200 protein-coding genes, 1 tRNA gene and 1 pseudogene (2 of these 202 cut by a window edge) are annotated in these 230,221 nt (G+C 64.4%); 121 read left to right on the top strand and 81 right to left on the bottom strand.

Annotated features, from left to right (window positions below; translation table 11 throughout):
• Both ACE103_RS32785 and ACE103_RS32780 read right to left on the bottom strand, forming a co-directional pair.
• Positions 1–57: the 5' end (the start) of a DUF4864 domain-containing protein gene (locus ACE103_RS32785; RefSeq protein WP_375776415.1), read on the bottom strand. 348 nt of this gene lie to the left of the window's left edge; the window shows 57 of its 405 coding nt (coding positions 1–57); it begins with the start codon at positions 55–57; the stop codon falls past the left edge of the window.
• Between the two features lie 147 nt (positions 58–204).
• Positions 205–639 (bottom strand): hypothetical protein, encoded by a 435-nt coding sequence (locus tag ACE103_RS32780; protein ID WP_375776414.1) that lies wholly within the window; start codon positions 637–639, stop codon positions 205–207.
• Positions 640–780: 141 nt separating this feature from the next.
• On the opposite strand from ACE103_RS32780, the gene ACE103_RS32775 reads away from it, so the two are divergent.
• Positions 781–1,533, top strand: coding sequence for a helix-turn-helix domain-containing protein (locus tag ACE103_RS32775; protein WP_375776413.1), 753 nt, complete (start codon positions 781–783; stop codon positions 1,531–1,533).
• Between the two features lie 257 nt (positions 1,534–1,790).
• On the opposite strand, the gene ACE103_RS32770 is transcribed toward ACE103_RS32775, so the two are convergent.
• On the bottom strand, positions 1,791–3,317 hold the full coding sequence (locus ACE103_RS32770) for a lysozyme inhibitor LprI family protein (protein WP_375776412.1): 1,527 nt from the start codon (positions 3,315–3,317) through the stop codon (positions 1,791–1,793).
• Between the two features lie 67 nt (positions 3,318–3,384).
• The gene (locus ACE103_RS32765) at positions 3,385–3,933 is read right to left on the bottom strand and encodes a cupin domain-containing protein (RefSeq protein ID WP_018273259.1); all 549 of its coding nucleotides are present in this window, start codon (positions 3,931–3,933) and stop codon (positions 3,385–3,387) included.
• Between the two features lie 136 nt (positions 3,934–4,069).
• Between ACE103_RS32765 and ACE103_RS32760 the strand changes: the two genes are divergently transcribed.
• Both ACE103_RS32760 and ACE103_RS32755 read left to right on the top strand, forming a co-directional pair.
• Entirely contained in the window at positions 4,070–5,410 is a 1,341-nt protein-coding gene (locus tag ACE103_RS32760; RefSeq protein ID WP_223976731.1) for an aspartate aminotransferase family protein, read from the top strand.
• A gap of 106 nt (positions 5,411–5,516) precedes the next feature.
• Entirely contained in the window at positions 5,517–6,782 is a 1,266-nt protein-coding gene (locus tag ACE103_RS32755) for a D-amino acid dehydrogenase (RefSeq protein WP_375776411.1), read from the top strand.
• A gap of 23 nt (positions 6,783–6,805) precedes the next feature.
• On the opposite strand, the gene ACE103_RS32750 is transcribed toward ACE103_RS32755, so the two are convergent.
• Positions 6,806–9,937: a multidrug efflux RND transporter permease subunit gene (locus ACE103_RS32750; protein ID WP_375776410.1), complete on the bottom strand. Its 3,132-nt coding sequence runs from the start codon at positions 9,935–9,937 to the stop codon at positions 6,806–6,808.
• A gap of 563 nt (positions 9,938–10,500) precedes the next feature.
• On the opposite strand from ACE103_RS32750, the gene ACE103_RS32745 reads away from it, so the two are divergent.
• Both ACE103_RS32745 and ACE103_RS32740 read left to right on the top strand, forming a co-directional pair.
• Positions 10,501–10,857 carry a hypothetical protein gene (locus ACE103_RS32745; protein WP_375776409.1) on the top strand — a complete coding sequence of 119 codons (357 nt, stop codon included), beginning with the start codon at positions 10,501–10,503 and terminating at the stop codon, positions 10,855–10,857.
• A gap of 57 nt (positions 10,858–10,914) precedes the next feature.
• A complete protein-coding gene (locus ACE103_RS32740) occupies positions 10,915–11,100 on the top strand; it encodes a hypothetical protein (RefSeq protein WP_223976738.1) in 186 nt (61 codons plus the stop codon).
• Positions 11,101–11,252: 152 nt separating this feature from the next.
• Here ACE103_RS32740 and ACE103_RS32735 read toward each other — a convergent pair whose 3' ends face one another.
• Positions 11,253–11,903, bottom strand: a complete 651-nt coding sequence (locus ACE103_RS32735; protein ID WP_375776408.1) for a TetR/AcrR family transcriptional regulator — start codon at positions 11,901–11,903, stop codon at positions 11,253–11,255.
• A 154-nt stretch (positions 11,904–12,057) separates the two neighbouring features.
• Here ACE103_RS32735 and ACE103_RS32730 point away from each other — a divergent pair, with 154 nt between their 5' ends.
• The 3 genes from ACE103_RS32730 to ACE103_RS32720 are packed head-to-tail and all read left to right on the top strand — an operon-like array spanning position 12,058 to position 15,869.
• The gene (locus ACE103_RS32730) at positions 12,058–12,555 is read left to right on the top strand and encodes a (2Fe-2S)-binding protein (RefSeq protein ID WP_092116377.1); all 498 of its coding nucleotides are present in this window, start codon (positions 12,058–12,060) and stop codon (positions 12,553–12,555) included.
• Positions 12,552–13,598 (top strand): FAD binding domain-containing protein, encoded by a 1,047-nt coding sequence (locus ACE103_RS32725; RefSeq protein WP_375776407.1) that lies wholly within the window; start codon positions 12,552–12,554, stop codon positions 13,596–13,598. The genes ACE103_RS32730 and ACE103_RS32725 overlap by 4 nt, the downstream gene beginning before the upstream one ends.
• Before the next feature lie 3 nt (positions 13,599–13,601).
• Positions 13,602–15,869 carry a xanthine dehydrogenase family protein molybdopterin-binding subunit gene (locus ACE103_RS32720; protein ID WP_375776406.1) on the top strand — a complete coding sequence of 756 codons (2,268 nt, stop codon included), beginning with the start codon at positions 13,602–13,604 and terminating at the stop codon, positions 15,867–15,869.
• Between the two features lie 173 nt (positions 15,870–16,042).
• On the opposite strand, the gene ACE103_RS32715 is transcribed toward ACE103_RS32720, so the two are convergent.
• Positions 16,043–16,708 carry a cupin domain-containing protein gene (locus tag ACE103_RS32715; protein ID WP_375776405.1) on the bottom strand — a complete coding sequence of 222 codons (666 nt, stop codon included), beginning with the start codon at positions 16,706–16,708 and terminating at the stop codon, positions 16,043–16,045.
• Between the two features lie 162 nt (positions 16,709–16,870).
• On the opposite strand from ACE103_RS32715, the gene ACE103_RS32710 reads away from it, so the two are divergent.
• The 4 genes from ACE103_RS32710 (at position 16,871) to ACE103_RS32695 (ending at position 20,493) form a co-directional block, all read left to right on the top strand.
• Positions 16,871–17,638, top strand: a complete 768-nt coding sequence (locus ACE103_RS32710; protein ID WP_375776404.1) for an ABC transporter substrate-binding protein — start codon at positions 16,871–16,873, stop codon at positions 17,636–17,638.
• Between the two features lie 166 nt (positions 17,639–17,804).
• A complete protein-coding gene (locus tag ACE103_RS32705) occupies positions 17,805–18,458 on the top strand; it encodes an amino acid ABC transporter permease (RefSeq protein ID WP_375776403.1) in 654 nt (217 codons plus the stop codon).
• On the top strand, positions 18,455–19,186 hold the full coding sequence (locus tag ACE103_RS32700) for an amino acid ABC transporter ATP-binding protein (protein WP_097676801.1): 732 nt from the start codon (positions 18,455–18,457) through the stop codon (positions 19,184–19,186). Before ACE103_RS32705 ends, ACE103_RS32700 begins: the two co-directional genes overlap by 4 nt.
• Before the next feature lie 14 nt (positions 19,187–19,200).
• Positions 19,201–20,493 (top strand): NAD(P)/FAD-dependent oxidoreductase, encoded by a 1,293-nt coding sequence (locus tag ACE103_RS32695; protein ID WP_375776402.1) that lies wholly within the window; start codon positions 19,201–19,203, stop codon positions 20,491–20,493.
• 6 nt (positions 20,494–20,499) lie between these two features.
• Here the strand turns inward: ACE103_RS32695 and ACE103_RS32690 are convergent, their stop codons facing one another.
• Positions 20,500–21,489, bottom strand: coding sequence for an alpha/beta hydrolase family protein (locus ACE103_RS32690; protein WP_375776401.1), 990 nt, complete (start codon positions 21,487–21,489; stop codon positions 20,500–20,502).
• 2 nt (positions 21,490–21,491) lie between these two features.
• On the bottom strand, positions 21,492–21,893 hold the full coding sequence (locus ACE103_RS32685; protein ID WP_375776400.1) for a PaaI family thioesterase: 402 nt from the start codon (positions 21,891–21,893) through the stop codon (positions 21,492–21,494).
• Positions 21,894–22,157: 264 nt separating this feature from the next.
• Here ACE103_RS32685 and ACE103_RS32680 point away from each other — a divergent pair, with 264 nt between their 5' ends.
• Positions 22,158–23,381, top strand: a complete 1,224-nt coding sequence (locus ACE103_RS32680; protein WP_223976765.1) for a GAF domain-containing sensor histidine kinase — start codon at positions 22,158–22,160, stop codon at positions 23,379–23,381.
• 262 nt (positions 23,382–23,643) lie between these two features.
• Here the strand turns inward: ACE103_RS32680 and ACE103_RS32675 are convergent, their stop codons facing one another.
• Together ACE103_RS32675 and ACE103_RS32670 are read right to left on the bottom strand one after the other, a co-directional pair.
• Positions 23,644–24,498, bottom strand: a complete 855-nt coding sequence (locus ACE103_RS32675; protein ID WP_375776399.1) for an enoyl-CoA hydratase-related protein — start codon at positions 24,496–24,498, stop codon at positions 23,644–23,646.
• A gap of 45 nt (positions 24,499–24,543) precedes the next feature.
• Entirely contained in the window at positions 24,544–26,133 is a 1,590-nt protein-coding gene (locus ACE103_RS32670; protein WP_375776398.1) for a gamma-glutamyltransferase, read from the bottom strand.
• Positions 26,134–26,234: 101 nt separating this feature from the next.
• Here ACE103_RS32670 and ACE103_RS32665 point away from each other — a divergent pair, with 101 nt between their 5' ends.
• Positions 26,235–27,008, top strand: coding sequence for an enoyl-CoA hydratase-related protein (locus ACE103_RS32665; protein ID WP_375776397.1), 774 nt, complete (start codon positions 26,235–26,237; stop codon positions 27,006–27,008).
• A gap of 9 nt (positions 27,009–27,017) precedes the next feature.
• Here the strand turns inward: ACE103_RS32665 and ACE103_RS32660 are convergent, their stop codons facing one another.
• Complete coding sequence (locus tag ACE103_RS32660; RefSeq protein WP_375776396.1) at positions 27,018–28,031, bottom strand: NAD(P)-dependent alcohol dehydrogenase; 1,014 nt, start codon at positions 28,029–28,031, stop codon at positions 27,018–27,020.
• Between the two features lie 212 nt (positions 28,032–28,243).
• Between ACE103_RS32660 and ACE103_RS32655 the strand changes: the two genes are divergently transcribed.
• Positions 28,244–29,113 carry a DUF2066 domain-containing protein gene (locus tag ACE103_RS32655; protein ID WP_375776395.1) on the top strand — a complete coding sequence of 290 codons (870 nt, stop codon included), beginning with the start codon at positions 28,244–28,246 and terminating at the stop codon, positions 29,111–29,113.
• Positions 29,114–29,120: 7 nt separating this feature from the next.
• On the opposite strand, the gene ACE103_RS32650 is transcribed toward ACE103_RS32655, so the two are convergent.
• The 8 genes from ACE103_RS32650 to ACE103_RS32615 all read right to left on the bottom strand — a co-directional run bounded on the left by ACE103_RS32650 (position 29,121) and on the right by ACE103_RS32615 (position 36,062).
• Positions 29,121–30,074 (bottom strand): helix-turn-helix domain-containing protein, encoded by a 954-nt coding sequence (locus ACE103_RS32650; protein ID WP_223977035.1) that lies wholly within the window; start codon positions 30,072–30,074, stop codon positions 29,121–29,123.
• Positions 30,075–30,298: 224 nt separating this feature from the next.
• Positions 30,299–30,580, bottom strand: a complete 282-nt coding sequence (locus ACE103_RS32645; RefSeq protein ID WP_223976780.1) for a hypothetical protein — start codon at positions 30,578–30,580, stop codon at positions 30,299–30,301.
• Between the two features lie 129 nt (positions 30,581–30,709).
• Positions 30,710–31,222: a MarR family winged helix-turn-helix transcriptional regulator gene (locus ACE103_RS32640; RefSeq protein WP_375776394.1), complete on the bottom strand. Its 513-nt coding sequence runs from the start codon at positions 31,220–31,222 to the stop codon at positions 30,710–30,712.
• A gap of 77 nt (positions 31,223–31,299) precedes the next feature.
• The gene (locus ACE103_RS32635) at positions 31,300–32,613 is read right to left on the bottom strand and encodes an MFS transporter (RefSeq protein ID WP_375776393.1); all 1,314 of its coding nucleotides are present in this window, start codon (positions 32,611–32,613) and stop codon (positions 31,300–31,302) included.
• A gap of 37 nt (positions 32,614–32,650) precedes the next feature.
• Positions 32,651–32,974 carry a non-heme iron oxygenase ferredoxin subunit gene (locus tag ACE103_RS32630; protein WP_212316359.1) on the bottom strand — a complete coding sequence of 108 codons (324 nt, stop codon included), beginning with the start codon at positions 32,972–32,974 and terminating at the stop codon, positions 32,651–32,653.
• An 8-nt stretch (positions 32,975–32,982) separates the two neighbouring features.
• Positions 32,983–33,498 carry an aromatic-ring-hydroxylating dioxygenase subunit beta gene (locus tag ACE103_RS32625; protein WP_375776392.1) on the bottom strand — a complete coding sequence of 172 codons (516 nt, stop codon included), beginning with the start codon at positions 33,496–33,498 and terminating at the stop codon, positions 32,983–32,985.
• On the bottom strand, positions 33,498–34,871 hold the full coding sequence (locus ACE103_RS32620; protein WP_375776391.1) for an SRPBCC family protein: 1,374 nt from the start codon (positions 34,869–34,871) through the stop codon (positions 33,498–33,500). The genes ACE103_RS32625 and ACE103_RS32620 overlap by 1 nt, the downstream gene beginning before the upstream one ends.
• A gap of 294 nt (positions 34,872–35,165) precedes the next feature.
• A complete protein-coding gene (locus tag ACE103_RS32615; RefSeq protein WP_375776390.1) occupies positions 35,166–36,062 on the bottom strand; it encodes a LysR family transcriptional regulator in 897 nt (298 codons plus the stop codon).
• A gap of 109 nt (positions 36,063–36,171) precedes the next feature.
• Here ACE103_RS32615 and ACE103_RS32610 point away from each other — a divergent pair, with 109 nt between their 5' ends.
• From ACE103_RS32610 to ilvA, 5 genes are all read left to right on the top strand, one after another.
• Positions 36,172–37,791, top strand: coding sequence for an FAD-dependent monooxygenase (locus ACE103_RS32610; protein WP_375776389.1), 1,620 nt, complete (start codon positions 36,172–36,174; stop codon positions 37,789–37,791).
• An 11-nt stretch (positions 37,792–37,802) separates the two neighbouring features.
• Positions 37,803–38,594: an alpha/beta fold hydrolase gene (locus tag ACE103_RS32605; protein WP_375776388.1), complete on the top strand. Its 792-nt coding sequence runs from the start codon at positions 37,803–37,805 to the stop codon at positions 38,592–38,594.
• Positions 38,595–38,612: 18 nt separating this feature from the next.
• Complete coding sequence (locus ACE103_RS32600; RefSeq protein WP_375776387.1) at positions 38,613–40,031, top strand: MFS transporter; 1,419 nt, start codon at positions 38,613–38,615, stop codon at positions 40,029–40,031.
• 83 nt (positions 40,032–40,114) lie between these two features.
• Positions 40,115–41,239, top strand: coding sequence for a M24 family metallopeptidase (locus ACE103_RS32595; RefSeq protein ID WP_375781232.1), 1,125 nt, complete (start codon positions 40,115–40,117; stop codon positions 41,237–41,239).
• 390 nt (positions 41,240–41,629) lie between these two features.
• The gene (ilvA, locus tag ACE103_RS32590) at positions 41,630–43,177 is read left to right on the top strand and encodes a threonine ammonia-lyase, biosynthetic (RefSeq protein WP_375776386.1); all 1,548 of its coding nucleotides are present in this window, start codon (positions 41,630–41,632) and stop codon (positions 43,175–43,177) included.
• An 18-nt stretch (positions 43,178–43,195) separates the two neighbouring features.
• Here the strand turns inward: ilvA and ACE103_RS32585 are convergent, their stop codons facing one another.
• From ACE103_RS32585 to ACE103_RS32575, 3 genes are read right to left on the bottom strand one after another with little or no spacing between them, the layout of a single operon-like run.
• Positions 43,196–44,224, bottom strand: coding sequence for a class II aldolase/adducin family protein (locus ACE103_RS32585; RefSeq protein WP_375776385.1), 1,029 nt, complete (start codon positions 44,222–44,224; stop codon positions 43,196–43,198).
• A gap of 9 nt (positions 44,225–44,233) precedes the next feature.
• Entirely contained in the window at positions 44,234–45,103 is an 870-nt protein-coding gene (locus tag ACE103_RS32580) for a TIGR01459 family HAD-type hydrolase (protein ID WP_375776384.1), read from the bottom strand.
• Entirely contained in the window at positions 45,100–46,380 is a 1,281-nt protein-coding gene (locus tag ACE103_RS32575; protein WP_375776383.1) for an FGGY-family carbohydrate kinase, read from the bottom strand. Before ACE103_RS32575 ends, ACE103_RS32580 begins: the two co-directional genes overlap by 4 nt.
• 134 nt (positions 46,381–46,514) lie before the next feature.
• Here ACE103_RS32575 and ACE103_RS32570 point away from each other — a divergent pair, with 134 nt between their 5' ends.
• From ACE103_RS32570 to ACE103_RS32525, 10 genes are all read left to right on the top strand, one after another.
• Positions 46,515–47,531 (top strand): sugar-binding transcriptional regulator, encoded by a 1,017-nt coding sequence (locus ACE103_RS32570; protein WP_097677051.1) that lies wholly within the window; start codon positions 46,515–46,517, stop codon positions 47,529–47,531.
• A gap of 28 nt (positions 47,532–47,559) precedes the next feature.
• Positions 47,560–48,999, top strand: a complete 1,440-nt coding sequence (locus tag ACE103_RS32565; RefSeq protein ID WP_375776382.1) for an extracellular solute-binding protein — start codon at positions 47,560–47,562, stop codon at positions 48,997–48,999.
• A 117-nt stretch (positions 49,000–49,116) separates the two neighbouring features.
• Entirely contained in the window at positions 49,117–50,046 is a 930-nt protein-coding gene (locus ACE103_RS32560; RefSeq protein WP_375781231.1) for a carbohydrate ABC transporter permease, read from the top strand.
• A gap of 14 nt (positions 50,047–50,060) precedes the next feature.
• Positions 50,061–50,918, top strand: coding sequence for a carbohydrate ABC transporter permease (locus tag ACE103_RS32555; RefSeq protein ID WP_223976814.1), 858 nt, complete (start codon positions 50,061–50,063; stop codon positions 50,916–50,918).
• A gap of 4 nt (positions 50,919–50,922) precedes the next feature.
• Complete coding sequence (locus ACE103_RS32550) at positions 50,923–52,026, top strand: ABC transporter ATP-binding protein (RefSeq protein ID WP_375776381.1); 1,104 nt, start codon at positions 50,923–50,925, stop codon at positions 52,024–52,026.
• 12 nt (positions 52,027–52,038) lie between these two features.
• Complete coding sequence (locus ACE103_RS32545) at positions 52,039–53,154, top strand: ABC transporter ATP-binding protein (protein ID WP_375776380.1); 1,116 nt, start codon at positions 52,039–52,041, stop codon at positions 53,152–53,154.
• A gap of 2 nt (positions 53,155–53,156) precedes the next feature.
• Positions 53,157–54,737 (top strand): FGGY-family carbohydrate kinase, encoded by a 1,581-nt coding sequence (locus ACE103_RS32540; protein ID WP_375776379.1) that lies wholly within the window; start codon positions 53,157–53,159, stop codon positions 54,735–54,737.
• Complete coding sequence (locus ACE103_RS32535) at positions 54,730–55,770, top strand: 2-hydroxyacid dehydrogenase (RefSeq protein WP_375776378.1); 1,041 nt, start codon at positions 54,730–54,732, stop codon at positions 55,768–55,770. Before ACE103_RS32540 ends, ACE103_RS32535 begins: the two co-directional genes overlap by 8 nt.
• A 35-nt stretch (positions 55,771–55,805) precedes the next feature.
• A complete protein-coding gene (locus ACE103_RS32530; protein ID WP_375776377.1) occupies positions 55,806–56,534 on the top strand; it encodes a class II aldolase/adducin family protein in 729 nt (242 codons plus the stop codon).
• Positions 56,531–58,039, top strand: a complete 1,509-nt coding sequence (locus ACE103_RS32525) for a glycerol-3-phosphate dehydrogenase (protein WP_375776376.1) — start codon at positions 56,531–56,533, stop codon at positions 58,037–58,039. Before ACE103_RS32530 ends, ACE103_RS32525 begins: the two co-directional genes overlap by 4 nt.
• 77 nt (positions 58,040–58,116) lie before the next feature.
• On the opposite strand, the gene ACE103_RS32520 is transcribed toward ACE103_RS32525, so the two are convergent.
• Positions 58,117–58,245, bottom strand: a complete 129-nt coding sequence (locus ACE103_RS32520; protein WP_263010095.1) for a hypothetical protein — start codon at positions 58,243–58,245, stop codon at positions 58,117–58,119.
• Between ACE103_RS32520 and ACE103_RS32515 the strand changes: the two genes are divergently transcribed.
• Complete coding sequence (locus tag ACE103_RS32515) at positions 58,244–59,215, top strand: TRAP transporter substrate-binding protein (protein WP_375776375.1); 972 nt, start codon at positions 58,244–58,246, stop codon at positions 59,213–59,215. The two genes, ACE103_RS32520 and ACE103_RS32515, sit on opposite strands and share 2 nt — an antisense overlap.
• A gap of 58 nt (positions 59,216–59,273) precedes the next feature.
• Here ACE103_RS32515 and ACE103_RS32510 read toward each other — a convergent pair whose 3' ends face one another.
• The gene (locus ACE103_RS32510; protein WP_375776374.1) at positions 59,274–60,164 is read right to left on the bottom strand and encodes an acetamidase/formamidase family protein; all 891 of its coding nucleotides are present in this window, start codon (positions 60,162–60,164) and stop codon (positions 59,274–59,276) included.
• Positions 60,165–60,620: 456 nt separating this feature from the next.
• On the opposite strand from ACE103_RS32510, the gene ACE103_RS32505 reads away from it, so the two are divergent.
• The 8 genes from ACE103_RS32505 (at position 60,621) to ACE103_RS32470 (ending at position 70,042) form a co-directional block, all read left to right on the top strand.
• Positions 60,621–61,541, top strand: a complete 921-nt coding sequence (locus ACE103_RS32505) for a CoA transferase subunit A (RefSeq protein WP_223977041.1) — start codon at positions 60,621–60,623, stop codon at positions 61,539–61,541.
• Positions 61,534–62,304 (top strand): CoA-transferase subunit beta, encoded by a 771-nt coding sequence (locus ACE103_RS32500; protein ID WP_375776373.1) that lies wholly within the window; start codon positions 61,534–61,536, stop codon positions 62,302–62,304. The genes ACE103_RS32505 and ACE103_RS32500 overlap by 8 nt, the downstream gene beginning before the upstream one ends.
• A gap of 27 nt (positions 62,305–62,331) precedes the next feature.
• Positions 62,332–63,285, top strand: a complete 954-nt coding sequence (locus ACE103_RS32495; RefSeq protein ID WP_375776372.1) for an LLM class flavin-dependent oxidoreductase — start codon at positions 62,332–62,334, stop codon at positions 63,283–63,285.
• Positions 63,286–63,321: 36 nt separating this feature from the next.
• Positions 63,322–64,599 (top strand): ArgE/DapE family deacylase, encoded by a 1,278-nt coding sequence (locus tag ACE103_RS32490; protein ID WP_375776371.1) that lies wholly within the window; start codon positions 63,322–63,324, stop codon positions 64,597–64,599.
• Between the two features lie 208 nt (positions 64,600–64,807).
• Positions 64,808–67,177 (top strand): xanthine dehydrogenase family protein molybdopterin-binding subunit, encoded by a 2,370-nt coding sequence (locus ACE103_RS32485; protein WP_375776370.1) that lies wholly within the window; start codon positions 64,808–64,810, stop codon positions 67,175–67,177.
• Complete coding sequence (locus tag ACE103_RS32480) at positions 67,174–68,013, top strand: FAD binding domain-containing protein (RefSeq protein ID WP_375776369.1); 840 nt, start codon at positions 67,174–67,176, stop codon at positions 68,011–68,013. The genes ACE103_RS32485 and ACE103_RS32480 overlap by 4 nt, the downstream gene beginning before the upstream one ends.
• The gene (locus ACE103_RS32475) at positions 68,010–69,230 is read left to right on the top strand and encodes a 2Fe-2S iron-sulfur cluster-binding protein (RefSeq protein WP_375776368.1); all 1,221 of its coding nucleotides are present in this window, start codon (positions 68,010–68,012) and stop codon (positions 69,228–69,230) included. Before ACE103_RS32480 ends, ACE103_RS32475 begins: the two co-directional genes overlap by 4 nt.
• Before the next feature lie 53 nt (positions 69,231–69,283).
• Positions 69,284–70,042: a GntR family transcriptional regulator gene (locus ACE103_RS32470; RefSeq protein WP_375776367.1), complete on the top strand. Its 759-nt coding sequence runs from the start codon at positions 69,284–69,286 to the stop codon at positions 70,040–70,042.
• A gap of 139 nt (positions 70,043–70,181) precedes the next feature.
• Here ACE103_RS32470 and ACE103_RS32465 read toward each other — a convergent pair whose 3' ends face one another.
• The gene (locus ACE103_RS32465; RefSeq protein ID WP_375781230.1) at positions 70,182–71,369 is read right to left on the bottom strand and encodes a diaminopropionate ammonia-lyase; all 1,188 of its coding nucleotides are present in this window, start codon (positions 71,367–71,369) and stop codon (positions 70,182–70,184) included.
• A gap of 256 nt (positions 71,370–71,625) precedes the next feature.
• Here ACE103_RS32465 and ACE103_RS32460 point away from each other — a divergent pair, with 256 nt between their 5' ends.
• From ACE103_RS32460 to ACE103_RS32385, 16 genes are all read left to right on the top strand, one after another.
• Positions 71,626–72,402 carry a LamB/YcsF family protein gene (locus tag ACE103_RS32460; protein WP_212316331.1) on the top strand — a complete coding sequence of 259 codons (777 nt, stop codon included), beginning with the start codon at positions 71,626–71,628 and terminating at the stop codon, positions 72,400–72,402.
• A 21-nt stretch (positions 72,403–72,423) separates the two neighbouring features.
• Positions 72,424–73,083, top strand: coding sequence for an NADPH-dependent F420 reductase (gene npdG / locus ACE103_RS32455; protein ID WP_375776366.1), 660 nt, complete (start codon positions 72,424–72,426; stop codon positions 73,081–73,083).
• Between the two features lie 3 nt (positions 73,084–73,086).
• Positions 73,087–73,860 carry a coenzyme F420-0:L-glutamate ligase gene (cofE, locus tag ACE103_RS32450; protein ID WP_375776365.1) on the top strand — a complete coding sequence of 258 codons (774 nt, stop codon included), beginning with the start codon at positions 73,087–73,089 and terminating at the stop codon, positions 73,858–73,860.
• Complete coding sequence (gene cofD / locus ACE103_RS32445) at positions 73,857–74,795, top strand: 2-phospho-L-lactate transferase (RefSeq protein WP_375776364.1); 939 nt, start codon at positions 73,857–73,859, stop codon at positions 74,793–74,795. Before cofE ends, cofD begins: the two co-directional genes overlap by 4 nt.
• A gap of 8 nt (positions 74,796–74,803) precedes the next feature.
• Positions 74,804–75,496 carry a 2-phospho-L-lactate guanylyltransferase gene (gene cofC / locus ACE103_RS32440; RefSeq protein WP_375776363.1) on the top strand — a complete coding sequence of 231 codons (693 nt, stop codon included), beginning with the start codon at positions 74,804–74,806 and terminating at the stop codon, positions 75,494–75,496.
• Positions 75,496–77,901, top strand: coding sequence for a 5-amino-6-(D-ribitylamino)uracil--L-tyrosine 4-hydroxyphenyl transferase CofH (gene cofH, locus ACE103_RS32435; RefSeq protein ID WP_375776362.1), 2,406 nt, complete (start codon positions 75,496–75,498; stop codon positions 77,899–77,901). The genes cofC and cofH overlap by 1 nt, the downstream gene beginning before the upstream one ends.
• 56 nt (positions 77,902–77,957) lie before the next feature.
• A complete protein-coding gene (locus ACE103_RS32430) occupies positions 77,958–79,448 on the top strand; it encodes a pyridoxal-phosphate dependent enzyme (protein WP_375776361.1) in 1,491 nt (496 codons plus the stop codon).
• 277 nt (positions 79,449–79,725) lie between these two features.
• Positions 79,726–80,889, top strand: coding sequence for an ABC transporter substrate-binding protein (locus ACE103_RS32425; RefSeq protein WP_223976858.1), 1,164 nt, complete (start codon positions 79,726–79,728; stop codon positions 80,887–80,889).
• Positions 80,890–81,000: 111 nt separating this feature from the next.
• Positions 81,001–81,873 carry a branched-chain amino acid ABC transporter permease gene (locus ACE103_RS32420; RefSeq protein WP_092116278.1) on the top strand — a complete coding sequence of 291 codons (873 nt, stop codon included), beginning with the start codon at positions 81,001–81,003 and terminating at the stop codon, positions 81,871–81,873.
• Entirely contained in the window at positions 81,870–82,904 is a 1,035-nt protein-coding gene (locus ACE103_RS32415) for a branched-chain amino acid ABC transporter permease (RefSeq protein ID WP_375776360.1), read from the top strand. The genes ACE103_RS32420 and ACE103_RS32415 overlap by 4 nt, the downstream gene beginning before the upstream one ends.
• Positions 82,905–82,909: 5 nt before the next feature.
• Positions 82,910–83,707, top strand: a complete 798-nt coding sequence (locus ACE103_RS32410; protein ID WP_375781229.1) for an ABC transporter ATP-binding protein — start codon at positions 82,910–82,912, stop codon at positions 83,705–83,707.
• A complete protein-coding gene (locus ACE103_RS32405) occupies positions 83,694–84,398 on the top strand; it encodes an ABC transporter ATP-binding protein (RefSeq protein ID WP_375776359.1) in 705 nt (234 codons plus the stop codon). Before ACE103_RS32410 ends, ACE103_RS32405 begins: the two co-directional genes overlap by 14 nt.
• Positions 84,399–84,428: 30 nt before the next feature.
• A complete protein-coding gene (locus ACE103_RS32400; protein WP_375776358.1) occupies positions 84,429–84,611 on the top strand; it encodes a hypothetical protein in 183 nt (60 codons plus the stop codon).
• 140 nt (positions 84,612–84,751) lie between these two features.
• Positions 84,752–85,876 (top strand): Re/Si-specific NAD(P)(+) transhydrogenase subunit alpha, encoded by a 1,125-nt coding sequence (locus tag ACE103_RS32395; RefSeq protein WP_375781228.1) that lies wholly within the window; start codon positions 84,752–84,754, stop codon positions 85,874–85,876.
• 11 nt (positions 85,877–85,887) lie between these two features.
• Positions 85,888–86,205: a proton-translocating transhydrogenase family protein gene (locus ACE103_RS32390; RefSeq protein WP_016841609.1), complete on the top strand. Its 318-nt coding sequence runs from the start codon at positions 85,888–85,890 to the stop codon at positions 86,203–86,205.
• A gap of 43 nt (positions 86,206–86,248) precedes the next feature.
• Positions 86,249–87,646 carry an NAD(P)(+) transhydrogenase (Re/Si-specific) subunit beta gene (locus tag ACE103_RS32385; RefSeq protein ID WP_375776357.1) on the top strand — a complete coding sequence of 466 codons (1,398 nt, stop codon included), beginning with the start codon at positions 86,249–86,251 and terminating at the stop codon, positions 87,644–87,646.
• Positions 87,647–87,712: 66 nt separating this feature from the next.
• On the opposite strand, the gene ACE103_RS32380 is transcribed toward ACE103_RS32385, so the two are convergent.
• From ACE103_RS32380 to ACE103_RS32370, 3 genes are all read right to left on the bottom strand, one after another.
• Positions 87,713–88,042: a hypothetical protein gene (locus ACE103_RS32380; protein WP_375776356.1), complete on the bottom strand. Its 330-nt coding sequence runs from the start codon at positions 88,040–88,042 to the stop codon at positions 87,713–87,715.
• A 177-nt stretch (positions 88,043–88,219) separates the two neighbouring features.
• On the bottom strand, positions 88,220–88,846 hold the full coding sequence (locus ACE103_RS32375; RefSeq protein ID WP_375776355.1) for a thiamine pyrophosphate-dependent enzyme: 627 nt from the start codon (positions 88,844–88,846) through the stop codon (positions 88,220–88,222).
• The gene (locus tag ACE103_RS32370; protein ID WP_375776354.1) at positions 88,843–89,367 is read right to left on the bottom strand and encodes a thiamine pyrophosphate-binding protein; all 525 of its coding nucleotides are present in this window, start codon (positions 89,365–89,367) and stop codon (positions 88,843–88,845) included. Before ACE103_RS32370 ends, ACE103_RS32375 begins: the two co-directional genes overlap by 4 nt.
• 304 nt (positions 89,368–89,671) lie before the next feature.
• Between ACE103_RS32370 and ACE103_RS32365 the strand changes: the two genes are divergently transcribed.
• From ACE103_RS32365 to ACE103_RS32320, 10 genes are all read left to right on the top strand, one after another.
• Positions 89,672–90,580: a PotD/PotF family extracellular solute-binding protein gene (locus ACE103_RS32365; protein WP_375776353.1), complete on the top strand. Its 909-nt coding sequence runs from the start codon at positions 89,672–89,674 to the stop codon at positions 90,578–90,580.
• A gap of 25 nt (positions 90,581–90,605) precedes the next feature.
• A complete protein-coding gene (locus ACE103_RS32360; protein ID WP_375776352.1) occupies positions 90,606–91,457 on the top strand; it encodes an ABC transporter permease in 852 nt (283 codons plus the stop codon).
• Positions 91,457–92,278, top strand: coding sequence for an ABC transporter permease (locus ACE103_RS32355; protein WP_173638192.1), 822 nt, complete (start codon positions 91,457–91,459; stop codon positions 92,276–92,278). The genes ACE103_RS32360 and ACE103_RS32355 overlap by 1 nt, the downstream gene beginning before the upstream one ends.
• A gap of 12 nt (positions 92,279–92,290) precedes the next feature.
• Positions 92,291–93,400, top strand: a complete 1,110-nt coding sequence (locus tag ACE103_RS32350; protein ID WP_375776351.1) for an ABC transporter ATP-binding protein — start codon at positions 92,291–92,293, stop codon at positions 93,398–93,400.
• 48 nt (positions 93,401–93,448) lie between these two features.
• Positions 93,449–94,099 carry a hypothetical protein gene (locus ACE103_RS32345; RefSeq protein ID WP_375776350.1) on the top strand — a complete coding sequence of 217 codons (651 nt, stop codon included), beginning with the start codon at positions 93,449–93,451 and terminating at the stop codon, positions 94,097–94,099.
• A 324-nt stretch (positions 94,100–94,423) separates the two neighbouring features.
• On the top strand, positions 94,424–97,354 hold the full coding sequence (locus ACE103_RS32340) for an FAD-dependent oxidoreductase (protein ID WP_375776349.1): 2,931 nt from the start codon (positions 94,424–94,426) through the stop codon (positions 97,352–97,354).
• 21 nt (positions 97,355–97,375) lie between these two features.
• The gene (locus tag ACE103_RS32335) at positions 97,376–97,888 is read left to right on the top strand and encodes an aromatic-ring-hydroxylating dioxygenase subunit beta (RefSeq protein WP_375776348.1); all 513 of its coding nucleotides are present in this window, start codon (positions 97,376–97,378) and stop codon (positions 97,886–97,888) included.
• Positions 97,889–97,968: 80 nt separating this feature from the next.
• A complete protein-coding gene (locus tag ACE103_RS32330) occupies positions 97,969–100,347 on the top strand; it encodes a xanthine dehydrogenase family protein molybdopterin-binding subunit (RefSeq protein ID WP_375776347.1) in 2,379 nt (792 codons plus the stop codon).
• Entirely contained in the window at positions 100,344–101,183 is an 840-nt protein-coding gene (locus tag ACE103_RS32325; RefSeq protein WP_375776346.1) for an FAD binding domain-containing protein, read from the top strand. Before ACE103_RS32330 ends, ACE103_RS32325 begins: the two co-directional genes overlap by 4 nt.
• Positions 101,180–102,319 carry a 2Fe-2S iron-sulfur cluster-binding protein gene (locus tag ACE103_RS32320; RefSeq protein WP_375776345.1) on the top strand — a complete coding sequence of 380 codons (1,140 nt, stop codon included), beginning with the start codon at positions 101,180–101,182 and terminating at the stop codon, positions 102,317–102,319. Before ACE103_RS32325 ends, ACE103_RS32320 begins: the two co-directional genes overlap by 4 nt.
• 89 nt (positions 102,320–102,408) lie before the next feature.
• Here ACE103_RS32320 and ACE103_RS32315 read toward each other — a convergent pair whose 3' ends face one another.
• Positions 102,409–102,894, bottom strand: a complete 486-nt coding sequence (locus ACE103_RS32315; RefSeq protein ID WP_375776344.1) for a MarR family winged helix-turn-helix transcriptional regulator — start codon at positions 102,892–102,894, stop codon at positions 102,409–102,411.
• A 240-nt stretch (positions 102,895–103,134) separates the two neighbouring features.
• Here ACE103_RS32315 and ACE103_RS32310 point away from each other — a divergent pair, with 240 nt between their 5' ends.
• The 7 genes from ACE103_RS32310 to ACE103_RS32280 all read left to right on the top strand — a co-directional run bounded on the left by ACE103_RS32310 (position 103,135) and on the right by ACE103_RS32280 (position 110,715).
• The gene (locus ACE103_RS32310; protein WP_375776343.1) at positions 103,135–104,334 is read left to right on the top strand and encodes an ABC transporter substrate-binding protein; all 1,200 of its coding nucleotides are present in this window, start codon (positions 103,135–103,137) and stop codon (positions 104,332–104,334) included.
• A gap of 78 nt (positions 104,335–104,412) precedes the next feature.
• Positions 104,413–105,381, top strand: a complete 969-nt coding sequence (locus ACE103_RS32305) for an amidohydrolase family protein (protein ID WP_375776342.1) — start codon at positions 104,413–104,415, stop codon at positions 105,379–105,381.
• 19 nt (positions 105,382–105,400) lie between these two features.
• On the top strand, positions 105,401–106,201 hold the full coding sequence (locus tag ACE103_RS32300) for an Asp/Glu racemase (RefSeq protein WP_275945294.1): 801 nt from the start codon (positions 105,401–105,403) through the stop codon (positions 106,199–106,201).
• A complete protein-coding gene (locus ACE103_RS32295; RefSeq protein WP_375776341.1) occupies positions 106,198–107,049 on the top strand; it encodes an alpha/beta fold hydrolase in 852 nt (283 codons plus the stop codon). Before ACE103_RS32300 ends, ACE103_RS32295 begins: the two co-directional genes overlap by 4 nt.
• Entirely contained in the window at positions 107,036–108,094 is a 1,059-nt protein-coding gene (locus ACE103_RS32290; RefSeq protein ID WP_375776340.1) for a 2,5-dihydroxypyridine 5,6-dioxygenase, read from the top strand. Before ACE103_RS32295 ends, ACE103_RS32290 begins: the two co-directional genes overlap by 14 nt.
• A complete protein-coding gene (locus ACE103_RS32285; protein ID WP_375776339.1) occupies positions 108,091–108,756 on the top strand; it encodes an isochorismatase family protein in 666 nt (221 codons plus the stop codon). Before ACE103_RS32290 ends, ACE103_RS32285 begins: the two co-directional genes overlap by 4 nt.
• 282 nt (positions 108,757–109,038) lie before the next feature.
• Positions 109,039–110,715: an MFS transporter gene (locus tag ACE103_RS32280; RefSeq protein WP_375776338.1), complete on the top strand. Its 1,677-nt coding sequence runs from the start codon at positions 109,039–109,041 to the stop codon at positions 110,713–110,715.
• 46 nt (positions 110,716–110,761) lie between these two features.
• Here ACE103_RS32280 and ACE103_RS32275 read toward each other — a convergent pair whose 3' ends face one another.
• The gene (locus ACE103_RS32275) at positions 110,762–111,934 is read right to left on the bottom strand and encodes an ABC transporter substrate-binding protein (protein ID WP_375781227.1); all 1,173 of its coding nucleotides are present in this window, start codon (positions 111,932–111,934) and stop codon (positions 110,762–110,764) included.
• Between the two features lie 61 nt (positions 111,935–111,995).
• Here ACE103_RS32275 and ACE103_RS32270 point away from each other — a divergent pair, with 61 nt between their 5' ends.
• The 3 genes from ACE103_RS32270 to ACE103_RS32260 are packed head-to-tail and all read left to right on the top strand — an operon-like array spanning position 111,996 to position 114,412.
• Complete coding sequence (locus ACE103_RS32270) at positions 111,996–112,811, top strand: helix-turn-helix domain-containing protein (RefSeq protein ID WP_375776337.1); 816 nt, start codon at positions 111,996–111,998, stop codon at positions 112,809–112,811.
• 3 nt (positions 112,812–112,814) lie between these two features.
• A complete protein-coding gene (locus ACE103_RS32265) occupies positions 112,815–113,252 on the top strand; it encodes a cupin domain-containing protein (protein ID WP_092116247.1) in 438 nt (145 codons plus the stop codon).
• A 26-nt stretch (positions 113,253–113,278) separates the two neighbouring features.
• The gene (locus ACE103_RS32260; RefSeq protein WP_375776336.1) at positions 113,279–114,412 is read left to right on the top strand and encodes an iron-containing alcohol dehydrogenase; all 1,134 of its coding nucleotides are present in this window, start codon (positions 113,279–113,281) and stop codon (positions 114,410–114,412) included.
• Between the two features lie 110 nt (positions 114,413–114,522).
• On the opposite strand, the gene ACE103_RS32255 is transcribed toward ACE103_RS32260, so the two are convergent.
• The 6 genes from ACE103_RS32255 to ACE103_RS32230 form a co-directional block, all read right to left on the bottom strand.
• Positions 114,523–115,515 (bottom strand): spore coat protein U domain-containing protein, encoded by a 993-nt coding sequence (locus tag ACE103_RS32255; protein ID WP_375776335.1) that lies wholly within the window; start codon positions 115,513–115,515, stop codon positions 114,523–114,525.
• An 87-nt stretch (positions 115,516–115,602) separates the two neighbouring features.
• Positions 115,603–118,002 carry a fimbria/pilus outer membrane usher protein gene (locus ACE103_RS32250; RefSeq protein ID WP_375776334.1) on the bottom strand — a complete coding sequence of 800 codons (2,400 nt, stop codon included), beginning with the start codon at positions 118,000–118,002 and terminating at the stop codon, positions 115,603–115,605.
• Between the two features lie 40 nt (positions 118,003–118,042).
• On the bottom strand, positions 118,043–118,786 hold the full coding sequence (locus ACE103_RS32245; protein ID WP_375776333.1) for a molecular chaperone: 744 nt from the start codon (positions 118,784–118,786) through the stop codon (positions 118,043–118,045).
• A gap of 84 nt (positions 118,787–118,870) precedes the next feature.
• The gene (locus ACE103_RS32240; RefSeq protein WP_375776332.1) at positions 118,871–119,611 is read right to left on the bottom strand and encodes a spore coat U domain-containing protein; all 741 of its coding nucleotides are present in this window, start codon (positions 119,609–119,611) and stop codon (positions 118,871–118,873) included.
• A gap of 120 nt (positions 119,612–119,731) precedes the next feature.
• Positions 119,732–119,807, bottom strand: a tRNA-Ile gene (locus ACE103_RS32235).
• Between the two features lie 114 nt (positions 119,808–119,921).
• Positions 119,922–120,890 (bottom strand): Bug family tripartite tricarboxylate transporter substrate binding protein, encoded by a 969-nt coding sequence (locus ACE103_RS32230; RefSeq protein ID WP_375776331.1) that lies wholly within the window; start codon positions 120,888–120,890, stop codon positions 119,922–119,924.
• Between the two features lie 119 nt (positions 120,891–121,009).
• Here ACE103_RS32230 and ACE103_RS32225 point away from each other — a divergent pair, with 119 nt between their 5' ends.
• Positions 121,010–121,978, top strand: a complete 969-nt coding sequence (locus ACE103_RS32225; RefSeq protein ID WP_375776330.1) for a TAXI family TRAP transporter solute-binding subunit — start codon at positions 121,010–121,012, stop codon at positions 121,976–121,978.
• Between the two features lie 126 nt (positions 121,979–122,104).
• On the opposite strand, the gene ACE103_RS32220 is transcribed toward ACE103_RS32225, so the two are convergent.
• Positions 122,105–123,316, bottom strand: a complete 1,212-nt coding sequence (locus tag ACE103_RS32220; RefSeq protein WP_375776329.1) for an ABC transporter substrate-binding protein — start codon at positions 123,314–123,316, stop codon at positions 122,105–122,107.
• A gap of 183 nt (positions 123,317–123,499) precedes the next feature.
• Between ACE103_RS32220 and ACE103_RS32215 the strand changes: the two genes are divergently transcribed.
• Both ACE103_RS32215 and ACE103_RS32210 read left to right on the top strand, forming a co-directional pair.
• Positions 123,500–124,621: a molybdopterin-binding protein gene (locus tag ACE103_RS32215; protein ID WP_375776328.1), complete on the top strand. Its 1,122-nt coding sequence runs from the start codon at positions 123,500–123,502 to the stop codon at positions 124,619–124,621.
• Positions 124,622–124,630: 9 nt separating this feature from the next.
• The gene (locus ACE103_RS32210) at positions 124,631–126,580 is read left to right on the top strand and encodes a molybdopterin biosynthesis protein (RefSeq protein ID WP_375776327.1); all 1,950 of its coding nucleotides are present in this window, start codon (positions 124,631–124,633) and stop codon (positions 126,578–126,580) included.
• A 265-nt stretch (positions 126,581–126,845) separates the two neighbouring features.
• On the opposite strand, the gene ACE103_RS32205 is transcribed toward ACE103_RS32210, so the two are convergent.
• Together ACE103_RS32205 and ACE103_RS32200 are read right to left on the bottom strand one after the other, a co-directional pair.
• The gene (locus tag ACE103_RS32205; RefSeq protein ID WP_375776326.1) at positions 126,846–127,133 is read right to left on the bottom strand and encodes a hypothetical protein; all 288 of its coding nucleotides are present in this window, start codon (positions 127,131–127,133) and stop codon (positions 126,846–126,848) included.
• Positions 127,134–127,268: 135 nt separating this feature from the next.
• Positions 127,269–129,830, bottom strand: a complete 2,562-nt coding sequence (locus ACE103_RS32200; RefSeq protein ID WP_375776325.1) for a fused MFS/spermidine synthase — start codon at positions 129,828–129,830, stop codon at positions 127,269–127,271.
• 256 nt (positions 129,831–130,086) lie between these two features.
• On the opposite strand from ACE103_RS32200, the gene mobB reads away from it, so the two are divergent.
• The 5 genes from mobB (at position 130,087) to ACE103_RS32175 (ending at position 133,685) form a co-directional block, all read left to right on the top strand.
• Entirely contained in the window at positions 130,087–130,614 is a 528-nt protein-coding gene (gene mobB / locus ACE103_RS32195; RefSeq protein WP_375776324.1) for a molybdopterin-guanine dinucleotide biosynthesis protein B, read from the top strand.
• Positions 130,615–130,671: 57 nt separating this feature from the next.
• A complete protein-coding gene (locus ACE103_RS32190) occupies positions 130,672–130,941 on the top strand; it encodes a sulfurtransferase TusA family protein (RefSeq protein ID WP_173638168.1) in 270 nt (89 codons plus the stop codon).
• A 324-nt stretch (positions 130,942–131,265) separates the two neighbouring features.
• Positions 131,266–132,918: an OFA family MFS transporter gene (locus tag ACE103_RS32185; protein WP_375776323.1), complete on the top strand. Its 1,653-nt coding sequence runs from the start codon at positions 131,266–131,268 to the stop codon at positions 132,916–132,918.
• A gap of 88 nt (positions 132,919–133,006) precedes the next feature.
• Positions 133,007–133,285 (top strand): hypothetical protein, encoded by a 279-nt coding sequence (locus tag ACE103_RS32180; protein WP_375776322.1) that lies wholly within the window; start codon positions 133,007–133,009, stop codon positions 133,283–133,285.
• 124 nt (positions 133,286–133,409) lie between these two features.
• Entirely contained in the window at positions 133,410–133,685 is a 276-nt protein-coding gene (locus ACE103_RS32175) for a hypothetical protein (protein WP_375776321.1), read from the top strand.
• Between the two features lie 173 nt (positions 133,686–133,858).
• Here ACE103_RS32175 and lon read toward each other — a convergent pair whose 3' ends face one another.
• The 3 genes from lon to corA all read right to left on the bottom strand — a co-directional run bounded on the left by lon (position 133,859) and on the right by corA (position 137,862).
• Complete coding sequence (gene lon / locus ACE103_RS32170) at positions 133,859–136,234, bottom strand: endopeptidase La (RefSeq protein ID WP_375776320.1); 2,376 nt, start codon at positions 136,232–136,234, stop codon at positions 133,859–133,861.
• A gap of 11 nt (positions 136,235–136,245) precedes the next feature.
• Positions 136,246–136,653 (bottom strand): Hsp20/alpha crystallin family protein, encoded by a 408-nt coding sequence (locus tag ACE103_RS32165; RefSeq protein WP_223976945.1) that lies wholly within the window; start codon positions 136,651–136,653, stop codon positions 136,246–136,248.
• A 192-nt stretch (positions 136,654–136,845) separates the two neighbouring features.
• The gene (gene corA, locus ACE103_RS32160; protein WP_375776319.1) at positions 136,846–137,862 is read right to left on the bottom strand and encodes a magnesium/cobalt transporter CorA; all 1,017 of its coding nucleotides are present in this window, start codon (positions 137,860–137,862) and stop codon (positions 136,846–136,848) included.
• Between the two features lie 263 nt (positions 137,863–138,125).
• Between corA and ACE103_RS32155 the strand changes: the two genes are divergently transcribed.
• A complete protein-coding gene (locus ACE103_RS32155) occupies positions 138,126–138,401 on the top strand; it encodes a hypothetical protein (protein WP_375776318.1) in 276 nt (91 codons plus the stop codon).
• A gap of 1 nt (position 138,402) precedes the next feature.
• Positions 138,403–138,594, top strand: coding sequence for a hypothetical protein (locus ACE103_RS32150; RefSeq protein WP_375776317.1), 192 nt, complete (start codon positions 138,403–138,405; stop codon positions 138,592–138,594).
• Here ACE103_RS32150 and ACE103_RS32145 read toward each other — a convergent pair.
• From ACE103_RS32145 to ACE103_RS32120, 6 genes are all read right to left on the bottom strand, one after another.
• The gene (locus ACE103_RS32145) at positions 138,564–139,325 is read right to left on the bottom strand and encodes a slipin family protein (protein ID WP_223976952.1); all 762 of its coding nucleotides are present in this window, start codon (positions 139,323–139,325) and stop codon (positions 138,564–138,566) included. The genes ACE103_RS32150 and ACE103_RS32145 overlap by 31 nt on opposite strands.
• Complete coding sequence (locus ACE103_RS32140) at positions 139,322–140,716, bottom strand: nodulation protein NfeD (protein WP_375776316.1); 1,395 nt, start codon at positions 140,714–140,716, stop codon at positions 139,322–139,324. The genes ACE103_RS32145 and ACE103_RS32140 overlap by 4 nt, the downstream gene beginning before the upstream one ends.
• 123 nt (positions 140,717–140,839) lie before the next feature.
• Positions 140,840–141,793, bottom strand: coding sequence for a 4-hydroxy-tetrahydrodipicolinate synthase (gene dapA, locus ACE103_RS32135; RefSeq protein WP_375776315.1), 954 nt, complete (start codon positions 141,791–141,793; stop codon positions 140,840–140,842).
• Between the two features lie 9 nt (positions 141,794–141,802).
• The gene (locus ACE103_RS32130; protein ID WP_375776314.1) at positions 141,803–142,057 is read right to left on the bottom strand and encodes a hypothetical protein; all 255 of its coding nucleotides are present in this window, start codon (positions 142,055–142,057) and stop codon (positions 141,803–141,805) included.
• Positions 142,058–142,232: 175 nt separating this feature from the next.
• Positions 142,233–142,508 (bottom strand): hypothetical protein, encoded by a 276-nt coding sequence (locus ACE103_RS32125; RefSeq protein ID WP_375776313.1) that lies wholly within the window; start codon positions 142,506–142,508, stop codon positions 142,233–142,235.
• 13 nt (positions 142,509–142,521) lie between these two features.
• Positions 142,522–142,986 (bottom strand): hypothetical protein, encoded by a 465-nt coding sequence (locus ACE103_RS32120; protein ID WP_375776312.1) that lies wholly within the window; start codon positions 142,984–142,986, stop codon positions 142,522–142,524.
• Between the two features lie 511 nt (positions 142,987–143,497).
• On the opposite strand from ACE103_RS32120, the gene ACE103_RS32115 reads away from it, so the two are divergent.
• From ACE103_RS32115 to ACE103_RS32085, 7 genes are all read left to right on the top strand, one after another.
• A complete protein-coding gene (locus ACE103_RS32115) occupies positions 143,498–143,587 on the top strand; it encodes a K(+)-transporting ATPase subunit F (protein ID WP_016846764.1) in 90 nt (29 codons plus the stop codon).
• 119 nt (positions 143,588–143,706) lie between these two features.
• Complete coding sequence (gene kdpA, locus ACE103_RS32110) at positions 143,707–145,410, top strand: potassium-transporting ATPase subunit KdpA (protein WP_375776311.1); 1,704 nt, start codon at positions 143,707–143,709, stop codon at positions 145,408–145,410.
• 24 nt (positions 145,411–145,434) lie between these two features.
• Positions 145,435–147,546, top strand: coding sequence for a potassium-transporting ATPase subunit KdpB (kdpB, locus tag ACE103_RS32105; protein ID WP_375776310.1), 2,112 nt, complete (start codon positions 145,435–145,437; stop codon positions 147,544–147,546).
• A 113-nt stretch (positions 147,547–147,659) separates the two neighbouring features.
• Positions 147,660–148,265 (top strand): K(+)-transporting ATPase subunit C, encoded by a 606-nt coding sequence (locus ACE103_RS32100; RefSeq protein WP_375776309.1) that lies wholly within the window; start codon positions 147,660–147,662, stop codon positions 148,263–148,265.
• A 39-nt stretch (positions 148,266–148,304) separates the two neighbouring features.
• Positions 148,305–151,016 carry a DUF4118 domain-containing protein gene (locus ACE103_RS32095; protein WP_375776308.1) on the top strand — a complete coding sequence of 904 codons (2,712 nt, stop codon included), beginning with the start codon at positions 148,305–148,307 and terminating at the stop codon, positions 151,014–151,016.
• A complete protein-coding gene (locus ACE103_RS32090; RefSeq protein ID WP_097675280.1) occupies positions 151,013–151,702 on the top strand; it encodes a response regulator in 690 nt (229 codons plus the stop codon). The genes ACE103_RS32095 and ACE103_RS32090 overlap by 4 nt, the downstream gene beginning before the upstream one ends.
• 55 nt (positions 151,703–151,757) lie before the next feature.
• Positions 151,758–151,991, top strand: a complete 234-nt coding sequence (locus ACE103_RS32085) for a DUF6496 domain-containing protein (protein WP_375776307.1) — start codon at positions 151,758–151,760, stop codon at positions 151,989–151,991.
• A gap of 150 nt (positions 151,992–152,141) precedes the next feature.
• Here the strand turns inward: ACE103_RS32085 and ACE103_RS32080 are convergent, their stop codons facing one another.
• Positions 152,142–153,029 carry a Ku protein gene (locus ACE103_RS32080; protein WP_375776306.1) on the bottom strand — a complete coding sequence of 296 codons (888 nt, stop codon included), beginning with the start codon at positions 153,027–153,029 and terminating at the stop codon, positions 152,142–152,144.
• A 106-nt stretch (positions 153,030–153,135) separates the two neighbouring features.
• Here ACE103_RS32080 and ligD point away from each other — a divergent pair, with 106 nt between their 5' ends.
• The gene (gene ligD, locus ACE103_RS32075; RefSeq protein ID WP_375776305.1) at positions 153,136–155,772 is read left to right on the top strand and encodes a DNA ligase D; all 2,637 of its coding nucleotides are present in this window, start codon (positions 153,136–153,138) and stop codon (positions 155,770–155,772) included.
• Between the two features lie 173 nt (positions 155,773–155,945).
• On the opposite strand, the gene ACE103_RS32070 is transcribed toward ligD, so the two are convergent.
• Positions 155,946–156,110: a DUF3309 family protein gene (locus ACE103_RS32070; RefSeq protein ID WP_076865768.1), complete on the bottom strand. Its 165-nt coding sequence runs from the start codon at positions 156,108–156,110 to the stop codon at positions 155,946–155,948.
• 165 nt (positions 156,111–156,275) lie between these two features.
• Between ACE103_RS32070 and ACE103_RS32065 the strand changes: the two genes are divergently transcribed.
• Entirely contained in the window at positions 156,276–156,584 is a 309-nt protein-coding gene (locus ACE103_RS32065) for a polyhydroxyalkanoic acid system family protein (protein WP_298376997.1), read from the top strand.
• 9 nt (positions 156,585–156,593) lie between these two features.
• Here ACE103_RS32065 and treY read toward each other — a convergent pair whose 3' ends face one another.
• From treY to ACE103_RS32035, 6 genes are read right to left on the bottom strand one after another with little or no spacing between them, the layout of a single operon-like run.
• Positions 156,594–159,377: a malto-oligosyltrehalose synthase gene (gene treY / locus ACE103_RS32060; RefSeq protein WP_375776304.1), complete on the bottom strand. Its 2,784-nt coding sequence runs from the start codon at positions 159,375–159,377 to the stop codon at positions 156,594–156,596.
• Positions 159,378–159,381: 4 nt separating this feature from the next.
• Positions 159,382–161,130: a malto-oligosyltrehalose trehalohydrolase gene (gene treZ, locus ACE103_RS32055; RefSeq protein ID WP_375776303.1), complete on the bottom strand. Its 1,749-nt coding sequence runs from the start codon at positions 161,128–161,130 to the stop codon at positions 159,382–159,384.
• Positions 161,127–163,199: a glycogen debranching protein GlgX gene (gene glgX, locus ACE103_RS32050; protein WP_375776302.1), complete on the bottom strand. Its 2,073-nt coding sequence runs from the start codon at positions 163,197–163,199 to the stop codon at positions 161,127–161,129. The genes treZ and glgX overlap by 4 nt, the downstream gene beginning before the upstream one ends.
• Positions 163,200–163,202: 3 nt before the next feature.
• The gene (gene glgB / locus ACE103_RS32045; RefSeq protein WP_375776301.1) at positions 163,203–165,350 is read right to left on the bottom strand and encodes a 1,4-alpha-glucan branching protein GlgB; all 2,148 of its coding nucleotides are present in this window, start codon (positions 165,348–165,350) and stop codon (positions 163,203–163,205) included.
• Positions 165,347–168,652 (bottom strand): maltose alpha-D-glucosyltransferase, encoded by a 3,306-nt coding sequence (gene treS, locus ACE103_RS32040; protein WP_375776300.1) that lies wholly within the window; start codon positions 168,650–168,652, stop codon positions 165,347–165,349. The genes glgB and treS overlap by 4 nt, the downstream gene beginning before the upstream one ends.
• A gap of 10 nt (positions 168,653–168,662) precedes the next feature.
• Positions 168,663–170,612, bottom strand: a complete 1,950-nt coding sequence (locus tag ACE103_RS32035) for an alpha-1,4-glucan--maltose-1-phosphate maltosyltransferase (protein ID WP_375776299.1) — start codon at positions 170,610–170,612, stop codon at positions 168,663–168,665.
• Positions 170,613–170,815: 203 nt separating this feature from the next.
• Between ACE103_RS32035 and malQ the strand changes: the two genes are divergently transcribed.
• Together malQ and ACE103_RS32025 are read left to right on the top strand one after the other, a co-directional pair.
• Entirely contained in the window at positions 170,816–172,762 is a 1,947-nt protein-coding gene (malQ, locus tag ACE103_RS32030; protein WP_375776298.1) for a 4-alpha-glucanotransferase, read from the top strand.
• A gap of 18 nt (positions 172,763–172,780) precedes the next feature.
• On the top strand, positions 172,781–174,589 hold the full coding sequence (locus ACE103_RS32025; protein ID WP_375776297.1) for a glycoside hydrolase family 15 protein: 1,809 nt from the start codon (positions 172,781–172,783) through the stop codon (positions 174,587–174,589).
• Positions 174,590–174,596: 7 nt separating this feature from the next.
• Here ACE103_RS32025 and ACE103_RS32020 read toward each other — a convergent pair whose 3' ends face one another.
• The 8 genes from ACE103_RS32020 to ACE103_RS31985 form a co-directional block, all read right to left on the bottom strand.
• Positions 174,597–175,403, bottom strand: coding sequence for a Cof-type HAD-IIB family hydrolase (locus ACE103_RS32020; protein WP_375776296.1), 807 nt, complete (start codon positions 175,401–175,403; stop codon positions 174,597–174,599).
• On the bottom strand, positions 175,400–175,888 hold the full coding sequence (locus ACE103_RS32015; protein ID WP_375781226.1) for a gluconokinase: 489 nt from the start codon (positions 175,886–175,888) through the stop codon (positions 175,400–175,402). The genes ACE103_RS32020 and ACE103_RS32015 overlap by 4 nt, the downstream gene beginning before the upstream one ends.
• A gap of 66 nt (positions 175,889–175,954) precedes the next feature.
• Complete coding sequence (gene pgl / locus ACE103_RS32010) at positions 175,955–176,707, bottom strand: 6-phosphogluconolactonase (RefSeq protein WP_375776295.1); 753 nt, start codon at positions 176,705–176,707, stop codon at positions 175,955–175,957.
• Between the two features lie 2 nt (positions 176,708–176,709).
• Positions 176,710–178,203, bottom strand: coding sequence for a glucose-6-phosphate dehydrogenase (gene zwf, locus ACE103_RS32005; RefSeq protein ID WP_375776294.1), 1,494 nt, complete (start codon positions 178,201–178,203; stop codon positions 176,710–176,712).
• 119 nt (positions 178,204–178,322) lie between these two features.
• A complete protein-coding gene (gene gnd, locus ACE103_RS32000; protein WP_375776293.1) occupies positions 178,323–179,306 on the bottom strand; it encodes a phosphogluconate dehydrogenase (NAD(+)-dependent, decarboxylating) in 984 nt (327 codons plus the stop codon).
• Positions 179,307–179,318: 12 nt separating this feature from the next.
• On the bottom strand, positions 179,319–182,165 hold the full coding sequence (locus ACE103_RS31995) for a bifunctional transaldolase/phosoglucose isomerase (protein WP_375776292.1): 2,847 nt from the start codon (positions 182,163–182,165) through the stop codon (positions 179,319–179,321).
• Between the two features lie 215 nt (positions 182,166–182,380).
• The gene (locus ACE103_RS31990) at positions 182,381–182,830 is read right to left on the bottom strand and encodes a DsrE family protein (protein WP_375776291.1); all 450 of its coding nucleotides are present in this window, start codon (positions 182,828–182,830) and stop codon (positions 182,381–182,383) included.
• A 41-nt stretch (positions 182,831–182,871) separates the two neighbouring features.
• Positions 182,872–183,489, bottom strand: a complete 618-nt coding sequence (locus ACE103_RS31985) for a hypothetical protein (protein ID WP_375776290.1) — start codon at positions 183,487–183,489, stop codon at positions 182,872–182,874.
• 498 nt (positions 183,490–183,987) lie between these two features.
• Here ACE103_RS31985 and ACE103_RS31980 point away from each other — a divergent pair, with 498 nt between their 5' ends.
• The 4 genes from ACE103_RS31980 (at position 183,988) to ACE103_RS31965 (ending at position 190,311) form a co-directional block, all read left to right on the top strand.
• Positions 183,988–185,931 carry a PrkA family serine protein kinase gene (locus ACE103_RS31980; RefSeq protein WP_092116153.1) on the top strand — a complete coding sequence of 648 codons (1,944 nt, stop codon included), beginning with the start codon at positions 183,988–183,990 and terminating at the stop codon, positions 185,929–185,931.
• A 112-nt stretch (positions 185,932–186,043) separates the two neighbouring features.
• Positions 186,044–187,312, top strand: a complete 1,269-nt coding sequence (locus ACE103_RS31975; RefSeq protein ID WP_375781225.1) for a YeaH/YhbH family protein — start codon at positions 186,044–186,046, stop codon at positions 187,310–187,312.
• A gap of 4 nt (positions 187,313–187,316) precedes the next feature.
• Positions 187,317–188,861 carry a SpoVR family protein gene (locus tag ACE103_RS31970; RefSeq protein ID WP_375776289.1) on the top strand — a complete coding sequence of 515 codons (1,545 nt, stop codon included), beginning with the start codon at positions 187,317–187,319 and terminating at the stop codon, positions 188,859–188,861.
• 259 nt (positions 188,862–189,120) lie between these two features.
• The gene (locus tag ACE103_RS31965) at positions 189,121–190,311 is read left to right on the top strand and encodes an ABC transporter substrate-binding protein (protein WP_375776288.1); all 1,191 of its coding nucleotides are present in this window, start codon (positions 189,121–189,123) and stop codon (positions 190,309–190,311) included.
• A 63-nt stretch (positions 190,312–190,374) separates the two neighbouring features.
• On the opposite strand, the gene ACE103_RS31960 is transcribed toward ACE103_RS31965, so the two are convergent.
• From ACE103_RS31960 to ACE103_RS31945, 4 genes are all read right to left on the bottom strand, one after another.
• Positions 190,375–191,430 (bottom strand): 2-oxoacid:ferredoxin oxidoreductase subunit beta, encoded by a 1,056-nt coding sequence (locus tag ACE103_RS31960; protein ID WP_375776287.1) that lies wholly within the window; start codon positions 191,428–191,430, stop codon positions 190,375–190,377.
• Positions 191,427–193,274, bottom strand: coding sequence for a 2-oxoacid:acceptor oxidoreductase subunit alpha (locus tag ACE103_RS31955; protein WP_375776286.1), 1,848 nt, complete (start codon positions 193,272–193,274; stop codon positions 191,427–191,429). The genes ACE103_RS31960 and ACE103_RS31955 overlap by 4 nt, the downstream gene beginning before the upstream one ends.
• Positions 193,244–195,043 (bottom strand): FAD-dependent oxidoreductase, encoded by a 1,800-nt coding sequence (locus tag ACE103_RS31950; RefSeq protein ID WP_375776285.1) that lies wholly within the window; start codon positions 195,041–195,043, stop codon positions 193,244–193,246. The genes ACE103_RS31955 and ACE103_RS31950 overlap by 31 nt, the downstream gene beginning before the upstream one ends.
• 281 nt (positions 195,044–195,324) lie before the next feature.
• A complete protein-coding gene (locus ACE103_RS31945; RefSeq protein WP_375776284.1) occupies positions 195,325–195,996 on the bottom strand; it encodes a hypothetical protein in 672 nt (223 codons plus the stop codon).
• 195 nt (positions 195,997–196,191) lie between these two features.
• Between ACE103_RS31945 and ACE103_RS31940 the strand changes: the two genes are divergently transcribed.
• Genes ACE103_RS31940 through ACE103_RS31930 form a run of 3 tightly spaced genes read left to right on the top strand, consistent with a single transcriptional unit; the run spans position 196,192 to position 201,284 of the window.
• A complete protein-coding gene (locus tag ACE103_RS31940) occupies positions 196,192–198,495 on the top strand; it encodes a caspase family protein (protein WP_375776283.1) in 2,304 nt (767 codons plus the stop codon).
• Between the two features lie 35 nt (positions 198,496–198,530).
• A complete protein-coding gene (locus tag ACE103_RS31935; RefSeq protein WP_375776282.1) occupies positions 198,531–200,075 on the top strand; it encodes a DUF1800 domain-containing protein in 1,545 nt (514 codons plus the stop codon).
• A 15-nt stretch (positions 200,076–200,090) separates the two neighbouring features.
• Entirely contained in the window at positions 200,091–201,284 is a 1,194-nt protein-coding gene (locus tag ACE103_RS31930; protein ID WP_375776281.1) for a DUF1501 domain-containing protein, read from the top strand.
• 161 nt (positions 201,285–201,445) lie between these two features.
• On the opposite strand, the gene ACE103_RS31925 is transcribed toward ACE103_RS31930, so the two are convergent.
• Complete coding sequence (locus tag ACE103_RS31925) at positions 201,446–202,003, bottom strand: DinB family protein (RefSeq protein WP_375776280.1); 558 nt, start codon at positions 202,001–202,003, stop codon at positions 201,446–201,448.
• Between the two features lie 108 nt (positions 202,004–202,111).
• Between ACE103_RS31925 and ACE103_RS31920 the strand changes: the two genes are divergently transcribed.
• Positions 202,112–202,933 carry a LysR substrate-binding domain-containing protein gene (locus tag ACE103_RS31920; RefSeq protein WP_375776279.1) on the top strand — a complete coding sequence of 274 codons (822 nt, stop codon included), beginning with the start codon at positions 202,112–202,114 and terminating at the stop codon, positions 202,931–202,933.
• Positions 202,934–203,035: 102 nt separating this feature from the next.
• Here ACE103_RS31920 and ACE103_RS31915 read toward each other — a convergent pair whose 3' ends face one another.
• Positions 203,036–203,461: a hypothetical protein gene (locus tag ACE103_RS31915; protein ID WP_375776278.1), complete on the bottom strand. Its 426-nt coding sequence runs from the start codon at positions 203,459–203,461 to the stop codon at positions 203,036–203,038.
• A 70-nt stretch (positions 203,462–203,531) separates the two neighbouring features.
• Between ACE103_RS31915 and ACE103_RS31910 the strand changes: the two genes are divergently transcribed.
• Entirely contained in the window at positions 203,532–203,858 is a 327-nt protein-coding gene (locus ACE103_RS31910; protein ID WP_375776277.1) for a hypothetical protein, read from the top strand.
• Between the two features lie 11 nt (positions 203,859–203,869).
• Here the strand turns inward: ACE103_RS31910 and pip are convergent, their stop codons facing one another.
• The 6 genes from pip to pqqA all read right to left on the bottom strand — a co-directional run bounded on the left by pip (position 203,870) and on the right by pqqA (position 208,324).
• Positions 203,870–204,841 (bottom strand): prolyl aminopeptidase, encoded by a 972-nt coding sequence (gene pip / locus ACE103_RS31905; protein ID WP_375776276.1) that lies wholly within the window; start codon positions 204,839–204,841, stop codon positions 203,870–203,872.
• A complete protein-coding gene (gene pqqE / locus ACE103_RS31900; protein ID WP_375776275.1) occupies positions 204,831–206,051 on the bottom strand; it encodes a pyrroloquinoline quinone biosynthesis protein PqqE in 1,221 nt (406 codons plus the stop codon). The genes pip and pqqE overlap by 11 nt, the downstream gene beginning before the upstream one ends.
• Entirely contained in the window at positions 206,048–206,356 is a 309-nt protein-coding gene (pqqD, locus tag ACE103_RS31895; protein ID WP_223975246.1) for a pyrroloquinoline quinone biosynthesis peptide chaperone PqqD, read from the bottom strand. The genes pqqE and pqqD overlap by 4 nt, the downstream gene beginning before the upstream one ends.
• 9 nt (positions 206,357–206,365) lie before the next feature.
• Complete coding sequence (gene pqqC / locus ACE103_RS31890; RefSeq protein WP_375781224.1) at positions 206,366–207,121, bottom strand: pyrroloquinoline-quinone synthase PqqC; 756 nt, start codon at positions 207,119–207,121, stop codon at positions 206,366–206,368.
• Between the two features lie 20 nt (positions 207,122–207,141).
• Complete coding sequence (gene pqqB / locus ACE103_RS31885; RefSeq protein WP_375776274.1) at positions 207,142–208,071, bottom strand: pyrroloquinoline quinone biosynthesis protein PqqB; 930 nt, start codon at positions 208,069–208,071, stop codon at positions 207,142–207,144.
• 172 nt (positions 208,072–208,243) lie between these two features.
• On the bottom strand, positions 208,244–208,324 hold the full coding sequence (pqqA, locus tag ACE103_RS31880) for a pyrroloquinoline quinone precursor peptide PqqA (RefSeq protein WP_035635412.1): 81 nt from the start codon (positions 208,322–208,324) through the stop codon (positions 208,244–208,246).
• Between the two features lie 323 nt (positions 208,325–208,647).
• Here pqqA and ACE103_RS31875 point away from each other — a divergent pair, with 323 nt between their 5' ends.
• The 10 genes and pseudogenes from ACE103_RS31875 to ACE103_RS31830 all read left to right on the top strand — a co-directional run.
• The gene (locus ACE103_RS31875) at positions 208,648–208,905 is read left to right on the top strand and encodes a DUF6894 family protein (protein ID WP_021080047.1); all 258 of its coding nucleotides are present in this window, start codon (positions 208,648–208,650) and stop codon (positions 208,903–208,905) included.
• Positions 208,906–209,087: 182 nt separating this feature from the next.
• Positions 209,088–210,362: a PQQ-dependent sugar dehydrogenase gene (locus ACE103_RS31870; protein WP_375776273.1), complete on the top strand. Its 1,275-nt coding sequence runs from the start codon at positions 209,088–209,090 to the stop codon at positions 210,360–210,362.
• A 134-nt stretch (positions 210,363–210,496) separates the two neighbouring features.
• On the top strand, positions 210,497–211,066 hold the full coding sequence (locus ACE103_RS31865; RefSeq protein WP_375776272.1) for a c-type cytochrome: 570 nt from the start codon (positions 210,497–210,499) through the stop codon (positions 211,064–211,066).
• 71 nt (positions 211,067–211,137) lie between these two features.
• On the top strand, positions 211,138–212,529 hold the full coding sequence (locus ACE103_RS31860) for an amidase family protein (protein ID WP_375776271.1): 1,392 nt from the start codon (positions 211,138–211,140) through the stop codon (positions 212,527–212,529).
• 1 nt (position 212,530) lies between these two features.
• Positions 212,531–213,007 (top strand): glutathione peroxidase, encoded by a 477-nt coding sequence (locus tag ACE103_RS31855; RefSeq protein WP_375776270.1) that lies wholly within the window; start codon positions 212,531–212,533, stop codon positions 213,005–213,007.
• Positions 213,004–213,276 carry a DUF3297 family protein gene (locus tag ACE103_RS31850; protein ID WP_375776269.1) on the top strand — a complete coding sequence of 91 codons (273 nt, stop codon included), beginning with the start codon at positions 213,004–213,006 and terminating at the stop codon, positions 213,274–213,276. The genes ACE103_RS31855 and ACE103_RS31850 overlap by 4 nt, the downstream gene beginning before the upstream one ends.
• 159 nt (positions 213,277–213,435) lie before the next feature.
• Positions 213,436–214,605: a mandelate racemase/muconate lactonizing enzyme family protein gene (locus ACE103_RS31845; RefSeq protein ID WP_375776268.1), complete on the top strand. Its 1,170-nt coding sequence runs from the start codon at positions 213,436–213,438 to the stop codon at positions 214,603–214,605.
• Positions 214,606–214,772: 167 nt separating this feature from the next.
• A complete protein-coding gene (locus ACE103_RS31840) occupies positions 214,773–215,834 on the top strand; it encodes a hypothetical protein (protein WP_375776267.1) in 1,062 nt (353 codons plus the stop codon).
• A 304-nt stretch (positions 215,835–216,138) separates the two neighbouring features.
• The gene (locus ACE103_RS31835; protein ID WP_375776266.1) at positions 216,139–218,511 is read left to right on the top strand and encodes a TonB-dependent siderophore receptor; all 2,373 of its coding nucleotides are present in this window, start codon (positions 216,139–216,141) and stop codon (positions 218,509–218,511) included.
• A 9-nt stretch (positions 218,512–218,520) separates the two neighbouring features.
• Positions 218,521–218,769, top strand: a pseudogene (locus tag ACE103_RS31830) (hypothetical protein); the annotation flags it as partial.
• Here ACE103_RS31830 and ACE103_RS31825 read toward each other — a convergent pair.
• Both ACE103_RS31825 and ACE103_RS31820 read right to left on the bottom strand, forming a co-directional pair.
• Positions 218,738–220,090 (bottom strand): malonyl-CoA decarboxylase, encoded by a 1,353-nt coding sequence (locus tag ACE103_RS31825; protein ID WP_375776265.1) that lies wholly within the window; start codon positions 220,088–220,090, stop codon positions 218,738–218,740. The pseudogene ACE103_RS31830 and the gene ACE103_RS31825 overlap by 32 nt on opposite strands.
• A gap of 149 nt (positions 220,091–220,239) precedes the next feature.
• Positions 220,240–221,040 (bottom strand): helix-turn-helix domain-containing protein, encoded by an 801-nt coding sequence (locus tag ACE103_RS31820; protein WP_375776264.1) that lies wholly within the window; start codon positions 221,038–221,040, stop codon positions 220,240–220,242.
• A 75-nt stretch (positions 221,041–221,115) separates the two neighbouring features.
• On the opposite strand from ACE103_RS31820, the gene ACE103_RS31815 reads away from it, so the two are divergent.
• From ACE103_RS31815 to ACE103_RS31800, 4 genes are all read left to right on the top strand, one after another.
• Positions 221,116–222,318, top strand: coding sequence for an MFS transporter (locus tag ACE103_RS31815; protein ID WP_375776263.1), 1,203 nt, complete (start codon positions 221,116–221,118; stop codon positions 222,316–222,318).
• Positions 222,319–222,524: 206 nt separating this feature from the next.
• Positions 222,525–224,084 (top strand): SUMF1/EgtB/PvdO family nonheme iron enzyme, encoded by a 1,560-nt coding sequence (locus ACE103_RS31810; RefSeq protein ID WP_375776262.1) that lies wholly within the window; start codon positions 222,525–222,527, stop codon positions 224,082–224,084.
• A gap of 24 nt (positions 224,085–224,108) precedes the next feature.
• Complete coding sequence (locus ACE103_RS31805) at positions 224,109–224,534, top strand: DUF4399 domain-containing protein (RefSeq protein ID WP_223975267.1); 426 nt, start codon at positions 224,109–224,111, stop codon at positions 224,532–224,534.
• Between the two features lie 155 nt (positions 224,535–224,689).
• Entirely contained in the window at positions 224,690–225,436 is a 747-nt protein-coding gene (locus tag ACE103_RS31800) for a transporter substrate-binding domain-containing protein (protein WP_375776261.1), read from the top strand.
• Positions 225,437–225,585: 149 nt separating this feature from the next.
• On the opposite strand, the gene ACE103_RS31795 is transcribed toward ACE103_RS31800, so the two are convergent.
• Entirely contained in the window at positions 225,586–226,518 is a 933-nt protein-coding gene (locus ACE103_RS31795; RefSeq protein ID WP_375777642.1) for an IS110 family transposase, read from the bottom strand.
• Positions 226,519–227,061: 543 nt separating this feature from the next.
• Between ACE103_RS31795 and ACE103_RS31790 the strand changes: the two genes are divergently transcribed.
• Together ACE103_RS31790 and ACE103_RS31785 are read left to right on the top strand one after the other, a co-directional pair.
• On the top strand, positions 227,062–227,880 hold the full coding sequence (locus ACE103_RS31790) for a formate/nitrite transporter family protein (protein ID WP_212310650.1): 819 nt from the start codon (positions 227,062–227,064) through the stop codon (positions 227,878–227,880).
• Positions 227,881–227,940: 60 nt separating this feature from the next.
• Positions 227,941–229,677, top strand: coding sequence for a protein kinase (locus tag ACE103_RS31785; RefSeq protein ID WP_375776260.1), 1,737 nt, complete (start codon positions 227,941–227,943; stop codon positions 229,675–229,677).
• Positions 229,678–229,827: 150 nt separating this feature from the next.
• On the opposite strand, the gene ACE103_RS31780 is transcribed toward ACE103_RS31785, so the two are convergent.
• A protein-coding gene (locus ACE103_RS31780) for an extracellular solute-binding protein (protein WP_375776259.1) crosses the window boundary here: on the bottom strand, positions 229,828–230,221 show its 3' end. Its footprint extends 395 nt past the window's final position; 394 of the gene's 789 nt are visible here — the last part of the coding sequence; its start codon lies beyond the right edge, outside the window — the gene reads right to left on this strand; its stop codon occupies positions 229,828–229,830.

Raw genomic sequence — 230,221 nt, 5'->3', positions numbered from 1 at the left:
TGCTGCGGGAGCGAGCGAGCCCAACAGAATGGCGACCAACAGCAGGATGATGCGCATGCGATGGCTCCGTCGGCGATCGGACCTTCCAGCCGCCGCAAGGCTACTCCCGCGCGGCTGTGACGGCAACGGAGCAGGGCGCGTTCGCCGGCCAGGCCCGCACACGAATCGGCCGCGCGCGGCCGAGCCGGATCGAACCGCGCGATCTCAGTTGACGCGCCGCTTGGGGTGCCGCAGCGCCTCGGCAGTCGGGCACCGGGCGCGCCGCGGATAGCGGGCTGCGAATGGCTGCTCGATGGTGACGTTCTGGCAGCCGTATTGCGCCGATACCTCGGCGATGACGTTCGAGACCGCGTCGTCGATCCGCGAGCCGGGCAGATGCGCAACGATGAGATCGCTGATGCTGAGCCGCTTGCGGACGCGCAGGTCGTTGTCGATGCGGTAACTGAACAGGGCATGGATCACGCCGCGGCGATCGCGGATCGCGATCAGCCCGGTCTCGGGCGAACTGCCGCGGCAGCGCCGGCGCACGAACCGCAGCCATTGCTCCGTGGTAATACTGGCATCATGCATGAACACCAGCGGATAGGCCGCGATCGCATGCTGATGGTCGATCGGAAGTGCTTGGAATTGCTCATTCATCGCCGGATTTCCCCGATGATGGGCACTACTGCTGGGGAAACGGCGGCGCAGCATTGATCTGCATCAATGCGGCCGGCCGTTGATCCAGATCAAATCGGGGTTGATAGTGTCGAGATTCTAACCTCGCGGACCCCCGAAGCCATGAGCATTGCCGAACCACTGCTGGATTCGTGCGCCGGCGCGACTCCGTGCGACTGCAGGCACGGCCATGCCACGAACGGCTGCGAGGATTGCAAGGTCAGGCTGTTCAGCGTCTGCGCCGCGCTTGATTCGTCCGAGCTCGAGGAGCTCGACCGGATCAGCCAGGCGAAGCAGGTCCCGGCAAGAACGACGCTGTTCGAGCAGAGTGCGCTGGCGGGGAGCGTGTTCAACGTCACCGACGGGGTGGTGCGGCTCTACAAATCATTGCCCGATGGTCGCCGCCAGATCGTGGGTTTCGCGCTGCCGGGCGACTTCCTCGGGCTGGCGCTGCAGGACCGCTACGGCGTCACCGCGGAGGCGGTCAACGCGGTCGCGGTTTGCCGTTTCGCGCGATCGGCGTTCCTCACCTATGTCGACGGCAAGCCGCATCTGCTGCGCCGCCTGCATGAGTTCGCGGGGCACGAGCTGAGCCTGGCGCAGGACCAGATGCTGCTGCTCGGGCGGCGCACTGCCGAGGAGAAGGTCGCCGCATTCCTGCTCAACATGCAGACGCGATACGCCCGGATCGGAAGCGTGTCCGTTACCGTGCCGCTGCCGATGAGCCGGCAGGACATCGCCGACTATCTCGGTCTCACCATCGAGACGGTGAGCCGCACCCTGACCCGCCTTGCGCGCGAGAAGGTGGTGTTGATCGTGCCCGATGGCGTGCGGCTGCTCGATCTCGAACGGCTCCGGCTGAGCGGCGCGAGCTGACGCTGCGGCGTCGGCTTTTGATCCAGCACAAGGCGATCCGCACGCAGACGCGCTAGGTCTCTCCACGATAAGGAGACGACCAATGCCTCTCGACACCATCCTCGTCATGATCGCAGTCACCGCGATGTTCGCCACCATTGCCGCCGTTATTGCGTGGGGCGACCGGCAGACCCGCGATTTGTGATAGCGTCGTGTGACCAGAGCCTTTCCGCTCCGACTTGAATCGAAACGGGGCATCCACTTCGCTTGAGAGCGCTCTATCTGATCGAGCCCTTGAACTTGTCGATGTCGGGCGAGGGGCGTGCGGGAAACAGCCGCGCGGTCGAGGAGTTGTCGAGCCGGCGCTTGCATTTCGCCTCGTCGTCGCTGTCTTCGGTGCCATCCTTCCCAGTGCGCTTTTTGGCGAAGGCATCGTCCTGCCGGTTGACGATCAGCATCGCATGGTCGCGCTCGAGCGTATCCGGATTCTTGCGCTGCTCGTCGGAGCGGAACGCGCCGCCGATCAACTTGCCCGTCATCTCGTAGTCGCAGCCGGCCTTCCAGTCGCCCTGGTCCCACTTCCATCCGACAGCCTTCAGCGTGCCGTCTTTCTCGGCGGTGACCTTGATGATAGCGTTGTAGGCTAGCCAGACGCCGGCAAGCCCGCTGCGCCTGTCGTCAAAGCCTTCGAGCAGCGCCAGGCGTTCGCGCTGCAAGCCGTTGACGTGATCGCGCGCATCGACGGTGAAGTGCACCTGCGAGCTCTGCTTGTTCCAGGCCGGATGCAGGAATTCCGGGAATTGTTCGCTCTGGCTCTTCACCCAGTTGCGCTGGTCGTCGATCAGCGCGCGCCGCGTCGCTTCGTCGAGCCGCGGCTGCAACGCCTTCCAGGCGCGGTTCAGCCGCTGGTCGTTGGCGGCGAGATCAGGATCGGCGCAGATCTCCTCGTCGGTCGCGGTCTCGGGCCTGCTGCAGTCGAAGGTCGGCGCGACGAACGCGGTGTCGGCCTTGTCGGATGCCGCATCCTTGCCGGCGGCGAAATAGCTGCCGGTGACCTGCCACATCGACGAGCAGTCGTTGAGCCCGCCAAACTCCTCGTCATCGATGCTGCCGACGATCCGCAACGTCTCGCCCTGGCGGCGGAGCTTTATTGACGGCGGCTTGGCGCGGGTAGCAGCCGCGTCGGATTTGGGCTTGTCGGTGGATGCGTCCACCTCGATCACCACCGGGCCGGAGAGCCAGCCAGTCCCCGAAGGCTTCAGATCGGCGGTCAGCTTGCAGGTTCGCCGGCGATCGCCGCCATAGTCGCCACGCAGATCGGCGGCGAGGAGATAGGCGCCGCCCTCAGTCGGTGTCAGCGTGATACTGCCGAAGGCATTGACCCAGTTGCCCGACATGCCCGGACGGCCGGATGCCAGCTCGACAAGCGCAGCCGCGCGGCGGCGCAAGGCTGCGGCAAAACCAGCCTTCAGCTCGTCCTCATCGGTTTCGGTGAGCACGTCCGCGGCGTCGATGATCATTTCGTTGAACCAGGCCTGGTCGCGCTTCAACAGCGGTTTGACGTTCGCCGGCAGCTTGCCGAGCGCCGCGTCGAACGCCTTGTCGATCTGCGCCACCAATCTGTCGGTGCCGGCCTTCCTGCAGTCGGCGGTCTTGATCCTGTTATCGCCGCCATCGCCGCACAGGCTGATCGCGGTCGGCGCGCTGCTCGATGCGCGCAGGAAATCGTCCATTGCAAGAGACGGCCCGGAGGCGAGGACCGAGATGGCCGCGACGGCGGCCGCAAGCCGTGGGGAGCAAGGCATCGACGTCACCCGCGAGGCCGCGGCATGCGGCCCTTGCGGCTTGGGTCGCCCGCCGCCTGCTGCGGGTTCAAAATGTCGGCGGCGTGCAGGCCGAAATCACCTCGCACGGCTTGGCGCCGATGCAGCGGAAGCGGTGCGGGCGGCGGCTTTCGAAGTAATAGGCGTCGCCGGCATTGAGCACCCGGCGCTCGTCGTCGACGGTGACCTCGAGCCGGCCCGAGACCACGATGCCGCCTTCCTCGCCTTCATGCACCAGCGGCACCCGGCCGGTGTCGCTGCCGGGCTCGTAGCGCTCTTTCAGGATCTGCAACGCACGTCCGAACAGGCTGTCGCCGATCTGGAGGTAGGAGATCGGCTTCTTGCCGATCTCAGTCAGCTCGTCGGCGCGGTAGAACGCCTTGCGCGGCCGCTCCGGCTCGATCGCGAAGAATTCTGCGAGCCCCATCGGGATGCCGTCGAGGATGCGCTTGAGCGCGCCGACCGACGGGTTCATCTGGTTGGATTCGATCAGCGAAATCGTCGAATTGGTGACGCCGGAGCGCTTGGCGAGCTCGCGCTGCGACAGCTTGTGCCGCGCGCGGATGAATCGAAGCCGACCGCCGATGTCGACGCTCATGACAGATCCCTGTTGCAGGTGTTGCGGATCGAACAAATCTTGGCAGACCGCCTCAGCAAGATCAATGGCTTGCGCTGCGACAGAAAAGGACTTGTTGAGTGCCCTGAAGAGTGGTCCGACTACGCATCCCCAGCCCATGGAGTGCGCCGTGACCGTTCATCAGATTCCGAACACCATCAAGACAGATTCGTTCTGGATGCCCTTCACGGCCAACCGGCAGTTCAAGAAAGCGCCGCGGCTGTTCTCCTCCGCCAAGGGCATGTACTACACCTCGGTCGACGGCCGGCAGGTGATCGACGGCTCCGCCGGTCTCTGGTGCGTCAACGCCGGCCATGGCCGCCCGCAGATCGCGGCTGCCGTCGAGCGCCAGCTGTCCACGCTGGACTTCGCGCCTTCGTTCAACATGGGCCACCCGCTGGCGTTCGATTTCGCCGAGCGCCTCGCCGAGATCGCCCCGAAGGGGCTGGATCGGATCTTCTTCACCAATTCGGGCTCTGAATCGGTCGATACCGCGCTGAAGATCGCGCTGGCCTATCATCGCGCCAACGGGCAGGGGACCCGCACCCGCCTGATCGGCCGCGAGCGTGGCTATCACGGCGTCGGCTTCGGCGGTCTGTCGGTCGGCGGCATGGTCGCCAACCGCCGCCAGTTCGCGACCCATCTGCCGGGCGTCGACCACATCCGTCATACTCATGATCTCGCCCGCAACGCCTTCGCCAAGGACCAGCCGGACCATGGCGCCGAGCTCGCCGACGATGTGGAGCGGATGGTCGCGCTGCATGGCGCGGACACCATCGCGGCCGTGATCGTCGAGCCGGTGCCCGGTTCGACCGCGGTGCTGCCGGCGCCGAAGGGCTATCTGCAGCGCCTGCGCGAGCTCTGCACCAAGCACGGCATCCTGCTGATCTTCGACGAGGTCATCACCGGCTTCGGCCGTCTCGGCACGCCGTTCGCCGCCAACTTCTACGGCGTCACGCCGGACATGATGACGACCGCCAAGGGCATCACCAACGGCACCGTGCCGTGCGGTGCGGTGTTCGCCAGCCGCCAGGTCCATGACGGGCTGATGGTCGGCCCGGACAACGCCATGGAGCTGTTCCACGGCTACACCTATTCGGCGCATCCGGTGGCCTGCGCGGCGGGTCTTGCCACGCTCGACATCTACAAGGACGAGGGTCTCCTGACTCGCGGCGCCTCGCTCTCCGATTACTGGCGCGATGGCCTGCACTCGCTCAAGGGCCTGCCGAACGTCGTCGACATCCGCAATCAGGGCTTGATGGGCGCGGTCGAGCTCGCGCCGCGCGATGGTGCCGTCGGTGCGCGCGGTTACGACGTCATGGTCGATTGCTTCAATCGCGGCCTCTACTTCCGCATGAGCGGCGATTCGCTCGCGCTGTCGCCGCCTTTGATCGTCGAGAAGTCGCATATCGACGACATCGTCTCGATCCTCGGCGACGCCATCAAGCGCGTGGCCTGATAATTGCTCGCTGAACTTTAGCTAGCTCTACAAATTGCTGTCGCCGTTGCGAAGCAGAGTGGTTTCGCAGCGGCGATTGCGTTTTCGCTGCAGGATGTGAGGAAAAGTGAAGGTCCTTGTTCTCGGCAGTGGCGTGATCGGCGTCACCTCGGCCTATTATCTCGCGCGTGCCGGCCACGAGGTGACGGTGATCGACCGCCAGCCGAAGCCTGCGCTTGAAACCTCCTTTGCCAATGCCGGCGAGGTGTCGCCGGGCTATTCGTCGCCCTGGGCCGGACCCGGCGTGCCGGTGAAAGCGGTGAAGTGGCTGCTGATGAAGCACGGCCCGCTGGTGATCCGCCCGAAGCTCGATCCCGTGATGTGGCTGTGGCTGCTGAAGATGCTGCGTAACTGCACCACGTCGCGCTACGCGGTGAACAAGAGCCGGATGATCCCGATCGCGGAATACAGCCGCGACTGCCTGCAGGCGCTGCGCAGCGAGATCGGCATCCGCTACGACGAACGTGCGCAGGGCACACTGCAGCTGTTTCGCGAGCAGGCCCAGCTCGATCACACCGGCGACGACATCGCGGTGCTGAAGCAATACGGCGTGCCGTTCGAGGTGCTCGACCGTGACGGCTGCATCAAGGCCGAGCCCGCGCTGGCCGGCGTGAAGCAGAAATTCGCCGGCGGGCTGCGGTTGCCGCATGACGAGACCGGCGACTGCCACATGTTTACGCAGGCGCTGGCGCTGGAAGCCGAGAAGATCGGCGTGCGCTTCAACTTCAATGTCGGCATCGACGGCCTGAACGCGGATGCTACCCGCATCACCGGCGTTGCGACCAGCGCCGGCCTGATGACCGCCGATGCCTATGTGCTGGCGCTCGGCAGCTATTCGCCGCATCTGGTGCGGCCGCTCGGCATCTCGCTGCCGGTCTATCCCGTGAAGGGGTATTCCATCACGGTGCCGATCAAGGATGCGTCCGGCGCACCGGAATCGACCGTGATGGACGAGAGCTACAAGGTCGCGATCACCCGGCTCGGCGATCGCATCCGGGTCGGCGGCACCGCCGAGATCTCGGGCTATTCGACCAAGCTTTACGACGCGCGCCGCGCGACGCTGGACCATTCGCTGACGGATCTGTTCCCGCGCGGCGGCGATCTTCCCAAGGCCACCTTCTGGTGCGGCCTGCGCCCGATGACGCCCGACGGCCCGCCGGTGATCGGCGCGACGCGGTTTGCCAACCTGCACCTCAACACCGGCCACGGCACACTCGGCTGGACCATGGCCTGCGGCTCGGGTCGGGTGCTGGCCGACATGCTCTCCGGCAAGAAGCCCGAGATCGATACCAAGGAGCTGTCGATCAATCGCTACGATCACCGCTTCGGGTAGGTCTCGTCGTCGCACGCGAAAGGCTATTCGGCGGCGTTCTTCAACGGCGGTTCGGCATCGTCGTCCCGCTTCGTCGCCGTCCAGTTCGAAAGCGCGTTCGAGAATCTGTCGAGATAGAGGTACACGACCGGCGTTGTGAACAGCGTCAGCGCCTGGCTCACGATCAGGCCGCCGACCATCGCATAGCCGAGCGGCTGACGGATTTCTGATCCCGTTCCGGTGCCCAGCATCAGCGGGACGCCGCCGAGCAGGGCGGCCATCGTCGTCATCATGATCGGGCGGAAACGCAGGAGCGCCGCCTTCCGGATCGATTCACGTGGCGACAGATGCTCCTCGCGTTCGGCGGCGATCGCGAAGTCGACCATCATGATGCCGTTCTTCTTCACGATCCCGATCAGGAGGATGATGCCGATCAGCGCGATCAGGCTGAAGTCGAACCCGAACGCCATCAGGATCGCCAGCGCGCCGACACCGGCCGACGGCAGCGTGGAGAGGATCGTGAGCGGATGGATGTAGCTTTCATAGAGCATGCCGAGGATCAGATAGACCACGACCAGTGCGGCCAGGATCAGCAGCGGCACCGAGCTCAGTGACTGCTGGAAGGCCTGCGCGGTGCCCTGGAAGCTCGAGCTGAGCGTGGCCGGCGCCCCCAGATTCGCGACGGCGTCCTGGATCGCATCGGTGGCCTGGCCGAGCGCGACCCCTTGCGCGAGGTTGAAGCTGATCGTGGTTGCGGGAAACTGCCCCTGGTGCGCGATCGCGAGCGGGCGCACCGGAACCGTCGTCCACTTGCAGAACACCGAGAGCGGCACTTCGTCGCCCGTCGTCGGTGACCTGATGTAGAGCTTGTTGAGCGTGTCGAGCTTGCCCTGCAGTTCGGGGAGGATCTCCAGGATGACGTGATAGCTGTTGAGCTGGGTGAAGTATTGGGTCACCTGGCGCTGGCCGAACGCGTCGTACAGCGTGTCGTCGATCAGCTGCGGCTGGATGCCGTAGCGCGACGCGGTGTCGCGATCGATGGTCATCGTCACCGTCGTTCCCTCGGTCTGCTGGTCGGTGGCGACGTCGCGCAGTTGGGGCAGGGTCTTCATGCTGGCCAGGATCTTCGGCGCCCATTGGTTCAGCTCAGCGAGATTCGCATCCTGCAGCGTGTATTCGAACTGCGTGCGCGTGGCGCGGCCGCCGAGCCGGACGTCCTGCGAAGCTTGCATGTAGAGCCGTGCTCCCTCGACCGCCTCGAGCTTCGGCCGCAGCCGCGCAATGATCTGCTGTGCATCCGCGTTGCGCTCCTCGTGCGGCTTCAGCGTGATGTACATGCGGCCGGAATTCAGCGCGGTACCGCCGCCGCCAATGAACTCGGCCATGCTGTCGACCGCCGGATCGGCGCGAACGATCCGGCTGAGCTCCTCCTGATGCTGCTTCATGTCGGCAAACGAGATGTCCTGGGCCATCTCCGACACGGCGTTCAGGAAGCCGTTGTCCTGTTGCGGAAAGAATCCCTTCGGAATGATCACGAACAGATAGACCGAAAGCGCCAGCGTCGCGAAGAAGATGCACAGCGTGGTCCGGCTCCAGCCGAGCGCCAGATCGAGGCCGCGCTCATAGCCATGCAGCATCCGGTCGAATGCCGCCTCGCTCCATTGGTAGAGCCGGCCGTGCCTGGTTTCGCCATGCGCGCGCAGGAAGCGCGACGCCATCATCGGCGTCAGCGTCAGCGACACCACCAGCGAGACGAAGATCGCCATCGCGAGCGTCACCGCAAACTCGCGGAACAGCCGGCCGATGACGCCCCCCATCAGCAGCAGCGGGATCAGCACCGCGACCAGCGAAATGCTGATCGACAGGATCGTGAACCCGATCTCGCCGGCGCCCCGGAGGGCCGCGGCAAGCGGCCGCTCGCCCTGCTCGACGTAGCGCGTGATGTTCTCCAGCATGACGATGGCGTCGTCGACCACGAAGCCGACCGCAATCGTCAGCGCCATCAGCGAAAGATTGTCGAGCGTGTAGCCGAACACCCACATCAGCGCGCAGGCGCCGAGCAGCGCGAGCGGCACGGTGACGGCGGGAATCACCGTGGCCCAGAAGCTGCGCAGGAAGACAAAGATCACCATGACGACCAGAACGATGGTGATCAGCAGGGTGATCTGCACGTCCTCGACGGCGGCGCGGATGGTCAATGTCCGGTCGCTGATGATCTTGATCTTGATGGCGGGCGGAATCGCGGCAATCAGTCTCGGAAGTTGCGCCTTGATCCTGTCGACCGTGCCGATGACATTGGCGCCGGGTTGCTTGAAGATGACGAGGAAGACGCCGCGCTTGCCGTCTGCCCAGGCTGCCTGCTTCATGTCTTCCGGCCCGGCGACGGCCCGGCCGATGTCGCGAATCCGCAACGGACCGCCGTTGCGGTAGGCGACGATGACGTCATTCCAGTCGTTGGCATCCGGGAGCTGATCGTTGGCGTAGATCGTGTAGGCGCGGCTGGCGCCGTCGATGTTGCCTTTCGGGCTGTCGACCGTCGTGATGGCGATCTGGCTGCGGATGTCTTCCAGCGAGAGCCCCTTGGCGACCAGCTTAGCGGGATCGATCTGCACACGGATCGCGGGCTTCTGCTGTCCGCCGATGAAGACCTGGGCGACGCCGGAAATCTGGCTGATCTGCTGCCCGAGCTGGGCGTCGACCGCATCGCTCACCCTGATCAGCGGCAAGGTGTCGGAGGTCGCCGACAGCAGCAGGATCGGCGAGTCGGCCGGGTTGACCTTGCGATAGGTCGGCGGCGACGGCAGGTTCTTGGGCAGCTGGCCGCCGGCGGCGTTGATCGCGGCCTGGATGTCGTTGGCGGCGCCGTCGATGTTGCGGTTCAGATCGAACTGGATGGTGACCGCCGTCGACCCGAGCGAACTCGTCGAGGTCATCTGCGCGATGCCGGGAATCTGCGCGAATTGCCGCTCCAGCGGCTGCGCCACCGAGGATGCCATGGTTTCGGGGCTGGCCCCGGGCAGGCTTGCCGAGATCTGGATGGTCGGAAAGTCGACCTGCGGCAGTGGCGCGACCGGCAGCAATGGATAGGCGACCATGCCGACGAACAGAATGCCGGCCATCAGCAGCGAGGTGCCAATAGGGTAGCGGATAAACGGAGATGAGATGCTCTCGTTCATTTCTACAATCCAAATGAACGGCAGGCGCATCTTTTCCCGAATGCCGGGACTCGTGCTCGAAAAGTTCGAGCGCGAACGCGCGTTTCCTCGCCATGGCCAATCGGCAGATCGCGGAGTTCGCGTCTGCCTGTTTTTTGCCAGCATACTCATTCCCGGGGACGGCGCGCGAATGGAAACACCGGATCGCCCATTCGACCTTCGTTCAATGGCCGGAATTCGTGCGCCCAAGACGTGTCCTCCGCGCCAAGTGTATCTGATTACGATATATTTGTGGCATGGGCTCGACCAGCGAGAAGCCCGGTGTCCCCACCGGCAGAATGGCGGGGGCTTATGCCGCTCATATGCCGCGGATCCCGCAGCGCTCTCGAATTCATATCCAGTCCTGAAGATATTGAGCCCCATGCAAACGTTCCCGCGGACGGCAGGCCGCTGAGGCTCGGCCGGACGCGCGAGAGCAAACGGGTACAGGTGATGTCATGTCTTCGCTTCAGGTTTCCGCCGGTGACAGAATTATTGAAACGATGATTGCGCTGGCCGGTTGTTCGACCCAGCAGCGCATCGTCGTGGTCGGCGCGAAGAGCACGGAATTGATGTTCGAATTGCACCGGCGCGGCTTTTCGCGCGCGGCGTCATCGGGCAATTGCGGTCGCCCGGCCGGTCAGTATGACGCCGCGCTGGTCGATTGGCGGCGGCGCACGCTTCTCGCACTCGAACCGTCGCTGGACTGGTTGACGACCTTCCTTGATGCCCGCGCGGTGCTGGTGGTCTGGGTCGATGCGCAGAAGGCCTCGGCCAACCAGAGCCTGCGGGCGTCGCTGGAGCGGCGCGGTTTCGTCGTCGAGCAGGGCATCGTGCACGAATGCGGTTGTGCGCTGTCGGCTCGCCGATCGCAGGCTCATCCGTTGCGGCTGGCGGCCTGACAGCGCTGCTTATTGTGCGCAACGGCGAAACGTCGTTCGTCCTGAAAGGAAATTCCCATGTCCAAGGTCCGGCGCGCCGTCATTCGCGAATGGATGTTGCTGGCGCGCGAGAAACGGTCTTCCAGCGAGCAGGCAGCAGCCTTTGCCAAGGCTGCGCTGCAGCGCCACGGCCTGCCGCGCAGCCGGCGAACACCGCACATGATCATCATGCGGTGGCTGAGCCCACGCACCGGACGTCCCTGATTTCACTGCGGCGGTCGGCGATCGGCCTCGATGGCGTAGCCTGGATCAGCACCGCGATATCCGGGGCAGTTGGTCCCGCATGTCGCGGAGCCTGTCATCGGGCGCGCATTCGCGCGACCCGTTGGCTCATGCGGGCTACTTTACACCGCCGGCTAGCGTGACGGCTTGGAGCTGGCTTTCTTTGGCCCCGGTTTTGGCTTACGCGATTCCGTCATGTTGTCGGCCGGCTGCACCCGCAAGCCATCCACGAACACATCCAGGAGCCGCAGTGCCGTGGTCTGCCAGCCCGGCTGGTCGTGCATGTAGCACATGCCGATCAGCGCGCGCAGCACGTCCTCGGCGCTGATGTCGTCGCGGATGGCGCCGGCGGCGACGGCGCGCGCGAGCAGGGTGCCGATCGCCTTGGTGAGGCGGTCGAACGAATAGGCGTGCAGCTCGGTCGAGCCGTGCGCGACCAGCGCGAGTGCGGCGACCATGCCCTTCTTGGTCGCGACGAATTCTACATTGGCGCGCAGCCAGCGCCGCAGCGCCTCGACCGGCTCGGGCGCGCATTGCAATTGCTCGGCAAGATCGCCGAGCTGCTCGACCTCGCGGCGATAGACCGCCTCATACAGCGCCTCGCGGGTCGGGAAGTGGCGATACAGCGTGCCGATGCCGACGCCGGCATGGCGCGCGACGGCCTCCAGACTCGCCTCGCTGCCGCCGGCCGAGAACACGGCCTTGGCCGCTTCCAGCACGCGCTCGCGATTGCGCACGGCATCGGCGCGTGGCTTGCGGACAATTTCTGGTGATGAACCGGCCATTCCTTTTTCTTTTTACCCTCCCTTGTAAACGGAGGATGCCTCCGTATATGGCGACCAGCACCGGGCCTGACAAGGCGCGCCGATCATGCATCGGCGGCCACGGGTTCGCGTTGCCTCGATTCCACCCGACCATACACGGATCGGAGCGCCTTGCATGAATCTCCCCATCAGCCTCACCATCAACGGTGTCCGCCGGGACATTGCCCTCGACGACCCCCGCGTCACCCTGCTCGACCTGTTGCGTGAGCGGCTCGACCTCACCGGAACCAAGAAGGGATGCGACCGCGGCCAGTGCGGTGCGTGCACCATCCTGGTCGACGGCCGTCGCATCAATTCTTGCCTTGCGCTCGCCGTCAGCCATGACGGCGCCGAGATTACCACCATCGAAGGCGTCGGGCGCGGCGGCGAGTTGCATCCGGTGCAGGCCGCCTTCATCGCCCATGACGGTTTCCAGTGCGGCTTCTGCACCCCGGGGCAGATCATGAGCGGCATTGGCCTGATCCAGGAAGGGCAGGCCGGCGACGACCCCGAGCGCGTGCGCGAATGCATGAGCGGCAATCTCTGTCGCTGCGGCGCCTATCAGGGAATCACCGAAGCCGTGCTCGAGGCACAATCCAACATGACCGCCAGCAAGCAGAGGCGCTCCGCATGATGAATTTTGATTATGTCAGGCCGGCCAGCGTCGCGGATGCGATCGCGGCGGCTTCCGAAAAGGGCGCAAGCTATCTCGCCTCCGGCACCAATCTGCTCGACCTGATGAAGGGCGGCGTCAGCCGGCCGAGCCGTCTCGTCGACGTCACGCGGCTACCTGGGCTCGATCGCATCGAGCATCTTGCCGACGGTGGCCTGCGGATCGGCGCGCTGGTGCGCAACGCCGACCTCGCGCATGACGCCGCGTTCGCGCGCAACTATCCGGCGGTCGCCGAGGCGCTGCTGTCGGGTGCGTCGGCGCAACTGCGCAATGCGGCGACGGTCGGCGGCAATCTGATGCAGCGGACGCGCTGTGCCTATTTCTACGACGCCGGCAGCGCCTGCAACCGGCGCTGGCCGGGCGCCGGCTGCGACGCGCTGAAGGGCGAGAACCGCCTGCATGCGGTGCTGGGCTGGAGCGAGGGCTGCATCGCCACCCATCCGTCGGACTTCTGCGTGCCGCTGGTCGCGTTCGATGCCGTCGTCGAGATCGAGGGCAAGGGCGGCCGGCGCGAGCTGCCGCTCGAGGCGCTGCATCGACTACCCGGTGAGACGCCGGAGCGCGAGACTGCGCTGGAGCGCGGCGATCTGATCGTCGCGCTGCGGCTGCCGGCCGAGGCGCAAGGTTTTGCTCGCCATGCCCGCTACATCAAGGTGCGCGAGCGTACGTCCTACGCCTTCGCCGTGGTCTCGGCGGCGGCGGCCTTGCGCATCGAGGACGGCAAGATCCGCGCGGCGCGGCTCGCGCTCGGCGGCGTTGCGGCCAAGCCGTGGCGAGCGCGCGAGGCCGAGCAGGTGCTCGCGGGTGTCGCGCCGGATGCTGCGGCCTATCGCGAGGCGGCGCGCGCTGCGCTCGCCGATGCAAAGCCGTCCGGCGACAACGCTTTCAAGATCGAGCTCGCGCAACGCATCGTCGTGCGCGCGCTCACCCTTGCCGCCGCAGGCACGCCGGACCGCATTCCCGCGCTGCCGGGCTCTCCCTTCTCGTCCGTTGCAGGAGCGTAACGCATGACGGTTGAACTCAGTCTGACCCGCGACCCCGCCCATATCAGGCATGGCTCGAACATCGGCCAGCCGATGACCCGCACCGACGGCGTGCTGAAGGTCACCGGCAAGGCCCGCTACGCCGCGGACAATCATCCGCCGGGCATGGTCTATGCCGTGATCGCGACGAGCTGCATCGCGCGCGGCCGCGTCACCGCGCTCGATGTCGCCGCCGCCAAGCGCCATCCCGGCGTCATCGACGTGATGACGCCGGCGCACAAGCCTGAACTGGCCGAAGACCCCGACGCCAAGGGCAATCCATTCGCCTTCCGTATGGAGCTGTTGCAGAGCGACCAGGTGCGCTACGCCAACCAGGCGATCGCGGTCGTGATCGCCGAGACGCTGGAAGCCGCGACCGAAGGCGCAGCGCTGCTGTCGCCGCGCTACCAGGTCGAGATCGCCCGCGTCGGCCTCGACGCCGGCGAGGCCTATGCGCCGCCCGTGGTCGGGATCGGCAATCCCGCCGAAGTTCGCCACGGCGACATCGATGCCGGCATGGCTGCGGCCGCGAAGCTGACCGATTCGACCTACGAGACGCCGGCGCAATATCACAACGCGATGGAGCCGCATGCGATCGTCGCGGTGTGGGACGGCGACCGCCTGTTCATCGACACGCCGAGCCAGGGCATGGGGTTCGCGCAGATGCGGATCGCCGGGCTGTTCGGCATTCCGCCGGCGAATATCCACATCAACAGTCCGTTCCTCGGCGGCGGCTTCGGCTCCAAGGGGCTGATCTCCGGGCCGCAGGTGCTCGGCATCATGGCCGCCAAGCTGATCGGGCGTCCGGTCAAGCTCGTGCTGCGCCGCAGTCAGATGTATGGCCCGGTCGGCCATCGTCCGCCGACCCGCCAGCGCATCCGGATCGGCACCGACGATGCGGGCGCGCTGACCGCGATCAATCATGAGGCGCGCGTCACGACGTCGAGCTTCGACGACTTCTACGAGCCCGCCGCCGATGCCTCGCACACGCTCTATGCCAGCCCCGCGATCCGCACCGCGCATGAGGCGGTGCGCGTCGACACCGGCACGCCGCTGTTCATGCGCGCGCCGGGCGAGGCCACCGGATCGATCGTGCTGGAGAGCGCGATCGACGAGGCGGCGTTCGCCTGCGGCATCGATCCGCTGGAGTTCCGGTTGAAGAACTACGCCGAGGTCGAACCGACCACCGGCAAACCGTTCTCCTCCAAGGCGCTGCGCCAGTGCTACACAAAGGCCGCCGAACGTTTCGGCTGGGCGGGGCGTCCGTTGCAGCCCAAGCAGATGCGCGACGATAACGGCTTTCTGGTCGGCTGGGGCGTGGGCACCGCGACCTTCCCGGCCATCATGTTCCAGGGCAACGCGCGCGCGGTGATCCGTGCCGATGGCAAGGGTGTGATGGAGACCGGCGCGCACGACATGGGGCAGGGCGCCTGGACTGCGCTGGCGCAGATCTCGGCCGACTCGCTCGGTCTCGATTTCGACCAGCTGACGTTCCGCTCCGGCAGCTCCGATCTGCCCGATGCCGGCATCGCCGGCGGTTCGGGACATACCGCAACCGTCGGCGCCGCCATCCACAACGCAGGCGCAGCCGTGATCGCAAAGCTCGCCGAGCTCGCGACCTCGGACGAGCGCTCGCCGCTGTTCGGCGCCGGCAATGCCGGCGTGGTGGCGCGGGCCGGGCGGCTGCATCGCCGCGACGACGATTCGCGCAGGGAAGGCTATGCCGACATCCTGGCGCGCGCCGGCCTCGCCGAGGTCGACGCCACCGGTACGGGCGCAGCTGATGCGGCGGCGCAGTCGCAATATGCGATGCACGCGCATGGCGCCGTGTTTGCCGAGGTCAAGGTCGATCCGGAGCTCGGCCAGATCCGCGCCACGCGGCTGGTCGGCGCATTCGCCGCCGGCCGCATCGTCAATCCGTTGATGGTGCAGAGCCAGCTCTACGGCGGCATGATCTGGGGCCTCTCCTTCGCGCTGCACGAGGAGGCGGTGATGGACCATCGTTCGGGCCGCATCCTGAATGCGAATCTCGCCGAATATCATGTGCCTGTTAATGCCGACGTGCCGCCGATGGAGGTGATCACGGTCGACGAGCACGATCCGCATGTGAATGCGCTCGGCATCAAGGGCGTCGGCGAGATCGGCATCACCGGCAGCGCCGGCGCAGTCGCCAACGCCGTCTTCCACGCCACCGGCATCCGCGTGCGGAGTTTCCCGATCAAGATCGAGGAGATCGTGATGGGGTTGAAGTGATGCGTCTTGACGTGAGGGCTCCGTAATAACAGGTGTCGTCCCGGCGAAGGCCGGGACCCATAACCACAGGGTTGTTATTTGAGAAGGCTGGGGCCGCAGCGTCGCGCAACAACTCGCATTCGTGGTTATGGGTCCCGGCCTTCGCCGGGACGACGAACGGAGAGAGCGAGACTTTACCCCGCCGCCGTCACGCAATTCACCCACAGCACCACGGCGTTGGCATCACGCGCCGGGTTGGAGAATCGATGTGGACGCCGGCTGGCGAAGCGGAAGCTGTCGCCCTGCTTCAGCGTCCAGGTCTCGGTGTCGACCGTTAGAATCATCTCGCCTGACAGCACGAGGCCGGCCTCTTCGCCGTCATGGGTGTAGAACTCGTCGCCGGTGTTGCCGCCGGGATCGAGATGCACCAGGAACAGGTTGAGCCGGCTCTCGCTGCCGGCCGGGCTCAGCAGCTGCTTTGAAATCCCGGTGCGCCACAGTTTCAGCTCGGCGCGCTGCACCTCGCGGGTCACGACGCCGCCGGCGCTGTCGTCCTCGGGCGTGGCGCCGAACAGCGCGGCGATGCCGACGCCGAGCACGTCGGCCAGCGTCGCCAGCACGCGCAGCGAGGGCGACGACAGGCCGCGCTCGATCTGGCTGATGAAGCCGATCGACAGGTCGGTGCGCGCAGCGACCACCTCCAGCGACATCTGCTTGGTGCGGCGCAGGTCGCGGATGCGGCGTCCGACCGCGAGATCCATCGCCGGCTCGGCTGGCTTCTTCACGGGCTTTTTGGCCGCGCGGCGTGGCGTCACGGGCCGCCCTGCCGCGCCTTTGCGCATTCTCTTGCCGCCGCTCACGTCAGTCCGCTTCCTTCATGTGCATGAAAACTGCTTGCATTAACCGCGGTTTCGTGACCACAATTTCATATTGGTGAAAATAGGCCGGAACGGCGTCGCCCGCAACCAAAAGCGCTGACACAGCGGGCGAGGTGGCGCCGACGCCAGTTTGGGAGGTGTGCGATGTCCTTTCAGCGTCTCGTTCAGGCCGCGGTGGCGGCGCTTGCCCTTGCCGTGAGCGCACCGTCAGGGGCGCAGCAGGTGCTCAAGGTCGGCTCGACGCCTACCGGCATCCCCTTCACCTTCCTCGACACCAAGACCAATTCGATCCAGGGCATCATGGTCGACCTCGCCACCGAGATCGGCAAGGACGCCGGCTTCTCCGTGCAGATCGAGCCGATGCAGTTCTCCGCGCTGATCCCCTCGCTGACCGCGAACAAGATTGACATCATTGCCGCCGCGATGTTCGCCACTGCCGCGCGCAAGGAGGTGATCGACTTCTCCGAGCCGGTCTACACCTATGGCGAGGGCCTCGTGGTGCCGAAGGCCGACACCAAGGCTTACTCCTCGCAGGAGGATCTGAAGGGCACCGTGGTCGGCGCCCAGGTCGGCACCGCGTTCGTCGACGCGCTGAAGAAGACCGGGCTGTTCAGCGAGGTCAAGGTCTACGACACCATTCCCGACATCCTGCGCGACGTGAATGCCGGCCGCCTCAAGGCCGGCTTCGCCGACTATCCGATCCTCGCCTACAATCTGCAGCAGGGCAATTTCGGCGATGTGCGTCTGGTCGATGGCTACAAGCCCGTCACCGTCGGCACGGTCGCGATCGGCATCCGCAAGAGCGACACGGAGCTTTTGACGAAGATCAACGCCTCGCTGGCGAAGCTCAAGGCCAACGGCACGATCGCGAAGATCCTGGAGAAATGGGGCCAGAAGGCCAGCGCGTCGTGACGCGTGCGTCCCGAGGTGATCCGTCATCCTGAGGAGCGGCGTCTTCGCCGCGTCTCGAAGGATGCACGGCCCGGCTGGTGGCCGTCGACCCTTCGAGACGCGCTACGCGCTCCTCAGGGTGACGGGGCGTATTCGAGCATGTGACGGGACTGGATACGACTAGCCGATGCAAAAATTCTTCCATGACGCCGTCGAGTTCGTGCCGATCCTGTTGCAGGGTGTCTGGCTGACCATCGTCGTCACCGTCGGCTCGCTGTTGCTGTCGACCGTGCTCGGGCTGGTGTGGGCCTTGATGCGGGTGTCCGGAATTCGCATCCTCACAGGCCTCAGCGCCGCGGTGATCAATGTGATCCGGGGCATCCCGATCATCGTGCTGCTGTTCTACATCTATTTCGTGATGCCTGATTTCGGCATCGCGCTGTCGGCGCTGCAGGCCGCGATCATCGGGCTCGGCATCGCCTATTCGGCCTATCAGGCGGAAAACTTCCGCGCCGGCATCGAGGCGATCGACAAGGGGCAGATCGAGGCGGCGCAGACCATCGAGATGGGCTGGTGGCTCACCATGCGCCGCGTGGTGCTGCCGCAGGCGGTCAGGATCATCCTGCCGCCCTACGGGAACATCATGATCATGATGCTGAAGGATTCTTCGCAGGCTTCCACCATCACGGTGGCCGAGCTCGCATTGCAAGGCAAGCTGATCGCCTCCTCGACCTTCAAGAACACCAGCGTATTCACGCTGGTGGCGCTGATGTATCTCACCATGAGCATTCCGCTCATCCTGCTGGTTCGGCACTTCGAGAACAAGGCGAACCGCAAATGATCGAGCTGAACGACGTCCACAAGAGTTTTGGCAAGGTCGAGGTGCTGAAGGGCATCACCGCGTCAGTCGCCAAGAGCGAGGTGGTCTGCATCATCGGCCCGTCGGGCTCCGGCAAGTCGACTATCCTGCGCTGCATCAACGGGCTCGAGAGCTACGATCGCGGCGAGATCAGCGTCGAGGGTGCGCGCGTCGATCAGGGCAATCGCTCGATCGTGGCGATCCGCACCCAGGTCTCGATGGTGTTCCAGCGCTTCAACCTGTTTCCGCATCGCACCGCGCTCGAGAACGTCATCGAGGGGCCGCTCTATGTGAAGAAGGAGCCGCGCGAGGCGGCGATCGCCCGTGGCCGAGCGCTGCTCGCGCAGGTCGGGCTCGCCGACAAGGCCGAGGTGCATCCGCCAAAGCTCTCTGGCGGTCAGCAGCAGCGCGTCGCGATTGCGCGGGCGCTGGCGATGCAGCCGAAGGCGATCCTGTTCGATGAGCCGACCTCGGCGCTCGATCCCGAACTGGTCGGCGAGGTGCTCTCGGTGATGCGCAAGCTCGCCGACGACGGCATGACCATGGTCGTCGTCACCCATGAGATGGGCTTTGCCCGCGACGTCGCCGACCGCGTGCTGTTCATCGACGGCGGCGTCATCGTCGAGCAGGGCGCCGCCAAATCCGTCCTCAACCAACCGCAGCACCCGCGCACCCAGGATTTCCTGCGCCGCGTGCTGCATCCGCTTTGATCCGGTCCCGCCCAATGAACGCGCCCACCCGCCTTCCGCTGCCACCGAGTCTCTACGCCGACACTGCGGTGGAGGCGACGCCGACGCCGCCGCTGACGTCAGACAGGAGCGTGCCGGTCGCGATCATCGGCGGCGGTTTTACCGGCCTTTCCACCGCGTTGCATCTCGCCGAGCAAGGCGTGCTCGCGACCGTGCTGGAGGCGCAGGAGCCGGGCTGGGGCGCCTCCGGCAACAATGGCGGGCAGACCAATCCTGGCCTGAAGCACGACCCGGATCAGATCGAAGCGGATTTCGGCGCCGACCTCGGCCGCCGCATGATCGAATTCTCCTATGGCACCACCAATTTCACGCACGACCTGATCCGCCGCTACCAGATTCCCTGCGAGGCACGGCAGAACGGCACGCTGCGCGCAGCCTACAATGAGGCCAGCGCGGCGGCGATCGAGACCACAGCCAAGCAGTGCATCCGGCGCGGCATGCCGGTGAAACTGCTCAACGCCGCCGAGATGCGCGAGATGACCGGCAGCGACCGTTACCTCTGCGCGATGCTGGATGCGCGCGGCGGCGACCTGCATCCGCTGAGTTACGCGCGCGGCCTGGGGCGCGCCGCGATCGGGGCCGGCGTCGCCGTCCATGGCGAGACGCCGGCGCTGTCGTTGCGCCGTGACGGCGGAAGCTGGCGGATCGAGACCCCGCGCGCGGTCGTGCATGCCGACAAGGTGCTGCTCGCGACCAATGGCTTTACCGATGATCTGTGGCCCGCGCTCCGCCGCACCATCGTGCCGGTGTTCTCGTCGATCGCGGCGACCGCGCCGCTGTCCGAGGAGGTCGCGCGTTCGATCATGCCGGGCCGTCCGGTGCTCTACGAAAGCGGCCATATCACGGTCTATTATCGCATCGACCAGCACAACCGGCTGCTGATGGGCGGCCGTGGCCCGATGCGGTGGATCAGCAAGCCGACCGATGTCGCCTATCTGATCCGCTACGCCGAGCGGCTGTGGCCGCAGCTCAAAGGCGTCAACTGGACCCATGGCTGGAACAGCCGGCTTGCCATCACCGCCGATCACTATCCGCATGTCCATGCGCCCGCGGAGAATCTGCTGATCTCGCTCGGCTGCAACGGCCGCGGCGTCGCGCTCTCGACCGCGATGGGCGCACAACTCGCCCGCCGCCTGATCGGAGGTCCCAAAGCGGAGATCGACATGCCCGTGACGGGCATCAAGCCGATCCCGATGCACGCCTTCTGGCGCGTCGGCGTCACCACGGCGGTGCTGTCCGGGCGGGTACGGGACAAGCTCGGGGTGTAGCGGCCGCTACGGCGTCCCGGCCTCGCCAAGGTGCGTTCTGAAGAACGCGATGGCCGCGGCGTGGAAGCGCTGATGAAAGGCGACGCGGTCGAAGCCCGGCGCGTCGGTGCAGATGGCGGCCATCTTCGCTGTCTCCTCCGGCGTGCAGGTCGCGAGGAAGGAGAAGTGCTTGGCATCCTTCACCAGGTGAAAGTCCGGTTTGGACGGAAGCCTGTCGTCGATCGCAGCCGCACAGCACCCGGAGAGACCGTCGCCATTCTGCGCGGGGTCCGAGCTCCACAATTGAATCGGGATCGTCACCGTCTTCAGGTTCTCGGCCGCAAAGAACAGCACGGGAAAGGGATCGACGATGATCGCGGCCTTGATCCGCGGATCGTGGACGACCGGTCCGCTCGGCTTTTCTCCGCCTTCGAGTTCCTTGCAGGCCCGCAAGCTCGACGTCTGGCAACTCGGCAAGCCCTTGCGGAGATCGGGCTCGCCGCCGATCGCCGCGAGGCCCGTATAACCGCCCCAGGAGAAGCCGTAGAGACCGATGCGTCCGGCGTCGATGTGACCAGCATCAGGCCAGGCACCGAGTGCATAGTCGATCGTGCGCTTGATGTCGGCGGGCCGCTCGACCGTGACCGCAAGGCTGTCGGTGCCGCTGGTGTCGCGCTCGGTATCGGTCGGATGATTGATCGTCACGACGATAAAACCGGCATCCGCCAGCGCTGCGGCCGTGTCATGGTGGCCGCCGAGCCAGCCACGCCGGCCATGCGAGATCACGATCAGCGGCAGCTTGTCTCCCACGATCGGGCAATCGTTGACGCCGAAGAATGTTCGGCCGCCGCGCGCATCGATCTCGTGCGGGGGCTCGGCGCAGGGGTGCCAGGCCACCCCTCTGATCGCAGGCCCGTCGGGACCGGCGGGAACGTCGAAGTGCCGCAGTCCAGCCGCGTGCGCCGCAGAGGCAGCAAGCAACAACAACACGGACAACACGAGGGGAGCACGACGCATGGCTATCGCTTGTCCAGAATCCGCAATTCGGCCGTGGCGCTGGCAACCGTCACATTGTCGGCGTCGATCAGATCGGCCTCGACGATCATGTCGCGGTCGGTCTGCGAGACGACCTTGGCCTTGGCCGTGATCGGCCCGACGCGCGCCGGCTTGAGAAACCGCGTGGTAAGGGTTCTGGTCACCACGGTCTTGGTTGACGGGAGCGCAGCGAGGGCGCCGAGGCCCGTGGCCGAATCCAGCATCGCCGCGAGGAAGCCGCCCTGGATCGTTCCGTGCCGGTTGGTGAACAGCGGCTGCGCCGCGAAGCGGATCGAGGCGATTTCGCCGTCGAATCCCAGCCACTCGCGTCCAAGGAGCTGGGCGCCGGGCGGCACGTCTGCGTTTGCATCGCTCAAGCCGGTCACCATTGTCCGTTGTTGCGTCGAAATGTATCAGCCCGTTTGCGTCCTGCAATGTCCTTCGGCGCGCCATCGCAAAAGCGTCAATCGCTGATTTATTTGCCGCGTCCGAGCGATCCGAGCTTGGGAAATCGCGGAACCATCTTTGATGTGGACAGCGGTCGAAGTTTCGGGCCATCCTGAGATCATTGACGATCCGCATCGTGCGTGACCCATGATCGGGCTTTTTTGCTCGCGGTGTTTTGTGTGAGGTAAATCCGAATTCCCGATTTGATTGCCACGGACTTGGAAGGCTCGTCGGCCGCCGCGACGACAGAGCTCCCCGCTGACCTGAAGGCTGACATCCTGGCGATTAGCCGGATCGATGCAGTTCCGACCATCCTCGACGTCGTGTGCCGCAGCACAGGCATGGGCTTTGCCGCGGTGGCGAGGGTCACGGAAAGCCGCTGGATTGCCTGCGCAGTTCGGGACAACATCGCGTTCGGACTGAAGCCCGGTGGCGAGCTGAAGGTCGAGACCACGATCTGCGACGAAATCCGGGCGAGCGGACACGGCGTCGTCATCGACCACGTTGCCGATGATCCGGCGTTTCGCGACCACCACACGCCGGCGATGTACGGATTTCAAAGCTACATCTCGATTCCGATCGTGCTCGCCGACGGCACGTTTTTCGGGACGCTCTGCGCGATCGATCCGCACCCGGCGAAGGTGAACACGCCGGAAGTCGTCAACATGTTCAAATTGTTCGCGTCGCTGATCGCGTTTCATCTGCAGGCGCAGGAGCGGGTCGCGACCAGCGAGGCGGCGCTGCTAGGCCACCAGCAAGCGGACGAGCTCCGCGAGCAGTTTATCGCGGTGCTCGCGCACGATCTGCGCAATCCGCTCGCCTCGATCGACGCGGGCATGAGGTTGTTGCTGAAGGAGCCGCTCAACGAAAAGTCGATGACCTATGTCGGGTTGCTTCAGAACAGCGTGAAGCGCATGGCGACCCTGATCGACGATGTCCTGGACTTTGCGCGCGCCCGTCTGGGTGGCGGCTTCAAACTGAAGCGCAGCGCCGACGCGCAATTGCTGCCGGCGCTCGAGCAGGTCGTGAATGAACTGCGCGCGGCGTGGCCCGATCGCGTGATCCAGACCGATTTCGCCATCAATCGCGGCATCAATTCGGATCCGGCCCGGATCGCGCAATTGCTGTCCAATTTGGTCGGCAATGCCCTGAAGCACGGCGATGGCAATTCGTCCGTCAGGGTGTCTGCGGCGACCGACAACGAGGGTTTTGAATTGTCGGTCGCCAATGGCGGGGCGCCGATCTCTCCGGCGGTGATCGAGAGGTTGTTCCAGCCCTTCTTTCGCGTTGCGCACCAGTCGACCTACGAAGGCCTGGGTTTGGGTCTCTACATCGCCGCGGAAATTGCGCGCGCCCACAACGGCAAGCTCGAGGTGACGTCCTCCGCTGCCGAGACACGGTTCACGTTTCGAATACCGCGCTGCTGATCGGACTGTGCCCACGCGTCGCGGGAATGCCTATATGTGACTCACCGGCCGTACCACATCTTCAGTGTCGTCCCGGCGAAGGCCGGGACCCATTACCCCAAATCTCAATCGTTGCGCGACGCTGGGGCCGCTATCCCATTCATCACCGCGCGCGGTGGTTATGGGTCCCGGCCTTCGCCGGGACGACGGTGGTGCGTGAGGTGCGACCGTGAGGTGCAGCGGCCGTCTCGAAGCGCGGCGGTCTCCGCGCCGCGATCTCCGATCATTCCGACGGCGACCACCACGGATACTGGCTCGGCATGTCCTGCGAGACCTTGCCCGAAAAGGCCGGCTTCCGCTTCTCGATGAAGGACTGCACGCCCTCGCGCACGTCGGCGTGGCCGCCGCGCTCGACCGACATCGGCTTGTCGATCGCAAGCAATTCGAATGGATCAGGCGCGCCGGCGAAGCGCCAGAGCATCTGGCGGGTCAGCGCGACCGACACGGCCGACGTCTCCGCCGTCATCTCGTGGGCGATCTGCCGCGCCCGCTCGAGCAAGGCATCCGGCTCGACCACCTCGCTGACGAGGCCGCCGGCCAACGCCTCGTCCGCATCGAAGGTCCGGCCGGAGAGGCACCAGCGCAGCGATTGCGGCAGGCCGACGAGCTTTGGCAGGAACCATGCACTGCCGGCCTCCGGCACCAGCCCGCGGCGCGCGAAGATGAAGCCGATCTTGGCGCCGCGAGCGGCGATGCGGATATCCATCGGCAGCGTCATGGTGATGCCGACGCCGACTGCAGCGCCGTTGATCGCGGCGATCGAGGGCTTTCGGCAGTTGAAGATCGCCTCGACGAAGCGGCCGCTGCGCTGGCCGGCGCTTGCGAACACACCGGCGCCGTGGCTGCCCGATGTGTCGAAGCTCTTGGCGCCGCCGGAGACGTCGGCGCCGGCACAGAAGGCGCGGCCCGCGCCGGTGACGATGATCGCGCGGACGCCGTCGTCCGCATCGGCGCGCTGGAACGCGTCCGCAATCTCCGCGCCCATGGTGCCGGTGTAGGCATTGAGCTTGTCGGGCCGATTGAGCGTGACGATCATCAGGGAGCCGTCGATGTCGCACGTGATGTGTTCGTAGCTCATGACGGCCTCCCCGGGATGCTTGTTGTTATGCTTGCCGTGATCGGTTCACGCCTCCGCGATTGCATCGCTCCACGGATGGAACGGCTCGGTGGCGCCGCTGTTTGTGGTGCCGTCGCGCAGCACGATGCTGGGGCAGGCAAACTTCTTTGGTTGGGTCTGGATGCGCGCCTCCGCATAGTCGAAGCTGCCGCGCAGCACCTCACGCACAGCTTGCGGCAGGCGGACATCGCCGATCACCACATTGCCTTCGCTGGCGTCGATGCGTGGCTGATGGATCGCGGCGTCGAGGTCCATGCCGAAATCCATCACGAAGGAGAGCAGCTGCGACACCGCGGGCAGGATACGGCGGCCGCCGGATGCGCCGGCGGCAAGACGACGGCCGTCTGCAGCCTCAGCCACCACGGGCGTGTAATTGGTCAGGCAGCGCTTGCCGGGCGCGAGCGAGTTCGGATTACCCTGCGTCGGATCGAACCACATGATGCCGTTGTTCATGGTGAGGCCGGTGTTCGGCGTTACGAATTTGGAGCCGAAGGTCGAGAGCAGCGTCTGCGTCACCGCGGCCATGTTGCCGTCGCGGTCGACCGCGGAGAAATGCGTGGTGCAGCTTGGGGCGATCGCCTCGGCGCCGAGCGCGCGGCGGCCGTCGACGTCGCCCATGTCCTTCAGCCGCTCGCGATAGGCGACCTGCAGCGCCTCGGCGTAGGCAGCATAGGTGGCCGCATCCGGACCGCCCTGCGCGGGCGCGAGCGCCTTCTGCAGCAAGCCGAGCGTGCGCGCCATGGTCGGACCCGCGGTCAGCTCCGGCGTCGCGTAGACCGTGCCGCCGCGATAGGGGATCTTGAGCGGTTCGCGCAGATGGGCGCGGAAGGCAGCGAGATCGCGCACCGACAGTGCGCCACCAGCGGCCTGGATGTCGTCGGCGATGCTGCGCGCCAGATCGCCTTCGTAGAAATCGCGCGGGCCGGCCGCGGCAAGCTGCGCCATCGTCGCCTGCAGCCTATCCTGCGGCATGCGGACCACCGACTTGATGCCCCATTGCGCATTCGGCGGCAGGCCGTCCAGCAGATACGCCGCGGCGCTGGCCGGATAGCGCCGCAGATCCGCGGCGGAGCTAGCGACCATGTCGGTGGTCCACCAATCCACGAGCAGGCCTTCACCGGCGAGCTTGACGCTCGGTGCCAACAGGTCCTTCCACGGCATTTTGGCGTGGCGGCGATGCGCCTCTTCCATGCCGGCGACGACGCCGGGCACCGCGATCGAGCCCGGTCCGTGCAGATTGCGGTCGTCCTTGACCCGCGCCCAGGGGAACAGGTCGGAGGCCGCGCCGCCGGTCAGCGGATAGTCCTCGAGGCGCAGGCCGTCCGGCGCGCGCATGCCGTAGTCGATCACCTCGACGCGGTTCTCCTTGGCGCGGTACAGCACCATCGCGCCGCCGCCGCCGGCGCCGCTCATCCACGGCTCCAGCACGCCGAGGGCAAAGGTGGTTGCGATCACGGCGTCGACGCAATCGCCGCCCGCTGCCAATACCTCCGCGCCGACTTCGGCCGCCTTGCGCGACTGCGCGGCGACAATGCCGCCCTTGGCGCTGACGGCCGGCTTGCGGATCACTTGCGAGTTGGAGAACTGGTCGGACATGGCGTTGCTTTCGCTGTTCTTGTTGCGGGCGGGTCGCGTTGGCGTAGCATGCCAAGCATGGCACTGTCAGTGCAACAAGAACCAATTTCGGGGAGCGGAAAATGAGCAGTGTGAAGCGTGAGAGGGACGGCAAGGTCGGCATTCTGACGCTGAACGATCCCGGCAGCCTGAATGCCATGACGCCGGAACTGCTCGGCGATCTCGCGCGCGCCGTCGGCGAGATGGGCGTCGAACCCGGCATCCGCGCGCTGGTCCTGACCGGGGAGGGACGCGGCTTCTGCTCCGGGCAGAATCTCAAGGCGTTCAACTCGCTCGGCGACAATATCTATACCGGCGTGATGAAGCATTACTGGCCGGCGATGCAGGCCTTGCGCGAGTGCCAGATGCCGGTGGTGGTCGCCGTCAACGGCGTCGCGGCCGGCGGCGGCTTCAGCCTTGCGATGTCCGGCGATATCATCCTGGCCGCGCGCTCGGCGAGCTTCATCCAGGTGTTCAGCCGGATCGGCCTGGTGCCCGACCTCGGCTCGACCTGGCTGCTGCCGCGCCTGATCGGGCGCCAGCGCGCGCTCGAGCTGATGCTGCTGAACGAGCCGTTGTCGGCTGAGCGGGCGAAAGAGTGGGGATTGGTGCGCGATGTCGTGGACGACGCGAAGCTGCTCGACGAGGCGAAAGCGCTCGCCGGCCGCCTCGCCGATGGCCCGACGCGCGCGCTGGTCGCGACGCGGCAGCTGCTCGAGGAGAGCGAGCACGCCAGCTACGCCGATCAGTTCCGCCGCGAGATCGAGCTGCAGATGGTGATCCGCGAAAGCGCCGACGCGAAGGAAGGCCGTCAGGCCTTCGTCGAGAAGCGCAAGGCCCAGTTCACGGGGCGCTAGGCCAGCATGCTAGCCGATCGCAATCGCGATCTTGCCGAAATGCGCGCCGCTCGCCATGTGGGCGAACGCGTCCTTGACCTGGTCGAACGCGAACACCTTGTCGATCACCGGCTTGACGCCGTGCATGCTGATCCCGTCGCACAGCGCCTGCAGATCCTCGATCGAGCCGACGGTGACGCCCTGCAGCCGCTGCTGCTGCATCACCATCAGCGGCAGCCTTGTGTCGGAAGAAGCGGGACCGGCGAGCACGCCGATGAAGGCGATGGTGCCGCCGATTTTCGTCGCGCGGATCGACTCATTCAGCGTGCCGACGCCACCGACCTCGACGACGAGATCGACGCCGCGCCCGGTCAGCTCGCGCGCCTTCTTGCCCCAGTCGGGCGTGGTCTTGTAGTTGAGCGTGACATCGGCGCCGAGCTGCTTCAGCCGCACGATCTTGGCGTCGCTGGACGAGGTCGCGATGACGCGGGCGCCGCACATCTTGGCGAATTGCAGCGCGAACAGCGACACGCCGCCGGTGCCCTGGGTCAGCACGGACTGTCCCGGCTTGATGTCGCCGAGCTTGACCACCGCGCTCCATGCCGTGAGGCCGGCGCACGGCAGCGCCGCGGCCTCGATGTCGCTGAGATGGTCCGGCGTGCGCACCAGCGCGTGCGCCGGAAACACCCGGTATTCGGTCAGCACGCCGTCGACGCTGCCGCCGAGCGCCGCGCGCATCCGCCCCTCGCTGGGCTCGCCGCCGAGCCAGCTTTCGAAGAAGCTGCCGATCACGCGATCACCGGGTGCGAAACTCCTGACCCCGGCGCCGACTGCCTCGACGACACCGGCGCCGTCGGACACCGGCACCAGCGGAAATTTCTGCCGCGAACCGTAGCCGCCCTTGACCGTGAGCAGGTCGCGATAGTTCAGCGTCGCCGCCTTCAGCCGCACCAGGACCTCGCCGGGGCCGGCCTGCGGAACCGGCTTGTCGACCAGCGCAAGCGCATCGACGCCGCCGGGGCCTTGCAACTCATAGCATTTCACGGGGCGTCTCCTGCTGGCTGTTCTCGTCGATCTTCTTGTCTTGGGCAGCGCACCCGGCGCCGCCGCGCATCCACCCAGCATATGTCAGGCCTGCGGCACGTGGCCATAGCGTGCAGTGCGGCTGATGGAATGGCGCCCATGTCCGAACATGTTGGCGCTGCCGTAAAATACCGCCAATGTGCCGTTGATGAAGTGACCGAGCGGAGGTGACCATGGCTGCCTTGCTTGAGACGAAACCCAATCCGATCGCGGCGTTCGCACGGGGTGTGGTCCGAACGCTGCTTGCCGCCGCATTGATCTGTTGCAGTGGCGTGATGGCGGCGGCGGACGACAGCCTCTACCGCGCGCAGACCGTCGTCACCGGCCAGGGCGAGCCGAACCGCATCATCGGCTTCGGTGCATGTCTGGAGGACGTGCTGATCAAGGTGTCAGGTCAGCCGATGCTTGCAGGCGACCGCAGGCTTGCCGCCTACAAAGCGAAGGCCAGAGAATTCGTCAGCAGTTTCGACTATCACGACCAGTATGCCGGCAAGCCGCATCATGACGAGCAGGGCACCCGCGACCGGCCTTACGACCTGACGGTCGCTTTCGACCAGAGCAAGATCGACGGCGTTCTCGCCAAGCTCGGCCTCAAGCCGTGGCGATCGCAGCGGCCGGCGCTCGGCGTGTTCGTCGAGATGCTGCACGGACCGAAGGACTTCATCGTCACATCGGACGGGACGCAGTCCGATCTGCAGCGCGATGCACTCGCGGCTGCCGCCGGCAAGCGCGGCATGCGCTTCGTGCTGCCTGATTCGGCTGCGCTGACGCGCACCAATTTCACGGCCGCCGGGCTCCTGAAGATGCCGCCCGCGCAGCTGAGTGCGATCGTGGCGCCGCAGGGCGGCGAGGCCATCCTGGTCGGACAGCTGGTCTGGGATGACAAGGATCTCGGCTGGGTCACGCGATGGCGGATGGCGTGGCGCGGCAAGGACTACACTTGGCAGTTTCGCGGCGTCACCTTCGATGAGGCCTTCCGGCGTGGCGTCGGCGGCGCCGCGCAGGTGCTGTCCGGCAATGGCGATCCGGGACGATCGAAATGAGCTTGCTTTAGCCGGCGTAGCCGAGCGTCTGCGACGGGTACTCACCGAACATCGCGCGGTAGTATTGCGAGAAGCGCCCGAGCTCGATGAAGCCCTGTTCGATCGCGACCTTGGAAACGGTGGTCTGCTCCGGCGTGCTTTCGCGCAGGATCGAACGGATCATGCAGAGCCGCTTGTAGCGCAGGAACGTCACCGGGCCGACGCCGAACACCTCGTGGAAGGCGCGGTGCAGGCTGCGTCGCGACAGCCGAAGCTCGGTGCAGATTTCCGAGACATGGACCGGGCGGGCGCCCGCGGCGTGCAGATAGTCCTCGACGTGGCGCACCAGCCTCATCGCCGACGGCAGATAGCTGGTTCCGTCTGACGGCAGCGATGTGATGGCCGTCGGCCTGACGCATTCGATGATCGCGCGCTTCCAGAACTCGGACGAGGAGTCCGACAGCGCGTCCGGATACCGGGCGAGATGCGCGACGATCTGCGGCAGTCTGGCCGCCCCGGCCATGCCGAGCGCGGGGTCGGCGCGAAAGTGGTTCTTTGCCTGCCAGGTTTCGGCATCGGCGAGCCGCGGCTCGCCGCCGAATATGTCGGGCAGATCGGCCATGTCGAAGCGAATGGCGGCATAGGACGAGGCCTTGTGAAAGACGCCGTCATGCTCGACCGACGGAGGGATCACCAGCACGTCGGCCGGCTGCATGTCGAATGCCCAATGCGTGACGCGATCCGTGGCGTTCAGCAGCATTCCGATGATCAGCTTGTTATCGGCCGAAGTGCGCTGGGTGCGGACCCCGACGTTGAATGCGCCGATGCTGAGCGAAAAATCGCCGATCCCGACATGGGACAGCGTCCCGCGCAGCTTGCCGCGCTCAAGCTGCATGACCTCGACATGCGAGCCCTTGACGGCGTCGTGGAGTCCCTCGAAGCCGTCAAGCTCGCCGCTGTGAACCGTCAGGTGCTGGCCCATATCCATGCGTCCCACGGCGGAATCGTCGGCGGGATTTTTGCCGGTTTTGCTCGGGAAGGCAACGTGGACGACGGCACTGAGTTGATGGGTCGGCACGTCGTTTTGCCAGGACCGCGCGCCCTGGGGACGAGACTGGCACAAAGTGCATATCGCCCCCGCCGCATGGCGGGCAATCGGTTGATCTTAAAGCAAATTGCGCAGTCGCCAGGCGTCTGCGCCGGTCGCTAGGCCGCCATCAGGTGCTCAAGCGCAACAGCCTGCTCGCGGGTCTGGAACGCGATGGCGGTGTGCGTGAAACCCGACGAGGCCTGGGTCTGCGCGATGTGGTTGAGGACTTCGGTGCCCTTGACCACGTGAAGGTCCATTCCGGGGCCGGCCGGGAAAATGCCGAGGACGACATCGTAGGCCTCGACGATGGCCTTCAGGGCGCTGCCCTTGTCTTCCGAGGCATCGATAAAGATACGAACATCCGCGGCGATACTACGAAGTTCGTCAAAGTCGATCACTGGAAGTCTCCTATACGCAACTCACTGATCGACTCTAGCTACAACTTGCTTACTGAAACCTAAATTACGCCCGGTTCCTTCATGCGCTCACCGCACCGTGAATCGAATCGCTTCCCGGTCTGCCGCTTTTCAGCCGCCGCTCGGCGATCGCCGCTTCGCAATGCGCTTGACCGGCGCATGCGCCGGCGCTGCATGTTCGGACGGATCGGCCATGTGAGGAATGCGGTGCTCGATGTGATCAACGACACGGAAGAAGGTGTCCAACGTCCTGGCGTCGAGGTCGGCCGTGAGGTTGCTGTGCCGGCGCAGGATTTCGTCGAGGCTGCGGTCGAGCAGCGCCACGCCCTGCGCCGTCAGGCGGATCTCGCTCCGGTTCCGGGCGCTGCCTCGGACCGGGGTCAGCTCGATCAGCCCCTTCTTCTTCAGCGACGTCGTCTCGCGGCTGACGACGGCCTTGTCGAGTTGCGCGTTGGTCCAGATGTCGTAGGCGCTGGCGGGCTCATGCTCCCTGAGATAGGACAGCACCCGCCATTGCGCGAGCGAGACGCCGTAGGCCTGCGGGAAGAACGCGTTGGCGTTCGCGCGCAACTTCGCGACCAGGCTCGACAGCACCGTCGGTACGTAGCGTTCGAAATCGATCACCAGTTCCGAGCGCGCGTCCTCCTGCGGGGCGTGGCGCGCGTCAGCGACTTTGGTACGATTTGGAGCAGTCCGGCTTTTCATTCTTTCACGAGTTGTGTGCGCGCGATCAACACCAGGACCGCCGCGACGAGGAGAACGCCTGATACCACGAGGAAGCCGGTAGTGAAGCTGCCGGAAGCATCCTTGGCGCGTCCGATCACGATCGGGATCGTCGCACCTCCAATGCTGCCGATGGTACTGACCAGACCGATCGCTCCCGGCGCGCTCTGCCGCGACATGTAGGACTGCGGAATGGTCCAGAACACGGCCTGCGTACCATAGACGCCGACATTGGCAACCATGAATCCGACGATGATCCAGACCGGCGATGTGGAGAAGGCCGCGATTGCGAAGCCCGCTGCCGCGATCACGAAGGTCGTCGCGGCATAGTAGAAGCGTTCACCGACATGATCGGAGTGCCGTGACAGTGCAATCATGCCGATCAGGCCGGCGATCGGCGGGATCGCGGTCACGAAGCCGACCTGCGAATTCGGCAGGCCGAACGACTTGATGATCTGCGGCAGCCAGGGGAACAGCGAAGCCAGCCCGCAGAACAGGCCGAAATTGCACAGGCCGAACAGCAGCACCATCGGCTTGGTGATGGTCCTGAGCACGCCCTCGGCATGCACCACCCCGGTTGCCTTGGCGTCGCGCTCCAGCGCGCCGGTCAGCCAGTTGCGCTGCGCGGTCGACAGCCAGTTCGCCTGCTGCGGGCGGTCGGTCAGATAGAAGATGCCGACGATCCCCAGGATGATGGGCGGCACGCCTTCGAGGATGAACAGCCACTTCCAGCCGGCGATGCCGAACGTTCCGTTCAGCTCGAGGATGACGCCGGAGATCAGCGAGGCGAAGATATAGGAGATCGGCACCGCATAATTGAACATGGCGTTGTAGCGGGCGCGGTAGCTGAACGGAAACCAGAGGCTCAGCAGCAGCATGACGCCGGGAAACAGGCCGGACTCGGCAAAGCCGAGGAAGCCGCGGAATGCATAGAGGCTGAGCGGGCCCTGCGTGAAGGCCATCAGCACCGTGGCGATGCCCCACAGGATCGCGATCCGCGTCAGCGTGACGCGGGCGCCGTATTTGGCGAGGATCAGATTGCTCGGGATCTCGAAGATGGAATAGGTGAAATACATGATCCCGACCGCGATGCCGAACATCTCGGCATTGAGCCCGAGCTCCTTGTTCATCTGCAGCGCGGCAAAGGAGATGTTGCCGCGGTCGAGAATGGCGAGGAAGTACATCGCCATCACGAACCACATCAGGCGCAGCGCGACCTTGCGGATGGTGGTGCGTTCGATCTCCGGATCGGCGGTCGCGCTCACCGCCTTGTCCATCACGACTTCGGTCATCCCGGCTTCCCCCGATGCTTGCTTTTTGATGGTCGTCTTATGCGGGCAGGCAGACTTCCAGCCGATCGCCCGCCACGCGAACGGGATAGGTCTGGATGTCGATCTCGACCGGGCTGGTCAGCGCCTCGCCGGTCCTGATGTCGAAGCGGCCCATATGCAGCGGGCATTCGATCTCGCAGCCGTCCAGCATGCCGTCGGACAGCAGCGCCTCCGCATGGGTGCAGATGTTGCTCGTCGCATAGTACTCGCTGCCGACGCGGTAGAGCGCGATGTGGTGGCCGGCGATCTCGATGCCGTGAGGTTCGCCCTCGTTCAACGCGCCGAGTGCGGCAGCTTCGTGCCAGATTCCTTGATCCGTCATGTGGTCTCTCAAATGCTGTAGAAATCGAGCACGGTCGGGACCCGGTCATTGACCAGCGTGATGACCTTGCGCGCGATCTTCCAGGTCTCGCCTTCGCGCCTCAGCGTGTGCTGATAGCGCCCATGGCGCAGATGCTCCTTGGCGACACGCGGGTCGTAGACGTGCACCGAGAACACCGACTGGCAGGTGATCTCGTCAGGTCCGCTCTCGGACGCCTCCAGGTTCGAGATCTGGTGCACGGTGCGCGGCAACGGCAGCGCCGTGATCGATTTGCGCGACTCGATGCGAGCGATCCGCTCTTCCAGTCCGCGCCGTGCATCGTGGTAGAGCAGCGAGACCTGCGTATCGGGATCACTGGTCGTGGTGTATTCGTCGAGCCATCCCGGCACCCAGTAGACGGCGTCCTCGCTGTACATCGCGACCCAATCGGTCCATTCGCCGGTGTCGAGCAGGCGGGCCTCGCGGAAGATGACAGCGGCGGCGACCGCCTGAGCGTCGGCTTGTTCGATTGCGCTGCCAGCCATCACGCCGTCTCCCCCGCGGCGTGCTGCAACAGCCTGCGCCATTCACGATAGCCGGGGTGGAAATTCGTCTCGCCGCCGAAGCTGGTGGGGCCGAACGACCATTCGGACGCCGTTATGCCGAGCTCGCGCGTGTGCGCGCTTTCGCCGTGGCCGACGTCTGCAACGCCGCGCAGATAGCCTTGCGTGGGCGCGGCCGACGTCGCGTCGTAGCCGGTCTGGCAGAATTCATACATCACGTTGTCGTCGGAGCTCGCGAGCCCGGATGCGTTGAAGAAGTCTTCGTAGTTGCGAATCCGAAGCGTGCGCGCCGCAGCGCTCTCGCCGACCGGCGCGAGGCAATGCGACACCATCTCGGTCTTGTCGGGCGCCAGCGGGCGCCAGGTCCGCACCTGCGCCGACAGGATGTCGATCACCTGGAGGTTCGGAAAGATCGTGAGGTTGCGTTGCCGCAGCATCCACTTGGCGCGGGTGCTGCCGACGCGCTGCCGCACGGCATCGAGACGTGCCGGATCCATGCCGAGCGGACGGCCATAGAGCTGCGTGCGCTTGATCGACCAGTTGACGGCGTGGCCATAGTCGAAACTGAAGCTGCCTTGCCCTTCCTGTTCGCCTTCCGGCTCGACCGTGAAGCCGGCGTCCGGCCCGGTGGTGGCGTTGCGCTTCTTCAGGATATCGACGTAGGAGCTGTGAGTGGTCGCGAAATGATAGTAGTCGAGGCCGTTCTCGAACTGCAGCTTCCAGTTTGCATCGAACGTGTAGGTGCTGGCGCCGGGCACGAACTCGACTTCACCGCTGTCGCTCTGATCGATGATGAGGTCGAGGAAGGCGCGGCTATCGCCGAGAAACTCCTCCAGTTGTGGAACGTCGCCTGAGAGGCTTGCGAACAGGAATCCGCGATACGAGCCAAGCCGGGCGACCGGGAGAAGGTCGTGATTCTGGTTCGAGAAGGACAGCGGATACTGCCCGCTGGCTTCCTCCGTCACCGAGATGTTGCGGCCGCTCGAGTCGTAGGCCCAGCCATGATAACGGCAGACATGGAATTTCTGCCGGCCCTGCTTGAACGGGCAGACGACCGTTCCGCGATGCCGGCAGGTGTTGAGGAAGGCGCCGACCTTGCCCTCGGCGCTCCGCATCACCAGAATCGGATGCCGGCCGATATGGGTGGTGACGAAGTCGTTGGGCCGGGCGACCTGGGATTCCAGGCCGATGAAATTCCATGTGGCCTCGAAAATATGCCGCAGCTCGGCGTCGAACACCTCCGGATCGCTGAAGATCCGGCGATCGACTTGGAAGATGTGTTCGCTGGGACGGTCGTCAATCAGCCGGGAAATCTCCCGCAGCCGTGCCGCGTGGTTCTGCGAAGCAGCGTTCATCACGTCCTCCCTTCGGCTTCCCGCCGGCGGTGCCAGGCGAACCCAAGGTCGCCCGCAGAGCCATTGCAGCTCTCGTCCGTCCACGGCGGGAACAGCCGGCTTGATCGCCAATCTTGGAGTGACTCTATAGTTGTCATGACAACTATCGTCAAGACGATTGGTTGACCGGACAGCCGGAGCGGGACGCGGTGGGGCAGGCCGGCCGCCTAGAGCGGGCGGCGGGATGCAACGAATGGGGCCCGCGCGATGGGCACCAGCGCGGAACGAGCAGATCGTTTGGAGGGAGTGGCGTGCTCAGCTCTTGCGCGCCGGCGCGGTCAGGATAATCCCGTCATCGATCAAAGCGCGGCAGATCTTCTTCAACGTTGCAATCGCTTCACGCGTTGCCCGGCTCACCGGCCGTCCGCGCGGCAATGCCAGGACGCGGTCGGCGCGCATCCACGGCAACAGCGCTGCCGCTAGCGTACCGGCAGCGACTTCCTGGTGAATGCCGGAAAAGGGTAGCAATGCGTAGCCGAGGCCCGCGGCCACCATGCGCTTCATCGGCGTGCTGTTGTCGACCCGTACCGGACAGGGCATCGTCGATGGGAACGGGTTGCGGCTGAGCGGGCCCACGGCGGACGGCAGGGCGTCGAACTCCTTGCGGGTCAGTCTGCCGCGCTTCAGCAGCGGATCGTGGGCCGGTCCGATCAGGAACACCTGCTCGACCATCAGCAGTTCATAGTCGAGGTGATCGTTGGGAGGCGGCGTCGTCACGATCGCCAGATCGAGCTCACCGCGCAGCAGGCGTTCGGATGCGTTTTCCGTCAAGCCTTCACTGAGCTCGAGCCGCACGCGTGGAAATTGCTTCACGAATGTCTGGGCCAGCGGCGGGTAGAGGATATCGCCGAGGCTTGGCGGCGCGCCGATCCGCACCGTACCGCTGGGCTCGCGATTTTCCGTGCGCACCTCGGCCTTGATGTCGTCGATCGTGCCGAGCAGCCAGCGCCCGCGCGCGAGCAGCACCTTGCCGGATTCCGTCACCGAGACGCCGCGCGCGCCGCGTTCGAGCAAGGCGCCACCCAATTCGTCTTCGAGTTCCTTGACGTGGCGGCTGAGCGCCGACTGGGCGACGTTCAGCGTGCTCGCTGCGGCGGCAAAGCCGCCACGCTCGGCGACGGCAACGAAATAGCGGATCTGCCGCAGGTCCATGACGGGCGCCCCATCTCAATTCGAGATGGATACCATATCAAACATATTCTTGTGAGATACCAAAAAGAGAGCAGTCTCTCCCCAACGATCAAACGGAGGAGAGACGAGCATGGGCATCGCCACCGACGAGGCACGCCAGACGTCTGTATTCATCGCCGGCGGCGGGCCGGTTGGGCTTGCGATGTCATTGCTGCTCGATCGCTTCGGCATCGACTGCGTCGTGGTCGAAAAGAGCCCGACGACGACGGATCATCCCAAGTCGCGCGGCTGCTGGGTCCGCACCATGGAGATCTTCCGGCAGTGGGGGATCGAGCAGGCGATCCGCGACCGCGGGCTGCAGGACAACTCCGACATGTTCGTGTTCCTCGACAGCATCGCGGGTCACGAGTTCGGCCGTACCCGTCCCGAGCCGAATGTCGGACATACCCCTGCCTGGAAGAGCCTGGTCGCGCAGGATGCCGTCGAGGAGGAAATTCTGCGAGTGGTCGAGAAGTCCAAGCACGCCACGGTTCTGTTCAACACGGCCTGTGAATCGTTCGAGGAGACCAACAGCGGCGTCAACGTCACGACACGTTGCGAAAAGACCGGTGAGGTGACGCAGTGGACGGCGACCTACCTGATCGCCGCTGACGGCGCGGGTAGCCAGACGCGGCGCAGCGCGGGGATCGAGATGGTCGGGCCGTCTACGCTGGCGGTGATGTCGAACGAGTATTGGCGGGCCGATCTGTCGCGGTTGCCGATCGCGCGTGAGGCCGCCGGCTTCATCATCGTCCCGGACAAGCCCGATCTGCCGCGCGCCGGCATCCTGAACACCAACGGCCGGGATCGCTGGCTCACCGTGACGCAAATCGGCCTGGCCAAGGACGATCGCGAGCGGCCGTGGACCGATCAGGAGTTCATCGAGATCGCGCGCGGCCATGTCGGCATTCCGGACCTCGACGTGACGCTTCTCAACCGTTCGATCTGGCGCGTCAGCATGCAGGTCGCCGAGACCTTTCGAAAGGGCCGGGTGTTTCTGGTCGGCGACTGCGCGCACCGCTTTCCACCGACCGGCGGCTTCGGCCTGAACTCCGGCGTGCAGGACGCACATAATCTCGCCTGGAAGCTCGCCTTTGTGCTGAAGGGCCGTGCGGACGAAAAGCTGCTCGACAGCTATTCCAGCGAACGCCGCCCGATCGCGCAATCCAATGCCAATTTCAGCTACGGCAATCGGCTGCGATTTGGGCTGACTGACGACGCCGTGCGATCGCGCAATCCGGACCGGATCAGGTTCTGGATCAACGATATGGACAATCACCTGCACAGCATCGGGCAGAACCTCGGACACAATTACGAGGATGGCGCGGTCATCCCCGATGGCACCGTCGCGAAGGCGCTGAACTCCCGCTACTACACGCCGTCCGACCGTCCCGGCGCGCGCTTTCCGCATATGTGGCTGGAGCCTTCGCGCAAGAAATCGACGCTCGACTGGTTCGACAAGGCGTTCACCGTCGTCACAGGGCCGCTCGGCTGCGAGTGGCTGGAGGCGGGGAAGCAGGTCTCGGAGAAGATCGGCCTGCCGCTTTCGCTGAAACAACTGCCGTCAGCCGACCCGGCAGACGGATTCCAGCTGGGTATGCGCGGCGCCGTGCTGGTGCGCCCTGACGGGCACGTGGCGTGGCGGATGCCGTGGGTGCCGTCGGATCCGGCGAAGGAATTGGCCGGCGCGCTTTCGACGTTGCTGCACTAGTGGAGGCTCCCATGCAATCGTTCGAATCTGGCGGCGTCGTCACGGCGTTTGAGAAAACCGGACGCGGCGAACCGATCGTGCTGCTGCATGGCGGCGAGGCCGATCATTCGATGTTCGACGGCCTTGCGCCCGCGCTGGCGGCGCATTTTACCGTGATCGCTTATGACCAGCGCGATTCCGGCGCCACCAGGAATCCTCCGTCGTCCTATTCGCTGGCCGACCTGGCTGATGACGCCGCGGCCTTGATTGGAGGGCTCGGTTACGATCGTGCCCATGTCTTCGGAACCTCGCTGGGCGGCCAGATTGCGCAAGTGCTGGCGGCCCGCCATCCCGGTCGCATTGATCGCCTGATCCTGAGCAGCACCTGGAAGGTCAACAGGAGCCCGCTCGACGTCAATGCGGATGTGTTCCGCACGCTCGCGTCGTACCGCGCGGACACAGGGGGCAACGCGCCGAAGATCGCGGAGTTCTTCTTTCCGCCTGAGTATCTGCGCGTTCGGCCCGAACTGATCGACATCTTTCGTGGCTCCAACCGCGACGACGGCCAGAAGGCACGACGCGGCGCCTTGCTCGCACAGCCTGTCGCCGCCGATCTGACCGGCTTTGATCGCCCGACGCTGCTGCTCGCGGGCGGCGACGACCGGCTGATCCCGAACGCGGAGACATTTGCGCTCGCCCGCGACTTTGCGCACGTCGAGACCAGGACCATTGCAGGCGTCGGCCATGTCGCGTCGATCCAGGCCCCCGAGCGGGTCGCGGAAGCGGTGGCGACATTTCTGAATTCAAAAAAGAAGGCGGCTTGACAACAACGGGGGGAGACCATGGCTGAGCAAACGAGCGCTGTGCCGTTCGATGAAGCGCCGGTGACGACGCGCTATTGGCTATCGATCATCATCTTCGCCATCTCCGGCGTAGTCGATTTCTTCGATTTCTTCGTGGTCGGGTTTCTGGTCTCGGTGTTGGCGCCGAAATGGCACCTGACGTTCGGGCAGACCTCGATCATGCTCATGAGCGCCGGCATCGGGGCGATGCTGGGAGCATTCGCCGCGGGGGTCCTCGCCGATCGCTTCGGGCGCAAGCCGTTGGCGGTTGCCGGCGTTCTGCTGTGCGGCCTGACTTCCGGCGCGATCGCGTTCATTCCGGAAGACGGCTGGGTTGCATTTGCGATCCTGCGCTTTTTCGTCGGCTTCGGCCTTGCCGCGGGTGCGGCGGCGGCGGTTCCTGCCATCGTTGAGTTCGCACCGACCCGTCACCGCACGCTGGTCACGAGCCTCGTCGTCGTTCCAGTCGCCTTCGGCGTACTGTCGGCTTCGGTGACGGCGAGCTTCCTGTTGCCGCTGGTCGGCTGGCGCGGCCTGGCGGCGGTCGGCTTTCTGCCGATCATCCTCGCGGTTCTGACCATGATCATCATGCCGGAATCGCCACGCTGGCTGATCAGCAAGGGCCGCGTGCGCGAGGCGCAGGCGGCCATCCGAAAGCTCTACCGGGTCGGCGGCGAGTCATTTGTCCTGCCCACGCTGCCGCCAGCGAACCCGGCGACATTCGCCGATCTCTTTGCAGAACAGCGGCGCTTCTGGTTGACGGTCCTGGTCTGGTTCGGCGCCAGCACAGCGAATTACGGCGTCTTCCTGTGGGGACCGACGATTGTGGCGCTACTGCTTGGCGTCGCGCCCCAGGATGCGGCGAAGATGTTCATCTATGTCAGCCTCGCCGGCGTCGTTGGCCGAACCGGCTTTGCCTTTCTCGCCAATCGGATCGGCCGCAAGCCGTGCGGCCAGTTGATGGGCTATGGCACCGCGGTATCGCTGGCGCTGGCGGCCTATTTTCACGCCGACTTTGCCGGCTCGGTCCCGTTGTTTCTGGTCTTCCTGATCATCGGCGCCGTGTTCTTCGACGGTGGATTTTCGAACATCGGGCCCTATCCCGCCGAGATCTTTCCGGTCCAGCTTTCGGGACGCGCGGTCGGCCTTGCCCAGCTCTCGAACGGGGTCGGCAAGATCGTAGGTCCCCTATGTCTCGCATTGATCGCCGGCGCGGATAATGTCGTGCATCCCAGCGCGACCGCAGCGGCGGTGATGCCGGCGTTTTTCTTTCTTGCCGGCGCGGGCCTCCTGATCGGCCTTGCCTTTACGTTCCTCGGCGTTGAGCCGCACGGGCGTCCGGTGGCTCTGTTTGGTGAAAACGCGGGCTCGAGCGCCGCACCGACGCCGCTGGCCGCAAAAGCGGCAGCGGGACAGTGAAAGACGGAAGGTTTTACCATGGACAATGCGCCGACGTGGTCGCAACAACGGCGCCGTTCGATACTGCAAAACTCGACCGGTTGATGGATCAGGCGGGGCTCGACATCCTGGTCGTCACCTCGCGTCACAGCGTGCAGTACCTGCTCGGTGGATATCGCTTCTTCTTCTTCGACGTCATGGAGGCGATCGGCACCAGCCGCTATCTGCCGGTGTTCGTCTATCAGAAGGGGCATCCTGAAAATTCCGCCTATATCGGCAACCGCATGGAAAAGTTCGAGCATGAGCTCGGACGGATATCGGCGCCTTCAGTCAAAGCGGGCGCGTGGGGAACGCTCGATGCGATCGGCCTCGCGATTGATCATGTGAAAAAGCTCGGGGGCGCCGCCAGGCGCGTCGGCATCGAGGCAGGCTTTCTGCCGGCCGACGCCAGGGATCATCTGCTTGCCGGGCTTGGCGACGTCGAGGTCCGCGAGGCCCATTTCACGCTGGAACGGCTTCGTGCCGTCAAGTCTCCGGTCGAACTGGATCTCATCAGGGAGGCTTCGGAACGGGTCGTCGATGCGATGATGGCGACGTTCAAATGTTGTGCACCGGGCATGACCAAGAACGATGTCGTCGCTCGTCTGCGCCGTGAGGAGCAGGAACGCGATCTTGTCTTCGAGTATTGCCTGATTGCCGCGGGCAAGAGCCATAACCGCGCGCCGTCGAACCAGCTTCTTGCGGAGGGCGACGTGATCTCGATCGATTCCGGCGGAAACTACCGGGGCTATATCGGCGACCTCAGCCGCATGGGACTTCTAGGTGAGCCCGACAACGAGCTCCGCGAGTTGCTGCAAGGAGTCGAGGAGATTCAGCAGGTGGCCCGACGCGCGATCCGGCCGGGCGCCATGGGCGGCGACATCATTGCGGCGGGCGAGGCAGCCGTCAAAGCCTCGCCGCATCGCGCCGTACTCGACTTCACCGCACACGGCATCGGGCTTGTCAGCCACGAAGCGCCGCGCCTCACCGCGAGCGGCCCGGTGCCTTACGCGCCGTATGATGCCGACCGGCCGCTCGAACGCGGGATGGTGATCTCGATCGAGACCGCGCTGCTGCATCCGGCGCGCGGCTACATCAAGCTGGAGGACACGCTGCTCGTCTCCGAGGTGGGCTGGGAAGCGCCCGGTGACCATGGCAGGGGATGGAATTCGTCGCGTCTCATGGCGTGAAGCGGTCACCGCCAAGGCGGCTTTTTTGGCTGGGTCACCGATTCAACTGCGGTGCTGGAGGCGCTCGTCGGTTAATTTCGGAATATTAGAAATATATTCCTGAGTTGCCCGACGTGTCAAGTGGTGCGGTCGACGCCGGCCGCCGCTGGCTACTTTGCATGGGGTTGTTTTCGATATTTTGGCAGCGCCCCCTGTGACGGCCCGGACGACTTCATATGCGCTCGGCCAGGCGATTGATCCGGCGGTCTTTGCTTCACGCGAGCCTCCGGCCATGCGATGCTTCGACCCTGGATGTAGCGGCGGCTCCGTGCCGTCTGCTCGCCAGGGCGGCGCCGATGATGGGCAGGTGCAACCGATATGGATTGCCTCCCCATCGACAGAAGCGACCCGATGACCGCTGCCGCCAACGCGCTCCGCGACTACGCCCAAAGCATCCTGACCGCCCGTGTCTACGACGTGGCGGTCGAGACGCCGCTCGATCCGATGCCGCGGCTCTCGGAGCGCCTGTCGCGCGCCGTCCTGCTGAAGCGGGAGGATTTTCAGCCGATCTTCTCGTTCAAGCTTCGCGGCGCCTACAACAAGATCGTCAGGCTGCCGGACGCGCAGCGAAGACAGGGCGTCATCTGCGCGTCGGCGGGCAATCACGCGCAGGGCGTGGCGCTGTCGGCGCGCAAGCTCGGCATTCCCGCGACGATCGTGATGCCGCGGACGACCCCCGCCATCAAGGTCGAAGCCGTCCGGCGTCTGGGCGGCGACGTCGTGCTGCATGGCGACACGTTCGACGACGCGCAAACCAAAGCCAGGGAGATCGAGGTCGCGCGCGGCCTGACATTCGTGCATCCGTTCGACGATCCGGACGTGATTGCCGGCCAAGGGACCGTTGGGATGGAAATCCTGCGGCAGCATCCCGATCCGATCGAGGCGATCTTCGTGCCGATCGGCGGAGGAGGGCTTGCGGCCGGCGTCGCCGCCTTCGTGAAGTTCCTCAATCCCTCGATCAAGGTCGTCGGCGTAGAGCCGGCCGACGCGGCTTCGATGGCGGCCGCGCTCGCCAAGGGCAACGTCGTCGCGCTGGATCAGGTCGGGCTGTTCGCCGACGGCGTCGCCGTCCGCAAGGTTGGAACGGAGACGTTCCGGCTCTGCCGCGACTTGCTCGACGAGGTCGTCACCGTGGACACCGACGCCATGTGCGCGGCCATCAAGGACATCTTCGACGATTTGCGATCGGTTGCCGAGCCCTCCGGGGCATTGGCGCTCGCCGGCCTCAAGGCCTACGCCGAGCGCGGCGCGCTGAGCGACGGCAGCCTGATTGCCGTCAACAGCGGCGCCAATCTGAACTTCGACCGGCTGCGCACCATTGCCGATCGCGCCGAGGTTGGCGAACACCGGGAGGCGCTGCTAGCGGTGACCGTACCGGAGAAGCCGGGCAGCTATCGCCACTTCATCCGCATCCTCGGCTCGCGGGCCATCACGGAATTCAACTACCGCTTCGCCGAGACGACCGCGCCGGCGCAGCTGTTCGTCGGTATTGCCCTGAGCCGCGGCGAGGCCGAGAAGCGCGAAGTCATGGAACTGCTGCGGCGCGAGGGCTATCCGATCCTGGATCTGAGCGAGAACGAGATGGCCAAGGACCATGTCCGCTACATGGTGGGTGGTCGCGCGCCGCTTCTCAAGGACGAGGTGATCTACCGCTTCGAGTTTCCGGAGCGACCCGGCGCGTTGCTGAAATTCCTCGAGAGCCTGGCGCCCGACTGGAACATTTCGCTGTTCCACTACCGCAATCACGGCGCCGACTACGGACGCATCCTGGCGGGCATCGAGGTCAAGCCGCAGGAGCGCGCGCGGTTCGTTCAGGCGCTCGATGCACTCGGCTATCCCTATTGGAACGAGAGCGAGAATCCGGCCTATCGGCTGTTCCTGTCCGCCGAGAAGGGATGAAGCGGCGGGCGTTTCGCATCAGCGGTCGGCAGTCAGCTGTTGACGATATCGCTCGGCGTCCCAGTTCAGCAACGCGTGCTCATTCTCTGCCGTCAGAAAGTTGACGCGTGCGGTCAAAGGCAATCGGCTGGCGACCAATGCGAGGCAGCTCAGCATGGCTTCCGCGCCGTCGCTCGCATCCTCGCGGATGAGGCTGCCGATATCAGGGACGAGAAGCGCAACCGGCGGCGGCAGCCCGCTCGCGGTGCTTTGCGCGATCATGGTGCTCAGCTTCTCGCGATGCTCCAGCACCGGCAGGCCCGGGCCAAGGAAGACGACGTGATCGGGATAAAGCGAGCCGCTGGTCGCGATCGCGCGGCTGTAGCGGTCGGTGGCGGTGTCGTGGGCGCGCGGATCTAGGGGCAGGCGATAGTTCGTGCCTGCGCAGATCTTGCGGAGCGCGCCGTGATCGGCAGCCGGCGCGTGACGCGGCTCCAGCGCGAGGCGTTGCTCGATTTCGGCAACCAAAGCCTCCGCCGCGTCGCAGGTGTAAGCACCGACCACCAGGCCGTGATTGCCGAGGATCAGGACGTCGACCGCATCCTCTGCGATCGCCGCGCTGACCGCGCGTGCGAGCGGCAGCCCCGGGTGGTGATAGGTGAGGTAGCGCCAGGCCAGTCCGTCCATTCGCCGGGCAAATTCGGTGCGGGCGTCGGTTCGCACTGCCCATGCAATGGTGTTGACGGAATGGACATGCAGCACGATCCGGTGCGGCATCAGAGCATGCAGCGAGGTCTCGATCGAGGCGCGCAGCGTCGTTCCGGCATTCGGCGCAAGCGGCACGCGTTCGTCGCCCTGCGTCAGTGCTGTGCGCGCGGCCGACAAGGCGACCGGCACGAAGATGTCCTTCTCCTCTGCGTCCGCCAGCCAGGTGCCTGACGCCTTCACCCACAGCACGTCGCCATCCTTGACCGACGAATTGCCGCCGGCGCCTTGCACCAGCAGGATATTGCTGCCGACGCGTGCCGACATGCGGCGCAGTTCGTTCAGCGTTTGAGGCGGTCGCATCGGCTGTTCTCACCAGGTCAGATGGTCCATCGTCCAGTGCGGCATCCGCGTTGCTGCGCCGGCCGCGGTCTTAATCGCCTGCGGCAGATCGCTCGCTTGCGACAGCGTCGCGCGGTGCGCGCCGGAGCCGATCAGCAAGGTCAGCATGCCGGCGGCGCGTCCACCGGCGATATCGTGATCGAGGGAATCGCCGATGACGAGGATCCGTTCCAGCGGCGGATGTCCCAATTGATCACGCGCGGCGGCGAACATCGGCGGATACGGCTTGCCCACGAACAGCACCGTGCCGCCGAGCGATTGATAGAATGCGGCGAGCGCGCCCGGCGCGGGGATCAGCCCGGCGGCGCCGAACATGACCAGGTCCGGATTGGCGCACAGCATCGGCAGTTGCCGCGCTGCGGCGGCCGTCAGCAGCGCACGCCAGCGCTCGGGCTCCGCCGTATCATCGTCGAGCCCGCCGAGCAGGATGAAATCAGCCTCATACACGGTCGAAGCCATCGTGAGATCGGCGCCATCGACGATCGAGCGGTCGCCGTCGCGCGAGATCAGTAAGCAGGCGCGTCCGAGATCTGAGAAGGGGGCCTGCTCGCGCGCATGCAGCCCGCGCCAGGTCACCTCGCCCGAGGACAGCACGCCGTCATAGGCCTCCGGCGGGAGGCCGAGCGCGGCGAGCCGCCGCTGGTTGCTGCTCGCGCGCTTGCCGGAATTGGAGAGGATCAGGATGCGCTTGCCGGCCTCGCGCAGTCTGGCCACGCAATCCAGCGCCGCAGGGAACACCGCCAGCCCCTCGTGCAACGTACCCCATTGGTCGAGCAGCACGTGATCGAAGCGGTCGACGATGCCGTGAAGGCCGGCGATCGCGGTCGCATCGGCCTTCATGGCGGACCTCCGTTCAGCGCGAGCAATGCTGCGCCGTAGCTCGCTTCGGTCTGTTCGGCGACCGAGACCGGAACGCCGAGCACGCGGTGCCTGATCCTGGTCCATGCATCGTTCTTGGCGCCGCCGCCGATCCCGATGACGCGCCGCAAGCGTGGTGCGCCGAGCCGCGCCAGCTGCCGGTAGGCGAGGGCTTCGACTGAGGCGATGCCTTCGAGCAGGCCCTGGAAGAAGCGGCAATCTTCCGCCGGGCGCGGCGTGATCCGCGCGGCCAGCTGTGGATCGGCGATCGGGAAGCGTTCGCCGGGTTTCGGAAGCGGATAATAGTCGAGCCCGGTCGGCGCCTCCGGCGTCACCTGCGGCGTCAGGCGCTCCATCTCGTCGGCGGTGAAGTGCACCAGAAGCGCGGCGCCGCCGGAGTTCGAGGCGCCGCCGGCGAGCCAGCGCGCGCCGAGCCGGTGCGAATAGACGCCCTGGTCGGCTGCGAAGATCGGCTGGGTCGCGAGCTGCTTCACCACCAGCGTGGTGCCGAGCGAGGTGACGGCATCGCCCGGCTGGTCGGCCCGCGTCGCGATGAAGGCAGCAACGCCATCGGTGGTGCCGGCTGCGACCTGCGCTGTGGGCGGCAGTCCTAGCGACCGCGCGACCTGCGGATCCAGCTCGGCGAATGGCGTTCCCGGCTCCAGCACCTCGGGAAGCAGATCGTCGCGCACGCCGAGTTGATCAAGCCAGCGCGGCCAGGCGCGTGCGACCGGGTCGTAACCGAGCTTCAGCGCGTTGTTCTCGTCGCTGATGCCGTGATGGTTCGCGAGCCGGCCCGCGATCCAGTCCGCCTGGTGAACGGCGTGGCGCGCATCGCCGATATAGCCGTGATCTAGCAGATAGAGCAGCTTGGCGAGTGCGCTGCTCGCGCCATGCGCGCCGCTCTCGATCGGTGCGATTGCAGCTACGCGCGCGGCCTCATGGGTGGCGCGCGCATCATTGTACATCAGCCCCGGCGAACAGGGGCGGCCGGCCGCGTCGACCAGCAGCAGCGTGCCCGAAGTGCCGTCGACGACGATGCGCGTGATGTCGCCGAGACCGACGGTCTCGCCGAGCTTGCCGATTGCAGCGACTGCCGCTTGCCACCAGAGCTCCGGTGTCTGGTCGATGGCGTTGCCGTCGACGCGCGGTGCGGGCAGCGCAACTGAAGCGAAGCCGCGAATGCCGGCCTGCGGATCGATCGCACAGGCGCGGACGCCGCCGGTTCCGACATCGATGCCGAGATACAAACCTCCCATCCGACTTCACCGTTCTCTGGTGCGCGCGCTTCGACATTGGTTGCGCTGCAGCACGTTTGGGGGATTGACGCCCCGTTCGGCCTCTGCAATTTTTTGCAGGGCGTGAAGAATTTTGCAAGCGGACTTTTCCGGACATGGCCACACCGCCTGACAGGCTGCCGATCATCGACGGCGAGGCGTCGCTCGCGACCCGCGCGGCGTGGCTGTATTTCGCGGCGGGGCTGACCCAGTCGGAGGTCGCAGACCGCCTCAACATCCAGAGCACCAAGGCGCATCGCCTGATCGCGCGCGCCAGCCGCGAGGGCATGATCCGTGTTTTCGTCGAGGGGCCGGTCGCCGAATGCGTCGCGCTGGAGAATGACCTCACGCAGCGCTTTGGCCTTTCGTTCTGCCGTGTCGCGCCCGATCTCGGCGAGAGCGACCTGCCGCTGAAGGCGCTGGCGCTGGAAGGCGCGAGCTTCCTGCGCCAGACCCTCGAGCGCGGCGATGACAAGGTGATCGGCGTCGGCCATGGCCGCACGCTCGCCGCCGTGGTCGAGCAGATGCCGCAGACCCCGGCGCGCGACGCGCAATTCGTCTCGCTGCTCGGCGGGCTGACGCGGAAATTCGCCGCCAATCCGTTCGACGTGATTCATCGTCTCGCCGAGCGCACCGGCGCGGAAGCCTATCTGCTGCCGGTGCCGGTGTTCGCCAATTCGGTCGCCGACCGCGCCGTGTTGATGCAGCAGTTCGGCATCGCCGACGTGTTCGCGCTGGCGCGCAAGGCCTCGCTGCTGTTCGTCGGCATCGGACAAGTCAGCCGCGACGGCTTCCTGGTGTCGAGCGGCATGATCAAGCCCGACGAGGTCGCCGAGCTGAAGCGCGTCGGCGCCTGCGCCGATCTGCTCGGGCATTTCTTCAGCGCCGACGGAGCAGTGCTGGACACCGATCTGTCGGCTCGCGCCACCTCCATGAGCATGGCCGATCTCAGGAAGCACCGGATCGTCGCCATCGCCGGCGGGCCGGCCAAGGTGACCGCGCTGCGCGGCGTGCTGCGCAGCGGCGTGCTGCACGGCCTCATCATCGACGAGGTGACCGCAAAGGCGCTCGCAACAGACAAGCCGGAGACCACATCCGGCAAGCCAAGAAGCAAGACCCGGAAGGACACATAAAACAAGCGTCAACAAGGAGAGGAAATACATGTTCGATCGCGAGAAGAATCTGTTCGACTCCTACGCTGCCAAACGCATCAGCCGCCGCGATCTCCTCGACGGCGCCGCCAAGCTCGGCATCGCGGGCATCGCCGCCAACGCCGCCTTCGCCTCCTCGATGTCGAAGGCGATGGCCGCGGATTTCAACTGGAAGGCCCAGAGCGGCAAGAGCGTCAAGCTGCTGCTCAACAAGCACCCTTACGTCGACGCCATGATCGGCGACATCGAGGCGTTCAAGACCCTGACCGGCATGAACGTCACCTACGACATCTTCCCGGAGGACGTTTATTTCGACAAGGTGACGGCAGCGCTGTCGTCGAAGTCGGACCAGTACGACGCCTTCATGACCGGCGCCTACATGACCTGGACCTATGGTCCGGCGGGCTGGATCGAGGACCTCAACACCTACATCAAGGATCCCGCCAAGACCAATCCGGCCTTCGCCTGGGACGACGTGCTGCCGGGCTTGCGCGCCTCCACGGCGTGGGACGGCGTCGCCGGCTCCGAGCTCGGCTCGGGCAAGGCCAAGCAGTGGTGCATCCCCTGGGGCTATGAGCTCAACAACATCACCTACAACCGCAACGTCTTCGACAAGGTCGGCGTCAAGCCGCCGAAGAACCTCGACGAGATGCTGGACGTCGCGGCCAAGATCACCAAGGACGCCGGCGGCCCCTACGGCGTCGGCGTGCGCGGCTCGCGCTCCTGGGCGACCATTCATCCCGGCTTCCTGTCGGCCTATTCGAACTTCGGCCAGAAAGATTTTGTGATGGAGGGCGGCAAGCTGAAGGCCGCGATGAACACCAAGGCCTCGAAGGACTTCCACGACAAATGGGTCAAGATGATCCAGACCTCGGGCCCGAAGAACTGGTCGACCTACACCTGGTACCAGGTCGGCACCGATCTCGGCGCCGGCGCCTCCGGCATGATCTTCGACGCCGACATCCTCGGCTACTTCATGAATGGCGGCGACAACAAAGAGAAGGGGAATCTCGGCTACGCGCCGTTTGCCGCCAACCCGGCCGCCAAGGCGCCGACCCCGAACGTCTGGATCTGGTCGCTCGCGATGTCGACCTTCTCCAAGCAGAAGGACGCCGCATGGCTGTTCATGCAGTGGGCGGCTTCGGTCGAGCACGATCTGTTCGGTGCGCGCAAGATGGACTTCGTCAATCCGGTGCGCACCTCGGTGTGGAAGGACAGCGAGTTCCGCGATCGCATCGCGAAATCCTATCCCGGCTATCTCGAGCAGCACGACATGTCGTCGCCCGGCGCCAAGATCTACTTCACGGCGCAGCCGCTGTTCTTCGATCTCACGACGGAATGGGCCGCCTCGCTGCAGAAGATGGTCGCGAAGGAGGTCAGCGTCGACGAGGGGCTCGACAAGCTCGCCGACAGCATCAACCGCCAGCTCAAGCAAGCTGGTCTCGGCTGATGGATCAACTGTGCGGTGCTTGATCCCCCGCACCGCACCCATCCGCCGGCTCGGAGCCTTGTCCCATCCGAGCCGGCGGCGTTTGCCAGCCGAACGCGATCTCTTATCATCATGAGCATGGTCCAACTTCTCCAGACGAACGCCCAGGCGGCGCCGGCCAAGCCAAGGCCGCGCGTGCGCCTCTTGCCCTATCTGCTCAGCCTGCCGGCGTTGCTGGTCTGCGTGGCGATCCTGGTTCCGTTCGTGACTGCCGCGGTCTATTCGCTGCAGCGCTACCGGCTGAACCTGCCTTACCTGCGCGGCTTCATCGGCCTCGGCAACTACATCGACTTCCTGTCCGATCCGGCATTCTGGAATACGCTCCGGATCTCGATCACCTACACCGCGGTGACGGTCGTGGTCGAGCTTCTGCTTGGGCTCGGCATCGCGCTGCTGCTGCGCCGGCCGAGCCGCTTCCACAATGCGGTGTCGATCATGCTGCTGCTGCCGCTGATGACAGCGCCGGCGATTGCCGCGCTGATGTGGAAGCTGATGACCAATCCGAGCTTCGGCATCCTGTCCTATCTGGTCAGCCTGTTCGGCGTCACCGACTTCAAATGGGCCTCCGACCCGTCGAGTGCGCTGTTCACGGTCGTGCTGGTCGACGTCTGGGTCTACACGCCCTTCATCATGATCCTGCTGCTGGCCGGCCTGCGCTCGTTGCCGCGGCAGCCGTTCGAGGCCGCGGCGCTCGATGGCGTGCCGGCAAGCTTCGTGTTTTTCCGGATCACACTGCCGATGCTTGCGCCCTATATCATCACGGCGTCGCTGTTCCGCCTGCTCGATTCGATCCAGCAGTTCGACATCATCTATGCGATGACGCAGGGCGGGCCGGGCGACCGGCTGATGGTGTTCCAGGTGCAGGCCTATCTGGAGTTCTTCCAGTACACCAATGTCGGCCGGTCGGCGGCGCTGTTGATGATCCTCTGGCTGATCACCAACATCCTGTCCAACATCTTCATCAAGAACTGGCTGCGGCTGCGCGCGCGTGCGCACGGCCACGCGTGAGGGGGAGGGGCGCGATGGAACATTCAAGCCTTGCCGGTCGCATCTTCCGCGGCGTGGCGCTCTCGCTGATCCTGATCTTCTTCATGTTTCCGATCGTTTGGATCTTCCTGATGTCGTTCCAGAGCAACGATCAGATATTGCGGATTCCGCCGCGGATCCTGTTCGAGCCGACGCTTGCGAATTACGAGGCGCTGATCTCCGGCCAGCTGCGCACCGCGGCCGGTAATCTGCAGATCTCCTTCATGCGCAACCTGTTCAACAGCGTCGTGCTGTCGAGCGCGGCGGTGCTGCTGGCGCTGTTGCTCGGGGTGCCGGCCGCCTATGCCTTTGCGCGCTTCAAGTTCCGCCTCGGCGAGACCATCGCATTCACGCTGCTCTCGTTCCGCTTCGCGCCGCCGCTGCTCGTGCTGTTGCCGCTGTCGCTGTACTACCAGGAGCTCGGCCTCAACGACACCTACTTCGGCATCGTCTGGGTCTATCAGCTGATCGCGCTGCCCTTGATCCTGTGGATCGTGCGCGGCTATTTCGAGGATATCAGCCCGGATATCGAGCACGCCTACCGGCTGGCCGGGCATTCCTGGCGCGAGGCTTTCACCCGGATCGCGGTGCCGCTGGCGGGACCAGGGATCGCCGCGGCGGGGCTGCTGTCGTTCATCTTCTGCTGGAACAATTTCGTCTTTGCCCTGATCCTGGCCTCCGCCGACAAGCAGCCGGTGACGGTCGGCGCGCTGGCCTTCGTCACCGCGTCGGGAATCCAGTACGGCCAGATCGCGGCGGCGATCGTGCTGTCGGTGACGCCGACGCTGTTGCTCGCGCTCTACGCGCAGCGCTATCTGGTCGAGGGTCTCTCGCTCGGCGCGGTGAAAGGCTGACCGGATGGCACGTCTCGAGATCAATTCGGTGAGCAAGGCATTTGGTGCAGCGCGGCCCGCGGATGGGCTGTCGCTGGCTGTCGAGCCCGGCGAGATCGTGGCGGTGTTCGGGCCGTCCGGCAGCGGCAAGACCGTGTTGCTGCGCATGATCGCGGGCATGTTCGAGCCCGACGACGGCGACATCCTGGTCGGCGGCCGCTCGGTCGTCGGCGCTCCGCCCGAGCGGCGCGGGATCGGCATGGCGTTCCAGAATTTCGCCTTGTTCCCGCACATGACCGCCCGCGACAACATTGCGAGCGGCCTGCGCGCTCGGGCTGGCGGAAGCGATGTCGCGGGCCGGGTTGCCTCGATCAGCAAGCTGCTCAAGATCGAGCACGTGCTCGGCCACACGCCGCGCGAATTGTCGAATGGACAGAAACAGCGGACCGCGTTGGCGCGGGCGCTGATCGGCAATCCGGATGTGCTGCTGCTGGATGATCCCTTGCGCAACGTCGACGCCAAGCTGCGCTATGAGATGCGGCTCGAACTGCCGAACCTGCTGAGGCGCGGCACTGCCGCGGTGCTCTACGTGACCCAGGACTATCGCGAGGCGATGGCGATCGCCGACCGGATTGCGGTCTTGATCGATGGCCGGCTCGCGCAGGTCGCGACACCAGCCGATATCTATGCCCAGCCCGCATCGGTCGCGGTCGCGCGACTGTTCGGCGATCCGACCATCAACCTCGCCGAGGTTTCGCCGGTCGCGGAGCACGGCATGCTGTCGGCCATGGTCGCCGGCGCCAGGATGCGGCTCGGCGCGGCCGATGGCGCCGCGCCCGCCGGTGCATGCTGGCTTGGCGTCCGGCCGGAGGATCTCGCGGTCGCGTCCGCATCGACGGACGACGCCATCCCGGCGCGCATTCTCGCGATCACGCCGATGCACGAGAAGGCGGTGTTGCTGCTCCGTCTTGCCGACGGAACCGAATGGCTGGCGGCGCTGCCGCCGGATGCACCGCAAGGTGCGGCCGACGACACCGTTTTCGTCCGCTTCGCGCCCGATGCGGCGATGCTGTTCGATCGCGCGACCGGGCTTCGGATCGGGCCGTCGCACCGGCTCAAGGCGGCATAGGAGCGGATGGTCATGGACATGCTCGAGCTTCGAGGCATCGACAAGGTCTACCGCAGCCGCGGCAAGCCGCCGGTGCATGCTGTGCGCGCGCTCGACATGGCGGTCGAGAAGGGCGAGATCGTCGCGCTGTTGGGATCGTCGGGTTGCGGCAAGACCTCGACCTTGCGCATGATCGCGGGGTTCGAGGACGTCTCGGCCGGATCGATTGCGCTCGGCGGGCGTCGAATTCACGAACTGCCGCCGGCGCGGCGCAAGGTCGCGATGGCTTTCGAGGGCTATTCGCTCTATCCACCGCTCACGGTGCGCGAGAACATCGCGTTCGCGCTGAAATCCACCCAGCTATCGCGCAACGAAGTGACGCGTCGTGTCGACGAGATTGCCCGTTTGGTCGAGATCGAGGATATCCTCGACAGCTATCCGCGCGCGATCTCCGGCGGCCAGCAGCAACGCGTGTCTCTGGCGCGGGCGCTGGTGCGCGATGCCGATCTCTATCTGCTCGATGAGCCGATGGGCCAGCTCGAACCGCAGCTGCGCGCGGTGCTGCGCGGCCGGATCAAGAGCCTGCTCGCCGTGCGCGGCATGACCGCGATCTTCGTCACCCACGACCAGACCGAAGCCAGCGCGCTGGCCGACCGTATCGCGGTGATGGAAGGCGGCGTGCTGCAGCAGTTCGCCAGCGAAAAGGAATTGAAGGGCCGGCCCGCCAATCTGTTCGTGGCGAGCTTCATCGGCGAGCCGCCGATGAACCTGCTCGATGCGGACGTCGCGCGATCGGATGGCGGTTACCGCCTGTCGGTCGGAACGGATATGCGTTTCGAAATCGATGGCGCCGGGCTCGACGGCGAGGCGGCGAAGGCGCTCGCCGGCACGCCGCAGGTGCGGATCGGCATTCGTCCGCAAAAGATCGCGGTCGGGACCGGCGACGTCAGGGTCAAGGTCGTCTCCAACCAGTGGCTCGGCGATCAGTCGCATGTCGCCGGCGATTGCGGCGGCCGCATGCTGATCGCGGTGATGCCGGGGCGGGTCGCCGCGCGGCCGGGCGATAGTGTCCCGTTCGCGTTGGAGCCGCGTCACCTGCACATCTTCGGCCGCGACGGATCCTGCATCCGCCATGCGGAGGTGTCCTGACGATGACCGCTTCCGCTAGCCGCGACGTCATCATCGGCATCGACGCCGGCACCTCGCTGATCAAGGCGGTGGCGTTTACACTCGCCGGCGAGCAACTTGCCGATGTCTCGCAGCCGAATGCGTACAACAGCCTGACCGGCGGACATGTCGAGCAGGACATGGCGCGGACCTGGACCGATACGGTCGCGGTCATTCGTGTGTTGGCAAAGTCGGTGCCTGACTTGTCCGCACGGATCGCGGTGATTGCGGTGACCGGGCAAGGCGACGGCACCTGGCTGATCGATGACGACGGCCGGCCAGTGGCGCCGGCGCTGCTGTGGCTCGACTCGCGCGCCGGCCGGCTGGTCGAGGAGATTCGCGCCAGCGAGCGCAACACGCCGCTCTACCGCCGCACCGGCTCCGGGCTCAACGCCTGTCAGCAGGGGCCGCAACTGGCGTGGCTGCAGGCGCATCGGCCTGAGGCGATCGCCAGCGCGACAACAGCCTTCCATTGCAAGGACTGGCTCTACTTCCTGCTCACCGGCGAGCGGGCAACCGATCCGTCGGAGGCCACCTTCTCCTGCGGCGATTTCCGCAAGCGAGGCTTCGATGCGGAGACCGCGCGGTTGATCGGCATCGCCGATCTGACGCGCCTGTTCCCGCCGGTCGTTGACGGGGCGGTGATGACGCATCCGCTCACGGCTGCCGCAGCGATCGAGATCGGCCTGCCGGAAGGCATCCCGGTCTGCCTCGGCTATGTCGACGTGATCTGCAATGCGCTCGGCGCCGGGCTCTACGATCCGTCACCTGATGTCGGCTGCACCATCATCGGCTCGACCGGCATGCATATGCGGCTAGTGTCGAGCGCAGATGCGGTGACGCTGAATCGGGAGGCAACCGGCTACACCATGCCGTTCCCGGTGCCGGGTCACTATGCCCAGATGCAGTCCAACATGGCGGCGACGCTGAACATCGACTGGATGCTCGATCTTGCATGCGACTTGCTGGCGGCGGAAGGCGTGACGCGCACGCGCGCCGAGCTGATCCGCCGGCTTGATGATCAGGTGCTGCGGGCCAGGCCGGGCGAGGTGCTGTTCCATCCGTTCATCTCCGATGCCGGCGAGCGCGGTCCGTTTGTCTCGCATGAGGCCAGCGCGCAATTCTTCGGCCTGCGCTCGCGCCACCGCTACGGAGATTTGATGCGCGGCGTGATGGAGGGCTTGGCCTTCGCCGCACGGGATTGCTACGCCGCGATGGGGGCGCTGCCGCGCGATGTCAGGATCACGGGCGGCGCGGCAAAGAGCCGCGCGCTTGGCGCCATCCTCGGCGCCGCACTGGATTGCGACGTCCGGATCTGTAGCCGCGGCGAGGCCGGCGCCGCGGGCGTGGCGATGATCGCGGCCGTCACCATCGATGCCTATCCCGACATGCGCGCCTGCGCGGAGCAGTGGGTTGCGCCGCATCTGAGCGCGCCGCAATCGCCTGACGCCGCGCTCGCGAAGCGCTACGCCAGCATCTTCCCGACCTATCTCGATGCGAGGCTGGCGTCGCGGCCGGTCTGGAAGCAACTCGCCGCGCTGCGCGCCGGAGGCGACCATGTCTAAGTCCATCGCGATCGTCGGCGACCGCTTCATGTTACCCTCGGTGTTCGCCGAGCATATCCGGGCAGCATGCGGCAATGGCGTCGAGATCCGCACTCTGGAGCAGCCCTGGCCGGACGAGCCGATGGAGCACGGTTACGCGGGCTCGAAACTCGACGGCCTGAAGGAATTCATGGGGCAGCCTGACGAGATCATCGGCTTTGTCGGTGATGCTGAGCTGCTGGTCACGCACCTCGCGCCGATCTCGCGGTCGATGCTGGAGCGGCTGCCGAAGCTGAAGTTCGTCGCGGTGTCGCGCGGCGGTCCGGTCAACATCGACATGCAGGCGGCGCGCGATCACAATGTGCTGGTGGTCAATACGCCCGGCCGCAACGCCAGCGCGGTGGCGGAGTTCACCATCGGCGCTATTCTGGCCGAGACGCGCCTGATCCGCAGCGGCCATGAGGCACTGCGCGGCGGGGAATGGCGCGGCGATCTCTATCGTGCCGACCGCACCGGGCGCGAGCTCGGCGAGATGACGGTCGGCATTGTCGGCTACGGCGCGATCGGCAGCCGCGTGGTGAAGCTGCTGAAAGCCTTCGGCTGCAAGATCCTGGTCGCCGATCCCTATGTCCAGCTCAGCGCCCAGGACCGCAATGACGGCGTTGAGCATGTCGCGCTCGGCGAACTGCTCGGCCGCGCCGACGTCGTCACGCTGCACGCGCGGGTCACGCCCGAGACCACCCGCTTCATCGGGCGCGACGCGCTGGCGCAAATCAAGCAGGGCGCGTTCCTGATCAACACCGCGCGCGGCCCGCTGGTCGATTATGGGGCGCTGCATGATGCGCTGGCATCGGGACATCTCGGCGGCGCCATGCTCGACACTTTCGCAGTGGAGCCGGTCCCGGCGGACTGGCCGCTCTTGCGACTTCCCAACGTCACGCTGACGCCGCATATCGCCGGCGCCTCCGTGCGTACAGTCACAGTGGCCGCCGAGCAGGCGGCCGAAGAGGTTCGCCGCTACCTGGCCGGCGAACCGCCACGCAATCCGTGCTGAAGAAGCAATTCGTGCTGAAGAGAAAGGCAGTCCGTATGACCCGTGAGGAACGACAATTGCGCGAGGCGATCATTGCCAAGTGCCGATGGATGAATGCGTCGGGTCTCAACCAGGGGACATCAGGCAACATCTCCGCCCGCTACAAGGACCGGATGCTGATCACGCCCTCGGCGACCCCGTATGATTCGATGAAACCGGAGATGATCGCGTCGATGCCGCTCGAAGGCGACTACGGGACGTGGGAGGGGCCGTTGCAGCCGTCCACCGAATGGCGCTTCCATCTCGACATCACGCGCGCCCGGCCCGATGTCGGCGCCATCGTCCATACCCACTCGACCTATGCGACCGTGCTCGCGATCGCGCGCAAGCCGATCCCGGCATGCCACTATATGATGGCAGCGTTCGGCGGCACCGACATTCGCTGCGCCGGCTACGCGCGCTACGGCACCAAGGAATTGTCTGATCATGCGATCGCCGCGCTGGAAGGCCGCAACGGCTGCCTGCTCGCCAATCACGGCATGATTGCGCTCGGCGCCAATCTCGACAAGGCGATGTGGCTTGCGGTCGAGCTCGAGACCATCGCGCGGCAATACTACCTCTCGCTTGCGCTCGACTCGCGGATCATCCTGAGCGACGAGGAGATCGCCGACACCGCGAAGGGGTTCTCCACCTACGGGTTGCAGGCGCCAAAGCCGAGCAAGGCCCGCGCCACGGCAAAGGCGGCGCCGCGCCGCGCCGAGAAACGGCGTAGCAGCAAGCGATGACGGGCACTGCGCCGGTCGCAGGCAGGGATCACGGGCTGGTCGATATCGCTGTCATCGGTGGCGGCATCAACGGCGCCGGCATCGCCCGCGACGCCGCCGGCCGCGGCTTGAAGGTGCTGCTCTGCGAGAAGGACGATTTCGCCGAGGGCACCTCGTCGCGTTCGGGGAAGCTGATCCATGGCGGCCTGCGCTATCTCGAATATTACGAGTTTCGCCTGGTGCGCGAGGCGCTGATCGAGCGCGAGGTGCTGCTGGCGTCCGCGCCCCATATCATCTGGCCGATGCGCTTCGTGCTGCCGCATTCGCCGGAGCAGCGGCCGGCCTGGCTGGTCCGCACCGGGCTGTTGCTCTACGACCATCTCGGCGGCCGCAAGCAGCTGCCGGCGAGCCGCAGCCTGGATCTGTCGCGGGCCCCTGAGGGCGCGCCGCTGCAGCAGCAATTCCGCCAAGGCTTCGAATATTCGGATTGCTGGGTTGATGACGCCCGCCTGGTGATCCTCAATCTGATCGATGCTGCGCAGAACGGTGCGCGCATCCTGCCGCGCACGCGGGCGGTGCGCGCGCGCCGCGACGGCGAGGTCTGGTTGCTTGAGATGCAGGGTGACGACGGCACCGCGCAAATCGTGCGGTCGCGCGCGCTAGTCAACGCCGCCGGGCCATGGGTTCAGGATGTCATCCAGGGCGTGGCGGGGCTGAACTCGGCCCAGAGCGTGCGGCTGGTCAAAGGCAGCCATATCGTGGTGCCGAAATTCTGGAACGGGCCGCAGGCCTATCTGCTGCAGAACACCGACCGCCGGGTGATTTTCGTCAACCCCTATGAAAACGATCTCGCGCTGATCGGCACCACCGACATTCCCTATCACGGCCGCGCCGAGGACGTCGCGATCGGCGAGGACGAGACCGATTATCTGTTGCAGGTGCTGCGCCGCTATTACCGGACGCCGCCGCAGCGGGGCGAGATCGTGCACGCTTTCTCCGGCGTTCGGCCGCTCTACGACGACAACGCCGATAATCCATCGGCGGTGACGCGCGACTATGTGTTCGAGGTTCATGGCGCCGAGGGCGCGCCGCCGCTGCTCTCGATCTTCGGCGGCAAGATCACGACCTACCGCCGGCTGGCGGAGCAGGCGATGCAGCGCCTCGCGCCGTGGTTTCCAAAACTGTCGTCGGCCTGGACCGCGGATCGGCCGCTGCCGGGCGGCGATATCGGCGGCAGCTTCAATGATTTCTCGCATGGGCTGGCGCGCGACTATCCCGACCTGCCGCAACGGCTCATCCATCACTATGCGCGCCTCTACGGGACGCGTGCGCGCGAGCTGCTGGGTTCGGCCCGCAGCTCGGTCGATCTGGGCCGGCATTTCGGCGGCGACTTCTATGAATGCGAAGCGGTGTATCTGCGCGACAAGGAGTGGGCCATGAGGTCCGCCGACTACCTGGATCGGCGCACCAAGCATGGCCTGCATTTGACGCCGGCCGAGCGGCTCGCCTTCGAGAGTTTTATCTAGGACGGCATGTGCAGAGTGGCGAGAAAGCCGGCACCGATTGAACGGAACGAGCGCGCGACGAGCCGCAGATAGCTGGGTCATTTGACGGCACCGACCGCATAGGCAAGACTGATCGAAGTCAAACCGTGCTCGCGGGACATTCCGGTGCTCAATTCGGATTCTGCTTTGCCTTCGTCGACCAACTGGGCAGGCGTGCGCTCTGTCATGGCGGCGCTTCTTATCGCGTCGACGGTCATCTTCAGCGTACCTGCGTCCGCTCAAGTGACGTGGCAAATGGCGACGGAATATCCTCGAAGCAATATCTCCGGTGTCGGTCTGGCAAAATTCGCGGAGCTCATGTCCGCGCAGACGAACGGATATGTTACGGTCCGCAATGCATTCGATAACGAGTTGAAGATCAGCTCCGGCGGAATGTTGCGTGCGGCCCAAGAGGGGCGGATTGCCGGTGGCGACGCCTTTGCCGGGCCGCTCGAAGCGTCCGATCCGGTGTTTGGCCTGCCGTCGCTGCCGTTTGTTGTCCAGTCCATCGAGGCGGCGCGGTCCATCAACGAGCGGGCGCGGCCACTCTATGAGAAGGCGTTGGCCGCGCATGGCCTCAAGCTCCTGTACATCACCATTTGGCCGTCCACCGGTCTCTGGAGTGCCCAGCCGATCTCGACGCCCGCGGACCTGCGATCCATTGCCGCGCGGACGTATGACTACAATTCGGCCGAGGTGATGCGTGCGGTCGGTGCAACGGCGGAGTACCTTCCGTTCAACGAGGCAATCGGCAGGGTAAAAAGCCGTCTGTTGAATGCCATCCTGACGTCGGGCGACGGCGGTGCCGGCCGAAAGCTCTGGGAGGATCTCACCCATTTCACGGCGATCAACTACGCGATCCCGATCTCGATTGCCCTTGTGAGGACCGATGCGTTTGAAGCGCTCCCGGAATCGGTTCAACGGCAGGTGATGCAGGTGGCTGCCGAGACGGAACAAAGCCAGTTCCAGCTCCTGGCCAATCGCACGGCCGAGAATTACGCACGCATGCGGGCCAACGGGGTTCAGATCACGGAGCCGGCGCCGGCTCCTGTTCTCGCCGCGCTCAAGCAAGCTGCATCGGCGCCCATCGCAATGTGGAAGGCCAAGGCACCTCCGGAAGCTGTGGCCATCGTTGATCGGGCGTTGCAGCAGCAGTAAACGGTGGTGCCATGGCACGGGCGGCGATGAGCCAAGGCGCTGTGCGCGGCGTGCAGCATTAGTTCGTGCTGCGGCGGCTGCGGCCTTGCGGTGTCAGCGCATTGACGATCGATGGGCTCACCGACGCGGATGTGATCTCGACCTGCGGGGTCGCAAGACGCAGATTGCGGCGAATATGAAACTCGAGCGTGCCGGCGAGCGCCGTTTCGATGGCGGAGAGCTGTGCAGCTCCATCGTCGAGCAACGCATGGCCATGGCCCGCCGAGAACAGTGCGCCTGCGACGAAAATCGGGAAATAGGCGGTGCATCCGACGCCGAGATCCCTGTCGTCGATGCGCCCGCTGAAATCATTCGCTTCGTTCGGCTCGCGGGGGTCCCAGTTCGCCGGCGGCGCGACACCAAAATTGCCGAAACACGGCGATAACCTCAGCTCCCGTCCCCAGGGCAAGCGCGCGATATTGCGCGTGCGATCGAGCGGGACATGCCGGCAGCAGAAGTCCAATGACGCTTCCGGCGCGGCACTCGTCGGGGCCCTCATGTTCCAACCCCAGTCCGATCGCAGGCGGACATCGAGGACACGAACCTCGAGCACGTCACCCGGTTCGGCCCCCTCGACATGGATCGGCCCGGTCAGCAACTGCGGCGCTGTTCCGTGGGAAGCGGGGATGTCGCTGCGACCAAGCGGTCCAGCGAGATCGCTCGCGAGATCGAGTGCTTCGTCCGGCTCGGCCGATAGAGTCTCGATCGTCACCCGATCACCAGACGCAATTCTGATGACGGGGCTGTGTCGGCCATCCCACAGTCCCCAATGAAGATGATCAGGTGTCGAGGTAAGATAGTGCTCCACGGTCCATCCTTTCTTATTGGTTCTTGTTGACGCCTCTGCGCCCGCTGCCGCGCCACGCGGTCGCTTCAACCGGGTGATCTCCATCGAAGCAGCGCGGTTCATGCGACGCTCTCGAAAGCGACGCTGGTTCATAAGCATGATCTGTGCCAAAGGCCGTGATGCAGGGCAGGACATCCTATCTATCGGCTTATGGTCCTTATGCCGTCATTTCGAGCCCGCATCCGGTGCTGACCAGGTCAGCACTGCGGCGGCTCCGGCCGCTCGCATAGCGGATAGCGAGAGCCGTGAAAGTCGGGAAGATCAGGCTGCAAAGGTAGGCATTGCTCGTCGCTTTACTGTGCGCCTGGCGATCGCAAACCCAAGGCATCTCGCGGAGGCTGAATCCGTCACGATTGGACGTTGCGAAGATTCCGCTAGACGTATGGGACTAACATTAGTACGATAGGTTCAATTGGCAGGAAGGGCCTGCGGTTCGCTCCTCAGCCGCTGCCGGTTGCCGACAAGGAGGATGTTTTGCCGGATACCCTGGTGGAGCCGTACACGCGGCTCAGAGAGAAGATGGCGCAGCGCGACCGAAGCCTGCGCGAGAAGGTGGTGTCGCTCGAGGAAGCGGCAGGTTTCGTCCAAGACGGCATGAAGGTGGGAATTGGCGGGTCAACCATGTCCCGCACGCCGATGGCGATGCTCTGGGAGCTGATCCGCCAGCATCGCAAGGATCTTTCGATCTCGCGCTGCATCGTCTCGACGGACGGCGACCTCGTGTTCGGATCCGGCATCGCGAACCACGTCGTCACCAGCTGGTTCGCCCAGGGGATTCTCTGGGGCCTGTCCAAGGTGATGCGGCATCACGTGGAAAATGGCGGCAAGCGCTATGAGGAATGGAGCCACATGGCCGTCGGCATGCGCTTTCGCGCCGGCGGCATGGGCGTTCCGTTCCTGCCGACCCGCGCCATGCTGGGGTCGGATATCGTTGGTCAGCGTCCCGAGGCCAAGCAGATCGACTGCCCGTTCACGGGCGAGAAGCTGCTGCTGGTTCCCGCGCTCAATCCCGACGTCGCGCTGATCCATGTCCAGCGCTGCGACCCCTACGGCAACGCCCAGATCGACGGCCTGCAGTTCATGGACATCGATCTCGCGCTCGCTGCCAACAGCGTGATCCTCACGACCGAGCGGATCGTCTCGAACGACCAGATCAGGCGCGCGCCGGACCAGACGAAGATCCCGTTCTTCTGCGTCGACGCCGTGGTCGAGGTCCCCTACGGGTCGGCGCCGCACGAGTGCTACGGCCTCTATGAGCCGATGATGCGGCACATGGAAGCCTATGTCGCGCAGGTCAACGCGGATCCCGTGAAGGGCATGCAGGAATATCTCGACCGCTATTTCTACAGCCCGAAGTCCTGGAACGAATATCTCTCGCTGATCGGCATGGATGAGGTGTTGGAGGCAACGCAGAAGGGCAGGAGCATCTATAATGACTGAGGCGCAGCGCTACACCGCAAGCGAAATCCTCGCGATCTTGAGCGCGCGCCAGCTGCAGGACGGGCAGGTGGTCTTCGCCGGCATCGGCGTGCCGCTGCTCGCTGCAACCCTGGCCCAGCGCACCCGCTGTCCGGCCCTGACCATCCTGTTCGAGGGCGGCGTGGTCGGCGCCTTCGTCGAGCCGGGCAAATTGCCGCCCTCTACCAACGATCAGCGCTGCACAAAGCGCGCCAACATGGTCCTCGGCAGCGCCGATGTCTTGCTGCTGCTCCAGCGCGGTTACGTCGATGTCGGTTTCATGGGCGGCGCCCAGATCGATCAGTTCGGCAATCTGAACTCGTCGTTCATCGGCGACCCGGCGAAGCCGAAGACGCGCCTGCCGGGTACCGGCGGCGGCAACGACATCTCCAGCCTGACCAACATGATCGTCGCGATGAAGCACGAGAAGCGTCGCTTCGTCGAAAAGGTCGATTTCATCACGAGCCCCGGATTCATCCGCGGCGGCACCAGCCGGCGCGACTCCGGCCTGCCGAGCGGCGGCATGTGGCGCGTGATTACCGAGCTCGCCGTGTTCGGCTTCGACGACAGGACCCGTCGCATCAAGGTGCTGGCGCTCAATCCCGGCGTCAGCCGCGAGGAAGTGCAGGACAATACCGGCTTCAGGCTCGACTTCGACGAAATGCTCCACGTCACGTCGCCGCCGACCGATCACGAACTCGAGACGCTGCGGATGCTCGATCCCGACCGTCTCTTCACCGCTTAAAGCTACACCAAGTCCGGAGATCTCTTGATGACCACGCTCGCCAACACGTTTGGTATTGCCGCGCGCAACTTCACCGCTTATCCCGAAATGCCTAACGCCCGGGCGCTCGTCGAGTATGGCGTTCGGGTCGAGGAGCTCGGCTACGATTCGGTCTGGGTCTGGGATCACATGCTTCTCGGCGTGGATCCGAACTTCCCGATCATCGATTCCCTGACGACGCTGACAGGCATCGCCGCGCGCACCAAGCGGATCAAGATGGGCACCGGCATTCTGGTGCTGCCGCTGCGCAACGCGGTGGCGCTCGCCAAGCAGCTCTCGAGCATGGATCAGCTGTCCGAGGGCCGTCTGATCATGGGCATGGCTTCCGGATGGTACAAGCGCGAGTTCGATGCGCTCGGTATTCCCTTCGAAAAGCGCGGCAAGATCATGGATGAAAATCTCGAGATCATGCGCCGGCTGTGGACCGAAGAGTCGGTTTCGGGCGAATACATGCGCCACAACATTTCCAAGGCGGTGATGTACCCCAAGCCGGCGCAGCCGCAAATTCCGCTGCTGATCGGCGGATACGCCGATCCCGTGCTGAAGCGCGCTGCCTTGAACGGGGATGGCTGGCTGACCTACTTCTATCGTCCCGCCGACTTCAAGAAGTCCTGGGACAAGATCATCAACTTCGCCAAGGAGGGCGGCAAGGATCCCTCGACTTTGAAGAACGCCTCGCAATTGCCGATCATGATCGGCAAATCGCGGCAGGCGGTCGAAGCCGACATGCTGGACTGGCTCAACAAGGAGTGGGATTTCCCGGCTCACAGCGATTGCAGCCGCGAGAGCGCCATCATGGGCTCGGTCGATGAATGCGTCGCCCAGCTTCGCGAGCACATCGCGCTTGGGGTCCAGAAGATCATCTTCGTCCCGTACAAGTATCAGGCGGACCAGGTCGAAACCATCGCGCGTGAGATCATCCCGCGCCTGCGCGCCAAGTAACGAAACCGGAAAACGCACAACACAGGCGACAAGCAGATGACTGACCCCGTACGCAAGAAGATCATCGACAAGGTCGACGCTTCGAAAGATCACGCGATCAAGTTCCTCCAGGATATGGTCGCGATCCCGAGCGTGACCGGCGACGAAGCCGCGATCCAGAAGCACATGCACGGCTACCTGACCGAGGTCGGTCTTGAGGTCGACATGTGGGAGACCAATTGGGAGGAGCTGAAGAAGCATCCCGGCTATCGCCCGGTCGACCGCGGCTACGAGAACCGTCCCAACATCGTTGCGACCCTGAAGGGCACCGGCGGTGGTCGCTCGCTGCTTCTCAACGGTCACACCGACGTGATCCCCGTCGGCAACGGCGAGGGATGGAGCGACAATCCGTGGTCGGCCTCGATCAAGAACGGACGCATCTATGGCCGCGGTTCGTGCGACATGAAGAGCGGCGTCGCCAGCCACGTGCTCGCAGTCCAATACCTGAAGGAGCTTGGGCTCACGCCGAAGGGCGATGTCATGATCAACATCGTCATCGACGAGGAGGTCAGCGGGCACGGCACGCTCGACACCGTGATCCGCGGCTACAAGGCGGACGCCGGTATTTCCGGCGAGACCAGCGACCTCTATGTGCAGCCGGCTTGCATCGGGCGCATCTGGTTCCAGATCGACATCGAAGGCAAGCCCGCCGGTATCCAGCAGCGCTACCTCGGCATCAGCGCCATCGAGCTCGGCAACAAGATCGTGAAGGCCGTACAGGAGCTGGAAGACGAGCGCGTGGCGAACGTCAAGCACGCGCTCTACCCGAGCGCCATCGACTCCTTGCCCTGCATCATCGGCAGCTTCCAGGCCGGCAACTATCCGAGTGCCTTCCCGGCGAGCGCCGTTCTGAAGGGATCGATCGGTACCGTGCCGAGCGAGGACCACGAGGGCGTCAAGCAGAGCCTCGTCAAGAAGATCGCCGAGGTTGCGGCGCAGGATCCCTGGATGAAGGACCATCCTCCTGTGGTGAAGTTCGTCGGCTACGACGCCGAGGCTTCGGAGATTCCGGTCCAGCATCCGATCGTGCGGACCGTCTGCGATGTCTATACCGAAGTGACCGGCAAGAAGCCCACGATCTCGGGGCGCCAGGGTGCGGCGGACACGCGGTTCTTGAACAAGTACGCGAATACGCCAACCGTGATCTTCGGGCCCGGCTCGACGGCGGTCATGCATGCGAACGACGAGTATGTCTCGATCGATGATTACCTGACGGCCATCAAGGTCATGGCGCTCAGCATCTACGACTGGTGCAATTCCGCCCCAGCCAAGTAATCAAGGGCCGGATCGATCGGGAAGGGGCCCAAGGTTTGGGCCCCTCCTTTTTTGGCGGCGTCGGTGGTGCGAACTCGCTATTGTCGCACGCGGGAGGGTTCTCGAGACTCGACGCTCAATTCCAGTGATGCTATCTTTGCGATAATAGAATGAATTTGTGTTCGAGCCGTCGATCGCTCCGGACACGGACGACAAGAGGGGAGACGGAGTGGCAAAGCAGGGCGTTGGAGCTTCCGTTCCCCGAAAGGAAGATGATCGCTTTCTCCGCGGACGGGGCGAATATGTCGGCGACATTCGTTTGCCCGGCATGCGCGACGTCGCGTTCGTCCGTAGTCCGCTTGCCCATGCGCGGATCAAGGACATCCGTATCCCGCCACATCTTCGCAGCAGCGTGTTCATCGCGTCGGATATCGCGGCCGACACGCGTCCGATTCGCGCCGTTTCCGGACTGCCGGGCTTCAAGCCTTCCGATCAGCCGATCCTTGCATTCGAGAAGGTCCGTCAGGTCGGCGAATTGATCGCGATGTGCGTCGCCGACACCCGCGCGGAAGCCGAGGACATTGCGGCCGCCGTCGAAGTTGATTTCGAGGAATTGCCGGCCGTGCATGACATGCTGCTGGCGCGGCGTCCGGACTCCGCCCTGGTGCACGAGGAGTGGGGCGACAACGTCTTCCTCGAGACGTTTGTCGACATCAACATGGAAGCGGCCTACGACGCTCCGATCAAGATCACACGCGAGATATCGACCGCGCGGCAGAGCATGGCGCCGATGGAAGGCCGCGGCACGGTTGCGGTCTGGCACAAGCGGATGGATCAGCTCGTCCTCTACACCGGCAATCAGCAGCCGCACATCGTGCGCAACGGCCTGTCGGAATGCCTCAATCTCGAACAGCTGAAGATCCGCATCGTCTCGCCCGATGTCGGCGGCGGCTTCGGCTACAAGGGCATCGTGCTGACGGAGGATGTTTGCCTTGGCTGGCTCGCCATGCGCTGCGGCTATCCGGTGCGCTGGATCGAGGATCGTCGCGAGCATTTGACGGCGGGCGCGAATTGCCGCGAGCATCACTACAACATCACCGTCTATGCCGATCGCGACGGGAAACTGCGCGGTGTCGAGTGCGAGGCCTCGGTCGATTCCGGCGCTTATTCGTCCTATCCGTTTTCGGCCTGTCTGGAGGCTGCGCAGATCGCCAGCATCCTGCCCGGGCCGTACGATTTCCCATCCTATCGCTGCCGCACCTGGTCGGTGTCCACCAACAAGTGCCCGATCCTGCCTTACCGCGGCGTTGCCCGAACCGGCGTTTGCTATGCGATCGAACTGATGATGGACGCGATCGCACACGAATGCGGTCTCGAGCCGTACGAGGTGAGGCTCAAGAATCTGGTGCGGCCGGAGCAGATGCCGTTCGACAACATCACCAAGAAGCATTTCGACAGCGGAAACTATCCGGAATCGTTGCGGCTGGCTCTGGCGAAGATCGATCTGGCCGGTCTCCGCGCGCGCCAAAAGAAGGGCGAGCCGGACGGTCGTTTGATCGGGGTCGGTCTATCAGTCTATTGCGAGCAGGGTGCGCACGGCACGTCGGTCTACGCAGGCTGGGGCATCCCGATGGTTCCGGGACACGAACAGGCAACCGCCCGTATGACCCCCGACGGCGGCCTCGAGCTGCGGATCGGTGCGCATTCGCATGGTCAAAGCATGGAGACCACGCTTCCGCAGGTCGCGCACGAAATTCTTGGCATCGACATCGCGCGCATCAAGCTGGTTCACGGTGACACCGAGTACACGCCTTACTCGACGGGCAGCTGGGGATCGCGCTGCGCGGTGATGTCCGGCGGCGCCGTTGCGACGGCCTCGCGTGAGCTCGCCAAGCTCGTCAAGGGCATTGGCGCGCATCTGCTGCAGACCGAGGTCGAGAGCGTCAAGCTCGAGAACGGCGCGGTCGTTGGTCCGTCCAACAGCGTGAAGATCGACGAAATTGCGCACACCTGGTATCGCAGGCCGCAGGATCTGCCGGCAACTGTCGATCCGAGGGGCCTCGAGGTCACCATCGGCTACAAGCCGGCGCGTGATTCCGGCACGTTCAGCTATGCGACCCATATCGCGGTGGTCGCCGTCGATCCGGAGTTGGGTGATATCGAGCTGATCGACTACGTGGTCGTCGAAGACGGCGGCCAGCTGATCAACCCGATGGTCGTCGATGGGCAAATCTATGGCGGGCTGGCGCAAGGCATAGGCACCGCAATGTATGAGGAAATGAACTTTGATACGTCGGGGCAGCCGCTCGCATCGACCTTTGCCGATTATCTGCTGCCGGGCCCGACCGAGGTGCCGGCGCCCAAGCTCGGCCACATGGAGACGTTGGCGCCCTATACGGAGTTCGGTGTCAAAGGCATCGGCGAGGGCGGTGCCATTGCGCCTCCCGGAGCGATCGGCAACGCGGTCAATGACGCATTGCGGCCTCTCGGAGTCCAGGTCTTGCACACGCCAATGACGCCACGGCGTGTTCTCGAAGCCATTCGGGCCGCAGCCGGGAGCCGCAAGGCGAAGGCGCCCGCGGAAGGGTTGCCGGCGTGAAACCTGTCAATTTCGACTATGCACGCCCCGATGCGGTCGATGCGGTGATCAGGCTCATCGCGGACGACAGCCGGACCGTCAAGATGATGGCCGGGAGCCAGTCGCTCGGGCCGATGTTGAATCTCAGGCTCGTGCAGCCCGATCTGATCGTCGACCTGACCGGAATCGAAGAGCTCCGTTGTTTCAGTGACGGGGCCGACGAGATCTCGATCGGGGCTTGCGTCACGCATGCCGATATCGAGGACCTCCGCGTCACCGACGTCACGCGCGGTGCGCTGCCGACGGTCGCCAACGGCATCGCATATCGCGCGGTGCGCAATCGCGGCACCATCGGCGGCAGCTTGACGCATGCCGATCCGTCGGCCGACTGGCACTCGATCCTCGCCGCGGTCGGGGCAAAGGTCGTGCTGCGTGGCCCGGCCGGTGAGCGGACCGTGACCGTCGAGGACTATATGGTGGGCGCGCTTGAAGCCGACCTGCGCCCCGGCGAAGTTCTCGTTCGCGTCATGGTGCCGCGACTGAGCAAATCGGCGCGCTGGGGCTACTACAAGAGCTGCCGCAAGACCGGCGAATTTGCCCACGCGATCGGCGCCTTCGTGACCGACCCCGATCGCGGCATCAGTCGTGCGGTGATCGGCGCGACCGAGAGCCGTCCGATCGTCATTGCCAAGGCAGGCAACGTGATCGGCGACGGCCGCGCTCCGCGGCTAAGCGATAGTTTCGACGGCGGGGCCGTCGACGAGATTCTGGAGAAGGCAGGGATGGTCGATCCCCTGGACAAGCAAACCCATGTCGTCGCGCTGCGCCGCGCGATCGAGCAGGCACGGCCGCAATGAGCACCTGCAACCTCAATGTCAACGGCAGCGCCGTCAGCGCGGAGATCCAGCCGCGGACGCATCTTGCGGACTTTCTCCGCGAGAAGCTCAATCTGACCGGCACCCATCTGGGTTGCGAGCACGGCGTCTGCGGCGCGTGCACTCTCCTCGTCGACGGCGTGCCCACGCGCTCCTGCATCACCTTCGCGATGGCTTGCCAGCAGGCCGACGTCACGACGATCGAAGGACTCGACGACGACGAGATCACGCGCGAATTGCGTGCGGCGTTCACACGGGAACATGGCCTTCAATGCGGTTATTGCACGCCGGGGATGGTCGTGTCGGCGCGCGATGTCGTGCTGCGCATGCAGGACCCCAGCGAGCGCGATATCCGCGTGGCCATGAGTGGAAACCTCTGTCGCTGCACCGGCTATGTCGGCATCGTCCGTGCCATCCAGGGTGTGATCGCCGACCGTAGGGGGCGAGGGATTGCGGCGATTCCGAACGGAAACCGGACGCGCCTTGGACCGTCAGGCTCCGGCAACGCGACCGCGGTTGCCGCAGCCCCCGTTCGGCCCAAGGCAAACGCCGCACCAGCTGTGAAAAAGGCGGAAGCTCCGACAGCGGCGGCGGCCTCGCTCAGGGATACTAGCTGGAATCCGCAAACGACCTTCACGCAAAGCTTCACCGTCGGACATCCGGTCGATGACGTCTGGCATTTCTTCTCCGACATCGGCGCGGTCGCCGCCTGCCTGCCGGGCGCATCGTTGGCGGGAGAGCCGGTCGACGGTCACGTCGATGGCCAGATCAAGATCAAGGTCGGGCCGATCTCTGCCGAATTTCAAGGCGTCGCCGATGTGGCGCGCGACGATGCGACCCGCACGGGCACGATTGTCGGCGCAGGCAAGGATAAGCGCAGCAACTCCTCAACCCGCGGTCTGATCGGTTATGCCGTCAAGCCGGGTGACGTGGAAAACCAAACCAGGGTCGATCTCAGCATCGGCTTCACCTTGACCGGGGCCCTGGCGCAGTTCAGCCGCTCGGGCTTGATCCAGGACGTGGCCGGACGAATCATCGCTGTTTTTGTCCAGAACCTCGAGACGCGGCTCTCCCATCGATCGGGAGGCGGCGAGGGCGAGCCGGCCATGGTCAGGGAATTCGACGCCGGCGCGCTCATGCGATCGATGGCGTTGGATTATATGAGACGAGCGCTGCGATGGCTCTTGCGACGACCTTAGTTGTTCGGCGATAAAAACTCGCCTTCAGCGATGAAATGGACTATCTTACTATCATGAATAAGCTAGTCCCAAATTACGAGCGCAGCCGGGTCCCCCTCTATGTGCAGGTTGCATCGGTCATGCGTCAACGGGTCGAGTCCGGGCGATGGCAAGAGGGCGACAAGATATCGACCATCGAGGAGCTCGAAACCGAATTCGGCGTCGCGCGCGTTACGGTTCGGCAGGCGATCGAGATGTTGCGGAACGAGGGTCTGCTCGACGCGCAACAGGGGCGCGGGACGTTCGTGTCCGGAAGACCCAAGAATCGTCACTGGCTGAACCTCGCCAATGATTTCGAGTCGATGGTCGATTCCGTCAGGAACAACGTCCTCAAGCGCGTCTATGTCGAGGAGAATGCGGAGCCGCCCCGGCTCGCTGCGCATGAAGGGCAGCCCGCCGCCAGCTACGCTTTTCTCAGAAGCGTGCAATACAACGAGGACGAGCCGTTTTCGGTCGTCAACCTCCATCTGGCTCGCAACCTCTATCTCAAGGACCGCAAGCGCTTCACCCACACGGCCGCGCTGACGAAGATCATGGAGATGGACGACATCACGCTCGCCCATGCTCATCAGGTCGTGACGATCGGCGTGGCCGATCCCGAGACAGCCGAGCTGCTCAAGATCGGTCTCGGCGAACCAACGGCCGATTGTCGCCTGGTGTTGGTCGACAGCAACGACATCGCCATCTATGTCGCCAATATCCATTATCATCGCAGTTGCTTCGCGCTCCGTTCCGATCTTCTCGAAAAGTCGAAGAAGCGAACGAGGGCTTGACGAAGGAGCGGGCGCAAGGCCCGCGCCTGATCCGCGCTAGCGCGTTTTCGAGCGAAGTGGCCACCGGTTCGCGTGAAGAAAACGCGTCAAAACAAGAATCCAGAGCTTCGGTTCTGATGTAATCAGAACCGAAAAGGCTCTAGGCGAGGATGCTGTCCGGCGAAGCGCCCACGATTTCCGTGTAGCGCTTCTGGTCGGTCGCGCCTTCAGTGTTGATCAGCAGCACGCGCGACACCTGGTTCAAGCCAAGCGATTCACGCGCGGCACTGCTCTTGGCGGCGCGCCAAAGGCCGGCCAATCCGGCAGCACCGCTTTCGCCGGCCACAATGGCCGGATCGTCGCCCGTCGGATGTGCGAGCCGGCGCATCGCTGCCGCAGCACCTTCCTCGCCGACCATCATGAACGCGTCGGCTTTCCGCGACAGGATGCGCCAGGCAACCAGAGAAGGCTCGTAGCATTCGAGCATCGCCATGATCGTCGGCTCGCCATGGGGGATCTTGATCGGCGCGCCCGCAATGGCGCTTTGATAGAGGCAGGCAGCCCGTTCGGGCTCGACGACCACGAATTTTGGCCGGCTCTTGCCGAAGACGACATCAAAGTAACCGGCGACCGCGGCTGCGAGGCCGCCGACGCCGGCCTGGATGAAGACGTGGGTGGGCGTCTCCGGCTGCTGCCGGAGGATCTCGTTCAGCATCGCTGTGTAGCCCTGCATGACCAGTCCAGGGATGCGCTCATAGCCGGGCCAGGACGTATCAGAGACGACGATCCAATGGTTGTCCTGGCAGACCTTGTCGGCGACCGCGACGGAATCGTCGTAAGTGCCTGGCACCCGCACGATTTCCGCGCCGAAGCGGGCAATTGCCTGCACGCGCTCATCGGTGACTCCGGAATGCACGAAGATGACCGCCTTGGCTCCGACCATCTGCGCGCCGGCCGCGACCGATCGCCCATGATTTCCGTCGGTGGCGCAGCCGACCGTCAGGCCGCGCGCGATCTCGCGTATCGCAGGCGTCCCGATCTCGCTGATATCCACCGCGCGCCCCAGCTTGTTGCCGGCATGCTCCAGCAGTAGCCTGACGACGGCGTAGGATCCGCCCAGAGCCTTGAAGCTGCCGAGGCCGAGCCGATGCGATTCGTCCTTGATGAGAATGGACTTCACCTCGAATTCGCGGGCGAGCGCCGGCAGCGATCGCAGCGGCGTTTCCGCGTGGTTCGGTCGGAAGGTGAGAAAGCGCTCGACTTCGCTGGCTTCTTCACGCGCCAGCGTGGCGGCATCCGCCGGGTCAAGCGGTTGGTCGTGAGATGAACTTGTATTCGACAGGAACATTCGAACCGGCCTTCGCGATGAGTTGTTTGGTGGGAGCTGCCGCCGCCGATCGGACGTGTCGTCATTGGGCAGCGTAGCTTGCCAGGGCTGGGGATACATACTATCATTGGGATGATGGTTCAATACGGATCTCCAAGCGGCGCCGCCTGCTGTCGCCGCTCCAAAGCGACTTTCGGAAAAGCAGTAAAAATTGTTTTGCAAAAGAGATTGTCTTACTAATGATAGGACATTATAGCTCAAGCAGACGAGGTGACGGATGACCATATCGATCAACTTGAACGCCGACATGGCCGAAGGGTTCGGCGCCTACGACGTCGGCGACGATGCCGGAATCCTCAAGATCATCGGATCGGCGAATATCGCCTGCGGCTTTCACGCCGGTGACCCGCGGGTGATGCGCAACGTCGTGCGCGAAGCCAAGCGCCTCGGCGTCACGATCGGTGCCCATCCCGGTTTCAACGATCTTTGGGGCTTCGGGCGCCGGCGCATCGATATGCGTCCCGATGACCTCGAATACATGGTCGCCTATCAGATTGGCGCGCTGCAGGCGATGGCGGCCTACGAAGGCGAGCGGGTCACCCACCTCAAGCCGCATGGCGCGCTCAACAACATGGCCGCCGAAGACGCCGAATACGCGCTGGCCATCGGCCGCGCCATCAAGGCCGTCGATCCGCGCATCATCTATGTGGCTCTCGCGGGGTCCGAGATGGAGAAGGCCGGCCGCAAGCTCGGACTTCCCGTCGCAATCGAAGGCTTCTGCGATCGCCAGTACGACGACGACGGCAATCTGACATCGCGCAAGATCGCGGGCTCGGTCATCAAGGACGCGGCGGTCGCCACCCGGCAGGTGCTCGACATGGTGTTGAACAACACCATCACCTCCCGCAACGGCAAGAAGATCACATGCAAGGTCCACTCGCTGTGCGTCCATGGCGACGAGCCCACGGGCGTCGCCACGGCCCGTGCGGTGCGGGAGGGCCTCGAGAAGGCCGGCGTCAAGCTCGTGCCGCTCACCGAAATGCCCCTCGACTAATCCTGGAAAGGCCACCGAGACATGAACACGAAACCGACGATTGCCATCCTTGGAGGAACCGGCGACTTGGGATCCGGCCTCGCGAAATGCTGGCTTGCTGCCGGTTACAAAGTCATTCTCGGTTCACGCTCTGCGGAGAAGGCCAGGAGCACGGCGCAGGTCATGACCGGCGACGTCGCGGGCGACGACAATTCCGCCGCCGCGCGGGCTGCCGACATCGTGGTCGTTGCGGTGCCGTTCGCGAGCCATGAAGCGACACTGAACGAAGTCAAGGACGTGGTTCAAGGTAAGATCGTCGTGGATGCCGCGGTCCCGCTGGTGCCGCCGAAAGTGTCCGTCGTCCAGCTTCCGTCCGCCGGCTCGGCCGCGCAGATCGCGCAGCAATTGCTCGGACCCGGCGTGCGGGTCGTCTCCGCCTTCCACAATGTGGGTGCGACCAAGCTGCATCAAGGCAGCCGGGCGGATTGCGACGTTCTGGTCTTTGGCGACGACAAGGCGGCGCGCGACGTCGTCATCGGTCTCGCCAACGAAGTCGCATCCGCCGGCATCGACGGTGGCGTGCTGGCGAACTCGGCGGCGGCCGAGGCGCTCACATCCGTGCTGATCGGGATCAATCGGCGCTACAAGGTGCCCGGCGCCGGCATCCGCATCACCGGCCTGTCCACTAGCCCGGGTGTCTGATCCATGCCTGTGGGGACGCGAGTCGAATACATCGCCCTGCAGGACATTCGGCGCGTCGAGCCGGGCGCGGATCTTGCCGCGCTCATCAGGCAGGGCCTGGCCGGGATGTCGCTCGAGCTGCAGCGCGGCGACATCCTCGTCATTGCGCAGAAAATCGTCTCGAAATCGGAAGGGCGGTACGTTCGGCTGAGCGACGTCGAGCCTTCCCCGGAGGCGTTCGAACTGGCGGCGACGGTCGGCAAGGATCCGCGCTTCCTTGAGGTCGTGCTGCGCGAATCCACCGAAGTGGTCAAGACACGGCCGAACGTCGTCATCGCCGCGCACCGGCTCGGCTTCGTCATGGCCAACGCCGGCATCGATCAATCGAACATCGAGCACAGTGAAGGCGAAGAGCGCGTGCTGCTGCTGCCCAAAGATCCCGACGGATCAGCGCAGAAGCTGAAGCTCGCGCTGGACGCTGCCGGCGACCTCGATCTTGGAATCATCATCAACGACAGTTTCGGCCGTCCCTGGCGCAATGGTGTCGTCGGCGTGGCGATCGGCGCCGCCGGCATCCCCTCGCTGCTGAGCCAGATCGGCGTCCCCGACATGTTCGGCCGGGCGATGCGCGTCACCGAGATTGCCATCGCCGATGAGATCGCCGGCGCCGCTTCACTCCTGATGGGACAAGCGGGCGAGGGGGTGCCGATCATCCTCGTCCGTGGCCTCACACTTGATGGACCGGTCTCACCCGCGGCCGCGCTCGCGCGACCCAAGAGCCAGGACATGTTCCGATGAGTAGCGGTGAGCTCAACGTTGTTGCGCTTTGTGGTGGGGTCGGGGGCGCCAAGCTTGCCTATGGCCTCAATCGCCTGTTGGGCGCCAAGCTCTCCGTGATCGTCAACACAGGCGACGACTTCGAGCATCTCGGTCTCACGATCTCGCCGGACATCGACACAGTCGTCTATACGCTCGGCGAGCTCGCCGACGAAGAGCGTGGCTGGGGGCGAGCCGGCGAAAGCTGGAATTTCATGGAGGCGCTCGGCGGCCTGAAGGGCGAGACGTGGTTTCGCTTGGGAGACCGCGATCTCGCCATGCACGTCTTGCGCTCGCGCGCGCTGAGCGCCGGCGTCACCTTGACCGATTTCACCGGCAGGATTGCATCGCATCTCGGCATTAGGGCGAGCATCCTGCCGATGACCGACGATCCGTTTGCCACGATCGTGGTGACGGCCGATCAGAAGCTCGCGTTTCAACGCTATTTCGTCGAGCAGCAGGCGCGGCCCGAGGTCAGGAAGATCGAATTCCAGAGCCCCAGCGGTGGAACGGCGACCAGCGCCGCATTGCGGGTCATCGACGCCGCCGACGCCATCATTGTCTGTCCGTCGAACCCGTATCTCAGCATCGATCCGATCCTGGCTGTACCCGGTATCCGGGCGGCCCTGGATGCGACCAAGGCGCCCATCGTTGCCGTCTCGCCGCTGGTCGGCGGCCGCGCCATCAAGGGACCGACCGCAAAGATCATGAACGAACTCGGCGTCGCGACGAACTGCGCCTCGATCGTCAGGCACTATGGCTTCCTCGATGGTCTGGTGATGGATCGCGAGGATCAGGCCGACGCCGATGCGGTCGGCATTCCCGTGCATGTGACGAACACGATCATGCGCTCGAGGGATGAGCGTATTCAGCTGGCACGCGAGTGTCTCCGATTTCTTGATCGATTACAAAGCTGAGCAAAGCGATGGACGATTCCGAAACCTGGGCCCTGGTGCCTGTCAAACGGTTCAGTCAGGCAAAGAGCAGGCTGGGCGATATCCTGGTGGCGACCGAGCGCGCAAAACTGGCGCAAGCCATGCTGTGCGATGTTCTCGGAAACCTGCGGGATACGCGCTCACTGGCCGGCATCGCCGTGGTGAGCGCCGATCCGGAAGCGTTTGCGATCGCCAAGCGCTTTGGCGCGGCCATGATCTTTGATGAGGTCGAGACCGGCGTAAGTGCCGCTGTGCGGCGCGGCCTCGATGCGTTCCAACCGTATGAGCGGCGGGTTCTTGTTGTCCCTGCCGATATTCCGTTCGCTCGTCCAGAGGACTTCGAGCACGTCATCCGGTTGCTGGACCACACGCCGATCGTGCTCGTGCCCGCACTCTACGATGGTGGCACGAATGCTCTGGCGATGCGGTCGCCCGATATGCTGGAGCCTCGATTTGGCGAAGAGAGTTTCCGCGCGCACCGTACCCAGGCGCGGCAGCGGCAACTGAGCTGCAGCGTGTTCAAGTCCCATGGCATCGGCAAGGACATCGACTGCCCAATCGATTTTGGTCCGTATCTGATCTCGTCGCAGAACCTCGGAACGACAGGTTCGTTTCTTGATGAGCTCAAGATTGCCGAGCGCTTCTGCAGCGACGACCACCCCGTTCCCGTGAGGCTGTTCTGATGACGTCCGTCTTGAATCTCCCGTTCGACCGTCGCCTGTCGCGAAGCGAAGCCTACGAGCTGATCGATCTTGCTGACATTGGCGAGGTCCTGACGGCCGCCGCCAAGCGAAGGGATGCCGCGCACGGCGATGTCATCACCTATTCACCCAAGGTGTTCATCCCGCTCACCCAGCTTTGCCGCGATGTCTGTCACTACTGCACGTTCGCTCACGCGCCGCGTTCGAACGTGAAGCCGTATCTCTCGGTCGAGGAGGCAGTCGCCATCGCGAAGGCCGGCAAGGAGGCTGGCTGCCACGAGGCGCTGTTTACGCTCGGCGACAAGCCCGAGCTTCGCTACCGCATCGCGCGTGAGGAGCTGACAAGGCTTGGCCACGAATCGTCGCTCTCGTATCTCGCCGAGGTTGCCAAGGCTGTCTTCGAGCAAACCGGCCTGCTGCCTCACGTCAATCCCGGGATCATGAGCGCGCTCGACCTTGCCATGCTGCGCACGGTATCGGTCTCGCAGGGGATCATGCTGGAGTCCGCGTCCGATCGGCTTTGCGCGAAGGGCGGCCCCCACTTCGGATCGCCGGACAAGGCGCCGGCCGTCAGGCTTCAGACAATCAAGGCTGCCGGCGAGCTGGCCATTCCATTCACATCCGGAATCCTGATCGGCATCGGGGAGACCAGGGCCGAACGGATCGATGCATTGCTCGCGCTGCGCGACCTGAATGATACGCACGGACATCTGCAGGAGATCATCGTCCAGAACTTCCGGCCGAAGGTTGGGACGCGCATGGCCGATGCGCCGGCGCCCTCCGTGGACGATCATCTCTGGACCATCGCTGTCGCCCGCTTGATCTTCGAGCCGGAGATGAACATTCAGGCGCCGCCGAACTTGAGCCCGGCGGCTTTGGGGCGGGTCGTTGCGGCAGGGGTCAACGATTGGGGTGGCGTTTCGCCTGTCACGCCGGACCACGTCAATCCCGAAGCACCATGGCCGCATCTGCGGCTGCTGGAGGCTGCAACCCGGTCAACCGGCAAGCGGCTCGAGAAGCGGTTGCCGATCTATCCGAGTTTCGCGCGCTATCCCTCGCGCTGGCTCGATAACAAGCTGTTGAAGTCGGTCCTCGATCGCATCGACGGGGATGGATTTCCGCGCACAGACGATTGGCATCCCGGCCACATCGGCGGGGTTCCGTCGCGCGAGCTCGGATGGTTGAAATCCGCTCCGCGCACCGCGCATGGCGGCGAGGTCACATCCGTCATTGCCAAGGCCCAGCGCGGTGCGGAGCTTTCGGAGGGCGAGATCGTCAGGCTGTTCCGCGCTCACGAGAGTGACTTTACCGGCATTTGCCGGGCGGCCGACGAATTGCGGAGCAGCGTCAACGGCGACGTGGTTTCTTACGTCGTATGCCGCAACATCAACTACACCAACATCTGCTCCTTCAAATGCCAGTTCTGCGCCTTCTCGAAGGGCAAGATGAGCGAGAACCTGCGCGGGCGTCCGTACGACCTCGAAATGTCCGAAGTCGCGCAGCGGGTCACCGAGGCCTGGGACCGCGGCGCCTCCGAAGTGTGCATGCAGGGCGGCATCCATCCTTCCTACACCGGGCAGAAGTATCTGGATATCTGTCGCGCCGTGAAGGGCGCCGTCCCGGCCATGCATCTCCATGCGTTCTCGCCGCTCGAGATCCATCAAGGGGCGCACACGCTCGGCATTTCTGTCGCCGAGTTCCTGCAGGAGCTGAAGGCGGCCGGCCTCGGCACGCTGCCAGGAACCGCCGCCGAAATCCTCGACGACGAGGTGCGCGAGACGCTTTGCGCGGACAAGATCAGGACCCAGCAGTGGCTCGACGTGATGCGCACGGCGCATTCGATCGGGCTCCGATCGACGGCCACCATCATGTTCGGCCATATCGAGCGTTACGATCATTGGGCGCGGCATCTGCTCCGGCTGCGGCGCTTGCAGGCCGAGACCGGCGGATTTACCGAGCTCGTGCCGCTGCCGTTCGTTCACATGGAAGCGCCGGTCTATCTCAAGGGCCGGGCGCGTCCGGGACCGAGCTTCCGCGAGGCGGTCCTGATGCATGCGGTGTCGCGGCTCGTCCTCAATCCACACATCACCAATATCCAGGCGTCCTGGGTCAAGATGGGACCGGAGGGGCTGCGGCACTGCCTTTCGGCTGGCGTCAACGACCTCGGCGGTACGCTGATGGATGAGAGCATCTCCCGCTCAGCCGGTGCCTCGCACGGCCAGGAAATGACGCCGCAGGAGCTCGAATCGATCATCGTTTCCGCAGGCCGTGTGCCGCGTCAGCGCACGACGACGTATGGCGTCGCTGACGACGTTCGGAGGCAGCGCTCATTTGACGCGGTCTGCGAGCGGCAGGCCGGCACGGGAATGCGATCCGCGGGGTGCTAAAGGACCCCGGGGCGAGGCCAAGAGAGCAGAGAACTCTCCAACAGGGATATTTGAAGATGGCGTTTGTAATCGAGCCGAGTGTTGTCGACAGGAAAGGCTGGCGGCAGGCCGCGGCGCAAGCGCGCAAACTTAACCTGACGCTGCCGACCTTCTCTCAGCTCGCGCATCCACCGCTTCCGTCGGCCAAGGTATGGGAGGACATCGCGGCGGTCGGGCCGGATGAGCCGAGCGCAGCGAACCTCTGGCGGATGCACTGGTACAATGCGGAAAACCGCAGGGGCAGGGACCTGGTGCCGGGCCATATCGTGCTGCCAAAGGAGATCACCGGCGTCGATGCCAAGATCATCGTGCTGCTCGGCAATCGCTTCCCGATGATCGGCGCGCACAAGGTCCTGCCGGCCTATGCCGCCTTGATCGAGCAGCTCGTGACCGGGCGGTTCGATCCGTCCGAGCAGAAGGCTGTTTGGCCCTCCACCGGCAATTATTGTCGCGGCGGTGTCGCCGTTTCACGAATCCTCGGCTGTCGCGGCGTTGCCGTCTTGCCCGAAGGGATGAGCCGCGAGCGCTTCGAATGGCTCGAGAAGTGGGTGACGGATCCGGCCGACATCATCCGGACGCCCGGCACCGAGAGCAACGTCAAGGAGATCTACGACAAGTGTGCAGAGCTCAGTCGGGACGATAGCAACGTCATTCTCAACCAGTTCTCGTCGTTCTCGAACTATCGCATCCACTATGAATGCACGGGGCGCGCGGCGGAAGATGCCTTCAAGGCGTTCAACCAACACGATAACCACGAACTGGCGGCCTTCGTTTCGGCAACCGGGTCGTCGGGAACGATCGCCGCGGGTGATTTCCTCAAGAGGCGCTGGGGCTCGAAAGTCGTTGCCGTCGAGGCGCTCGAGTGTCCGACGATGCTCAACAATGGCTATGGCGAGCACAACATCCAGGGGATCGGCGACAAGCACATCCCGCTCATTCACAATGTCATGAACCTCGACTTCGTCGTCGGCGTCTCGGACCGAACGACAGACCAGCTCAACCTGCTGTTCGGCTCGAAAGCGGGCCGGGATCATCTCGAGACGCGCCGCGGTCTCGACCCGGCATTGGTGCGCGCCTTTGACCATGTCGGCATTTCCGGGCTCGCCAACATCATCGCCTCGATCAAGCTCGCAAAGCAGATGAATTACGGGCCCGAAAAGGCCATCGTCACCGTGGCGACGGACAGCGCTGCCATGTACGGCAGCGAGCGCAAGCAGTTCGAGGAGAAGCACTACGCGCGTGGTCTTGACCAGGTGAGCGCCGCCGAAATCTTCGGCGCCTGCCTGCTCGGGGCCGCCTCCGACAACGTCGTCGAGCTGACGGAGCTTTCGCGCCGGGCCGTCTTCAACCTCGGCTACTACACCTGGGTCGAGCAGCAGGGCGTTTCAGTTGCCGATTTCGAGCGGCGTCGCTCGCAGTCCTTCTGGAGCAAAATTCAGGACAGCCTGGGCGAATGGGACCAACTCACCATCGAGTTCAACAAGGAAGCGAGTTTGGCGAACGCCTGATCGGCACGCGCGGCATCGTGTCCGTCGAAGGAGTTTCGAAATTGGTCTAGGCGAAGGCAATAGCGCAAATGATGAGCGGCTGCGTCAAATGAGGGCACTGCGAAAACAAAAATAGAGCAGGGCGTCTGCTTGACGACGGATTAGAACTATCTTTAAGATACTAAGAATAGGATGATAGGATCATCCCGGCGGTGACGAATGGCCAGCATCCATAAGCTGGCGCGCTGCACTGGTGTTTCGTTCCCTAGGCATGGCTCAAGCGAGCACAGGAGGAAAGATGAAGCGAGCACACGGATTGATTACGGGCGCGGCCCTTGCCGCGGCAATGTCGACCGCACTGGCGACGGGCGCAGCAGCACAGACCATCAAGATCGGTGTCAATGAGCCGCTCACCGGTCCGTTCGCCGCTTCCGGTACCTATGTCGTGAACGGCGCCAAGATTGCCGCCGACGAAATCAACGCCAAGGGCGGCTTGCTCGGTCGCAAGATCGAGCTGGTCATCGAAGACAACAAGAGCAATCCGACGGAGGCTGCCGCCGTCGCCGAGAAGTTGATCACCGGCGACAAGGTACCCGTGATCATGGGCGCCTGGGGCTCGAGCCTGACGCTCGCGGTGATGCCGAAGCTCATGGAATACAAGGTCCCGATGGTGGTGGAGACCTCCTCCTCGAGCAAGATCACGACGTCGGGCAATTCCTACATCTTCCGCATCTCGCCGCCGTCGTCGGTCGAGGCGACCGAGTTCAAGGCCATCATGCCGTCGCTCGGGATCAAGAAGGCGGACTTCCTCGTCATCAACAATGACTGGGGCCGTGGATCAGCCGAGGACTTCGGCAAGATCATGAAGGCCCAGAACATTCAGGTCGGCCTCGTGGAGATCATGGATCAGGCCGCCCAGGACATGAGCGCGCAGCTTGCCAAGATCAAGGCAACCGACTCGGACACGATCATGGTCACGACCGCGGTCGAGCAACTCACTCTGGTGTTGAAGCAGGCCGCGGCGCTCGGCATCACCAAGCGGATCGTCACCACCGGCGGCTCGCAGAATCCGGATCAACTGATCGAGCAGGCCGGCGCCGCAGCGAACGGCTCGATGCATCTGACGACCTTCGCGCCCTGGTATCCGGACAAGACCCCGGACCCGGCGGCAACGAAGTATTTCCTCGGCGAGTGGAAGAAGCGTGGCTACGCGATCGCCGGCGCGACTGAAAGCTTCCGCGGCTACGACGGAATTCGCACGATCGCCAATGCGATCCAGCGGGCCGGCAAGGCAGAGCCCGCGGCGATCACCGATGCACTTTGGACGACCGACTTTCCCGGCCTGAATGGTCAGATCAAGTTCCAGAAGCAGGGGCCGGCCGGCAAGGAAAGCGGCCAGAGCATGCCCAACCTCTACCTGATCAAGATCGTGAATGAAAAGATCGTCCTGTCGGGCTCCTGAGCTCGACGATTGCGGAAGGCGCCACCATAATTGGTGGCGCCTTGGCATTGCCTCGCCCATTGAACATGCTCTGAAGAGAGGATCAGCGGTCTTTCGGCCGAAAAAATCAGCATGACCGAGCTTCTGCAACACATCGTCAACACGCTCATTCTGGGTAGCACCTACGCCCTGCTGGGCATTGGGCTCACGCTCATCTTCGGCATCATGCGCGTCGTCAATTTCGCGCACGGTGAGCTATACTCCTTTGGGGCCTATGCGCTGTATTTCGTCGGCGTGATGCTCGGCCTCAATTTCTTTCTTGCGCTGATCGTGGCGGTTGTTCTGGGCTGCTTTGCCGGTGCGCTGATCGAGGTCGTCCTGCTGCGCCCGATGCGTGGCGCGGACATCGATACGACCATGCTGGTCATGATCGGCGCCATGATTGTGATGCAGAATGGCGAGCAGTTCGTCTGGGGTGGTGTCGCGAAGTCGGTTTCGACACCGTTCCCGGAGCTTCCGCTCGTCATTGGCTCGATTTCGGTGTCCTGGTTGCGCCTGTTCGTGTTCTGCGCGGCCCTTGCTCTGATCGGCGTGTCCTATCTCCTGATCAACCGCACAAAGCTCGGAAAAGCGATGCGGGCCACCTTCCAGGATCGTGACGCTGCGTCGCTCATGGGCGTCAACATCCAGTTCATCTACATGGCGACGTTCGCGATCGGCTCGAGCCTCGCGGCGGCGGCGGGTGCACTGCTCGGGCCCGTCTACGTCATCTCCCCGCAAATGGGCAATCTCGCTTCGCTGAAGGCTTTCGCCATCGTCATCCTGGGCGGCCTCGGCAGCATCGGCGGGGCCACCATCGGCGGCTTCCTGCTGGCGTTGGCCGAGGAGCTTGGTGCCGGCTACGTTTCGTCGGGCTACCGCGATGCCATGGGCTTTCTGATCATCATCGTCGTTCTCCTCTTCAAGCCGACCGGCCTGTTTGCACGCGCGGAGCGGATCGGATGAAGCGCTTGGTCCCTTATATCGCGCTCGCAGCATTCGTGTCCGTCCCGCTTTGGCTGCACGATCCGTATCTGCTGAACGCCTTCATCACGACGGGTATCCTCATTGTTGCGGCGATGAGCCTCAATCTCCTGCTCGGGTACACGGGACAGCTGAGCCTTGGTCACGTCGCATTCTTCGGAATTGGAGCCTACACCAGCGCGCTCGTATCGCTGGGCTTCGATGTCGAGTTGATCGGCGGTATCCGCGTGGTTCACGAGCCCTGGCCGGTCTGGACCGGGTTTGTGATCGGCACACTGGTGGCAGCGCTCTGCGGCTATGCCGTCGGCAAGCTGTCGTTCAAGGTGCGGGGTGCCTACTTCGTCATCGTGACCATCAGCTTTGCGGAAGTGGTCCGGCTGGTCGCGCTGAACTGGGTCGAGTTGACCCAAGGCCCGCTCGCCTTGACCTCGATCCCGCCGATGACGCTGGGATTCCCGGGAGTCGGCTATCTCGACTTCTACAGCAAGCAATCCAACTACTATCTCGTGCTTGCCGTCCTCGTGGTGTCCTACATCGTCATCCAGCGTCTGGTTTACTCCCGCGTCGGGCGCGCAATGATCGCGCTCAAGGAGAACGAGTCGCTCGCAGTCTCGGTCGGGATCGACGTGACCCGCTATTTGGTGCTGGCCGCGATCTTTTCGGCCGGCATCGCGGGGGCCGCCGGCAGCCTCTACGCCCATTACCTCAAGATCATCGACCCTGACGTGTTTGCGTTTCTTTACACGGTCACGATGGTGATCATGGTGATCTCGGGCGGCAAGGGCACCCTTGCGGGACCCATCGTCGGCGGTCTCATCTTCGGCTTTATTCCCGTCGCGGCTCGTTCTTTCGCTACCCCCGAGATTCAGTGGATCCTCTATGGTCTGCTGATGATCATCATCGTCTTCGTGTTGCCGAAGGGAATTGTCCCCGCCATCGAGAAGTGGTTCTCCGCGCCGAATACCAGCGTTGATCCGGAGCCTCTCCAAGCCAAGATGCACGACACGCCATGAGCATCATGTCCTCCAGCGCCCCGCAGCCGGTTCTGTCCGTTGAACATATCGCCGTGCATTTCGGTGGATTGGTTGCGATCACCGACATGAGCTTCGTCGTCAACCAGGGTGAGATCGTCAGCCTGATTGGGCCAAACGGCGCCGGCAAGACGACGGCCTTCAATGTCATCACCGGCTTTCTGAGACCGACCAAGGGCGAGGTGCGCTATCAGAATACCTCGCTCAGCAACCTCAAACCGCATGAAGTCACGTCGCTCGGCCTGGCGCGGACCTTTCAGCGTACCAGCGTATTCCAGAGCGTGACCGTCTTCGAGAACGTGATGATCGGCTTGCATCGACGCAGCCGGTCGACGCTGCTGGATACGCTGCTCGCGCTGCCGCGCGAAGGGCGGGCGGAGGCGGAGTTGAGGAATCTTGCGCACGAGCTGCTCGAGATCGTCGGGATCGCGCGCCGTGCCGACGAACTCGCCGGGTCGCTGTCTTATGGCGACCAGCGCCTGCTCGGCGTTGCCCTTGCCCTCGCGACCGACCCGTCGATGCTTCTACTGGATGAGCCGGTGTCGGGCATGAACGCGACGGAAACCGCCCGGTTCATGGAGCTGCTCAACAAGCTGCACGGCCGCGGCATGTCGATTCTGCTGGTGGAGCACGATGTGCCCATGGTCATGGGCGTTTCCGATCGCATCGTCGTGCTCAACTACGGCCGTATCATCGCCGAAGGGCCGCCCGCGGCGATCCGCGGCAATCCCGAGGTCATTCGTGCCTATCTGGGTGAAGGAGCCAGCCGGCATGCTGCACATTAACGGTCTTGTTTGCCGGTATGGCAAGGTCGAGGCGCTCAAAGGCGTCACCTTGTCGATCGGGCAGGGGCAGCTGGTCGCGTTGATCGGAGCGAACGGCGCCGGCAAAAGCACGACGCTACGGGCGATCTCGGGAATCCTGCCTTCGGCCGCCGGACGGATTACGTTCGATGGGCACGACATTACGAAGTGCTCGGCGCGGGAGATCCTGGGCAAGGGAATCGCACATTGCCCCGAGGGGCGGCGAGTATTCCCTGACATGACCGTCGACGAAAATCTCGACATGGGCGCGTATCTGCGGACCGATCGTCGAGAGATCGAGGCCGATCGGGAACGGATCTTCGGGATGTTTCCGCGGTTGGCCGAGCGGCGGCACCAGGCGGCCGGGACGCTATCCGGCGGTGAGCAGCAAATGCTGGCGATCGGGCGCGCGATCATGTCCAAGCCCAGGCTCATGATGTTCGACGAGCCATCGCTCGGCCTGGCGCCCAACATCGTTGAACAGGTGTTCTCGATCATCAATAGCATCAGGAAATCCGGGACCACGGTCCTGATGGTCGAACAGAACGCCTATTCGGCGCTCGAGATGTGCGACTACGCCTATCTCTTGGAGACCGGTTCGATCGTTCTTTCCGGCAGCGGCAAGGATCTCATCGACGATGAGCACGTACGATCTGCCTACTTGGGTGGATGACCGTAGGTGAGCAGGAATGACGGGACTCTCATGGGCGGTACCGTGCGAGCGAGGGACGAGGTGGGTTCCGACGAATGCCTTGTTCTTCTCGCGTCGTTCATGAAGGTGCGAGATCGAAAGGCTCGCGCTGAGATCGTCAAATTTGCGCAGCGCTGCGCCGACTTCGAGCCCGGTGGAATTGTCTCCTTTGGGCTCGATACGCCGCGCGATTGATGCGTCGGCGTTGGCAAGCTGGAAAATCCTGCGACGCAGGCGGCCACCTGGGATCGAGGACGATCCTCTTGGCAATGCCGTGCTTGCGTCGCCGATTTGGTGAATGACCTCGTTGGTTCTCAAAGAGTGGTGCTGTGAGCGTGAAGATCGTCGTTGCCAAGGAAATCGATGCGTCCGAGCCGCGGGTTGCGGTCTCGCCCGATACCATCAAGAAGTTCAAGGCGCTGGGCGCCGAGGTCGCGGTCGAGCCGGGCGCGGGCATCAAGTCGGGGCTGCCCGATTCGGAGCTCACGGCCGCCGGCGCCACCGTCAGCGCCGATGCGCTCAGGGATGCCGACATCATCATCAAGGTGAAGCGGCCCGAGGCCTCGGAGCTTGCGAAGTACAAGCGCGGCGCGCTGGTGATCGCGATCATGGACCCCTACGGCAACGAGGCCGCGTTGAAGACGATGGCCGATGCCGGCGTGTCGGCGTTCGCGATGGAGCTGATGCCGCGCATCACCCGCGCCCAGGTGATGGACGTGTTGTCCTCGCAGGCCAATCTGGCCGGCTACCGGGCGGTGATCGAGGGCGCCGAGGCCTTCGGCCGCGCCTTTCCGATGATGATGACCGCCGCCGGCACCATTCCGGCCGCCAAGGTGTTTGTGATGGGCGTCGGCGTCGCCGGCCTGCAGGCGATCGCGACCGCGCGGCGGTTGGGCGCCGTGGTCACCGCGACCGACGTGCGGCCCGCCACCAAGGAGCAGGTGGAGAGCTTGGGCGCCAAATTCCTCGCGGTCGAGGACGAGGAGTTCAAGAACGCCCAGACCGCCGGCGGCTACGCCAAGGAGATGTCCAAGGAGTATCAGGCCAAGCAGGCCACGCTGACCGCCGAGCACATCAAGAAGCAGGACATCGTGATCACCACCGCGCTGATCCCGGGCCGTCCGGCGCCGAAGCTCGTCAGCGGCGAGATGGTGAAGTCGATGAAGCCCGGCTCCGTGCTGGTCGACCTTGCGGTCGAGCGCGGCGGCAATGTCGAGGGCGCGAGGCCCGGCGAGGTGGTCGAGACCGACGGCATCAAGATCGTCGGCTACACCAACGTCGCCGGCCGCGTCGCCGCCTCGGCCTCCAGCCTCTACGCGCGCAACCTGTTCTCGTTCATCGAGACGATGGTCGACAAGGCCAGCAAGGCGCTCGCGGTCAATTGGGACGACGAGCTGGTGAAGGCCACCGCGCTGACCAAAGACGGCGCCGTCATCCATCCCAACTTCCAGCCGAAGTAAGGAGAGAAGCCATGGAGCATCTCGCGCAGGCCGTCGATCCGTTCGTGTTCCGGCTGTCGATCTTCGTTCTTGCGGTGTTCGTCGGCTATTTCGTGGTGTGGTCGGTGACCCCCGCGCTGCATACCCCGCTGATGAGCGTGACCAACGCGATCTCCTCGGTGATCGTGGTCGGCGCGCTGCTCGCGGTCGGGGTCGGCATGGTGTCGAGCGGCTCGGGCTGGGCCCGCGGCTTCGGCTTCGTGGCGCTGATCTTCGCCTGCGTGAACATCTTCGGCGGCTTCCTGGTCACCCAGCGCATGCTGGCGATGTACAAGAAGAAAGCCAAGTGAGCGGCGTGCACCTCGGGGTGACGAAGACAAAGGGGGACCTGAGATGAACGCCAATCTGGCTGCTGTTCTGTACCTCGTGGCGGGGGTGCTGTTCATCCTGTCGCTGCGCGGCCTGTCGAGCCCGGCATCGTCGCGCCAGGGCAACATGTTCGGCATGATCGGCATGGCGATCGCGGTCGCCACCACGCTGGCGAGCCATCCGCCGGCCGACGGCGTGGCCTGGCTGCTGGTGATCCTCGCGGTCGCGATCGGCGGCGGCGTCGGTGCCGTGATCGCGCGTCGGGTGCCGATGACCTCGATGCCGGAGCTCGTCGCCGCGTTCCACTCGCTGGTCGGCATGGCCGCGGTGCTGGTCGCCGCCGGCGCGTTCTATGCGCCGGAAGCCTTCGACATCGGCACGCCCGGCAACATCCATCCGCAGAGCCTGGTCGAGATGTCGCTCGGCGTTGCGATCGGCGCCCTGACCTTCACCGGCTCGGTGATCGCGTTCCTGAAGCTGTCGGCGCGGATGAGCGGCGCGCCGATCATCCTGCCGTTCCGTCACGTCATCAACATCGCGCTGGCGCTGGCGTTGGTGTTCTTCATCGTCGGCCTGGTGATGTCGGGCAGCGCGCTCGACTTCTGGCTGATCGTCATCCTGGCGCTGGCGCTCGGCGTCCTGATGATCATCCCGATCGGCGGCGCCGACATGCCGGTCGTGATCTCGATGCTGAACTCGTACTCCGGCTGGGCCGCGGCCGGCATCGGCTTCACGCTCGGCAACTCGGCGCTGATCATCACCGGCGCACTGGTCGGCTCGTCGGGTGCGATCCTGTCCTACATCATGTGCCATGCGATGAACCGCTCGTTCATCTCGGTGATCCTCGGCGGCTTCGGCGGCGAGACCGCGGCGGCCGGCGGCGGCTCGGGCGAGCAGAAGCCGGCAAAACTCGGCTCGGCGGATGATGCGGCGTTCATCATGAAGAACGCCTCCAAGGTCATCATCGTGCCCGGCTACGGCATGGCGGTGGCGCAGGCCCAGCACGCGCTGCGCGAGATGGGCGACATCCTGAAGAAGGAAGGCGTCGAGGTGAAATACGCCATTCACCCAGTGGCGGGCCGCATGCCCGGCCACATGAACGTGCTGCTGGCCGAGGCCAACGTACCCTACGACGAGGTGTTCGAGCTCGAGGACATCAACTCGGAGTTTGCCCAGGCCGACATCGCGTTTGTGATCGGCGCCAACGACGTCACCAACCCGGCGGCGGAGGAGGACAAGACCTCGCCGATCTACGGCATGCCGGTGCTGCAGGTCTGGAAGGCCGGCACCGTGATGTTCATCAAGCGCTCGCTGGCCTCGGGCTATGCCGGCATCGACAACCCGCTGTTCTACCGCGACAACACCATGATGCTGCTCGGCGACGCCAAGAAGGTCACCGAGAACATCGTCAAGGCGATGTAGGGCAGGCGGCGAATGGCGCTCGCCTGTGCCAGGGCCTAGCGGCCGGTTAAGCCGGAAGCAGATGGCCTATGAAGCGCCGGATCCGACCGGGTTCCGCGTCGACAGAGTGCGGCCCAGGATGAGCTCGAGGGAAGGCCATGCCTCACCGGATGACGAGCAGATCCACATCAGCAAGGCCTGAGACACCGGCATTCGAGGCTCACCGTGTTGCGGTTGACCCGTAGCCGCTGTCTCACCAAACTCATTCGTCTGGACCGGGGAGCCGCCATCATCGAAGTGAATAACGGGCATGCCGACGGAAATCGACGCGGCCACATCGATCCGCAGGGCGTCGTGGTTGCGATGCATCGTTGTCGTCGTCCTCATCAAGAGCGAGCGAACCAGCGAATAGTCCATGGTCCTACACATCGTACTATGTGATGAACGACCGACAAGTTCAAAATTTCGACGTCGTGTGCCTAAGATTGCAGCGTCGTCCGATAGCCTGGTGGTATGTGGGAGCGCGTAAAAAAGCGGCCCGCTTCGGCAACGAAGCGGACCGCCATGGATTTGCACAATGCAAATGCTGGTCGGCTAGAGTTGCTCAAGCATCCCGCCGCCGAACATTGTCGGGATGTAACGTGGCGCCTCAATCGCAGCCATGAAGCGATGTTTTGTCGCGACCGGATCGAGCGAAATCGGCGGCTGCACGACCTCGACGTCGGGCTCCGTCGCCAGAACCAGGACTCCGACGCCATTGCGCTTTTCGGCCGCAGCGATGCGGGCGGCGAGCGCGCTCGGCGCATTCAGGTTCTCGGCGTGCTTGATTCCCGAGGCGCGCGCCAGCTGTGCCAGATCGAGCGTGGCGTTGGTCAAGGCTTGGCCGCCCGAAGCTGCGTGAACGCCGTTCTGGATCAGGAGGACGGTGAGATTTGACGGGTTCACCGCGCCAATCGTAACGAGCGCACCCATATGCATGAGCAGGGCGCCATCGCCTTCGACCGCAATGACCGGACGATCCGGTTGAGCGATCGCCAGGCCCAGCGCCAGGGGGAGTGTCAGTCCCATGGCGTCTTCGAAGTAGAAGTTCTCCGGCGCGTGGTGCAGCGATGCCCACAAATACGAAGCATTGCCGAGCGACGTCACGACGAGCGCCCGGGGAGGCAGACTGCCGGCAAGCGCCCTGTAGTGATCCGCCCGGGTCGGTCGTGCATCGGTCACCACTGGATATCCTCCCGACCCATCAGCAGGGCAAACGGACACGAAGCTTCTTCCGCGTAGGTTGCGGCATGTTCGACCTGGGGACCGATTGGACGGTATCGATCGGTGCAGGCATGGGCGAGGCCGATGCCGCGAAAGACCGGCTCTGTCGCTCGGCCCTTCGGCACATGATAGAACACCGGATCATCGGGCGTGCCCCGGTAGGACACCAGCATCAGAAGCGGAAATTGATAACGCTGTGCGAGCGACACCATGCCCGCACCCATGCTGAGGACGCCGGCATTCTGCACGAGCAGGGCAGTGCGAACGCCACCGAGCCGGCTTCCACAAGCGATTGCGAGCGCTTCCTCTTCATGGGTTGCGCGCACCAGCGTCATGCCCGGCTCCTCGTCGATGCGAATAAGGATTTCGCCCAGCCAGCTGTCGGGGACGGAGACGACGGTGCCGAAACCAAGACGCCTGAGCGTATTGAGAACGGCAGACGGCCGATGGGCCTCTAGAGATTCTGCCGATGTCGTCATCGACTGCCTCCGTGATTTCAACCAACGTGCGACGCAGGCTAATCGCAAAAGGTACTATTGTCGATAAGACAAACCTATTGCGGGCCGATGAGGCGCCTGATAAAAGGTACTATTAAGCAGATGATAAGTTTAATTTCATGACTGAGGATTGCAGCTGGAGCCGGCCACTGCATTTCGTCGCTGGAGGGAGACTGCACCTATGCTTCGCCTTTGGTCTGTATTGATCGCTGTTCTGATTGCGTTGCCGGCTCACGCACAAGACAAGCTCGTTGTCAGTATCTGGGGCGGCAGCTGGCGTGATCTGGTGGCCGAGACGGTTGCCAGGAAATTCACCGCCGAAACCGGCGTCCCAGTCGAATTCATCACCGGCGGCACTATCGATCGGCTGAACAAGGAAAAGCTCGCCAAGGGAAATCCCGAAAGCGACGTGACGTTCACGACGTCGCATGTCGGGTGGCTCTATGCCAATGACGGGTTGTTCGAGACGATCGATACCTCGAAGATCCCCAATGCGAAGAATCTCGCGGACGAGGCGCGGATCAGTCCCTACCACCTCGGCGCCTGGGCCTATGTCTACACGATCGGCTACCGTACCGATCTCATCAAGGGCACCAAGTTCGAAAGCTGGAATGATCTCTGGAAGCCGGAGCTGAAGGACAAGCTTGCCGCGCCGGATTTTGATCCCGGCCACATCATTGCGGTCTCCGCCATTCTTGCCGGCGCCGACCCGTCGCATTGGGAAAAAGGCGAGGAGAAGCTCAAGGCGCTCAAGCCAAATTTCAAGGCGTTCTACACCAATGACGCCAACAGCCAGCAACTGCTCGCGAGCGGCGAGACGCCGGTGCAGATCGTGCTTTCGATGAACGCCTACTACATGATCGGGCAGGGCATTCCGATCACGCTCGCGATGCCGAAAGAGGGCGCGGTGCTGGGAATCGACACCGTCGCGGTCATGAAGGGGTCAAAGAAGGTTGACCTCGCATACAAGTTCATCAACGCGCTCTACGACCCCGACATCCAGGCCGAGATCTCGAAGCAGAAGAAGGGGAGCCCGGCGGTCCTCAACGCGAAGATCGATCCTGAAATTGCCAAGCTTCCGGGCGTATTCACGTCGGCGGAGCAATGGAAGCAGCAGATCAACATCGACGCCAAGCTGCGCGCCAACAAGACGGCGGAATGGCGCAAATGGTTCGCCGAAAACATCATGAACTGATCCGTTGCCAGATCGGTCCCGCATCATGAATCAGCAGCCATTCCTGCGCATCTTCACGGCGCCGGCGACGTTGTGTGCCATCGGATTTGTCGCGGCGATGGTTGCGGTTCTGCAGTACAGCCTCAGGGCCTACGTGCCGGGATCGCTCGATCCCGGCGGGTTTACGCTGGCGAATTTCGCCGACCTTCTCAAGCCGCTCTACGCGCGTGTGTTTCTCGATACCGTCGTCGTGTGCGCGATGACCGCAGTCGTGACGCTGATCGTCGGATATCCGCTGGCCTATGCGCTTGTGCGCGTCGAACAGCCGATCCTGCGCTCCATCCTCCTCGTGATTGTCGTGACGCCGCTGTTCTTGGGCGAGGTCGTTCGCACCTATGCGTGGATCATCGTTCTGGGCAACAATGGCTTCATCAATTCGTTGCTGATGTCGCTCGGCTTCATCGGCAAGCCGCTCCAGCTGATGTTCACGCCATTCGGCGTTGTGGTTGCTCTTGTCCACGTCACGCTGCCGGTCATGGTCATCATGCTGGCTGCCGGATTATCCCATATCGACCGCGACTATTCCCGAGCGGCCGAAAGCCTGGGAGCCGGTCCCATTCGCGTGTTCCTGACCGTGACATTGCCGCTGTCGCTGCCGGGCGTGGTGGCAGGCACCACGACGGCATTCGCGTGGACGTTCTCGGCATTCGCCACGCCGCAGCTGATCGGCGGCGGCCGCGTCAACATGATCTCCAATCTGGTCTACCAGCTTGGGTTCTCGAGCTTCAACTTTCCCTTCGCCGCGACCTTGTGCGTGGCTGGGCTGGTTTTGACGGCCCTGGTGCTTGGCCTTCTTCAGCTTGCCTCCCGCCCGCTTCGGAAGATCGAGGTGCATTGATGATCCCGCGCTCGACCTATCAAAGAGTGCTCGGCTGGGTCGGATTATTGACGGTGCTCGTCATCGTTGCCTTTCTCGTCTTGCCGGCGGCAGTCGTGACGATCGCCGCGTTCAACGACAAGCCGATCCTGTCGTTTCCGCCGCAGACCTGGTCGTGGCGGTGGTTCGGTCGGGCCCTCGCCTATGAAGACTTCCGGCAAGGGTTCTTCAACGGCCTGATCGTCACAGCCTGGAGCTCGACGATCGCGCTGTGCGTTGGCGGCATGTTCGCCTTTGTCATCGACCGTTACAAGTTTCCGCTCAAGTCCGCCATCGAGGGAATCCTCATTTCGCCGTTGGTGATTCCGCACTTCACGGTGGGGCTCGGCTTTCTCATCCTCGCGGCGCAAGTCGGCCTGAGCCGTGGCTTTGCCGTCGTCGTGATCTGTCACGTCATCCTGGTGCTGCCGTTCGTGCTGCGCAGCGTGTATGTGTCGCTGAGGAATCTCGATCAGAGTTACGAACACGCTGCAGCGAGCCTCGGTGCCGGGCCGCTTCGCGTCCTGACCACCGTCACGCTGCCGCTGCTGCTGCCCGGGCTCGTCAGCGGCTGGCTGTTCGCGGCGATCCTCTCGTTCAACGAGTTCACGGCCTCGCTGTTCGTGACCTCGCAGCGTACCCAAACGCTTCCCGTCGCGATGTACAATTACGTGCGCGAGTTCGCCGATCCGTCGATGGCGGCATTGTCGGTCATGTACATCGTCGGCACCGCCGCCTTGATCGCCTTTGCCAATGCGTTCCTGGGCCTCGGCAAGGTACTCAATATCGAGCAGTCTCACTAGGGAGCACGGATCTTGAAGCCGTCTGCGAGTGCTGAAGGTGAACAAACGGCGGTCCATTTCGACGCCGTGACCAAGCGATTTGATGATGTCGTGGCCCTGAGCGCCGTTACGCTCGGCGTTGGCCGAGGCGAGTTCGTGACGCTGCTTGGTCCATCTGGATGCGGCAAGACCACGCTGCTCAAGCTGGCCGCGGGCTTTCTGGGGCCGGACGGCGGTTCGATTTCAATCGAAGGCAAGCGCGTGAATGACATTCCGACCTACCAGCGCGGCATCGGCATGATGTTTCAAAACTACGCGCTGTTTCCGCATATGAGCGTAGCGGAAAACGTCGCCTACGGCCTGAAGACGCGACGGGTCCCCAGGGTTGAGCGGGACAAGCGCGTCGCCGATGCGCTGGCGCTGGTCAAGCTGAAGGGCATGGAGAACCGCAAGCCCCGGCAATTGTCCGGCGGCCAGCAGCAGCGCGTTGCGCTTGCGCGCGCGCTCGTCATCAATCCGACTGTCCTGCTGCTCGACGAGCCGTTCTCGGCGCTGGACAAGAGTCTGCGGACCTCGATGCAGGTGGAGCTGCGGGAAATTCAGCGCAAGCTGGGTCTGACCACGATCTTCGTGACGCATGACCAAGGCGAGGCCTTGAGCATGTCCGACCGCGTGGCTGTCATGTCCGAGGGGCGTATCAGGCAACTCGGAAGCCCTGTCGACGTCTATCGCAGCCCGGCGGACCCGTTCGTGGCCAGCTTTGTCGGCGACAACAACAGGCTGCGCGGCCAGCTCGTGAGTGTGCACGCGAAGCAAGCGATCGTCGCACTCGGCGATGCCCTGGTGAAGGTGCCGGGCGAGAGCCTGTCCGGGCTGGAGAAGTCTGCGGCGGTTGACCTCTACGTCCGCCCCGAGCAGTTCAGTATTGTGGCGCCCGAGGAGCCGTGCGCCATCAAGGGGAGCGTTGTTGCCCAGATCTACCAGGGTGGCCACGTTGATCTTCAGATCGAGTGCTCCGGAGGCGGCGGGGATCGGTTGCTGGTGCGATCCCCGGGGGAGCAGGCCGTTCTGCGCTGGCCCATGGGGGAGCCTGTCGGCATTGCTATTCAAGCAGATCGGTGCTCGGTATTTCCGGTAGGCTGATCGCAATCGTCTTCGCGGAGCTGTGAGGGTTACAGCATCGAGCTTGCGATGTATCGTGACGCGCGGCTTAGCGATGCCTACCTTGCTGTTTCCTGCGGCATCAACTGGCGTCTGGTCGCGCAACTCTGGAGAGAATGCTTGAGTCAGTCCCAATCGATCACGGCGGCCGAGGCAATCAGCACGTATATCGAGGCAAAGGACCGAAACCGGCCCCAGCTCATGAAGCGTGCATTCGTACAGGAGTGTGAGCTTCAGATGGAGCTCCTGACCGACGCGATCTCGTTTCCAAGCTCCGCTCACGGGTTGGAGAGCGTGACCGATGTTCTCGTGCGGAACTTTGCATTGCAGTATGAGAATGTGCGCACCTTCTGCCTGTCGCGCCCCGAGTCCAATCGCATTCCACGGTTTCAATGCGACTGGCTGGTGGGGATGTCAAACAAGTCCGATGGTGACGTACGCGTCGGTTGCGGTGAGTACACCTGGGATTTTGATGCCGCCGGAGACGGTCGCGTCAAGCGGCTGCTGATCAAGATTGAGTTCATGTGTGTGCTGCCAGCGAGCTATCAGGCGCCTGTCCTGCAATGGCTTTCGGCGATCCCCTATCCCTGGTCATCATACGGTGAGGCGCGCACAGGTTTGCCTTCGATCGACGCTTTGACGCCGATTGCACAATTTTTGCGGCGCGACGCGCGCAACTGACTTCGGCAGTTGAACGCTGGATGCCGGTCTATCGAATTTGGGCTTCGATGGCGAACGCACGCCTGGCGTAGCCGAGGAGGCGCCGCTCGCTACCAAGTTGATGGCACCGAGCGCGAACCTACCCCACGAATGACGAGCGCATATAGCTCGGTGCGGTAGCCCCGCTGCCGTCAAAACGCTCGGGTGTTGGTCTCCTTCGTTGGCTAGGTTCTCATAATCAGTATAGCACCTTATATGCACGCCGCATGATGGCGATTTTCTTCGTCGATTGATTGAATATTCGGGCTATAAAACAGAGAAAACTGCCGATTTTCTGCGCCTGACTTGGAAGAGTTGATCTCTCCTTGCATCCTCCATAAAGAGATGTATACTGATGAAAATTCAGGGACGGTTCCGAGGTGCGGGATGGCGTGGCGAAAAGCAATTGCTGTGAACCAGTTGAAGCCCGGCGGAGTCGCGCGCGTCGAGATCGACGGCAAACCGGTTGCGCTCTATCTGCTTGATGGCGAAGTGTTCGCCACGCACGGCATATGCACGCATGCGCTCGCCTTTCTTGCCGATGGATTCGTCGACGGCGGCACGATCGAGTGCCCGCTGCACCAGGGTATCTTCGATATCAGATCGGGAAAGGCGCTTTGCTCGCCGGTCACGCAGGACCTCGAGACCTACGCGGTCAAGGTCAGGGATGGCGAGGTATTTGTCGATCTCGATGGAAACAAGAAGGCTGCGCCGAAGGATCAGGCGGAGGCCTGCACCCCCAGGGGGGCGCCGTCCCGCGGGGCGGTCGTCGTCGTGGGCGCCGGTCAGGCGGCTGCAGTGGCAATTCGCAGCATGCGTGCCAGTGGCTTCACCGGCACGATCAATCTCGTCGGCAGGGAGCAGCACCTGCCGTACGAACGTCCACCGCTTTCAAAGGACATTCTCCTTGGAAAAGCGGCGATCGAATCCTGCCGGCGTCTGGCTGAGGCCGATGTTGCTTCTCTCGACATCAAGACCCATCTCGGGTGCTCCGTTGCCCGGATCGATCCGGCCGCCAGGATCGCATTCCTGAGTAACGGGACCGAGCTTCGATATGATGCGCTTCTGCTGGCGACCGGCGGCGTTCCGCGGCGGCTTTCCATTGCCGGCGCCGATCTGCCGGGAGTGCACTATCTGCGCACGATCGAGGATGCCAACTCCATCAGGCAATCGCTTGCAGGCGCGAAGCGTCTCGTTATCGTCGGCGGCGGCTTCATCGGTCTTGAACTTGCTTCCGTCGCTGCGACGCTCGGGGTCACCACCGTCCTCCTCGAACGCGAAGCCGAACTGATGGCCCGCGTGCTGCCTCCATCATTGGGACGCAGCTTTCGCTCCCTTGCTGAGCGCCACGGCGTCTCGGTTCTGCGGGGTGTACAGGTTCAGGATATCCGCCGCGACGGTGAGGGTCTGGTGGTCAATACCTCCGCCGGCGCTTTCGCTGCAGATACCATCTGCGTCGGTGTCGGGTTGGCCCCCGAGACGGAACTGGCGGCCGCGGCCGGCTGCGAGGTGGATGGCGGCATCGTTGTCGACGCAGAGCAAAGGACCAGCATCGCGGGAATCTGGGCAGCGGGCGACTGCGCACTGCATTGCCGTCCGGTCAAGGGGAGCTCCCGCCGTTTTGAGAGTTGGCACAATGCGGAGCAGCAAGGTGCAGCCGCAGGGCAATCGATTGCCGGGGCGCCGCCGAACGCGGATGCGCAGGCTCCCTGGTTCTGGACCGACCAGTTCGGCCTGAACATTCAGATACTCGGGGTCTCGTCACCGGGCGACAAGGTCGCGCTCACAGGCCGCGATGGCGAACCTGGTGCTGTCTACCGCACGATTGATCCGGACACCGGACGGCTTACCAGCGTGGTCGCGTTTTCCGATCCCGCCGCGATACGGCAGGCGCGCAAGGAGCTCGAAAACCCTGACATGTTCGATATCGCCAAGGTTTCCGCTGCTCTGCTCACGAGTGACGGCAAAGAGGAGAATACCCAGGTGGTGAACGAGAGGTCGGTGACGACGACGTCGAAGCAATTCGTCTGGCCATCCGAGGGGCTCACCAGGGTGCCTGATTGGGTCTACACGGACAACGACATCTACCGGCGCGAAGTCGAAAAGATCTTTCACGGGCGAACATGGAATTACGTCGCGCTGGAGAGCGAGATTCCCGAAATTGGCGATTTCATCCGATCGAATGTAGGGCCGACGCCCGTCGTCGTATCGCGCGCCGAGGACGGTTCGATCAACGTCTTCGAGAATCGCTGTGCTCATCGCGCGGCCGAGTTCTGTCGCGAGCTCAGCGGCAACGCCAAGGAGTTCGTCTGTCCCTATCATCAGTGGTCCTACGACCTGAAGGGCAATCTGGCGGGGGTGCCGTTCCGCCGGGGGGTCGACGGCAAGGGCGGAATGCCGCGCGATTTCAAGAATGCAGACCATGGGCTGAGGCAGCTGAAAGTCACGACCCATCGTGGTGTCGTGTTCGCGTCGTACTGCGACGACATGGAGCCGTTGGCCGAATATCTCGGACCGGAGATTCTCCGCGAGTTCGAGGCGACCTTCGACGGGCGGAAGCCCAAGGTGCTCGGTCACTATCGCCACAGTCTTCCGGGAAACTGGAAGCTCTATCACGAGAACCTCAAGGACCCGTATCACGCAACGTTGCTGCACACGTTCCTGGTGACGTTCGGCCTGCTGGTGGCCGGCAACAAGTCGTCGATGATCGCCGACCCCTCCGGCCGGCACGGCGTGATGGCATCGGCGAAGTCGGACGTCAGCAAGCTCGACGACAACACCAAGAAGGAGATGCGCGCCTACAAGGAAGGCATGCAGCTCGAGGAGCCGCGCTTCATGGATTTCGTCAATGAGTTCGACAGTCCCTGGTCGGTGACCATGACGACGATCTGGCCTAATCTCATCGTGCAACGGGAGATGAACACCCTGGGCGTTCGGCAGATCGTCCCGACGGGACCGAACGAGTTCATCATGAAGTGGACCATGTTCGGCTTCGAGGGTGACGATGAGGAAATGACCCGTCATCGGTTGCGGCAAGGCAATCTGATGGGGCCGGCAGGCTTCCTTGGCCTCGAAGACAATGAAGCCATCAAGTTCGTGCAGGACGGCATGCTTGCGGTCCCCGATGGCCAACATGTGGTCGAACTGGACCCCGGGGTCGGCACCGCAGACACCTTGATCTCCGAGGCGTCGATACGCGCGATGTATCAGCATTGGCGCAGCGCGATGGAACTCTAACGAGAGATGCGGGCTATTCAGATGTTGGCCACCGATCCCACCTACACGGCACAAATTCACCAGCTGCTGCTTCGGAATGCAATCGAGCAGTTCAACTGCGAATATGCGGCCGCCCTCGACGAGCAGCGGCTCTCGGACTGGAGCGAGATGTTCACGCCAGACGCCAGCTATGTCGTTTTGTCGCGCGAGAACGAGGATCGCGGCCACCCGGTCGGTCTCATCTATTGCGAGAACAGGGGCATGATTCGCGATCGGGCGTTCGCGCTGGAGAAAACCGCCATGTTTGCGCCGCGGTACCTTCGTCACTTGATCAGCAATTTGCAGCTGCTCGGCGAAGATGAGCACGGAAACATCAAGGCCCGGGCGAACTATATCGTCCTGCAAGTCCTGTTCGATCGCCCTGACGCGACCATTCACCAGGTCGGAACCTATCACGACGTGTTTCGGCGTTCCGACGAGGGCCTCAAGCTCAAGCAGCGCCGCTGCGTTTACGACAATCTGCTTGTTCCCAACGCGCTTTGCATTCCGGTGTAGAGCCGCTTGCGATCAGGGGGCAATCACTGTGACCTTCGTTACGTCGGGAACGTTTTGGCAGAGCGCATGAGAGGATCATCATGAGCGGGGACGGTGCGGTCGGTGAAGGTATCGGGGCGCGAGCGCGGCGCAAGGAGGATGCCCGGCACTTGCGCGGCCGGGGCCGGTTCGTCGGTGACATCCACATGCCGGGGCTGCGGGAAGTGGCATTCCTGCGCAGTCCAGTCGCGCATGCGAGGATACTGTCGAAGACGAAATCGCCGGATCACGCCGTCGATACCTTTTTCTCCGAAGACCTCGTCGGTGTCGCGCCGATCGTGACGCGATCGTCCATTCCCGGCTACAAGGTCTCGCAATATCCGATCCTGGCCACCGACAAGGTGCGCTTCGTCGGCGAGCCCGTTGCCATGTGCGTGGCAAAAAATCGCGCGATCGCGGAAGACCTGATCGAGCAAGTCGAGGTCGGCTACGACGAACTGCCGGCGATCGCTTCTTGCGCGGGCGGTCGTCGTGATAACTCGGAACTCCTGCATCCGGAGTGGGGCGATAATCTGTTCCTGGAGACCTTCTTCGACAGCGGCGTCGATGAGGTCATCGCACGCGCGCCGGTCTCGGTCGAGCTCGAGATGTCATGCGCCCGACAGGCGATGCATCCGATGGAAGGCAAGGGCGTGCTGGCCTGGTGGGATGATCGCGCCGATCAGCTTGTGGTGCACACCTCCACCCAGGTGCCGCACTTGATACGAGCCGGGCTCGCCGAGTGTCTCGGGATTGCGCAGGCGCAAATCAGGGTCGCCCCGCCGGACGTCGGAGGTGGCTTCGGCTACAAGTGCCTGTTGCAGCCCGAGGAGGTTGCCGTCGCCTGGCTGGCTGCGACCTTTAAGAAGCCATTCCGCTGGACCGAGGACCGCAGGGAGCATCTCGTCGCCGGCGCCAACGCACGGCAGCACGAATACCATATCAAAGCCTATGCTGACGCGCAGGGGCGGCTTCTCGCGCTGGACGCGGAAGTGTCCGTCGACACCGGCGCTTACTCGGTGTGGCCGTTCACCGCCTGCCTGGAAGCTGCGCAGGCCGGAGGAAACCTGCCCGGACCGTATCATCTGGCTGCCTACCGGTGCCGTACCTATTCGGTTGCGACCAACAAGCCGCCTTTCGCGCCGTATCGCGGTGTCGCGCGGCCGGGCGTCTGCTTTGCAATGGAGCAGGTCATTGACGCGATCGCGCAGAAGGTCGGCCGCGAAGCATGGGAGGTCCGCCGGGACAATCTGGTCCCGGCTTCGGCGATGCCTTACACCAACATCACGAACAAGCATTACGACTCCGGTGACTATCCGGAGGCGCTCGTTGCCGCCAAGGACATGATCGGTCTCGAGGCATTCCGCGCAGGGCCAAGGCGCGACGACAAGGGGCGTTATCTCGGCATCGGGTTTGCCAGTTTCACGGAGCAGTCCGCACACGGCACCAAGGTGTTTGCGTCCTGGGGATTGCCGCTGGTGCCGGGGTTCGATCAGGCGCATGTGAAGCTGACGCCGGACGGTGCGCTGGAGGTCGCGGCGGGCATCCATACCATCGGGCAGGGTCTGGAGACGACGCTGGCGCAGATCGCTCATGAACAGACCCGTGTTCCGCTCAAGCACATCAGGGTCACGCTCGGCGACACGGCGATGACCCCGTTCTCGACCGGTGCCTATGCATCGCGCGGGATCGTGATGTCGGGCGGTGCGGTCTCGCGGGCCGCCGAGGTCGTCGCGGGCCGGATCAAGTCGATTGCCGCCCATCTGCTGCAAGTCGAGCCGGCCGCCGTCGGATTTGCCGAGGGGCGGATCTTTGCGGCGAATGCCAGTGTCTCCTACGAGGATGTCGGACGCGCCTGGTATCTTCGGCCGGATCAGCTTCCCGAGACCGTGAACACGGCAGGTCTCGAGGCGACCGAAGGATACAAGCCGGACGTCGATACGGGCGTGTTTTCGTACGCCACGCACGCCGTTCGGCTCGCAGTTGATGCCGAGACCGGTCTTGTCGAGATCCTCGACTATGCGATCGTCGAGGATTGTGGACGCATGGTCAATCCGATGATTGTCGAGGGGCAGACCTATGGAGGGGCCGCGCAAGGTATCGGCACCGCGCTGTTCGAAGAGAGCCCGTACGACGACAACGCCCAACCGCTGGCCTCGACGCTGCTCGATTATATTCTGCCTGGTCCGACCGAGCTGCCGAGCTTCCGCATCGACCATCGAGAGACGCTGTCGCCTTACTCTGCTCACGGAATCAAGGGCGTCGGCGAGGGCGGAGCGATTGCGCCGCCCGCTGCGATCGTCAACGCGATCAACGATGCCTTGTCGCCGCTCAACGCTGCGATACGCCAGGTACCTGCGAGCCCACGGCGGATCCGTGAGGCCATTCGGCGCGCGCGTCCGTCGCAGGCGGTAGCTCCTGAAGCGGGCGCAGAGCGATGAAGTCGTCGGCATTCGAACTCAAGCATGCACGGACCCTCGGTGAGGCAACCGAACTCCTCGCTGCGGCCGATGGCGATGCCAAGGTGCTGGCTGGCGGCCAGTCGTTGGTACCGATGCTGAACCTGCGATTAGCCCGGCCCAAACTCTTGGTCGACATCAAGCGCGCGTCCGGCTTTCGCGAGCTTGCGGCTGACGACAGAGTGTTCTCGATCGGCGCCGGATGGACCCATGCCGAGATCGAAGATGGTGTCCTGGAGGACCCGACGCGCGGGTTGCTACGACTGGTCGCACACGGAATTGCCTACAGAGCGGTGCGCAATCGCGGCACCATGGGCGGAAGCCTGGCGCATGCCGATCCGGCTGCAGACTGGGTCTCGACGCTGGCGGCACTCGGTGCCACGATCGTCGTCCAGGGCGGCGGCGTGCCGCCGAAGCGCCATGCCGCCGAGAGCTTCGTCGACGGAGCGTTTACGACGAGGCTCGGCGAGAGCGAAGTAATTTCCACGATCGAAGTCCCGCGGCTGTCGGCGGATGCATCCTGGGCCTATCACAAGATTTGCCGCAAGACCGGTGAATTCGCCAATGCGATCGGCGTTGTCGTTCTCGATCCGAAGGCGGGTCTCCAACGGGTGCTTGCCGGTGCGACCAGCGGTTCGCCGGCACTCCTGCCTGATACTGCCGCACGTCTCGCGGAGGCGGGGCCACGCGCGGCATGTGAGAACGTCGCAGAGGAGATTCGCGACGTTCTGCCGAATCTTGATCTCGACACGCAGGAATTGCACGCGGTCGCGGTTCGCCGGGCTTTGGCAACCTTGGGTGAAGGACAGCGCCGATGACGCAGGTGTCGATGACGGTCAATGGAGGCGCCGTCGTGGCGGACGTCGAGCCGCGCACGCTCTTGGCCGACTTCCTGCGCGGCGAGATGCAACTCACCGGAACGCATCTCGGATGCGAGCAGGGTGTCTGCGGCGCCTGTACCGTTGTGCTCGACGGCAGGATCCAGCGATCGTGCATCACATTTGCCGCCGATTGCAACGGCGCCAACGTCACCACGATCGAAGGCTTTGACGACGATCCAACCATGCAGGAACTGCGCGAGGCGTTTTCCGAGCACCACGCCCTGCAATGCGGCTTCTGCACACCGGGAATGTTGACGACGGCACGGGATATCGTGCTTCGGCTCGGCGATATCGATGAGCGCGCCCTGCGCGAGGAGCTTTCCGGCAATCTCTGCCGGTGCACCGGTTATGTCGGGATCGTCGCCGCGGTCAAGAAAGTCGCCGCAGGGAAGAAGCCCGACGTCGCGGCGGCTGTGGCGCCGGTCGTCGGCAGGCTCGAGGGTTCGAGGTCGCCGTCTGCGCCGTCGTCACAACAGACAACCGGCCCGGCAACGCGCACGTCGACACAAGCCATGGCGTCATCGGTTGGTGGATCCGCGGGCAGCACGTCAATTGAGGAGCGGGTGCGGGTGGCTGCGCCGGCCGAAAAGGTTTGGAGCCTGCTTTCGGACCTCCAACGGGTGGTCCCGTGTGTGCCCGGAGCCGAGATCACGTCACTCCACGGCGAAGATCTTGTCGGCAAGGTCAGGATCGCACTGGGCCCGATCAAGGTCACTTTCAACGGCCAGGCGAAGGTCGGGATGGATCCCGCCAAGCGGGAGGGATGGCTGACCGGCCGCGGGCGTGATGCCGGGCAGGGCTCGTCCGCAGAGGGTAGCGCGCGCTGGACCGTCGTCGCTGACGGGGCAAGCGCGTCTGTGATTGCGGTCGTCCTGACCTGGAAGCTGAGTGGGCCGCTCGCGCAATTCAACCGAGCCGGACTGGTGCATGACGTTGTGCGTCGGTTGGCGGCGACATTCGCGGAGAATCTCGAAGCCGCCATTACCGGGGCGGCTCCGCCTCGCCGAAAGGCGCTCGGTGGCCTCGGATTGATCTGGTCCGTCATCAAGGCGCGCTTGTTCTCAGGGAGCTAGGGCCGCCGAGGCGGCCCCATCGACCGTACAACTGCCAGGCTTACTCCTGTAATAGAGATGTATACTGATTAAAATTAGGTCGCTTCCGGCTATTCATCCCGGTCGGCCGTCGACTTCCGCCGTCCGGATGCTGAGTTGCTCTCGGGCAGGCTGTATTTGCTGTTGCCCTCGATCAATTCGGTCACCATCGCCAGAAACGCGGCCCTGAACTCGGGCCGCAGGGGCGCGACGAAGCGATCCTGCGCACGGCGCATGCTGTCGTACATCTTGTCGGCGACCGCCTCGCCCTCCTTGGTCAGGAAGGCCACCATCGAACGCCGGTCGGTTTGGCTGCGTTCACGCCGCACCAGGCCGCGTTCCGACAGGCGGTTCAGAACATCTGCTACATTCGTGCGATCGATGCCCACTTCACCACCCAGCGTCACCTGATCGATCCCGGGGTTGTTGAGCAGGGTCGTGATCAGGCCGTACTGCACCGGCGTGATGCCGAATTCCTGGCACTCCTCAAGGAAGATCGCCGAGTGGATCTGATGGAGCCGGCGGACCAGATAGCCTGGGCGCGATGCCAGTGGCATCCGCGCCATCTCCACCTTGACCTCGGACCTCGTGGAATTGGTGGATGATTGCTTCTTCAACGTGCATTCCTTCCATTCTTTAAGCCGTCCGCGGTCAGCAAATGAGCCGAAGGCCCCTTGACGGGCGATCTAATTACTCAGTATACATCTCTTTATCGCGAACGGTACTGCCGATTCCAGGATTGACCTGAGAATAACAACAATAAGATGGCGGCGCGCGAGGCAAACGGAGGATGGCTCATGAACAGGCTCGCATCATCAATTTTCGCGCTGACCCTCATATCTGGTCTGGGGCCGGCCAAGGCTGGCCCGGACGCCGTGACGATCGGTGTCCTCAACGACCTTAGTGGCGTGTACTCGGATCTCGGCGGGCCCGGCTCCGTTGCGGCCGCGGAAATCGCGGTGGAGGAGTTCGGGCCAACCGTGACCGGCAAGCCGATCAAGCTGATGTCGGGAGACCACCAGAACAAGGCCGATGTCGGCTCGCAGCTGGCGCGCCGATGGTTCGACGTTGACCACGTCGACATGGTGATCGACTTCCCCAACTCGGGCGTGGCGCTGGCCGTGCAGGAGGTCGCAAGAGCGAAGAAGAAGATCGCGATCTACTCCACGGCCGCAACCATGGACCTCACCGGCAAGGCCTGTTCGCCGACCGGGTTTCAATGGACCTACGACAATTATTCGAATGCTGCGGGCGTCGCCTCTGCGCTCGTGAAGAAGGGGTTCGACACCTGGTATTTCCTGACGGTCGACTATGCGTTCGGTCTTTCGCTCGAGGCGGAAGCCTCGAAAGCCGTCAAGGCCGCCGGCGGCAAGGTGGTCGGCGCCGCGCGCCATCCGCTGAACACACCGGATTTCTCCTCCTTCCTGCTCCAGGCTCAATCCTCCAAGGCAAAAGTCATCGCGTTCGCCAACGCCGGAGGCGACACGGTCAATGCCGTGAAGCAAGCCAATGAATTCCAGATCGTGCAAGGCGGGCAGACGATCGTCACGCCGGTCACGTTCATCACCGACGTGCACAGTCTCGGTCTTCAGGTCGCTCAGGGGCTTACCTTCGTGACCGGCTACTACTGGGATCTGAACGACCAGACCCGCGCGTTCGCGGAGAAATTCTACAAGAAGCGTAAAGCGATGCCGACGATGGCGCAGGCTGGCGTCTATTCCGGCGTGCTCCACTACCTGAAGGCGGTGAAGGAGGCCGGCACCGACGACGGAATGGCGGTCGCCGAAAAGATGCGCGAGCTGCCTGTGCGCGATGCCTTTACGCAGACCGGTTCGGTGCGAGCCGACGGACGGATGATCCACGACATGTACCTCGTCGAGGTGAAGAAGCCGTCGGAGTCGAAGGCGCCGTGGGACTACTACAAGGTTCTGGCGACCATTCCTGCGGCCGAGGCGTTCAAGCCTCTGGCTGAAAGCGAATGCCCGCTGGTGAAGTAACAGTCAGGGCCGTCCCGGTCGCGTCCGTCCCAACCGTGACCGGGATCCGCGTATGTCGAGATCCGCAAGGAGCAATTCATGTCGTCCAGAATCCGCAAGATCGCGCTTGAGGAGCACTTCACGGCGCCGGGCTTCGAGGAATACTCGAAGGTCTTCACCAAGCACATGGACTCCGCGGCGCAATCAAAGCTGTCGTCCCAACTCAGGGACTTCGAAGATTTGCGGCTGGGCGAGATGGACCGGGCCGGAATCGACAAGGTCGTTTTGTCGCAGACCGGACCAGGCGTTCAGGGCGAAACCAACATAGACGTTGCCATCCGGCGCGCTGCCGAAGGCAATGACTATTTGGCGCAGCAGATTCAGCGGCATCCGGCTCGTTATGCCGGCTTCGCATCGCTGCCGATGCATTCCCCGAAGGCGGCTGCGAGCGAACTGACCCGTGCCGTCGAAGTTCTCGGATTCAAGGGAGCTCTGGTCAACGGCCATACCGGCGGGATCTACTATGATGATCCGGCCTACGATGCGTTCTGGGAGCGGATGCAACATTTGGACGTGCCGCTCTACCTGCATCCGACGGACCCAAGCCCGGTTCCGAAAGCCTATGACGGCCATCCTGAACTCACCGGCGCAGTGTGGGGGTGGGGCGTCGAAACCGCGACCCATGCGCTCAGATTGCTGTTCGGGGGAATCTTCGATCGCTTTCCGCGGTTGAAGATCATCCTCGGCCATATGGGTGAGGGGCTGCCGATGCTGCTCTGGCGGTTCGACAGCCGGTTCGCCGTTTACCCGCATGGCGTTCGGCTTGCGCACAAGCCGTCCGAATACTTCGGACGCAATATCTTCATCACGACGTCAGGCGTCTGCTCGTCTGCGGCGCTTGCCTGCGCGCTTGCCGAGATGGGCAACGACGCCGTCATGTTTTCGGTCGACTACCCCTACGAGTCGACGGCAATTGCCGCGGATTTCATCGAACGGGCACCGATATCCGAGGACGTCCGCGTGCAGGTCTGCTCGCGCAACGCCGAACGCATTCTGAAGCTGGCCTGATCGGCCGAGGAGACACCACATGCACAAGGTCTATCGCATCGGTCAGATCGTTCCGAGCTCGAACACGACCATGGAGACTGAAATTCCCGCGATGCTCAATGCGCATTCGCTCGCGCATGGCACGCGCTTCACCTTCCATTCGAGTCGGATGCGGATGAAGACGGTCAAGAAGGAAGAGCTCGCGGCGATGGACAGCGAGTCCGATCGCTGCGCGCTCGAGCTCTCGGATGCGCGTGTCGACGTCCTCGGCTACGCCTGCCTGGTCGCGATCATGAGCATGGGGAAGTCGTATCACCGCGTCTCGCAGCAGCGGCTCCATGGTCGCACGGTCGAGAACGGCGCGCCGGCTCCCGTTGTGACCAGCGCCGGCGCCCTGGTTGATGCGCTGCATGTCATCGGCGCCAAGCGCATTGCCGTCGTCGCGCCATATATGAAGCCGCTGACGCAGCTCGTCATCGACTACATCGAGCATGAGGGGATCAAGGTCTCCGATTCCCGCGCGCTTGAGATTCCGGACAACATCATGGTCGGTCGGCACGACCCGGCGAACCTGCCGAAGATCGTGGCGGGGATGGACCTCAAGGATGCCGACGCGGTCGTCTTGTCAGCGTGCGTGCAGATGCCGTCGTTGCCTTCGATCGCCGAGGTCGAGGCAAGAACCGGCAAACCTGTGATCACCGCGGCGGTGGCGACCACTTACGCCATGCTGACGGCGCTCGACCTCAACACGCGAGTGCCGGGCGCCGGCGCATTGCTCTCGGGCGCCTTTGGCAACAATGCAGCGGCCACTCCCAACGCAAAGCTGCAGGTCGCCGGATGAGTACATTTCGATACGGCGCAAACGTCCAGGCCAACGGCGTGCGGCTGCACTATTTGCTCTACGGGCAGGCGCGAGCGGGGCGTGATCCGGTCATCATCCTGCCGGGCATCACCAGTCCAGCCATCACCTGGGGGTTCGTCGGCGAGCGGTTTGGACGCCAGTTCGAGACCTATGTTCTCGATATCAGGGGCCGGGGGCTGTCGCAATCTGGCCCCATGCTCGACTACAGTTTGGACGCGCAGGCCGCCGATCTGGCCGCGCTGGCTGCGGCGTTGAAACTGCCGCGATATACCGTGGTCGGCCACTCGATGGGGGCCCGCATTGCCGTACGTGCGGCACGCAGCGGATTGCCCGGACTGGCCGGACTCGTCCTGTTGGATCCGCCGGTCTCGGGACCGGGCCGGCGCGCCTATCCGGCGAAGCTCGATTGGTACGTCGATTCCATCCGGCTCGCGGTCGCCGGTTGCAACGCTGAAAAGATGCGGGCGTTCTGCCCGACCTGGACCGAGGATCAATTGAGGCTGCGTGCGGAGTGGCTACACACCTGCGACGAGCGCGCGGTGCGCGAGAGCTTTGACGGATTCCACAATGACGACATTCACAGCGATCTCGGGAGGATCAACGTTCCCGTCCGACTGATCGCTGCAGGACGTGGTGACGTCATTCGCGATGAGGATATCGCCGAAATCCAGCGGCTGTTGCCGAGCGCTTCGGCCACGCGCGTCGTCGACGCAGGACATATGATTCCATGGGATGACGAGGCGGGATTCTATGCTGCTTTCGAGGAGTTTCTTGGCGCCCGCTTGGACGCCGCAATCAGCAAGGAGAAGCAACATGTCGGTCAGTGATCACGATCTGATACAGGCCTGGAAGCAGGTTCTCTCGTTGTCCAAGCTGGAGCGAGGCCAACTCGTCACTGTGCTCACCAGTTCGTCGACGCATCCGCAGACCCTGTCGACCGCGATTCTCGCGGCTGCATCGATGGGTGCAATCGTCAACCGGCTCGATCTGCTTCCGGTCAACGGCGAGAAGGCTCTGAGCCGCGACTCGCTGGCCTATCTCGGGACGACACCCCTGACCGGGAATCGCGCGGCGATCGCTGCACTGAAGGAGAGCGACCTCGTCCTGGACCTCATGACCCTGCTGTTCTCGCCCGAGCAGCACGACATCCTGAAGGCGGGCACGAAAATCCTGCTGGCTGTCGAACCACCGGAAGTCCTGGTTCGGATGGTACCGACAATGGCCGACCGTGCGCGCGTCACCGCCGCGAGTGCGAAGCTCGGCAAGGCGAAGGAGATGCATGTGACGTCGCCGGCCGGCACGGACGTCCGCTTCAAGCTCGGTCAGTTCCCGGCCATCAGCGAATATGGCTTCGTCGACGAGCCCGGGCGGTGGGATCATTGGCCGAGCGGCTTCGCCTTGACCTGGGCCAATGAGGGCGAGGCCGATGGAACGATCGTGATGGAGCGGGGCGATATCCTGCTCCCGATGAAGTCCTACATCCAGGATCGTATCCACTTTGGGATCGAGAAGGGCTTTGTGACCTCGATCGAGGGCGGCGTCGATGCCGAGATTTTGAGCGAGTACATGGCCTCGTACAACGATCGAGACGCATATGCGATGTCGCATATCGGCTGGGGACTGCAGCCGAGAGCCAAGTGGTCGACGCTCGGTCTCTATGATCGCGAGGCCACGATCGGCATGGATGCGCGGGCGTTCGAGGGCAATTTCCTGTTCTCGTTCGGGCCGAACAACGAGGCCGGCGGGAGCCGCACAACGGCCTGCCACATTGATATTCCGATGCGGAATTGCACGATTGCGCTCGACGGGGAGGAGGTCGTCCGAAACGGAAAGGTGCTCGATGGCGGACCGGTTCGTGAGGCCGCCGAATGACCGACGATACGTCGACATATCGCCGGCAGGGCTTCGGTCAGGACCTGGACCTCGATGCACCGTTCGGGTTGCTGATCGTCGATTTCGTCAACGGATTTCTCGATCCCGCCGTTTTCGGCGGCGGCAACATCGCTGCCGCGATGGAGAGGACGGTCGGACTGCTGGATGAAGCACGCCGGCGAAGGTGGCCGGTTGCGCATTCGAGGATCGTATTCGCCGACGACGATGCCGACCGCAACGTGTTCGCGATGAAGGTGCCGGGGCTGCTCACGCTGAAGGAGTCGTCCTCCAACAGTGCGATCGTTCCGCAGCTTGCGCCGAAGCCGGGTGAGCTGGTCGTCCGAAAGACCGTGCCGTCGGCATTCTTTGCGACAGGACTGGGACCATGGCTGACGCAGCGTGGCGTCCGCACGCTTGTGATCGCCGGTTGCGTGACCAGCGGTTGCGTCCGCTCAAGCGTCGTTGACGCGATGTCGCTGGGCTTCCTTCCGCTCGTGGTCGGGGATTGCGTCGGGGACCGTGCGATCGGTCCGCACGAGGCGAACCTGTTCGACATGTCGGAGAAGTACGCGGTCGTCATGGACCTGGCCGATACCTTGAAGCTCTTGGAATCCAGGACTGCTGGTTCTGCCGTTGTGAGCGGCAGCGCAGGCATCAGCTAGCGATATCGACGCCTGCTCGGCGGCAGAATCGACTGCGCAATAGCCGGCGATCGTGCCCGCACGTTTCGACGACAAGCTCCCTGCCCATCCCGCGTCTCCGCGGGATTTTTTTTGCCCGCGCTGGTCGAGATTTGACACAGATGTCAGTCGTCAGGCGTCGATCAGGGTCTATAATTCGTTTGTGTACTGATGAAATATTGGTGCATCCAACTTGTCCTGAATCGGGTTATGTCGCGGAATATATGCTTATTTCGGCTGAATAGAACCCGCGTCGATTCCGTATTGTCTGCTGTCGCAAAAGTGATATGCTCAGTATACATCTCAATTACACAACATAAGATGAGAGGTGAGGGGACGATGACGGACACGCTGCATTCTGCGCGCGCCATTGGCGCGACTTCCGCAATGACCGCCGAGGAGAAGAAGGTCGTACTGGCATCGTCCTTTGGCGCGCTGCTCGAATGGTACGACTTCTACATCTACGCGGCCCTTGCCGTTCAGCTCGGGCACCTGTTCTTTCCGAAGGGCAATGAGACGGCGGCATTCCTCGCAAGCCTCGCAACGTTTGGCGCCGGCTTCCTCATTCGCCCGATCGGGGCGCTGTTCTTCGGCCGCCTGGGGGACATGGTCGGACGCAAGAAGACGTTTCTGGTGACCATCATCCTCATGGGCGTCGCCACGGTTGGCGTGGGATTGCTCCCGACCTACGATCAAATCGGCATCGCCGCGACGTACGGGCTCGTGCTTTGCCGCTTGCTGCAGGGTCTGGCGCTTGGCGGCGAAGTTGGCGGAGCCGTGACCTATGTCGCGGAGCACTCGCCGGTCAACCGGCGTGGCGCGTACACCAGCTCACTTCAGACCACAGCGACGCTTGGGCTTCTGAGCTCCATTATCGTCGTCTTCGGGTTGAAGCTCATTCTTTCCGATGCGCAGTTCCACGATTGGGGCTGGCGTCTGCCATTCGTGCTGTCGCTGCTGTTGCTGGTCGTATCGGTCTACTTCCGGGCGAAGTTGCATGAATCGCCCACGTTCCAGCGCATGAAGGCTGCCGGCGCAACGTCCAAGGCGCCGGTCACGGAGAGCTTTACACACGCCGCGAACCTCAAATACGTCGTCCTGTTGTTCGTCGTTGCTGCAGGCCTTGGCGCGATCTTCGGCACCGGACACTTCTATTCGATGTTCTTTCTCAACAAGACCCTGAAAGTGCCGATGGACGACGTGCAATTGCTGATCGGGCCGGCCCTCGTGGTGGTCACGCCGCTGTATGTCTTCTTCGGCTGGTTGTCCGATCGCATCGGCCGCAAGCCCATCATGGCGATGGCCTGCTTGCTTGCGGCTGTCACCATCCAGCCGATCTTCAAAGGCCTGACGCACTATGCAAATCCTGCCCTGGAGCGCTTCCTCGAGAGCACCGATATTGTCGTCACGGCGCGCGACTGCAATTTCCGTCTGTTTGCCGAGGCGACCACGGAATGCGACAAGATCACCGGCTTTCTGACTGATCTTGGCGTTCAATATCGATCGGAGCCAGCAGCCCCGGGCGCACCGACCACGGTCAAGATCGCGGGACAGGTCGTCGAAGGCTTCAACCCCGACAGCCTCAGGAAGGCGTTGGTCTCGGCGGGATGGCCGTCGTCCGCCGATCTTTCGAAGATCAACCGCCCCGCGGTATTCGGGCTTCTGTTCGTGCTCGTGCTCTATCTGGCGATGGTATACGGCCCGATGGCGGCCTTCATGGTCGAACTGTTTCCGGCGCGCATTCGATATACGTCCCTCTCGTTTCCGTTCCATGTGGGCGCCGGCTGGGTCGGAGGCATGCTGTCCTTCGTCGTCACGGCGATGAATGTGTATTCCGGCAATCCGTACTTTGGATTGTGGTATCCGGTGATCGTGTCTGGCTTCGCCTTTGTTGTTGCGATCTGCTTCGTGCCGGAGACGCGTGGCCGTCCGTTGGATTGAAGCTGCGATGGCGGACGATGGCGTTTGCCACCGTCCGCCTGCGTCGTTACTGCGAGACCAGCTCACAGCCACCTTCGCCGAGCGGGCGAAAGGCCTGCTCGGCGGGAATCGTCGCGACGATGTCGTAGTAGTCCCATCGTCGGCTCGACGCCGCCGGTGTCTTGACGCGCGCCAGGTACATGTCGTGCACGAACTGGCCGTCGGTACGGACCATGCCGCGAGCGAACGCGTCGGTTACCGGCAATTCGCGTATCTTGGCCGCGACAGCGAGGCCATCGTCGGAATTTGCGGCCTGCACCGCACGCAAATAGTGACGCACGGCTGAATAGACGCCGGCCTGGGTCATGGTCGGCATCCGCCCAACCTTCTCAAAGAACCTGTTGGCCCACGCCCGCGACTCGGCATCGCGGTCCCAGTAATACGCGGTGACGAACTGCAGGTTCTGCGCGGCCGCAAGGCCCATCGCGTCGACGTCGGTGAGGAAAACGGTCGGCGCCACCAATGCCTGTCCGCGGGTGATGCCGAACTCGGCGGCCTGCTTCACCGAGTTGGTCATGTCGGCGCCGGCGTTGGCCAGCGCGATCACCTTGGCGCCGGACGCCTGCGCCTGCAGCAGCACCGAACTGAAGTCGGCGGTGTTGAGCGGGTGGCGCACCTCGCCGATCACCTTGCCGCCGCCGCTCTCGACCGCGCGGCGCATGTCGGCGGCGAAGGCGTGGCCGAACGAATAGTCCACCGTGATCAGGAACCAGCTGTCGAGCTTCTGCGCGGTGAGCGCCCGTGCGAGGCCGTAGCCGTTGGTATAGCTCGTGTAGACCCACTGGAACGAGGTGCGGGTGCAAGCCTTGCCGGTGAAGTCCGAGGAGGCCGACGCGTTCAGCACAATCTTGTTGCGTTCCTTGGCGAGCGCGGTCACCGCGAAACCGACGCCGGAATTGGAGATGTCGGCAACGGCATCGACTTTCTCGGTGTCGAACCAGCGCCGCACGATGCCAAGTCCGATGTCCGGCTTGTTCTGGTGATCGGCCGAGACGATCTCGATCGGCACGCCGCCGATGCTGTTGCCGAATTCCTCCGCCGCCATCTTCGCTGCGATGACCGAGCCTTCGCCGCCGAGGTCGGCATAGGCGCCGGAGCGGTCGTTGAGGACTCCGATGCGGATCACATTGTCGGACATCGCGGCGTGCGCGACGTGAATGTGCAGCAACGTCGCGGTCATCGCCGCCCATAAGGCCCTGAGAGTCGTTGTCATGGTCGGGTGCTCCTCCGGAGGTCGTTGTTTGCGGTTTGGTTTTGTTGCGTGGTACGCAATTCGCTTGTGCATCGATGCGGAGAACTGCCGGGAATTTCCAGAAGTCTCAACATCGGGCGCAATAAAATTGCTTGTAGAGCAATTTTTATTGACAAGGAAGCAAATTCAAGAGAGGGTCGGAGCAATGAAGACGCAGGACGAGACGCTGGCGAGGCTTGGAGCACGCATTCGCTCGCTGCGGGAGGAACGTGGCATGAAGCTGAAGGATCTGGCCGACAGCACCGGGCTGTCCGACGCCTTCGTGTCGCGCCTCGAGCGCGGCCAGGTGTCGAGCTCCGTTGCCAACCTGATCCAGATCGCGCAGGCGCTCGACATTGGCGTCAGTGAATTGTTCGCCGCACCGCAGGACCAGTCGCGCAGCCACGTCACGCTGCATCGCCATGGTGACGATGGTGAGGACCAGAGCATCCCGAGCACCGGCTATCGCTGGCGCTTGTTCGCGGGCGGCATGCCGAACGATGATCTGGAGGTGTTTCACCTCTCGTTCCCGCGCAAGAACCGGATGGACCTGATGGTGTCGCATCCGGGACAGGAATACTGCTACGTGATCAGCGGTCGCATCCGCTTCCACGTCGGCGCCGAGGTGTTCGATCTCGCGCCCGGTGAAGGCATTTTCCTCAATTCCGAGCTGCCGCACCGCGCCGACAACATCAGCGAGGATGAAGCGCGCATCCTGATGGTGGTCGCGAAGTCGCCGCAGAAGGTCGAGCATTTCGACTGGTGGCGCGTGCCGAGCGCCGCCGCCCCACATCGATCACCCAAGAGCAAGCCCCAAGGAGACTGATCCATGCAGACCGCAACCGCGACCGGCAGGCACCTGCCGTATGAGGCGAAGCACATCGACGATGTGGAGTGGGAGACCATCCGCTGGCCTGGCGAGACCGGCAAGATGCTGTTCCACCCGCGGCCGGAGCGGCCGACCGAGCCGAACGCAGGCATCCTGCGGCTGGAGCCTGGCGCGCATCATCCGATCCACAATCACGAGTTCGCGCAGGTCTGGTACATCCTGAGCGGCGAATTCAGGATCGACGACAATCTCTACACGCCGGGCACGATGATCTTTCATCCGGATCCGCATTTCGAAGGCAAGTTCGAGACCGCGACCGGCGGCGATATCCTGATCGTGCAATATCCCGGTCCGACCACCGGCGGGCGGCCGATCTATGCGGGGCGCTTCAACATGGAGCAGCGTCGCGATATCGCCGAAGAACGCACCGATCTCTGATCGATCGACGCAACGGACGACAGGCCATGGCGCTGATCACCTATCTCACCACCATTCGCTTCGGCTTCGGCTTCGGCGAGGCGGACGCGCTCGGCGATGAGATCGCAGCGCTCGGTATCCGTCGGCCGATGCTCGTTACCGACCGCGGCATTGTCGCGGCCGGCCTGGCGGCGCGCGTGACCGCCTCGCTCGGCACTGCGCCGGTGGTGTTCGACGCGACGCCGCCGAATCCGACCGAGCGTGCGACGCAGCAGGCGCTCGCACGCTATCGTGAGGCCGGATGCGACGGCCTCGTCGCGCTCGGCGGCGGCTCGCCGATCGATCTCGCCAAGGCGGTGGCGCTGCTCGCCAGCCATGAAGGCCCGCTCGCGCAATACGCCGCGATCGACGGCGGTGTCGCGCGGATCACCGCCGCCGTCGCGCCGGTGATCGCGATTCCGACCACCGCCGGCACCGGAAGCGAGGTTGGCCGCGCTGCCCTCATCACGCTCGAGGACGGCCGCAAGGTCGGCCTGATCAGTCCGCATCTGATCCCGGCGCGGGCCATCTGCGATCCGTTGCTGACGCTCGGCCTGCCACCGGCGTTGACGGCCGCGACCGGCATGGACGCATTGTCGCATTGCGTCGAGACCTATCTGTCGCCGCGCTTCAATCCGCCGGCGGATGCGATCGCCCTCGATGGCGCGGCGCGCATCGTCGGCCATCTCAAGCATGCCGTGACGGCGGGCGACGACCGCGACGCCCGCGCCGAAGTGATGATGGGCGCGCTGCAGGGCGGCCTGTGCTTCCAGAAGGGGCTTGGCGCGGTGCACGGGTTGTCGCACGCGCTTGGCAGCCTCGCGTCGCCGAGCCTGCATCACGGCACACTCAATGCCGTGCTGATGCCTGCCGTGATGCGCTACAATGGCCCAGTGATCGCGGTCAAGCTGCCGCGGCTGCGGCTGGCGCTCGGTCTGGCTGATGATGCCGACGTCGCCGCGTTCTTCGCTGCGCTCAATGCCGAGCTCAATCTGCCGCGCGGCCTGCGTGCCATGGGTGTGCCGGCCTCGGTACTGGACGACATGGCGGAGAAGGCGGCGAGGGATCATTCCACCGCCACCAATCCGCGTCCTGTGGATGCCGACGGCTACCGCGCCATTTTCCAGGCGGCTTGGGAGTGAGTTGACCGCAGCGATGATTCTGGCCGGCGATGCCGAACGGCTGCTTCGATGCAGCTTGCGTGTCGATTTTATCTTTCGAGTTTTCAAACCGCTGGTCCGGGAAGATCGGGCTAGAAGGTCACGGTGACGACGATGGTGTCGGCGTAGGCTCCTGGAGGGGGCGAGATTTGCGGTGGAACGCGCCCGTAGACTGAAACGCTCTGGTTCAACGCTGTTCCTGTGCCAAGCACGCAGGTATTGGCGCCAGACGTGCAGGTCGTGGCGGATGTCGTACTCGTCCAGGCGCCGGTCCGCGCCGCGTCCGTATAAAGATTATAGTTGATGAAGCTGGAGCTAGCCTGCATGCGCCGCTGGCTGCCGCTTGCGTGTAGTCCGTTGTCGAGGCCGATCGAGTAGGGGGTCGTATTGGTGCACTTCACCGAAATCGTCCCAACGCCGTCAATATTCGACGTCAACAGCGAAGCGTTACCGAAGTTGAGCGGCGTGGTCGAAACAATGCAATTTCCGGCGATTGTCGCCGTCCATGGTGAGGAGCCTGCATTTGTCGTCGTTCCCGGGTTCGACGAACAATTCGGGCTTGTAAGAAGATAGGCCGCGTAGGCGACGACCGGAGAGGTCGTACTCCAGACGTAGGTCCCAGGTATTGTTGCCTGCTGATTGGCAAGGAAGCGCCCATAGACGGTCAGACTTTGTTGCGCGGGCCCACCCAAAAGAGGAAGGCTGAGATTGATGCTGACGCCACCGGAGCCATACGCGGTGGTTCCGTATCCCCAGGATCCCCAGACCTGCGTGCGCCCGGAATCCAAATAGAGCTCGTGTATTGCCGTATTCGCTCCACTTCCCAGCGATCGAACCGAGCTGCTGCTGTTGGGCGCCCCCTGGTTGAATTGCACACACGCATTGACCGTACAGCCGAGCGCACAGCCGCTGCATGTAACGGTAAATGTCGAGGTCGTATCGACGGCGCCGCCCGCCAGAATGTCGACAGATCCATAGTTGCCGGACGCCGAGGTAACGGAGCAGCTTTGGGCGTGGGCCGAAAACGATGCCGCAAATTGCAGGAGCAAGGCGACGAGCAATGTTCGCTTTGAGCCGATGACCACGATTTCGATCTCACAATGCGCGTTGGTCGGAATGGATGATCGAGGAGATTGATGTACGAAGACACTGTTTACGTATGAATGACTGCATCATCGGCACGCGACGCCAGGAATCCGGACCTGTTCGCCTGGCCTTGGAACAAACGCGAACGTTGCGTGGCAGCGCACGTCGGCTAACTCGATTTCGGCTTCGTTCATCGACGATAGCCCCTTGATATAGGCTTGTCCGTCGTAGCCGACGACAAACCCGCCTCCGCCGGTCATGTGGCCGACGGCCCCGGCCGGCAGAACGCGATTGTCAGGCCCGACAAAGGTAACCAGCGCAGCCATCGTCTCCTTGCGGACGTCGAATCTGACGAGCATCCCGGCGCGATCAGCCGGAGCGACGATGTCGTGCGTCGTTGCTGCTTCGTCGTCGACCGGAAGGTTCGTCGGGTCGATCGCAATCTTGTTCTTCTGGTAGGACCGGAGCGTCGGGATCAGCAGCATGCCGCTGGAATCGGTGACACCCGCCCGGCGGTTCTCGCTGAGGACCTCGACATCCGGCACGCCAGTCGCGACCACCGCGAAACTGTCGTCGATCCAGTTCGAAAGGAAAACGCCACCTCCCATGGTCGTGATCGACCCACGCAATTCCAGTGACCCCACGCTGCCGGATCCGGCCTGGCTTGCGCCTGCCTGGATGGTGCCGTAGCTCGACCTGTAGGAAGCTGTGGCCTCCCGGTACCTCGATGATCCCTCGGAATCGTGGACGCGCCAGCCATAGCTGCCGGGCTCCGGCCCAAGCGACTTGACGGCATCAACGCTACCGGTTGTACCGCTCCGTCCGCTGGAAACCCCGGTCGTGATCGAAGCTGAGTCGCCAAAAGGGATGCTCAAACCGGCAAACACGCCGGTATTCTTCTTGGAGCGGAAATCGTGGAAGACGGTGGAGAATATCGACGCATTGTAGGGCAACGAACGCGAGTAAGAGGCCGTCACGATATTGGAACGATGGCCTGAGTCATCGCGTAGACCGACAAAGCTTGCACTCAGGCTGGCCCGGGGGTCGAACGGCATCGGAGCGCTGAAAGTGATGCGATCGAGTGCGACAGGCGCACGGGCGCTGCCATAGATGCCGGTCACATAAGCAAACGAGTTCGACAACGGGGCGATACTGCCGGGCAGGTAGTTGAACAGACCGTTCAGGTTTTGCAGGCCGCCGTTCAACGTCACGATGTTTTGCAATCGTGCGGTCGCCGAGGCAAGGTCGTCATAGGTGCCGAAGGTGTGTTGCGAACTCGCCGAAATGCTCACGCCGAAGAGCCGGGTCTCATAGGAAGCGTAGCTCTGCAGACCGCGGTTCGTGCCGCTTCCGCTGCCGGCCAGGGCCACGGCGGCGACACCGATCGTCCCGGTCCTGAAGATACCACCGATGCCACCGTTGATCACGCCGGCTCCGCCTTCGACGTGTGCCTCCGCCGTCACGCCGTCGTAGATACCTCGTCGCAGGGTTGCAGAGCCGACCGGCGAGCCGACGTAGACGTCGCTGCTCGAGCCGTAGGACAGCCGCGGCAATCCGCCCTCCACCGACCAACTGCTCAGCCCGGGCGCAAGCAGGCTCGAGGTCGCATAGAACGGCGCCGACGTCTGGATTTCGTGACCTGCCGAATCCCGCACCACGAGTTGCGTCGTACCGGCGCCGGAAATCAGCGGTACGTTGTTCACGCTGAAAGGGCCGGACGCGACGTCCTGAGAAAATGTCTTGATGTTGTTGACATAGACATCGACGGTTGACGGCACTGCCGCGCTACCGCCGATGGTCGCGAGCGGCGCAGTGATGAGGTCGGGCCGCAGGGTAAAATCGCGTTGAGCCTGGAGGCCACCGATCCTGATCGGCCGTGACCAGGCCAGTCCGCCGTTGATCGTATCCCCAGCAACGTAGCCGATCATCCGGTCCTGGTCGGAATACTGGAAAGACGAATTCAGTCGTGTCGCCTGCGCAGGCTGCTGCGGACCAGTGCGGACGATCGCCGACTGTTCGGCGGTGCCGTAAGGCGAAAACGCCCGAGCATCGAGCAAGAGCGATGTGTTACCGAGCCCGATCAATCTCGGGGTCGCTGCGTTGCTGGTTGAACTCAACAGGTCATAATTCAGTACCGCACCGGGATCGGCCCGCGCCCTTGGCAGGTTCCCGCTGGAGCCGCCTGCGTCAAAGAGCTGCGGCTTGCGTCCGGCTTCGTCGACGGCAATGAATATCCGCTGTGTTCTCTCCTCATATCGATACTTTAGGGTCGGGATATCATCCAGTGCGATGATCTCGCCCGGTCGATGCGACGGGCCCGGTTGCAGGCCGAGGCTTTCGAGTTCCTCTACCGTTCCGCCGATACGACCGTCGTCGAACCGTACGAATGATCCGATTGTTCGGGCGGGCATGGAATTGATCACGACATCGAGTTGCAGATTTGTCTGGTTTTCCCCCGCGCGCGAACGCCCGACACAGAGGACCATGCCGAGGAGTGCTAGGATGGACACAAGCGCGGAGCCTCGTCTACCGCCGAGTCGGCGACTCAATAACCGCATGAGTCTGGCCCTTGTCCGTTTCCGCCGTGACGGAGATGGATCCGCCAGATCCAAAGCCGCGAGGATATTTCGGCGTGGCCCAACTCATGGAGGAATGTCCGAGGACATAGCCGAGGAGACCGTTGCCAAAGGACAAGGTAGCTCCCGATGAATCCTTAAGCCGCAGGTTTGCGATGCGTAGCCGCTCGTCGCCGGCATTGCTGGTCACGACGGTTAGTTGGCCAGCTTCGGTACGGAGCGCCCAGTTAACTTGTGGCCGACTGAACTCGCGGCTACGAAAAAATGCCGGGATCGACTGTCGTACCAAAAGATTGACGCTGCGACCCTGGCTGCCGCCCGCTCGCGGCAATTGGTCGACGATGACACGATAGCTTTCTTCGCCATTGACCGGCTGTTTCGACACCCGCACAACCCGCACGACGTAGTCTGAATGAGGTGCCATCCTGACGGCCGGAGGTGATGCCACCACATCGGTTGTCGGTTCAAGACTCTCCTTGCCGTCGGACTGCGACCAGCGAAGCACGCGGGTCTGGACCTCGACGTCGGCATCTTCGTCATTGCGTAGCGTCAGGGAAGCCGCCGCCGCCGGTGCATTCAGTTCCAGGAGAACGGGTTCAACGCGAAGCGCGGTGGCATGGGCAACCTCCATGAATGCCAGGCTTGCAGCAAACGCGGCCAGTAGAGTCGAATTTTGATGCATCGCGATGCCCAATCGATTTCAAAATCGTGCGCCAAGAAGGCGTTTCGTCGATACGCAGATGCAACGGAACAGCGGGCCGCTGCCGCGGCCCCTTCTTCAATAGGTGATGGTCATGACCACCGTGTCCGTGTAGGTGCCGGTGCTCGGTGCGGTGCCGGTAGCGGGAACGGTGCCGTAAATGTTGACCGTCTGCGCCGATCCGTTACCGGTGCCGAGAAAGCAGCCGTTCGTGGTCGTGCAGGTGGTGCTGCTGGTAGCCGTGGTCCAGGGGTTGGTATGGGCTGAATCAGTATAGAGATTGTAGTTGATAAAATTCCCGGCATTCGTCATCCGCCGCTGGCTGCCGGACACATTTGCTCCGTTGTCCATGGCGATGGAGTACGGGCTGCCATTGGTGCAGGTGACCGAGACGGTTGTGCTGCCCGACTGCAAGGTGGTCGCGAGCGTTGTTCCGGACACGCTCCCGAAATTGAGCGTCGCAGCGTTGATTGTGCAAGCCGCCGTGATGGTGATCTGAACGGTCAAGTTTGCGGTCGATGTGCCGGCCTGGGCGAACGTTTGATAACTGGATGCCACGGCAACGAAGAGTGCGACCGCTCCCATTCGCGAAGCCTGCCCGATTCGTCGCTTCAGCAATGGTCCACGGTCGTCGCGAATGCGAATCGTTCGACAAGAATCGCAAGCCCGGCAGGCCGCTCTCGTGGTCAGCCGGCAAACTTCTTCGATATCTTCCAATGAATTCTTTTTCATCGCCAATTGTGCCCGAACACGCAGGCCGTCGTCGTCAACCAAAAAATCAAAATTGGGTAAATTTTGCATGAGCGAAAGCTTCGCCATGCCTGATCGAACTATCGAGAACTATGGCCCCATCAAAAGCTATAATGGCTGGCAAAGTCGGCCGTCGGATTCGGGGCCACGCCGGCTCTGGCCGCGCTTGGGCTTAGCCTCTGAACTCATTGGTGGGCCCGGCAGGACTCGAACCTGCAACCAGACCGTTATGAGCGGCCGGCTCTAACCATTGAGCTACAGGCCCCGCCGCCTTGCGGGCCGCGAGGCGCGGCCGGCAACGGTGCGGGCTCCGTTTACAGGGTGCGTGGGGTTTCGGCAATGCCGCCGCGAGGCCCCGGCGCCGCCGCACCATCGGCAGTTAGTCCACCGAGACGCCGGCGAACTCAACCACCTTGCGCCATTTCTCGGTCTCGTCGGTCACCAGTCTGCCGAATTCGGCCGGGGTCATCGGCTTCGGGATGCCGCCGACCTCGGCGAGCCGCGCCACCAGCTTGGGGTCCTTCAGGGCCTCGCCGACCGCCTTGTTGAGGGTATCGATGACTTCCGGCGGGGTGCCCTTCGGCGCCGATATGCCGTAGAAGCCGACCGCCTCGAAGCCCGGCACGGTCTCGGCGATCGCCGGCACGTCGGGCACGCCGGGCCAGCGCTGCGGCGAGGTGACGCCGAGCGCGCGCACGCTGCCGCCGCGCGACTGCTCGAGCGCCGACGGCAGGTTGTCGAAGATCAGCTGCACCTTGTTGGAGATGATGTCGGGGAAGGCGATCGCGGATCCCCGATACGGCACGTGCTGCATGTCGCATTTGGTCATCGCCTTGAACAGCTCGGCCGACATGTGCACCGAGGTGCCGTTGCCGGACGAGGCGTAGGCGATCTTGCCCGGATTGGCCTTGCAGTAGTCGATGAATTCCTGAACCGTCTTCACCGGCATCGCGTTCGAGACCACCAGCATGTTGGTGAGCTGCATGATGCTGGCGACCGGAGTGGTGTCGCGCAGGAAGTCGTAGGGCAGCTTCTTGTAGAGCGAGGTCGAGATCGCATTGTTCGGCGCGACGAACAACAGCGTGTAGCCATCCGCCGGCGAGTTGATCGCAGCAGCGGCTGCGATGTTGCCGCCGGAGCCGGCGCGATTCTCGACCACGAATTGCTGGCCGAGATGATCCGACAGCCACTGGCTCATGATGCGCGCCACGATGTCGACCGGGCCGCCTGCGGCAAAGCCGATCAGCCAACGCACCGGACGGTTCGGATAGTCGGATGCGGAGGAGGGGGCAATCGAGGAAAGGCAGAAAATCAAACCAAGCAACGCGGCACGTGCGAACCGGAACATCGTCTCTCCCGTCATTTTCTTGTGACTGTTGCCTTCATGGTTTCACAAAACGCTGGCTTTGCCTACGACCACGCCCGTGCGACCATAGTCGCGCTCACGTGCAATGCTTGAGGCTCGGGATGAAATTCGCTGTTATGATTTGCGCCGGCGCGCTGCTGCTCGCGGGCGGCGCGGCGGCGCAAGAGGGGAGCAAGACCATTTCCAAGACCACGATCAGTTTCGCCACGGCGACGCCGGGTGGCGGCTTTCCGCTCTATGGCAACGCCTTCGCCGAGGTGATGAACGCGGCCGATGCGACGCTGTCGATCGAGCCGCGCAACACCAAGGGCTCCAACGAGAACATTCCACTGCTCGAGGCCGGCAGCGTCGATATCGCAACCGTTGCCGGCGAGCCGTCCTACGAGGCCTTCATGGGCATCGGCCGGCCGAAGGCGACCAGGCTGAAGATCCTCACTGCGATGTATTCGAGCCCGGGCATGTTCGTGGTGCGGGCCGACAGCCCCTACAAGACGATCCAGGACCTGGTCGGCCAGCCCGTCGCGTTCGGCGCCAAGGGCTCCGGCCTGCCGATCCTGTCGCGCTACATCCTCGACGGCATCGGGTTGAAGCAGGACGAGGACTTCAGGTCGATCTATCTCGATCGTGCCGGCGATGGGCCTGCGATGGTCGAGGACGGCCGCGCCGCGGCGCTTTGGGGCGCCGGCATCGGCTGGCCCGGTTTCAGCAAGATGGCCGAGAGCACGACCGGCGCGCGCTTCATCGCGCCGACCGCGGACGAGATCGCCCGCATCCGTGCCAAGCACATCTTCCTCAAGCCGCTGACGATCCCGGCCAGCAGCTACCCGAAGCAGACCGCGGCAATTTCCTCGGTCGGCTCCTGGAGCTACATCCTGGTGCGAGAGAGCCTGCCCGACGATGTCGCCTACCGGCTTGCGAAGACGTTGCACGGCGTCGAGGCTGACTTCTGCAAGAAGCTTGCCCAAGCTTGCGAGACCACGGCAGCGAACACCGTCGCCGCTGCGCCCGATATCAACCTGATCCACCCCGGCGTGCTGAAGTATTTCAGGGAGATCGGGGTGGCGAAATGATCTCTGCATGGGCGCGTCGTCGCGTCTATGCAGAGGTCATTCCGGGGCGCGCGAAGCGCGAACCCGGAATCTCGAGATTCCGGGTTCGATGCTGACGCATCGCCCCGGAATGACGAGCTTCGGTCGTCACTTCTTGATCATCGAACACGCCGGGTCCGGCGGGCCGAACGCGTCTTCGCCCGAGATCTTGGCCAGGATCTTGTAATAATCCCACGGATACTTCGACTCGGCCGGGGTCTTGACCTGCACCAGCCAGAGATCGTGCACCATCAGGTTGTCCTCGCGCAGTTTGCCGTTGCGGGCGAAGAAATCCTCGACCGGCTTCTCGCGCATCTTGGCCGCAACCTTGAGCGGATCGTCGGTGCCGCTGTCCTTGATCGCGTTCAGATAGGCGGTCACGGAGGAATAGACGCCGGCCTGCCACATCGTCGGCATCCGGTTCATCTTGGCGAAATAGCGCTTCGACCATTCCCGGGTCTTGTCGTCCATGTCCCAGTAGAACGAGGTGGTCAGCAACAGGCCCTGCGCGGCCGACAGTCCGATCGAGTGGATGTCGGTGATCAGCGCCAGCAGCGCCGCCATCTGCTGCCCGCCGGCGAAGACACCGAATTCGGCGGCGGTCTTGATCTCGTTGGTGTTGTTCGGCGGTCCGCCGGCAATGCCGATGATCTTGGCCTTCGAGGCTTGGGCCTGCAGAATGAAGGACGACAGATCGGGCGTCGCAAACGGCGGCCGCACCGCGCCGAGCACCTTGCCGCCGTTCTTGGTCACGATCGCGGAGGCGTCCTTCTCCAGCGAATGGCCGAACGCATAGTCGTCGGTGATGAAGAACCAGCTGTCGCCGCCGCGCTTCACCACCTCCCGGGCGGTGCCGACCGCGAGCGCGCGGGTGTCGAACACCCACTGCATCGCGTAGGGCGAGCAGAACTTGCCGTGGAAATCGGTCGCGCCGGTCGAATGCGTGATGAACAGCTTCTTCTTCTCATTGGCGATGTTCTGCACCGCGAGCCCGACCGCCGACACCGGCACGTCGACGATCAGATCGACCTGATCGACGTCATACCAGCGCCGGGCGATGGTCGCGCCGATGTCCGGCTTGAGCTGGTGATCGCCGACGATCACCGAGATGGGCTTGTCGAGCACCTTGCCGCCGAAATCGTCGACCGCCATCTGCGCGGCCGTGACCGAGCCCCGTCCGGTCGGCGTCGAGGCCGGGCCGTTCATGTCGGTCAGCACGCCGATCTTGACGATGTCGTCGGATACCTGTGCCGATACGGCCGAGGAGGCCAGCAGCGCGGCTGCGAGCGTCCCGAACATGGCTAGTCTGGTGGCGATCATTCTGTCTCCCTCCTGAATTGGCGCATTGGCCATTTTGTTTGTGCCGGGCCTCCGGGACCCGGTCATATTGGTTTCTTTTGCAACTAGTTTGGGGTCCGCGTCAACGCGCCATCGGTCTAATGACGGAGGGTCGGACCGGCCCGAGGCGGTTTCTTTCGGGGCCGATTCAGTCCATAGCGGGCCATGGTCACCGCCCAGCGCCTTCCGGCTTCGCTCACCTCGCTCGATGCGGCGCTGGCCGCCGTGCTGCGTGACCTCGCACCGGTCCAGCCGGTCGAGCTCCCGCCGGCCGACGCCTTGCGCTGCGTTGCAGCCGAGATGCCGGCGCTGCGCGCATACCCGTTGCACGATGTCGCCGTCGCCGACGGCTGGGCGATGCGCGCCAATGATTTGGTCGGCGCGTCGTCCTATGCGCCGCTGCCGCTGGCCGGGCTGCCGGTCTGGGTGGCGGCCGGCGCGGCGATGCCCGATGGTACCGACTGCGTGGTCGATGCGAATGCCGTCGACACATCCGGTCCGCTGCCTCAGGTGCTCGCCGAAGCCATTCCGGGGCAGGGCGTCCGGCGTGCCGGCAGCGACATTGCCGCCGGGCGTGCCGTGATGCCGGCGGGAGAACCGCTGCTGCCGCGCAGTCTGCTGCTCGCACGCGCGGCCGGACTGGAGCTGTTGCGCGTCCGGCGGCCTCGGCTTCGCATCGTCAACATCTGCAACGGTCAGCTGACCGCGCAACTGGTCGCCGACATCGCGCGCCTCGCGGGCGCCGAGGTCGTCTATGCCGAGGCGACGCCCGACGTGACGGCAATTGCAGATGCACTCGAGACCGCCGGCTGCGACCTGATCATCACGATCGGTGGCACCGGCGTTGGTCACACCGATGCGGGGGTGAATGCGCTGGCGAGGTGCGGCACGTTGCTCGCGCACGGCATTGCTCTACAGCCCGGGCGCACCGCAGCGGTCGGCCGGATCGATGCGACGCCGGTCGTTGCGTTGCCGGGGGCGCCGGATCAGGCTTTCGCGGCGTGGTGGGCGATTGCGCTTCCCGTGCTCGACCGCCTGTCGGGCCGACGGCCGCGTCAGACATTGGCGCTGCCGCTGGAACGCAAGATCGCCTCCGGCGTCGGTATCGCTGAGGTCGTGCTGCTGACGCGTCAGCAAGGTCCTCAGCAGGATTTTTGGACCCCGCTTGCGATCGGCGACCTGTCGCTCGATGCCATTGCGCGTGCCGAAGGCCTGCTGATCGTGCCCGGCACAGCGGAGGGCTTCGCTGCGGGCACGGTTGTCGATGCCTATATGTTGCGGGAGTGAGTTCCCGAGATGACCAATATTTTCACGCCGAAACCCAACCCATCCGTCGAGCAGGACCAGTTCCTGACCATCCTGTCGCGCGAGGAGGCGATCGCGCGCTTCGAGGCGGCGCTGTTCCCGCGCCAATTGCAATCCGAGACGCGGCTGCTCGCCGACGCGCTCGGCCGTGCGCTGGCGGAGGACGTGGTGGCGCCGGTCGACGTGCCGCCATTCGATCGCTCCAATGTCGACGGCTTTGCCGTGCGCTCGGCCGATCTCGCAAGCGCAGGCGAGGGCGCGCCGGTGCACCTTGCGCTGAATGACGAGATCATTTCGTGCGGCACCGCGCCGTCCCGACCGGTGCTCCCGGGCACCGCGACCGCGATTGCGACCGGCGGTCCAGTGCCGCGCGGCGCGGACGCGATCGTGATGGTCGAGCACACCCAGCCCGTCGGTCATGCTGCGATCGAGGCCCGCCGCGCGGCGTCGCCCGGGCAGTTCGTGTCCTATGCCGGCTCCGACATCGCGCGCGGCGAGGCGCTGTTGCGCGCGGGAACGATCATCGGGTCGCGCGAGATCGGCATGCTCGCGGCCTGCGGCATCGCCGAGGTCGCGGTGGTGCGGCGTCCGCGTGTTGCGATCCTCTCGACCGGCGACGAACTGGTGCAGCCCGGTGAGACGTTGCGGCCGGCCGCGATCTACGACACCAATGGTGCGATCGTCACCGCGGCGATTGCCGAGAACGGCGCTGACGCGTCGTTCCTCGGCGCGATCGCTGACAATGAGGCGATGCTCGAGGCCGCGATGCGCAAGGCGCTGGCGGACAGCGACATGCTGGTGCTGTCGGGCGGCACCTCCAAGGGCGCAGGCGACGTCTCGCACCGGATCATTGCCCGGCTCGGCAAGCCCGGCATCATCGCGCATGGCGTGGCGCTGAAGCCGGGCAAGCCGCTGTGCCTTGCGGTCTGCGACGGCAAGCCGGTGGTCATCCTGCCGGGCTTTCCGACCTCGGCGATGTTCACCTTCCACGACATGATCGTGCCGGTGCTGCGGCGGATGGCCGGGCTGCCGCCGCGGTCGGATGCCAAGGTGGCGGCGAAGGTGCCGGTGCGGATCGCCTCCGAGCTCGGGCGTACCGAGTTCGTGATGGTGTCGCTGGTCGAAGGCGCCGACGGCCTGATCGCCTATCCCGGCGGCAAGAGCTCGGGCGCGATCACTTCGTTTGCGCAGGCTGACGGCTTCCTGAAGATCGAGGCGCTCGCCGACCAGCTGCCGGCCGGCAGCGACGCCGAGGTGACGCTGTTCACGCCGCATGTGCGGGTGCCCGATCTCGTCATCGTCGGCAGCCATTGTACCGGACTCGATCTCGTCACCGCGCCGCTGGCGCATGCGGGCCTTGTGGTGCGTTCGATCGCGGTCGGCAGTCTCGGTGGGCTCGCCGCCGCCAGGCGCGGCGAATGCGATCTCGCTCCGATCCATCTGTTCGACGACAAGACCGAGACCTACAACACGCCGTATCTGGCCGACGGTCTCGAGCTCGTGCCGGGCTGGCGGCGTATGCAGGGCATCGTGTTCCGCAAAGACGACACGCGCTTTGCCGGCTTGAGCGCAGAAGCGGCGGTGCGCGCCGCGCTCGCCGATCCCGCCTGCATCATGGTCAACCGCAACCAGGGTGCCGGCACCCGCATCCTGATCGATCGGTTGCTGGCGGGCAGCCGGCCCCACGGCTACTGGAATCAGCCGCGCTCGCACAATGCGGTCGCGGCCGCGGTGGCGCAGCATCGCGCCGACTGGGGCATGACCATCGCACCGGTCGCCAGCGCGTCCGGGCTCGGTTTCATTCCGCTGGCCGAAGAGCATTACGACTTCGCGCTGGTCACAGTGCGCAAGCAGCGGCCCGCGGTGCAGGCCTTTCTCGACGCGCTGGCATCGGATAGAGGCCGCGCCGCGTTGACGGAGGCGGGGTTCAGGCCGGCGTAGCCGGTCCGCGCCAGCTCCACCGCTGTCGTCCTGGCGAAGGCCAGGACGACGATGAGGATCGTTCGCAATCCAAGTTGCCACGCCACACGGTGTCATCGCACGGCTTGACCGCGATCCAGTATTCCAGAGACGGCTGTGCTTGAGCCGAGGGGTCGCGGCGTACTGGATCGCCCGGTCGAGCCGGGCGATGACAGTTGTGGTGCGGACGCAGTCCCGCAATCTCGCGACATTAATTGCCGAGCTTTGCTGCGCCCGCGGATCCTGCTCAGTGCCGCATGGCCATCTCGACGAACTCCAGCACGGAGCGCGGGACCTCGTCGTATTCGACGAAACGGCGCCGCAGCTCGTCGGCAATATCGGTTGTGACGTCGCGCGACCATCCTTCGCTGGTATTGAAGGCCACGATGCGGACCGGATGGTTGTAGTGGTCATCCAGCAGACGGCGGATCAGCGTTTTCCTGTCGGTGCCTTCATCGGTTTCGCACCAGGCACGGCCAAGCCGGCCAAAATCGTTTAGCACCAGATAGGTGTCATGGTCGATTTGGTGCGGCACGATCGAAGGCGAGCGAGGCATAGGTGGTGCTCCGGTACGCCACAATATCGTGTTCCGGGCGCCCGGTGCATTGGAAACTTCGAGGTATATCCGCTGGATAAGTCTCCGACGGCGCTCCGCGAGCAGGTTGCCCGATCACTCGCGCAGCTTGCGGTCCAGGAAGCCGACATAGGAATTATCCGGATCGAGTTTGACGGCCAGGCGAAGCGCGGCACGGGCGGCGGACTTGTCGCCCTCAGCCGTGGCCTGGTGCTCATCCAGAATCGCATTGGCCACCGTGCGCGCGGTGTCGAGACGGGACTCGTCGATGGATTTGTCGGCAAGATAAGTTTCGACGGGCTCGCGGAGGCGCTTCAGTTCGTCCACGCTGACCGAACTCAGCGGATACCAGTTGTAATATTCGAGGCGCGGCCGATCATCCGTGAGGCTCGGCACATCCTTGACAAAGGCCGCGAGCTTTTCATCAGCAGCGATGAACGTCGCCAGGAAATCCTCGGGCGAGCGCAGGCCGTTGGCTGTCAGGTCTTCAGCCACGCCCGGCTTCGACATGCGCGTGGCGAGCACGCGAGGATCGATTGTCAGCGGTTCATCGGAGGCGATGGCCACGCCTTCCATTCTGGACGGCAACCACAGGGAAACGTGCTTGAACTGGCCCATCATGGCTTTGAGGATCATCTTCGGAAGAATGCCGCGGTTGAAGTCCAGCGGCACCCACTGCGCGAGAACGGCGCCGGGGCGCATCTTCTGCTTTGCCAGCGCATAGAATTCCTCTGTGTAGAGGTTGATGACGCCGGCGTCATGGGGCGGCGGGGGCTCGAGGGTGATGACGTCGAATGTCTCGTTCGTTCCCAGCAGGAAGTGGCGCCCGTCCGCGACGATCTGATGGACCTTGGGGTTTTGATAGAACTGCTTGTTGATCGGCACGAAACGGGGCGCGAATTCGAAAACCGTCGGGGCCAGATCGACCGCGTCGATGGATTTTAGTTCCTGATGGGTGCTGACCGCACCCACCGTGGTGCCGGTCCCGATGCAAATGACAACAGCTGTTTCGACCGGGCCCGGGTGCAGCAGAATGGGATAGTGCCCCATCGCGGCCATGTAGCGTCGGCCTTCGGGACGGTTGTTGGCATAGCTCTTCGAATTCACCACGAGTTGCTGATAGGTTCCCGCCGCCTTCTCGCGATACTCGACCACTGCAAATGTTGCTTGTTTGGTTTCGCGCAACTCGAGGACATTACCGCCTTCGATCGCGGTGAGGACCCGTTCCAGATAGTGCGGGGTGAAGAGCAGGAGCGCTACGGCGATGATGCTTGCGGCGACTGCGCCTTGCCGCCAAAGGCTGCTTTCCTTCACAAGACCCGGTTGCGATACGGTCGTCGCGACAAAGAGCAGGACGTTCAGAACGATCAGGGCGGTGAGCGCCCCCTGGCTGCCCAGATAGGGGATCAGAAGAAACCCTGCCGACAGGGAGCCCACCACGCCGCCAATCGTGTTCAAGGCGTAGAGCGTGCCGATCCGGCGGCCCAGCGCGCTCATCTGCATCACGGTCAGTTCGCTGGCCAGGGGAAAGCTGATGCCGATCAGCGTGGTCGGCAGCAACAGCGCAACGGCACAGATCAGGAAGAATGAGACGTCACCTCCCAAAAGCTCCTGCGCCGGGACCGGAACGAGGCCTGATACGATGGGAGACAGCACTGCTTCCACCGTGCGCGCCTTGCCGAGGATTCCAATGGTCAGCGTGGCCGCAACCGCGATGAGCAGCTGCGTCACGGCGAAGTATCGCAGCAATTGATCCTTGCGCGGTGCGAGCAGCCTGGCGCAGATCAGCGCGCCGATCACGAGCCCAAGCAGGTAAACGCCGAGCATGCCCGAGAAGGCGTAGACGCTCGAGGTGCTGACATTGGTCAGGAAGCGGAACCAGACGACTTCATAGGCGATGGACACGAATCCGGAGCAGGCGAAGATCGCGATGAGGATGGACGTCCCGCGATGCCCCGGCCCGGCGGTCTGCATCGGCGCTTCGGCCGCGACCGGCGACAAGGGGCTTGCGTCGCGCGCGAGGAGCAGAGCCACGCCGCCGACGCAGACGTACAGGCCTGCTGCGACCAGGCTCGATCCTGTGATCCCCCAGAGGCCCATCAGGACAAAGCCGACGGCCAGGGTGCCAATCGCGGCGCCCAGGGTGTTGAACCCGTAGAGCAGGCCGATGCGATTGGCGAGGTCGGTTTGCGTGCGGGTCAGGAACTTCACGAGGAAGGGCAGGGTCGCGCCCATCAGCATCGTCGGCAGCGACAGGATGGCGAGCGACAGCGCGACCATGAGCGGCAACCGGAGTGGAGACTCCAGGTCCAGCATGGGCGACAGCCAGCCCACCCATGTCGACCAGTGCGACAGGAACGCAGTCACCGCCAGGCAGACGACGGCGAGCGCGAGTTCGAGAAAGCCGTAGATTTTCAGGGGGCGGCTGACGGCATCGGCGATCCGGCCCCCGACGGCGCTGCCCAGGGAGAGGCCAAAGAAGAAGCTCGCCACCGTGACGCTCACGGAGACGGTCGCGCTTCCCAGCACGAATTGCAGTTGCTTGAACCAGAGAACTTGGAGGATCAGGGATGCCGCGCCCGATGCTAGGAAGATCGTGGTGACCAGAACCCGGTTCTTCAGGCTTATGGCGTCTCGAACACCATCACGATTGGGCACTGGACAGGCCTCCCATTGATCGGGAGAACTGGTACGGCAAATGCCGTTAATATTGCCCTTATGGGGCGGTCTACTGGCGTTTGCGCTGCCGCGGGCGCAGCTGCTCCGGGAGCTTCCCAAGGCGATTCCTAAGGCGACTCCCAAGGCGCTCCTCCCGGGAGCCTGATCGATCGCCATCCGCCGGCGGGGCTGGCATGACATTGCGTCAAGGCTGATATAAGCAGCATTGGACGTTATATGTCTGCGGAGATTGCGTATGAAGGTGATAGGCCTCGCGGGCTGGAGCGGAGCCGGCAAGACCACCCTGCTGTCGCGGGTGATCCCCTATCTGCTTGGCCGGGGCTTGCGCGTCTCCGTGATCAAGCACGCCCATCACGAATTCGATGTCGACATACCCGGCAAGGACTCCTGGGTGCACCGGCAGGCCGGCGCGACGGAGGTGCTGGTATCCTCGACGCGGCGCTGGGCGCTGATGCACGAGCTGCGCGGCGCGAGCGAGCCGCGGCTGCCGGAACTGCTCGCCAAGATGGCGCAGGTCGATCTGGTCGTGGTCGAGGGATTCAAGCGCGAGCCGGTCAACAAGATCGAGGTCTATCGCGCCGCCAACGGCAAGCCGCTGCTGTTCCCCGACGACCCGCGCGTGGTCGGGATCGCCAGTGACGTCGCAGTCGAAACCAGGCTGCCGGTCGTGCATCTCGATGACATCGAGGACGTCGCCGAATTGATGCTGCGCTCGGCTATTGCGGTCGACGACGTGCTGGCTTCGGCGGCGGCGGAAAGCTGAACAGGACGAGAAAGTGCCGCCGTTGACGATGAATGACGGCTTCGCCATGGTCGAACCATGACCACGACAAAGCTCGATCTCACCGGCCTGAAATGCCCGCTCCCCGCGCTGAAGACGCGCAAGGCGCTGAAGAGCGTGACCGCGGGTGATTTCCTCGAAGTGCACTGCACCGATCCGCTTTCGGTGATCGATATCCCGGCCCTCATCCAGGAGACCGGCGACAAGGTCGAAATCACCGAGCGAAGCGACGTCCGGATCGTTTTCCTGATCGAAAAGGCGAATGGAACGATAGATAACCCAAATGCTGCAGCGCCGCGTATGCGCTAGATCCGGCCTGATATCTACCTTTTGCCAATCGACACCTATTTTCCATTCTGCGCGAATTGATAATCTCCGCCGGGTTGCGGAGATGGAGGTGCGCCCGGATTTGGGCACACCGACGGACGGCGGTCGGCCTGCGTCCAGATCATGGGCTGCACGGCTGGGCATATCCGGTCGTATTGGGGGTTAGCATTTGCGGAATGCGCGTGGTTGGTCCCGGCGCATCGAGGAAATGTGCGGAGCAGTCGCCTGACGGTGACCGCAAAGGGCTGAGACGGGATCGAAGACGCAGATGCGCCTGACGTAACGGCGGCTGCAGGGGAGGAGTCAATGACCACAATGAGCAGCGCCGAACGCGTATCCGCGGCAGGCGCAGGTTTCCTCGACAAGGAACACACGATCGCGACCGCCGGCTTCAACCGCTGGCTGGTGCCGCCGGCGGCGCTGTGCATCCATCTGTGCATCGGCATGGCCTATGGCTTCTCGGTGTTCTGGCTGCCGCTGTCGCGCGCGATCGGGCTGACCGCGCCGAAGGCTTGCCCCGATATCTCGCTGATGCAGGAATTGTTCACGACGACCTGTGACTGGAAGGTCGCGAGCCTGGGGTGGATGTTCACCCTGTTCTTCGTGGTGCTCGGCGTCGCCGCCGCGGTATGGGGCGGCTGGCTCGAGAAGGTCGGGCCGCGCAAGGCCGGCTTCGTTGCCGCGCTGTGCTGGTGCGGCGGCCTCGTGCTCGGCGCCATCGGCATCTACTTCCATCAGCTCTGGCTGATGTGGCTCGGCTCCGGCGTGATCGGCGGCATCGGTCTCGGCCTCGGCTACATCTCGCCGGTGTCGACGCTGGTGAAGTGGTTCCCCGATCGCCGCGGCATGGCGACCGGCATGGCCATCATGGGTTTCGGCGGTGGCGCGATGATCGGCGCGCCGCTCGCTGACCGGCTGATGACCTACTTCAAGACGCCCACCTCGGTCGGCGTCTGGGAAACCTTCCTGGCCATGGCGGTCATCTATTTCGTGTTCATGATGATCGGCGCCTTCCGCTATCGCCTGCCGCCATCTGGCTGGCAGCCGGACGGCTGGACACCGCCGTCCAAGACCAACGCGATGATCTCGACCAAGAACGTCCATCTCGACAATGCGCACAAGACGCCGCAATTCTGGCTGATCTGGTGGGTGCTGTGCTTGAACGTGTCGGCGGGTATCGGCGTGATCGGCATGGCCTCGCCGATGCTGCAGGAGATCTTCGCCGGCAAGCTGATCGGGCTGCCCAACGTTCCCTTCAACGGGCTCGACGTATCGCAGAAGGCGCAGATCGCGGCGATCGCCGCCGGCTTCGCCGGCCTGCTGTCGCTGTTCAACATCGGCGGCCGCTTCTTCTGGGCGTCGCTGTCGGACAAGATCGGCCGCAAGAACACCTATTACACGTTCTTCGTGCTCGGCATCGTGCTTTACGCGCTGGCGCCGACCTTTGCCGTGATGGGCTCGAAGCTGCTGTTCGTGCTCGGCTTCGGCATCATCCTATCGATGTATGGCGGCGGCTTCGCCACCGTGCCGGCCTATCTCGCCGACATGTTCGGCACCCAGTTCGTCGGCGCGATCCATGGCCGCTTGCTGACGGCGTGGTCGACCGCGGGCATCATCGGTCCGGTGGTGGTGAACTACATCCGTGAATTCCAGCTGGCTGCCGGCGTGCCGCGCGATCAGCTCTACAACACCACGATGTACATCCTGTGCGGCATGCTGATCGCCGGGTTCATCTGCAACTACATGATCAAGCCGGTCGATCCGAAATGGCACATGAGCGACGCCGAGGTGGCGAAACTGCAGGCTGCGACGGCGACCGGCGGCAACGGCGCGACCGGATCGTTCGGCATCGGCAAGGGCGGTCTGGACGGCAGGGCGGCGCTGTTCTGGCTGTTCGTAGGCATTCCGCTGGCCTGGGGCATCTACATGACGCTGCTCAGCGCGGTCAAAATCCTCTGATCGCGATCATCAACGCCGCGGGCCGCCGATTCCCGGCGCCCGCGGCATTCGCTCTATTCCATGAACAGAAATCGGATTGGGGGATATCATGTTTCGTACCCGGATTTGCCTTGCCGCCGCGCTGGTCGCCATAGGGCTGCATGCCGCGTCGGCCCAGACCGCGGCGCCGGCAGCGCCAGCACCGGCCGCCACCACCACGGCCAAGCCGTCGAAGATCAAGCTGACGATGGAGAAATTGAAAGCCATGAAGGAGCAGTGGCGCGCCAACAAGCCCAAGCTCAAGGCCTGCCGCAAAGAGGTGAAGCAGAAGGGGCTGACCGGCGACGACCGCTGGTTCTATATCTCGGACTGCATGGCCAAGAGCTGACCCCGTCCGGTTCGCCGTCACGGCGTGCGGCTCGGCCGACGAGAAAGCCAATACGAAAATCAAGTCAGTAACGCTGTCGCATTACTGCAAATAAGGTTGAGGCGTCGGACATCAGGAAGGCGTTATGGCTGTGCTGTTCGCATGCGAGAAGGAGTGTCGCGGCGACTACTACACCCAGAAGCAGGCAACACATGGAGGCCTAGCCATGTCACGTCACAACAAGATGCCGCCGATCCCGCCCGCCAATCGCAGCAACAGGGGAACGGGCGGCGAAGCGGACGTCAAGAAGGATACCTCATCGAAGAAGGCGGTCGACAACTTTGCGGAGCAAGGCGACACCGCCAACGTCAAGCAGAACACAACCAACGCCGGTTTTTTCAAGGGGCGTAGGGTCAAGTAGTTGGCCGAAGCACTGCTGGCGTTGGAGAGGGGCGTGATGACTTTCTCTTTGAATCGTCATCGCACTCAATCTTCTTCTTTGCGCATGATCTCGCGCTAGCACCTTCGCGTCTGTCGCGAGGGAAAGCCGGTTTCCACTCTTCCAGATCATCCCCTAATCCGCCGGCGATGGCCTTACTCCGCAGCCGCGGGTGTCGCCTTGGCGGGCTCGAGCGCCGCGGCGATTGCCTCGTCGACGCGCTCCAGCCAGATGAACTCCAGCTTGGCGCGGGCGCCGGCGGGGATGTCGTCATAGTCGCGCTTGTTGCGCGCCGGCAGCATTACCCGGGTCAGGCCGGCGGCCGCGGCGGCGACCACCTTTTCCTTGATGCCGCCGACCGGCAGCACGAGGCCGCGCAGCGAGATCTCGCCGGTCATCGCGGTGTCGCTGCGCACGGTACGATCGGTCAACAGCGAGGTGAGGGCGGTGAACATCGCGACACCCGCGCTCGGGCCGTCCTTCGGCGTGGCGCCGGCGGGAACGTGGACGTGGATGTCGCTCTTCTCGAACACGGCGGGATCGATGCCGAGTTGCGTCGCGCGGCTCTTCACCAGCGTCAACGCGGCCTGCACACTCTCGCGCATCACGTCGCCGAGCTGTCCGGTGATCATCAGCGCGCCGCGGCCCGGCGTGCGGGAGGCCTCGATGAACAGGATGTCGCCGCCGACCGGCGTCCAGGCAAGCCCGGTGGCAACGCCGGGGATGCTGGTGCGCATCGCGATCTCGTTCTCGAACCTCGGCTGGCCGAGCAGCGACACGATATCCTTCGGTGCGATCGTGACATGGCTGGTGCTGCCATCGGCGATCTGCACCGCGACGTTGCGCAGCACCTTGCCGATCTCGCGCTCCAGATTGCGGACGCCAGCCTCGCGGGTGTAGCTCTTGATGATCAGCCGCAGCGCGTCCGGTTCGATCTCGGCCTGCTCGGCCTTGATTCCGTTGGCCTCGAGCTGGCGGCGCACCAGGTAGCGCTTGGCGATCTCGAGCTTCTCGTCCTCGGTGTAGCCGGGAAGGCTGATCAGCTCCATGCGGTCGAGCAGCGGCCCGGGGACGCCGTCGAGCATGTTGGCGGTGGCGATGAAGACGACGCGCGAAAGGTCGAACGGCACGCCGAGGTAATTGTCGCGGAAGGTCGAGTTCTGCTCGGGGTCGAGCACCTCTAACATCGCGGCCGACGGATCACCCTGGATGCCGCGGCCCATCTTGTCGATCTCGTCCAGCATCATCACGCAATTGCGCGCACCGGCCTTCTTGATCGCCTGGATGATATTGCCGGGCAGCGCGCCGATATAGGTGCGGCGGTGGCCACGGATTTCGGCCTCGTCATGCACGCCACCGAGGCTGACACGAACGAACGGCCGCGACATCGCGCGCGCGATCGATTGGCCGAGCGAGGTCTTGCCGACGCCGGGCGGCCCGAGGAAGCAGAGGATCGGCGCCTTGCCGCCGGGCGCGAGCTTGCGCACCGCGAGATATTCGATGATGCGGCTCTTGATCTTCTCCAGGCCATAATGGTCCTGGTCGAGGATCTTGCGCGCTTCGGCGATGTCGATCGGCTTCTCCTCCGGAATGCTCCAGGGCAGGTCGATCAGCCAGTCGAGATAGCTGCGCACCATGCCGGATTCGGCCGCCGCCTCCGGCATCCGCTCGTAACGGCGCAATTCCTTCTGCGCCTGGCTCTCGGCCTCCGGCGGCATCTTGGCATCCGCAATCGCCTTGGTCAGCTCGGCGACCTCGGCGGCCTTGCCGTCGCCCTCGCCGAGCTGGCGCTGGATGGTCGCCATCTGCTCGCGCAGGATCGCCTCGCGCTGCCGCTCGTCGAACACCGCCTTGGTCTTCTGTCCGATCTCCTGGCTCAGCCTCAGCACCTCGATGCGCTCGGCGAGATGCCGCGAGACCTTGTCCATCCGTGCCACGAGGTCGACGGTCTCGAGGATGTCCTGCTTCTCCGCCGGCTTGATGTCCATATAGGAGGTCGCGAGGTCGGCGAGCGTGGCCGGCGAGGTCGTGCCCTGCAGCGCGGCGATCAACTCGGGCGGCGTCTGCGGCAGCAATTGCGCGGCCTCCAGCGCCTGGCGCTGCAGATTGAGGAAGCGCGCCTCGATCTCCGGCGAGGTGGTGGTCGGCTCCGGAATCTGCAGCACGCGGGCGGCGAGGAACGGCGTGCCGGGCAGATAGTCGAGCACGCGCATGCGCTGCACGCCCTGGCAGACCAGGTGATGGCTGTCGTCGGCGCCGGTGATGTAGCGCACGATGTTGGCGACGGTGCCGACACGGTAGAGCCCGTCGGGGCCGGGATCGTTGGCCTCGGGATCGCGCTGCAGCAGGATGCCGATCGGCCGCTGCTCGCGCACCGCCTGCTGGGCCGCGGCTATCGAGGTCGCGCGCGCGATCGTGATCGGGATGATGACGTCCGGAAACAGCACGGTGTTGCGCACCGGAACGATGATCGTCGCGTCGCTCGGGATCGGCGCTGAGCTCGCCGGATTTGAAATGTCTGAAGCGGCCATGTCGAAATCCCTCAGCTCGATTTTCCGAGCCGCAGACCGACGCAGCCATGCGCGGCAAAGCGGCTGATGGTGTAGCGGCCGGTCGGCAGCGCGATGCGGCGCTCGAAGCGGCCCTGCGGCAGCTCGAGGCGCAGGATGCGGGCGTTGCGGAGCTCAGCGGGCAAGATGCGGCGGCCGGAGATCACCAGCGTGCCGCCGTCGAGCGCGGCCTCGACCTCGTCGGGGTCGACCCCCGGTAGCGCGACCAGGATCAGGATCTCCTCCTCGGTCTCGATCACGTCCATCGGCGGTTCCCAGCTCGGCTCGCTGCCGCCCGCGCGCGGGTGCAAATTGAGGAAGCTCTGGTGCAACCGTTCGGCGCGGGCGAGCGCCTCGATCGCATCGGTCAGCATCCAGTTGATCTGATCCTTGGGGCGCATCGCCACTCTCCACGTCGCATTTACAGGCGAGGTTACCGGTCTTGCCGCCGACCGTAAACCGGCCCTTCGAACCGGCCCCTCGCGCCGCCGATCGAGGGTAAAATTGTCCGAAATCTCGCGATTTGCGGCATGGCGCGCGATGCGTCGCCGCACTCTGCCCGGACCGGAATGGCTCGATGTTCGGATCGCCGCCTACAGCCAGCCGGAACGTCGGAATTGCCAGAACAGCCCGCCGCATGCGACCAGCATCAGGCCCATCACGACGAAATAGCCGTACTCCCATTGTAGCTCCGGTATGTACTTGAAATTCATGCCGTAGATACCGGCGACGGCGGTCGGCACCGCAACGATCGCAAGCCATGAGGCGAGCTTCTTGGAGATCGCCGTTTCCTGCGCCTGACCGACCAGCAGGCTTGCCTCAAACGCAAAGGCGAGCACCTCGCGCAGCGAGTCGATCCGCTCCTGGATCGTGCGGACGTGATCCGTGACGTCGCGGAACAGGGGCCGCATCGTGTCGCGCACCATCGGCAAATCGTCGCGTTCCAGCCTGCGGCAGACCTCCACCAGCGGTCCAATCGCGTTGCGCAGCCGCAGCAGATCCCGCCGCAGCAGATAGAGCCGCTCGATCTGCGCCCGCGTCATCGCGCTCGCCAGCACTTCCGCCTCCATCGCCTCGACCTCGTCCTGGATCGTCTCGAGCACCGGCGAGTAGTTGTCGACGATGAAATCGAGGATGGCATAGAGGATGTAGTCCTCGCCCCGGGCAAGCGCGCGCGGGCAGCTCTCGCAGCGCTCCCTGACCCGCGTGTAGGACGTCGAGGCGCCGTGTCGGACCGAGACGATGTATCCCTCGCCGACGAACAGATGCGTCTCGCCGAATGCGATACTTTCGCCGTCGAGCTGCGCGGTGCGGGCCACGATGAACAGCGCATCGCCGTATTGCTCGATCTTCGGTCGTTGATGCGCGTGATCCGCATCTTCGATGGCCAGGTCGTGCAGCTGGAATTGCCGCTGCAAGCTGCTGAGTATTGCCATATCGGGTTCGTGCAGACCGATCCACACGACGTGATCCGGCTTGTTGCGCCAGTCCGCCGCTTCATCGATCGCGATATTGGCAACGCGCCGTCCCTCGACGTAGACGCCTGCCGCGATGACGCCATCGGAGTGGACGGGCCCGGCGGTTGCGACGTTTGGCGATGCGAGGTTCATGGTCTCCACCCTCGACGCGGTTATCGAATCCGCTTGACGACAATTCGTGATCAAAAAGGCTAGCACCGAATGGGCGCTGGTCAACACGCGCGGGTCCGTCCTGTTCCGACGGTCCGTGGGCACCCCGTCACAGCAGGCGGCGCGGCTGGTCTTTATACGGCGCCTATGCCGCACCGCGGCGGGCCCTCTCGAATTCCTACGGTCTTGCCAGCATGTTTGGCCTGACGCGGTGCGCTCGCGCGCCTCCAACAGGAAGGTGGGACATGACCTTGCTCCATTACCACGATGCCCGGTCGCATGGCTCGGCCGGCGCCATGCCGGCGACGCTGCGGCGGGCGATCCGGCGGATCGGCCTCGCCTTCAGGACCGTTCACCGCGCCATCGCCGCCGCCAAGATCCACCGGCTGCGCAACGAGCTGTTGCTGCATCGCGGCCATGAGGATTGGGCACGCACCCATCTTCATGTCGGCATGCTCGGCGGCGATGCCGAGAAATATCCCCGCCCGCCGGTCGTGCTCGGCGAGAAGTGGGACTATTGAGATGCGCGCGGCTTCATTCATCTCTGCCCTGCTGCGTCGCGCCGCGGAGGGACTGCTCAAATTCCTTGCCTGGATCGGCGAGGAGCCGGTCAGAGGCTACCGGCCCGAGGCGCATTACATGCGCGGCCCAGGACCGGCCTGGCGGGCCAAGCATCAGCCGGGTCAGGTGGCTTCGCTTCGCCGCATCAGGTGATCGAGCAGATTCATCGGGAGCGGGAAGACCACGGTCGATGAGCGTTCGCCGGCGATGTCATGCAGCGCCGCGAAATAGCGGAGCTGCATCGCCTGCGGCTCCTGGGCGAGGATCCGGCCGGCCTCGACGAGCTTCTCGGCGGCCTGCTGCTCGCCCATCGCATTGATCACCTTGGCGCGCCGCAACCGTTCCGCCTCAGCCTGCTTGGCGATCGCCCGCACCATGGTTTCGTTGAGATCGATATCCTTGATCTCGACCGCGGTGACCTTGATGCCCCAGACGTCGGTCTGCTTGTCGAGGGTCTCCTGGATATCGGCGTTCAACTTGTCGCGTTCCGCCAGCATCTCGTCGAGCTCGTGCTTGCCGAGCACAGAGCGCAGCGTGGTCTGGGCAAGCTGGCTGGTCGCAGCCATGTAGTCGCCGACCTTGATGATGGCGCGCTCGGGATCGACGATGCGGAAGTAGAGGACGGCATTGACCTTGACCGAGACGTTGTCGCGGGAAATCACGTCTTGCGGCGGCACGACCTGCACCATCACCCTGAGATCGACCTTCACGAGCTGCTGCACCACCGGAATCAGGATGATGAGCCCCGGGCCTTTCACCCCGGTAAAGCGGCCGAGCGTGAAGATGACGCCGCGCTCGTATTCGCGCAGCACGCGCACAGCCTGGGTCAGGAAGATGATGACAAGCAATACGACCGCCGCATAGGTGAAATAATCAAGCATCATGCTGTACCTCCTTCGCCGGCGGAAGCCGGCGCACGCCGCACCACCAGCGTCAAATCGACGATGTTGGCCACCTGGACCGTCTCTCCGGCCTTGAACGCCTCGGTGCCGCGCGCCTGCCAGCGTTCGCCGTTGGTGAAGACGTGACCTGATGTCTCGGACCAGTCGAGCACCTCGGCCGGTAGCCCGCGCATGGCTTGCGCACCTGTGCGGAGCGGACCGTTGCGCGCGCGGCGCAGCGCCCCGAGCACGACCAGAATGAGACCCGTGAACATCGCCGCGACAATGCCGATGAGCGGCCATGACAGCTGGTATCCGGGCGCCTCGATCCGAAATAGCATGGCGGCTCCGAGGACAAAGGCGACGATGCCTCCGAGGCCGATCACGACGGTCGGGTTGAAGGCTTCGATCGCGAGCAGCGCCATCCCGACCAGCATCAAGGCGAAGCCGGCATAGTTGATCGGCAACATGTTGAGCGCATAGAGGCCAAGCAGCAGGCAGATCGTGCCGACCACTCCGGGCGCCACGGCGCCGGGGGACATGAATTCGAAGATCAGGCCGTAGATCCCGACCATCAGCAGCACGAATGCGATATTGGGGTCGGTGATCACAGCAAGCACGCGCGAGATCCAGTTGGGATCGATGGCTTCGATCACGGCATCCTTCGTTGCCAGGCGTAGTGTCTTGCCGCCGGCGACTTCCACCGTCCGGCCGTCGACCTGCCTGAGCAGGTCGGCCAGATCATGCGCGGTGAACTCGATGACATGGGCTTGCAACGCGGCGTTGGCGGAGAGGGTGGCGGCATCGCGGACCGCCTTCTCGGCCCAGTCCGCGTTGCGGCCACGCAATTCGGCGAGGCTGCGGATGAAGGCGACGGCATCATTCGTCACCTTCGCCGTCATGGTGTCTTTGGTCGTGGGCGGGGTGCCGCCGTCCTTCTGGTCCTTGCCGTCCTTGTCCGGGGTGCCGCCCGGCAGACTCGGCATCGGGCCGATCTGCACCGGCGTCGCGGCGCCGATATTGGTGCCGGGCGCCATCGCCGCGAGATGGGTCGCATAGAGAATGTAGGTCCCGGCGCTCGCGGCATGGGCGCCGGAGGGCGCAACATAGCCGACGACGGGGACGGGTGAGGCCAGCACGTCGGTGATGATCTCGCGCATGCTGGTGCTGAGACCGCCCGGCGTATTCAGCCGCAGAATGACGATCTCGGCGTGCCGCTCGGCGGCCTTCGCCAGACCATCCTTGACGTAGCTGGCCGATGCCGGCCCGATCGCTCCATCGATAGAAATGGTCAGGGCAAGACGGTTGTTGTCCGCGGCCGTACCGGGACCAATGGAAACAACTAAAGCGACCAGGGCGATCGCCACAACGAGAGCCGCCTTGAAGGTCTGCACGGCAAGCACTCCCTTGCCGTGGATATGGGATGCCGTTCCGGAACCTCAATATGGCGCGGTGTCACGGACGCGGTGGGTTGATTCCATTGTGCGTTGCGATGGCCGGCGTCGGGTCGGTAAGGCTCACTGCGCGGCGGCGAGGTCCTCGTCGGCAAGCTCAGCCATGGCCTGCGCGACCTCGGCCTTTGCCGTTGTACCCAGCTGAACGATCGGCAGTCGCGTCGCCGGCTGCATGAAGCCCAACAGCGCCAGTGCGAATTTCAGGGCGGCGGGATGTTCGCGCTCCAGCATGGTCGCGAGCGGCACCAGGCGCTGATGCAGCTCACGCGCCTGGTACAGGCGGCCCTCACGCAGATGCCGGGCCACTGCCACGCATAGATCGGGCGCGACGTTCGATACCGATGAGATGCAGCCATCACCGCCGGCGGCCATATAGGCGAGCGACACCGTGTCGTCGCCGGTCAGCATCCGGAACGTCGACGGCAGGCGTGGACGCAGGCGCCTGAGGCGGGTGACGTCGCTGCTGCTGTCGCGCAATCCGATGAAGCGTGGCGATGCTGCGAGCTCGACCAGCGTCTCGTCTGCCAGCCCCTTCACCGTCCGCGACGGGATGTCGTGAAGGATCACAGGCAACATCGTGGCCGCGGCGACGGCGTGGAAATGTGCAGCCATGCCCCGTGGCATCGGCTTGTTGTAATAGGGCACGACCGACATGATGGCGTCAGCGCCGGCCGCCTCGGCGGCCCGGGTGAACGTAACGGCGCGATCCGTCGCGTTCGATCCGGCGCCGGCGATGATGCGGACCCGCCTGCGCGCGACGTGGACTGCGATGCGAACCAGCTCCGCGCGTTCCGCGGGCTCCAGCGTCGAGTTTTCGCCCGCGGTCTCGCCGACCACCAGCGCCGAGGCGCCGGCCGCGATCTGACGCTCGCACAGCCGGCCGAACGCATCGGTGTTGATTTCGTCCCGATGGTTGAAGGGGGTCGGAAGGTCGGGGATGAAGCCCGACAGCCATGCCGCCGAATCGGCTTTCGCCGCCGTTTTCAAGGTGGCTTTCGCAGTCGCTTTCGCAGTCATGGGCGTGGCTCAGGCCACGCGGCTTGCGGGGAGGGGCGCAGTCTCGCCGCTTATATCGAGCTCGAGCTCGCGCGACAGCTCGACGATCATTTCTGGGTGCTGGCCGTTCTCGAACAGCGCGTATTTGACGGCCTGGGTGCGGTTGACGAACAGACCACCATAGAGGCCGTTCTGCTGCTGGGCGACCCACTGGCCGCGGTGGTTGCGGCCGATGAAGACAATGGTGGACGCTGCACTACACGAGGGAGGTTCGACGAGTTTCACGATTGTAGTCCTTCTTTTTGTTTCTGACGCGTTTCCTTCACGCGAACCGGCATCCACTTCGCTTGAAAAACGCTACAGCCACAGTCACGCGTTCAATGTCTGTCGTGCCGGATATGAAATCGAGCGCGACGGACGGCCGACTTCATAAGAGCGGCATAGGATTTGCGGGGGTCGCTTAGATGTGCTGGACGATGCCGGTCCCGAGCGCGCACAGCGCGACATAGGCGGTCATCTCGTCCCAGTGATTGAGGTTTGCCGCGAACGGCATTTCGCGCTTGACCAGTCCGGCGAGCGCGCAGATCAACGCCGACATCCACAGCAGCGTGACGAGGCCCCTGCCGAAGCCTGCGCCGGCGAACACGGCGAAGCCGATCATGATGGCAATCCGGAAGCCGAACCGGACCATGACCTGGACCGACTGCAGCTGCTGCGGCAGTTGTTTGGCGTTCACGACGGCGCCGCCATCAACCGATATTGTCGACGAACAACGGCTCGTAGAGCGAGCTGGCGTTGCGACGGACGGTGGGCACGCTGGTGCGGTTCTCGGGCGTCGAGATCCGCTGCGCCTCGACGAAGCCGCTGAGGATTGCGAGCGCGAGATCCGCATGGCGGGTCTCGATCGACTGGTCGAGCCAGTCGGGCAGCTCGCGTTCGCGCGACAGCGCGCAGTGCCACTCGCCCTCGTCATAGACCAGGCGGCGGATCTGCCATTGCGGCAGCTCGAGGTCGAGCAGCGCGATCGCTGCATCAGTCCATGCGCCGGACTGGATCAGGCGCTCGACACGGGCGCTCTTGCCGCTCTGTCCGGCCGACGGAAACCGCCGGCAGGTCTGGCTGACGATGTCGGCCATGAACTCGGCGGTGACTGCATAGGCGTCGCGCAGCCGTTCGCCGAGATCGGTGGAGGTGGGTTGGGATAGCACGGACATGGCGTCATCTCGTCGAAGGCGCGGCCCCAGAAAGCTAGGCTCAAGGCATTGGCCGCAGGCCCAAAATGGCCGGATAGCCATTTGAAAACGAGATGAGGCGAGGGGCGGAGATATAGGGATTCCATAAAGACCAAACCGTCGTCCCGGCGAAGGCCGGGACCCATAACCACCGAATTTGGTTGTTGCGTCGCGCCGGGCCCCAGCCATCGCAAAAACTTCGCCCTGCGGTTATAGGTCCCGGCCTTCGCCGGGACGACGGCTGAGAACGTGGCCGCCACTTTGCCACTTATAGGATTCCTATAACGTCCTTATGCGTCACATCTCGAAAACCTATGCCCCGAATGGCACCTCACGGTCATCCGGCGCGGAGCGCCTATACGGTGGTCCCGCGCCCCTTGGACGCATAGGAGTCTCTCATGATGGACATTCTCATGGCGGCGCTCGCGATCGGCTTCTTCGCGGCCGGCATCGGCTACGCCTACGCCTGCGAACGACTGTAAGGGAGGCGGCGATGATCTTCGATTACTCGCTCGCCGGCCTCGTCTCGCTCGGCCTGCTGTTCTACCTCACCTACGCACTGCTGCGGCCCGAACGCTTCTAGGCGGTTCGCGATGTCAGCGCTCTGCACAATTCTGTTGGCCGACGCGGTGCTGACCGGGCTGTTGCTCGGCATGTTCGCGTCGCTGCTGCGGTTCGCCCCCATTCGAAAGGTTTGACGCAATGACCGTCATCGGTTGGATTCAAATTATTCTATTCTGCGCGATCGTGGTCGCGCTGGTCAAACCGCTCGGCTGGTACATGACCCGCGTGTTCAACGGCGAGCGCACCTTCCTCTCACCCGTGCTGCGCCCGGTCGAGCGCGGCATCTACTGGGTCGGCGGCGTCGACGAGCGGCGCGAGCAGCACTGGCTGACCTACACGGTCGCCATGCTGCTGTTCCATGTCGGCGGCTTCGCTCTCATTTACGGCCTGATGCGGCTGCAGGCGGTGCTGCCGTTCAACCCGGCCGGCCAGACGGCGGTTGCCGAGGATCTCTCCTTCAACACTGCGATCTCCTTCATCACCAACACCAACTGGCAGAACTACGGTGGCGAGAGCACGCTGTCCTATCTGGTCCAGATGCTCGGGCTGACCCACCAGAACTTCCTGTCGGCGGCGACCGGCATTGCGCTGGCGATGGCGCTGATCCGCGGCTTCACCCGCTCGTCGATGCGCACGGTCGGCAACTTCTGGGTCGACGTCACGCGCTGCACGCTCTACGTCCTGCTGCCGATCTGCATCGTCTATGCGCTGTTTCTGGTCTGGCAGGGCATGCCGCAGACGTTAGGTGCCTATGTCGACGCCACCACGCTGGAGGGCGGCAAGCAGACCATCGCGCTCGGACCGGTGGCTTCGCAGGTTGCGATCAAGATGCTCGGCACCAATGGCGGCGGCTTCTTCAATGCAAACGCCGCGCATCCGTTCGAGAACCCGACCGCGCTGTCGAACCTCGTGCAGATGATCTCGATCTTCGCGCTCGGCGCGGCGATGACCAATGTGTTCGGCCGCATGGTCGGCAACGAGCGTCAGGGCTGGGCGATCTTTGCCGTGATGGGCATCCTGTTCGTCGCGGGCGTCACCGTCACCTATTGGGCGGAAGCCAACGGCACCTCGGCGCTGCAGGCGCTGGGCCTCGCCGGCGGCAACATGGAGGGCAAGGAGGTCCGCTTCGGCATCGTCGCGTCCTCGCTGTTCGCCGTCGTCACCACCGCCGCGTCCTGCGGTGCGGTCAACGCCATGCATGACAGCTTCACCGCGCTCGGCGGCATGATCCCGCTGATCAACATGCAACTCGGCGAGGTCATCATCGGCGGCGTCGGCGCCGGCTTCTACGGCATGCTGCTGTTCGTCGTGCTGGCGATCTTCGTCGCTGGCCTGATGGTCGGCCGTACTCCGGAATATGTCGGCAAGAAGATCGAGGCGCGCGAGGTCAAGATGGCGATGCTCGCGATCCTGGTGCTGCCGCTGATGTATCTCGGCTGGACCGCGGTCGGCGTGGTGCTGCCGTCGGCGGTGGCCTCGATGGCCAATGCCGGCCCGCACGGCTTCACCGAGGTGCTGTATGCCTACACGTCCGCGACCGGCAACAACGGCTCGGCATTCGCGGGCCTCACCGGCAACACGCTGTTCTACAATCTGACGCTCGCCTCGGCGATGTTTGTCGGCCGCTTCTTCATGATCGTGCCGGCGATGGCGATCGCGGGATCGCTGGTCGAGAAGAAGTCGATCCCGGCCTCGGCGGGCACCTTCCCGACCACCGGCGGGCTGTTCGTCGGCCTCGTCATCGGCGTGATCCTGATCATCGGCGGTCTCACTTTCTTCCCGGCGCTCGCGCTCGGGCCGATCGTCGAGCACCTCGCCATGAACGCCAACACCTTGTTCTGATTGAATACGTCCGGAGTGACATCCATGGAAACCATGAAACTGCAGAAACAGGTGACGGCGTCGACCATGCTCGACCCGAAGATCCTGGTGCCGGCGATCTGGTCGGCTTTCGTCAAGCTCGATCCACGGCTCATGATGAAGAACCCGGTGATGTTCGTGGTCGAGGTGGTGGCCGCATTGACCACAATTATCTTCGTCCGCGACCTCGTCACCGGCGGCGCCAATCTCGGCTTCACCTTCCAGATCATCCTCTGGCTCTGGTTCACGGTGCTGTTTGCCAACTTCGCCGAGGCGGTCGCCGAAGGCCGCGGCAAGGCGCAAGCTGAGTCGCTGAAGAAGACCCGCACCGAGAGCCAGGCCAAGCTGCTGGCCGGCACTGACCGGACCTACCGCATGGTGCCCGGCACCTCGCTGAAGGTCGGCGATATCGTGCTGGTCGAGGCCGGCGACAACATCCCGTCGGACGGCGAGGTGATTGAAGGCGTGGCATCGGTCAACGAGGCCGCCATCACCGGTGAATCCGCGCCTGTCATCCGCGAGTCCGGCGGCGACCGTTCGGCGGTCACCGGCGGCACCCAGGTGCTGTCGGACTGGATCCGTGTCCGCATCACCGCGGCGCAGGGCTCGACCTTTATCGATCGCATGATCCGCTTGGTGGAGGGCGCCGAGCGGCAGAAGACGCCGAACGAGATCGCCCTCAACATCCTGCTCGCGGGCCTCACCATCATCTTCGTGTTTGCGACGGTAACGATCCCGAGCTATGCCGCCTATGCCGGCGGCTCGATCTCGGTCGTGGTGCTGGTGGCGCTGTTCGTCACGCTGATCCCGACCACGATCGGCGCGCTGCTGTCGGCGATCGGCATCGCCGGCATGGACCGCCTGGTGCGCTTCAACGTGCTGGCGATGTCCGGCCGCGCGGTGGAAGCCGCCGGCGACGTCGACACACTGCTGCTGGACAAGACCGGCACCATCACGCTCGGCAACCGCCAGGCGACCGCGTTCCGCCCGATCCGTGGCGTCACCGAGCAGGACCTCGCCGACGCCGCGCAGCTCGCCTCGCTCGCCGACGAAACGCCGGAGGGCCGCTCGATCGTGGTGCTGGCCAAGGAGAAATACGGTATCCGCGGCCGCGACATGCACGAGCTTGCGGCGACCTTCGTGCCGTTCACCGCGCAGACCCGGATGAGCGGCATCGATGCCGGCACCTCGTCGGTCCGCAAGGGTGCGGTCGACGCCATCCTTGCCTATGTCGACGGCGGCTCGCCGCGTGCGGTTGCGACGGGCAACACCGTCCGTGCAGTTGCGGCGACGATGAGCGCCGAAGCGCGCGAGATCCAGGCGATCGCCGACGAGATCGCCAAGGCCGGCGGCACGCCGCTGGCGGTCGCCAAGGACGGCAAGCTGCTCGGCGTCGTGCACCTCAAGGACATCGTCAAAGGCGGCATCCGCGAGCGCTTTGCCGAACTGCGCCGCATGGGCATCCGCACCGTGATGATCACCGGCGACAACCCGATGACCGCGGCCGCGATCGCAGCCGAGGCCGGCGTCGATGACTTTCTGGCGCAGGCAACCCCCGACGACAAGCTGAAGCTGATCCGCGACGAACAGTCCAAGGGCAAGCTGGTCGCGATGTGCGGCGACGGCACCAACGACGCGCCGGCGCTCGCGCAGGCCGACGTCGGTGTCGCCATGAATACCGGCACCCAGGCGGCGCGCGAAGCCGGCAACATGGTCGACCTCGACTCCAACCCGACCAAGCTGATCGAGGTGGTCGAGATCGGCAAGCAGCTCCTGATGACCCGCGGCGCGCTGACCACGTTCTCGATCGCCAACGACGTCGCAAAGTACTTCGCGATCATCCCGGCGATGTTCCTGGCGTTCTATCCGCAGCTCCAGGTGCTGAATGTCATGCACCTGGCAAGCCCGCAGAGCGCGATCCTGTCGGCGATCATCTTCAACGCGCTGATCATCATCGCGCTGATTCCCCTGGCGCTGAAGGGCGTCAAGTATCGCGCCGTCGGTGCCGGTGCGCTGCTCAGCCGCAACCTGATGATCTATGGCTTAGGCGGCATCATTATCCCGTTCATCGGCATCAAGGCGATCGACCTCATCGTCGCCGCCCTGGGCCTTGCGTAACCATAACCGTCATTGCGAGGAGCGAAGCGACGAAGCAATCCATCGATCCCCGTGCTGAGCCATGGATTGCTTCGCTTCGCTCGCAATGACGAGAGAGACTTAGGAGACCTGTCATGTTGAAAGAAATCCGCCCTGCCATCCTCGTGCTGGTGCTGCTGACCGCGATCACGGGCCTTGCCTATCCGCTCGCCATGACGGCGATCGCCGGCGTCATCTTTCCGAAGCAGGCGCAAGGCAGCCTGATCGAGAAAGACGGCAAGGTGATCGGCTCCGCCCTGATCGGGCAGGAGTTCAAGGAGGATAAATACTTCCACGGCCGGCCGTCGGCGACCCTCGCGCCCGATCCGAACGATGCCTCCAAGACCGTGCCGGCGCCCTACAACGCGGCCAATTCCGGCGGCTCCAACCTCGGCCCGACCAGCAAGGCGCTGAACGACCGGGTCAAGGAGGATGTCGAGAAGCTGAAGGCGGAGAATCCGACTGCCAGTGTGCCGGTCGATCTCGTCACCACCTCGGCCAGCGGGCTCGATCCCGACATCTCGCCGGACGCCGCGCTGTTCCAGGTGCCGCGGGTCGCCAGGGCGCGCAGCATGTCGGAGGACGCGGTGCGCGAGCTGGTGACGCAGAACACGCAGGGCCGCTTCGCCGGCATCATCGGCGAGCCCCGCGTTAACGTTCTTGCGCTCAACCTGGCGCTCGACGCGGCAAAGGCGAAATAGGGGAGTAGGCCCGCTCTCGCAGGATGACTATATTGCGGTATGGCCAATCAGCGTGACCCCGATAAAAGACCCTCGCCGGATGCGCTGCTGGAGGCGGCGCGCCGGGAGACCGATCGATCGGGGCGGCTGAAGATCTTCATTGGCGCCGCCCCCGGCGTCGGCAAGACCTACGAGATGCTCTCGAGCGCCCACGCCCGCCTCAAGGCGGGCGTCGACGTCGTGGTCGGTGTCGTCGAAACCCACGGACGGGTGGAGACCGAGGCGCTGCTCAGGGGTCTCGAGGTGATACCGCGGAAGCGGCTGGCCTATCGCGACCAGACGCTCGAGGAGATGGACCTCGACGCCCTGATCGCGCGGCGGCCGCAGCTCGCGCTGGTCGATGAGCTCGCCCATACCAATGCGCCGGGCAGCCGGCATCCCAAGCGTTATCTCGACGTCGAGGAATTGCTGTCGCACGGCATCGACGTCTACACCGCGATCAACATCCAGCACATCGAGAGCCTCAACGACGTCGTCGCGCAGATCACCCATGTGCGGGTGCGCGAGACGGTGCCGGACTCGGTGGTCGATCGCGCGGATGCCATCGAGCTGATCGACCTCACGCCCGACGACCTGATCCAGCGGCTGAAGGAGGGCAAGGTCTATGTGCCCCGGCAGGCCGAGCGGGCGCTGGAGCACTATTTCTCGCCCGGCAATCTCACCGCGCTGCGCGAGCTGGCACTGCGCCGCACTGCTGAGCGGGTCGACGAGCAGCTGCTCACCCACATGCAGGCCAATGCGATCCAGGGGCCCTGGGCCGCGGGCGAGCGCATCCTGGTGTGCCTCAGCGAGGATCCGCGCGCGGCCGGCCTCGTGCGCTACACCAAGCGTCTGGCCGACCGGCTGCATGCGCAATGGACCGCGGTCAGCATCGAAACGCGGCGCAGCCTGCAATTGAGCGACGAGCAGCGCGACCGGCTTTCCGACACCATGCGGCTTGCGGAATCGCTCGGCGGCGAGGCGCTGACGCTTCCCGGCGTCGGCCGCCGCATCGCCGACGACGTCATCAATTTCGCCCAGGCCAACAACGTCACCCAGATCATCATCGGCAAGTCGACGCGCTCGCGCTGGTTCGAGCTGACGCGCGGTTCGGTGGTGCACGATCTGGTGCGCCGCGCCGGCAATATCAGCGTCAACGTGATCGCCGGCGACGAGCTGCCGGTCGGCAAGGCGGCGGTGCAGACCGCGCAGCGGCAGGAGCCGTTCAATCCGCGGCCCTATCTGATGGCGCTGCTGCTGACGGCGATCGGGCTCGGCGCGGCCAAGCTGATCCAGCCGTTCTTCGGCATCGAGAATGTCGACCTTGTGTTCATCACCGCGGTGGTCGGTGCGGCGGCGCGCTACGGGCTGTGGCCGTCGCTGCTGGCCAGCGTCGCCGCCTCGCTGTGCTACAATTTCTTCTTCCTGCCGCCGGTCTACACCTTCACCATCACCGACCCGACCAATGTCGCGGCATTCTTCTTCTTCATGCTGATCGCGCTCTTGGTCTCCAACGTCGCGGCGCGGGTGCGCGTCCAGGCCGACACCGCGATCGGCCGCGTCCGCACCACCGAGTCGCTCTATGCGTTCAGCCGCAAGCTCGCCGGCACCGCGACGCTCGACGACGTGCTGTGGGCGACCGCCTACCAGATTGCGCTGATGCTGAAGGTGCGCGTGGTGCTGCTGCTGCCGGAGGACGGCATGCTGACGGTCAAGAGCGGCTATCCGCCGGAGGACCAGCTCGATCAGGCCGATCTCGCCGCCGCCAACTGGGCCTGGGGCAACGATCGCCCGGCCGGCCGCGGCTCCGACACGCTGCCGGGCGGCAAGCGATTGTTCCTGCCGATGCGCACCGGCCGCGGCCCGATCGGCGTGATCGGCATCGACGACGACCGCACCGGGCCGCTGCTGACGCCCGACCAGCGCCGGCTGCTCGATGCGCTGGTCGACCAGGGCGCGCTGGCGATCGAGCGCGTGCTGCTGGTCGAGGACATGGATCGCGTCAAGCGCACGGTCGAGTCCGACCGGCTGCGCGGCGCGCTCCTGACCTCGATCTCGCACGACCTCAAGACGCCGCTGGCCTCGGTGCTCGGCTCGGCCTCAGCGCTGCGCGATCTCGGCACCAGCCTGAGCGATGCCCAGAAGCATGATCTGCTCGCGACCGTGATCGACGAATCCGAGCGGCTGAATCGCTTCATCGCCAATCTCCTTGATATGACCAAGCTGGAATCCGGCGCGATCGTGCCCAACACCGCGCGGCACGATGTCGGCGAGATCGTCGGCAGCGCGCTGCGCCGCGCCGGCAAGATCCTGGTGCATCACCGGGTGTCGCTCGAGCTCGCGGCCGACCTGCCGATGCTGGAGCTCGACGCCGTGCTGTTCGAGCAGGTGCTGTTCAACCTGCTCGACAACGCCGCCAAATACGCTCCCTCGGACACCACGATCTCGATCCGCGGCGCGCGCGACCGCGACACCATCGCGCTGCAGATCCTCGACGAGGGCAACGGCATTCCGGCCGCCGAGCTCGAAAGCGTGTTCGACAAGTTCTACCGCGCCGAGAAGGGCGACCATGTCCGCCCCGGCACCGGCCTCGGCCTTGCGATCTCGCGCGGCTTCGTCGAGGCGATGCGCGGCACGATCGCGGCGGCCAACCGCTCCGACCGGACCGGCGCCGTCATCACCATCCGCCTGCCGATCCCGGCCGACACCAACGCGCTGGACACTGCTGCATGAACGCCACGCCGATCAAAGTCCTGGTCATCGACGACGAGCCGCCGATCCGCAAGCTCCTGCGGATGGGGCTGAGCACGCAGGGCTACGACATCCTCGAAGCCTCCAACGGCAAGATCGCGCTGGAAATGCTGGGCGAGGGGCCGGCGCTGATCATCCTCGATCTCGGTCTGCCCGACATCCAGGGCCACGATCTCTTGCGCATGATCCGCGGCCGCAACGAGAGCGTCCCGATCGTGGTGCTGTCGAGCCGCGGCGACGAGGCCGGCAAGGTGCAGGCGCTCGATCTCGGCGCCGACGACTACCTGACCAAGCCGTTCGGCATGGACGAACTGTTGGCGCGGCTGCGCGCGGCGTTGCGCCACCAGCTGCAGGTCCAGGGCGAGCGGCCGGTGTTCCGCTCCGGCGATCTCTCGGTCGATCTGGTGCGCCGGATCGTCAAGGTCGGCGACAAGGAGATCAAGCTGTCGCCGAAGGAGTACGACCTGCTGCGCGTGCTGGTGCAGCATGCCGGCAAGGTGCTGACCCATCGCTTCCTCTTGAAGGAATTGTGGGACGAATTGACCGACGCGCAGTATCTGCGCGTCTATGTGCGCCAGCTCCGCCAGAAGATCGAGGCCGACCCCGAGCGTCCGCAGTTCGTGCTGACCGAGACCGGCATCGGCTATCGGCTGCGCGCGGCGGATTAGCTTCGGAACTTTCGCTCCCATCGAGGTTTGTTTTTCCGTTAGCGGGAGAGAAGCCATGGCAAGAAAATACTCGCGGAAGGCATCAAGCGATGTCGAGCGTGTGATGAAGAAGCGCAAGGCCGGTACGCTACGCAGTGGCCGCTCCAAGAAGAAGGTGACGAGCCGCAAGCAGGCGATCGCGATCGGTCTGTCGGAGGCGCGTGCCAAGGGGCGGAAGGTACCGAAGAAGGCTTCCAAGAAGAAGACGGCGAAGCGCAAGGCGGCCAAGAAGCGGAAGGCCGCGAAGTAGAAGTAGGGGCAACCGTTCCCATCGTCATTGCGAGCGAAGCGAAGCAATCCATCTCTCCTCGACTGCGGAAAGATGGATTACTTCCGCCCTTTGCCGAGGCTTCGGCGGACAAGTCGTCGCTTCGCCCCTCGCAATGACGGGAGCGGGAGTTCACCCTGCCTTGCGCGACCGCGCGCTCGACCTGTGCGCCTTCTTGGCGGTACGGCGATGCGAGGCCGGGCGTCGTGCGGCGGAGCCTGAGCGCCTGGCGCCACCTTTCCGGTCCTTCAGGCTCTGCTTCAGCGCGTCCATCAAGTTCACCACATTGCTCGGCTTCTCCTCGCGCGCGGCCGCCTTGATCGGCTTGCCGGCGGCCTTGCGGCGGACCAGCGCCTTCAGCGCGGTCTCGTACTCGTCCTTGAATTTCGACGGATCGAAATGCGCGGCCTTGCTTTCGAGGATGTGGCTGGCGAGCTCGATCATGTCCTTGGTCACCTTCGGGCTCTTGATATCGTCGAAATAGTCACCGGCATCGCGTACCTCGTAGGGGTAGCGCAGGGTGGTGCCGAGCATGCCCTTGTCGAGCGGCTCGATCGCGATCACGTGCTCGCGATTGGTCAGCACGATGCGCGCCAGCGCGACGCGGTCCTGGTCCTTCATGGCGTCGCGGATGACAGCGAATGCGTCCGCGCCGGCTTTGCCGTCGGGTCTGATGTAGTAGGGGTGATCGAGATAGCGTTTGTCGATCTCGCCCTCGGGCACAAAGCTGTCGATGTCGATGGTGTGGTTGCTTTCGATCTCGACCGCCTCGAGCTCGTCCTTCTCGATCTCGACATATTTGCCCTTGGTTACCTCGTAACCGCGGCCCTTCTGGTCGCCCTCGACGACGTCGCCGGTCTCGGCATCGACCATCTGCTGCTTCAGCCGGTTGCCGGTTTCCCGGTTGATCATGTGAAAACGGGTTTTCTCGACCGTGGTCGAGGCAGGGTAGAGCGCCACGGGGCACGACACCAGCGACAGTTTGAGCGTGCCTTTCCAGTAGGCGCGGGGAGCGGCCATGATCGTCTCCAAACAGCTTGAGTTTGGAACTTGAACGGATACCGTAGGTTTTGGTTCCTGACGGCCGCAGGCTCGCGGCGGCCGTGGTTTGCGCCGAGGCCTGGACGTGCCGCTGAGAAATCTCACCACCTATCGCAAGAAGCGCGACTTCGAGAAGACCGATGAGCCGTCGGGCGACGTCAAGGTCGCGCCCGGCAAGCAACGGCGCTTCGTGATCCAGAAGCACGACGCGACACGGCTGCACTATGATTTCAGGCTGGAGTTCGACGGCGTCTTCAAGTCCTGGGCGGTGACGCGCGGGCCCTCGCTCGATCCGCACGACAAGCGGCTCGCGGTCGAGGTCGAGGATCATCCGCTCGACTATGGCGATTTCGAAGGCACGATTCCCGAAGACCAGTATGGCGGCGGCACGGTGCAGCTCTGGGATCGCGGCACCTGGGAATCGGACGATCCCGAACGCGGCTTCAAGAAGGGCGACCTCAAGTTCACGCTGCATGGCGACAAGCTGCACGGCAGCTGGGTGCTGGTGCGGATGAAGAACGACCGCTTCGGCGGCAAGCGCACCAACTGGCTGTTGATCAAGCACCGCGACGAATACGCCGTTGATGGCAATGGCGAGGCGGTCCTCGACGAGGACCGCTCGGTCGCCTCCGGCCGCTCGATGGCAGAGATCACAGCCGGCAAGGGCCGGTCGCCGAAGCCGTTCATGCTGGCCAAGGGCAACGGCAAGGCGAAGGCGACAATGAAGGCGGATGCGGTCTGGCAGTCCAATCGCGGCATGGCCGCGGACGCGCGGGCGAGAACCAAGGCGCCGGCGCCCAAGGAAAAATTGAAGGCCCAATTGAAGACGAGGCCGAAGGCCCTGCCGAAGCAGGTAACGGAGATGCCGGACTTCGTTTCGCCGCAGCTCTGCGCCGCGGTGGAGAGCCCGCCCAACGGCGCGGGTTGGTGCCACGAGATCAAGTTCGACGGCTACCGCGTGCAGCTTCGCGTCGAGGACGGCGAGGCTGTGGTGAAGACCCGCAAGGGGCTCGACTGGTCCGACAAGTTCGGCGCGATCGTGACGGAGGCCGGCAAGCTGCCGGATGCCCTGATCGATGGCGAGATCGTCGCGCTCGACGAGAACGGCATGCCGCATTTTTCGACGCTGCAGGCCGCGCTGTCCGATGGCAAGACCGACCAACTGATCTTCTATGCGTTCGACCTGCTGTTTGCTGGCAACGAGGATCTCCGCCCGCTGCCGCTCACCGAGCGCAAGGCGCAGCTCAAGGCGCTGCTCGTGGCGCGCAAGGGCAGACTGATCCGCTATGTCGGGCATTTCGAGGAGCGCGGCGAGGCGGTGCTGGATTCCGCGCGCAAGCTCGGGCTGGAAGGCATCGTCTCCAAGCGCCTCGACGGCGCTTATCGCTCCGGCCGCTCCGACGACTGGACCAAAGCGAAAATCCGCGCCGGCCACGAGGTGGTGATCGGCGGCTGGAAGACCACCAACGGCAAATTCCGCTCGCTGATGGCGGGCGTCTATCGCGGCGGCCATCTGGAGTTTGTCGGCATCGTCGGCACCGGCTTCGGCCAGGACATGGTCCGCCGCATCATGCCGGCGCTGAAGGCTGCGGCGTCCGACACCAGCCCGTTCAGCGGCAAGGACGCGCCGAAGAAGACCCGCGACGTGCACTGGCTGAAGCCCGAACTGGTCGCCGAGATCGAGTTCGCCGGCTGGACCGACGCCGGCAACATCCGCCAGGCGGCGTTCAAGGGCCTGCGCCAGGACAAGCCGGCGCACGAGGTCGAGGCCGAGCGGCCGGTCGTAACCAAAGTAGTGAAGCCGATGGCGAAAGCAAAATCCGGCGAGGTCATGGGCGTCGTCATCTCGCACCCGGACAAGGCGTTGTGGCCCGATGCCGGCGACGGCGCGCCGGTGACGAAGCTCGACCTCGCCATTTATTTCGAGGCGGTCGGCGCATGGATGATCGGCTACCTCAAGGGCCGGCCATGCTCGATCGTGCGCGCGCCTGACGGGATCAAGGGCGAGACCTTCTTCCAGCGCCACGCGATGGCCGGCACGTCGAAGCTCCTCAAGCTCGCCAAGGTCTCCGGCGACCGCAAGCCCTATCTGCAGATCGACCAGGTCGAGGGCCTGGCTGCGGTTGCGCAACTTGGCGGCCTCGAGCTGCATCCCTGGAATTGCGCGCCCGATGCCTATGACACGCCGGGCCGGCTGGTGTTCGATCTCGATCCCGCGCCCGACGTCGCGTTCTCCGATGTGATCGACGCCGCCAAGGACATGCGTCAGCGGTTGACTGCGGTCGGTCTGGAGAGCTTCTGCAAGACCACCGGCGGCAAGGGCCTCCATGTCGTGGTGCCGCTGCTCACAGGCGCCAGGGACAAGGTAACGTGGAAGGAAGCCAAGGCATTTGCGCAGGCGATCTGCCAGTGGATGGCGCTGGATGACCCCGAGCGTTATCTGATCAACATGTCGAAGGTCAAGCGTACCGGAAAGATCTTCCTCGATTATCTGCGCAACGACAGGCTCTCGACCGCGGTCGCGGTGTTGTCGCCACGGGCGCGTCCGGGCGCGACGGTGTCGATGCCGCTGACCTGGGCTCAGGTGCGCGGCGACCTCGATCCGAAGAAATATACGGTGCGGTCAGTGCCGGCGCTGCTCGCCAAAAGCAAGGCGTGGGACGGCTATGAGGATGCGGCCTCGTCGATCAAGGCGGCGATGAAGAAGCTGGCGGCGCAGTAGCAAACGAGGAAGGCTTGTGCCGCTGGCTTGGTCGTCATACCCCGCGAAAGCGGGGTACCCAGTACGCCGCAGCTGGTCCGTTCAATCGCGAACGCCTCTGGAATACTGGATCACCCGCTTTCGCGGGTGATGACAGTTGTTGATGCGGATGGTGCGCAACACGCGTCCGGGCGCTACAGACGTCCCAGCAGGAGCAGGATCAGCAGGATCACGATCACGAGGCCGAGACCGCCGCCGCCGTAATAGCCGGTGCCGTAGAACGGTCCGCCGCCGATGCCGCTGAAGCCGCCAAGCAGCGCAATGACCAGAATAATAAGAATGATCGTTCCAAGTGACATCTCAGTCCTCCTCAGCCCCGCGGGCCTGTCGTCTCTGCCCTTCGGGAGAGGAAACAACCCGCAACTGTGAAGGTTCCGGTTTGAGCGGCGCGATAAAACTGTGTGATCTTCCATTTGCGGTGGAACAGAACTACATCAACGGAATCCATGGAGGAGTGCACCGCGATGTCGGCTCCGCTGATTGTCTCGATTCCCCACAGCCTCGGCCGCGACGAAGCGATGCGCCGCCTGAAGACAGGCTTGTCGCGCGCGGCGGCGAACGTGCCTGTCATGAGCGTCGACGAGGAGCGCTGGGAGAATAACCGCATGAGCTTCCGCGTCCGCGCGCTGGGGCAGGTCGCGGCCGGACATCTCGATGTCGAGGACAGCCATGTGCGCCTGGAGGTGACGCTGCCGTGGCTGCTGCAACGCTTCGCCGAGGTCGCGCAGGTGGCCATTCAGAAGAGCGGGCAGTTGCTGCTGACCAAGCGCTGACGCGTGACGTTAGCCGTGCGCGCGGACACGCCTGGCGGCGTGCTTCGCGCCCGCCGTGGTCTTCGCCTTCAGCACCGCATCCGGCAGCCTGGCGAACAGCGTCGAGAGCTGTATCCTGTCTTGGCCGCCCGGGAGCGCATATCCAGCCACGTCGATCTCGCCTTCAAAGGCCTCGGCGCGCGGCCAGCTGCGTCCGCCCTGCGTGAACGGGGCAAATGATTTCGCCACCGCGACGATGACCGCCTCGCGGCCATGGCGCCGCGCGAAGGCGATGACATGATCGCGATGCGGGCCGCTGACCGTGAGCGGCTGGTAGTCGCCGCTGGTGAAGATCTCGGGTAGTTCATTGCGCAGCCGCAGCAGATGTCGCGTCCATGCGAACTTGAGGCGGCCGTCGCGCCAGCTTTGCGCCAGTGCATCCCAGTCCGGCGTCTCCAGTGCCGCGAGCATGTCCGCGCGTCCTGCAAAGTCGACCGGACGGCGGTTGTCGGGATCGACGAGTGAAAGATCCCAGCTTTCGGTGCCTTGGTAGAAATCCGGCACGCCCGGCATCGTCGCCTTCAGGGTGATCTGGCTGAGCGAGTTTAGCGCCCCGATCAGCGCGGTGCGCTCTGCCAGCGTGTCCAGCGCATCGAGGAATTCAGGCGAGGCCTTGTGATCGAGGATCCGCGCGATGAAGGTCTTCACGCCCGCCTCATAAGGCTCGTGCGGATTGAGCCAGCTGGTCTCCTGCTTGCCCTCGCGCGCGGCCTTCAGGGCATAGGCCTGGATACGCCCGACCAGTGACGCGTCATCCGGATCCCAGGCGCCGAGCAGGGCCTGATACAGCATGTATTCGAATGTTGCCGACGGGGCGCGCGTCTCGCCGTCGAGCACCAGATGCGGCGCGTTCAGCACCTTCCAGCGCGCCACCGCGCTGGTCCATTCGCCGGGGATTTCGGCCAGCGCCATGATGCGGGTGCGGGCGTCCTCGCCGCGCTTGGTGTCGTGGGTCGCGGTCGACGTCATGCCGTGCGGCCATTCGCGGACGCGGGCCTGCATCATGGCGCGGAAGGTCTCGGGCGCGATCGCGCTCGCCGCCGGATCGCCGCCGACCTCGTTGAGCGCGAGCAGGCGGTGGTAGCGATAGAACGTGGTGTCCTCCAGCGACTTCGCCATCATCGGCCCGGTGAATTGCTGTACCTTCAGCGCGAAGCGCCGCACCCGCGGCGCACTGTGCGGCGGCCGGCCGGGCTTCAGGAGGTCCATCGTCAAGGTATCGCACAGGAAATCGAAGAGGCCTTCATCGGCAGCGAACCAGTCGGCGCGGGCGCGCTCGATGGTCGCGCTGATCAGCGCGCGGTCATGCGTGGTTGGGCCGGAGGTGGTGAGATAGGTGCGATAGACCGGGAAGTGCAGCACGTAGAGCTCGAGCGCCTGCCGCAGACTGTCGGCGGAGAAGTCGCGGGTCGAATAGTGCCCGCTGGCGATGCGCGCGAGCAGCCGTGCCAGCACGGTGAATTCGCTGGTCAGCAAGGTCTCCAGCACGCGCCGCTTGGCCTCGCGCAGCACCGGCGTCAGGTTCGGCGACTGGTTGCTGACCTGGCGCCAGATCTCGTTGAGCGGATCGAGGCCTCGGCCTTCGACCAGCACTTGGCTGATCGTGTTCATCCATTCGTAGCCGGTGGTGCCGTGGACGCCGCTGAATTTCGTCAGTCTCTCGTCCTCGCCGAGGATCTTCTCAATCACCATGTAGAACGGCTTGGCCTTGGCGCCCTGCGCGGTGCGGACCAGGCGGCGCAACCGCTGGAAATATTGGGCGGGATCGCGCAGGCCGTCGATATGGTCGAGCCGCAGGCCCTGCAACCGGTCCTCCGCGATGAGCCGCCTCACGAGACTGTGGCTCGCCTCGAACGTGGCGGCGTCCTCGACCCTGAGGCCGGCCAGGGTGTTGACGTCGAAGAAGCGGCGATAGTTGATGTCGCTTGACGCAAGCCGCCAGTGGCCGAGCTTGTAGTGCTGGCGCTCCAGGAGATGATGCAGCGCCAATGTCTCGGTCGGCCGGTCCTCACTGGTGCGATAGGCATCGAGCCCGCGCGCGATGATCTCGGCGCTGCCCTCGATCGCCTTGATCGCCGCCTTCAGTGTCGGCGCCTCCTGCCGGTTCGGGTGACGCAGCCCGCGATACTTGGCAGCGAGCTCGAGCAGCGCGCGACCGGCCGGACTGTCTTCCGCACCGGCTTCGCGGACGAGGGTTCTCAGCACCTCGCCATAGCGCTCCGGCGCGATCGGCAGGCGGTGCTCGAAGTACCACGCAGAGAAGTTGCCTTCGCTCGCGTCGTAGCGCAGCTCGATCTCGCCGCGCTCCAGCGCCTGGCCGTAGGACGAGCCGAGGATCGGCAGCAGCACGCCGCCGCGGGCACGATAGGGCAAGAGGTCCCAGTCGATGTCGAAGGAGACCGCGTGGGGCGACACCGGTCCCCATTCCAGCACGTCGAGCCACCATGGATTATCAGCGAAGTGCACGCCGACATGGTTCGGCACGAAATCCAGGATCAGCCCGAGGTCGTTCTGCTTCAACGCATCGCTGAGCCGCGCAAAGCCTTCTTCGCCGCCGAGTTCCGGATTGAACTTGGTGTGGTCGACGACGTCATAGCCATGGGTCGAGCCCTTGCGCGCCTTCATGAACGGCGAGGCATAGACATGGCTGATGCCGAGCGCCTTCAGATACGGCGCCACGGCGGCGGCGGCATCGAAATCGAAATCGGCAGTGAGTTGCAGTCGGTAGGTCGCGATCGGGATCGCCGGAGGCATTGTGCTATCCGATGTGCCAGCGCACCGCCCAGCCGGGGAGGTCGCTCGACAACGCGCCGCCCCAGATCACAGTTCCCTTCGGTTCCGCTGCGCCGGTGATGTTGCGATCCGACAAATTGGCCGACAGCCACAGCGTACGGCCGTCGCCCATCCGCCAATGCGCGGCCAAGAGATCGCCCGTGACGCGGTCGCCGCCGAACCGTGCCCCTGTCAGCCGCGGCGTGATCTCGCGCCGGCGCACGGCGAGCAGGTCACGCACCAGCGTCAGCCGCTCGCGGGCGGGGTCGTGGCCAAGTGCCGCCCAGTCGAGCACGGCCGACCGCGCCGTCTCCTCGGCGAGCGGATCGGGAATGTCGTCGCCATATTTGGCATAGGCCCAGGCGAATTCCTTGCGCCGGCCGGCGCGAACAGCGTTGGCGAGGTCGCCCTTGAAATCGCAGAAGAACGGGAAGGGGGTCGTCGCGCCCCATTCCTCGCCCATGAACAGCATCGGCGTGGTCGGTGCGATCAGCGTGACCGCCAGCGCCGCCTGGATCGCCTGCGGCTTTGCGATGCTCTCGAGCCGGTCGCCCAGCGGCCGGTTGCCGATCTGGTCGTGGTTCTGCAGGAAGTTGATGAAGCAGGTCGGCGACAGCGTACCGCTCGGCTCGCCGCGGGCCTTGCCGCCCCAGAACTCCGAAACTTCGCCCTGATAGATGTAGCCGGACGACAGCGCCCGCGCGAGGTCCTGCTTCGGCGCCTTGTAGTCGCCGTAATAGCCCTGGGATTCTCCGGTCAGCAGCACATGCCAGGCGTGATGATAGTCGTCGTTCCACTGGCCGCGGAATTTACCGTGCGGTGGGTCCTCGGCGGCATCGAGCAGGCTTGCAATGTTGTCGCCGTTCTCGAGCACGAGGTTGATGTGCCGGCCGGTCTCCATGGCGAGCTTGCCGGCGGCCTTGCTGAAGTCATGGAGGACCGAGATTTCGCCGGCTTCGACGATGGTGTTGACCGCGTCGAAGCGCAGCCCGTCGAAACGATAGTCGCGCAGCCAGCTCACCACGCTGCCGATCGCAAACGCCCGCACCTCGGGCACGCGATAATCGATCGCGCTGCCCCACGGGGTATGCGCGTCGCTGAAGAAGGAGGGCGCATAGCGGCCGAGGTAATTCCCCTCGGGCCCGAAATGGTTGTAGACCACGTCGAGCATCACCATCAGCCCGCGCAGATGCGCCTCATCGATCAGGGTTTTCAGGTCCTCGGGGCGGCCATAGGCGCTGTCGGGCGCATACCACAGCACGCCGTCATAGCCCCAGTTGCGCTTGCCTGCGAAATCCGCCAGCGGCATCAGTTCGAGCGCGGTGATGCCGGTTGCCACCAGCTGATCGAGCTTGTCGATCATGGCGCGGTAGGTGCCCTCCGGCGTGAAGGTCCCGACATGGGCCTCAAGAATGACGGACTCGTGCCAGGGTCGGCCGCGCCACTCGGTCGCGCGCCATTTGAAGGCTGCGTGATCGATCACCTCGCTCGGGCCGAACACGTCGTCCGGCTGGAACGCAGAGGCTGAATCGGGCACATCGACCTCGTCGTCGATGCGGAATTTGTAACGCGTGCCCGCGCGCGCGCCGGCTATCTCGGCGACGTACCAGCCGGCGGCATCGCGCGTGAGCGCATGCGGCTTGTCGAGCAAGAGGTCGACGCGTTTGGCTGCCGGCGCCCAGAGCCGGAAGCGCGCACCGTCCGCGGTCAATTCGGGTCCGAAGTGACTGCTCATGCGGAGCCTGCGAATGCCAGCACGGAGCGCGGCGGTGCCGTGGTGTCGGCGCCGGCCACAAATTGCTCGGCCGTTTGTTCAGCCTTGGTCGTGTTCAAGACCTGCTGCCAGCTCCTGTATTCCGCCATCCGCGGCATCCTGAACACGATCTCCTGCGGCGCGGCATTCAGCACGATAAAGATCGGCGCCTGGCCTTGTTCCATCGGCCCCAGCACGTAGGCGAGGAACCGGCTTTCCGGGAATTTCCAGTCGGACTCCTTCATCTCCTCCGCCGATGGCGTCAGCCAGATCACGCCATAGCTGCCGTCGGCGCGGCGGCCATCGAGCCAGCTCTGGCAGCGGATCTGGCCGAAGCGCTGACGCAGCTCGGTGAGATGACCGATGAAGGCGATGGCGTCGTCGTCGGTGCCGAGGTTCTCCCAGCCGATCCAGCCGGTCTCGTTGTCCTGGCAATAGGCGTTGTTGTTGCCGGCTTGGGTGTTGGCGACCTCGTCGCCGGCGAGGATCAGCGGCGTGCCCTGTGCGAGCAGCAGGCAGGCCAGCGCATTCTTCCTGAGCTGGCGGCGCAGCGCGATGATGGCGGGATCATCGGTCGGGCCTTCATGGCCGCAATTGTTGCTGTGGTTGTCGTTGGAGCCGTCGCGATTGTCCTCGCCATTGGCCTCGTTGTGCTTCTCGTTGTAGCTGAAGAGATCGGCGAGCGTGAAGCCGTCATGCACCGTGATGTGGTTGACGCTGGCGCGGGTCGCGCGGTTGTCGTGGTGAAACAAGTCCGAGGACGCGGTCATGCGGCCTGAGATGTCGCCGATCAGGCTGCCTTCGCCGCTCCAGTAGCGCCGCATCGCGCTGCGATAACGGTCGTTCCACTCCGACCATTGCGACGGAAACGCGCCGACCTGGTAGCCGCCGAGACCGAGATCCCAGGGCTCAGCGACCATCTTGGCGGTCGCCAGCACCGGGTCCTGGCGGATCGCGGTGAGGAAGGGATGGTTGCGATCGAACCCGTTCGGTCCGCGCGCCAGGGTCGTGGCGAGATCGAAGCGGAAGCCGTCGACATGGCAGACCTCGACCCAGTACCGCAGCGAATCCATCACCATCTGCAGCACGCGCGGATGGGTGAGGTTGACCGAGCTGCCGCAGCCGGTGAAGTCGTCGTAGAAGCGCGGGTTCTCGCGGTTCAGCCAGTAATAGGAGGCGTTGTCGATACCGCGGAAGCACAGCGTCGGGCCCATATGGTTGCCCTCGGCGGTGTGGTTGTAGACGACGTCGAGCAGCACCTCGATGCCGGCATCATGCAGCCGCGCCACTGTGGTGCGGAACGAGTCGAGCGCATTGTCCTGGGCGTAGCGTGCCTCCGGCGCGAAGAAAGCGATGGTGTTGTAGCCCCAGTAATTCGACAGCTTCTTCTCAACCAGGACCCGGTCGTCGATCAGGCCGTGGATCGGCAACAGCTCGATGGTGGTGACGCCGAGCCGCTTGAGGTGGTCGATCATCGCCGGCGACGACAGCCCGCCATAGGTGCCGCGCAGGTTCGGCGGCACGTCCTCGCGCTTCTGGGTCAGGCCCTTGACGTGGGCCTCGTAGATGATGGTGTCTTGCCAGGGAACGTGCGGCCGTATCTCGCGGCGGCCCCAGTTGAAGGTCTCGTCGACCACCACGGCCTTCGGCATGCCGCGGGCATTGTCGCGCCGGTCAAAGGAGAGATCCTCGCGCGCGCTGCCGGTACGATAGGCGAAATGCGCATCGCTCCACACCAGCCGGCCGGCGAGCCGCTTGGCATAGGGATCGAGCAGCAGCTTGTTGGCGTTGAAGCGGTGGCCGCGTTCCGGCGCATAGGGCCCGTAGACGCGATAGCCGTAAAGCTGGCCCGGCGAGACGTCGTTCAGATAGCAGTGCCAGACGTCCTCGGTGCGCTCCGGCATCTCGATCCGCTCGAGCTCGCGGCGGCCCTGGCCGTCGAACAGGCACAGCTCCACCTTCTCCGCGTTCGCCGAGAACAGCGCAAAATTGGTGCCTCTGCCGTCCCAGCTTGCACCGAGCCGTGCGGACGTACCCCCGGTCAGTCGCATCAATCAGCTTTCCGGTATGAGGAAGATCGCTGCCAGCGGCGGAATGGTGAGGCTCAGCTCGGGCGTGGCGCCCTCCGAGGCGCGGACCTCGCCGATATTGCCGACATTGGTGCCGCCGTAATGGGAGGAATCCGAGTTGAACACCTCGTGCCACTTGCCCGCGAACGGCACCCGGACGCGATAGTTGCGGTAGACGTTGGGCGAGAAGTTCAGGACCACAAGGCAGCGGGCGCGGGCATTATTGCCCTTGCGGATCCAGCCGAACACATTGTTGCTGGCGTCGTCGGTGATGACCCATTCGAAGCCGGCCTCGTCGCAGTCGAGTTCGTGCAGCGCCGGCAGTGCCCGATAGAGCCGGTTGAGGTCGCGGACCAGGTTCTGGATGCCGCTATGCCTCGGCTGTTGCAGCAGATGCCAATCGAGCGAGTGGTCGTGGTTCCATTCGCGCTCCTGGCCGAACTCGCAGCCCATGAACATCAGCTTCTTGCCGGGATGTCCGAACATGAAGCTGTAATAGGCGCGCAGATTGGCGAAGCGCTGCCAGTCGTCGCCGGGCATGCGGCCGAGGATCGAGCGCTTGCCGTGCACCACCTCGTCGTGGGACAGCGGCAGGATGAAGTTCTCCGAGAAGGCGTAGTGCAGCCCGAACAGGATGTCGCCGTGGTGGTGCTTGCGGTGGATGGGATCCTTGCCGATGTATTTCAGCGTGTCGTGCATCCAGCCCATGTTCCACTTGTAGCCGAAGCCGAGCCCGCCATATTCGACCGGGCGCGACACCTGCGGCCACGCGGTGGATTCCTCCGCCGCCGTCGTTGCCTGCGGGAAGTGTGCGAACAGCTCGGTGTTGAAGCGGCGCAGGAAATCGATCGCCTCGATGTTCTCGCGGCCGCCATATTTGTTCGGGATCCAGCCGCCGGCGGGACGGCTGTAGTCGAGATAGAGCATGGAGGCGACCGCATCGACGCGCAGCCCGTCGATGCCGTAGCGATCGAGCCAGAACAGCGCGTTCGACACCAGGAAGTTGGTGACCTCGGTGCGCCCGTAATTGTAGATCAGCGTGCCCCAGTCGAGGTGACGGCCCTGCAGCGGATTGGCGTGCTCGTAGAGCGCGGTGCCGTCGAAATTGCCGAGGCCGTGCGGATCGTCGGGGAAATGCCCGGGGACCCAGTCGAGCAGCACGGCGAGCCCGGCGCCATGGCAGGCGTCGATCAGCGCGGCGAAATCATCGGGCGAGCCGAAACGGCTGGTCGGCGCGAACATGCCGGTCGGCTGATAGCCCCAGGAGCCGTCGAACGGATGCTCTGATATGGGCAGGAATTCGATATGGGTGAAGCCCATGTCGCTGACGTAGGCCGGAAGCTGCTCCGCCATCTCGCGATAGGTCAGCCACTCATTGCGGCCCTTGCGCCGCCACGAGCCGAGATGGACCTCGTAGATCGACATCGGCGAGCTCAACGCGTTGACGCGATCGGGCGCTGGGCGCGGGTGCGGGATCTTGCGCTCGTCTATCACGATCGAGGCGGTCTTCGGGCGCACCTCGGCGGCGAACGCCAGCGGATCCGACTTCAGCGGCAGATGCTGGCCGTTCCGCCCCATGATCTCGAACTTGTAGTGGTCGCCGACGCGGGCGCGCGGGATGAACAGCTCCCAATAGCCCGGGCCACGCACCCGCATCGGATGCCGCCTTCCGTCCCAGAAATTGAAGTCGCCGACCACGCTGACCCGCCGCGCGTTCGGCGCCAGCACCACGAAGCCGATGCCGTCGACGCCGTCGAGCGTCATCGGATGCGCGCCGAGCGTATCGTAGACGCGCAGATGCGTACCCTCGCCGAGCAGATAGAGATCGAAATCGCTCAGGATCGGCGGAAAGCGGTAGGCATCCTCCAGATCGACGACGTTGTCGCCGAAGCGGGCGCGGAGTTGGTAGCGCGTCGAGCCGTTCGGCAAGGGACCTGCGAACAGGCCGGCGTCATGGATCTTGGCCAGCGGCGCCGCCTCGCCATGCTCCCCGATCGCCTCAACATTGCTGGCGTCGGGCAGGAAGGCGCGCACGACGTTGCGATCCCCCTCGGCGTGGAGGCCGAGATAGTGGAACGGATCGGAGTGGCGGCCCTCGATGATGGCATAGGCCTCGGCGGGCAGTTTGGTCATGCAACCTCGTGCGGCTGTTGGGCCAGGAGTTTCAACAGGCCAGTCAGTGGGACGCGGAGCCAATCCGGCCGGTTGGCCAGCTCATACTCGATCTCGTAGAAGGCTTTCTCAAGCAGGAAAAAGTTGAGCAGGCGATCGGCCGCCCTGGCATCAGTGGGCCACAGCCGCTGGCCGGCCACGGTCTCGCGATAGGCCGCCAGCAGCGTATCCGCCGCCTGGTCGCGCCATTCGGCCAAAGCGAGGCTCAGCCTGCCGCTGTCGTCGGGAGCGACCTTGAGCGCCCGTTCCAGCGCGGCGGTCGCGGCATAGTCGATCGAACGGATCAGGCCGGCGACGTCGCGGGCCGCGGGCGCCTTGCGGCGCCGCTCGGCGATGGTGCGGCCCGGCCCGCCGTCGAAATCGATGATGAAGACGTCGTCCTTGACGACCAGCAACTGGCCGAGATGCAGGTCGCCATGATGGCGGATGCTCAGCCCGTCGGTCTCGCGCGGCAGCAGCGCCTTGAGCCGCTCCGGCAGCAGGTCGTGCTGGGCCTGCAACTGATCGACCAGCAGCCGGTCGGCTTCTCGCAGGGAACCGCGCCGCTGCTTCAGCGTGTCGAACACGCGCTCGGCGCGCGCCATGATCTCGTCGTTCCAGCGCTGCAGGTCCTCGGGCCTGGTCGGCTCGGGCGCGAAGTCCGGCAGGTCGCGGTTGCCGGCGAGCGCGATGTGCAGCTCGGCGAGACGCTTTCCGCTGTGCGACAGGTGGCGCAGGTAAGTCGCATGATCGCCGTTCTCCTCCGGATGTTCGCTCGCCACCAGCAAGCGCTGCCGCTCCACGAGGCGGTCGAGGTGCGCGGCGCCGACATTCCAGAGGTCGCCCTGGTTGACCACCATGGCGTGCAGCACTGCGATCGCGCTGCGATTGTCGCCCTCCACCAGTTCCGATGTGCCGAGCAAGGCCGGTGTGTTGGGGAAATTGACCACTTCGGTGAGGAAGCGGCCCATCTCGATCTCCGGATTGATGCCGACCTCGAGCTTCCGGTAGATCTTGGTGACATACTCGTTGTCGACCAGCGCGGTCGAATGCGGCTGATCGTTCTCGAACACGCGGATGCGCTCGGGCTGCCGCACCGGGCGGTCGGAGAAGCGGCTGGTCGGCCGGAATTCGAGCTTCAGGCCCTGCTCGCCCTCGTCGACGGTGAGGTTTTCCCGCAGGTTTCGCAGGAACAGGCCGGTGAAGATCTGGTCGGTGGAGACATCGAGCAGCGTGCCCTCGCGCGCGCCCTGACGGACCGCGGCAAAGGCGCGCGGGTTGTAGCGTTCGCGGTCGAAGCGCACCCATTCGATCTGCATCGGCAGCACGTAGCGGCTGGTGGTGCCGCGCTCCGTGGTTTCGAAGAAGATCAGCCAGGGCCGGTTGTCGCCGATGTCGCAGAACGGGATCGCGGACACCAGCGTCGGCTGGATCGCCTTCGGGGAATGCTCCGGGTACCAGCGCGTGCGGGCGAGGTGGCCGGGCAGCACGTCGTGCTCGAACACGCCGCGCTCGCGCGCCAGCGACGTCCAGGTCGAACCGAGCGGCACCACCAGCGTCTCGAACTCCGGCACCGCGCGCGGCTTCACCGGCTCGGACTTGTCGCGCTCCTGCAACTGGAACCAGTAGAAGCCGTAAGGTGCCAGCGTGATCATGTAGGGTAGCTCGCCGATCGCCGGGAAGCGCGTGCGTCCGAGCATCTCGAGCGGAATGCGGTCCTTGAAGGCGGAGAGGTCAAGTTCGGTCGCCTGCGCCGAGCGCGACAGATTGGCGACGCACAGGATGGTCTCGCCCTGGTACTGCCTGACATAGGCGAGCACGGAGCGGTTCTCCGGGCGGATGAAGGTCATGGTGCCGCGCCCGAACGCAAGCGTCGACTTGCGCACCGCGATCAGCCGCTTGGTCGCCGACAGCAGCGACGACAGGCTGCGCGACTGCGCCTCGACATTGACGGATTCGTAGCCGTAGACAGGGTCCATGATCATCGGCGCGTAGAGCCGCGCCGGGTCGGCGCGCGAGAAGCCGCCGTTGCGGTCCGGCGACCACTGCATCGGCGTCCGCACGCCGTTGCGGTCGCCGAGATAGATGTTGTCGCCCATGCCGATCTCGTCACCGTAATAGATGATCGGCGTGCCGGGGAACGACAGCAAGAGCGAGTTCATCAGCTCGATCTTGCGCCGGTCATTGTCCATCAGCGGCGCCAGGCGGCGGCGGATGCCGACATTGATGCGGGCGCGCGGGTCGTTGGCGTAGGTCGACCACAGATAGTCGCGCTCGACGTCGGTGACCATTTCCAGGGTCAGCTCGTCGTGGTTGCGCAGGAACAGCGCCCACTGCGCAGCTGCCGGAATGTCGGGCGTCTGCCTGAGGATGTCTGTGATCGGAAAGCGGTCTTCCTGGGCGATCGCCATGTAGATGCGCGGCATCAGCGGGAAATGATAGGCCATGTGGCATTCGTCGCCATGGCCGAAATATGCCTGGACGTCCTCCGGCCATTGGTTGGCCTCGGCCAGCAGGATCTTGCCCTTGGCATAGGCGTCGAGCTCCTGGCGCAGCCGCTTGATGATGGCATGCGTCTCCGGCAAGTTCTCGTTATTGGTGCCGTCGCGCTCGCAGAGATATGGAATGGCGTCGAGCCGGAAGCCGTCGACGCCGGTGTCGAGCCAGCGCTTCATCACCTGCACGATGGCGCGCACCACGCGGGGATTGTCGAAATTCAGGTCGGGCTGGTGCGAGAAGAAGCGGTGCCAGTAGAACTGGCCGGCTTCCGGATCCCAGGTCCAGTTCGACTTTTCCGTGTCGGTGAAGATGATGCGGGTATCGAGGTATTTCTGGTCGGTGTCGCTCCAGACATACCAGCTGCGCGCGCTCGAATTCGGCGGGCTGCGGCGCGCCCGCTTGAACCAGGCGTGCTGGTCCGAGGTGTGGTTGACGACGAGCTCGGTGATGACGCGCAGGCCGCGCCGCTTGGCCTCCTGGATGAAGCGCTTGAAGTCCTTCATCGTCCCGAAATCGGGATTGATGTCGCCATAATCGCCGATGTCGTAGCCGTCGTCGCGGCCCGGCGAGGGATAGAACGGCAGCAGCCACAGCGCGGTGACGCCGAGCTCCTGCAGATAGCCGAGCTTCTCCGTCAGGCCTGTGAAATCGCCGATGCCGTCATTGTTGCTGTCGGCGAACGCTTTGACGTGCAGCTGGTAGATGATGGCGTCCTTGTACCACAGCTGGTCCGCGGTCTCGGTCGCGACCTTCACCTCGCTGTCGACGGAGGAAAATACGTTCATGGCGGCTCCTTCAGGCGACACAGCGTAGCAGCAACGCGGGATCGCGCGCAGGATCTAGATGCAGGCGGATGCCTCCCCATTCGAGCGCATGACGCGCGCCGGTGACAAGGTCTTCCACGGCCGTGACGGGGCGGCGGGCATCGCCGCGGCCGACCATGACGTCGCCGAGCGGAAGCCAGACGTCGCGCGGCTCGGACGACAGCGCAACCGCGGCCGCGATCACATTGCCCTGATCGGCCGCCTCCTTGACAAAGCCGATCATGCCGCCGTCATCAACATTGATAAAGCGCAGATCGGCGAATTGTTGCAGGGCCGGATTGCCGCGTCTGATTTGGTTGAGAACCGCGACATAGGGCTTGATGTTCCCGACCTGATCCCAGTCGCGAACCCTGATCTCGTATTTCTCGGAGTTGAGATATTCCTCGCGGCCGGGCATCGGCGTGTGCTCGAGCAGTTCGAATCCGCCAGTGATGCCGTAGTTGCTTGAAAGCGTCGCGGCCAGCGCGAGACGCGACTTGAACATCCAGGATTCGCCGCTTTGCAGGTGGAAGGGCAGGATGTCAGGTGTGTTGACGAAGAAATTCGGCCGAAAGAAGTCGCGATCGGGATAGGATATCAACTCGCCGAGATACGCTTCGAGCTCGGAGCGCTGCGTGCGCCAGGTGAAGTAAGTATAGGACTGCGTGAAGCCGAGCTTGGCGAGGCCCTTCATCAGCTTCGGCCGCGCGAAGGCTTCCGAGAGGAACAGCACGTCCGCATCGCGGTCCTGCACCTCGCGGATCAGCCATTCCCAGAATGCCAGCGGCTTGGTGTGCGGATTGTCGACCCGGAAGATCTTGACGCCCTGTTCGACCCAGAACAGCACGACATCGCGCAGCGCGCGCCACAGCGCCGCCGCATCCTCGGATCCGAAATCCGGATTGACGACATCGTCCCAGCGCTGCAGCGGATACTCGGCCGTGCGCATCGATCCGTCCGGACGCCGCTTGAACCACTCCGGATGCGCGGTCAGCCAGGGATGATCGGGCGAGCATTGCGCGGCGAAATCGAGCGCCACCTCGAGGCCGTGGGTCTGGCATGCCGCCACGAAAGCGCGGAAGTCGTCGAGCGTGCCGAGCTCCGGATGCACGGCGTCGTGGCCGCCCTCGGCCGCGCCGATCGCATAGGGGCTGCCGGGATCGCCCGGCTGCGCGATGGCGGCATTGTTGCGGCTCTTGCGATGGGTCCGTCCGATCGGGTGGATGGGCGCCAGCAGCACGACGTCGAAGCCCATCGCCGCGATATCGGGCAGCCGCGCGATGCAGTCGTTGAAGGTCGCATGCACGCCCGGCGTCTTGCCCTGGCTGCGTGGAAACATCTGGTACCAGGCGCCGCTGCGCGCCCGCGGCCGGTCCGCGGTGATGGGATAGAGCTGCGATCGCACCAGGTCGCGGCGAAACTGGCTGCCGGCCATCGCCTCCCGCAATTCGGGTGCGAGCAGCGCGCCCGGCTCGCCGGTCTGCAGAAAGATTTCGCACTGCCTGATGATGATTGCGGCTGCGGCAGGTCCCCCCGCTTGCGCCCGGGTCAGCATGCCCGCGCCTTCGACGGCATCCAACGTGTGGTCGCCGCCGTCGCGCTGCTTCTGCTCGAAGCGGTACCGCCAGCTGGCGAATTCGTCGGTCCAGGCCTCGATCGCGAAGCTGTAACGGCCGGGCCGGTCGGGCACGAAGGCGCCGCCCCAGCGGTCGTCGCTGTGCGGCGTCATCGGCGCGTGTCGCCATTCGCCGTCGCCCTCATGCCGCCACACCAATGCCGCTGCGATCACATCATGTCCGTCACGGTAGATGTCGGCCCACACCTCGACAGCTTCGCCCGCGATGCGCTTGACCGCAAAGCGGCCGCCATCGACCGACGGATAGACATCGGTAATATGAAAAGTGCCGTTCGCACTCTCGACAGGCCGGGCCGTTTTGTTCACGGTGATGCCGCCATTGAATAGGCAAATGAAATCCCGGCGCCGCGAAGGAGGCGCGCCAGACCCATATAGAAAGCCGCTCGCCGGGCAATGGTTCCCGGTGGGAACGCCGGATAGGGTAGAGCGTTGAACATCAACTATCCCTTTCCCGTATCTGTACAATTTAGCAACGATCCCGATACCGTCGCGAGCAGGCAGCGTGCCGAATGGACCTTTACGCCAAAGCCCAGACCCTGGGAATCCAGACCGAGTATATCGATGGGAGCGGTCACCGCCGTGTGACAACCCGGGAGGCGCTGACGGCGATCCTCGCGGCGCTGCCGCCCCAGGCGCCGCGGCGGATGATCGCCGATCCCGTGGTCATCAGAGGCGGCCATAGCGGACAGACGCAGCTCGCCGAGGCGGCCGGGCTTCCGGTGCAATGGAAGCTCACCAACGGCACTACTTTGCTCGCGCAAGGCGAGGCGCATGAACGGAGTGTGACGTGGCCGTCCGGCCTGCCCGAGGGCGTGCACCGGTTGCAGCTCAAGGACGCATCGGGCAGCGAGGAGCTGCCGTTTCTGGTGGCGCCAGACGGCGCATTCGGCGGCGCGTTCGACCGATGCTGGGTGATCGCGGTCCAGCTCTATGGCGTCCGGTCGGCGCGCAACTGGGGCATCGGCGACTTCACTGATTTGCAGGCCCTGCTCGAATTCGCCCAGCGGCTCGGCGCCGACGGCATCGGGCTCAATCCGCTACATGCGCTGTTCGACGATCGGCCCGGCGATTGCAGCCCATATTCGCCGAACAGCCGGCTGTTCCTCAACGCGCTCTATATCGACGTCGCGAAGATTCCCGAATTCCACATCGATGTCGAGACGCAGGCCGCGCTGGCGCAGCTGCGCAGCCGTGACATGGTCGACTATGTCGGGGCCGCGGCGCTGAAATGGCCGGCGCTGCGTGCGGCCTTCGCGGCCTTCAAGGCCAATCCCGGCCTCGGCCGCTGGCAGGATTTCGAAGCCTACCGCAAGGAGCAGGGCGTGCTGCTGTCACGCTTCGCCTGCTTCGAGGTGATGCGGCACACATTCGACACGCCGTGGTGGGAATGGCCGGACGAGTGGCGGCAGCCCGATGATGCGGCGTGCACGAAATTGCGCCGCGCGCGCGACACCGCCGCCGAGGTCGAGTTCGTCGAATTCGTGCAATGGACCGCGGACCGGCAGCTCGGCACGTGCCAGGCGCTCGCGCACAAGCTCGGCATGCGGGTCGGGCTCTATCTCGACGTCGCCGTCGGCGTGCAATCGGACGGCTTCGACGCCTGGAATGAGCAGACCGCGATCTCGCGCCATCTCGGCGTCGGCGCGCCGCCGGACCCGCTCAATACCGCGGGCCAGGACTGGGGGCTTGCCGGCTTCAACGCGGCGGGCCTCGAGCAGCGCTCGTTCGAGCCGTTCAGGCAGATGCTGCGCGCCTCGATGCACCATGCCGGCGCGATCAGGCTCGATCACGCCTTCGGGCTGAAGCGGCTCTATCTGGTGCCGCGCGGCTTCGGCCCCGCGAACGGCGCCTATGTGCTGATGCCGTTCGAGGCATTGCTGGCGGCGACCGCGCAGGAGAGCACAGCCAACCGCTGCGTCGTGATCGGCGAGGACCTCGGCACCGTGCCTCCGGGCTTCCGCGAGCAGATGAACGGCTGGGGCATCTGGTCTTATCTGGTGATGATGTTCGAGACCGACGACCATGGCGTGTTCCGCAACGCCGACTACTATCTGCCGAACGCGCTGGTGACGTTCAACACCCACGACCTGTCGACTTATGCCGGATGGCGCTCGTTCAGCGACCTCAAGACCAAGCGCTCGCTCGGGATCGATCCCGGCGAGACCGACCAGGGGCGCTGGGATGCGCTCGGCCATCTCGACGACGTGCTGCGCCGTCACGACATTCACCACAATGATTTCTATTCGGTGGTGAGCTTCATGGCGCGGACGCGATCGCGGATGATGGCGGTCTCGATGGAGGATTTGCTCGGCATCGTCGAGCAGCCGAACATCCCCGGCACCGTCTACGAGCATCCGAACTGGAAACGGCGGCTGCCGGTATCGATCGAGCATCTCGCATCGGCGATCGACGTCGACGCGCTCAAGCGTGCAACCCGCGAGCGGTCGCACGCCTGACAACGCGGAGCACGGCGCGTGGCCTCTCGCATCGAAGACTATGGACTGATCGGCGATTGCGAGACCGCTGCGCTGGTCGGCCGTGACGGCTCGATCGACTGGCTGTGCTGGCCGGCGTTCGATTCCGACGCCTGCTTCGCGGCGCTGCTCGGTACGCCGCGCAACGGCCGCTGGCTGCTGGCTCCGGCCGGGACGATCAGGCAGACCTCCCGCCGCTATTGGGACGATACGCTGATCCTGGAGACGCGGTTTGAGACCGAGGGCGGCGTGGTTGCGCTGATCGATTTCATGCCGCCGCGCGGCAATGCTTCCGACGTGGTCCGCCTGGTTCGCGGCATCAGCGGCCGCGTCAAGATGCACATGGAGCTGGTGATCCGCTTCGGCTTCGGTGTCGATGTCCCCTGGGTGAGGAAGAACCCTGACGGCGAGGGGCTGCTGGCGATCAGTGGGCAGGACATGACCGTGCTGCGCACGCCGGTCAAAACATCGGGCAAGGACCTGACCACGATTGCCGATTTCGAGGTCGGCGAAGGCGACACCGTGCCGTTCGTCCTGACCTATGGTGCGTCGTATCAGCCGGTGCCGGAGCCGATCGATCCCGAGGTGGCGTTGGAGGATACCGAGGACTACTGGAAGGAATGGTGCAGCCGTTCGACCTATGACGGCAGCTATCAGCGCGGCCTCGTGATGCGCTCGCTGATCACCCTGAAGGCGTTGACCTTCAGGCCGACCGGGGGCATCGTCGCGGCCCCGACTACGTCATTGCCGGAAAAGCTCGGCGGCGCGCGCAACTGGGACTACCGGTTCTGCTGGCTGCGCGATGCCACCTTCACGCTGCTGGCGCTGATGAATTCGGGCTACACCGAGGAGGCGGCCGCCTGGCACAACTGGCTGCTGCGGGCCGCGGCCGGCGCTCCCGCCAACATGCAGATCATGTACGGCATCCTGGGCCAGCGGCGCCTGCTGGAATGGGAAGCCGGATGGCTGCCCGGCTATGAGGGGGCGCAACCGGTCCGTGTCGGCAATGCCGCACATGCGCAGCTGCAGCTCGACGTCTACGGCGAGTTGATCGACGCCTTCCACCAGTCCCGCATGGCCAAGCTGAAGCTCGACGAGGAGAACTGGTCGCTCGAATGCACCGTCGTCAATCATCTCGCCGACGTCTGGGACCAGCCGGATCACGGCATCTGGGAGCGCCGCGACACGCCCAGACACTACGTGTTCTCCAAGGTGATGTGCTGGGTCGCCTTCGACCGCGCCATCAAGAGCGCGGAGCGGTTCGGCTTCAAGGGACCGCTGGTCAAATGGCGGGTGCTGCGCGAGGCTATTCATCGCGACGTCTGCCAGCGGGGCTTCGATTCCGATCTCAACAGCTTCGTCGAGAGCTACGGCTCAAAGCTGCTCGATGCCAGCCTGCTGCTGCTGCCGTCGGTCGGTTTCCTGCCGCCGGCCGATCCGCGCATCCGCGGCACCATCGCCGCGGTCGAGCGGCACATGATACGCGACGGGTTCGTGCTGCGGCACGATCCGCGCGAGCTGTCCGACGAAATCCAGCCCATCGAGGGTGCATTCCTGGCCTGCAGCCTGTGGCTCGCCGACGCCCATGTGCTGGCGGGAGACCTCGACAAGGCGCAGACCATGTTCGACCGCGTCGTCGCGGTCGCCAACGATCTCGGGCTGCTGGCGGAGGAGTTCGACTCCGGCGCCGGCCGGCAGACCGGCAACTTTCCGCAGGCGCTGACCCATATCGCGTTGATCAACACGGCGCACAATCTCAGCGCCGCCAGGGCCGACGCCGAGAAGCCCGCGGTGCAGCGGTCGACCTGATCGCGGTCTAGCGGCCCATCGTCAGCACGACATCCATCGCGCGCGCGAAGCCGTCATGCTCGTTGGTTTCGGTGACATGCGTGGCGCGCGCCTTCACGTCATCGCTGGCATTGCCCATCGCGAACGAGACGCCGCTTCGCGCGAACATCGGCAGATCGTTCTGCATGTCGCCGATCGCGGCGACATTCTCAAGCGAGACGCCGAGGCGCTTCGCGATGCCCTCGACGAAGGTGCCCTTGTCGTGGCCGGGCGGGGTGACGTCGAGATAGTAGGTCTGCGAGCGGACCGCGGTCGCGTCATGGCCGACCATCTGCTGCATCTCCGCCTCGCAGCGCTGCAACAGGGGCGCATCCGAGCTCGCGCCGACGATCTTGCAGGCCTGGTCGAGATAGGGCGTGAAATCGCCGACGATGGTCGGATCATGCTTGATCGCGCGTTTCTCGTGCGCGTTGTACTCGCCGTCGGGATTGCGGGTCAGCCAGCGGTCGTTGGTGAACAGCCAGATGTCGATGCCGCGCTCGCGGAGCAGGTCGACGCAGCGCTTGGCGACTGCCGGCGGGATCACATGCTGTTCGATCGGCTTCAATTGCGGATCGACGATCGAGGAGCCATTGAAGGCGCCGATCGGCAGCGTGATCGCGAGCGGCGCGACCAGGAAACCCATCCCGATGGTCGGCCGGCTGGAGACGATGGTGAAGCCGATGCCGGCCTCGTGCAGTCTGCGCACGGCTGTGCTGGCGCCGTCGGTCAAGGTCTTGTCCTTGGTGAGCAGCGTGCCGTCGACATCGGATACGACAAGGGCGATGCGGGTCATGGGAGGTCCAGCCTCAGTTGATTGACGATGTCTTCGACGATGGTGTCGACCGAACGGTCGATCGCAACCGTGATCGGGCGTTCGTCCGGCGTCGGCGGCTCCAGCGTTTTGAACTGGCTGGCGAGCAGGCCCGGCGGCATGAAATGGTCCTTGCGCGCGGCGAGCCGCGCGGCGATCAGCTCCTCTGTGCCGTCGAGGAAGACGATGCGGATGTCGTTGCGGCCGTGCACCAGGATGTCGCGATAGGCGCGCTTCAGCGCGGAGCAGGCGATGACGGCGCGTTCGCGGACGCCGCAGGTGCGATCGATCTCGGCGGCGATGGCGCGCAGCCAGGGCCAGCGATCCTCGTCGGTGAGCGGCTGGCCGGAATGCATCTTCGCGACATTGCTCGGCGGGTGAAAACTGTCACCATCCTCGAAACGCCAGCCGATCCTGATCGCGAGGCGGTCGGCGATGGTGCTCTTGCCCGAGCCGGAGACGCCCATCACGACCAGTCCGCAGGGGTTTTGCCCGTCACCCAAGAAAGTCACCCAAGAAAATATCTAAGAAAATCATCCACGAAAATCCTCCGGCAGCGCGGCCTGATCGATCAGCCAGACGGTTTCGCCCAGCGATCGCGCGCGGTTTGCCGGCAGGTTCTCGCCTGCGAACAGGCGCGTCAAGATCGCACGCTTGTTTTCGCCCGCCACCTCAAACAGCATCTCGCGGCAGGAGGCGAGCGCAGGCAGGGTCAGGGAGACTCGCGGCACGAACGGTTCGACATTGGCCTTGGGCACCCCGACCACCCAGCGCTGCGTCTCCTCGACCGCGGGGAAGCCGGGAAACAGCGAGGCGGTGTGGCCGTCGGGCCCGACGCCCATCAGCACCAGGTCGAACAGCGGCCGCTTCGGATCGAGCTGCTCGGCGCCGTAGAAGGCCATCAGCTCGTTCTCGTACAACGCCGCGCTGACGTCGGGATCCCTGAGATCGGCAGTGTCGGTCGCGATCGGGTGAACATTCGCAGCCGGGGCGCAGCGGTCGAGGAAGGCCTGGCGGGCCATGCTCATATTGTGCAGCTTGTCCTTGCGCGGCACCAGGCGCTCATCGCCGATGAACCAGTCGATGCGATCCCACGGAATCCTCCGGCGATAGTCCGGGGTTGCCAGCAACTGGTAGAGCGCCTTGGGGCTGGAGCCCCCGGTGAGGCAGACTGCGATCCGGCCGCTGTTCTGGTCGAACCTTGCGATCACCCGCTCGGCGGCCGTCTGCGCCAGTGCGGCCGGATCGGCGACCGTGATGATCTTGCGCTCGCCGCTCGCGGCCATGGTCAGCTGAGCTTTCGCCAGCTGCGGCCGTCGCGCGTCAGCAGCGCGTTGGCGGCCTCCGGACCCTCGCTGCCGGCCTTGTAGGGTTGCAGGCCGCGTCCCCCGGCAGTCTTCCAGGCATCGAGGAAGGGCTGCACCGCCTGCCATCCGGCCTCGACGCTATCGGCGCGCTGGAACAGCAGATTGTCGCCGATCATGCAGTCATAGATCAGCGTCTCGTAGCCGGTCGACGGCTCGGCCTTGAAGTAGTCCTTGTAGCGGAACTTCATCTCGACGCCGTCGATGTTGATGGCCGGACCAGGCACCTTGGTGTTGAACTGCAGCTCGATGCCTTCGGTCGGTTCGGTGGAGATGACCAGGTAGTTCTGCGATAGGCGGTCGACTGCGGTATCGCGGAACATCGCGAACGGCGCCTGCTTGAACTTGATCGCGATTTCGGTGCGCTTGCTGGTCAGCGCCTTGCCGGTGCGCAGGTAGAAGGGCACGCCGGCCCAGCGCCAATTGTCGATGGTCAGCTTCAGCGCGGCATAGGTCTCGGTCGAGCTGTCCGGCTTGACGTCCGGTGTCTTGAGGTAATCCTCGATCTCCGTGTCGCCGATCCGGCCGCCGCGATACTGGCCGCGCACCGAGTTGGACAGCGCCTCCTGCTCGCTCTGGATCTGGATCGCGCTCAGCACCTCGGCCTTCTCCGAGCGCACCGCATGGGCATCGAACCGCGCCGGCGGCTCCATCGTCACCAGCGACAGCAGCTGGAACAGGTGGTTCGGCACCATGTCGCGCAGCGCGCCGGTGGCGTCGTAGAAACTGCCGCGATGGCCGACGCCGAGCTTCTCGTCGACGGTGATCTGGATGTGGTCGATATGGTTGCGATTCCAGATCGGCTCGAACATGCCGTTGGCGAAGCGCAGCACCAGGATGTTCTGGACGGTTTCCTTGCCGAGGTAATGGTCGATCCGGTAGATCTGGTGCTCGTCCATCAGCTTGAGTAGCGCGGCGTTCAGCGCCCTGGCCGACGCCAGATCGGTGCCGAACGGCTTTTCGATGATCAGCCGCCGCCAGGCACCGTTCTCCTCTAGCATGCCGGTGCGTCCGAGCTGCTCGCTGATCGGCAGGAAGGCGTTCGGCGGGGTCGCCAGATAGAACAGCCGGTTGCCGCCGGTGCCGCGTGCCGTCTCGAGCTTGTCGAGCCGCTCGTTCATCGTATCAAAGGACGCCGGATCGCGCGGATCGGCCTCGATCGCGGTGACGCATTCGAACAGCCGCTTCGCGATCGCCTCGTCCACCGGGCGGGTGGCGAACTTGCGCAACCCTTGCAACAGACTGTCGGTCAGCTGCTCGCTCGACATGCCCTTGCGGACGACGCCGACGACGCAAAATTTTTCCGGCAGCAGGTTGCCGGCGGCGAGATTGTAGAGCGCCGGGACCACCAGCCGGTGTGTCAGATCACCGGTGGCGCCGAAGATGATGAAGGAGCAAGGATCGGGTTTCTTCTGCACGTGACCTTCCGCGGTTATCTCTCGAGCTCCGTTCCGATTGTATCGGAACCGAGCTCTCGATTCTTGTTTTGACGCGTTTTCTTCACGCGAACCGGTGCCCACTTCGCTTGAAAACGCTTCTAAGCTTTCTTCGGCGGCTCCTTGTGGCCGCCAAAGCCTGCGCGCATCGCCGAGAGAATCTTCTCGGCGAAGGTATGATCCTTGCGCGAACGGAAGCGGGTGTAGAGCGCGGCGGTCAGCACTTCCGCCGGCACGGCCTCGTCGACCGCGGCATTGACGGTCCAGCGGCCTTCGCCGGAATCCTCGACAAAGCCTGAGTAGTTGTCGAGCGTGTGGTTCTGCGCCAGCGCCGACGCCGTGAGGTCGAGCAGCCAGGACGGGATCACGCTGCCGCGCCGCCAGACTTCGGCGATGTCGGCGATGTCGAGATCGAAGCGATGCTCCGCCGGCAGCGCCTCGATATTGGCGTTCTTCAGGATGTCGAAACCTTCGGCATAGGCCTGCATCAGGCCGTATTCGATGCCGTTGTGGATCATCTTGACGAAATGCCCGGCGCCGATAGGACCGGCGTGGATATAGCCCTGCTCGATGCGCGGATCTCGGCCCTCGCGGCCGGAGGTGCGCGGGATGTCGCCGATGCCGGGCGCGAGCGTCTTGAAGATCGGGTCGAGCCGGTCGACGACGGGCTTGTCGCCGCCGATCATCATGCAGTAGCCACGCTCGATGCCCCAGATGCCGCCGCTGGTGCCGACATCGACATAATGCAGCCCGCGCTCACGAAGCGCCTTGCCGCGGCGGACGTCGTCCTGCCAGAAGGTGTTGCCGCCGTCGATGATGACGTCGCCGGGCGACATCAGCTTTGAAAGCGCCTCGATAGTCGCTTCGGTGATCTTGCCGGCCGGCAGCATCACCCAGGCGGTGCGCGGCGCTTCCAGCTTGAGGACGAAATCCTCCAGCGACGAGGAACCGGTGGCGTTGTCGGCGACGAGCGCCGCGACCGCCTTCGGATCCTTGTCGTAGACCACGGTGGTGTGACCCTGGGTCATCAGGCGGCGGACGATGTTGCCGCCCATCCGCCCGAGGCCGATCATGCCGAGTTGCATTGCTCGCCTCCGTCAGTTCAGTGCGGCCGAGATCGCGGCATCGAGTGCCGCAAGCCCGGAGGTGAGGTCGCCCTTGAGATGAACGCGCAGCGCCCGCCGGCCGCGCTCGGTGAGCACGTCGAAATCGCCGCGCGCCTGCGCCGCCTTGATGACGCCGAAGCTCGCCTTCTGGCCGGGCACCGCCAGGTCCTTGCTGTCGTCGGTCGTGACCTGCAGGAACACGCCGCTGTCGGGCCCGCCCTTGTAGGCCTGTCCTGTCGAATGCAGGAAGCGCGGGCCGAACTCGGCGCAGGTCGCAAGGTGTTTCGCGTCGCGCACCTTGAGCCGCATCGCCTGCATGGCGTCGATGGTGTCGCCGTCGCGCTCGATATAGGCGAGCAGGGCGACATAGTCGCCGCGGTCGGAGCGCGAGAGGTGGGCCTTGATCCAGGAATTGAGGTCGCCATTGGCGCCGGCCTTGCGCAATTCCCCGGCGTTCTGCGCGTCGGTATAGAGTTCGACTCCATCCGCCGACACCACCGGCTGCTCGGCCGGCAGCGATCCGGTCTTCTCGAACGCCGCCGTCAGCTCGCGCGTCTTGATCTTGGCGGCCTCGACGTCGGGCTGGTTGAACGGGTTGATGCCGAGGATCGAGCCTGCCACCGCGGTCGCGATCTCGAACCGGAAGAACTCCTGGCCGATATGGTCGATCGATTTCATCACGATCCGGACCACGGGATGGCCGGCGGCCTCGAGCGCGGCGAGCTTGGCCTCATGCGCGGCGTCGTGCTCGCCCTCGGTGCGGAGGTCGATGAAGAAGCGGTCGTTGCCGTAGACTGCGGCGTCGCCGATGGTCTCGCCCTCGATCGGGATCAGGCCCTTGCCGTCCTTGCCGGTCGATTCCGCGATCAATTGCTCGGCCCAGGCGCCGAAATCGGCGACGTCAGGCGAAGCGAAGATCGTCACCTTGTCGCGGCCTTCGAGCCCGGCGATACCCATCGCCAGCCCGAGCTGGACGCCCGGGTTTTCCTGAGGCGGCACGTCGGCGCCGCAGGAGCGCACCATGGCGAGCGTATGGCCGAGCAGGCTGCGGACGTCGATGCCCGCGGCCGCGGCCGGAACCAGGCCGAACGGCGACAGCACGGAATAGCGGCCGCCGATCGCAGGGTCGCCGTAGAAGATGCGGGCAAAGCCCTGCTTGATCGCGACTTTCTGCAGCGACGAGCCGGGATCGGTCACCGCGATGAAGCGGTGGCCGGCCTTGTCCTTGCCGATCGCCTTGGCCACCCGGTCGAAGAAATAGTCCTTCATCACGTTCGGCTCGGTGGTGCCGCCGGATTTGGAGGAGACGATGAACAGCGTCTTGGCGATGTCGACATACTCCTCCATCGCGCGCACCTGGGCCGGATCGGTGGAGTCGAGCACGTGCAGCCGCGGGAAGCCGGATCTGTGCGGGAAGGTCTGCGCCAGCACCTCCGGCCCGAGGCTCGAGCCGCCCATGCCGAGCACGACGGCGTCGGTGAAGTTCTGTCCCTTCACGCGCGCCGCGAAATCCTCGTAGTCGGCGACGTCGGCAGAGGCGGCGCTGGTGAGCCAGCCCAGCCATTTGTCCTCGTCATCGCCGGTCCAGACCGACTTGTCCTTGTGCCAGAGCCTTCGGATCTTGGCCGACGCGCGCCATTCCTCGGTGCTTTTCTCGACCGCCTTCTCGATGCCGGCGCCGAGCGCCAGCTTCTGATGGTCGATGCCACCGCCGAGCGAGGTGGCGCGCTTGTGGGCGACCGCGCCGTACAGCTTGTCGGCCGCGTCGGCGAACAGCTTGACGCCGTCCTTGACCAGCTCTTCGGTGATCGCATCGAGCGAGATGCCGGACTTCTCCAGCTCCTCCAGCACGTGGCGGGCGTCCTCGACATTCTCCTCGAGGCTATCGCGGACCTTGCCGTGGTCGCGGAACGCGTCGAGCGTTGCCGGCGGCACGGTGTTGACGGTGTCGGGGCCGATCAGCTCCTCGACATAGAGCACGTCGCTGTAGTCCTTGTTCTTGGTGCCGGTCGACGCCCACAGCAGCCGCTGCGGCTTGGCGCCCTTGGCCGTGAGCTTGTCCCAGCGCGGGCCCGAGAACAGGCGCTTGTAGTCCTGGTAGGCGAGCTTTGCGTTGGCGATCGCGACCTTGCCCTTCAGTGCGGCAAGCCGCTCCTTCTCGGACGGGTCGTTGGCGCGCGCGATCTTCTCGTCGAGCTGCTTGTCGACGGCCGAGTCGATGCGGCTGACGAAGAAGCTGGCGACGCTTGCCACATGGGAGGGATCGCCGCCCTTGGCGACGTACTTCTCCAGGCCCTTGAGATAGGCTTCCGCGACCTGGCGATAGACTTTCTGCGAGAACAGCAGCGTGATGTTGATGCTGATGCCTTCGCCGATCAGGTACTCGATCGCCGGCAGGCCCTCCGGCGTCGCCGGCACCTTGACCATCAGGTTCTTGCGGTGGACGTCCTTCCAGAGCCGCTCGGCCTCCACGATCGTGCCCTTGGTGTCCATGGCGAGATAGGGCGACACTTCGAGGCTGACGAAGCCGTCGCCGCCATGGCTGTGGTCGTAGACCGGGCGCAGCACGTCGGCGGCGTGCTGGATGTCCACGACGGCAAGATGCTCGAACAGGTCGGCGACCGAGCGGTCGCCCTTCTTGAGGGCCTGGCCGATCGCCCCGTCATACTCGTCCGAGCTGCCGATCGCCTTCTCGAAGATCGAGGGGTTGGACGTCACGCCTTTGACGCCGTCGGTCTCGATCAGCCGCTTCAGGTCGCCGTTGGCGACGAAGCCGCGGGCAAGGAAGTCCAGCCAGACGGCCTGGCGGTGATTTTCGAGTGCTTTGACGGGGTTCATGGGTGCCTGTTCTCGTTCGATCGAGGGTCGATTTTTGGGTTCCCGGGCAGCTTTCGGGGGTGGAGGGGGATTGTCAACATGGCTGGGGGCCCGGGGCGGACTATCAGCATTCCAAGGGGATAACGCCATTCACAACAGTTCGATCCCCTCGGAACGTGTGCAAGCAGACCCCGATCTCGGCACATTTTTATGACGCGTTGCGGCGCGACCGCGCGTCAGGGCCGCAGGTAGAGGTAGCCCTGGGATTGCAGCTCGGCGAGGTGGACCACGCCGCCGCGCTCGGCGGCGACGAAGCCGGGGAGCAGGTCTTTCAGGCCGATGTTCTGCGTTTTCATGGTGTTGGCGCAGGCGGCGAGTTCAATCCCGTCCTTCGTGAGCTGCCTGACATGCTTCGACAGGTCGGGATTGGCGGCTGCCGTATGAAACGCCTTCAGCGCCTGGCCGTGGACCACGAGCGCGATCGTCACATTGCCGGGGCCGCCGACGCCGTCGAGATGGTTCTGGATGTTGCCGATGACGAAATTGACCTTGCCGAGGTCGTCGAGGTGATAGACCACCTTCAGCTTTCCCGGTGGTGGGGTCTCAGTAGCGGCGTTCGCCCGCGATGCTGCGAAGGCCGCGCCGATCGCCGAGAGCGTGCCCCACAGGATGCTGCGTCGGTGCATGGCGTCCCTCGCGCAATGATTGTTGATCGGCGCAAAACCTATCACTTGTGGCGGAGCGCAGCGAGTTCCTTGCGGTCGGTCACAAGTTCGGCGCATTCGCTCAAGCCCGCCCGATCGACGCGAAAGATCTTGTCGTCGGCGCCGGCGAGCAGCGCTTCGGCCGCGTCATCGTCGGGCTTGTTGCGATTCCACATCCTGATGCTGCTCAGGCGCGCGATCGCGGATTTGTCGTCCTTCGACAACGCCACGCTGATACCGCCGCCCTCGCAATCCACGCTGCATTCGAAGCGTATCTCGGGTCCGGATTCGGTCGCGATCGCATGGTTGCAGTAGCCGCTGGAGTCGAAATTGCCGGGACGATGGCGGTAGCTGACGCCGAGCCGGAACGAGTAGTTGGTGGTCTTGTCCTCCGGCGCATCTTCCGCGGCGATGAGCAGCTTCATCGCGCTGACCTTCTGCTTCGGATGCTGCGCCAGATGATTTGCATCGTATCGCCGCACGAAGCAGGCATAGGCTTTCGCGTCGGGCGGGCCTGCGAACATCCTGTTGTCGAAGGCGGCCGCCTTGGTCTTGTCGACGGCTTCCTGCGCCTGAACAGTTAACGCCGCGCCGGCGCAGGCTGCGGCGGCAAGTGCGACAACAAGGAACGTCTGCTTCATGACCGCCCCGGGAATAGCCCGCGCCTTCAAGGTGTCATCTTTACAGCGCGGCAATGGTGCCGCGTGGAACTGCGCGGGCTCGTTGCCTTAGTCGCGGCGACAAGGAGGCACGTTCAACCTTGCCTGACAGTTTGTTCATGCGAGTCTGTGACGTGCACATCTTGACGCCAAGGCAGGACAGTCACACCTTTTCAGGGAAGCCAACGTTCATCGCCGGACGGGGAAGTTGCCCCGGTCGGATGTCCGCTTCGGAAGCCTGGGCCCCGGTAAACCACGGATGTGGCGAGGGGGTTACAGACACCAAAAACAAGGGGATATTGATGAACCATTAAGCTTCCTGCCTGTTGATAAGGCAGAGGCTGCACGCGCCGTGCATTGCCGAAATGAGTCGGTCGAGTGTCCAATGAGCCCAGCGTGCCGACGCTGATTCGATCCTAGGATGCTCTGGTTGCGACTCGTGTCAGTCGTGCGGCGATACATATCGTGGAGAGAGGGATCATGTACAACGATTCTTTGTTCAACGCCTTCGCAAGGTCGTTTGAAGCGCGAAGCCAGACCGACATGTCGATGGCCGAGTATCTGGAGTCGTGTCGAAGCGATCCGATGCGATATGCCAATGCGGCCGAGCGGTTATTAGCGGCAATCGGTGAGCCCCAGATGATCGACACGGCCAAGGACCCACGCCTTGGCCGTATCTTTTTGAACCGTACGATCAGGTCGTATCCGGCCTTCGCCGGCTTCTTCGGCATGGAGGATACGATCGAGCGTCTGGTCGGCTTCTTCCGTCACGCCGCACAGGGCCTCGAGGAACGCAAGCAGATCCTCTATTTGCTCGGACCGGTCGGCGGCGGCAAGTCGTCGCTCGCCGAGCGCATCAAGGCACTGATGGAAATTCATCCGATCTACGTGCTGAAGGCGGGCGACGAGCTGTCGCCGGTGTTCGAGAGCCCGCTCGGGCTGTTCGACCCCGAGCAGCTTGGGCCGATGATCGAGGAGAAGTACGGCATTCCGCGCCGCCGGCTGAGCGGGCTGATGTCGCCCTGGGCCTACAAGCGGCTCGAGGCCTTCGGCGGCGACATCTCGCAATTCCGCGTCGCGCGCATCCAGCCCTCGCGGCTGCGCCAGATCGCGGTCGCCAAGACCGAGCCCGGTGACGAGAACAACCAGGACATCTCCTCGCTGGTCGGCAAGGTCGACATCCGCAAGCTCGAGACCTACGCCCAGAACGACCCGGACGCCTACAGCTATTCCGGCGGCCTCAACCGCGCCAATCAGGGCGTGCTTGAGTTCGTCGAAATGTTCAAGGCGCCGATCAAGATGCTGCACCCGCTGCTGACCGCGACGCAGGAGGGCAACTACATCGGCACGGAGAACATCGGTGCGATCCCGTTCACCGGCATCATCCTCGCGCACTCGAACGAAGCCGAGTGGCAGAGCTTCAAGACCAACAAGAACAACGAGGCCTTCATCGACCGCATCTGCGTCATCAAGGTCCCGTACTGCCTGCGGGTCACCGAGGAGCAGAAGATCTACGAGAAGCTGATCCAGACCTCCGAGCTTGCCGCCGCGCCGTGCGCGCCGGCCACGCTGGAAACGCTGGCCCGCTTCTCGGTGATGTCGCGGCTACGCAAGCACGAGAACTCGACGCTGTTCGGCAAGATGCGGGTCTATGACGGCGAGAGCCTGAAGGAGTCCGATCCGAAGGCGCGCAGCGTGCAGGAATACAAGGACGCAGCCGGCGTCGACGAGGGCATGGACGGCGTCTCCACCCGCTTTGCCTTCAAGGTGCTGGCTTCGACCTTCAATCACGACACCACCGAGGTCGGCGCCGACGCAGTGCATCTGATGTATGTGCTGGAGATGGCGATCCGCCGCGAGCAGCTGCCTGACGAGACCGAGAAGCGCTATCTCGAATTCATCAAGGCCGACCTCGCGCCGCGCTATGCCGAGTTCATCGGCAACGAGATCCAGAAGGCCTATCTGGAATCCTACTCCGACTACGGCCAGAACCTGTTCGACCGCTATGTCGACTATGCCGACGCCTGGATCGAGGATCAGGACTTCAAGGATCCCGACACCGGCCAGCTGATGAACCGTGAGCTACTGAACCAGGAGCTCACAAAGATCGAGAAGCCGGCCGGCATCGCCAACCCGAAGGATTTCCGCAACGAGGTCGTCAAGTTCTCGCTGCGTTCGCGGGCGCACAACAACGGCAAGAACCCGAGCTGGACCTCCTACGAAAAGGTTCGCGACGTGATCGAAAAGCGGATATTCTCGCAGGTCGAGGATCTGCTTCCGGTCATCTCGTTCGGCTCCAAGAAGGACGGCGAGACTGAGAAGAAGCACGGCGAGTTCGTCGAGCGAATGGTGGAGCGCGGTTATACCGAGCGCCAGGTCCGACGGCTCGTCGAGTGGTACATGCGGGTGAAGCAGGCCGGCTAGTGCACGATCCGGAAAGCCGGCAGCGGCTTTCCGTCTCGTCTCGTTCCGTCTAATAAAAATGCGATGCGACTGGTCATGATCGCATCCGGCGTGAGGCAGATGCAACGTGGTCATGCATATCGTCGATCGGCGGCTGAACCCGGGTAGCAAGAGCCTGGAGAATCGCCAGCGCTTCCTGCGGCGCGCCAAGGCGCTGGTGCAGGGAGCCGTCAAGAAGTCGTCGCAGGACCGGGACATCAAGGATGTCCTGGAGGGCGGCGAGGTGACCATCCCGCTGGACGGCATGGATGAGCCGCGGTTCCGGCGCGAGGGCGGCACGCGTGACATGGTGCTGCCCGGCAACAAGAAATTCGTCGAGGGCGACTGGCTGCAGCGCCCGAACCAGAGCGGCGCCAAGGGCGCGGGCGCGGGTGAGGGCGACAGCGAGGACGCCTTCCGCTTCGTGCTCAGCCGCGAGGAGTTCGTCGACCTCTTCCTCGACGACCTCGAACTGCCTGATCTCGCCAAGCGCAAGCTCGCGGAAACCGAGAGCGAGGGCATCCGGCGCGCGGGCTATGCGACCTCCGGCTCGCCCGCCAACATCTCGATCAGCCGCACGGTGAGCCGGGCGCTGGCGCGCCGTGTGGCGCTGCGCCGGCCGCGCAAGGACGAGGTCGAGGCGCTCGAGGCCGAGCTTGCGGAATGCGACGACGAGACGCGGCGTCGCGAATTGCTGGCGCAACTCGAAGCGCTGAAGGCCAAGGTCAAGCGGATTCCGTTCATCGATCCGATCGACATCCGCTATCGCCGCTTCGAGACGGTGCCGAAGCCGGTGGCGCAGGCGGTGATGTTCTGCCTGATGGACGTCTCGGGCTCGATGTCCGAGCACATGAAGGATCTGGCGAAGCGGTTCTACATGCTGCTCTACGTCTTCCTGAAGCGGCGCTACAAGCACGTCGAGATCGTGTTCATCCGGCACACCGACCGCGCCGAGGAGGTGGACGAGGATACGTTCTTCCATGGACCGGCGTCCGGCGGCACGCTGGTGTCGAGCGCGCTAGTTGCGATGCACGACATCGTTCGAACCCGCTTCCGTCCCGCCGACTGGAACATCTACGCCGCGCAGGCTTCGGACGGCGACAACATGACCTCCGACAGCGGGGTGACCGGGCATCTCCTGACCGACAAGATCCTGCCGGTCTGCCAGTTCTTCGCTTATCTCGAGGTCGGTGAGGCCGCCAACTACACCTTCGACATGCCGGACTCCTCGCTCTGGACGCTCTATGAGCGGCTGCGCAACGAGGGCCAGCCGCTGTCGATGCGCAAGGTGAGCGAGCGCGGCGAGATCTTCCCGGTGTTCCAGGACCTGTTCAAGCGGCGCACCAGTCAGGAAAGGGTATAGTTTAATGGGGTCTTCCGGCGAACTGCTGTTCGATGGCGCCGACTGGGATTTTCCGACGCTGCAGCGAATTCACGACGCCTGCGAGGAGGTCGCGCGCAAGGAACTCGGGCTCGACGTCTATCCCAACCAGATCGAGGTGATCACCGCGGAGCAGATGCTCGACGCCTATTCGTCGGTCGGCATGCCGCTGTTCTACAAGCACTGGTCGTTCGGCAAGCAGTTCGCCTTCCAGGAAGCGTCCTATCGCAAGGGCCTCATGGGCCTCGCCTATGAGATCGTGATCAACTCCTCGCCGTGCATCTCCTATTTGATGGAGGAAAACACCGCGACGATGCAGACGCTGGTGATCGCGCACGCGGCGTTCGGCCACAATCATTTCTTCAAGAACAACTATCTGTTCAAGCAGTGGACCGACGCCGAAGGCATCCTCGATTATCTCGAATTCGCCAAGGGCTACATCGCGGTCTGCGAGGATCGTCATGGCCGCGAGACGGTGGAGCGAACGCTCGATGCCGCCCATGCGCTGATGTCGCATGGCGTCGACCGCTATCCCGGAAAGAAGACGCTCGACCTGCGCGCCGAGGAAAAGCGCGCCGGCGAGCGCCGGCAGCACGAGGAAGCGGTGTTCAACGATCTGTGGCGGACGGTGCCGAACACCAAGGCCAAGAGCAAGGCGACGCTCACTGCCGAGCGGCGCCGCGCGCTGCTCGGTCTGCCGCAGGAGAACATCCTCTACTTCCTCGAGAAGACCGCGCCGCGCCTGCAAGGCTGGCAGCGCGAGCTCATTCGCATCGTGCGTCACATCGCGCAGTACTTCTACCCGCAGGGCCAGACCAAGGTGATGAACGAGGGCACCGCGACCTACGTCCATTACCGCATCATGAGCCGGCTGCATCAGCAGGGCCGGATCACCGACGGCAATTTCCTCGAATTCCTGCAGTCGCACACCAATGTGGTGTTTCAGCCCGAGTTCGACGATCGCCGCTATTCCGGCTTCAATCCATACGCGCTCGGCTTTGCCATGATGCAGGACATCGAGCGGATCGTGAAGACTCCGGAGGACGAGGACCGCGCCTGGTTCCCCGATATCGCCGGCAAGGGCGACGTCGAGGGCGTGCTGCGCGAGATCTGGAGCAACTACCGCGACGAGAGCTTCATCAACCAGTTCCTCAGCCCGGCGCTGATCCGGCGCTTCCGCATGTTCCACCTGCACGACGACCCCGCCGAAAGCCAGGGCATCAAGGTCGATGCGATCCATGACGAGCGTGGCTACCGCCGGGTGCGCCGCGAGCTGGCGCGGCAATACGATGTCGGCTTCGTCGATGCCAATATCGAGGTCGTCGATGTCGATCTCGACGGCGACCGCCGCCTGATGCTGCGTCACACCACCGTGAAGGGCGCGCAGCTCAACGAGACCGACACGCGGCGCGTGCTGCAGCATCTCGCCGATCTGTGGTCCTACGACGTGGCACTCACCGAACTCGACGGTACCGACAAGGTGCTGAAGGAATACGTCGTCAGCCCGCGCGCGGCTGCGGTCGCTGCCTGAGGATAACGTTCTCGCTGACATGAGCGCGGCGTGCACCGCCGCGCGGAAGGCGAGTCTTGCATGATGAACCTTCGTGTCCATCGAAGGCTCGCATCGCGAACATCCCGGCAACATTCCGGATCTTGAATCGCATGATGTTCCACGCGCGAACGTGATTGCCGGCATGCGGAAATCTCATTGCAGTCCTCTTGGTGATTGCCTGCGCGGGCGCGATTGATAAGGTGCGCCGCGTCAAGAAAACCAAGAAAAGGATATGCTCTTGTCAACTCGCTCTCGCCTGGCGGGCTTTCTCGCCTTCACCGCGCTCACGGCCTTGTCGATCTCGCTGTCCGCTGCAGCCGATCCCGCGTTCAGAATCGGAAACACCGCACCGTATAGCGGCCCGGCGTCCGCCTACGGCACGATCGCACGCGCCGAAGCCGCGTACTTCCAGATGCTCAACGACCAGGGCGGCATTGGCGGCCGCAAGATCGAGTTCGAGAGTCTCGACGACGCCTATTCGCCGTCGAAGACCGTCGAGCAGACCCGCAAGCTGGTCGAGCAGGATGAGGCGCTCGCGATCTTCAGCGCGGTCGGCACGGCGCCCAACATCTCCGTGCAGAAATATCTGAACATCAAGCACGTGCCTCAGCTGTTCGTGTCCTCCGGCGCGACGCGCTGGAACGATCCGAAGCAGTTCCCGTGGACGGTCGGCTTCAATCCGACCTACGAGCTCGAGGGCCGGCTCTATGCAAAGTACATCCTGAAGACCAAGCCGGACGCGAAGATCGCCGTCATCACGCCGAACGAAGACGCCGGCAAGGACTATCTCAGGGGCTTCAAGGACGGACTCGGCGAGCATGTCGGCCAGATCGTGGCGGAGACCACGTACCTGACGACCGATCCGACTATCGATTCCCAGATGGTGACGATGCGGGAGTCCGGTGCCGACGTGTTTTTCGCCGAAGCGACGCCGAAATTCGCGGCGCAAGCGCTGCGCAAGGCGGCGAGCATGGGCTGGAAGCCGCTCACCATCCTGCCGACCGTCTCGAACTCGGTCTCCGCGGTGCTTGAACCCGCCGGGCTCGAGAACGTCATCGGTGTGGTGACCGGGCTCTATCTGAAGGACCCGACCGACCCGCGCTGGGCCGACGATCCGGCGCAGCAGAAGTTCTCGGCCTGGATGAAGAAGTATCAGCCGAATGCGAGCCCGGGCGACCTCTTCAACGTGCAGGGCTACACCGTCGCGCAGGTCATGACGGCGGTGCTGAAGAACTGCAACGGCGATTACAGCCGCGACAACATCATCAAGCAGGCGACCAATCTGAAGCCGCTCGAACTGCCGATGCTGCTACCGGGCATCAAGGTGCAGACCGAGCCCGACAATGTGACGCCGATCCGCCAGATCCAGATGGCTCGGTTCGACGGCAAGTCCTGGGCGCTGTTCGGCGACGTCCTGAGCGACAAGTAGCTCCAAACAGAAATCGGGCCTCTTGGCAGTGCCAGGAGGCCCGATTCGAAACCGAATTGAACGTCAGCGCAGGCTGGCGTTGATCTTGTCGAGCACGGCTGAGCCGGGGCAGAGCGCCTTCTCATCCATCGTGTTGAGCGGCGTCTCGACGGTGTCGAGATGGGTGTGCAGATCCTCGGCATCCGGATCGACGTAAAGCAGCCCGGTGACGATCTGGCCCTTGGCCGCGTGCTTCTGCAGGAAGGTCTGTGCTCCGAGCCGATCGTGCGGATCGTAGTCGGCGTCGAGCTTGCGCAGCGCGAGCCGGGAGCCGTCATGCTGCTCGACCACCTGCACGGTGCCGGGCGCATAGTCGACGCTGATCGGCTCGCGGCCGACCAGCACGTCGAGGCGGTTCACCGCGTCATTGTGCTCGCGGACATAGTCGAAGCTCTTGGTCGAGCCGGCGTGGTTGTTGAAGGCGATGCAGGGGCTGATCACGTCGATGAAGGAGGCGCCCTTGTGGCGGATCGCAGCGGCAATCAAGGGAACCAATTGCGTCTTGTCGCCGGAGAAGCTGCGCGCGACGAAGGTGGCGCCCAACTGCAGCGCGATCGCGACCAGGTCGATTGCGTTGTCGGTGTTGGTGACGCCCTTCTTCGACTTCGAGCCACGGTCGGCGGTCGCCGAGAACTGGCCCTTGGTCAGGCCGTACACGCCGTTGTTCTCGACGATGTACGTCATGTTGACGGCGCGCCGGATCGAATGCGCGAACTGGCCGAAGCCGATCGAGGCGGAATCGCCGTCGCCGGAGACGCCGAGATAGATCAGGTCGCGGTTGGCGAGATTGGCGCCGGTCAGCACAGACGGCATGCGGCCGTGCACCGAGTTGAAGCCGTGCGAATTGCCGAGGAAATAGTCCGGCGTCTTCGACGAGCAGCCGATGCCGGAAATCTTCGCGACGCGATGCGGCTCGATCGAGAGCTCGTAACAGGCTTCGATGATCGAGGCGGTGATCGAATCGTGGCCGCAGCCGGCGCACAGGGTCGAGATCTTGCCCTCGTAGTCGCGATGGGTATAGCCCAGCTCGTTCTTCTTCAGGCCGGGATGATGAAACTTCGGCTTTGCAATGTAGGTCATGTCACGGCCTTGCGGAGAGGGGTCACCTTGAGATGATCCTGGTGGTCGCCGATCGCGTTGGCGATGAAGCGCGCGGTGATCGGCGTGCCGTCATAGTGCAGGATCGGCACCAGCCGCACCGGGTCGATGCCGTTCTCGTTGACGATCAGCTGACGGAGCTGTGCGTCGCGGTTCTGCTCGACCACGTAGACGAAGTCGTGATCGGCGATGAAGCTCGCGACGCTGGAGTGGAACGGGAAGGCGCGGATGCGCATGCGGTCGAGCTGATGGCCGCGCGCCTCCAGGATCCCGATCGCCTCGTCCATCGCGGGCGAGGTCGAGCCGAAATAGAGCACGCCAACCTTGGTCGGCTTCGCTGCATTGGCCTGCAGCGGCCGCGGCACCATGTCCTGCGCGGTCTCGAACTTGCGCACCAGGCGCTGCATGTTGTCGGCGTAAACAGCGCCTTCCTCGGAATAGCGCGCGTAGCGGTCGCGCGAGGTGCCTCGGGTGAAGTAGGAACCCTTGGTCGGATGCGTTCCGGGATAGGTGCGATACGGGATGCCGTCGCCGTCGACGTCGAGATAGCGGCCGAAGTCGCGGCCTTCCTCGAGCATCTCCGCCGTCATCACCTTGCCGCGGTCGTATTGCTTGGCGTCGTCCCACTTCAGCGGGCGGCACAGCCGATGATTCATCCCGATGTCGAGATCGAGCATCAGGAAGATCGTGGTCTGCAGCCGCTCGGCGAGATCGAAGGCGGCGGCGGCGAACTCGAACGCTTCCGCCGGATCTTCCGGGAACAGCAGCACGTGCTTGGTGTCGCCATGCGAGGCATAGGCGCAGGCGATCACGTCGCATTGCTGGGTGCGGGTCGGCATGCCGGTCGAGGGGCCGGCGCGCTGGATGTTCATGATCACGGCCGGGATCTCGGCGAAGTAGGACAGGCCGATGAACTCGGTCATCAGCGAGATGCCCGGACCCGAGGTCGCGGTGAAGGCCCGCGCGCCGTTCCAGGAGGCGCCGATCACGATGCCGATCGAGGCGAGTTCGTCCTCGCCCTGCACGATGGCGTATTTCGCCTTGCCGGTCTCCGGATCGTGGCGATACTTCTTGCAGTGGCTGGTGAAGGCTTCCGCTACCGATGATGACGGCGTGATCGGATACCAGGCGCACACGGTGGCGCCGCCATAGACGGCGCCGAGCGCCGCGGCGCTGTTGCCTTCCACGAAGATGCGATCGCCGACCTTGTCGGACTTCTTCACCCGGAGCCCGACCGGGCATTTCAGATTCTGCAGCGCCCAGTCGCGGCCGAGATGCAGCGCATGGACGTTGGAGGAGAGCAGCTTCTCCTTGCCCTTGTACTGCTCGCCGATCAGCTGTTCGACGACCTTGGGATCGAGGTCGAGCAGCGCGCAGAGCGCGCCGAGATAGATGATGTTCTTGAACAGCTGGCGCTGCCTGGGATCGGTGTAAGTCGAGTTGGTGATCGCGGTCAGCGGCACGCCGATCACCGTGATGTCCTCGCGGAATTTCGACGTCGGCATCGGCTTGGTCGAATCGTAGAACAGATAGCCGCCGGGCTCGATCGAGGCGACGTCCTTGTCCCAGGTCTGCGGGTTCATCGCCACCATCATGTCGACGCCGCCGCGGGCGCCGAGATGGCCGTCTTCGGTGACGCGCACCTCATACCAGGTTGGCAGGCCCTGGATGTTGGAGGGGAAGATGTTGCGTGGTGACACCGGCACGCCGTGGCGCAGGATCGAGCGCGCGAACAGTTCGTTGGCGGAGGCCGAGCCCGAACCGTTGACGTTGGCAAAGCGGACGACGAAGTCGTTTACGCTGCTGATCGGGCTTTGGACTGACATGTTGATCCCGCTTGAACCATATCGATGAGGTACTTCTGCATGTCCCAGGCGCCGGTCGGGCAGCGCTCGGCACACAGTCCGCAATGCAGGCAGACGTCTTCGTCTTTCACCATGACGCGGCCGGTCTTCAGGTCGCCGGAGACGTAGAGCGCCTGATCGTGATGCGGCGAGGGAGCTTTCAGGCGCTGCCGCACGTCATCTTCTTCACCGTTCTCGGTGAAGGTGATGCAGTCCATCGGACAGATGTCGACGCAGGCGTCGCATTCGATGCAGAGCGGCGCGGCGAACACCGTCTGCACGTCGCAGTTCAGGCAGCGCTGCGCCTCGCCGAGCGCGAGCTTGAGGTCGTAACCGAGCTCGACTTCGGTGCGGATGTCCTTCAGCGCGATCACCTTGTCGCGATGCGGCACCTTGAAGCGCTTGTCGGCGGAGATGTCGTTGTCATAGCTCCACTCGTGGATGCCCATCTTCTGCGAGGAGACGTGCACCTCGGGCAGCGGGCGCTCGGTGATGTCCTCGCCGGACAGCATCCGGTGGATCGACAGCGCGGCATCATGGCCGTGCGCCACCGCCCAGATGATGTTCTTCGGCCCGAACGCCGCGTCGCCGCCGAAGAACACCTTCGGGTTGGTCGAGACGAACGTCTTTGGGTCGACCTTCGGCATGTGCCACTTGTCGAATTCGATGCCGCAATCGGCTTCGATCCAGGGGAACGCATTCTCCTGGCCGACCGCAACGAGCACATCGTCGCAGGACACGGTCTCGTCAGGCTCGCCCGAGGGCACCAGATTGCGCCGGCCCTTGGCGTCGTACTCCGCCTTCACCTTCTGGAAAGTGACGCCAATCAGCTTGCCGGCCACATGCTTGAACGCCACCGGCACCATGAAGTTGAGGATCGGGATGTCCTCGTGCAGCGCGTCTTCCTTCTCCCACGGCGACGCCTTCATTTCCTCGAAGCCGGAGCGGACGATCACCTTGACGCTCTCGCCGCCGAGGCGGCGCGCGGTGCGGCAGCAATCCATCGCGGTGTTGCCGCCGCCGAGCACGATGACGCGGCGGCCGATCTTGTCGACATGGCCGAACGACACGTTGGACAGCCACTCGATGCCGATATGGATGTTGGCGGCGGCCTCCTTGCGGCCGGGAATGTCGAGCTCGCGGCCGCGCGGCGCGCCGGAGCCGACGAAGATCGCGTCATAGTTCTCGGCCATCAGCTGCTTCAGGCTGTCGACGCGCTGGCCGCCCTTGAACTCGACGCCGAGGTTGAGGATGTAGTCGGTCTCCTCGTCGATCACGCTGTCGGGCAGGCGGAATTTCGGAATCTGGCTGCGCATCATGCCGCCGGCCTTGGGATCGCCGTCGAACACGGTGCAGTGATAGCCGAGCGGGACGAGATCGCGCGCCACCGCAAGCGAGGCAGGGCCGCCGCCGACCAGCGCGATGCGCTTGCCGTTCTTCGGTCCCGGCTTCGGCAGACGGTCCTTGATGTCGTCCTTGAAGTCGGCGGCGACGCGCTTCAGGCGGCAGATCGCGACCGGAGTGTCCTCGACCCGCCCGCGGCGGCACGCCGGCTCGCAGGGACGGTCACAGGTGCGCCCGAGAATCCCGGGGAACACGTTGGACTTCCAATTGATCATGTAAGCGTCGCTGTAACGCCCCTCAGCAATCAACCGGATGTACTCGGGAACGGGGGTGTGTGCGGGACAAGCCCATTGGCAATCGACTACTTTATGAAAGTAATCCGGCGCCGAGATATCAGTCGGTTTCATTCCTACCTTTGACCCGCGCGAAAAATGCCTGCCCGCGCGGCCTTATCGTTGACGACGAACGCTCACGTGGCGTTGTTCTGGTTTTTGAATTGGATCATAGGCTTATCTTATTAGAGCCGTTCCAGAGAACGCAAAGGCTAAATTGTCCGATCATCAGCTTTCGCGCGGCTGATGCGCGTGTAGCGTTAATCTCGATTGCGTTATGCGGCGGTGCAGCATGATCTGCACCGCATACCGCTCGTGTTTGAGCATGATCTCCGCGCAAGCGGCGCGCGTTTGCTTCAACCGCGCGGAAGATCGCTCTTCTCGACATCCCACAACAGCCGGTAGACGCCGCTGCTGACCACCAGCGGCTTCAAGGCTGCGTTGCCGGTGATGCTTGCTGCGGCCGCAGGCACCGCGCTGACGTCGGTAGCGTCGATCAGGACGAACCAGTCACCGGCGCCGGGATCGGCCTTGTCGGCGTCCGGCGTGAGCGGCTTCGACAGCACGGGATCATTCTCGAGCAGGTGCATCGAAATGATGCCGTCGCGCGCGGCTGGATCGAGTTGGTCCCGCAATGCAGCGCGAAGTTTGTTCGCTCCCTCGGCCGGCGGGTGCAGGCGGATGATGCCGAGCGCTGCGCCTCGGCCGACGCCGCGGCTGATCGTGATGCGCGCGACCCCGCGGATCATGTTCTGGAAGCGCGCGATGTTGGCCTTCGACCAGTCGGTCTGGTTGGCGAGCGCCTTGCGGTAGGCCGGGCTCTCGAGCACCTCGAAGGTCGCGGTCGAGTAGAGGCTGAGATATTTCGGCTTGCCGTCATGGGCGACGTAGCGGCGGGCCTCCAGGAAGCCGTCGATCGCGACTCGTTCTTCGAGATGCTCGCGATCGTACCAGCGGTTGAATTCAGCTTCGTGTAAGCTGTCGATATCCATCGAGGTCAGCAGCATGCCTTGTCCGGCGATTGGCATCGAGTGCTCCTTTTTTGCCTGTTTTATCTGCGCAATATCGCCTGATCGCGCGCGCCCGGGAAGCCGATTCCCGGGTGCCCGCGACCGTGCAGACCAAGGATTGCCACAATTGCCGCAATCCTGTTCAGCGCGCATTCACGGAAGTAGCCTTTCCATCCGTCACGCCAACTCTCGAGAAGAAAAGGGACGACCACTATGACGCGCATTCTGTGGGCATTGATCCTCGGTCTGGTGTCGCTCTCGTCGCTTCCCGTCCATGCGCAGGATCAGGAGAAACGCCTCGCGCTGGTGGTCGGCAACGGCGCCTATCAGGCCGGTGCGTTGCAGACCGCCGCAAACGATGCCGGCCTGATCGCGCAGACATTGCAGGCCGCCGGCTTCGACGTGGTGGGAGCGCGCGATCTCGATAGCGAGACGCTGCGCAAGTCGTTCCGCGATTTCATCCAGAAGGTGCAGGATGCAGGGCCCAATGCGGTGGCGTTCGTCTATCTCGCCGGCTACGGCGTGCAGCTCACCGGCGAGAACTACTTCGTGCCGGTCGACGCCAAGATCGCCCGCGACACCGACATCCCGGTCGAGGCGATCCGCCTCTCCGACTACAACCATCAGCTCTCGGCATTGCCGATCAAGGCCGGCGTCATCGTGCTCGATGCGGCGCGCAGCAATCCCTTCGCCAAGGACGGCCAGCCGCTGGCCGGCGGCCTTGCGCTGGTCGATCCCGATCCGAAGCTCTTGATCGCCTTCAATTCGGCGCCCGGCACCGTCGCCCCTGACGGTGCGCCGCCTTACGGGCCTTACGCGCAGGCGCTGGCGGAGATGATTCGCGCCGGCGGCCTGACCTTGCCCGAGGTGTTCGACCGCGTTCGCCTGCGCGTCAACGAGATGACCAAGGGCGCCGAGATCCCGTGGAATGCCCAGAAGGTCGACGCGCCCTTCATGTTCTTCGAGCGCAAGCCGGACGCACCGCCGCAGCAGGTCGATGCCGGACTGCGCACCAAGCCGATCCGCGATTTCCCGGCGCAGGACGCCTATGCCGCCGCGCTGGAGCGCGACACGCTGCAAGGCTACGAGGATTATCTGCAGGCCTATCCGACCGATCCGCTGGCCAAGCGCGTGCGCGCGATCGTGGCGGCGCGGCGCGAGGCCATCACCTGGCGGCGCACCTACAGCGCCGACACGCCTGATGCGTATTGGTCGTATCTGCACCGTTATCCGCGCGGGCCGCATTCATATGATGCCCGACGCCGGCTTGCCTATCTGTCGGCCGCGCTGGAGCCGCCGCCGCAGTTCGCGGCGATCGACTACGACGTGCCGCCGCCGCCGCCCGACGAGATCGTCTATGTCGACCGCCCGGTGCTGTACTACAGCGATCCGGTGTTCGCCTTCGCGCCGCCCCCGCCGCCGCCGATATTCTTCCTGCCGCCGCCGCCGCCGGACTTCGTCGTGCTGCCGCCGCCGCCGCCGCCGATCGGCCTGTTCGTGCTGCCGACGCCGTTCTTCGTGGCGATACCGGCCTATGTCGCCGCACCGGCCTATGTCGTGCCGCCGCAGAACAACATCGTGTTCAACAACATCCACAACACGACAGTGATCAACACTGTGATCAACAATCCCAACCCGACGCCGGCGCAGCTCCATGCGGCCGGGGTGACGGCGGCGATGGGCGGCGCACCGGTCACGGCGGCACCGCAGCTGCCGGCCGCGGCGATGCAGCGCGCCAATTTGACGCCGGCCGGCGTCACGCCGGCACAAGGCGCGGCCATGGGAGCGCCCGGCGCTGCGCCGAACGCAGCCGCCGCGCCGAACGCGATGGGTGCGCCGGGTGCGCACACCTTGCCGGGCGCGAAGAATGGACCGCCGCTCCCGCAGTCGGCGACCGCGCCGGCCAATCCCGCGCAGCAGCACGGCGCCGTGCAGCCGGGCACCGTGCAACCTGGCGCCGCGCAGCCGGGTGTCGCGCAGCCAGGTGCAAAGCCGAACGCGGTGACACCAGGCAAGCCGGCGACAGCCATGGCGCCTGCCAACGCGCAGCCTGCTCCACCGACCAAGCCCGGCGCTGCCCCCACGACAAACGCGCCGGCCTCGCCCGCGACCGCCGGCAAGCCCGGCGCGCAACCGCTCTCGCATGCCGCGACCGCGCCGACCACGAACGTGAAGCCCGCGGCGGCGCCGTCGCCGGCGAACCGCACGCCGCCGGCACGGCAGACGCCGGCTGCGCGTTCGGCGCCCGCGCATGCCGCGGTGTCGCCGGCACCGGTCTCCCGGCCCGCGCCGGCGCGTGTCGCAGCTCCGCCCCGCGCGGCTCCGCCGCCTAGGGCTGCAGCCGTTGCGCCGCGTCCGGCACCTGCGCCGGCGCCGCGCGCCGCGCCGCCGCCGCCACGGCCGGCTGTGCAGGCGCAACGCGCAGCACCACCGCCGCCTCGGCCGGCACCGCCGCCAAGGCCCGCCGCAGCAGCACGGGCAGCGCCGGCATGCCCTCCCGGTAAATGCAAACACTGAGGGCATGACACCATGAGCCGGGCAGGTCAGCCTTCATGAGCATCACGGCCACACTCGGATCGCGGACATCAGCGAAACTGATGATCGGTACGATCGCGGGGCTGGTGGTGTTCCACCAGCCGGCGCGGGCGGCCGAACTCGCAGCGCAGGACATCGCGCTGCTCGATCGCCTCACCTGGGGTGTCAGCGCCTCGAGCGCGGCGCATCTGCGCGAGGTCGGCACCGAACGCTGGCTGCAGGAGCAGCTGCATCCGGCCAACACCGCACTGCCGGCCGCCGTCCAGAAGCAGATCGAGGCGATGCCGGACGTGCATCGCTTCCCGTTCGACATTGCCGCCTCGTTCGACCAGCAGGGCAAATCCGCCAACCAGGTCGCCGATCCGGAGCAGAAGAAGGCGGCGCAACAGGTCTATCAGCAGGCCATGAACGACCGCGCCAGGCAGGCCGCGGCCCGCACCATCCTGCACGCGCTCTATGCGCCGGATCAGTTGCGCGAACGCCTGACCTGGTTCTGGTTCAACCACTTCAATGTTCACCAGTACAAGGCCAACATCCGCGTGCTGGTCGGCGACTACGAGGATCGCGCGATCCGCGCCAACGCGCTCGGCAAATTCCGCAACCTGCTGTCGGCGACGCTGCATCATCCCGTGATGCTGCGTTATCTCGACAATGCCGACAACGCCGCCGGCCATCTCAACGAGAACTACGCCCGCGAGATCATGGAGCTGCACACCATGGGCGTCGGCTCCGGCTACACCCAGGCCGATGTCGAGGCGCTGGCGCGGATCCTCACCGGCGTCGGCATCGACTTCAAGTCGGAGGATCCGAAGCTGAAGCCCGAGCAGCAATCCCAGCTGGTCCGCGAGGGCGCCTTCGAGTTCAATCCGGCGCGCCACGATTTCGGCGACAAGACCTTCCTCGGCCATCAGATCAAGGGCCGTGGTCTTGCCGAGGTCGATGAGGCTCTCGACATCCTCTGTCATCATCCCGCGACCGCCACGCACGTCGCAAAGCAGCTTGCGACCTATTTCGTGTCGGACAATCCGCCGGCCGCACTGGTGCAGCAGATGGCGCAGACCTTCCAGAAGACCGACGGCGATATCGCGGCCGTGATGTCGACGCTGGTTCATGCGCCGGAATTCGCAGCCAGCCTGAAGGGCGGCGCCAAGTTCAAGGACCCGATGCTCTATGTGATGTCCTCGGTGCGGCTCGCCTACGACAGCAAGGTCGTCCTCAACACGCTGCCGATCCAGGGCTGGCTCAACCGCCTGTCCGAGGGCCTGTTCAACCACGAGACGCCCGACGGCTATTCGATGCTGTCGGCGGCCTGGAACGGCCCCGGGCAGATGATGTTGCGTTTCGAAATCGCGCGCGCGATCGGCTCGGGATCGGCCGGGCTGTTCAAGCCGAACGAGCCCAACGCCGTCGACCAGCCGGCGTTTCCGCTGGTCATGAACGGGCTCTATTTCAGCAACATCAGGCAGACGCTGAGCCCGACCACGCTGGCCGCGCTCGACCAGGCCGTCTCGCCGCAGGACTGGAATACGCTGTTTCTGTCGTCACCCGAGTTCATGCACTGAAAGGGAGGTTCGCCAATGAACCGCCGCGAACTGATCAAGGCCTTCGCCGCTTCCGCCTCGCTCACCCTTGCCGGCCGGGTCTGGGCCGCGCCCGCGACCGACGCGCGCCTGCTCGTCGTGTTTCTGCGCGGTGCCTACGACGCCGCCAATGTGGTGGTGCCGGTCGGCAGCGAGTTCTACTACGCCTCGCGCCCGACGCTTGCGGTCGGGCGGCCCGACGCCGGCAATCCGAATGCGGCGCTGGCGCTCGACGCCGGATGGGGGCTGCATCCGGCATTGCGCGATTCGATCTATCCGCTGTGGGCCAAGCGCGAGATCGCGTTCGTCCCGTTCGCCGGCACCAGCGATGATCTCTCGCGCAGCCATTTCGAGACCCAGGACACGATCGAGCTCGGGCAGGCGGTCGGCGGCAGCCGCGACTACCGATCCGGCTTCATGAGTCGGCTCGCGACCGAGTTGACGCGGGTGAAGCCGATCTCCTTCACCGACCAGCTGCCGCTGATCTTCCGCGGCCAGAACCAGATCCCGAACATCGGCATCGCCAGCGTCAGCAAGCCGGGTGTCGACGATCGGCAGGCGCGGCTGATCCGTGAGATGTATGCCAAAGGCGATCTCGCCAATTCGGTGTCGGAAGGTTTTCGCGTCCGCGACGATGTCTACAAATCGGTCTCCGAGGAGATGATGGCGGCCAACCGCGGCGCCGTGTCGCCGCGCGGCTTCGAGCTGTCGGCGCGGCGGATCGGCCGCCTGATGCGCGAGCAGTTCAACCTCGGCTTCGTCGACGTCGGCGGCTGGGACACCCACGTCAACCAGGGCGCGGCGACCGGCTATCTCGCCGACCGTCTCGGCGAACTCGGCCGGGGCCTCGCCGGCTTCTCCGAGGAGATCGGCCCCGCGATGTGGCGCGACACCGTCGTGGTCGTGATCTCCGAATTCGGGCGCACCTTCCGCGAGAATGGCGACCGCGGCACCGATCACGGCCATGGCAGCGTCTACTGGGTGATGGGCGGCGGCATCAATGGCGGCCGCATGGCCGGCGAGCAGGTCCAGGTCGCGCAGGCGACGCTGTTCCAGAACCGCGATTTCCCGGTTCTGACCGACTACAAGGCGTTCTTCGCCGGTCTGATCCAGCACGTCTACGGCCTGCAGCAGGCGAGCCTCGAACGCATCTTCACCGGCATCAAGCCGAAGGATCTGAATCTGGTTTGAAGGGGCACTGCCAAAATATCGAAAACAACCCCATGCAAAGTAGCCGGTCGCCGGCATTCGGCACCGCGACTTGACACGTCGGGCAACTCAGCGGTATTCTTCTATTATTCAGAAATAGTGCAATGGCGGCCACCTGGCCGGCCAGCAGGTCCATCGCTGTGCTAGCCGTGCGATGGCATTTGAGGGGAGCTTGAACGCGGACCTTCGAAGATAGGCGGCGCCGGCACGCCGCGCTGAAACGCGAGAAGGTCGAGCGACGGTGGTTCCTTGCCGGTCAGGATCGATACGCAAGCGTGGGCCTGGCCTCGATGGTGCGTCTGATGATTGAACAGATGCTGTAGGATATCGGCGAGCCGCTGTTCCTGCGGTTGCCCGCTCGTCGTTCTGTAGGCGTGAACGCGATTCAGCTCCGCTTCCCCATAAGCCGAGACGACCGTCACGAGCCGCTCGTCCTCCTCAAAGCGAGCGCGGGCAAGGTCATGCCGGTCATCAAAGATGATGGCATTGAGACGGTCAGGATGTTCGCCTTCGCCTGTCAGTCGACGAAGCCACAGTCGATCGGTGAGGAGCAGGTGGTTGAGCGTGCCATGTAGGCTGCCGAAGAACACACCTGTCGGCCGCCTGTACGCGTCCTCGGGAAGCGCCAGCGCCGCAGCGTAAATGCGGGCGTTCGCCCACCGATTGTAGGCCGCGAACTGGTCAAAGATAGCTTTGGTCATGGGCACCTCCACAGGCGACCATAGTGGCTTCGCGCACGCCCATGCGTGAGATATATTCACGCTTCGCGTCGGAGCTTCAGCGATATGGACCTACCTTCGACAAGGAACTTGCAGGCCCTGGCAGCCCTGAAGAAAGCATCCTCCCTCAGCGCCGCAGCAGCGACGCTCGGAGTGACCCGTTCGGCGCTGTCGCACCGGATCGCAGAACTGGAGCGACAACTCGGTGTCGTTCTCGTCCGCCAGTCTGGCCGCTGTGCCGTGCTCACGGATGACGCGCAGTCCCTCCTGATGGTGATGGGCAACGCTCTCGACCGTATCGAGGCGGCGGTGGCGCCGCTTCGTCGGCGGCGGGGACAGTTGCGCATCAGCACCGTGGCGACCTTCGCGTCGCTTTGGCTGATCCCCCGTCTTGCGGACTGGCAGCAGCAGCATCCCAACATCGAGCTGGCAATTTCCACCACGACACGGGTGCTCGATCTTGCAGCAGAAGATATTGATTGCGCCATCCGCCATGGCCTTGGGGATTGGCACGACCTGTCAGCCACTCTGTTGTTCCACGAAACGCTTGTGCCTGTCGCCCGTCCGGATCTGGCCGACCTTTCTGTTGCAAGCACGGTCATCAGGGCGCGATCCCGCTTCTCGGACTGGACACGCTGGTGGCGTGCTACATGCAAAACGGGGGAGCCGCCGATCCGAAGCGTCGTCGTTGAGACCCGCGCCCAAGCGATGGATGCGGCTCTGGCCGGCGCTGGGGTCGCCATGATGGACGAGGCCTATGCCCGACCCCATATCGCAGCAGGCCGACTTCGCCTGCACGGCCGAGCCACAGAACTTCCCGAAGGCTATTTCCTTGTGACGACACAAGAGGAGAAGCCACGGTCCGCGTCGGTCAGGCAGCTAGCAGCCTGGCTTGAGCATCAAGTCGCCTAAGTATGGCAACCAAGTCGTCGCCCATGGCCGATAGGAGGCGGTCCCCACCCGGAGTCGCCTCTTGCTCCGATGAAGCCGGGCTCGGAAGCGTCCGCCCTGGTCTCAAGCCGGATGCGGAACGATCCGCAGCGGCAGCGCAATCCCGAGCCGGTCGAGCATGCGCTGGAAGTCGCTTGCCGTGTAGCGGTCGTTCTCGGTGACCAACCCAAGGACCTGCCCTTGCCCTTCGACAGCCACCGGCCCGATTGCACCAAGGGCGCTGTCCAGCGGGTCGAGCAGAGGCCGTCCCTTGACGGAGCGCTCGAGGAAACTGCGAAGCCAGGGAAGGTGCGTGCTCGATAGTGTCATCGCGCGGATGTCAGCGTGTTGTGCGTCGAGCTCCGAGACAAACGCATCAACCTTCTGCTGGACGCCGGTTTGGTCAAACAGGAAGGCGCCGCTCTCGACCAGGTCGACGAGCGGCGAGGCGTTGACGAAGAGAACGCGCCGTACCTGATCGCCGGCCTCGGTCGCGGCAAAGGCGCGCATCTCTGCGCTCTCGACCAGCGACTTCACGCCGAGAACAGCGACGTTTCCGTTTGCCTGCGCAAGCGCCTCCTTGACGCACCCCGAACACCGGCACGGAAACCATGTCCTCGAGATCGTCGAGGACGGTGATCGAAGGGGCATTGGATGCGACGAGGATGGCGGCGGGATCGAAGCGAAGCAGGAAATCAAAGGTTCGCCGCATCGTGTCGAGCAGCTCCTGCCGGCTTTTGCTGCCGTAGGGAAAGCTCGCGCGATCTGCGAAATAGACGAGGTCCTGGCGAGGAAGCGCGCGCTGCAAGGCGGCCACCGCTGCATAGCTGCCAATGCCGGCGTCGAACACGGCAACAGGCTTGGTCAGGGCAGGAAAGTCGAGCATTTGATCGGTCATTGGCTCTGATGTGGCGTCGGCTACGCCTTCGCCGCCAGATCCGCGATCGCCTTCATCACGGCGTTGCGGATGCCGGGGTCGTAGAGGATGTGGCCAGCGCCGTCGATGATGCGGACCTCGCTGCCCGGCCAGCGCGCGGTGAGCGCGTGCGATGTGGCAGGCGGGCACAGCAGATCGTAGCGGCCCTGCACCAGGATGCCGGGAATGCCGGCGAGCTTATTGGCCTCATCCATAAGCTGGTGCGGCCGCATGAAGCAATTGTTGGCGAAGTAGTGCGCCTCCATGAACGGCGTCGAGGGCAGGGCGCCTGATGCCTTGAGATCGAGCCGGGTCTGCTTCGGCGTGTGCTCCGACAGCGTGCGTTCGGTGTCGTGCCAGGCCCGCGCGGCCGGTCCATGTACGGCGGCGTCGGGATCGAGGATGCGGCGGTAATAAGCCGCAAGCGGTGCGGCACGCTCGTTCTCGGGCAGGAAGTTGAGAAAATCCTCGGAGAGGCCGGGATAGAAGCGCGGCAACGCGCGCAGGAACACGTCTTCCAGCTCTTCGCTGGTGCCGAGAAACGTCGCGCGCAGCACCAGCCCGCTGACCCTGTCGGGATGGGCTTGCGCATAGGCCAGCGCCAGCGTCGCGCCCCAGGAGCCGCCGACCACCATCCAGCGCGCGAAGCCGAAACGCTCGCGGATATTCTCCAGGTCGGCGATCAAATACTGCGTCGTGTTGTTGTCGCGGCTGCCCTTCGGCCGGCTGCGGCCGCAGCCGCGCTGGTCGAACAGCACGGCGTGAAAGCGCTCGGGATCGAACAGCCGGCGATGATCGGGCTGGCAGCCACTGCCGGGGCCGCCATGCAGATAGACCGCGGGGATGCCGCCCTCGCACCCGACGCTCTCGACATGGAGCTCGTGGCCATCGCCGACATCGAGCCATTCCGACGTCAGCGGAGCAAAGGGATCGGCGCGCCTGGCAACCTTGCCGGCATCGGCATCAGGCGCCATGAGGTTTGTCCTGGTGCTCGTCCGTCTCCAGCGTGCCGCCGGCGAAGTTGCGGTAGAGGAAGCGGTTCTGCGTGCCGGCGGATTCCTGCTCGGCCTGCTTGAAGATCTCCTCATGCCGCGGCGACAGCGCGCAGGCCGGGTCGGTATTGCCGGCATCGCCGGTCAGCGCAAAGGCCTGACAGCGGCAGCCGCCGTAGTCGACCTCACGGAACTCGCAAGATTTGCACGGCTCCGGCATCCAGCCGGTGCCGCGGTAGCGGTTGAAGGCCTCCGAGTTCTGCCAGATCCAGGCGATCGAATGGTTCGAGCGCACCGACTCGAATTCCAGCCCGGTGATGCTCTCGGCGGCGTGGCACGGCAGCACCTTGCCGGCCGGCGAGATGTTGAAGAACTGGCGGCCCCAGCCGCCCATGCATTTCTTCGGCCGCAGCGCGTAATAGTCCGGCACCACATAGTCGATCGCGAGCGTGCCCTTCAGGCGCACTTGCGCTTCCTCGACGATGCGGCTGGTTTCCTCGATCTGCTCGATGGTCGGCATCAGCGCCGCGCGGTTCTTCAGCGCCCAGCCGTAATACTGCACGTTGGCGACTTCGAGCCGGTCGGCGTCGAGGTCGACCGCCATCTGGATGATGTCGGACAGCTGATGCAGGTTCTGCCGATGCATCACCGCATTCACCGTGAGCGGCATGTCGAGCTCGCGGGTCCATTTCGCGACTTCGAGCTTCTTGCGATGCGCGTCCTTCAGGCCCGCAACGCGATCGGCAACCATGGGCTCGTTGCCCTGGAAGCTGATCTGCACATGGCTGAGGCCGGCATCGGCCAGCGCCGACAGCTTGTCCTTGGTCAGCAGCACCGCCGAGGTGATCAGGTTGGAATACAGCCCGACATCGGTTGCGTGCTGCACCAGCTCGACGATGTCCTTGCGCGCGGTCGGCTCGCCGCCGGAGAAGTGGACCTGCAGCACGCCGAGCTCGGCAAGCTCGCTCAGCACTTTCTTCCATTCCTCGGTGGTGAGCTCGGTCGAGCCGCGGTCGAGCTCGACCGGGTTCGAGCAATACGGACATTGCAGCGGGCAGCGGTGGGTGATCTCGAGCAGCACCGCGAGCGGGATGCCGTAGGTCTCGGCCGCCGAGCGCGTCTGCTCGAGCACCGCGAGCCCGTCGGTCGGGCCGGCTGTCGTCGTCTTGTTGCCGGCGAGCGTGTCACTCATGCTGTGCTCTCGCGCGCTTCAGTGAGAAAGCCCTTGTCGGCCAGATCCTGCAGCATCGCGATCACGTCGGTCGCGATTGCATCGCGCGGCGCGGCGTATTTTTCGGCGAGCTGGTCCACCATCTCGGCGACGCTGCGCACGCCGTCGCAGAGCTGCAGCACCTCGACCGCGATTTCGTCCGGCGCCAGCACGCGCTCCGGCGCCAGGATCACCCACACCTGCCGCGTCTCGTCGAATTTCAGCTTGGTGTGGCGCGGCAGTTTCGGCCGGCTGGTCTCGCTGACGCTGATGTTGCGGCTGGCCATTGCAGTTCTCTAGCTGGTTTTCGGCACGAAGGCGCCGGGCGGGATCTGGCCATCGACATAGGCGTGATACAGCGCGTCGAGCTGCACCCACAGCACGTTGGTCTTGAAGATCAGCGCGTTGCAGACCGCCTCGCGCTCGGCGGACGTCTTGGCGTGCCGCTTGACGTAGTCGAGCGCGAAGCCGGCATCGCGCGGCGCCTGGGTCAGGCGGCGGCTGAAATAGCTCATGATGTCGGGATTGACGAAGTCGTAGTGCTTCAGCATCCCCGAGATGCGCTCCTCGTGCAGGTTCGGCGCGAACAATTCGGTGAGCGAGGAGGCAATCGCTTCCAGCGGCGTGCGGTCGCGGCAGAAATGCACATAGGCTTCCACGGCAAAGCGCGTCGCCGGCAGGATGCCTTCGGTGGACTCGACATAGGCCGTGTCGAGGCCGAGGCCTTCGGTCAGCTTCAGCCAGCGCTCGATGCCGCCCTCGTTGCCGAGATCGCCGTCGTGATCCTCGATGCGGTGGCGCCATTCGATCCGTGTGTTGCGGTCGCGGAAGCGCGAGATCACCATCGCGTCCTTCAGCGGGATCGTGCTCTGGTAGTAATAGCGGTTCAGCGCCCAGGCCTGAACCTGGCCCTTGTTGAGCTTGCCGCCGTGCAGCAGGCGGTGGAACGGATGCAGGCTGTGATAGCGCGTCGCGCCGATCGTGCGCAGCACGGATTCCATCGCCTCGGCACTGTCGAGCGTAATGCCCTTGCCGATCGAGAGCGCGGTCATTCCAGAGGTAGGCACGGCATTCACAGCACGATCTCCGTTCCGTCGGAGGGAATCTGCCAGCCCGCCTGTTCGGCCGCCTTGCGTTCGGCCGAGGTCCCAAGCAGCGCCGGGTTGGAGTTGTTGATATGCAAAAACACTTTTCGTCCGATGTCGAGCCCGGCGAGGCTTGCGATCGCGCCCTGATCGCCCGACATCGCGATATGTCCCATGCCCTGGCCGGTCTTGTTGCCAAGCCCCGCTGCGATCAGTTCGTCGTCGCGCCACACCGTGCCGTCGAAGAACACCAGCGGCGCGCCCTTGAGCCGCAATTTCAGGTCGTCGGTCACCCGGGCGCAGGCGGCCAGGAAATAGAAGTATTTGCCGCTGCGCCTGTCCGCAATACGCAGGCCGAGCGTATCGCCGACGCCGTCGGCGCCCGCCGGGTGCGCCTTGCCCTCGAGATACCAGGCGCCCTTGCCGGGAACCTCGAACGGCAGCACCTCGAGACCGGACGGCGATCCGTCGGGCAGGGCCGGCTCGAAGGCCTGGTCGACCGCGATCGGCCGGCGGGCGACGTTCTTCTCGCTCAGCACGTTGAAGATGCTGTTCGCGCGCAGGATCGCCAGCACCCGCTCATGGGCGTAGATCGCAAACGGCGAGCCCTCGCGCATCGACAGCAGTCCGGCGACGGCATCGATCTCGCCATTGGTGAGGATGACACCGGCGATCGGGCTGTGGCGCAAGGCGCCTTGCTTCGGATGCAACTGCGGCGTCGCGATCAGCTGTTGGCGCAGATCCGGGGAAGCGTTGACCAGGAACCAGTGCGCGCCATCGCCGCTGACGGCGATCGAGGCTTGCGTGCTCTGCAATTCGGGATGGTCGCTTCGCGCCGTCCTGCAGACGGCACAGCCGCAGTTCCACTGCGGAACGCCGCCACCCGCTGCGGCACCCAGGACGACGACACGAAGCATGATCCGTCCCCTGGAGACGTTTAACTCGGACCCATCAACTCGGCCCAATAACCTGAACCCAGAAACGTTACGAGGTGGACCCCGGCTTGGAACACACCCCCATGCTCGGGAGCGCGTTACGCCCGGATGTCCACCTGCGCTAAAACGCTAAACGTGTATAGGGCGCTGCCGCTTACTTGCGGGTGGCGCACATATACATGTTGATTTCCATGCCGACCGACACTTCGACGATCTTCGGTGCTTTCCAGGCCATTAGGCTCTCCTTGTTGCAACCGGACGAACTTTCCGCCCTACAGTTAAACTACTGCGGTTCGAAAAGTTCGCCACTTAAATTTTTCGCAAGCTGCCCTGCGGAAGCGCATGCTGCACTGCGGGAAGAAAATCCGACCCACTCACAAATTTGTGCGCGCATTTCCGGTCAAAACCCGGTGGCATCAGACCTTTTTACTGTTGTTCGCCACACGGTGAATGGTGATGTTGGACTAAGAGAGGGGGCCACGTGATCCTCCCAAGGTCCTGATGACGATTCTGTGCTTCCCGGTGACGGGACGCGACTAACCGAGCCGAGTTCTGCCGATGCCACGCTATTTCTTCAACACCCGTATCGGCGACGAGCTGATCTCCGACCCCGACGGCGAAATCCTGCGCGACCCGGATCGCGCGTGGGAGATGGCGCGGGCGATGATTCGCGAACTGCTGAAGACCGAAGGGGCCGACGGCGCGCTGCTCAGCGCGGTGATCGAGGTGACCGACGACGAGGGCGAGATCGTGCTGGAGTTTCCATTCACCGAGGCGATTCTCGATCGCCCGGATCACTCGATGACAAGGCACTGAGAGACACCGAGACGGAGGCACACCGACACGGTCGCGTGGCCACAACCATGCGTTGGCCGATGTGCGCATGTTTCCGATTGCAATTGTCCGGACAAATTCGCAAGACTATGAACGGAAAGCCGAATGCGCCGATCGACGTCAATGGCGCAATCAACGACGGCTTCCACCCAGGGGAGATCATCATGAAAAAACACTCGTTCGCTCCGCGCAGCCTGCTGCTTGCGGGGGCCATGCTGGGAGCGTTCACGCTCTCCGCTGCGGCGCAACAGCCGGCGGCCGCGCCGGCCGCAGGTGCCGCACCGGCTGCTCAGCCGCTGCCGCCGGGCTCGCCCATGATCGGGCGTCCGGACAATGAAGCCGCCGCCAAGCTTGCACCCGTCGTGGGTCCACCGATTCCGGCCGCGCCCGACAAGCTGCCGTTCGCCAAGCTCAAGGTGCCGGCCGGCTTCAACGTCGAGGTCTATGCCGCCGGCATGGCCAATGCGCGTTCGCTGGCGCTCGGCGACAAGGGCACGGTGTTCGTCGGCAGCCGGCTAGTCGACAAGGTCTATGCGATCGTCAACAAGGACGGCAAGCGTTCGGTCAAGGTGATCGCCTCCGGCCTCTACCGCCCGAACGGCGTCGCCTTCAAGGACGGCACGCTCTACATCGCCGAGCTGTCGAAGGTCTCCAAGATCGACAAGATCGAGGACAATCTGGACAACCCGCCGAAGCCGACCGTCATCTACGACAAGCTGCCGAAGGACGAGGCGCATGGCTGGAAGTTCATCGCCATCGGTCCGGACAACAAGCTCTATGTCCCGGTCGGCCAGCCCGGCAACAATGTGCTGCATGACGCCGACCACGGTCAGATCCGCCGCATGAATCTCGACGGCTCCGGCGCCGAGGTCTACGCGCTCGGCGTGCGCAACTCGGTCGGCTTCGACTGGAATCCCGAGACCAAGCAGATGTACTTCACCGACAACGGCCGCGACTGGCTGTCGGAGACGGTGCCAGAGGACGAGCTCAACCGCGTCACCAAGGCGGGCGAGGATTTCGGCGCGCCGTTCTGCTACCAGGGCAACATCATCGACCAGGAGCTCGGCTGGGGTAAGTCCTGCAAGGACTACACCGCGCCGGTGGGCCTGATGGGTCCGCATACCGCCTCGCTCGGCATGCGCTTCTACACCGGAAGCATGTTCCCGAAGACCTACAAGAACGCGATATTCGTCGCGCGTCACGGCTCCTGGAACAAGTCGCAGAAGCAGGGCGGGGACGTCGTCGTCGTCAAGCTAAACAAGGATGGCACCGTGAAGTCGATGGAGCCGTTCCTGACCGGCTTCCTCGAGGACAACAAGTATGTCGGCCGCCCGGTCGACGTGATGCTGCTGAAGGATGGCTCGCTGCTGGTCTCCGATGACTGGAACGGCGCGGTCTATCGCATCAGCTACGGCAAGCCGAAGGTCGCCAACCAGTAACAACCACAAGCGTCATTCCGGGGCGATGCGCAGCATCGAACCCGGAATGACGAGATTCCCCGATGCGCAATTGCGCATCTGGGGTCTGGTGCTCGCGCACCAGCCCGGAATGACTGAAGTGCCAGGAGCAGCCAATGCGCAACATCACTATTCCCACGCTCCTGTTTGCATTCATCGCATTCTCCGCCAACGCCGAGACCATCCAGGAACGCACCGTCGCGTGCTTTGCCTGCCATGGCGAGCATGGCACGTCGGAAACCGAGAACACGCCTTCGCTCGGCGGCCAGCAGGCGCCCTATGCGCTGATCCAGCTCTTCATGTTTCGCGAGAAACTGCGGGTATTCGACCCGATGAACGAGATGGCGAAATCGATGACCGACGACGATCTGCGCATCTTCTCCGATTTCATCGCCACCTTGCCGAAGCCGACGCCCCCCGCGGAGGCCGGCGATCCGGCGCGGATGGCGCGTGGCCAGGCGCTGGCGCAGCAGAACCGCTGCAACACCTGCCACAACACCGATTTTTCGGGCAAGGAAAACGTCCCTCGCATCGCCAACCAGCGCGAGGATTACCTCGCCAAGACGCTGGCCGAATACAAGGACAACAGCCGCCACGGCTACGACGCCACCATGGCCGACGTGATGCAGACGGTCACCAAGGAGCAGATCGGCGACCTTGCCTATTACATCGCCCATTTCCGCTGACCGGTTAGGCGGGGGCCGCTGGCCATGTCCTTCGTGCGGCGCTAAAACGCGTCCGTCATACGGAGTAGCACATGCAGGATCTTTGGCGTCTGTCGGCGGCTGAACTCGCCTCCCTTATCAAATCCAAGAAGGTATCGGCGAAGGAGGCGGCCGAGGCCGGGCTCGCCCGGCTCGACGCGGTCAACCCCAAGATCAACGCGGTGGTCGATCACCGGCCGGACGACGTGCTGGCACAGGCCGTCAAGATCGATACGGCCATTGCACGCGGTGAGGCGGTCGGGCCGCTGGCCGGCGTGCCAATCACGATCAAGGTCAATGTCGACCAGGAGGGCTACGCCACCACCAACGGGCTGAAGGCGCAGCGCGACCTCATCGCCAAGGTCGACAATCCGGTCGTCGCCAACCTGCGCAAGGCGGGCGCGGTGCTGCTCGGCCGCACCAATTGTCCGGCGGTCTCCTACCGCTGGTTCACCACCAATCTCATTCACGGCGACACCAAGAACCCGCGCGATCCCGGCATCACGCCGGGCGGCTCGTCGGGCGGCGCGGGCTCTGCGGTCGCGGCCGGCATCGGCCACATTGCGCATGGCACCGATATCGCGGGCTCGGTCCGCTATCCGGCCTATGCCTGCGGCGTGCACGGCCTGCGGCCGAGCATGGGCCGCATCCCCGCCTTCAACGCGGCTTTGCCGGAGCGCCCGATCGGCCCGCAGATCAGCGCGGTCTCGGGCCCGCTGGCGCGCACCGTCAACGATCTGCGCATCTCGCTCGCGGCGATGTCGGCGCCGGACTATCGCGATCCCTGGTATGCGCCGGTGCCGCTCGAGGGACCGCCGCGCGAGAAGCGCGTTGCGATGTGCCTCAATCCCGATGGCCTCAACCCGGTGCCGGAAGTGGTCGCCGCGGTGGTCGATGCCGGCAAGCGCTTGCGCGCGGCCGGCTGGATCGTCGAGGAGATCGCCGACACGCCGTCGTTGCGCGAGGCGGCCGAGATCCAGACCCGGCTCTGGCTCGGTGACGGCTACGAGGCCCAGCTTGCTTTCGCGGAACGCGAGGGCGATCCCGGCGCGCTGGCCTGCCTGCGCGGCGTCCGCTCAAAAGTGCATCCGTTCGACCTGTCGCAAGCGCTGACCCGCCGCGCGACTCTGACCCGCGAATGGTTTGCCTTCCTCGACAAATATCCGGTGCTGCTGATGCCGGTCTCGGGCGAGCTGCCGTTCCCCGATCATCTCGACCGCAAGGACGAGGCGTCTTTCGCGCGGGTGTGGCACGCGCAGCTGCCGCAGATCGCGATCCCCTTCATGGGGCTTCCCGGGCTTGTCGTCTCCACGGGCCTCGTCGGGCGGATTCCGGTCGGCGTGCAACTGGTGGCCGGCCGCTACCGCGAGGATCTCTGCCTTGCCGCGGGCGAGGCGGTGGAAGCCGGCGGCACGCCGTCGTCGCCGATCGATCCGGTGATTTGACATGGCAACCGTCTACGATTTCACCGCCAAGTCGCTGGTCGGCGACGAGGTGCCGCTGCAGCGGTTCGAGGGCCAGGTGCTGCTGATCGTGAACACGGCGAGCGCCTGCGGGTTCACGCCGCAATACAAGGGCCTCCAGGAGCTGCACGCCGGTCTCTCGCCGCGCGGCTTTGCCGTGCTGGGCTTTCCCTGCAACCAGTTCGGCGCGCAGGAGCCGGGCGATGCCAAGCAGATCGCCACGTTCTGCGAGACCAACTACGCCGTGACGTTTCCGATGTTCGCCAAGATCGACGTCAATGGCTCAGGTGCGCATCCATTGTACGAGCACCTGAAACGTGAGAAGTCGGGCCTGCTCGGGCCGGCGATCAAATGGAACTTCACCAAGTTCCTGGTCGATCGCACAGGCAAGGTCGTGGCGCGGCATGCGCCGACCGCCCGGCCCGAAGGATTGAAGAAGGAAATCGAGGCGCTGCTATGAGCGACGACACCAACGACACCACCAACGATCAATTTCCGGACCGTCTCTCGATCGATCCGAAGAGCCCCTATTACAACGAGGCAATCCTGTCGCGTGACGTCGGCATCCGGTTCAAGGGTGCCGAGAAGACCAATGTCGAGGAGTACTGCATCAGTGAAGGCTGGGTGCGGGTCACCGCGGGGAATGCCAAGGACCGCTACGGCAATCCGCTGACCATCAAGGTGCACGGGCCGGTCGAGCCGTATTTCCGGGATAAGGCGAAGTCCTGATCACGCGCGACGCGCAGGAGCGTCGCGTGGATGCCGTCATGGCCGGGCTTGTCCCGGCCATCCACGTCTTGGGGCGCCACCGAAAGAAAGACGTGGATGCCCGGGACAAGCCCGGGCATGACACGAAGTTAAGCACTCACGCGTCAAAGGATTGAGCCCATGTCCGTCCGCATCGTCGACGTTCGCGAGGTCACAAAGCCGATCTCCTCGCCGATCCGCAACGCCTATATCGACTTCACCAAGATGACCACGAGCCTGGTCGCCGTGGTCACCGACGTCGTGCGCGACGGCAGGCGGGTGGTCGGCTACGGCTTCAATTCCAACGGACGTTACGGGCAGGGCGGGCTGATCCGCGAGCGCTTTGCGCCGCGGCTGCTCGAGGCCGATCCGAAATCGCTGCTGGATGCTGATGGCGCCAACCTCGATCCGGACAAGGTCTGGTCGACGCTGATGTCGAACGAGAAGCCGGGCGGCCATGGCGAGCGTTCGGTTGCGGTCGGCACCATCGACATGGCGGTGTGGGACGCGGTGGCGAAGATCGCGAGCAAGCCGCTGTTCCGGCTGCTTGCCGAGCGTCATGGCCTAACCGCCAATCCGCGCGTCTTCGTCTATGCCGCCGGCGGCTACTACTATCCGGGCAAGGACCTCGGCGCATTGCGCAAGGAGATGCGCGGCTATCTCGACCGCGGCTACAACGTCGTGAAGATGAAGATCGGCGGCGCGCCGCTCGCCGAGGACCGCGAACGCATCGAGGCGGTGCTGAAGGAGATCGGCCGCGAGGCGCAGCTCGCGGTCGACGCCAACGGCCGCTTCGATCTGGAGACCGCGATCGCCTATGCCAAGATGCTGCGGGAGTATCCGCTGTTCTGGTACGAGGAAGCCGGCGATCCGCTCGACTACGCATTGCAGGCCGCGCTGGCCGAGTTCTATCCGGGCCCAATGGCGACCGGCGAGAACCTGTTCAGCCACCAGGATGCGCGCAACCTGATCCGCTACGGCGGCATGCGGCCGGATCGTGATTGGCTGCAATTCGACTGCGCGCTGTCCTACGGGCTCTGCGAATATCAGCGCACGCTCGCGGTGCTGAAGACCCACGGCTGGTCGCCGAGCCGCTGCATCCCGCATGGCGGCCACCAGATGTCGCTCAACATCGCGGCCGGCCTCGGCCTCGGCGGCAATGAGAGCTATCCCGACCTGTTCCAGCCCTATGGCGGGTTCCCGGACGGCGTGCGCGTCGAGGGCGGCCACATCGTCATGCCCGATCTCCCCGGCATCGGCTTCGAGGGCAAGTCGGATCTCTATGCGGAAATGAAGGCGCTGGCAGCGTAAGCGGCGCTCGTCCGGCCAGCCCGGCAGGCTCGCGTCCGTTTGCGAAATATTTTGAGCGTCGCTCAATAAAATATTGAACGTTGCTCACGTTCCGATATACTCATGCAGGAGAGGCGTGGTCCGCGGATCCCCGGGGAGGCGCCCGAACCGGCCGTGAGGATCACCGCATGCCATACTCAGCGAAAAATCTCCGGGACGCCGCCGATGCCGGGGTGATCAGCGCCGCTGATCTGGACCGGCTTCTCGCCTTCCTGGCGAGCCATGACGGGCAGGGCGCGGTGGGCGACGCAAGCCCGGCGGCCAGGTTCGATGCCGCCCATGTGCTCTGGTACGCGGGCGCGCTGATCGTGATCGGCGCCATGGGCCTGTTCTCGACCCTAGCCTTCACGCAGATGGGCGGCCGGGCGCTGACGGCCTGCGCGATCGCCTACGCCACCGCCTTCACTGTCGCCGGTCACCACCTCTGGTACGGCAAGAATCTGCGGGTTCCCGGCGGCTTGATGATCGCGATCGCGGTCTCGATGGCGCCGCTTGCGGTCTACGGCATCCAGGACGAGCTCGGCTGGTGGGGCAAGTTCGGCAAGCCCGGAACCGTGCAGGATTTCTACATCTGGGTGAAGGGCAGCTGGATCTTCATGGAGATCGCGACCGTCGTCGCCGGCGTCGTCGCGCTGCGCTACTTCCGCTTCGCCTTCATCGTCGCGATCATCGCGTTCGCGCTGTGGTTCATGTCGATGGATCTGGCGCCCTGGTTCAGCGGCACGAATTATGCCGACTTCGAGACGCGGCGCCGGGTGTCGGTGTGGTTCGGATTGGCCGTGCTCGCGGTGGCCTGGATCGTCGACTATCGCAGCCGCAACGGTGACTTTGCGTTCTGGCTGCATCTGTTCGGCCTGATGGCGTTCTGGGGCGGCATCACCGCGTCGGAAGGTTCAACCGAACTCTCGAAAGCGGTCTATTGCCTGCTCAATGTCGGTCTGGTTGCGATTGCGGTGATCCTGATGCGGCGCGCCTATGCGGTGTTCGGCGCGTTCGGCATCTGCATCTACCTCGGACATCTCGCCGACGTCGTCTTCAAGGATTCGCTGTGGTTTCCGTTCTCGCTGTCGCTGATCGGAATTGCCGTGATCGCCGCAGGCTTGCTCTACCATCGCAACGAGCGTGCGATCGCCGGCTGGCTCGCGGCGCATCTGCCGGCGGGGCTGCGTCCGCGGTCCGCGACGGCGTGACGCTGGTCGCTTTAGAACCGGTACAATCTGGAATTCCTACAAGAAGTGCGGCGCGCGAGCGCCGTGCTTCGTTTCCCGGCGCAAATCCGGAAGCCGACAGAAACCATTTGCATCCTTGACTTTTCCAACCCGGCGCTTGCTCCGCGCAGCGCCTACGCGCTTTCGTCGCGATTTTATTCCGGCCTCACGCAAAAATTTTCTCAAGTCCGTCGTCTGGACGCACCGCGCCTCACCTCACTAGAGGACGGCGCATCGCCTTCACGCAAGGCGACAGTTGCTTCGAGAGTTGCTTGGGGACGACGTCATGACATCAGGATCACAAACCAGCCGTCGCGGTGTTTTGCTCGCGAAGCTGTCGCTGCTCACGGTGAGTTATCTCGCACTGAGCGTTCCGCTCACGCCTTCGGCCGCACAGGCGCAATCGACCACTGCGCAAGCCGACGCCTCGACGCTGCCGCCGGTGACCGTCACGCCGCCGGCCGCGCAACGCCGCCGCAGCGCGCCATCGACATCGCGCAGCACGACGGCCGCGCGAGGCCGCCGCACCCAGACCGCGCGGCGGATCGAACCTGCGGTTGCTGCAAAGCCGTTCGCGGAATCGCAGGATGCCCGCACCGGCACGTCAGGCTATTTCGCCAACAGCACATCGGTTGCGACCCGGACCAACACCGCCATCGTCAACATCCCGCAATCGCTTAATGTGATCACGCGCGAGCAGATCCGCGACCAGAACTACCAGGGCGTCACCGATGTCACCCGCTACATTCCCGGCGTTGCCGTGCACCAGGGCGAGGGCAATCGCGACGAGCTCGTGATCCGCGGCGTCGATTCCAGCGCCAATTTCTTCGTCAACGGCTTCCGCGACGACGTGCAGTATTTCCGCGACATGTACAACGCCCAGAGCATCGAGGTGCTGAAGGGGCCGAGCGCGCTGACCTTCGGCCGCGGCGCCGGCGGCGGCCTGCTCAACCGCACGCTCAAGGAGGCCGACGGCAACCGCGTCTACGAGGCGACGGCGCAGACCGGCTCGTGGGGCGATCGCCGCGTCACCCTCGATGCCGGACAGGCGATCAACGAGAACGTCGCAGCTAGGCTCAACGTGTTCTACGAGGGCGCCGACGCCTTCCGCGACTTCAACCATCTGGAGCGTTACGGCATCAATCCGACGGTGACGCTGAAGCCCGACGACAACACCAAGATCAAGCTGAGCTACGAGTACTTCCACGACGAGCGCACCGCCGACCGCGGCAATCCCTCGCAGGGTGTGCCGGGCGGCGCGACCCGCTTCAACCCGACGGCGCCGTTCGCGCCGAATGGCGACTTCTCGACCTTCTTCGGCAGCCCGCGCCTGAACACCGCGCAGGCGACGGTGCAGACCGGCATGGCCATCATCGAGCATGATTTCGAGAACGGGCTGACGGTGCGCAACGGCACCATCGCCGCCGACTACCAGAAGTTCTACCAGAACATCTATCCGACCGGCGGCGCGCTCGCGGGCGCGGTCAACCCGGCGGATACCGCGGTCAATCTCGGCGCCTATCAGCACACCACCAACCGCGACAACGTCTTCAACCAGACTGACTTCACCTACAAGACCTGGACCGGTCCGCTGTTCCACACCGTCGGCTTCGGCACTGAATTCGGCCGCCAGAGCGGCGTCGACATCCGCAACACCGGCGTGTTCCCGAACGGCACCAACACCATCGTGCAGAACCCGTTCGCGCCGACCTATTTCGGCGCGGTGACTTTCCTTCACCATTTCACCGGCACCAACACCGACGGCGTCACCACGCCGGACTCGAACAGCCGCTATGCGCTGAACATCCAGTCCGGCTATGTCAGGGACACCATCGAGATTTCCCGCGCCGTTCAGATCATCGCCGGCGCGCGGTTCGATCGCTTCGACATGTCGGCGACCGACATGAACACCAACACCAATCGCGGCCGCGTCGACAATCTGGTGTCGCCGCAGGCCGCCCTGATCGTCAAGCCGATCGAGCAGATGTCGGTCTACACCGCCTACAGCATCTCCTATCTGCCGGCCTCGGGCGACCAGTTCAGCTCGCTGACCGACGGCACGCTGATCCTGCAGCCGCAGCGCTTCGAGAATGTCGAGCTCGGCATGAAGTGGAACATCAATCCGAAGCTGTTGTTCTCGACCGCGGTCTACAATCTGAACCGCACAAACCAGCCGATCCCCGACGGCAACAATCCCGGCTTCTTCTTCCCCTCGGGCAGCACGTTGACCCGCGGCGTCGAGGCAAGCCTGACCGGCCGTGTCACCGAGCAATGGCAGTCGTCGCTGGCCTATGCCTATACGGATGCGAAGATCACCGGCGCCACCTCGCCGACGGTCGTTCCCGGCAACCGCGTCCAGCTCGTGCCGTACAATCAGTTTGCCTGGTGGAACAAGTATCAGTTCACGCCGATGTGGGCGGCCGCGCTCGGCGTGATCTATTTCGGCGATTCCTTCGCCTCGTCCGACGACACCGTGCGGCTGCCGAGCTTCGTCCGCTTCGACGCGGCGGTCTACGCCAAGATCGACGAGACCTGGAGCGCCCAGCTCAATGTCGAGAACATCTTCGACAAGGGCTATTGGGCGTCCGCCGACGGCAACAACAATATCTCACCGGGGCAGGGGCGAACGGTGAAGCTGATGGCAAGGGCGAGGTTTTAGGCGCCGGCCATGATGAATGCGGGCACGTCGCTGTCGCCCCGTCATCCTGAGGAGCCGCGAAGCGGCGTCTCGAAGGATCGACGGCCACCGGCCGTGCCGTGCATCCTTCGAGACGCACGAGGACGCGCTCCTCCAGCGACAAAGGCGAAGCCTTTGCGCGGGGATGACGGTGTTGGAATGCGAACGCTCCCTGTCGTCGTCGCAATGACGGGGAGGGAGCGGCGTCCTACCCCAGCCGCATGTCCAGCAGCCGCCGGCCTTCGCCCTTCAACAGCTTCTTCACCGCGCTCGAGGCGATCACCTCGCCAGTGTTGGCGTAGGCCTCGTGGTTCTTCTCGATGTCGTCGAGGCGGTAGAGGTAGTTGACCATGACGCCGGCGGATTCGCGCAGGCCCTTGGGCGAGAGGTCGCCGAGCCAGTTGATCCGCTCCAGCCGCGCGCCGTTGCCGAGATGGAAGCGCGCGACCGAATCGATCTGCCGTCCCTTCGGCGTGCGCGCCTTCAGGAAGTAGTAGGCGGCGAGCGGCTCCAGCACGGCGCGCAGCTGCGTGGCGAGCTCGGCGTTTTCGAACCAGTCGGGCTTGCCGAGGCTCTCCAGCAGCTGACGGTCCTCGTCGGTAAGCGGCACGTCATCGGCCTGCTTCACCCACTGCATGAAGCCCGGCACCGGCGACAGCGTCACGAAATTGTCGAGCTTGGGCAATTCGCGGCGCAGTTCCTCCACCACCTGCTTGATCAGGAAGCTGCCGAACGAGATGCCGCCGAGCCCGCGCTGGGTGTTGGAGATCGAATAGAACACCGCGGTGCGGGCGCGCTCGACCGGCACCGGCTCGCGCTCTTCGGCAAGCAGCGGCGCGATCGCGCCCGGAATGGCTTCGGTCAGCGCGACCTCGACGAAGATCAGCGGCTCGTCGGCCAGCGCCGGATGGAAGAACGCGTAGCAGCGGCGGTCCACCGGATCGATGCGGCGGCGCAGATCGTCCCAGTCGCGGATCTCGTGCACGGCCTCATAGCGGATGATCTTTTCCAGAATATTGGCCGGCGACGACCAGTCTATCCTGCGCAGCACGAGGAATCCCCTGTTGAACCAGGACGAGAGCAGATGCACCACGTCGCGATCGAGCGCGGCGAGGTCCTTGTTGCCCTTCATCAATGAAAGCAGATCCGAGCGGATCGACACCAGCTCGCCGGTGCCGCCCGGCGCGCGATTGAGCCGGCGGATCAATTCCTGGCGGCGCGGCTCGGAGGCGAAATGCAGGTCGCTGGCGTCGTCGCCATTGGCTTTGGCGCGCCAGCTCTCGATCGCCTGCGCCAGTCTGGCGTGATCGGGACCGAAATCGCGCGCCAGCGTCTGGAAGAACGACAGGCGGCCGGCGGCATCGAGGTGGTGGTAGCGGTCGAGCACTTCGCGCGCCATCGCGGTGCCGGAGGCTTCGCCGCGGCCGGACAGCAGCGCCTCGCACAATTCCAGCAATTCGGACGCATCCTGCTTGTCGTCGGCCGGGCTGGCGCGGCCGAGCAGGACGCGGCCGCGTTCGGAAATCGTCGAGAGCAGGTCGGAGAAGAAGGCGTTGGCCATGGGCAGTTCGTATCCAGCGGGTCGCATTCAGTGAAGCCGGACCTTACACGGGATTTAAGGTCGGGAGGACTGCAGTCAAGCGTATGGATCGTACGGAAATATGTCGCAGGACGACAACGGTATAATTCGTCGCCGGTGACCAATCGGGGTCACGTTTTCTCCGCGAACGCGGTCGGTGTCTTGCCGGTGACCTGGCGGAACGCATGGGAAAATGCCGGCACGCTGGCATAACCGAGGTCGGAGGCGACCTGCTTGACCGAAACGTTCGCGCTGGTCGACAGGCGTTCGATCGCGGCTGCGATGCGGGCGCGCTGGCACCAGCTCTTGAAGGACAGTTGCGTCTCAGCCGAGAACAGGCGCGACAGTGTCCGCGCTGAGGTGCCGACCGTGCGCGCCAGCGCATCGATTTCGTGGTCCTTGGTCGGATCGGCCAGCACGATGTCGGCGGCGCGGCGGCAGCGCGGCTCCTGCGGCAGCGGGATGAAGGTCGCGGAATCCTCGGCCTGGTGCAGTTCCAGCATCACGAGCCTGATCAGGAGATCGGTGCGCTCGCGTCCGCATGCCGCGTCGAACAGCGCAAGGATCGCCTGGTGCACAAGCGGCGACACCCGAACCACGAATTCATGGCCGAGGCTGTCGCTGCGCTTCTCGCGCGCGAGCCAGGCCCGGTCGAAATACAGCGTGCGCATCTCGATATCGGCGAGCACGTCGATCGCGTGGGGGAGCAGGGCCGGGACCCACACCGCACGGTCCGGCGGCACCAGCCAGCGGCCCTTCGGCGTCGTCACCTGCATGGTGCCGCTCGCGGCATAGACCAGCTGCGCCTCGCGGTGCATGTGCGGGTCGAGGCGGACGCCCTTTTGGTAGCTGCGCGCGACCATGTGCACGCCATCGCCGGTGACGCGCCGGTCCTTGTGGAGGGCTCTTATTGGCGGCTCAGCGATAGTCATTGGCGACATCCCGTCAGGACAAGCACCTATAACCTATTTTCGAGCAATTGAAGAATCGCGCGAGAGACGTGCCTCATGAGCAGCCCAACGAACAGCCCAAGCAACAATCCAAGCCGGGTGATCAGCTTCGTCAACGCCGGCCATTTCATCGACCACTATGCGATGCTGATTTTCGCCGCCGCGGTCATCATCATGGGCCCGGCGCTCGGCATGGCCTATTCGGAACTGCTGCCTTATGCGACGCCGGGCTTCATCGCCTTCGGCGCCGGCTCGCTGATCACCGGCTGGCTCGGCGACCGCTGGAGCCGTCGCCACATGATGCTGATCTTCTTCGTCGGCATCGGCCTGTCGATGATCTCGGTCGGCTTCGTGCAGACGCCGCTGCAACTCGGCGCCGCGCTGCTGGCGATCGGCATCTTCGCCTCGATCTACCATCCGGTCGGCACTGCGATGATCGTGTCCTATGCCGAGAAGCTCGGCGCCCAGATGGGGATCAACGGCGTCTGGGGCAACCTCGGCGTCGCCTCCTCGGCGCTGGTCACCGGCGTGATCGGCCAGTATCTCGGCTGGCGCTGGGCCTTCATCGTGCCCGGCACGGTCACTGTGCTGGTCGGCGTCGCGTTTGCAATGACGGTGGTGCATGAGGACCGCAAGGGCTCCAAACAGGCCGCAGCCCAGGTGCGGGTCGCCAAGGAGGACATGTGGCGCGTGGTGCTGTCGCTCTTGATCGTGGTGATCGCGATCTCGACCACGTTCAACGCGGTGACGGTGGCGTTGCCAAAGCTGTTCGCCGAACGGCTCGCCGATCTGACCAGGAGCCCGGCGCTGCTCGGCGTGATCGCGGCCGGGGTCTATGTGTTCGGGGCGATGACGCAGTATACGATCGGCAAGCTGCTCGACAAACACTCGCTGAAGACGGTGGCGCTGCCGCTGTCGTTCATGCTGGCGCCGTTCCTCTATCTGGCGGCGAGCCTGTCCAACCTGCCGCTGATCGTGGTCTCGATCGGCATCGTGATGGGTGCGTTCGGCCAGGTCACGGTGAACGATGCGATGGTCGGCAAGTACACCACCGAGGAATGGCGCTCGCGCGCCTACGCGGTGCGCTATTTCGTCGGCTTCACCGCCGCGGGCGCCTCCGTCGGCCTGGTGGCGTGGCTGTACGACCAGGGCGGCTTCTCCATGATGCTGCGCGCCTTTGCCGCGCTGTGCCTGCTGGCGATCGCGGCCGCGATCATCCTGCCGCGCGAGATCCGTACCCCGGCCGTGCAAGGGGGCTGATCCCGGGCGTCTTGCGCCGCTTGCCGTTGAGGCAAAGCGCACCCGCCGGCGGGCGGGTGCGCTGATCGGCGCCTGCCGGCATTCGTGACTTGGTCACGCTTCGCGAACTTTGTTCCAACCCGCAGGTGTGGTACCTTTAGCTGGGCCTCGGGGACGAAGGCGTCGGTTGCGCCTCTTTGCACGTATTTTGGAGCAGCCGGAGCGCCATGGGCGAGATTCGCGACTTCAAGTCAGGTCGGTCACAGTCCGACAATACACAGCCTCCCGGCAATTCGGTGCCGCGGCGCCTGGCTGCGATCGTTGCCGGTGATATCGCCGGCTACAGCCGGCTGATGCAACTTGACGAAGAAGGCACCCATGGCCGCGTCAAGCGGACCGTGCGCGATCTGATCGAACCGACCATTGCAGAACACCACGGCAAGCTGGTCAAGACCACCGGCGACGGCTTCATCGCGATGTTCGACAGCCCGGTCGAGGCGGTTCGGTGCAGCATCGTGATTCAACAAAACATGATCGGCCGCAACGCGGCGGTCGCGCGAGATAACTGGATCGAGTACCGGATCGGCGTCAACCTCGGCGACGTCATCATCGAGCCCGACGACATCTATGGCGACGGCGTCAACGTGGCCTCGCGCCTGGAAGGGATCGCGGCGCCGGGTGATGTCTTCATCTCCGGCGGCATCTACGAGCAGATCAAGCACAAGATGGTCTGCGGGTACGAATCGCTCGGCGACAAGAAGGTCAAGAACATCACCGATCCGGTCCGGGTCTATCGCGTGTTGCCGGACGCTGCCGCATACCAGAGGACGCGCCGGCGCCGTGAGTCCATCCTGCTTACGCTGCTCGGACTGGCGGTCGCAATCATCGCTGGCGGCGTGCTCTGGTACATGCTGGCGCAACCGCGCAGCAAGCCGATCGACGTGGCGCGGGCGCCTCCGTCACCGGCCGCATCGCCGGCCGTTCAGCAGCCCGCGCCGAGCCCGGCTCCGGCGCCGGCTCCAGGCCAAGCTGCAAGTCCGGTCCCGAGTGCCGCACCGACGCAGCAAGCCTCGCCTCAAGCCGCACCCTCTGCGGCTCCGGCCGCGTCGGTACCAGAGCCCGAAATGGTCTCGCTGCGGGGCGGCAGCTTCTCGATGGGCAGCAATGACGATCCCTCGGAACGGCCGATCCGCAGGGTGACGGTCAAGCCGTTCGCGATGGGCAAATATCCGGTCACGGTGCTGGAATGGAACGCCTGCGCGGCGGCCAAGGCGTGCGGCTTCACGGCCGGCGGAAAGGACGACATGCCGGTCACCAATGTGAGCTGGAGCGACGCGAAGCAGTATGTGGCATGGTTGGCCGAGCGCACCGGCAAGGCCTACCGGCTACCGAGCGAAGCCGAATGGGAATATGCGGCGCGCGGCGGCACGCAATCGAAATATTGGTGGGGCGACCAGATGCAATCGGGCAACGTCGGTTGCAAGGATTGCGGCGGCGGTGATGCCGCCGAACAGCCGGTCAAGGTCGGCAGCCTCAAGCCGAATCCGTTCGGTCTCTACGACATGGGCGGCGGTGTCGATCAGTGGGTCGAGGATTGCTGGCACAGGAACTACCAGGGCGCTCCGGCCGACGGCGCGGTGTGGTCCGGCGGCGAATGCGGCTCCCATGTCATTCGTTCCGGCTCCTGGAAGAATGATGCGCGCTATGTCCGTCCGGCCAATCGCGACAATTACGACACCAATGTTCGCTACCCGACCCACGGTTTCCGGGTCGCGCTGTCGCCCTGAGCATTCGCCAGGTTTGGAGGGGTTATGAAAAGTGCAGGCTTGATCGCGCTCGCTGCGGCGCTGACATTGCTCGCCGGTCCGGCCGGCGCGCAAAACAAACCGGCGGGGAAAGACACCAAGCTGTATTTCATCTGGCCGCACGACGGGGCCAGGCTCAAAAGCCCGTTCTGGTGCCGCTTTGGGCTGCGCAACATGGGCGTCACCCATGCCGGCGACGAGTATCCGAACAGCGGCCATCACCACCTTCTGATCGATGTGAATGAGCCGTTGAATCCGAACGAGCCGATCCCGTCGGACAAGTCTCACCAGCACTTCGGTGCCGGCCAGACCGAGACGCAGCTCGATCTGGCGCCCGGCAAGCATACCTTGCAGCTGGTGCTGGGCGACGCCAAACACTATCCATTCAACCCACCGGTCGTCTCCGAGAAGATCACCATCCGGGTCAAATAGCCCGATACGGATAGCTCCCTTGCGCGAACCGCCGCTTGCGCAAAGCGGCCTCGTGCTGTTTGTTGCGCGCCGCCGGGCGCAAGACCCGATGTGGAGGGCCTCCGATGTTGTCTCGACCGCTGCGTCTGGCTGGCCTCGTTCTGGGAGTGATCGTTATGGCCGTATCCGCCAACGCTGACGCCTTGAAGGATCAGATCGCGCCGACCGGAAAGCTCCGGGTCGCGATTGCGATCAGCCCGGCGGGCGGCGCATTCTGGTCGACCCGGACCGAGAGCGGCTATGCCGGCGTTCCCGTCGATCTCGGCAGGGAGATGGCGGCGCAGCTTGGCGTCCCCGTCGAATATGTCGTGCACCAGAATTCCGGCCAGATCACCGACGCGGCGTCGAGCAACAGCTGGGACATCACCTTCCTGCCCAAGGATCCCGAGCGCGAGACCAGGATGACGTTCGGGCCGATCTACGAGGTCGCCGACGCCACCTACATCGTCAAGCCGGGATCGATGATCGCGAATTTCGCGGCACTCGATCAGGACGGCGTCAAGGTCGCTGCCGTCAACGCCACCACCACGATGCGTGGCGCGAGCGCGCACCTCAAGCACGCCAAGGTCACGGGCTATCAGACCTATGACGAGATCTTCAATCTCCTGAAGAGCGGCGAGATCGACGCGTTCGCGTTGTCGCGCGATCAGCTCAATGCGATGGCCAAGAAGATTCCGGGCACCCGCGTGCTGGACGAGACCTTCAGGCAGACCGTCACCGCGGTTGCGGTGCCGCTCGACCATCCGCTGGCTGCGGCGTTCGCCACCAGGTTCATGGCCGATGCGATCGCCAATGGCACGCTGCGCAAGGCCTATGACAATAACGGGCTGAAGGGCTCCCCGGTTCGTACCGAGGTGAAGTAGACCAGCGCGTATCGACTCTAGCACTGTCGTTCTCAACTATCCTCGTCATCCTGAGGAGCGCGTAGCGCGTCTCGAAGGATGCACGGCCCGGCTGGTGGCCGTCGACCCTTCGAGACGCGCTACGCGCTCCTCAGCGACTGTGTTCTTCGTCAAGCGGGTTGCCATGGTTTTTGGTCCCTGAGCATGGCGTTGAGGGTGGTGAGAACTTTGCGCGCAACGGCGATGAGGGCGACCATCTTGGGCTTTCCAGCGGTCACCAGGCGCCGGTAGAAGACCTTGAGCTGCGGATGGTATCGGCTGGCCGACAGAGCGGCCATGTAGAGCCCGGCGCGCAGCTTGGCTCTTCCGCCGCCGATCATGCTCTTGCCCTTCCAGCGGCCCGACTGGCGGGTGAACGGGGCAAGACCGGCGAGGCTCGCGATCTGGCGCCGATTGAGTGCGCCGAGTTCCGGCACCTCGGCAAGGAAGGTCCGCGCGAGGGTGTTGCTCACGCCAGGAAAGCTGACCAGCAGTTCCTCCTTGGCGCGCCAGACTGGCGAGCCGCGCACCAGCGTGTCGATGTCGTTGTCGATCTCCGGCAGCTCCTTCTCGAGGACCTTGATATGGCGGGCAAGGCTCTTGCGGACGCGGACATTCTCGGCCCGCTTCTCGCGCTGACGCTCGGCAACGATCATCTCGATGATCTGCCGTCGGCGACTGACCAGTTCAGCCAGCAGCCGAGCTTCCTGATCCGGCATCGCACGTGGCTCCGGCTTTACGGCCTCGACAAACCGCGCGATGACTGCCGCATCGATCGGGTCCGTCTTGGCACGCTGACCAACCGCCTGCGCGAAGTGCCGGATCTGGGCCGGATTGACCACCACCAGCGGCAGCTGAGCGCCCGCCAGCGCAGCAGCGACGATGGTCTCGAAGCCGCCGGTTGCCTCCACCGCAATCAGCGCTGGCGAGATCACCTGCAAGCGCGCAACGAGCTCTTCCAAGCCTTTGCCGTCACGCGCCACGGCAAAGGCTTCCCCGCTCGGACGCACATGCACGTCCAGCCGGTCCTTCGACACATCAATGCCAACGTAGATCGCGTCCATCTGCACCCCTCCTTGCGCAACCGGGCTCGCCAGGCGGCCCTCGCGACTGTTCGGGTTCAATGGAACAACGGACGGGGCGCCGCGCTGAGGCACGGGCTTCAAAGCCCTTGGATGAAGCGGTCTCCCGTCCGCCACCGCACCGGACACTCTATCCGATCCGGCGATTCGAGACTTACAAGGGTGACGGTGCTGGAGAGGCGCGCACTGGGTGACATCTGGGCATGCTGCATAATTCCGCGCCATCGCGCGGGGCGGTTCTTGCGCCGCCTATCTAACTCATTGGATTAACAGGGATTTACTGCCATCCGCGGGGCGTCTCCGGTTGGCACATCCATTGCTTTTGATAGCACCAGTCAATGACGACTGCCGTCCTCCGGATCGCCGAAGCCAGTGCTGGCCGCGGCGAGGGGATCAAGGCGCCCCGCTCGGGCGCCGCGAGCAATCGTTGCACCCCCATCTCCCCGACGGACGAGCATTTCAACCAACCCGCGTCGCTTCCGGCAGGCAGCCGGCGCGGCCGAATTGCGCAAGGGGAATTTACGAATGGCCTATCTCGCACCGTCCGAGTTCGTCACCAAGATGGTGGACGCCGGCGAATCCAAGATCTTCATGTCGACGCGGGACACCGTGATCCGCGCCTACATGGCCGGTGCGATCCTCGCGCTGGCAGCATGGTTTGCCGTAACGATCAACGTCAACACCGGTCAGCCGCTCGTCGGCGCATTGCTGTTTCCGGTCGGTTTCGTGATGCTCTATCTGCTGGGCTTCGACCTGCTGACAGGTGTGTTCGTTCTTTCTCCGCTCGCGCTGCTCGACAAGCGCCCCGGCGTCACGCTCGGCGGCGTGCTGCGGAACTGGGGCCTCGTCTTCGTCGGCAACTTCGCCGGCGCGCTGACAGTCGCGTTCATGATGGCGTTCGTGACCACCTTCGGCTTCACGCAGGAGCCCGACAAGGTCGGCATGACCATCGGCAACGTCGGCGAGGCGCGAACGCTGGGTTATGCGGCGCATGGCGCGGCGGGCATGGCCACGCTCTTCATCCGCGGCATGCTCTGCAACTGGATGGTTTCCACGGGCGTCGTCGGCGCCATGATCTCAACGACGGTGCCCGGCAAGGTCATCGCGATGTGGATGCCGATCCTGGTGTTCTTCTACATGGTGTTCGAGCATTCGGTGGTGAACATGTTCCTGTTCCCGTCGGGACTGATGCTCCATGCCAAGTTCTCGATCATGGACTACCTGATCTGGAACGAGATCCCGACCGTGCTCGGCAACCTCGCCGGCGGCCTCGCCTTCACCGGGCTCACGCTCTACACGACGCATGTGAAGACGGCGCCGAAGCGCCAGCGCCTCGCGGCTTGATCCCGGGCGGCTTATGGGGCTCTCCTGTCACGGAGGGCCCCATTCGCATTGGGACGGTCGATGCCGCGCGCACTGACAATATCGGTCGGGCAATTCTCTGATCAGGGCCGCAAGGACACCAATCAGGATTTCCACGGCGTGCTGATCCCCGACGAGCCGCTGCTCGGCCTGAAGGGCATCGCCGTGGTGCTTGCCGACGGCATCTCCTCGAGCAGCGTCAGCCGCATCGCCGCCGAGTCCGCGGTCAAGAGCTTCCTGACCGATTACTACTGCACCTCGGAATCCTGGTCGGTGAAGACCTCGGCGCAGCGGGTGCTGGAGGCGACCAATTCCTGGCTGCACGCGCAGACCAGGCGCAGCCAGAACCCCTACGACAAGGACAAGGGTTATGTCTGCACGCTGAGCGCGCTGGTGATCCGGTCGACCACGGCCCATCTGTTCCATGTCGGCGACTCCAGGATCTACCGCGTCGCGGGCAACAGCCTCGAGCAATTGACCAACGACCACCGCGTCGTGCTGTCGTCGCAGCAGAGCTATCTCGGCCGCGCGCTCGGCGTGAACCCGCAGCTCGAGATCGACTACCAGAATCTCCGGCTGGAGCGGGGCGACACCTTCCTGCTGGTGACCGACGGCATCTACGAGCACGTCCCGGCGCGGCAGCTGGCGAAGACGATCAGGGATGGCGCTGCCGATCTCGACGCTGCCGCGAAGTCGATCGTCGCGCAAGCCTATGACAACGGCAGCCCGGACAATCTCACCGCGCAGATCATCCGGATCGACGAGTTGCCGGACGGCGATGCCAGCGAGGTGTTCGGCCAGCCCACCGAGCTGCCGCTGCCGCCGCTGCTCGATGCACGGATGCTGTTCGACGGCTACCGCATCGTGCGCGAGCTGCATGCATCGCACCGCAGCCACATCTATCTCGCAGTCGACGAGGAGAGCGGCACCACGGTCACGATCAAGATCCCCTCGATCGACCTGCGTGACGACGGCGCCTATTTGAAGCGCTTCATGATGGAGGAATGGGTCGCGCGGCGGATCGACAGCCCGCATGTGCTGAAGCCGTTTCTGCCGCAGCGCAAGCGCAACTTCCTCTATGTCGCAATGGAGTACATCGACGGCCAGACCCTGACGCAGTGGATGATCGACGATCCTGCGCCGTCGCTGGAGACGGTGCGCGACATCACCGAGCAGATCGCAAAAGGGCTGCGCGCCTTCCACCGCAAGGAGATGCTGCACCAGGACGTCAGGCCCGACAACATCATGATCGACCGGACCGGCACGGTGAAGATCATCGATTTCGGCTCGACGCGGATCTCCGGCGTCGCCGAGGCGGTGCCGGCGGGCGTCGAGGACATCCTGGGCACCCAGCAATACACCGCGCCGGAATATTTCCTGGGCGAGGGCGGCACCGCGCGCTCGGACCTGTTCTCGCTCGGTGTCATCACCTATCAGATGCTGACGGGCCGCTTGCCCTACGGCGCGCAGATCGCGCGCGCCCGCACCCGATCCGACTTCAACCGGCTGGTCTATCGTCCGGCCGCACATGGCGGCCGCGAGATTCCGAACTGGGTCGACGGCACGCTGGAGCGTGCCGTGCACGTCAATCCGCTGAAGCGCTACGACAGCTTTTCGGAGTTTCTGTTCGACCTGCGCAATCCCAACGCAAGATATCTGACGACGTCATCGACGCCGCTGATCGAGCGCAACCCGGTGCTGTTCTGGAAGTCGACGACGCTGGCGCTGGCGCTCGTCGTGGTGCTGCTGCTCGCCTACGGCGCGCATCATTGGCGGTAGCAGGGCCAAATCCGCCGGCCTTTCCCGTCACCTTGAGGAGCGCGCAGCGCGTCTCGAAGGGTCGACGGCCCCGCTGGTGGCCGATTCATCCTTCGAGGCTCGCTGCGCTCGCACCTCAGGATGACGGGAGGAGAGTTGAGTCCACTGCGCCTAATGCGTCGCGCCGGCGGCAATGGGATCGAGACCGCTCTTGACCAGCGCGTCGCGCGCATCTGATGAGGCGAGGAAGCTGATCAGCGCCTTGCCGGCGTCGGGCTCCTTCGAGGCGGTCGCGATGCCGGCGGAGAACACCGTGATCTTCTGCAACGGCTCCGGCAGGGGACCTATGATGTCGATGCCGGCAACCGGCTTCAGCTCCGAGATCTGCTGCAGGCCGATCTCGGCCTCGCCCTTGGCGACGATCTCGCCGACCGGGGTCGCCGGGATCATCCGCGCCTTGTCCTTCATCTGGTCGGCGATGCCGAGTTTTGCGAACATCTCGGTCGAGACGTAGACGCCGCTGGCACTGTCGGAATAGGCGACCGACTTCGCCGCCAGCAGGGCC

Origin of the sequence: Bradyrhizobium sp. ma5 (genome assembly GCF_042258955.1) — a bacterium.
Classification (GTDB): domain Bacteria; phylum Pseudomonadota; class Alphaproteobacteria; order Rhizobiales; family Xanthobacteraceae; genus Bradyrhizobium.
The sequence above is the reverse complement of the archived record's forward strand: the minus strand, read 5'-3'. Positions and strand labels throughout refer to the sequence as shown.

Coding starts and splice junctions, on each gene's coding strand:
- lon (WP_375776320.1), bottom strand. CDS start 136,234: ATGGCCGCTTCAGACATTTCAAATCCGGCGAGCTCAGCGCCGATCCCG.
- ACE103_RS31925 (WP_375776280.1), bottom strand. CDS start 202,003: ATGACCAAAGCTATCTTTGACCAGTTCGCGGCCTACAATCGGTGGGCG.
- ACE103_RS32275 (WP_375781227.1), bottom strand. CDS start 111,934: ATGACCGCGACGTTGCTGCACATTCACGTCGCGCACGCCGCGATGTCC.
- ACE103_RS32490 (WP_375776371.1), top strand. CDS start 63,322: ATGACTGACCCCGTACGCAAGAAGATCATCGACAAGGTCGACGCTTCG.
- ACE103_RS32185 (WP_375776323.1), top strand. CDS start 131,266: ATGACCACAATGAGCAGCGCCGAACGCGTATCCGCGGCAGGCGCAGGT.
- ACE103_RS32530 (WP_375776377.1), top strand. CDS start 55,806: ATGACCCGTGAGGAACGACAATTGCGCGAGGCGATCATTGCCAAGTGC.
- ACE103_RS32310 (WP_375776343.1), top strand. CDS start 103,135: ATGAACAGGCTCGCATCATCAATTTTCGCGCTGACCCTCATATCTGGT.
- ACE103_RS31845 (WP_375776268.1), top strand. CDS start 213,436: ATGTCCGTCCGCATCGTCGACGTTCGCGAGGTCACAAAGCCGATCTCC.
- ACE103_RS32560 (WP_375781231.1), top strand. CDS start 49,117: ATGGTCCAACTTCTCCAGACGAACGCCCAGGCGGCGCCGGCCAAGCCA.
- ACE103_RS32415 (WP_375776360.1), top strand. CDS start 81,870: ATGAAGCGCTTGGTCCCTTATATCGCGCTCGCAGCATTCGTGTCCGTC.
- ACE103_RS32295 (WP_375776341.1), top strand. CDS start 106,198: ATGAGTACATTTCGATACGGCGCAAACGTCCAGGCCAACGGCGTGCGG.
- ACE103_RS32070 (WP_076865768.1), bottom strand. CDS start 156,110: ATGTCACTTGGAACGATCATTCTTATTATTCTGGTCATTGCGCTGCTT.
- ACE103_RS32410 (WP_375781229.1), top strand. CDS start 82,910: ATGTCCTCCAGCGCCCCGCAGCCGGTTCTGTCCGTTGAACATATCGCC.
- ACE103_RS32595 (WP_375781232.1), top strand. CDS start 40,115: ATGGATCAGGCGGGGCTCGACATCCTGGTCGTCACCTCGCGTCACAGC.
- ACE103_RS31795 (WP_375777642.1), bottom strand. CDS start 226,518: ATGGACGCGATCTACGTTGGCATTGATGTGTCGAAGGACCGGCTGGAC.
- ACE103_RS31935 (WP_375776282.1), top strand. CDS start 198,531: ATGAGCATCACGGCCACACTCGGATCGCGGACATCAGCGAAACTGATG.
- ACE103_RS32765 (WP_018273259.1), bottom strand. CDS start 3,933: ATGAGCGTCGACATCGGCGGTCGGCTTCGATTCATCCGCGCGCGGCAC.
- ACE103_RS32465 (WP_375781230.1), bottom strand. CDS start 71,369: ATGTTCCTGTCGAATACAAGTTCATCTCACGACCAACCGCTTGACCCG.
- ACE103_RS31975 (WP_375781225.1), top strand. CDS start 186,044: ATGCATATCGTCGATCGGCGGCTGAACCCGGGTAGCAAGAGCCTGGAG.
- ACE103_RS31840 (WP_375776267.1), top strand. CDS start 214,773: ATGCCATACTCAGCGAAAAATCTCCGGGACGCCGCCGATGCCGGGGTG.
- ACE103_RS31825 (WP_375776265.1), bottom strand. CDS start 220,090: ATGGCCAACGCCTTCTTCTCCGACCTGCTCTCGACGATTTCCGAACGC.
- ilvA (WP_375776386.1), top strand. CDS start 41,630: ATGACCGCTGCCGCCAACGCGCTCCGCGACTACGCCCAAAGCATCCTG.
- ACE103_RS32095 (WP_375776308.1), top strand. CDS start 148,305: ATGGCCAATCAGCGTGACCCCGATAAAAGACCCTCGCCGGATGCGCTG.
- ACE103_RS31865 (WP_375776272.1), top strand. CDS start 210,497: ATGCGCAACATCACTATTCCCACGCTCCTGTTTGCATTCATCGCATTC.
- ACE103_RS31945 (WP_375776284.1), bottom strand. CDS start 195,996: ATGCCAATCGCCGGACAAGGCATGCTGCTGACCTCGATGGATATCGAC.
- cofD (WP_375776364.1), top strand. CDS start 73,857: ATGAGTAGCGGTGAGCTCAACGTTGTTGCGCTTTGTGGTGGGGTCGGG.
- ACE103_RS32190 (WP_173638168.1), top strand. CDS start 130,672: ATGACCACGACAAAGCTCGATCTCACCGGCCTGAAATGCCCGCTCCCC.
- ACE103_RS32425 (WP_223976858.1), top strand. CDS start 79,726: ATGAAGCGAGCACACGGATTGATTACGGGCGCGGCCCTTGCCGCGGCA.
- mobB (WP_375776324.1), top strand. CDS start 130,087: ATGAAGGTGATAGGCCTCGCGGGCTGGAGCGGAGCCGGCAAGACCACC.
- ACE103_RS32420 (WP_092116278.1), top strand. CDS start 81,001: ATGACCGAGCTTCTGCAACACATCGTCAACACGCTCATTCTGGGTAGC.
- ACE103_RS32175 (WP_375776321.1), top strand. CDS start 133,410: ATGGCTGTGCTGTTCGCATGCGAGAAGGAGTGTCGCGGCGACTACTAC.
- ACE103_RS32700 (WP_097676801.1), top strand. CDS start 18,455: ATGATCGAGCTGAACGACGTCCACAAGAGTTTTGGCAAGGTCGAGGTG.
- ACE103_RS31835 (WP_375776266.1), top strand. CDS start 216,139: ATGACATCAGGATCACAAACCAGCCGTCGCGGTGTTTTGCTCGCGAAG.
- treY (WP_375776304.1), bottom strand. CDS start 159,377: ATGCCTCCGGCGATCCCGATCGCGACCTACCGACTGCAACTCACTGCC.
- pqqB (WP_375776274.1), bottom strand. CDS start 208,071: ATGCTTCGTGTCGTCGTCCTGGGTGCCGCAGCGGGTGGCGGCGTTCCG.
- ACE103_RS32475 (WP_375776368.1), top strand. CDS start 68,010: ATGAGCACCTGCAACCTCAATGTCAACGGCAGCGCCGTCAGCGCGGAG.
- ACE103_RS31985 (WP_375776290.1), bottom strand. CDS start 183,489: ATGAAGCAGACGTTCCTTGTTGTCGCACTTGCCGCCGCAGCCTGCGCC.
- ACE103_RS32285 (WP_375776339.1), top strand. CDS start 108,091: ATGACCGACGATACGTCGACATATCGCCGGCAGGGCTTCGGTCAGGAC.
- ACE103_RS32335 (WP_375776348.1), top strand. CDS start 97,376: ATGTTGGCCACCGATCCCACCTACACGGCACAAATTCACCAGCTGCTG.
- npdG (WP_375776366.1), top strand. CDS start 72,424: ATGAACACGAAACCGACGATTGCCATCCTTGGAGGAACCGGCGACTTG.
- pqqC (WP_375781224.1), bottom strand. CDS start 207,121: ATGACCGCGCTCTCGATCGGCAAGGGCATTACGCTCGACAGTGCCGAG.
- ACE103_RS32705 (WP_375776403.1), top strand. CDS start 17,805: ATGCAAAAATTCTTCCATGACGCCGTCGAGTTCGTGCCGATCCTGTTG.
- ACE103_RS32015 (WP_375781226.1), bottom strand. CDS start 175,888: ATGGGCGTCTCCGGCTCGGGCAAGAGCACCATCGCCGACCGCCTCGCG.
- ACE103_RS32210 (WP_375776327.1), top strand. CDS start 124,631: ATGACCAATATTTTCACGCCGAAACCCAACCCATCCGTCGAGCAGGAC.
- ACE103_RS32020 (WP_375776296.1), bottom strand. CDS start 175,403: ATGACCCGCATCGCCCTTGTCGTATCCGATGTCGACGGCACGCTGCTC.
- ACE103_RS32385 (WP_375776357.1), top strand. CDS start 86,249: ATGAACGCCAATCTGGCTGCTGTTCTGTACCTCGTGGCGGGGGTGCTG.
- pqqD (WP_223975246.1), bottom strand. CDS start 206,356: ATGGCCAGCCGCAACATCAGCGTCAGCGAGACCAGCCGGCCGAAACTG.
- ACE103_RS32250 (WP_375776334.1), bottom strand. CDS start 118,002: ATGGTCCTCTGTGTCGGGCGTTCGCGCGCGGGGGAAAACCAGACAAAT.
- ACE103_RS32540 (WP_375776379.1), top strand. CDS start 53,157: ATGACCGCTTCCGCTAGCCGCGACGTCATCATCGGCATCGACGCCGGC.
- ACE103_RS32120 (WP_375776312.1), bottom strand. CDS start 142,986: ATGTCCGTGCTATCCCAACCCACCTCCACCGATCTCGGCGAACGGCTG.
- ACE103_RS32495 (WP_375776372.1), top strand. CDS start 62,332: ATGACCACGCTCGCCAACACGTTTGGTATTGCCGCGCGCAACTTCACC.
- ACE103_RS32430 (WP_375776361.1), top strand. CDS start 77,958: ATGGCGTTTGTAATCGAGCCGAGTGTTGTCGACAGGAAAGGCTGGCGG.
- ACE103_RS32085 (WP_375776307.1), top strand. CDS start 151,758: ATGGCAAGAAAATACTCGCGGAAGGCATCAAGCGATGTCGAGCGTGTG.
- ACE103_RS31820 (WP_375776264.1), bottom strand. CDS start 221,040: ATGACTATCGCTGAGCCGCCAATAAGAGCCCTCCACAAGGACCGGCGC.
- ACE103_RS32690 (WP_375776401.1), bottom strand. CDS start 21,489: ATGCGTCGTGCTCCCCTCGTGTTGTCCGTGTTGTTGTTGCTTGCTGCC.
- cofH (WP_375776362.1), top strand. CDS start 75,496: ATGACGTCCGTCTTGAATCTCCCGTTCGACCGTCGCCTGTCGCGAAGC.
- ACE103_RS32730 (WP_092116377.1), top strand. CDS start 12,058: ATGAATCTCCCCATCAGCCTCACCATCAACGGTGTCCGCCGGGACATT.
- ACE103_RS32260 (WP_375776336.1), top strand. CDS start 113,279: ATGGCGCTGATCACCTATCTCACCACCATTCGCTTCGGCTTCGGCTTC.
- ACE103_RS32155 (WP_375776318.1), top strand. CDS start 138,126: ATGACCTTGCTCCATTACCACGATGCCCGGTCGCATGGCTCGGCCGGC.
- ACE103_RS32180 (WP_375776322.1), top strand. CDS start 133,007: ATGTTTCGTACCCGGATTTGCCTTGCCGCCGCGCTGGTCGCCATAGGG.
- kdpA (WP_375776311.1), top strand. CDS start 143,707: ATGACCGTCATCGGTTGGATTCAAATTATTCTATTCTGCGCGATCGTG.
- ACE103_RS32500 (WP_375776373.1), top strand. CDS start 61,534: ATGACTGAGGCGCAGCGCTACACCGCAAGCGAAATCCTCGCGATCTTG.
- ACE103_RS31930 (WP_375776281.1), top strand. CDS start 200,091: ATGAACCGCCGCGAACTGATCAAGGCCTTCGCCGCTTCCGCCTCGCTC.
- ACE103_RS32535 (WP_375776378.1), top strand. CDS start 54,730: ATGTCTAAGTCCATCGCGATCGTCGGCGACCGCTTCATGTTACCCTCG.
- ACE103_RS32355 (WP_173638192.1), top strand. CDS start 91,457: ATGATCCCGCGCTCGACCTATCAAAGAGTGCTCGGCTGGGTCGGATTA.
- ACE103_RS32165 (WP_223976945.1), bottom strand. CDS start 136,653: ATGCGCCCCAAGGATCAGATCAACTGGATGCTGACCGATGCGATCGAG.
- ACE103_RS32620 (WP_375776391.1), bottom strand. CDS start 34,871: ATGAACGCTGCTTCGCAGAACCACGCGGCACGGCTGCGGGAGATTTCC.
- ACE103_RS32575 (WP_375776383.1), bottom strand. CDS start 46,380: ATGGGAGGTTTGTATCTCGGCATCGATGTCGGAACCGGCGGCGTCCGC.
- ACE103_RS31815 (WP_375776263.1), top strand. CDS start 221,116: ATGAGCAGCCCAACGAACAGCCCAAGCAACAATCCAAGCCGGGTGATC.
- ACE103_RS31855 (WP_375776270.1), top strand. CDS start 212,531: ATGGCAACCGTCTACGATTTCACCGCCAAGTCGCTGGTCGGCGACGAG.
- treZ (WP_375776303.1), bottom strand. CDS start 161,130: ATGAGCAGTCACTTCGGACCCGAATTGACCGCGGACGGTGCGCGCTTC.
- pqqE (WP_375776275.1), bottom strand. CDS start 206,051: ATGAGTGACACGCTCGCCGGCAACAAGACGACGACAGCCGGCCCGACC.
- ACE103_RS32650 (WP_223977035.1), bottom strand. CDS start 30,074: ATGGGCCAGCACCTGACGGTTCACAGCGGCGAGCTTGACGGCTTCGAG.
- ACE103_RS31960 (WP_375776287.1), bottom strand. CDS start 191,430: ATGACCTACATTGCAAAGCCGAAGTTTCATCATCCCGGCCTGAAGAAG.
- ACE103_RS31980 (WP_092116153.1), top strand. CDS start 183,988: ATGTACAACGATTCTTTGTTCAACGCCTTCGCAAGGTCGTTTGAAGCG.
- ACE103_RS32370 (WP_375776354.1), bottom strand. CDS start 89,367: ATGACGACATCGGCAGAATCTCTAGAGGCCCATCGGCCGTCTGCCGTT.
- ACE103_RS32215 (WP_375776328.1), top strand. CDS start 123,500: ATGGTCACCGCCCAGCGCCTTCCGGCTTCGCTCACCTCGCTCGATGCG.
- ACE103_RS32240 (WP_375776332.1), bottom strand. CDS start 119,611: ATGGCGAAGCTTTCGCTCATGCAAAATTTACCCAATTTTGATTTTTTG.
- ACE103_RS32770 (WP_375776412.1), bottom strand. CDS start 3,317: ATGCCTTGCTCCCCACGGCTTGCGGCCGCCGTCGCGGCCATCTCGGTC.
- pgl (WP_375776295.1), bottom strand. CDS start 176,707: ATGGCCGCGAGCGGCGAGCGCAAGATCATCACGGTCGCCGATCCGGCC.
- ACE103_RS32580 (WP_375776384.1), bottom strand. CDS start 45,103: ATGAAGGCCGATGCGACCGCGATCGCCGGCCTTCACGGCATCGTCGAC.
- ACE103_RS31800 (WP_375776261.1), top strand. CDS start 224,690: ATGGCCGTATCCGCCAACGCTGACGCCTTGAAGGATCAGATCGCGCCG.
- ACE103_RS32710 (WP_375776404.1), top strand. CDS start 16,871: ATGTCCTTTCAGCGTCTCGTTCAGGCCGCGGTGGCGGCGCTTGCCCTT.
- malQ (WP_375776298.1), top strand. CDS start 170,816: ATGGACCTTTACGCCAAAGCCCAGACCCTGGGAATCCAGACCGAGTAT.
- glgB (WP_375776301.1), bottom strand. CDS start 165,350: ATGACCAAACTGCCCGCCGAGGCCTATGCCATCATCGAGGGCCGCCAC.
- pip (WP_375776276.1), bottom strand. CDS start 204,841: ATGGCGCCTGATGCCGATGCCGGCAAGGTTGCCAGGCGCGCCGATCCC.
- ACE103_RS32300 (WP_275945294.1), top strand. CDS start 105,401: ATGCACAAGGTCTATCGCATCGGTCAGATCGTTCCGAGCTCGAACACG.
- ACE103_RS32220 (WP_375776329.1), bottom strand. CDS start 123,316: ATGATCGCCACCAGACTAGCCATGTTCGGGACGCTCGCAGCCGCGCTG.
- ACE103_RS32775 (WP_375776413.1), top strand. CDS start 781: ATGAGCATTGCCGAACCACTGCTGGATTCGTGCGCCGGCGCGACTCCG.
- ACE103_RS32230 (WP_375776331.1), bottom strand. CDS start 120,890: ATGTTCCGGTTCGCACGTGCCGCGTTGCTTGGTTTGATTTTCTGCCTT.
- ACE103_RS32345 (WP_375776350.1), top strand. CDS start 93,449: ATGTATCGTGACGCGCGGCTTAGCGATGCCTACCTTGCTGTTTCCTGC.
- ACE103_RS31950 (WP_375776285.1), bottom strand. CDS start 195,043: ATGAAACCGACTGATATCTCGGCGCCGGATTACTTTCATAAAGTAGTC.
- ACE103_RS32665 (WP_375776397.1), top strand. CDS start 26,235: ATGAGCAGTGTGAAGCGTGAGAGGGACGGCAAGGTCGGCATTCTGACG.
- ACE103_RS32510 (WP_375776374.1), bottom strand. CDS start 60,164: ATGAACCGCGCTGCTTCGATGGAGATCACCCGGTTGAAGCGACCGCGT.
- ACE103_RS31940 (WP_375776283.1), top strand. CDS start 196,192: ATGACGCGCATTCTGTGGGCATTGATCCTCGGTCTGGTGTCGCTCTCG.
- ACE103_RS32290 (WP_375776340.1), top strand. CDS start 107,036: ATGTCGGTCAGTGATCACGATCTGATACAGGCCTGGAAGCAGGTTCTC.
- ACE103_RS31915 (WP_375776278.1), bottom strand. CDS start 203,461: ATGCGCGCCTTTGCCGCGACCGAGGCCGGCGATCAGGTACGGCGCGTT.
- ACE103_RS32695 (WP_375776402.1), top strand. CDS start 19,201: ATGAACGCGCCCACCCGCCTTCCGCTGCCACCGAGTCTCTACGCCGAC.
- ACE103_RS32760 (WP_223976731.1), top strand. CDS start 4,070: ATGGAGTGCGCCGTGACCGTTCATCAGATTCCGAACACCATCAAGACA.
- ACE103_RS32635 (WP_375776393.1), bottom strand. CDS start 32,613: ATGACCGAAGTCGTGATGGACAAGGCGGTGAGCGCGACCGCCGATCCG.
- ACE103_RS32725 (WP_375776407.1), top strand. CDS start 12,552: ATGATGAATTTTGATTATGTCAGGCCGGCCAGCGTCGCGGATGCGATC.
- ACE103_RS32150 (WP_375776317.1), top strand. CDS start 138,403: ATGCGCGCGGCTTCATTCATCTCTGCCCTGCTGCGTCGCGCCGCGGAG.
- ACE103_RS32555 (WP_223976814.1), top strand. CDS start 50,061: ATGGAACATTCAAGCCTTGCCGGTCGCATCTTCCGCGGCGTGGCGCTC.
- ACE103_RS32655 (WP_375776395.1), top strand. CDS start 28,244: ATGGCTGCCTTGCTTGAGACGAAACCCAATCCGATCGCGGCGTTCGCA.
- gnd (WP_375776293.1), bottom strand. CDS start 179,306: ATGCAACTCGGCATGATCGGCCTCGGGCGGATGGGCGGCAACATCGTC.
- ACE103_RS31805 (WP_223975267.1), top strand. CDS start 224,109: ATGAAAAGTGCAGGCTTGATCGCGCTCGCTGCGGCGCTGACATTGCTC.
- ACE103_RS32565 (WP_375776382.1), top strand. CDS start 47,560: ATGTTCGATCGCGAGAAGAATCTGTTCGACTCCTACGCTGCCAAACGC.
- ACE103_RS32325 (WP_375776346.1), top strand. CDS start 100,344: ATGAAGTCGTCGGCATTCGAACTCAAGCATGCACGGACCCTCGGTGAG.
- ACE103_RS32470 (WP_375776367.1), top strand. CDS start 69,284: ATGAATAAGCTAGTCCCAAATTACGAGCGCAGCCGGGTCCCCCTCTAT.
- ACE103_RS32100 (WP_375776309.1), top strand. CDS start 147,660: ATGTTGAAAGAAATCCGCCCTGCCATCCTCGTGCTGGTGCTGCTGACC.
- ACE103_RS32315 (WP_375776344.1), bottom strand. CDS start 102,894: ATGCCACTGGCATCGCGCCCAGGCTATCTGGTCCGCCGGCTCCATCAG.
- ACE103_RS31850 (WP_375776269.1), top strand. CDS start 213,004: ATGAGCGACGACACCAACGACACCACCAACGATCAATTTCCGGACCGT.
- ACE103_RS32545 (WP_375776380.1), top strand. CDS start 52,039: ATGGACATGCTCGAGCTTCGAGGCATCGACAAGGTCTACCGCAGCCGC.
- ACE103_RS32145 (WP_223976952.1), bottom strand. CDS start 139,325: ATGATGCTTGATTATTTCACCTATGCGGCGGTCGTATTGCTTGTCATC.
- cofE (WP_375776365.1), top strand. CDS start 73,087: ATGCCTGTGGGGACGCGAGTCGAATACATCGCCCTGCAGGACATTCGG.
- ACE103_RS32780 (WP_375776414.1), bottom strand. CDS start 639: ATGAATGAGCAATTCCAAGCACTTCCGATCGACCATCAGCATGCGATC.
- ACE103_RS31875 (WP_021080047.1), top strand. CDS start 208,648: ATGCCACGCTATTTCTTCAACACCCGTATCGGCGACGAGCTGATCTCC.
- ACE103_RS31955 (WP_375776286.1), bottom strand. CDS start 193,274: ATGTCAGTCCAAAGCCCGATCAGCAGCGTAAACGACTTCGTCGTCCGC.
- ACE103_RS32505 (WP_223977041.1), top strand. CDS start 60,621: ATGGCGCAGCGCGACCGAAGCCTGCGCGAGAAGGTGGTGTCGCTCGAG.
- ACE103_RS32065 (WP_298376997.1), top strand. CDS start 156,276: ATGTCGGCTCCGCTGATTGTCTCGATTCCCCACAGCCTCGGCCGCGAC.
- ACE103_RS31970 (WP_375776289.1), top strand. CDS start 187,317: ATGGGGTCTTCCGGCGAACTGCTGTTCGATGGCGCCGACTGGGATTTT.
- ACE103_RS32610 (WP_375776389.1), top strand. CDS start 36,172: ATGGGCATCGCCACCGACGAGGCACGCCAGACGTCTGTATTCATCGCC.
- ACE103_RS32670 (WP_375776398.1), bottom strand. CDS start 26,133: ATGTCCGACCAGTTCTCCAACTCGCAAGTGATCCGCAAGCCGGCCGTC.
- ACE103_RS32585 (WP_375776385.1), bottom strand. CDS start 44,224: ATGCGACCGCCTCAAACGCTGAACGAACTGCGCCGCATGTCGGCACGC.
- ACE103_RS31990 (WP_375776291.1), bottom strand. CDS start 182,830: ATGCACCGACGCAGCATCCTGTGGGGCACGCTCTCGGCGATCGGCGCG.
- ACE103_RS32090 (WP_097675280.1), top strand. CDS start 151,013: ATGAACGCCACGCCGATCAAAGTCCTGGTCATCGACGACGAGCCGCCG.
- ACE103_RS32265 (WP_092116247.1), top strand. CDS start 112,815: ATGCAGACCGCAACCGCGACCGGCAGGCACCTGCCGTATGAGGCGAAG.
- ACE103_RS32400 (WP_375776358.1), top strand. CDS start 84,429: ATGGGCGGTACCGTGCGAGCGAGGGACGAGGTGGGTTCCGACGAATGC.
- ACE103_RS32405 (WP_375776359.1), top strand. CDS start 83,694: ATGCTGCACATTAACGGTCTTGTTTGCCGGTATGGCAAGGTCGAGGCG.
- ACE103_RS32390 (WP_016841609.1), top strand. CDS start 85,888: ATGGAGCATCTCGCGCAGGCCGTCGATCCGTTCGTGTTCCGGCTGTCG.
- ACE103_RS32630 (WP_212316359.1), bottom strand. CDS start 32,974: ATGACGGATCAAGGAATCTGGCACGAAGCTGCCGCACTCGGCGCGTTG.
- ACE103_RS32615 (WP_375776390.1), bottom strand. CDS start 36,062: ATGGACCTGCGGCAGATCCGCTATTTCGTTGCCGTCGCCGAGCGTGGC.
- ACE103_RS31785 (WP_375776260.1), top strand. CDS start 227,941: ATGCCGCGCGCACTGACAATATCGGTCGGGCAATTCTCTGATCAGGGC.
- ACE103_RS31790 (WP_212310650.1), top strand. CDS start 227,062: ATGGCCTATCTCGCACCGTCCGAGTTCGTCACCAAGATGGTGGACGCC.
- treS (WP_375776300.1), bottom strand. CDS start 168,652: ATGAACGTATTTTCCTCCGTCGACAGCGAGGTGAAGGTCGCGACCGAG.
- kdpB (WP_375776310.1), top strand. CDS start 145,435: ATGGAAACCATGAAACTGCAGAAACAGGTGACGGCGTCGACCATGCTC.
- ACE103_RS32515 (WP_375776375.1), top strand. CDS start 58,244: ATGGCGGCGCTTCTTATCGCGTCGACGGTCATCTTCAGCGTACCTGCG.
- ACE103_RS32080 (WP_375776306.1), bottom strand. CDS start 153,029: ATGGCCGCTCCCCGCGCCTACTGGAAAGGCACGCTCAAACTGTCGCTG.
- dapA (WP_375776315.1), bottom strand. CDS start 141,793: ATGACTGCGAAAGCGACTGCGAAAGCCACCTTGAAAACGGCGGCGAAA.
- ACE103_RS32380 (WP_375776356.1), bottom strand. CDS start 88,042: ATGGACTATTCGCTGGTTCGCTCGCTCTTGATGAGGACGACGACAACG.
- ACE103_RS32360 (WP_375776352.1), top strand. CDS start 90,606: ATGAATCAGCAGCCATTCCTGCGCATCTTCACGGCGCCGGCGACGTTG.
- ACE103_RS32675 (WP_375776399.1), bottom strand. CDS start 24,498: ATGAGCTACGAACACATCACGTGCGACATCGACGGCTCCCTGATGATC.
- ACE103_RS32600 (WP_375776387.1), top strand. CDS start 38,613: ATGGCTGAGCAAACGAGCGCTGTGCCGTTCGATGAAGCGCCGGTGACG.
- ACE103_RS32320 (WP_375776345.1), top strand. CDS start 101,180: ATGACGCAGGTGTCGATGACGGTCAATGGAGGCGCCGTCGTGGCGGAC.
- ACE103_RS32520 (WP_263010095.1), bottom strand. CDS start 58,245: ATGACAGAGCGCACGCCTGCCCAGTTGGTCGACGAAGGCAAAGCAGAA.
- ACE103_RS31870 (WP_375776273.1), top strand. CDS start 209,088: ATGAAAAAACACTCGTTCGCTCCGCGCAGCCTGCTGCTTGCGGGGGCC.
- ACE103_RS32525 (WP_375776376.1), top strand. CDS start 56,531: ATGACGGGCACTGCGCCGGTCGCAGGCAGGGATCACGGGCTGGTCGAT.
- ACE103_RS32625 (WP_375776392.1), bottom strand. CDS start 33,498: ATGGCTGGCAGCGCAATCGAACAAGCCGACGCTCAGGCGGTCGCCGCC.
- ACE103_RS32550 (WP_375776381.1), top strand. CDS start 50,923: ATGGCACGTCTCGAGATCAATTCGGTGAGCAAGGCATTTGGTGCAGCG.
- ACE103_RS31810 (WP_375776262.1), top strand. CDS start 222,525: ATGGGCGAGATTCGCGACTTCAAGTCAGGTCGGTCACAGTCCGACAAT.
- ACE103_RS32750 (WP_375776410.1), bottom strand. CDS start 9,937: ATGAACGAGAGCATCTCATCTCCGTTTATCCGCTACCCTATTGGCACC.
- corA (WP_375776319.1), bottom strand. CDS start 137,862: ATGAACCTCGCATCGCCAAACGTCGCAACCGCCGGGCCCGTCCACTCC.
- ACE103_RS32460 (WP_212316331.1), top strand. CDS start 71,626: ATGACCATATCGATCAACTTGAACGCCGACATGGCCGAAGGGTTCGGC.
- ACE103_RS32740 (WP_223976738.1), top strand. CDS start 10,915: ATGTCCAAGGTCCGGCGCGCCGTCATTCGCGAATGGATGTTGCTGGCG.
- ACE103_RS31860 (WP_375776271.1), top strand. CDS start 211,138: ATGCAGGATCTTTGGCGTCTGTCGGCGGCTGAACTCGCCTCCCTTATC.
- cofC (WP_375776363.1), top strand. CDS start 74,804: ATGGACGATTCCGAAACCTGGGCCCTGGTGCCTGTCAAACGGTTCAGT.
- ACE103_RS32735 (WP_375776408.1), bottom strand. CDS start 11,903: ATGGCCGGTTCATCACCAGAAATTGTCCGCAAGCCACGCGCCGATGCC.
- glgX (WP_375776302.1), bottom strand. CDS start 163,199: ATGCGACTGACCGGGGGTACGTCCGCACGGCTCGGTGCAAGCTGGGAC.
- ACE103_RS31995 (WP_375776292.1), bottom strand. CDS start 182,165: ATGAACCCCGTCAAAGCACTCGAAAATCACCGCCAGGCCGTCTGGCTG.
- ACE103_RS32225 (WP_375776330.1), top strand. CDS start 121,010: ATGAAATTCGCTGTTATGATTTGCGCCGGCGCGCTGCTGCTCGCGGGC.
- ACE103_RS32115 (WP_016846764.1), top strand. CDS start 143,498: ATGATCTTCGATTACTCGCTCGCCGGCCTCGTCTCGCTCGGCCTGCTG.
- pqqA (WP_035635412.1), bottom strand. CDS start 208,324: ATGGCCTGGAAAGCACCGAAGATCGTCGAAGTGTCGGTCGGCATGGAA.
- ACE103_RS32305 (WP_375776342.1), top strand. CDS start 104,413: ATGTCGTCCAGAATCCGCAAGATCGCGCTTGAGGAGCACTTCACGGCG.
- ACE103_RS32605 (WP_375776388.1), top strand. CDS start 37,803: ATGCAATCGTTCGAATCTGGCGGCGTCGTCACGGCGTTTGAGAAAACC.
- ACE103_RS32570 (WP_097677051.1), top strand. CDS start 46,515: ATGGCCACACCGCCTGACAGGCTGCCGATCATCGACGGCGAGGCGTCG.
- ACE103_RS32720 (WP_375776406.1), top strand. CDS start 13,602: ATGACGGTTGAACTCAGTCTGACCCGCGACCCCGCCCATATCAGGCAT.
- ACE103_RS32330 (WP_375776347.1), top strand. CDS start 97,969: ATGAGCGGGGACGGTGCGGTCGGTGAAGGTATCGGGGCGCGAGCGCGG.